At 73.2% G+C, this 193475-nt stretch carries 183 protein-coding genes, 1 pseudogene and 1 riboswitch (1 of these 185 running past the window's edge); of the genes and pseudogenes, 86 read left to right on the forward strand and 98 right to left on the reverse strand.

Features of this window, described 5'->3' with window-relative positions:
* The 6 genes from ACIRGB_RS15335 to ACIRGB_RS15360 all read left to right on the forward strand — a co-directional run.
* On the forward strand, window positions 1-298 hold the 3' portion of the coding sequence (locus tag ACIRGB_RS15335; RefSeq protein ID WP_403863981.1) for a hypothetical protein. The gene continues 17 nt to the left of window position 1, outside the view; 298 of the gene's 315 nt are visible here — the last part of the coding sequence; its start codon lies off the left edge, out of view; its stop codon occupies window positions 296-298.
* On the forward strand, window positions 295-558 hold the full coding sequence (locus ACIRGB_RS15340) for a hypothetical protein (protein WP_403863984.1): 264 nt from the start codon (window positions 295-297) through the stop codon (window positions 556-558). The genes ACIRGB_RS15335 and ACIRGB_RS15340 overlap by 4 nt, the downstream gene beginning before the upstream one ends.
* A 284-nt stretch (window positions 559-842) precedes the next feature.
* Window positions 843-1193, forward strand: a complete 351-nt coding sequence (locus ACIRGB_RS15345) for a hypothetical protein (protein WP_403863987.1) — start codon at window positions 843-845, stop codon at window positions 1191-1193.
* Window positions 1194-1228: 35 nt separating this feature from the next.
* Window positions 1229-1441 (forward strand): hypothetical protein, encoded by a 213-nt coding sequence (locus tag ACIRGB_RS15350; protein WP_403863990.1) that lies wholly within the window; start codon window positions 1229-1231, stop codon window positions 1439-1441.
* A gap of 288 nt (window positions 1442-1729) precedes the next feature.
* Window positions 1730-3316, forward strand: coding sequence for a protein kinase (locus ACIRGB_RS15355; protein WP_403863993.1), 1587 nt, complete (start codon window positions 1730-1732; stop codon window positions 3314-3316).
* A 306-nt stretch (window positions 3317-3622) separates the two neighbouring features.
* Entirely contained in the window at window positions 3623-4189 is a 567-nt protein-coding gene (locus ACIRGB_RS15360) for a Uma2 family endonuclease (protein ID WP_403863996.1), read from the forward strand.
* A 771-nt stretch (window positions 4190-4960) separates the two neighbouring features.
* Here the strand turns inward: ACIRGB_RS15360 and ACIRGB_RS15365 are convergent.
* The 3 genes from ACIRGB_RS15365 to ACIRGB_RS15375 form a co-directional block, all read right to left on the reverse strand.
* The gene (locus tag ACIRGB_RS15365) at window positions 4961-5248 is read right to left on the reverse strand and encodes a hypothetical protein (protein WP_403863999.1); all 288 of its coding nucleotides are present in this window, start codon (window positions 5246-5248) and stop codon (window positions 4961-4963) included.
* Window positions 5249-5277: 29 nt separating this feature from the next.
* Window positions 5278-6909: an oxidoreductase gene (locus tag ACIRGB_RS15370; RefSeq protein ID WP_403864002.1), complete on the reverse strand. Its 1632-nt coding sequence runs from the start codon at window positions 6907-6909 to the stop codon at window positions 5278-5280.
* Between the two features lie 73 nt (window positions 6910-6982).
* Window positions 6983-7546, reverse strand: coding sequence for a hypothetical protein (locus ACIRGB_RS15375; protein ID WP_403864005.1), 564 nt, complete (start codon window positions 7544-7546; stop codon window positions 6983-6985).
* 184 nt (window positions 7547-7730) lie between these two features.
* On the opposite strand from ACIRGB_RS15375, the gene ACIRGB_RS15380 reads away from it, so the two are divergent.
* The 4 genes from ACIRGB_RS15380 to ACIRGB_RS15395 all read left to right on the forward strand — a co-directional run bounded on the left by ACIRGB_RS15380 (window position 7731) and on the right by ACIRGB_RS15395 (window position 11182).
* Window positions 7731-8342 (forward strand): TetR/AcrR family transcriptional regulator, encoded by a 612-nt coding sequence (locus ACIRGB_RS15380; protein WP_403864008.1) that lies wholly within the window; start codon window positions 7731-7733, stop codon window positions 8340-8342.
* Window positions 8343-8447: 105 nt separating this feature from the next.
* A complete protein-coding gene (locus ACIRGB_RS15385) occupies window positions 8448-8855 on the forward strand; it encodes a YciI family protein (RefSeq protein WP_403864010.1) in 408 nt (135 codons plus the stop codon).
* A gap of 7 nt (window positions 8856-8862) precedes the next feature.
* The gene (locus ACIRGB_RS15390; protein ID WP_403864013.1) at window positions 8863-10005 is read left to right on the forward strand and encodes an RNA polymerase sigma factor; all 1143 of its coding nucleotides are present in this window, start codon (window positions 8863-8865) and stop codon (window positions 10003-10005) included.
* Window positions 10006-10282: 277 nt separating this feature from the next.
* Entirely contained in the window at window positions 10283-11182 is a 900-nt protein-coding gene (locus ACIRGB_RS15395) for a virginiamycin B lyase (protein WP_403864016.1), read from the forward strand.
* A gap of 149 nt (window positions 11183-11331) precedes the next feature.
* On the opposite strand, the gene ACIRGB_RS15400 is transcribed toward ACIRGB_RS15395, so the two are convergent.
* Window positions 11332-12549, reverse strand: coding sequence for an MFS transporter (locus ACIRGB_RS15400; RefSeq protein WP_403864019.1), 1218 nt, complete (start codon window positions 12547-12549; stop codon window positions 11332-11334).
* A 78-nt stretch (window positions 12550-12627) separates the two neighbouring features.
* Between ACIRGB_RS15400 and ACIRGB_RS15405 the strand changes: the two genes are divergently transcribed.
* The 3 genes from ACIRGB_RS15405 to ACIRGB_RS15415 all read left to right on the forward strand — a co-directional run bounded on the left by ACIRGB_RS15405 (window position 12628) and on the right by ACIRGB_RS15415 (window position 15101).
* Window positions 12628-13611 carry an ArsR/SmtB family transcription factor gene (locus ACIRGB_RS15405; protein WP_403864022.1) on the forward strand — a complete coding sequence of 328 codons (984 nt, stop codon included), beginning with the start codon at window positions 12628-12630 and terminating at the stop codon, window positions 13609-13611.
* Window positions 13612-13621: 10 nt separating this feature from the next.
* Window positions 13622-14143, forward strand: coding sequence for a glutathione peroxidase (locus ACIRGB_RS15410; protein ID WP_403864025.1), 522 nt, complete (start codon window positions 13622-13624; stop codon window positions 14141-14143).
* A gap of 73 nt (window positions 14144-14216) precedes the next feature.
* On the forward strand, window positions 14217-15101 hold the full coding sequence (locus tag ACIRGB_RS15415; protein ID WP_403864028.1) for a MerR family transcriptional regulator: 885 nt from the start codon (window positions 14217-14219) through the stop codon (window positions 15099-15101).
* A 100-nt stretch (window positions 15102-15201) separates the two neighbouring features.
* On the opposite strand, the gene ACIRGB_RS15420 is transcribed toward ACIRGB_RS15415, so the two are convergent.
* From ACIRGB_RS15420 to ACIRGB_RS15430, 3 genes are all read right to left on the reverse strand, one after another.
* Entirely contained in the window at window positions 15202-15393 is a 192-nt protein-coding gene (locus ACIRGB_RS15420; RefSeq protein ID WP_059301326.1) for a DUF397 domain-containing protein, read from the reverse strand.
* A 189-nt stretch (window positions 15394-15582) separates the two neighbouring features.
* Window positions 15583-16449 carry a helix-turn-helix domain-containing protein gene (locus ACIRGB_RS15425; protein WP_403864031.1) on the reverse strand — a complete coding sequence of 289 codons (867 nt, stop codon included), beginning with the start codon at window positions 16447-16449 and terminating at the stop codon, window positions 15583-15585.
* 343 nt (window positions 16450-16792) lie between these two features.
* Window positions 16793-17551: a GPP34 family phosphoprotein gene (locus ACIRGB_RS15430; RefSeq protein WP_403864034.1), complete on the reverse strand. Its 759-nt coding sequence runs from the start codon at window positions 17549-17551 to the stop codon at window positions 16793-16795.
* A gap of 189 nt (window positions 17552-17740) precedes the next feature.
* Here ACIRGB_RS15430 and ACIRGB_RS15435 point away from each other — a divergent pair, with 189 nt between their 5' ends.
* The 3 genes from ACIRGB_RS15435 to ACIRGB_RS15445 all read left to right on the forward strand — a co-directional run bounded on the left by ACIRGB_RS15435 (window position 17741) and on the right by ACIRGB_RS15445 (window position 24144).
* Window positions 17741-20233 (forward strand): D-alanyl-D-alanine carboxypeptidase, encoded by a 2493-nt coding sequence (locus ACIRGB_RS15435; protein WP_403864037.1) that lies wholly within the window; start codon window positions 17741-17743, stop codon window positions 20231-20233.
* 221 nt (window positions 20234-20454) lie between these two features.
* The gene (locus tag ACIRGB_RS15440) at window positions 20455-22332 is read left to right on the forward strand and encodes an MFS transporter (protein WP_403864040.1); all 1878 of its coding nucleotides are present in this window, start codon (window positions 20455-20457) and stop codon (window positions 22330-22332) included.
* 228 nt (window positions 22333-22560) lie between these two features.
* A complete protein-coding gene (locus tag ACIRGB_RS15445) occupies window positions 22561-24144 on the forward strand; it encodes a sodium:solute symporter family protein (protein ID WP_403864043.1) in 1584 nt (527 codons plus the stop codon).
* Between the two features lie 69 nt (window positions 24145-24213).
* Here ACIRGB_RS15445 and ACIRGB_RS15450 read toward each other — a convergent pair whose 3' ends face one another.
* Both ACIRGB_RS15450 and ACIRGB_RS15455 read right to left on the reverse strand, forming a co-directional pair.
* On the reverse strand, window positions 24214-24624 hold the full coding sequence (locus ACIRGB_RS15450) for a VOC family protein (RefSeq protein WP_403864046.1): 411 nt from the start codon (window positions 24622-24624) through the stop codon (window positions 24214-24216).
* Window positions 24625-24721: 97 nt separating this feature from the next.
* Window positions 24722-25837 (reverse strand): ADP-ribosylglycohydrolase family protein, encoded by a 1116-nt coding sequence (locus ACIRGB_RS15455; RefSeq protein WP_403864049.1) that lies wholly within the window; start codon window positions 25835-25837, stop codon window positions 24722-24724.
* A gap of 206 nt (window positions 25838-26043) precedes the next feature.
* Here ACIRGB_RS15455 and ACIRGB_RS15460 point away from each other — a divergent pair, with 206 nt between their 5' ends.
* On the forward strand, window positions 26044-26553 hold the full coding sequence (locus ACIRGB_RS15460) for a DUF2165 domain-containing protein (protein WP_403864052.1): 510 nt from the start codon (window positions 26044-26046) through the stop codon (window positions 26551-26553).
* A gap of 19 nt (window positions 26554-26572) precedes the next feature.
* Here ACIRGB_RS15460 and ACIRGB_RS15465 read toward each other — a convergent pair whose 3' ends face one another.
* Both ACIRGB_RS15465 and ACIRGB_RS15470 read right to left on the reverse strand, forming a co-directional pair.
* Entirely contained in the window at window positions 26573-27136 is a 564-nt protein-coding gene (locus ACIRGB_RS15465) for a hypothetical protein (protein ID WP_403864055.1), read from the reverse strand.
* 111 nt (window positions 27137-27247) lie between these two features.
* The gene (locus ACIRGB_RS15470; RefSeq protein WP_403864058.1) at window positions 27248-29851 is read right to left on the reverse strand and encodes a bifunctional FO biosynthesis protein CofGH; all 2604 of its coding nucleotides are present in this window, start codon (window positions 29849-29851) and stop codon (window positions 27248-27250) included.
* A 199-nt stretch (window positions 29852-30050) separates the two neighbouring features.
* Between ACIRGB_RS15470 and ACIRGB_RS15475 the strand changes: the two genes are divergently transcribed.
* The 4 genes from ACIRGB_RS15475 to ACIRGB_RS15490 all read left to right on the forward strand — a co-directional run bounded on the left by ACIRGB_RS15475 (window position 30051) and on the right by ACIRGB_RS15490 (window position 35562).
* Window positions 30051-31607, forward strand: coding sequence for a CehA/McbA family metallohydrolase (locus ACIRGB_RS15475; RefSeq protein WP_403864061.1), 1557 nt, complete (start codon window positions 30051-30053; stop codon window positions 31605-31607).
* 76 nt (window positions 31608-31683) lie between these two features.
* Complete coding sequence (locus ACIRGB_RS15480; RefSeq protein ID WP_403864064.1) at window positions 31684-32106, forward strand: nitroreductase family deazaflavin-dependent oxidoreductase; 423 nt, start codon at window positions 31684-31686, stop codon at window positions 32104-32106.
* Window positions 32107-32196: 90 nt separating this feature from the next.
* The gene (locus ACIRGB_RS15485) at window positions 32197-35172 is read left to right on the forward strand and encodes a BTAD domain-containing putative transcriptional regulator (RefSeq protein ID WP_403864067.1); all 2976 of its coding nucleotides are present in this window, start codon (window positions 32197-32199) and stop codon (window positions 35170-35172) included.
* 198 nt (window positions 35173-35370) lie between these two features.
* On the forward strand, window positions 35371-35562 hold the full coding sequence (locus tag ACIRGB_RS15490) for a hypothetical protein (RefSeq protein ID WP_403864070.1): 192 nt from the start codon (window positions 35371-35373) through the stop codon (window positions 35560-35562).
* A 74-nt stretch (window positions 35563-35636) separates the two neighbouring features.
* Here ACIRGB_RS15490 and ACIRGB_RS15495 read toward each other — a convergent pair whose 3' ends face one another.
* The 3 genes from ACIRGB_RS15495 to ACIRGB_RS15505 all read right to left on the reverse strand — a co-directional run bounded on the left by ACIRGB_RS15495 (window position 35637) and on the right by ACIRGB_RS15505 (window position 39677).
* On the reverse strand, window positions 35637-36191 hold the full coding sequence (locus ACIRGB_RS15495) for a hypothetical protein (RefSeq protein WP_403864073.1): 555 nt from the start codon (window positions 36189-36191) through the stop codon (window positions 35637-35639).
* Between the two features lie 89 nt (window positions 36192-36280).
* On the reverse strand, window positions 36281-38665 hold the full coding sequence (locus tag ACIRGB_RS15500) for a PQQ-binding-like beta-propeller repeat protein (protein WP_403864076.1): 2385 nt from the start codon (window positions 38663-38665) through the stop codon (window positions 36281-36283).
* A 217-nt stretch (window positions 38666-38882) separates the two neighbouring features.
* Window positions 38883-39677 carry a VOC family protein gene (locus ACIRGB_RS15505; RefSeq protein ID WP_403864079.1) on the reverse strand — a complete coding sequence of 265 codons (795 nt, stop codon included), beginning with the start codon at window positions 39675-39677 and terminating at the stop codon, window positions 38883-38885.
* Between the two features lie 134 nt (window positions 39678-39811).
* Here ACIRGB_RS15505 and ACIRGB_RS15510 point away from each other — a divergent pair, with 134 nt between their 5' ends.
* The 3 genes from ACIRGB_RS15510 (at window position 39812) to ACIRGB_RS15520 (ending at window position 41872) form a co-directional block, all read left to right on the forward strand.
* Window positions 39812-40447 (forward strand): TetR family transcriptional regulator, encoded by a 636-nt coding sequence (locus ACIRGB_RS15510; protein ID WP_403864872.1) that lies wholly within the window; start codon window positions 39812-39814, stop codon window positions 40445-40447.
* A gap of 298 nt (window positions 40448-40745) precedes the next feature.
* Entirely contained in the window at window positions 40746-41171 is a 426-nt protein-coding gene (locus tag ACIRGB_RS15515; protein ID WP_403864082.1) for a pyridoxamine 5'-phosphate oxidase family protein, read from the forward strand.
* Window positions 41172-41203: 32 nt separating this feature from the next.
* A complete protein-coding gene (locus tag ACIRGB_RS15520) occupies window positions 41204-41872 on the forward strand; it encodes a pyridoxal 5'-phosphate synthase (protein WP_403864085.1) in 669 nt (222 codons plus the stop codon).
* Between the two features lie 7 nt (window positions 41873-41879).
* On the opposite strand, the gene ACIRGB_RS15525 is transcribed toward ACIRGB_RS15520, so the two are convergent.
* Window positions 41880-42497, reverse strand: coding sequence for a GNAT family N-acetyltransferase (locus ACIRGB_RS15525; RefSeq protein ID WP_403864088.1), 618 nt, complete (start codon window positions 42495-42497; stop codon window positions 41880-41882).
* Between the two features lie 99 nt (window positions 42498-42596).
* On the opposite strand from ACIRGB_RS15525, the gene ACIRGB_RS15530 reads away from it, so the two are divergent.
* A complete protein-coding gene (locus tag ACIRGB_RS15530; RefSeq protein WP_403864091.1) occupies window positions 42597-43802 on the forward strand; it encodes a flavin-containing monooxygenase in 1206 nt (401 codons plus the stop codon).
* A gap of 11 nt (window positions 43803-43813) precedes the next feature.
* On the opposite strand, the gene ACIRGB_RS15535 is transcribed toward ACIRGB_RS15530, so the two are convergent.
* Window positions 43814-44689, reverse strand: a complete 876-nt coding sequence (locus tag ACIRGB_RS15535; RefSeq protein WP_403864094.1) for a hypothetical protein — start codon at window positions 44687-44689, stop codon at window positions 43814-43816.
* A 20-nt stretch (window positions 44690-44709) separates the two neighbouring features.
* On the reverse strand, window positions 44710-46017 hold the full coding sequence (locus tag ACIRGB_RS15540) for an MFS transporter (protein WP_403864097.1): 1308 nt from the start codon (window positions 46015-46017) through the stop codon (window positions 44710-44712).
* Between the two features lie 71 nt (window positions 46018-46088).
* Here ACIRGB_RS15540 and ACIRGB_RS15545 point away from each other — a divergent pair, with 71 nt between their 5' ends.
* The gene (locus ACIRGB_RS15545) at window positions 46089-47123 is read left to right on the forward strand and encodes a GlxA family transcriptional regulator (protein WP_403864100.1); all 1035 of its coding nucleotides are present in this window, start codon (window positions 46089-46091) and stop codon (window positions 47121-47123) included.
* 304 nt (window positions 47124-47427) lie between these two features.
* Here the strand turns inward: ACIRGB_RS15545 and ACIRGB_RS15550 are convergent, their stop codons facing one another.
* On the reverse strand, window positions 47428-47901 hold the full coding sequence (locus ACIRGB_RS15550) for an ATP-binding protein (RefSeq protein WP_403864875.1): 474 nt from the start codon (window positions 47899-47901) through the stop codon (window positions 47428-47430).
* Window positions 47902-48154: 253 nt separating this feature from the next.
* On the opposite strand from ACIRGB_RS15550, the gene ACIRGB_RS15555 reads away from it, so the two are divergent.
* Window positions 48155-48367, forward strand: coding sequence for a hypothetical protein (locus ACIRGB_RS15555; RefSeq protein WP_403864103.1), 213 nt, complete (start codon window positions 48155-48157; stop codon window positions 48365-48367).
* A gap of 29 nt (window positions 48368-48396) precedes the next feature.
* On the opposite strand, the gene calD is transcribed toward ACIRGB_RS15555, so the two are convergent.
* On the reverse strand, window positions 48397-48909 hold the full coding sequence (calD, locus tag ACIRGB_RS15560; protein ID WP_403864106.1) for a calcium binding protein CalD: 513 nt from the start codon (window positions 48907-48909) through the stop codon (window positions 48397-48399).
* A gap of 101 nt (window positions 48910-49010) precedes the next feature.
* A complete protein-coding gene (locus tag ACIRGB_RS15565) occupies window positions 49011-49391 on the reverse strand; it encodes an STAS domain-containing protein (protein WP_403864878.1) in 381 nt (126 codons plus the stop codon).
* A 330-nt stretch (window positions 49392-49721) separates the two neighbouring features.
* Here ACIRGB_RS15565 and ACIRGB_RS15570 point away from each other — a divergent pair, with 330 nt between their 5' ends.
* Window positions 49722-50315, forward strand: a complete 594-nt coding sequence (locus ACIRGB_RS15570; protein ID WP_403864109.1) for a sigma-70 family RNA polymerase sigma factor — start codon at window positions 49722-49724, stop codon at window positions 50313-50315.
* Window positions 50312-51589, forward strand: a complete 1278-nt coding sequence (locus ACIRGB_RS15575) for a zf-HC2 domain-containing protein (protein ID WP_403864112.1) — start codon at window positions 50312-50314, stop codon at window positions 51587-51589. Before ACIRGB_RS15570 ends, ACIRGB_RS15575 begins: the two co-directional genes overlap by 4 nt.
* A gap of 93 nt (window positions 51590-51682) precedes the next feature.
* Here the strand turns inward: ACIRGB_RS15575 and purU are convergent, their stop codons facing one another.
* Both purU and ACIRGB_RS15585 read right to left on the reverse strand, forming a co-directional pair.
* Window positions 51683-52576 carry a formyltetrahydrofolate deformylase gene (gene purU, locus ACIRGB_RS15580; RefSeq protein WP_403864115.1) on the reverse strand — a complete coding sequence of 298 codons (894 nt, stop codon included), beginning with the start codon at window positions 52574-52576 and terminating at the stop codon, window positions 51683-51685.
* A 47-nt stretch (window positions 52577-52623) separates the two neighbouring features.
* Entirely contained in the window at window positions 52624-53124 is a 501-nt protein-coding gene (locus tag ACIRGB_RS15585) for a hypothetical protein (RefSeq protein ID WP_403864118.1), read from the reverse strand.
* Between the two features lie 116 nt (window positions 53125-53240).
* Here ACIRGB_RS15585 and ACIRGB_RS15590 point away from each other — a divergent pair, with 116 nt between their 5' ends.
* Window positions 53241-54560, forward strand: a complete 1320-nt coding sequence (locus ACIRGB_RS15590) for an ABC transporter substrate-binding protein (RefSeq protein ID WP_403864121.1) — start codon at window positions 53241-53243, stop codon at window positions 54558-54560.
* 31 nt (window positions 54561-54591) lie between these two features.
* Here the strand turns inward: ACIRGB_RS15590 and ACIRGB_RS15595 are convergent, their stop codons facing one another.
* Both ACIRGB_RS15595 and ACIRGB_RS15600 read right to left on the reverse strand, forming a co-directional pair.
* Window positions 54592-56268: a hypothetical protein gene (locus tag ACIRGB_RS15595; protein ID WP_403864124.1), complete on the reverse strand. Its 1677-nt coding sequence runs from the start codon at window positions 56266-56268 to the stop codon at window positions 54592-54594.
* A gap of 201 nt (window positions 56269-56469) precedes the next feature.
* A complete protein-coding gene (locus ACIRGB_RS15600; RefSeq protein ID WP_403864127.1) occupies window positions 56470-57855 on the reverse strand; it encodes a transcriptional regulator in 1386 nt (461 codons plus the stop codon).
* Between the two features lie 303 nt (window positions 57856-58158).
* Between ACIRGB_RS15600 and ACIRGB_RS15605 the strand changes: the two genes are divergently transcribed.
* The 3 genes from ACIRGB_RS15605 (at window position 58159) to ACIRGB_RS15615 (ending at window position 61393) form a co-directional block, all read left to right on the forward strand.
* Complete coding sequence (locus ACIRGB_RS15605; RefSeq protein ID WP_403864130.1) at window positions 58159-58812, forward strand: bifunctional DNA primase/polymerase; 654 nt, start codon at window positions 58159-58161, stop codon at window positions 58810-58812.
* 152 nt (window positions 58813-58964) lie between these two features.
* Window positions 58965-59741, forward strand: coding sequence for an ABC transporter ATP-binding protein (locus ACIRGB_RS15610; RefSeq protein WP_403864133.1), 777 nt, complete (start codon window positions 58965-58967; stop codon window positions 59739-59741).
* Window positions 59738-61393, forward strand: a complete 1656-nt coding sequence (locus tag ACIRGB_RS15615) for a transporter (RefSeq protein ID WP_403864135.1) — start codon at window positions 59738-59740, stop codon at window positions 61391-61393. Before ACIRGB_RS15610 ends, ACIRGB_RS15615 begins: the two co-directional genes overlap by 4 nt.
* A 42-nt stretch (window positions 61394-61435) precedes the next feature.
* On the opposite strand, the gene ACIRGB_RS15620 is transcribed toward ACIRGB_RS15615, so the two are convergent.
* Together ACIRGB_RS15620 and ACIRGB_RS15625 are read right to left on the reverse strand one after the other, a co-directional pair.
* Window positions 61436-62326, reverse strand: a complete 891-nt coding sequence (locus ACIRGB_RS15620) for an alpha/beta fold hydrolase (protein WP_403864138.1) — start codon at window positions 62324-62326, stop codon at window positions 61436-61438.
* Between the two features lie 499 nt (window positions 62327-62825).
* Window positions 62826-63518, reverse strand: a complete 693-nt coding sequence (locus ACIRGB_RS15625) for a metal-dependent transcriptional regulator (protein WP_402554720.1) — start codon at window positions 63516-63518, stop codon at window positions 62826-62828.
* A gap of 222 nt (window positions 63519-63740) precedes the next feature.
* Between ACIRGB_RS15625 and ACIRGB_RS15630 the strand changes: the two genes are divergently transcribed.
* The gene (locus ACIRGB_RS15630; protein WP_403864141.1) at window positions 63741-64496 is read left to right on the forward strand and encodes an SIS domain-containing protein; all 756 of its coding nucleotides are present in this window, start codon (window positions 63741-63743) and stop codon (window positions 64494-64496) included.
* A gap of 23 nt (window positions 64497-64519) precedes the next feature.
* Here ACIRGB_RS15630 and ACIRGB_RS15635 read toward each other — a convergent pair whose 3' ends face one another.
* The 3 genes from ACIRGB_RS15635 to ACIRGB_RS15645 form a co-directional block, all read right to left on the reverse strand.
* Window positions 64520-65983: a PAS domain-containing protein gene (locus ACIRGB_RS15635; protein WP_403864144.1), complete on the reverse strand. Its 1464-nt coding sequence runs from the start codon at window positions 65981-65983 to the stop codon at window positions 64520-64522.
* Window positions 65984-66088: 105 nt separating this feature from the next.
* Window positions 66089-66964: a GNAT family N-acetyltransferase gene (locus ACIRGB_RS15640; RefSeq protein ID WP_403864147.1), complete on the reverse strand. Its 876-nt coding sequence runs from the start codon at window positions 66962-66964 to the stop codon at window positions 66089-66091.
* Between the two features lie 335 nt (window positions 66965-67299).
* Entirely contained in the window at window positions 67300-68400 is a 1101-nt protein-coding gene (locus ACIRGB_RS15645; protein ID WP_403864150.1) for a citrate synthase 2, read from the reverse strand.
* 239 nt (window positions 68401-68639) lie between these two features.
* Between ACIRGB_RS15645 and pdxH the strand changes: the two genes are divergently transcribed.
* Genes pdxH through ACIRGB_RS15660 form a run of 3 tightly spaced genes read left to right on the forward strand, consistent with a single transcriptional unit; the run spans window position 68640 to window position 70019 of the window.
* A complete protein-coding gene (gene pdxH / locus ACIRGB_RS15650) occupies window positions 68640-69341 on the forward strand; it encodes a pyridoxamine 5'-phosphate oxidase (protein ID WP_403864153.1) in 702 nt (233 codons plus the stop codon).
* Window positions 69342-69381: 40 nt separating this feature from the next.
* The gene (locus ACIRGB_RS15655; RefSeq protein WP_403864156.1) at window positions 69382-69618 is read left to right on the forward strand and encodes a FitA-like ribbon-helix-helix domain-containing protein; all 237 of its coding nucleotides are present in this window, start codon (window positions 69382-69384) and stop codon (window positions 69616-69618) included.
* On the forward strand, window positions 69615-70019 hold the full coding sequence (locus ACIRGB_RS15660; protein WP_403864159.1) for a type II toxin-antitoxin system VapC family toxin: 405 nt from the start codon (window positions 69615-69617) through the stop codon (window positions 70017-70019). The genes ACIRGB_RS15655 and ACIRGB_RS15660 overlap by 4 nt, the downstream gene beginning before the upstream one ends.
* A gap of 9 nt (window positions 70020-70028) precedes the next feature.
* Here ACIRGB_RS15660 and ACIRGB_RS15665 read toward each other — a convergent pair whose 3' ends face one another.
* From ACIRGB_RS15665 to ACIRGB_RS15710, 10 genes are all read right to left on the reverse strand, one after another.
* On the reverse strand, window positions 70029-70655 hold the full coding sequence (locus tag ACIRGB_RS15665; protein WP_403864162.1) for a TetR/AcrR family transcriptional regulator: 627 nt from the start codon (window positions 70653-70655) through the stop codon (window positions 70029-70031).
* Complete coding sequence (locus ACIRGB_RS15670; protein WP_403864165.1) at window positions 70643-71389, reverse strand: enoyl-CoA hydratase family protein; 747 nt, start codon at window positions 71387-71389, stop codon at window positions 70643-70645. The genes ACIRGB_RS15665 and ACIRGB_RS15670 overlap by 13 nt, the downstream gene beginning before the upstream one ends.
* A complete protein-coding gene (locus ACIRGB_RS15675; RefSeq protein WP_403864168.1) occupies window positions 71386-72954 on the reverse strand; it encodes a 4-coumarate--CoA ligase family protein in 1569 nt (522 codons plus the stop codon). Before ACIRGB_RS15675 ends, ACIRGB_RS15670 begins: the two co-directional genes overlap by 4 nt.
* Window positions 72955-72981: 27 nt before the next feature.
* Complete coding sequence (locus ACIRGB_RS15680; protein WP_403864171.1) at window positions 72982-74130, reverse strand: acyl-CoA dehydrogenase family protein; 1149 nt, start codon at window positions 74128-74130, stop codon at window positions 72982-72984.
* A 34-nt stretch (window positions 74131-74164) separates the two neighbouring features.
* A complete protein-coding gene (locus tag ACIRGB_RS15685) occupies window positions 74165-76039 on the reverse strand; it encodes a biotin carboxylase N-terminal domain-containing protein (RefSeq protein ID WP_403864175.1) in 1875 nt (624 codons plus the stop codon).
* A gap of 8 nt (window positions 76040-76047) precedes the next feature.
* The gene (locus ACIRGB_RS15690; protein ID WP_403864178.1) at window positions 76048-77646 is read right to left on the reverse strand and encodes an acyl-CoA carboxylase subunit beta; all 1599 of its coding nucleotides are present in this window, start codon (window positions 77644-77646) and stop codon (window positions 76048-76050) included.
* A 37-nt stretch (window positions 77647-77683) separates the two neighbouring features.
* On the reverse strand, window positions 77684-79366 hold the full coding sequence (locus tag ACIRGB_RS15695) for an acyclic terpene utilization AtuA family protein (RefSeq protein WP_403864181.1): 1683 nt from the start codon (window positions 79364-79366) through the stop codon (window positions 77684-77686).
* Window positions 79363-80193, reverse strand: coding sequence for a TIGR03084 family metal-binding protein (locus tag ACIRGB_RS15700; RefSeq protein ID WP_403864184.1), 831 nt, complete (start codon window positions 80191-80193; stop codon window positions 79363-79365). The genes ACIRGB_RS15695 and ACIRGB_RS15700 overlap by 4 nt, the downstream gene beginning before the upstream one ends.
* Window positions 80194-80355: 162 nt before the next feature.
* Window positions 80356-82125 carry a serine/threonine-protein kinase gene (locus tag ACIRGB_RS15705; RefSeq protein ID WP_403864187.1) on the reverse strand — a complete coding sequence of 590 codons (1770 nt, stop codon included), beginning with the start codon at window positions 82123-82125 and terminating at the stop codon, window positions 80356-80358.
* 85 nt (window positions 82126-82210) lie between these two features.
* Window positions 82211-83200: an EamA family transporter gene (locus tag ACIRGB_RS15710; protein ID WP_403864190.1), complete on the reverse strand. Its 990-nt coding sequence runs from the start codon at window positions 83198-83200 to the stop codon at window positions 82211-82213.
* Window positions 83201-83396: 196 nt separating this feature from the next.
* On the opposite strand from ACIRGB_RS15710, the gene ACIRGB_RS15715 reads away from it, so the two are divergent.
* Both ACIRGB_RS15715 and ACIRGB_RS15720 read left to right on the forward strand, forming a co-directional pair.
* A complete protein-coding gene (locus ACIRGB_RS15715) occupies window positions 83397-83849 on the forward strand; it encodes an NUDIX hydrolase (RefSeq protein WP_403864193.1) in 453 nt (150 codons plus the stop codon).
* 93 nt (window positions 83850-83942) lie between these two features.
* Entirely contained in the window at window positions 83943-84566 is a 624-nt protein-coding gene (locus ACIRGB_RS15720; protein ID WP_403864196.1) for an SUKH-4 family immunity protein, read from the forward strand.
* Window positions 84567-84613: 47 nt separating this feature from the next.
* Here the strand turns inward: ACIRGB_RS15720 and ACIRGB_RS15725 are convergent, their stop codons facing one another.
* The 4 genes from ACIRGB_RS15725 to ACIRGB_RS15740 all read right to left on the reverse strand — a co-directional run bounded on the left by ACIRGB_RS15725 (window position 84614) and on the right by ACIRGB_RS15740 (window position 88556).
* Entirely contained in the window at window positions 84614-85186 is a 573-nt protein-coding gene (locus tag ACIRGB_RS15725) for a DinB family protein (protein WP_403864200.1), read from the reverse strand.
* Between the two features lie 185 nt (window positions 85187-85371).
* Entirely contained in the window at window positions 85372-86937 is a 1566-nt protein-coding gene (locus ACIRGB_RS15730; protein WP_403864203.1) for an FG-GAP-like repeat-containing protein, read from the reverse strand.
* 109 nt (window positions 86938-87046) lie between these two features.
* Window positions 87047-87796, reverse strand: a complete 750-nt coding sequence (locus ACIRGB_RS15735; protein WP_403864206.1) for an SDR family oxidoreductase — start codon at window positions 87794-87796, stop codon at window positions 87047-87049.
* A gap of 13 nt (window positions 87797-87809) precedes the next feature.
* Window positions 87810-88556 (reverse strand): SDR family NAD(P)-dependent oxidoreductase, encoded by a 747-nt coding sequence (locus ACIRGB_RS15740; RefSeq protein ID WP_403864209.1) that lies wholly within the window; start codon window positions 88554-88556, stop codon window positions 87810-87812.
* Window positions 88557-88674: 118 nt separating this feature from the next.
* On the opposite strand from ACIRGB_RS15740, the gene ACIRGB_RS15745 reads away from it, so the two are divergent.
* Window positions 88675-89274: a TetR/AcrR family transcriptional regulator gene (locus ACIRGB_RS15745; RefSeq protein WP_403864212.1), complete on the forward strand. Its 600-nt coding sequence runs from the start codon at window positions 88675-88677 to the stop codon at window positions 89272-89274.
* A 172-nt stretch (window positions 89275-89446) separates the two neighbouring features.
* Here ACIRGB_RS15745 and ACIRGB_RS15750 read toward each other — a convergent pair whose 3' ends face one another.
* Window positions 89447-92299 (reverse strand): FAD-linked oxidase C-terminal domain-containing protein, encoded by a 2853-nt coding sequence (locus tag ACIRGB_RS15750; RefSeq protein ID WP_403864215.1) that lies wholly within the window; start codon window positions 92297-92299, stop codon window positions 89447-89449.
* A gap of 111 nt (window positions 92300-92410) precedes the next feature.
* Here ACIRGB_RS15750 and serC point away from each other — a divergent pair, with 111 nt between their 5' ends.
* On the forward strand, window positions 92411-93529 hold the full coding sequence (gene serC, locus ACIRGB_RS15755) for a phosphoserine transaminase (protein ID WP_403864218.1): 1119 nt from the start codon (window positions 92411-92413) through the stop codon (window positions 93527-93529).
* 71 nt (window positions 93530-93600) lie between these two features.
* On the opposite strand, the gene ACIRGB_RS15760 is transcribed toward serC, so the two are convergent.
* Window positions 93601-94149, reverse strand: a complete 549-nt coding sequence (locus ACIRGB_RS15760; protein WP_403864221.1) for a hypothetical protein — start codon at window positions 94147-94149, stop codon at window positions 93601-93603.
* Between the two features lie 128 nt (window positions 94150-94277).
* Here ACIRGB_RS15760 and ACIRGB_RS15765 point away from each other — a divergent pair, with 128 nt between their 5' ends.
* Window positions 94278-95477: a methyltransferase gene (locus ACIRGB_RS15765; protein ID WP_403864224.1), complete on the forward strand. Its 1200-nt coding sequence runs from the start codon at window positions 94278-94280 to the stop codon at window positions 95475-95477.
* 24 nt (window positions 95478-95501) lie between these two features.
* Here the strand turns inward: ACIRGB_RS15765 and ACIRGB_RS15770 are convergent, their stop codons facing one another.
* The 5 genes from ACIRGB_RS15770 to ACIRGB_RS15790 form a co-directional block, all read right to left on the reverse strand.
* Window positions 95502-96167 carry a response regulator gene (locus ACIRGB_RS15770; protein ID WP_403864227.1) on the reverse strand — a complete coding sequence of 222 codons (666 nt, stop codon included), beginning with the start codon at window positions 96165-96167 and terminating at the stop codon, window positions 95502-95504.
* Window positions 96164-97363, reverse strand: a complete 1200-nt coding sequence (locus tag ACIRGB_RS15775) for a sensor histidine kinase (RefSeq protein ID WP_403864230.1) — start codon at window positions 97361-97363, stop codon at window positions 96164-96166. The genes ACIRGB_RS15770 and ACIRGB_RS15775 overlap by 4 nt, the downstream gene beginning before the upstream one ends.
* 2 nt (window positions 97364-97365) lie before the next feature.
* Window positions 97366-97893 carry a hypothetical protein gene (locus tag ACIRGB_RS15780; protein ID WP_403864233.1) on the reverse strand — a complete coding sequence of 176 codons (528 nt, stop codon included), beginning with the start codon at window positions 97891-97893 and terminating at the stop codon, window positions 97366-97368.
* Between the two features lie 181 nt (window positions 97894-98074).
* Window positions 98075-98917, reverse strand: coding sequence for an ABC transporter permease (locus tag ACIRGB_RS15785; RefSeq protein WP_403864236.1), 843 nt, complete (start codon window positions 98915-98917; stop codon window positions 98075-98077).
* Complete coding sequence (locus ACIRGB_RS15790) at window positions 98914-99912, reverse strand: ATP-binding cassette domain-containing protein (RefSeq protein WP_403864239.1); 999 nt, start codon at window positions 99910-99912, stop codon at window positions 98914-98916. Before ACIRGB_RS15790 ends, ACIRGB_RS15785 begins: the two co-directional genes overlap by 4 nt.
* A gap of 94 nt (window positions 99913-100006) precedes the next feature.
* On the opposite strand from ACIRGB_RS15790, the gene ACIRGB_RS15795 reads away from it, so the two are divergent.
* Window positions 100007-100831, forward strand: a complete 825-nt coding sequence (locus tag ACIRGB_RS15795) for a TetR/AcrR family transcriptional regulator (RefSeq protein WP_403864242.1) — start codon at window positions 100007-100009, stop codon at window positions 100829-100831.
* Here the strand turns inward: ACIRGB_RS15795 and ACIRGB_RS15800 are convergent.
* A complete protein-coding gene (locus ACIRGB_RS15800; protein ID WP_403864245.1) occupies window positions 100805-101782 on the reverse strand; it encodes a WD40 repeat domain-containing protein in 978 nt (325 codons plus the stop codon). The genes ACIRGB_RS15795 and ACIRGB_RS15800 overlap by 27 nt on opposite strands.
* A gap of 125 nt (window positions 101783-101907) precedes the next feature.
* Here ACIRGB_RS15800 and ACIRGB_RS15805 point away from each other — a divergent pair, with 125 nt between their 5' ends.
* Window positions 101908-102588: an SGNH/GDSL hydrolase family protein gene (locus ACIRGB_RS15805; protein WP_403864248.1), complete on the forward strand. Its 681-nt coding sequence runs from the start codon at window positions 101908-101910 to the stop codon at window positions 102586-102588.
* Here the strand turns inward: ACIRGB_RS15805 and ACIRGB_RS15810 are convergent.
* Complete coding sequence (locus ACIRGB_RS15810; RefSeq protein WP_403864251.1) at window positions 102570-103334, reverse strand: aminoglycoside adenylyltransferase family protein; 765 nt, start codon at window positions 103332-103334, stop codon at window positions 102570-102572. The two genes, ACIRGB_RS15805 and ACIRGB_RS15810, sit on opposite strands and share 19 nt — an antisense overlap.
* A 90-nt stretch (window positions 103335-103424) precedes the next feature.
* Here ACIRGB_RS15810 and ACIRGB_RS15815 point away from each other — a divergent pair, with 90 nt between their 5' ends.
* Both ACIRGB_RS15815 and ACIRGB_RS15820 read left to right on the forward strand, forming a co-directional pair.
* Window positions 103425-104012, forward strand: coding sequence for a Uma2 family endonuclease (locus ACIRGB_RS15815; protein ID WP_403864254.1), 588 nt, complete (start codon window positions 103425-103427; stop codon window positions 104010-104012).
* A 52-nt stretch (window positions 104013-104064) separates the two neighbouring features.
* Window positions 104065-105057, forward strand: coding sequence for an aldo/keto reductase (locus tag ACIRGB_RS15820; RefSeq protein ID WP_403864257.1), 993 nt, complete (start codon window positions 104065-104067; stop codon window positions 105055-105057).
* A 141-nt stretch (window positions 105058-105198) separates the two neighbouring features.
* Here ACIRGB_RS15820 and thpR read toward each other — a convergent pair whose 3' ends face one another.
* From thpR to ACIRGB_RS15835, 3 genes are all read right to left on the reverse strand, one after another.
* Entirely contained in the window at window positions 105199-105771 is a 573-nt protein-coding gene (gene thpR, locus ACIRGB_RS15825; RefSeq protein WP_403864260.1) for an RNA 2',3'-cyclic phosphodiesterase, read from the reverse strand.
* 420 nt (window positions 105772-106191) lie between these two features.
* On the reverse strand, window positions 106192-107559 hold the full coding sequence (locus ACIRGB_RS15830; RefSeq protein WP_403864263.1) for an MFS transporter: 1368 nt from the start codon (window positions 107557-107559) through the stop codon (window positions 106192-106194).
* 27 nt (window positions 107560-107586) lie between these two features.
* Complete coding sequence (locus tag ACIRGB_RS15835) at window positions 107587-108024, reverse strand: MarR family winged helix-turn-helix transcriptional regulator (protein ID WP_403864266.1); 438 nt, start codon at window positions 108022-108024, stop codon at window positions 107587-107589.
* 150 nt (window positions 108025-108174) lie between these two features.
* On the opposite strand from ACIRGB_RS15835, the gene ACIRGB_RS15840 reads away from it, so the two are divergent.
* Entirely contained in the window at window positions 108175-108363 is a 189-nt protein-coding gene (locus ACIRGB_RS15840; RefSeq protein ID WP_003974640.1) for a hypothetical protein, read from the forward strand.
* Window positions 108364-108373: 10 nt separating this feature from the next.
* Here the strand turns inward: ACIRGB_RS15840 and ACIRGB_RS15845 are convergent, their stop codons facing one another.
* Entirely contained in the window at window positions 108374-109831 is a 1458-nt protein-coding gene (locus ACIRGB_RS15845; protein ID WP_403864269.1) for an NCS2 family permease, read from the reverse strand.
* Between the two features lie 203 nt (window positions 109832-110034).
* Here ACIRGB_RS15845 and ACIRGB_RS15850 point away from each other — a divergent pair, with 203 nt between their 5' ends.
* Both ACIRGB_RS15850 and ACIRGB_RS15855 read left to right on the forward strand, forming a co-directional pair.
* Window positions 110035-110292 carry a DUF2530 domain-containing protein gene (locus tag ACIRGB_RS15850; protein WP_403864272.1) on the forward strand — a complete coding sequence of 86 codons (258 nt, stop codon included), beginning with the start codon at window positions 110035-110037 and terminating at the stop codon, window positions 110290-110292.
* 99 nt (window positions 110293-110391) lie between these two features.
* The gene (locus ACIRGB_RS15855) at window positions 110392-112800 is read left to right on the forward strand and encodes an HAD-IC family P-type ATPase (protein ID WP_403864275.1); all 2409 of its coding nucleotides are present in this window, start codon (window positions 110392-110394) and stop codon (window positions 112798-112800) included.
* A 4-nt stretch (window positions 112801-112804) separates the two neighbouring features.
* Here ACIRGB_RS15855 and ACIRGB_RS15860 read toward each other — a convergent pair whose 3' ends face one another.
* The 3 genes from ACIRGB_RS15860 to ACIRGB_RS15870 form a co-directional block, all read right to left on the reverse strand.
* Window positions 112805-113563, reverse strand: a complete 759-nt coding sequence (locus tag ACIRGB_RS15860) for a calcium-binding protein (RefSeq protein WP_403864278.1) — start codon at window positions 113561-113563, stop codon at window positions 112805-112807.
* 186 nt (window positions 113564-113749) lie between these two features.
* Window positions 113750-116878 carry a sacsin N-terminal ATP-binding-like domain-containing protein gene (locus ACIRGB_RS15865; RefSeq protein ID WP_403864281.1) on the reverse strand — a complete coding sequence of 1043 codons (3129 nt, stop codon included), beginning with the start codon at window positions 116876-116878 and terminating at the stop codon, window positions 113750-113752.
* A 166-nt stretch (window positions 116879-117044) separates the two neighbouring features.
* Window positions 117045-117971, reverse strand: a complete 927-nt coding sequence (locus tag ACIRGB_RS15870; protein ID WP_403864284.1) for a DUF3027 domain-containing protein — start codon at window positions 117969-117971, stop codon at window positions 117045-117047.
* Between the two features lie 344 nt (window positions 117972-118315).
* On the opposite strand from ACIRGB_RS15870, the gene ACIRGB_RS15875 reads away from it, so the two are divergent.
* From ACIRGB_RS15875 to ACIRGB_RS15890, 4 genes are read left to right on the forward strand one after another with little or no spacing between them, the layout of a single operon-like run.
* Window positions 118316-119707, forward strand: coding sequence for an MFS transporter (locus tag ACIRGB_RS15875; RefSeq protein WP_403864287.1), 1392 nt, complete (start codon window positions 118316-118318; stop codon window positions 119705-119707).
* Window positions 119708-119765: 58 nt separating this feature from the next.
* A complete protein-coding gene (locus ACIRGB_RS15880; protein ID WP_403864289.1) occupies window positions 119766-120275 on the forward strand; it encodes a DUF2771 domain-containing protein in 510 nt (169 codons plus the stop codon).
* 27 nt (window positions 120276-120302) lie between these two features.
* Window positions 120303-121007, forward strand: coding sequence for a futalosine hydrolase (locus ACIRGB_RS15885; RefSeq protein ID WP_403864292.1), 705 nt, complete (start codon window positions 120303-120305; stop codon window positions 121005-121007).
* Complete coding sequence (locus ACIRGB_RS15890; RefSeq protein ID WP_403864881.1) at window positions 120997-121854, forward strand: 1,4-dihydroxy-6-naphthoate synthase; 858 nt, start codon at window positions 120997-120999, stop codon at window positions 121852-121854. The genes ACIRGB_RS15885 and ACIRGB_RS15890 overlap by 11 nt, the downstream gene beginning before the upstream one ends.
* Window positions 121855-121873: 19 nt before the next feature.
* On the opposite strand, the gene ACIRGB_RS15895 is transcribed toward ACIRGB_RS15890, so the two are convergent.
* Window positions 121874-122257 carry a cold-shock protein gene (locus ACIRGB_RS15895; RefSeq protein ID WP_003974650.1) on the reverse strand — a complete coding sequence of 128 codons (384 nt, stop codon included), beginning with the start codon at window positions 122255-122257 and terminating at the stop codon, window positions 121874-121876.
* 174 nt (window positions 122258-122431) lie between these two features.
* On the opposite strand from ACIRGB_RS15895, the gene ACIRGB_RS15900 reads away from it, so the two are divergent.
* The gene (locus ACIRGB_RS15900; RefSeq protein WP_403864296.1) at window positions 122432-122710 is read left to right on the forward strand and encodes a hypothetical protein; all 279 of its coding nucleotides are present in this window, start codon (window positions 122432-122434) and stop codon (window positions 122708-122710) included.
* Here ACIRGB_RS15900 and ACIRGB_RS15905 read toward each other — a convergent pair.
* Together ACIRGB_RS15905 and ACIRGB_RS15910 are read right to left on the reverse strand one after the other, a co-directional pair.
* The gene (locus ACIRGB_RS15905) at window positions 122659-123321 is read right to left on the reverse strand and encodes an HAD family hydrolase (RefSeq protein ID WP_403864299.1); all 663 of its coding nucleotides are present in this window, start codon (window positions 123319-123321) and stop codon (window positions 122659-122661) included. The genes ACIRGB_RS15900 and ACIRGB_RS15905 overlap by 52 nt on opposite strands.
* A gap of 337 nt (window positions 123322-123658) precedes the next feature.
* The gene (locus tag ACIRGB_RS15910) at window positions 123659-124669 is read right to left on the reverse strand and encodes a hypothetical protein (protein WP_403864302.1); all 1011 of its coding nucleotides are present in this window, start codon (window positions 124667-124669) and stop codon (window positions 123659-123661) included.
* A gap of 138 nt (window positions 124670-124807) precedes the next feature.
* Here ACIRGB_RS15910 and ACIRGB_RS15915 point away from each other — a divergent pair, with 138 nt between their 5' ends.
* The 3 genes from ACIRGB_RS15915 (at window position 124808) to ACIRGB_RS15925 (ending at window position 129691) form a co-directional block, all read left to right on the forward strand.
* Window positions 124808-127411 (forward strand): helicase-associated domain-containing protein, encoded by a 2604-nt coding sequence (locus ACIRGB_RS15915; protein WP_403864305.1) that lies wholly within the window; start codon window positions 124808-124810, stop codon window positions 127409-127411.
* A 393-nt stretch (window positions 127412-127804) separates the two neighbouring features.
* Complete coding sequence (locus ACIRGB_RS15920) at window positions 127805-127975, forward strand: hypothetical protein (RefSeq protein ID WP_403864308.1); 171 nt, start codon at window positions 127805-127807, stop codon at window positions 127973-127975.
* Window positions 127976-128053: 78 nt separating this feature from the next.
* Entirely contained in the window at window positions 128054-129691 is a 1638-nt protein-coding gene (locus ACIRGB_RS15925) for a DNA repair helicase XPB (protein ID WP_403864311.1), read from the forward strand.
* A gap of 3 nt (window positions 129692-129694) precedes the next feature.
* Here ACIRGB_RS15925 and ACIRGB_RS15930 read toward each other — a convergent pair whose 3' ends face one another.
* The gene (locus ACIRGB_RS15930) at window positions 129695-129880 is read right to left on the reverse strand and encodes a hypothetical protein (protein ID WP_003974657.1); all 186 of its coding nucleotides are present in this window, start codon (window positions 129878-129880) and stop codon (window positions 129695-129697) included.
* 288 nt (window positions 129881-130168) lie between these two features.
* On the opposite strand from ACIRGB_RS15930, the gene ACIRGB_RS15935 reads away from it, so the two are divergent.
* Window positions 130169-132214, forward strand: a complete 2046-nt coding sequence (locus ACIRGB_RS15935; protein ID WP_403864314.1) for a HelD family protein — start codon at window positions 130169-130171, stop codon at window positions 132212-132214.
* 145 nt (window positions 132215-132359) lie between these two features.
* Here the strand turns inward: ACIRGB_RS15935 and ACIRGB_RS15940 are convergent, their stop codons facing one another.
* The 3 genes from ACIRGB_RS15940 to ACIRGB_RS15950 all read right to left on the reverse strand — a co-directional run bounded on the left by ACIRGB_RS15940 (window position 132360) and on the right by ACIRGB_RS15950 (window position 134479).
* Entirely contained in the window at window positions 132360-133049 is a 690-nt protein-coding gene (locus tag ACIRGB_RS15940) for a copper homeostasis protein CutC (RefSeq protein WP_403864317.1), read from the reverse strand.
* Window positions 133050-133134: 85 nt separating this feature from the next.
* Window positions 133135-133818, reverse strand: coding sequence for a maleylpyruvate isomerase family mycothiol-dependent enzyme (locus ACIRGB_RS15945; RefSeq protein ID WP_403864320.1), 684 nt, complete (start codon window positions 133816-133818; stop codon window positions 133135-133137).
* A gap of 10 nt (window positions 133819-133828) precedes the next feature.
* Window positions 133829-134479 carry a TetR/AcrR family transcriptional regulator gene (locus ACIRGB_RS15950; protein ID WP_403864323.1) on the reverse strand — a complete coding sequence of 217 codons (651 nt, stop codon included), beginning with the start codon at window positions 134477-134479 and terminating at the stop codon, window positions 133829-133831.
* A 101-nt stretch (window positions 134480-134580) separates the two neighbouring features.
* On the opposite strand from ACIRGB_RS15950, the gene ACIRGB_RS15955 reads away from it, so the two are divergent.
* Both ACIRGB_RS15955 and ACIRGB_RS15960 read left to right on the forward strand, forming a co-directional pair.
* Window positions 134581-135246: a hypothetical protein gene (locus ACIRGB_RS15955; protein ID WP_403864326.1), complete on the forward strand. Its 666-nt coding sequence runs from the start codon at window positions 134581-134583 to the stop codon at window positions 135244-135246.
* Window positions 135247-135256: 10 nt separating this feature from the next.
* Window positions 135257-136345: a GNAT family N-acetyltransferase gene (locus ACIRGB_RS15960; protein WP_403864329.1), complete on the forward strand. Its 1089-nt coding sequence runs from the start codon at window positions 135257-135259 to the stop codon at window positions 136343-136345.
* Here the strand turns inward: ACIRGB_RS15960 and ACIRGB_RS15965 are convergent.
* Entirely contained in the window at window positions 136327-136623 is a 297-nt protein-coding gene (locus tag ACIRGB_RS15965; protein ID WP_403864332.1) for a DUF4031 domain-containing protein, read from the reverse strand. The genes ACIRGB_RS15960 and ACIRGB_RS15965 overlap by 19 nt on opposite strands.
* Before the next feature lie 10 nt (window positions 136624-136633).
* Window positions 136634-137014, reverse strand: coding sequence for a hypothetical protein (locus ACIRGB_RS15970; protein WP_403864335.1), 381 nt, complete (start codon window positions 137012-137014; stop codon window positions 136634-136636).
* A 55-nt stretch (window positions 137015-137069) separates the two neighbouring features.
* Between ACIRGB_RS15970 and ACIRGB_RS15975 the strand changes: the two genes are divergently transcribed.
* The 4 genes from ACIRGB_RS15975 to ACIRGB_RS15990 all read left to right on the forward strand — a co-directional run bounded on the left by ACIRGB_RS15975 (window position 137070) and on the right by ACIRGB_RS15990 (window position 140327).
* A complete protein-coding gene (locus ACIRGB_RS15975) occupies window positions 137070-138050 on the forward strand; it encodes a MurR/RpiR family transcriptional regulator (protein ID WP_403864338.1) in 981 nt (326 codons plus the stop codon).
* 109 nt (window positions 138051-138159) lie between these two features.
* Window positions 138160-139095 (forward strand): N-acetylmuramic acid 6-phosphate etherase, encoded by a 936-nt coding sequence (gene murQ / locus ACIRGB_RS15980; protein WP_403864341.1) that lies wholly within the window; start codon window positions 138160-138162, stop codon window positions 139093-139095.
* A gap of 67 nt (window positions 139096-139162) precedes the next feature.
* The gene (locus ACIRGB_RS15985) at window positions 139163-139732 is read left to right on the forward strand and encodes a hypothetical protein (RefSeq protein ID WP_403864343.1); all 570 of its coding nucleotides are present in this window, start codon (window positions 139163-139165) and stop codon (window positions 139730-139732) included.
* 1 nt (window position 139733) lies between these two features.
* Window positions 139734-140327 carry a TetR/AcrR family transcriptional regulator gene (locus tag ACIRGB_RS15990; protein ID WP_403864346.1) on the forward strand — a complete coding sequence of 198 codons (594 nt, stop codon included), beginning with the start codon at window positions 139734-139736 and terminating at the stop codon, window positions 140325-140327.
* 13 nt (window positions 140328-140340) lie between these two features.
* On the opposite strand, the gene ACIRGB_RS15995 is transcribed toward ACIRGB_RS15990, so the two are convergent.
* The gene (locus ACIRGB_RS15995; RefSeq protein ID WP_403864348.1) at window positions 140341-141090 is read right to left on the reverse strand and encodes an SDR family NAD(P)-dependent oxidoreductase; all 750 of its coding nucleotides are present in this window, start codon (window positions 141088-141090) and stop codon (window positions 140341-140343) included.
* A 93-nt stretch (window positions 141091-141183) separates the two neighbouring features.
* Here ACIRGB_RS15995 and ACIRGB_RS16000 point away from each other — a divergent pair, with 93 nt between their 5' ends.
* Complete coding sequence (locus tag ACIRGB_RS16000) at window positions 141184-141792, forward strand: TetR/AcrR family transcriptional regulator (protein WP_403864351.1); 609 nt, start codon at window positions 141184-141186, stop codon at window positions 141790-141792.
* 13 nt (window positions 141793-141805) lie between these two features.
* On the opposite strand, the gene ACIRGB_RS16005 is transcribed toward ACIRGB_RS16000, so the two are convergent.
* A complete protein-coding gene (locus ACIRGB_RS16005) occupies window positions 141806-142195 on the reverse strand; it encodes a hypothetical protein (protein WP_403864354.1) in 390 nt (129 codons plus the stop codon).
* Between the two features lie 118 nt (window positions 142196-142313).
* On the opposite strand from ACIRGB_RS16005, the gene ACIRGB_RS16010 reads away from it, so the two are divergent.
* Together ACIRGB_RS16010 and ACIRGB_RS16015 are read left to right on the forward strand one after the other, a co-directional pair.
* Window positions 142314-143153: a helix-turn-helix domain-containing protein gene (locus ACIRGB_RS16010; protein WP_403864356.1), complete on the forward strand. Its 840-nt coding sequence runs from the start codon at window positions 142314-142316 to the stop codon at window positions 143151-143153.
* Window positions 143137-143337 (forward strand): DUF397 domain-containing protein, encoded by a 201-nt coding sequence (locus tag ACIRGB_RS16015; protein WP_403864359.1) that lies wholly within the window; start codon window positions 143137-143139, stop codon window positions 143335-143337. The genes ACIRGB_RS16010 and ACIRGB_RS16015 overlap by 17 nt, the downstream gene beginning before the upstream one ends.
* A 159-nt stretch (window positions 143338-143496) precedes the next feature.
* Here the strand turns inward: ACIRGB_RS16015 and ACIRGB_RS16020 are convergent.
* The 3 genes and pseudogenes from ACIRGB_RS16020 to ACIRGB_RS16030 all read right to left on the reverse strand — a co-directional run bounded on the left by ACIRGB_RS16020 (window position 143497) and on the right by ACIRGB_RS16030 (window position 145660).
* Window positions 143497-144799: pseudogene (locus tag ACIRGB_RS16020) on the reverse strand (replication-associated recombination protein A).
* Between the two features lie 103 nt (window positions 144800-144902).
* A complete protein-coding gene (locus tag ACIRGB_RS16025; protein ID WP_403864362.1) occupies window positions 144903-145268 on the reverse strand; it encodes an MmcQ/YjbR family DNA-binding protein in 366 nt (121 codons plus the stop codon).
* Window positions 145265-145660, reverse strand: coding sequence for an MmcQ/YjbR family DNA-binding protein (locus ACIRGB_RS16030; protein WP_403864365.1), 396 nt, complete (start codon window positions 145658-145660; stop codon window positions 145265-145267). Before ACIRGB_RS16030 ends, ACIRGB_RS16025 begins: the two co-directional genes overlap by 4 nt.
* Before the next feature lie 237 nt (window positions 145661-145897).
* Between ACIRGB_RS16030 and ACIRGB_RS16035 the strand changes: the two genes are divergently transcribed.
* Window positions 145898-146728: a helix-turn-helix domain-containing protein gene (locus ACIRGB_RS16035; RefSeq protein WP_403864368.1), complete on the forward strand. Its 831-nt coding sequence runs from the start codon at window positions 145898-145900 to the stop codon at window positions 146726-146728.
* A 134-nt stretch (window positions 146729-146862) separates the two neighbouring features.
* Here the strand turns inward: ACIRGB_RS16035 and ACIRGB_RS16040 are convergent, their stop codons facing one another.
* The 4 genes from ACIRGB_RS16040 to ACIRGB_RS16055 all read right to left on the reverse strand — a co-directional run bounded on the left by ACIRGB_RS16040 (window position 146863) and on the right by ACIRGB_RS16055 (window position 151762).
* Window positions 146863-147885 carry an alcohol dehydrogenase catalytic domain-containing protein gene (locus ACIRGB_RS16040; RefSeq protein ID WP_403864371.1) on the reverse strand — a complete coding sequence of 341 codons (1023 nt, stop codon included), beginning with the start codon at window positions 147883-147885 and terminating at the stop codon, window positions 146863-146865.
* Window positions 147886-147958: 73 nt separating this feature from the next.
* Window positions 147959-149395 carry a carboxylesterase family protein gene (locus tag ACIRGB_RS16045; protein ID WP_403864374.1) on the reverse strand — a complete coding sequence of 479 codons (1437 nt, stop codon included), beginning with the start codon at window positions 149393-149395 and terminating at the stop codon, window positions 147959-147961.
* 481 nt (window positions 149396-149876) lie between these two features.
* Entirely contained in the window at window positions 149877-150224 is a 348-nt protein-coding gene (locus ACIRGB_RS16050; RefSeq protein WP_403864377.1) for a hypothetical protein, read from the reverse strand.
* Window positions 150221-151762: a carboxylesterase/lipase family protein gene (locus tag ACIRGB_RS16055; protein WP_403864380.1), complete on the reverse strand. Its 1542-nt coding sequence runs from the start codon at window positions 151760-151762 to the stop codon at window positions 150221-150223. The genes ACIRGB_RS16050 and ACIRGB_RS16055 overlap by 4 nt, the downstream gene beginning before the upstream one ends.
* A gap of 128 nt (window positions 151763-151890) precedes the next feature.
* Here ACIRGB_RS16055 and ACIRGB_RS16060 point away from each other — a divergent pair, with 128 nt between their 5' ends.
* The gene (locus ACIRGB_RS16060; RefSeq protein WP_403864383.1) at window positions 151891-152460 is read left to right on the forward strand and encodes an AAA family ATPase; all 570 of its coding nucleotides are present in this window, start codon (window positions 151891-151893) and stop codon (window positions 152458-152460) included.
* Here ACIRGB_RS16060 and ACIRGB_RS16065 read toward each other — a convergent pair.
* From ACIRGB_RS16065 to ACIRGB_RS16080, 4 genes are read right to left on the reverse strand one after another with little or no spacing between them, the layout of a single operon-like run.
* On the reverse strand, window positions 152355-153224 hold the full coding sequence (locus tag ACIRGB_RS16065) for a hypothetical protein (protein WP_403864385.1): 870 nt from the start codon (window positions 153222-153224) through the stop codon (window positions 152355-152357). The two genes, ACIRGB_RS16060 and ACIRGB_RS16065, sit on opposite strands and share 106 nt — an antisense overlap.
* A gap of 50 nt (window positions 153225-153274) precedes the next feature.
* Window positions 153275-154489 (reverse strand): hypothetical protein, encoded by a 1215-nt coding sequence (locus ACIRGB_RS16070; RefSeq protein WP_403864388.1) that lies wholly within the window; start codon window positions 154487-154489, stop codon window positions 153275-153277.
* Window positions 154486-155190, reverse strand: a complete 705-nt coding sequence (locus ACIRGB_RS16075) for a hypothetical protein (RefSeq protein WP_403864391.1) — start codon at window positions 155188-155190, stop codon at window positions 154486-154488. Before ACIRGB_RS16075 ends, ACIRGB_RS16070 begins: the two co-directional genes overlap by 4 nt.
* Window positions 155187-156344, reverse strand: a complete 1158-nt coding sequence (locus tag ACIRGB_RS16080) for a glycosyltransferase (protein ID WP_403864394.1) — start codon at window positions 156342-156344, stop codon at window positions 155187-155189. The genes ACIRGB_RS16075 and ACIRGB_RS16080 overlap by 4 nt, the downstream gene beginning before the upstream one ends.
* A 134-nt stretch (window positions 156345-156478) precedes the next feature.
* Between ACIRGB_RS16080 and ACIRGB_RS16085 the strand changes: the two genes are divergently transcribed.
* Window positions 156479-158011 carry a peptide deformylase gene (locus ACIRGB_RS16085; protein ID WP_403864397.1) on the forward strand — a complete coding sequence of 511 codons (1533 nt, stop codon included), beginning with the start codon at window positions 156479-156481 and terminating at the stop codon, window positions 158009-158011.
* Between the two features lie 142 nt (window positions 158012-158153).
* On the opposite strand, the gene ACIRGB_RS16090 is transcribed toward ACIRGB_RS16085, so the two are convergent.
* The 5 genes from ACIRGB_RS16090 to thrC form a co-directional block, all read right to left on the reverse strand.
* Window positions 158154-159284 (reverse strand): NADH:flavin oxidoreductase, encoded by a 1131-nt coding sequence (locus ACIRGB_RS16090; RefSeq protein ID WP_403864400.1) that lies wholly within the window; start codon window positions 159282-159284, stop codon window positions 158154-158156.
* A 217-nt stretch (window positions 159285-159501) separates the two neighbouring features.
* Window positions 159502-161127, reverse strand: a complete 1626-nt coding sequence (groL, locus tag ACIRGB_RS16095) for a chaperonin GroEL (protein ID WP_356359560.1) — start codon at window positions 161125-161127, stop codon at window positions 159502-159504.
* Window positions 161128-161458: 331 nt separating this feature from the next.
* On the reverse strand, window positions 161459-161662 hold the full coding sequence (locus ACIRGB_RS16100) for a cold-shock protein (RefSeq protein ID WP_004929928.1): 204 nt from the start codon (window positions 161660-161662) through the stop codon (window positions 161459-161461).
* 419 nt (window positions 161663-162081) lie between these two features.
* On the reverse strand, window positions 162082-162357 hold the full coding sequence (locus tag ACIRGB_RS16105; RefSeq protein ID WP_403864405.1) for a MoaD/ThiS family protein: 276 nt from the start codon (window positions 162355-162357) through the stop codon (window positions 162082-162084).
* The gene (gene thrC / locus ACIRGB_RS16110; RefSeq protein WP_403864407.1) at window positions 162354-163646 is read right to left on the reverse strand and encodes a threonine synthase; all 1293 of its coding nucleotides are present in this window, start codon (window positions 163644-163646) and stop codon (window positions 162354-162356) included. Before thrC ends, ACIRGB_RS16105 begins: the two co-directional genes overlap by 4 nt.
* A gap of 17 nt (window positions 163647-163663) precedes the next feature.
* A riboswitch (SAM riboswitch) is annotated at window positions 163664-163811 on the reverse strand.
* Between the two features lie 153 nt (window positions 163812-163964).
* Between thrC and ACIRGB_RS16115 the strand changes: the two genes are divergently transcribed.
* Both ACIRGB_RS16115 and ACIRGB_RS16120 read left to right on the forward strand, forming a co-directional pair.
* Window positions 163965-164909: a glucosyl-3-phosphoglycerate synthase gene (locus ACIRGB_RS16115; protein ID WP_403864410.1), complete on the forward strand. Its 945-nt coding sequence runs from the start codon at window positions 163965-163967 to the stop codon at window positions 164907-164909.
* Between the two features lie 82 nt (window positions 164910-164991).
* Complete coding sequence (locus ACIRGB_RS16120; RefSeq protein ID WP_403864413.1) at window positions 164992-166380, forward strand: trehalose-6-phosphate synthase; 1389 nt, start codon at window positions 164992-164994, stop codon at window positions 166378-166380.
* A 16-nt stretch (window positions 166381-166396) separates the two neighbouring features.
* Here ACIRGB_RS16120 and ACIRGB_RS16125 read toward each other — a convergent pair whose 3' ends face one another.
* From ACIRGB_RS16125 to ACIRGB_RS16140, 4 genes are all read right to left on the reverse strand, one after another.
* Window positions 166397-166984, reverse strand: a complete 588-nt coding sequence (locus tag ACIRGB_RS16125; protein WP_403864416.1) for a hypothetical protein — start codon at window positions 166982-166984, stop codon at window positions 166397-166399.
* A gap of 138 nt (window positions 166985-167122) precedes the next feature.
* A complete protein-coding gene (gene otsB, locus ACIRGB_RS16130; RefSeq protein ID WP_403864419.1) occupies window positions 167123-167992 on the reverse strand; it encodes a trehalose-phosphatase in 870 nt (289 codons plus the stop codon).
* Window positions 167993-168047: 55 nt separating this feature from the next.
* Window positions 168048-168281, reverse strand: coding sequence for a DUF3263 domain-containing protein (locus ACIRGB_RS16135; RefSeq protein WP_403864422.1), 234 nt, complete (start codon window positions 168279-168281; stop codon window positions 168048-168050).
* A 39-nt stretch (window positions 168282-168320) separates the two neighbouring features.
* A complete protein-coding gene (locus tag ACIRGB_RS16140) occupies window positions 168321-169538 on the reverse strand; it encodes an extracellular solute-binding protein (RefSeq protein ID WP_403864884.1) in 1218 nt (405 codons plus the stop codon).
* A 155-nt stretch (window positions 169539-169693) separates the two neighbouring features.
* Here ACIRGB_RS16140 and ACIRGB_RS16145 point away from each other — a divergent pair, with 155 nt between their 5' ends.
* From ACIRGB_RS16145 to ACIRGB_RS16155, 3 genes are all read left to right on the forward strand, one after another.
* A complete protein-coding gene (locus ACIRGB_RS16145; protein ID WP_403864425.1) occupies window positions 169694-170695 on the forward strand; it encodes an ROK family protein in 1002 nt (333 codons plus the stop codon).
* Window positions 170695-171840 (forward strand): N-acetylglucosamine-6-phosphate deacetylase, encoded by a 1146-nt coding sequence (nagA, locus tag ACIRGB_RS16150; RefSeq protein WP_403864428.1) that lies wholly within the window; start codon window positions 170695-170697, stop codon window positions 171838-171840. Before ACIRGB_RS16145 ends, nagA begins: the two co-directional genes overlap by 1 nt.
* 145 nt (window positions 171841-171985) lie before the next feature.
* Window positions 171986-172918, forward strand: a complete 933-nt coding sequence (locus ACIRGB_RS16155) for a 1-phosphofructokinase family hexose kinase (RefSeq protein WP_403864431.1) — start codon at window positions 171986-171988, stop codon at window positions 172916-172918.
* 34 nt (window positions 172919-172952) lie between these two features.
* Here the strand turns inward: ACIRGB_RS16155 and ACIRGB_RS16160 are convergent, their stop codons facing one another.
* Complete coding sequence (locus ACIRGB_RS16160; protein WP_403864434.1) at window positions 172953-173942, reverse strand: carbohydrate-binding protein; 990 nt, start codon at window positions 173940-173942, stop codon at window positions 172953-172955.
* 121 nt (window positions 173943-174063) lie between these two features.
* Entirely contained in the window at window positions 174064-175728 is a 1665-nt protein-coding gene (gene cdgB, locus ACIRGB_RS16165) for a diguanylate cyclase CdgB (protein ID WP_403864437.1), read from the reverse strand.
* A 322-nt stretch (window positions 175729-176050) separates the two neighbouring features.
* Here cdgB and ACIRGB_RS16170 point away from each other — a divergent pair, with 322 nt between their 5' ends.
* Window positions 176051-176659, forward strand: a complete 609-nt coding sequence (locus ACIRGB_RS16170) for a flavin reductase family protein (protein WP_403864440.1) — start codon at window positions 176051-176053, stop codon at window positions 176657-176659.
* A gap of 79 nt (window positions 176660-176738) precedes the next feature.
* Window positions 176739-177209 (forward strand): GNAT family N-acetyltransferase, encoded by a 471-nt coding sequence (locus ACIRGB_RS16175; protein WP_403864443.1) that lies wholly within the window; start codon window positions 176739-176741, stop codon window positions 177207-177209.
* Window positions 177210-177226: 17 nt separating this feature from the next.
* On the opposite strand, the gene arfB is transcribed toward ACIRGB_RS16175, so the two are convergent.
* Window positions 177227-177664 (reverse strand): alternative ribosome rescue aminoacyl-tRNA hydrolase ArfB, encoded by a 438-nt coding sequence (gene arfB / locus ACIRGB_RS16180; RefSeq protein ID WP_403864445.1) that lies wholly within the window; start codon window positions 177662-177664, stop codon window positions 177227-177229.
* Window positions 177665-177856: 192 nt separating this feature from the next.
* Between arfB and ACIRGB_RS16185 the strand changes: the two genes are divergently transcribed.
* Window positions 177857-178432 (forward strand): TerD family protein, encoded by a 576-nt coding sequence (locus ACIRGB_RS16185; protein WP_133888889.1) that lies wholly within the window; start codon window positions 177857-177859, stop codon window positions 178430-178432.
* Window positions 178433-178500: 68 nt separating this feature from the next.
* Here the strand turns inward: ACIRGB_RS16185 and ACIRGB_RS16190 are convergent, their stop codons facing one another.
* Together ACIRGB_RS16190 and ACIRGB_RS16195 are read right to left on the reverse strand one after the other, a co-directional pair.
* Window positions 178501-179154 carry a response regulator gene (locus ACIRGB_RS16190; RefSeq protein WP_403864449.1) on the reverse strand — a complete coding sequence of 218 codons (654 nt, stop codon included), beginning with the start codon at window positions 179152-179154 and terminating at the stop codon, window positions 178501-178503.
* Window positions 179151-180413, reverse strand: coding sequence for a sensor histidine kinase (locus ACIRGB_RS16195; protein WP_403864452.1), 1263 nt, complete (start codon window positions 180411-180413; stop codon window positions 179151-179153). Before ACIRGB_RS16195 ends, ACIRGB_RS16190 begins: the two co-directional genes overlap by 4 nt.
* Window positions 180414-180664: 251 nt before the next feature.
* Between ACIRGB_RS16195 and ACIRGB_RS16200 the strand changes: the two genes are divergently transcribed.
* Together ACIRGB_RS16200 and ACIRGB_RS16205 are read left to right on the forward strand one after the other, a co-directional pair.
* Window positions 180665-181231: a heme-binding protein gene (locus ACIRGB_RS16200; protein ID WP_403864454.1), complete on the forward strand. Its 567-nt coding sequence runs from the start codon at window positions 180665-180667 to the stop codon at window positions 181229-181231.
* Between the two features lie 83 nt (window positions 181232-181314).
* Window positions 181315-182736, forward strand: a complete 1422-nt coding sequence (locus tag ACIRGB_RS16205; protein ID WP_403864457.1) for a M1 family metallopeptidase — start codon at window positions 181315-181317, stop codon at window positions 182734-182736.
* 21 nt (window positions 182737-182757) lie between these two features.
* Here ACIRGB_RS16205 and ACIRGB_RS16210 read toward each other — a convergent pair whose 3' ends face one another.
* Window positions 182758-183756, reverse strand: coding sequence for a GNAT family N-acetyltransferase (locus ACIRGB_RS16210; RefSeq protein WP_403864460.1), 999 nt, complete (start codon window positions 183754-183756; stop codon window positions 182758-182760).
* A 121-nt stretch (window positions 183757-183877) separates the two neighbouring features.
* Here ACIRGB_RS16210 and ACIRGB_RS16215 point away from each other — a divergent pair, with 121 nt between their 5' ends.
* Together ACIRGB_RS16215 and ACIRGB_RS16220 are read left to right on the forward strand one after the other, a co-directional pair.
* On the forward strand, window positions 183878-184384 hold the full coding sequence (locus tag ACIRGB_RS16215; RefSeq protein ID WP_403864887.1) for a hypothetical protein: 507 nt from the start codon (window positions 183878-183880) through the stop codon (window positions 184382-184384).
* A gap of 22 nt (window positions 184385-184406) precedes the next feature.
* Window positions 184407-185138 (forward strand): hypothetical protein, encoded by a 732-nt coding sequence (locus ACIRGB_RS16220; protein WP_403864462.1) that lies wholly within the window; start codon window positions 184407-184409, stop codon window positions 185136-185138.
* 15 nt (window positions 185139-185153) lie between these two features.
* Here ACIRGB_RS16220 and ACIRGB_RS16225 read toward each other — a convergent pair whose 3' ends face one another.
* A complete protein-coding gene (locus ACIRGB_RS16225) occupies window positions 185154-185858 on the reverse strand; it encodes a pentapeptide repeat-containing protein (RefSeq protein ID WP_403864466.1) in 705 nt (234 codons plus the stop codon).
* A 163-nt stretch (window positions 185859-186021) separates the two neighbouring features.
* Between ACIRGB_RS16225 and ACIRGB_RS16230 the strand changes: the two genes are divergently transcribed.
* The 4 genes from ACIRGB_RS16230 (at window position 186022) to ACIRGB_RS16245 (ending at window position 190726) form a co-directional block, all read left to right on the forward strand.
* The gene (locus tag ACIRGB_RS16230) at window positions 186022-187182 is read left to right on the forward strand and encodes an NAD(P)-binding protein (protein ID WP_403864469.1); all 1161 of its coding nucleotides are present in this window, start codon (window positions 186022-186024) and stop codon (window positions 187180-187182) included.
* Between the two features lie 60 nt (window positions 187183-187242).
* Window positions 187243-188223: a zinc-binding dehydrogenase gene (locus ACIRGB_RS16235; RefSeq protein WP_403864472.1), complete on the forward strand. Its 981-nt coding sequence runs from the start codon at window positions 187243-187245 to the stop codon at window positions 188221-188223.
* Window positions 188224-188291: 68 nt separating this feature from the next.
* Window positions 188292-189794, forward strand: coding sequence for an MFS transporter (locus ACIRGB_RS16240; protein ID WP_403864475.1), 1503 nt, complete (start codon window positions 188292-188294; stop codon window positions 189792-189794).
* A complete protein-coding gene (locus ACIRGB_RS16245; RefSeq protein WP_403864890.1) occupies window positions 189791-190726 on the forward strand; it encodes an aminoglycoside phosphotransferase family protein in 936 nt (311 codons plus the stop codon). Before ACIRGB_RS16240 ends, ACIRGB_RS16245 begins: the two co-directional genes overlap by 4 nt.
* 25 nt (window positions 190727-190751) lie before the next feature.
* Here ACIRGB_RS16245 and ACIRGB_RS16250 read toward each other — a convergent pair.
* The coding region (locus ACIRGB_RS16250; RefSeq protein WP_403864478.1) for a LuxR C-terminal-related transcriptional regulator at window positions 190752-193475 on the reverse strand (2724 nt) is incomplete at its 5' end.

The raw sequence follows: 193475 nt of genomic DNA on the forward strand, positions 1-193475 counted from the left end.
CGCGATTTTGGCCCTGTTCCTGCCCGCCCGGGGTGCCCATCGCGCCGCAGCGCCGCCACCACTGCCCCACACCTCCTGTCCGACCGCTCCGGAACCCCCGCCCGTGATCACGAGTCCGCACCCGGCGGACGTCATCACCGCCGACGGCATGCCCCTGGTCCGGCCGTACGTCGTCGAATGGGAACGCGAGCGGGACGAACTTGACCGGCGCCGTCTTCAGCGCGAGCGGCGCCGGGCGGCGGTCCTGGCGTCGCTGGGGCAGGACTACGTTCCGGTTCCTTGGGAGGTCGCCGCATGAGCACGAGTACTCCGCGTCTGCGCAGCCTCGGCCGCGACCCGGCCACCGGCAAGGAGGCCCTGGCGGTCACGCGCCCCGGCGGCCGTCTTGAGGAGCTGGCCGACGTGCAGGCCCTGAAGGCCGCCGCAGTCCTGGTGACGGTCGTCGGCGCAGTGCTGGAGGTGGGGAAGGCGTCGGACGCCGAACTTGCCGCCTTCATCACGCCGTTGCACGCCGCGCTCGAAGAATGCGTCGGCATCATGGCGGTCGACAGGGAGTGACGGCGTAGCGGCAGTTCGGCCGCGGGGCCGGTGGCGCCTTCTGCTCTCCCCCGCCGTCGCCCGCTCCACCGCGCTGCTCGAAAGCGAGGACGAAGACGACCAGGAGGCGGCGGCGGGCTTCCGCGCCGACCGCAACGACTACGTCAGGAAGTACGGCTTCCTCGCGCAGATCGTCCCCTACGGCAAGCTGGCGGATGATCCGCCGCGAGGAGGGGCTGGACGACGACATCTGATGCGTGTGCCCCGGCTGGATATGCTGGCCGGGGCATCTCTTGGAGGACATCGTGAGCACACAGCCCGACCACGGCACAGAGCTGATCCCACGCCCCGCGCGAACCCCCGAGGCCCTCCGGGCTGCCCTTGCCGCCATCGCGCCGGAGCGGCTGCCCGAAATGGACGCCGATCAGCGCAAGGCCGTCGCCGCCGCCATCGAGCAGAGCAGCATCAAGCCCCTCCAGCTCTTCATGATCGCGTGGGCGGCCAACATCGAAATCGAGCGGTTTCCCGAGGCGGCGCGTGAGTTGCGCCGTGCCGAGTACATGGCCAACGCAGCCGAGACTCTTGAAGAAAGCCGCCGCTACGTACGGATCTCCGGCGACATCATCCGCGCCGCGTACAAGGCGGTGGCCGAGTGACCTGGAGATGGGAGTACGACCCTGGCGAGGAGTACGTGGCCGGCGGAGCTCCGCCGGCCTTCATCGCCGAGGTCGAGAAGAAAGCCGACGAGCTGATCCGCGCCGCTGAAGCTCTCCACCTCGACGGCACGAGGTCCGAAGGCATGGGGCCGAAGAGCGAAACCGTGGATGTCCCCGGAGGCATGTTCGTCTTCCTGATCATCCCCCGGTTTGAGTGCGGCTACGTCCTCCAGGTCACCTGGATCTGACCCCAGCAGGTGTCCCCCGGCTCTTCGGAGCGGGGGCGTTTTGCTGTCTCGGCTGACCGTGCATGACGTGAGGGCCCAGCCGCCCGCGCGACTTGGCCCAACGGCGGTGGTGAAGGAACGGCTCAGACGGCCCGGTCGGCGGGATGCCGACCGGGCGGCGCGCCCTCCTGCCCGTCGTTCACCACCGCGCCCGAGCGCTGTCGCACCGCGACCGCTGGACGGCATCCTGACGCAGCGGTCACACTTGACCCCTGACCGTGACTGTTCATCACGCACACCGGGGGCAAGGTGCCGCAGGAGGCGATCTCCGACCGTTACGAACTCCTGGAGGAGCTGAGCCACGGCGGCATGGGCGACGTGTGGCGCGGCTACGACGCCGTGCTCGACCGGCCCGTCGCCGTGAAGCTCATCCGGCAGGCGTCGGTCACCTCCCCGGAGCTGGCCGAGGAGTTCGCCAAGCGCTTCCGTCGCGAGGCCCGCATCACGGCGCGTATCCAGCACCCCGGTGTGCCGCAGGTGTACGACGCAGTGCTCGACGCGTCGTACGAGCGGCTGTTCCTGGTGATGGAGCTCGTCGACGGCGTGCCGCTGTCCGCCTACCTCGACCCCGGCCGGCCGCTGCCGGTCAGCTGGGCGGCCGCTGTCGCCGCGCAGGTCGCGACCGTGCTGTCGTACGCGCACGACGTGCCGGTGATCCACCGAGACCTCAAGCCGGGCAACATCCTCGTCGCCCGCGACGGCACCGTGAAGGTCCTCGACTTCGGTATCGCGGCGATGCTGCGGACGGACGTCACCAAGCTGACCGCCACCGGCAGCCCCATCGGCACTCACCAGTACATGTCGCCCGAGCAGGTCCGCGGCGGACGCATCACCCCGCAGACGGACCTGTACGCAGTCGGCTGCGTACTGCACGAACTCCTCAGCGGGCGGCTCGTGTTCGAGGCGGAGAGCGAGTACCTGCTGATGTACCAGCACGTCAACGCCGCCCCCACCCCGCTGCGGCAGCTGCGGTCCGACGTCCCGGAGGCGCTGGAGGAGCTGGTCCTGCACCTGCTGCGCAAGGCGCCCGAGGCACGGCCCGCCGACACGCAGGAGGTGTACGCGCGGCTGCTGCCGTTCCTCCCACCGCCGGGCAAGGAGCCCGGCACGGCCGATACGGGGCCGGCCGGTGCGCCCGACCCCACGGGCGTGTTCCGTCGCCCCTTCGCACCCCGCGCCCGTGCCCAGGCCCCGGCGCCCGGTGGTCCGGCGCCGACGGCCGTCCTCCCGGGGGTCCAGCCGGTACCCGTCCCCGCCCGGCTGCGCGAGGACATCAAGGAGGCGTACGCCCACTCCGACGCCCTGCTGGAGGAGGAGCGGTTCACGCAGGCCGCCGAGGTGCTCGGCGAGGTCATCGAACCCGCCGCCCTCGCCCTCGGCTCCGAGAGCAAGCAGGTTCTGGCTCTGCGCCGCCAGCGGGCGGCGATCCGTCTCCTCGGCGGCGACTACCGGGCCGCCCTGCCCGAGTTCGAGGCCCTCGCCGACGCCTACGCCCGCATCGCCGGACCCACGGGCGAGCAGGCCCGCGCCTGCCGCGCCCAGGCGGCCCGGTGCCGCGCCGAACTCGGCCAGGTCACCGACGCGCTGGCCGCGCTCCAGGGTGTGCTGAACGTCGTGCGGGCCGTCGACAGCGACGTGAGCGAGGAAGCCGTCGAGCTACGGCACAACATCGGGATGCTGCTGCTCGCCCAGGGCCGAACCGCCGAGGCGCGACACGTCCTCGAACCGCTCCACCAGGACATGTGCATGGTGTTCGGCCCGGAGGACGAGATGACCGTCGAGATCGCCGAGGCGCTCGCCGTGATCCGCCTCGACCTCGACGGTTCGGCTTCCTGACCCGCTTCCTCCAGAGACAGCATCGCCGAACCCATGCTGCTCTGCGGCCGAGGGTCTCGCGACGGTCATGTCGCCGGGTGGTTCAGCGCTCACCACGGTGGCCGCCAGGTCAGTGGTGCCGCCGGCCGTGTTCCGATCCTCTGGCGACGAGTCCACCGCGCCGGTCTCCCCCTTGTCGTGGGCTTGCTGGTCGGACGTCGGCCGACGGGAGGGAGCGTGAGCGAAATCAGCGTTCCGGAAGGACGGCAGACAGCACGCTGAATCCAGCGGGACCGGGCCCGCGGCACGATGTCCGGGCGGTGCTTCGTGACGGCCGAGACGGTGGCCCCGGCGTGGATGCATGAGCAGATCACGGCGGACGCGTACGAGTCCTCGTCCGAGGAGCAGTGCCCCGGCATCGAGGTCGTGGACGGAATGGTCGTCGTGCGTCCCAGTGCCTCCAAGCGGCACAGCCGGCTGGCCCGCATTCTGGCGAACGCCCTGGATACCGCCATGAGCCCGGAGTGGAACGCCGACACGGACTTCGACGTCCGGCTTCAGGACGTCCCGCTCACCAACCGCCGCCCGGACGTCGTCGCATACCGCGCAGACACCATCGACGTCACCCCGACCCGCCCTGAGCACGTGCTGCTCGTCGCGGAGGTGGTGTCACCGGGCTCGGAGACCACCGACCGGATCGTGAAGGTCGACCAGTACGCCAAGGCAGGCATCGGCTTCTACTGGCGGATCGAGCAGGCCGCGACAGGCGTTCCCCTCGTGTACACCTACGTTCTCCACCCCGCGACGAAGACCTACCGGGACGGAGACGTCTTCACCGGCGTCCTCAAGGTCGCGGCCCCCTTCCCGGTGGAGATCGACCTCGGCCAGCTCTGACCCACGCGCTGATCAGCAGTCGGCGACGCGTGAGCGATGCGAGAGCGGACGGCCCGCTACAGGGCCGGCGTGAACCGGATCAAACAGCTTGCCGCGCGGTTCTGACCAGGGAAAACAGCACCCTACGGCAGCGCCAGGCAGTCCTCGGCAGGGATTCGATCCCACTCCTAAAGCGGGTGTCGCAGGTTCGAATCCTGCCGGGGGCACAGCAGTTGAGCAGGATGAAGGCCCCGGAAGCCGCAGGTCAGCAGCCATCCGGGACCTTTCTCTTGCCCTCGGCGCGCGGTCTGGCCACACCCTCGCTACACCTCTGTTACAGCCTCACTACCGTGCGTCGTCTCCTAAGAATCGCCTAACCGATCAAGGTGTCGTCACAGGTGAGTCCCGGCATCTACCCGGTAGCAACCGGCACATCTTGGCGGCGGCAGGACCCTGAGCCCCGGGGCGCGCATGAGGGACGTCCCTCCTACGTCCGGCAGCACGACATCCGGGCGTTCGCGGCGGGCGAGTTCGGCGGCCTCCGCTCCGTTCGCCGCCTCGCCCACGGCCGTCATGCCGGGCGTGCGGTCGACGAGGATCCGGAAGCAAGCCACACAGCCGCCCGCCGGACGTCGTGACCCGGGAGGCATGGATGTGGTCGGGTTCGTCATGCTGACGACGATGGCTTCACCGTGCGTGCGGGATGTCGGACCAAGGCCTGAACTGCGGGGTCATACCTGGGTCTGACCCTGGCCTGACCGTCGCGCGGGGTGCTGTCGGGCGGTGGTTCAATCAGGTCGCCGTGCGGGCCACGACGTCGAAGCCGAGGTTTCGCAGCAGCTTGACGGCGTGGTCCTTGCCGCCGGAGAACTCGTCGCGGCCCAGCGGGTCGCGGCCGGGCAGATAGCCGTGCGCCGCCCCGACCACGGCCTTCGAGTCGTACTCCCTGCCGTCGATCTTGAGCAGGTAGGTGCGCGACGGGCCGAATCCGTACCGGTGCAGGAACGCGTCCCGGCCGAGTCGGTCGTACTCCGCGACGGACTGCAGGATGGCGGCTCGGGTGATCTCGTTCAGCGCCATGAAATGAAGGTAACCGAACGGGTGCTAGGTCACTGCCGGGTCACCGCGCGGGAGATGCCTGCGGTGACCGTCGTGGCCAGGATCCAGCCGGAGGTGATCAGGGCGTAGGACAGCCACTGGCCGGTGTCGTGTGGGGCGAAGGCGTTGTCCTGGCCGAAGGTGATGATCGGGACGAGGAGGTCGAGGGTGTAGAAGACGGCGTTGAAGGGCGGGGCCTTGCCGGGGTCCAGGGGGGCGGGGGTGTGGAGGGTGAAGTACAGGGCTCCGCAGGCCAGGAGGGCGAGGAGCCACAGGCCGGCGCGGAGGGGGCGGTAGCCGTAGCCCACGGCGGCGTCCTGGACGTGGCCCCACAGGCGGGTGTGCGGGGGGAGGGTGGCGCGGCGGTGGCGCTGCTTGGCCAGGAGGACCGTGCGGGCTTCGTCCTCGTGGCCGAGACGCCGGTAGGTCGCCGCCAGTTGCTCGTACGGCTGGGGGAGGTAGTCACCGGTCGTGCGCCGGATCCAGCGGACGCGTTCCGTGGCGGGGAGCGGGAGTGCGAGGGTCTCGTACGTCGCGTCGGCCAGGCGGAGGTCGGCGGGCCAGGTGTCCTGGGCGTCGTACAGCGTGCCCAGTCGGGCGTTGCGTGCGTCCACCACTCCGTCGATGGGCCGGCGGGTGCGGAGGTCCGTTTCGCGGGCCTGGGTCGCCCGTAGGGAGAGGGCGGTGCCGCCCTTGTGGGTCAGGTCGGCGTCGCGGAAGCTCAACTCCGTGCCGACGCGCGTGCCGTCGAGTTTCACCGCGCCGTCGACGCTCAGCCCGAGGCCCAGGTCGAAGTTGCGTTCCACCGTGACGTCCACCGCCTCCAGGGCGATGTCGCCCGGGTTGCTCAGCCGGGCCCCGCAGAAGCCGATGGCCGCCGCGACGGTGGCCCCGGAGAGGATGACCCGGCCCTCGGCGCTGAAGCCGGGGTGGCAGGTGAAGTCCTCGGCGATACGGACGTGGTAGGCGTCCATGGCGTGCGCGCCGGGGGCCCGGAGTGCGGCGCCCTCCAGGTCGAACTCGCCGTCTATGAAAGCGCCGGTGACTCGGAACGTCCCCTCGACGGCCAGGTTCGTGCACAGCGCGTCGCCGGCCACCTGGGCGTGGCTGGCCGATATGGCCTCGGCCCCGGGGAAGTCGATCGCCGTGTCGCACAGGTTCAGGTCTCCGTTGATCTGCGCGCGGTTGAGGACCAGGGGGCCCGTCAAGTGGCAGTGGGAGACGACCAGGCGGCCGTCGATCTGGGCCGTGTCGGCGACCAGTCCGGGCAAGGTGCAGTTCCTCAGGACCACCTGGCGGGTCCGGGCGCCCTGGAGCAACGGGGCTTCGTCGAAGCGGCAGTCCGTCAGGAGGACCGGTGCCGCGACGTCGGTGAAGCTGAGGTCCAGGCGGCCCGTGATGTGCGCACCGGTCAGGCGCAGTGCGGGGCGGTCGCCGGGGGTGGATTCGGCGTGCGCGCCCAGCAGCAGTGCGGCGACGGCGTCGGACCGGATCACCGGGTCCGACGGGTCCACCCGGGCCGCCGGGTCCGCCGCAGACGCCGGGTCCGGTGGCACGAGGGCGCGGGACAGGTCCAGGCCGCGGCCTTGCGGGAAGGCGTCCCACAACCGGCGTTCGTGGGCGTTGAGTTCGTCGATGCGCACGAGCGACGATCTTCCCGGTCCGGCCGCGTGCCGGACAACCCCGTTTCCTTCCGTTCCGTCTCCGTCCGCCCGCTCAGGCCGGGCGACGTGACCCGCGGCTCAAGCGGAGGGCGGAGACCAGGAAGAAGACGCCGCCGAGGAAGGCGTAGCCCGCGAGCCTGCCCAGCGACGGGTCGTCGGCGCCGGCCTGCGTGACGAACGAGATGCCGGCCAGCGTCGAGATGGCGCCGCTGACGATCATCGGCCACTGCCCGCCCAGGTGGCGGCGGACGGCGCCCGCGACGAGCTGGACGATGCCCGCGGTGACGGCCCACGCGCCCCAGACGCGCAGGACGGCCGGGATGCCCGAGGTCGCGGCGAGGGCGAGGGCGAGGACCGTCAGGGAGCTGATCGCGATGTTCGCGTACAGGGGCGTGACCGGGCCGCCGTTCGCCTTCGCCGACCGGACGTCGACGACCGCGGCCGCCACGTCGAACAGCGGGTAGACCAGCAGCAGTGTCGTGCTCAGCGGGCCCAGTTCGTCGGCGGTGGCGAAGAGCAGGGCGGCCCATACGGCGGCGAACGCGAAGCGGAGGAAGTACAGCTTCCGGAGGGTGGCGGGAACGCTGGCGGGTGGTGCGGCGACAACGGTGTCCACGGGACGGCCTTTCGGTGCGGCGTGCGAGAGGGACCTGATGAGACGCACGCGTGACGAGACACGTCGTACAGCTGTACGGCGTGCGATGAGGTAGAACGTTCGGTCTCTTCGTGCAGTCAAGGGCCTTCCCGTCCTCCCTGTCAAGACCGAACGTTCTCCCTCTCCCCCTTGGTACGGTGGTCGCATGAGTCCGAGCACAGAAGCCCGCCCCACCTCCGCAGCGCGAGCCCGCCTGCTCGGCACGGCCACGAAGATCTTCTACGCCGAGGGGATCCACTCCGTCGGCATCGACCGGATCACCGCCGAGGCGCAGGTCACCCGGGCCACGCTGTACCGGCACTTCTCGGGCAAGGAAGACCTCGTCCTCGCCTACCTCGACCAGGCCGACCAGGGGATCCGGGGGCAGGTGGCCGCGGCCATGGGCAGTACTCCCTCGGCCGCCGGGCAGGTCCGGGCCGTCGCCCGGTCCATCGTCGAGGGGATCCGGTCTCCCGGTTTCCGCGGCTGTGCCTTCCTCAACGCCGTGGCCGAGTACCCGGACCCCGCCCATCCGGTGCACCGGGCGGTACTGGCTCACCGGCAGTGGTTCCTGGACACCGTCACGGAGCTGCTGGCGCGGGTCGGCGAGAGCGACGGCGACAGCGACAGCGACAGCGACGTGACCGCCGATGCCGCCGGGCGGCACCTCGTCATGCTCCGGGACGGTGCGATGGCCGCCGGGTGCCTCTTCGATCCGGAGCTGGTGTCCGAGACCTTCCTGCACGGCGTGGAGGGGGTGCTGAGGGAGGTCTCCTAAAAAAATTCCGGCCAGCCGTCCCGCCGTGTCGAGAACGCGCGTCCCGCTCCGTCCCAGGGGTGAACGAGGCCACAATGGGCCGCATCAGCACCTAGGAGACGCATCATGGCCAAGTACCTGCTGCTCAAGCACTACCGAGGCGCCCCGGAGTCGGTCAACTGCGCGCCGATGGCCCAGTGGACGCCGGAGGAGATCTCCGCCCACGTGCAGTACATGCGGGACTTCGCGGACCGGCTGGAGAAGACGGGCGAGTTCGTCGAGGGGCAGGCGCTCGCCCCCGAGGGGGCGTGGGTCCGGTACGACGGCGAGGGCAGGCCGCCGGTCACCGACGGGCCGTTCGCCGAGACCAAGGACCTCATCGCCGGCTGGATGGTGATCGACGTCGACAGCTACGAGCGCGCCGTCGAGCTGGCCGGGGAGCTGTCCGCCGCCCCGGGCGCGGGCGGGAAGCCGATCCACGAGTGGCTGGAGCTGCGTCCGTTCATGGGCGCGCACTCGACCGTCACGGAGTGATCCACCGATGGACGAGGCCCTGATCAGGAGCCTCACGCCCAGCGTGCTGACCGTCCTCGTCCGCCGCGGAGCCGATTTCGCGGCGGCCGAGGACGCGGTCCAGGACGCGCTGGTCGAGGCGGTCCGCGCCTGGCCGGACGACCCGCCGCGGGACCCCAAGGGGTGGCTGGTCACCGTGGCCTGGCGGCGGTTCCTCGACGCCACCCGCGCCGACACCGCCCGCCGACGGCGCGAGGACCGCGTCGAGGAGGAGCCGGCCCCCGGTCCGGCGCCCGGCGTGGACGACACGCTCCAGCTCTACTTCCTGTGCGCGCATCCCTCGCTGACGCCGTCCTCGGCCGTCGCGCTCACCCTGCGTGCCGTCGGCGGGCTGACCACCCGGCAGATCGCCCGCGCCTACCTGGTGCCCGAGGCGACCATGGCGCAGCGGATCAGCCGGGCCAAGCGCACCGTCTCCGGGGTCCGGTTCGACCGGCCCGGCGATGTCGCCACCGTGCTGCGCGTGCTCTACCTCGTCTTCAACGAGGGGTACTCCGGTGACGTCGACCTCGCCGCCGAGGCCATCCGGCTCACCCGGCAGCTCGCGGCGGCGGTCGACCACCCGGAGGTGGCGGGGCTGCTGGCGCTGATGCTGCTCCACCATGCGCGGCGGGCCGCCCGGACCGCGCCCGACGGCAGTTTGGTGCCGCTCGCCGAGCAGGACCGCGGCCGGTGGGACACCGCGTCCATCGCCGAGGGCGTACGGATTCTCCAGGCGGCGCTCGCCCGGGACCGGCTGGGCGAGTTCCAGGCCCAGGCCGCCATCGCCGCCCTGCACGCCGACGCGCCCACCGCCGGGGAGACCGACTGGGTGCAGATCGTGGAGTGGTACGACGAGCTCGCGCGCCTCACCGACAACCCCGTCGTCCGGCTCAACCGCGCGGTCGCCGTCGGGGAGGCCGACGGACCGCGCGCCGGGCTGGCGGCGCTCGCCGCACTCGACGACACGCTGCCCCGGTACACCGCGGTGGCCGCGTACCTGCACGAGCGCGACGGCGACCTGGAAACGGCGGCACGGCTGTACGCCGAGGCGGCCCACAAGGCGCCCGACCTCGCGGAACGCGACCACCTCACGCGCCAGGCCGCCCGCCTCAACTCCCGGCACCGGTGACCGACTCCAGACGGTCCGGGTACTGCCGGTGGCCGCGGGTCCGCACGCCGGGGCCGGGCCCGCACTGGCCCCCGTACGACAGCCCTAAGCGCGGCGTCCGTACTCTGCGAGGGCCGGGGTCAGCAGGTCGAAGGCCCGGCCGGCGAAGGCCGCGTCCGGGGCCTGGGCCGCCACGGCCGACGATCGCCGAGATCGCCGACGCTGCCCGCGTCGCCAGGAAGACGCTGACGAACTATTCCCGCGCAAGGGGGACCTGGCATACATAAACTCACTCTCGATGAACGCATTCACCGAGAGCTACGACGCCGACTCCGTACGCGAGTTCACCGTGAGCGACGCGGACGCCGGTCCCTACGCGCTCACCGAGGGTCCGGACGGCGCCCTGTGGTTCACGCTCGTCCACCGGGGTGCCGTCGCCCGCAGGGACCCGGACGACGGGCGGGTCACCGTCCATCCGGTCGGTGACGGGCCGACCGTGATCGCGTCGGGACCCGACGGCGCCCTGTGGTTCACCGAGTACCGGACGCACCGCATCGGCCGGATCACCCCGGACGGCGCCTACTCCTCCTTCGCGCCCCTCACGCCCGAGGGCGGACCGTTCGGGATCACGGCCGGGCCGGACGGAGCCATGTGGTTCACGCTCTCCTCGGCCGACCGCATCGGCCGCGTCACGGTGGACGGCGACGTCACCGAGTACGCGGCGCCCGGTTCCTTCCCCTCCGCCCTCACCACCGGACCGGACGGCGCCCTGTGGTGCACCCTCAACCAGGGCAACGCCGTCGGGCGGCTGACCACCGACGGCCACGGCACCGCGTACCCGCTGCCGACGCAGGGCGCCGCGCCGGTGGGTATCGCCGCGGGGCCCGACGGCGCCCTGTGGTTCACCGAGATCGGGGCCGGGCGGATCGGCCGGATCACCGTGGCCGGGGACATCACCGAGTACCCGCTCCCCGACCCCGGGGCCAAGCCGCACGCGGTGACGGCGGGGCCCGACGGGGCGCTGTGGTTCACCGAGTGGGGTAGCGGCCGGGTCGGCCGGATCACCGTCGACGGCCGCATCGGCTCGTACCCGCTCTCCCGTGCCGACAGCGAACCGCACGGCATCGCCGCGCACGACGGCGCCCTGTGGTGCGCCCTGGAAACCGGCTCCCTGGCCCGAATCGAGGTCCCGTCCTGACCGGCGATCATGTCGGGCACCCCGGCCGAGATGGAGGCCGTCGCGGCGAAGGAGCGCCCCTGAAGGCCAGGCACTGAGGACCCGGGCCCATTGACCCGATCGGGGCCGGGCCGCGATCGCCGGACCGGCACGCCGCACGGTCCGGCACCTCAAGCCGACCGTGCCGCCGCCCGCGTCGGCAGCAGCCCGCCGTCGGGTGCGTCCCGGCGGCTCGCCAGCGTCAGCGTGAGCGTCACCGCGAGCGAGGCGAGCGCCATCACCGACATGGCCGTCGCCGGTGAGGTGAACTGGGCCACCGTGCCGGCCAGGGTCGCGGCGACGCCCTGCATGGTGAGCATCCCGGAGGAGTGCAGTCCGAGGGCGTGCCCGGAGAGTTCGTCGGGGGTCACGGCGATCAGGCGCTCCTGCTGCACCAGAGTCGCGCCGAAGCCCACGGAGGCCACGGCGACCAGGACGGCCGTCAGCGGCAGCGGCGGGCGCAGGAAGAGGACGAGGTACGGCGTGGCCAGCAGCGCCAGGAGGGGAACGCCGAGGCGCGGGCGCAGCCGGGCCGGGAGCAGCCGGCCGACCGTCAGGTCCCCGGCCAGCATGCCCAGCGCGGCACAGGCGAACAGCGTGCCCGCGTCCCGGGGGTCGTAGGAGACGTACAGGGACTCGCAGCCGACGACGAGGCCGTTGGGAATCCACAGGGCCAGGTAGAGGTGGCGGCGCGGGCGGGCGGACCACAGCAGGGAGTTGGTGTGCCAGGTGGCCCGTACCGAGGGGCGGCCGGCGGTACGCGGCGGGCGGCGGCTCAGCCGGAGGGCGAGGCCGGCGGCCGTGGCGTACAGACCGGCCGCGAGCAGCAGGCACAGGCGTGGTGACAGCACAGCCACCAGGACGCCGCCGACCGCGTACCCGACGATCTGCAGGAGACCGTGCATCATGTTGAAGAGTGAACGCCCCGCCAGATACCCGTCCTTGGACAGGATCTCGGTCAGCAGCCCCCAGCGGACCCCGCCGCCGACGGAGGCGATCAGGCCCTTCACGAGGACGATGGCGAGCATCGCCCACACCGGCAGGCCGGGCAGCGCGAGCGCCGCGGTGGTGACGGTGAAGGCCAGCGAGAGCCCCGCCAGCGTCGCGCGCGGCGGCAGCCGGTCGGCGGCGGAGAGGAAGAAGGTGGCGCCCAGCACCTGGGCGAGCGCCGGGCCGAACATGCTGACCGCGGAGAGCAGCGGCGAGTTCGTCGCCCGGAAGACCAGGGTGCCGAGCGCGAGGCCGCTCACCGTCTGGGCGGCGACGTTGGCGGCGGAGGAGAGGAATAGAGGGCTGAACTCCGGGGTGCGGAAGAGGTCCGCGTAGCTTCTGCGGCTCGTTTCTGGCATGCGGGGAGTGTGGAGTGGACGTCGGACCGGCCGTTAATGTTTCGCTCGGACGCGAAAGGTGGCGGGAGAGGGGACCGCATGGGCTGGTGGGAGGTCAACGCCGACACGCTCGCCCGCAGCCGTTTCGTGGTGTCGCCGCTCGACGAGACCCTCGCCTGCCTGAAGCTGCTGCGCGCCGGCGTGGCCGGACATCCCGGCGAACGGGCGTGGCTCGACACCCACCGGCCCGCCCATCTGCGCCGGATGGCGGCCGACCCGGTGACCGCGCTGCTCGTCGACGCGGGTCTCGGCCGGGGATGGAACGCCGACTTCCTCACCCCCGCCCCGGTCGAGGGCCTCAGCTTCGAGGAGGGCGTGGCGCGGATCCGGGCGGCCCGCCCCGACGAGGCACGCGCCGGCCTGACCGTCTCCGTCGGGGGCACGCTGCCGGCCGCCCTGGACCGCGACGACCTGCCGGAGCGGGCCGCCGCGCTCCTCGAGCAGGTCTGGGACGAGGCGGTACGGCCGGACTGGGACCGGCGCCGCCGGGTCCTGGAGGCGGACGTCGTCGCGCGGACCGCGCAGGTGAGCCGGGGCGGCTGGGCGACGGTGCTGGACGCCCTGCGGCCCGGCACCCGCTGGCTGGGCGACAACCGGCTCCAGATCAACCTGAACCCGTACCCGCCGCGCGAGCTGTCCGGGGCGGAGCTGCTCCTCGTCCCGATCACCCCGCAGCGGCACGGCTGGGTGGCGTGGGAGGAGCCCGAGCGGTACGCGGTGGTCTACCCGTGCGCGGGCGCCCTCGCCGACGACGGTGCCCGGCGCGTGCCCGCCGCCCTCGGCGCGTTGCTCGGCCCGGCCCGGGCGGGCGTGCTGGCGCTGCTCGGCACCCCGATGAGCACCAGCCAGCTGGTCGGTGTGACCGGGCAGGGCCTCGGTTCGGTCGGACGGCATCTGCGGGTGCTGCGCGACGCGGGTCTGGTGGAGCGGCGGCGCGCGGGCCGCTCGGTGCTGTACTCGCGGACACCGGCCGGGGAGGTGCTCGTCGAGGCGGGGTCCGGAAGCGACCGGGGGCCGGACTAGCATCCGGTGCATGACGACCTCACCGAACACGCGGAACGACGACAGCCTTCCCCTCGATGTCGGGATCGGCGCCCTCCAGGGCGGGGACGCGGACCTCTCCCAGTACGCCGGCCGGGTCGTGCTGGTGGTCAACGTGGCCTCCAAGTGCGGGCTGACCCCGCAGTACTCCGGCCTGGAGCGGCTGCACGAGCGGTACGCCGAGCAGGGGTTCACCGTGCTGGGCGTGCCCTGCAACCAGTTCATGGGCCAGGAGCCTGGCAGCGCCGACGAGATCGCCGAGTTCTGCTCGGCGACGTACGGGGTCACCTTCCCGATGACCGAGAAGGTCGAGGTCAACGGGGCGGGCCGGCACCCGCTGTACGACCGGCTGACCGGCTTCGCGGACGCCGAGGGCCACAGCGGCGACATCCGCTGGAACTTCGAGAAGTTCCTCATCGGACGGGACGGCAAGGTCGCCGCCCGCTTCTCGCCGCAGACCGAGCCGGAGGCGGCCGAGGTCGTGGCGGCCGTCGAGGAGCGCCTCGCCGGTTGACCTTGCCCCTGGGGGAAGGCCGAGCGTCTGCGTCGCCGGGCGGAACGGCCGCCCGGCGACGGAGGATGACGGCGTGGACGACTACGTGGGCGGCGGCGTGGGCGAGGTGGGCGACGACGAGTTGCTGACCATCGGCGCGTTCGCCACCCGCGCCCGGCTGTCGGCCAAGGCCCTGCGGCTGTACGACCGGCTGGGCCTGCTGGCGCCCGCCCACGTGGACGAGGCCACCGGCTACCGCTACTACCGCGCCGGGCAGGCCGAACGCGCCCGGCTCGTGGCCCTGCTGCGCCGGCTGGACATGCCGCTCGCGCGGATCGCCGAGGTGGTCGGCGCGGACGGCGACCGGGCGGCCGGTCTGCTCGACGGCTACTGGGCGGACGTGCAGGCCCGGGTGGCCGGGCAGCGCACGCTCGTCGCGTACCTCCGTGGACGGCTGTCGGGAAGGGACTCCGAGGTGTACGGAGCGTTCGTGGTCGAGACGGTGGACGTGCCCGCGCAGGTGGTGATCAGCGAGATGCGGCACACGCTGGCGAGTGAGCTGCCCGCGTGGATCGGCGCCTCGCTGGGCCGCCTGGAGGAGGCGGCCCGGGGCTGCGGGGGTGTGACGGCGGCGCCGTACGTCGTCTACCACTCGGACGTGTCGATGGAGAGCGACGGCCCGGCCGAGTCCTGCGTGCCGGTCGCCGACGAGGCGGCTGCGCGGGCCTGGAGCGAGGAGCGGGGGCGGGCCTGGCAGACGCGGGTGCGGGTGGAGCCGGCCGGGCGGCTGGCCTACACCCGGATCACCAAGGCGCAGGTGGCGTACCCGCAGATCCTGGCCGCCTTCGGGGCGGTGGAGGAGTGGATCGCCGCGCGGGGACTGACGGTGGCGGGGCCGTGCCGTGAGGTGTACTTCGCCGACTGGGAGGCCGCGGGTCCCGAGGACCCGGTGTGCGACGTGGCGTTCCCGGTGAGCTGAGCCGGCCGGCGGGCGCCCTCTCGGCAAGGTCGGCGAACTGGTCGAGAGGGCTCCGTCGGCGGTACCGGCGGGTGGTGCCGGCGGGTGGTGCGTGGCGGTGCTACTCCTTGACCGACGTCACGAAGGCGGTCCACGCGTCGGCGGGGAACGCGAGGACCGGGCCGCCGGTCACCTTGGAGTCGCGGACGGCGAGCGCCGCCACGACCGGTGACCGGACCTCGACGCACGCGCCGTTCCCTCCGGAGTAGGAGGACTTGGTCCACGATTCCTGGGCGCCCTGAAGAATTGCCATGTCTGCTCCGATGGCGAGTCGCGGGTGTGGTTTACGCCAATGACGTTTGATCTTTGGCGTGATCGACGCTACTCGCTGGCCCTCCGGTACGGAGCAGGCATTCACTCGACCGGATGGCATATTCCAGGCGAGTCTTCCAGTACATCGTGGCAGGGGTGTACCATCCGCGTTCGCCCGGTCTCTCGGGCTTCAACGGCTCAGGCGCGCGTATTCCTTCGCCACGTCCTCGATGCGCTGCCGCGACTGCTCCACGTTCAGGGCCTGGGCCCGCAGGTGCTCGTACATCACTGTGTACTTCTGCACGTCCGGCGCCTTCTCCAGGTACAGGTCGCTGGTCACGCCCTCGATGTACACCACGCTGGAGTCGGCCGTGTCGGCGAACTCCAGGATGGAGTACTGGCCGTTGATGCCGGGGTGCGCCCCGACGTCGAAGGGCAGCACCTGCACGGTGATGTGCGGGCGCTGCGACATCTCGGCGACGTGCTCCAGCTGCTCCCGCATCACCTGCCTGCTGCCCACCACCCGGTGCAGGCACGCCTCGTCGAGGACCACCCACAGCCGCAGCGGGTTGTGGTCGGCGGAGATGCGCTCCTGCCGCCGTATGCGGACCTGCACGCGTTTCTCCACGTCGGCGACGGACGTCTCGGGCAACGCGCCCTGGATGAGGGCCTCGGCGTAGGGCCGGGTCTGCAACAGGCCGGTGATGATCTGGGGTTCGTAGGTCCGCAGCGACTCCGCGTCGGTCTCCAGGCCGATGTAGACGCTGTACGGGATGTCCCCGAAGGCGTGCCACCAGCCCTGCTGGCGCGAGTCCTTCGCCATCTGCATCAGCGAGTCGACGATCCGCTGGTCCTCGACCTCGTACACCCCGCACAGGTCGCGGACGTCCCGCTGGCTGATGCTGCGCCGGCCGTTCTCCAGGCGGCTGATCTTCGACTGCGAGACCAGCAGCCGCTCGGCGACCTCCTCGGCCGTCATGCCCTTGAGCTCACGGAGCCGGCGCAGCTCCTGGCCCAGCCGACGCCGCCTTACGGTGGGATTGACACTCGACGCCACGGGACGTGCACCTCCGGCTGCGTGACTCATACTTGCCACTTTGTGTATCTGCTGCTGAGCAGACTGCCACCAAGGTGCTTTCTACCGCTGGGAAACGGTCGATATGCGCCGCGTACACGCCAGTTCGGAACGCCACCCTCGCATGCGGCCGCGCGGGGCGGCGGAACCTTTCCGCGGTCCGGGTGGGCCGGACTCGCGGTCGGTTCCGCCGCCCCGCGCGGACCTGCGGCTCCCGTGACCGGGCTTGGGGACTGGCGGTGCGGCGGTGCTGTTGCGGTGGTGCTGCTGGTGTGGTGCGGTCGTGCCGTGGTGCGGTGAGCTGCGGTGCGGTGTGGTCTTCGGGCTAGTGGGCCACCGCTCGCGCCATGGATCCGTGGCGCGGTTGCGCCGGAACACCGCGTGCGGGTTCCGGGGCGTGCTTGCCCGCCGGTCCCGGGGCCTGGCGGCCGGCCGGGGCCGGACTGCGGCGTGGCTGTGCCGCAGCGCCGTTCTGGACGTCCATCACCGCGTGCGCCACCAGACCGCCCATGGGGTCGTGCCTGATGAGGTCCCGCAGTCGGGACCGCGACGAGCGTCCTTCGTTGCCCGGATAGAGGTGCTTGCCGAGTCCGACCGCGTGGGCCAGCGCGGCGAGCGCCGCGGTCCGCGGGTCCGGCGGGACGCCGGTGCGGATCGCCGAGTCCAGCCGGGCCTTGATCTCCCTGCTGATCGCCGTGTCCGTCGCCTGGTAGCGAGTCGTCGGCAGCACCCCGCACATCTGGCCCTCCACGGCATGCACCATGCCGCATCGCTCCAGATGCGAGAGGTAGGTCTGACGCAGCCCCAGGCGGGGCCCGCCAATCCAGTTGACCGCCCGTACGGGAGCGCCACGCCTTCGCAGCAACTCCAACGCGCAGTCCAGTGTTGGATCTCCTGTCGGCCGTGGGGCCACCACGGCGATACGATCCCCGTCTGGGGCTATCCGTCCGGCCAGCGCCAGCTCCACCAGCTGTGCTCCGGCCAGACCGAGGTCGAGCGACTGCGGCTGTGCGGTGGTACCCGTGGTCGGGTCCAACGCCAGCAGCAGAAGCTCCTCCGGAAGTGTTCTGCGGCTCCTGCCCATCCATGCCTCCCCGCGTGGATGACAGACAGGGTGACCCCTCTCACATTGGTCTGTCGAGGGTGCGTGACCGCTTCGTAGTGGAACCAGTAGGTATGTCGTTCTCGTCTACCGCGTGGGTTCCAGCCGTACACAGGACACTGGTAAATGGTTTCGGTACGGGTTCGGTAGCGCGCACAGGACGTGCGGCGCATGGAGGAGGCATCGGTGGCGGGCGAGTTCCCCGACAGGTCGAAGCAGCGCGAGTCGTCGGAAGAACCGACGTCGGGGAGCGCGGGTCCGGTTCCCGAAGCCAGGACCGAGGCGAGCGAGCGGAGTGATCCGCGGCTGCCGGTGGCACGGGAGGACGCGAAGCGCTCCGCGGGGTCCGGTGGCGTGGAGACCGCGACCCGGGTGCTGTCGGTCCGCGAGGCGGAGGCGGGGGCCTCCGGCGGTGACGACGGCGCAGGGTCGGCCGAGGCGGCCGATACGTCGTCGGACCCGTCCGGCGCTCCGGAGACGGCCGAGGAGGCCGAGGGCGACGGTGTGAGGCCCGCTCCCGGCAACGACGGCCGGCTGCGGGACGCCGTCGCGGCCTGGGTGGCCACCGCGGACGAGCGCGCCGCCGCCAACGCACGGCTCGAGGACGGGCGGGCCCCGGAGGAGCCGTCCCAGGACGACGACGAGCCCGGCGCCGAGCAGACCGCCGAGGGTGCCAAGGACGCCCCACAGGCCGACGAGCAGCCCGAGGCCGCCGACGGCACCGCCGACTCCGACGGCGACACGGCCACCGCCTCCGGCGCGGCTCCCGACACAGACGCGGCCCCGGGCACGGCCTCCGGCACGGGCACGGCTTCCGGTTCCGGCTCGGCTCCGGGCTCCGACGCGGACGCGGGCGCCGGCACGGACGCAGGCACGGGCAAGGGCGCCGGCACGGACGCAGGCACGGGCAAGGGCGCCGGCACGGAGGAAGCGTCCGACTCGGACCCCGTGTCCGACTCGGGCACAGACACCGACTCGGGCACAGGCCCGGACCCGAAGCCGCTCGCGGAGGCGGACCCCGAGGCCGGGGCCGGGGCCGGGCGGGACGACAGCGACGGCGACACCGACGGGGACGGTGACGGTGCGGTGCCGGTTGATCAGCCGACCGCCGTGTTCAAGGCGCCGCGGCCCGCCGTGGACCAGCCGACGACCATGCTGAAGCTGGGTGGTGCCGCCGCCGGGGCCAAGAAGGCCGGGCCGGGCGACGACGCCGAGCGGACCAGCAAGTTCGTGGCGCTGCGGAACCCGGACGAGCCGGCGACCCGCAAGCCCCCGCCGGGTCAGGCGCCCTCCGCCGACGCCCCCAAGGCGTCCCGTACCGGGGCCACCTCGGCCGTGCCGCACGTCGGGCCGGACCGGACCACCCAGCAGCCGTTGCCGCCCAAGCCGCCGCTGGACCTGCTGGCGGAGCTGACGAACACCCCGCCGCCGCCGGAGACGCCGCTGCGCACGACGGTGCGCCGGGTCAAGATCTGGACGCCGCTGGTCATCCTGCTGCTGATCGTCTTCGGCGTCGTGCAGTCGATGCGCCCGCTGCCCGCGCCCACCCTCGACCTCACGGCGCAGGACAGCTTCACGTTCGACGGCGGCAAGCCGGAGATCCCCTGGCCGTCCAGCGGGCAGGCCGCGCTCGACGTGCAGGGCATCGGCAGCTTCGGCTCGTCCGGCGACCAGAAGCCGGTGCCGATCGCGAGCGTGGCCAAGGTCATGACCGCGTACGTCATCCTGCGCGACCACCCGCTCAAGAGCGGCGCCGAGGGCCCGAAGATCAAGATCGACGGGGCGGCGGAGCAGCAGTCGGAGGCGGGTGACGAGTCGACCGTCCACGTCTACGAGGGCGACGCGATCTCCCAGCGCGAGGCCCTCAAGGCCATTCTGATCGCGTCCGCGAACAACGTGGCGCGGCTGCTCGCCCGCTGGGACGCGGGGTCCGAGAAGGCGTTCGTGGAGAAGATGAACGCCGCCGCGAAGGACCTCGGCATGACCAACTCCACGTACACCGACCCGTCGGGCCTGAACAACACGACGGTGAGCACGGCCGTGGACCAGGTGAAGCTGGCCAAGGAGGCGATGAAGGAGCCCGCGTTCCGCGAGGTCGCCGCGATGATGTCGTACGACGACTACAAGGGGGTCAACCACTCCAACTGGAACCACCTGGTCGGCCACAACGACGTCGTCGGCATCAAGACCGGCACCACCACCTCCGCCCTCGGCAACCTCGTCTTCGCGGCGAAGAAGGAGGTCGGCGGCGAGACCCGGACCATCGTCGGTGCCGTGGTGCGCCAGCCGGCGGGCGGCGCGGACAACACCATCCTCGGTGCCGCGCTGGACTCCAGCGACAAGCTGATCCGGGCCGCGCAGGACACCCTGAAGTCGTCGACGATCCTGAAGAAGGGCACCGTCGTGGGGTACGTCGACGACGGTCTCGGCGGCCGTACGCCGGTCGTCGCCGCGCAGGACGTCAAGGCCGTGGGCTGGGCCGGACTGACCGTGAAGCTGACGTTCAAGGCGGACGAGGTGCCGCACACGGCGAAGGCCGGCACCAAGGTCGGCACCCTCACGGTCGGCGACGGCGGCACCAGCGGCGCGGTCAAGGTGCCGGTGGCCCTGCGGGACGACCTCGTCGAGCCCGGTCTGTCGGACAAGCTGACCCGCGTGGGCTGACCGGCGGCCCGTCCGGGCCGCGGCGACGCCCGTGCCCCCGCGGTCTCCCGGCCGCGGGGGCCTTCGCGTCCCCGGCGGTGGAGCGGGCTCCCGCGGGGCCGCGAAAAGGCGGGAGGCAACGGTGCGGGGGCGCGTGCTAGCGTCGCCGAACGGGGCAGTCGCCGGTCGCGGGAACGGGACACGGCCCAAAGGAGAAGACGGGACACGGGGAGTGCCTTCAGGTGGCCACTGCGGAGCCGACACGCGCCGACGACGCCGATCCGGGTTCGGGAGCCGGCCCGCGACCACGCGTACCCGCGCCCCGCAGGGACGACGGTGAGCCCCGTCCCGCCGGGCCGCGGCGGCCTGCCGAGCCGAAGGCGCCCTCGGCGGTGAACGCCGCCTTCCTCGCCCTGCGCGAGCGCATGCTGCGTCATCCGGTGCTGTCCGTGACCGCGCTGGCCGGGGTGCTCCACATAGCGTGGTTCTTCACGTTCGCGAACAGTGGCGGCGACCTGGCGGCGCAGGACGCGTGGGCCGAGTTCGTCGGCCGGCACCCGGACTCGGCGTACAACCTCGCCTGGTACGGCGGCATGCACCCGGTGTCGTACAGCGTGATCTCGCCGTACCTGATGTCGGTGCTCGGCGTGCGCACCACGATGATGATCGCGGGGACGGTGTCGGCCGGGCTGCTGACGATGATCCTGATCCGCAGCCGGGTGGTCCGCAATCCGCTGTGGGCGTCGCTGGCGGGCCTGTTCGCGCTGCTGGGCAACGCGGCGTCGGGGCGGGTGACGTTCGCGCTCGGCATGATGTTCGGTCTGGGCGCGGTCGCCGCCGTGTTCTGCTGGCCGTACCGCTGGCGGCACGAGCGCTGGGCCAAGGGGCTGTGCGCGGCGCCGCTGGCCGCGCTGTCCACCATGGCCTCGCCGGTCTCGGGCCTGTTCGTGGGCCTGGTGGCGGTCGCCCTGTTCCTTCAGAAGCGCCGCCCGGGGGCCTGGGCGCTGGGCGTGGCACCGAGCGTGGTCGTCGCGCTGTCGGCGGTGCTGTTCCCCTTCTCCGGCACGCAGCCGATGGGGTTCGGCTCGGCGGTGCTGCCGATCCTGTACGCGGGCCTGATCTACTGGCTGGTGCCGAGCAGCTGGAAGACGGTGCGGATCACGTCGGCGGTCTACGGCCTGTCCGTGCTGCTGGTCTGGCTGATCAGCTCGCAGATCGGCTCCAACATCACGCGCCTGCCGATGCTCTTCGCCGGGGTGGCGCTGGTGGCGGCGCTGCCGTTCACGGTGCGCAAGTCGCGCAAGTGGTACGCGCTGGTGGTCTCGATCGTCGGCTTCGTGGGCTGGATCGGCTTCAAGTCGGCCGACGACATCGTGCACACCACGCCCGCCGCCTCCTGGGCGCGCGAGCTGGCGCCGCTCGTCAACGAGTTGCAGGAGGTCGGCGCGGAGCAGGGCCGGGTGGAGGCCGTCCCGGCGCGCTCCCACCGGGAGGCCTCGGCGCTCGCGCCGTACGTGAACCTGGCCCGCGGCTGGACCCGCCAGGCGGACATGGAGCGCAACCCGCTCTTCTACGACGACACGCTCAACTCGGCGAACTACCACGAGTGGCTGAAGCGCTGGGCGGTGCACTACGTGGTGCTGCCCAAGGACGAACCGGACGGCGACGGCGGCAAGCGCGAGCGGGAGCTGCTCCAGCGCGGCCTGCCGTATCTGAAGCAGATCTGGGGCGACGCCAACTGGCAGCTGTTCCAGGTGACCGACCCGACGCCGCTGGCGGAGCCCGACGCGGTCGTGCAGCGGGCCGAGCAGGACGAGTGGGTGATCGACGTACGGCGGCCCGGCCGCATCCTGATCCGGATGCCGTACTCGCCGTGGCTGAGCCTCGTCGACGCCGAGGGCAACAAGCTCCAGCCGCCCCAGGAGACGGAGGCGTCCAAGGACGCCCCGGAGGGCACCCCGAAGACGTACGAGAACGTCAACGGGTGTCTGACGGAGACCGAGGAGACCGCCGACGGCGACGTGTGGACGACGCTCCTCGCCCCCGAGGCGGGCACGTACCGGCTGGCCTCGCCGTACGGGCTGAAGCGGGGCACTCCGTGCCCGGACGAGCTGAAGTAGCGGACCGGGCGGCCGTCGCGGGCCGCCTCCGCTGTTGTTCACGTAGATGAACGCAGGTCAGTAAGCCGAACCTTTTTACTTCCTCTTGACCTTCCGCTTCCTTGTCGTGCCCGCGTCGTCGCACCCACGATGAGCGGGCACTTCGCGGCCTGCCACGCCCCTACCCCGCTCGTGCGAAGTGCCAACCAGCTGAGCGGAGTTCACAAGGCGGACCCCGGAAGGGGGCACATGAACGGTCTCGACTGGTCCGTGCTCATCGGCTACTTCGCCGTCATGGTGGCGATCGGTGTCTGGTCGCACAAACGCGTGGACGACGTGAGCGACTTCTTCACGGCCGGCGGCAAGATGCCCTGGTGGCTGTCCGGCATCTCGCACCACATGTCCGGCTACAGCGCGGTGATGTTCACCGGCTACGCCGGCATCGCCTACACCTACGGCGTCACGTCCTTCGTGACGTGGTCGTTCCCCATCGCGCTCGGCATCGCCATCGGCTCCAAGCTGTTCGCGCCGCGCATCAACCGGCTGCGCTCACGGCTGCACGTGGCCTCGCCGCTCGAGTACCTCAAGAACCGGTACAACCTGCCCACCCAGCAGGCGCTGGCCTGGTCCGGGATGCTGCTGAAGATCGTGGACGTGGCCGCGAAGTGGGCGGCCATCGCCACGCTGCTGTCGGTCTTCACCGGCATCACGCTCAACCAGGGCATCCTGATCACCGGCGTCATCACGGGCATCTACTGCACGATCGGCGGCCTGTGGGCGGACGCGCTGACGGAGCTGGGCCAGTTCATCATCCAGCTGCTGGCCGGCATCGCGATGTTCGTGGCCGTCGTCATGAAGCTCGGCGACCACGGCGGCTTCTTCGGCGTCTGGGACGAGCCCGCCCTGGACGGCCACGCCAAACCGCTGGTCGGCCCGTACGGCACGGTGTTCCTGCTGGCCTTCCTGTTCATCAAGCTGTTCGAGTACAACGGCGGCATGCTCAACCAGGCCCAGCGCTACATGGCCACGCGCAACGCCCGGGAGGCCGAGCGGTCGGCGCGGCTGTCGGCGGTGCTGTGGCTGGTCTGGCCGCTGGTGCTGTTCTTCCCGATGTGGATGTCGCCGCTGCTGGTGGAGTCGCAGAAGGCGGACGGTTCCGACTCCTACGCCCTGATGACCGAGCAGCTGCTGCCGCACGGGCTGCTCGGACTGGTCATCGTCGGCTTCTTCTCGCACACCATGGCCATGTGCTCCTCGGACGCGAACGCCATCGCCGCCGTGTTCACCCGTGACGTGGCGCCGGTGCTGTCCAAGCGGGCGCGGGGCTGGGGGCAGCGGTCCGGGCTGCTGGCGGCCCGGCTGACGACGGTGATCTTCCTCGGTCTGTCGATGGCGGTGGCCACGCAGGTCGACTCGCCGACGTTCAAGGACATCATCACCGTCGTGATCAAGTGGGTGGCCGGGCTGATGGGCCCGATCGCGATCCCGATGATGCTCGGCCTGCTGCGGCCCTTCCGCCGCTCGGGCCCGACGGCGGCGCTCACCAGCTGGGGTCTGGGCCTGGTCGCGTTCTGGCTGGTCAACTACCCGATCAACTGGAGCGTGGACGGCGGGGTGCCGCTGGAGTACCAGGTCTCCGTCCCGCTGGCGGTCTCGCTGGTCCTGTACGTCCTGGTCGGCTACCTGAAGCCGGAGGACACCCCGGAGCGGCTGGCGATCATCGAGCGCGTCAACACGGACGGGGACGGCGACGCCTCCGGCGCGGCGGCCGCGGTCCCGGCGCCCGCGGGCGGGGTGGACGACGCGGTGGGACGCAGCCGGGTGGGCGACTGAGCCCCCACCCGGACGGCGTACGGCCGGTGTCCGGCCGGTGGCCACGGTTCGTGGTCACCGGCCGCCCGGTCAGCGCAGTTCCTGGATGCGGATCTGGTTGCCCGCCGGGTCCCGGAAGGCGCAGTCCCGGACGCCGTACGGCTGCTCGGTCGGCTCCTGGACGATCTCGGCGTGTCCGGCGCGCACCTTCTCGAAGGTGCCGTCGAGGTCCTCGGTGGCCAGGAGGAGCCACCCGTAGGTGCCCTTGGCCATCATCTCGGCGATGGTGCGGCGCTCGGTGTCGGTGATGCCGGGGTCCACGGCGGGCGGCGACAGGAGCAGCGAGACGTCCGGCTGGCCGACCGGCCCGACCGTGATCCAGCGCATCGTGCCGTTGCCGACGTCCTTGCGGACCTCGAAGCCGAGGACGTCCCGGTAGAAGGCGACAGACGCCTCCGGGTCGTCGTGCGGGAGAACGGTGGTGTGAATGCTGATGTCCATGGCTGCCACGCTAGCCGCGGCCCACGGGGCGGCGCTTCTCGAAACCTGACCGTCGCCGCCGGGGGTCTGCGTAGGGCATACGCCCTCCGCGTAGGGCCTACGCCCGTGGGTACCGCGTCAGCCACCCGGGGGACGAGCCCGCCGGGCCGTGCAGGGCGGGGCCCTGGGTCATCTCCATGGCGAAGTCGTCGGCCAGTTCCAGGACGGTGGGGCGGCCCTCCAACTCGGCCAGCCAGGCCGGGGGCAGGGCCGTCTCGCCGTGCAGGGCGCCGAGCAGGCCGCCGGTCAGGGCGCCGGCCGCCGCCGAGGGGCCGTCGTGGTTGACGGCGAGCCGCAGCCCGTGCCGTACGTCCTCGCCGACGAGGGCGCAGTACACGGCGGCGGCGACCAGGCCCTCCGCCGTACCCGCGCCGATCAGGGCGGTCACCCGGGCCGGGCCCGGCAGCCCCTGCCGCACCGCGCCGAGCGCGTGTTGCAGGGCGTCGGTCACGGGCTCGTGCCCCGGCCGGGCGACGAGCAGCGCCAGGGCCCGCTGCACCGCGGCGTCCAGGCTCTCGCCGCGCGCCAGCCCGTGCACGATCACCGCGTACGCGGCCGCCGCCAGGTAGCCGGTGGGGTGGCCGTGGGTCTGCGCCGCGCACTCCACGGCGAGCTGGGCGACCAGCTGCGGCTCCCAGCCGACCAGGAGCCCGAACGGCGCCGAGCGGGCGGCGGCCTCGGGGCCGCGCTCGCCGGGGTTCTTGGGCGACTCGGGGGTGCCCATCGTCTCGTCGCCGAGGCCGAGCAGCAGCGCGCGCGGCGGGTCCCGGCGGACGTACAGCCACTCCTCGTGGGCCAGCCAGCCGTCGTCCTTGCGCCGCAGGTCGGGCCCCCAGTCGCGCTGGGTGGCGGCCCAGCGCCGGTAGGCCCGGTGCAGATCGGTCGGCGGGTGCCAGGCGCCGGTGTCCCGCCGTACCTGGGCGCGGATCAGCCCGTCCACGGAGAACAGGGAAAGCTGGGTGAGGTGGGTGACGGCACCGCGCCGGCCGTGGGCGGGGGCGAGGTCGGACAGGCCCTCGGCGCCGTGCTCCTCCCGGATCGCGTCGAGGCCGAGGCCGGCGACGGGCGCGCCGAGGGCGTCCCCGACGGCCACACCGAGCAGCGTGCCGCGCACCCGGCTGCGGAAGTCCTGCTGCTCGGCACGCCCCCAGACGGCGCCGGCTGTCCCGCCCACCCGGGCCTCCCCTCGGCACTGTCCGCACGTACGACGTCCAGCACTGTATGCGAACGGAAGTGGTCGGTCAGGGCCGGAACCGTGTGGAAACGTTCACGAGCCGACACACACCGCGCGGCACGGGCGGGAAGCCCGGAACGCCTCGAAGAGATCACGTTCCCGGACCTGCCTGCTCGCCCGGCTCCGGGCTTGGGGATAGTGCTGCCATGACCAAGAACCCCCGCAGCACCCTGTTACTCGCCTCCACCGTGCTCACCGCGGTCCTCGCCCTCTACATCGCCCTGGTGGCTCTCGGGAACATCACGGACTTCGACAACAACCAGCAGTACGTGCGCCATGTCCTCGCGATGGACACGACGTTCAAGGACGACGACCTGATGTGGCGGGCGATCACGAGCAAGGGTCTCCAGGACACCGCCTACGTGGCGATCATCGTGTGGGAGACCGCGGCCGCGCTCGTGCTGCTCTGGGCGACCTGGCTCTGGATACGCCGGCAGCCCGCTCCCGCGCGGCGCTTCACCACGTACGGCACGCTCATGCTGATGCTGCTGTTCGGGGCCGGGTTCCTCGCGATCGGCGGGGAGTGGTTCGCGATGTGGCAGTCGGAGGACTGGAACGGGCTGGACGCGGCGACCCGGGTGCTCCTGTTCAGCGGCGTCGTGCTGATCGTGGCGCACCTGCCGTCCGGCGAGGCGGAGACCACGCGACCGCGGTGACGTACGGGACCGCGGTGACCTACGACACCACGGTGACCGTCGTGCCGGCCGTGCCGAACTCCCAGAGCGCGTCGCCGTCCGCCTTGGGCAGCCGTATGCCGCCCGTCTTGGCACCGTCGGCGGGCGGCGGCGGGGAGGAGCCGTCCACGGCGTTGGAGAAGGCGACCCAGACGCCGTCCTCCTGGGTGAAGTACAGGATCTGTTCGATCCGCACCCCGTCGGAGCCGGTCGTCGGGTCCTGGCGGCGGGTGCCGACGCGGTACTTGCCGGGGTCGGGGTCGACCGTGCCCGGCCAGACCTTGAAGGACCGCCGGGTGGCGTCGCTGGCGTCGACCAGCCACACCCGGTCCTGGCCGACCGAGTAGACGACGCGCCGCCCGGTACCGGAGCCCTCCGGTACCGGGGCGGGCGCGGTCTCCTTCGGCGTGGGGTGCGCGTCCGCCGACGCCGACGGCTTCGGCTTCGTCGCCACGGCGGTGGGGTGGGGCCCCTGGTCCGCCTGCACGGCCAGGACGGTCACCGCCGCGATCGCGCCCACGGTCAGACCGGAGACCCACGCCCATGAGGGAAGTCGGGCAGGCACGGGCACGCATCTCCTCAGCTACGAGAACCCCGACACACCGGGGGCCCGATCATCGTACTGCGCGCCCGCCGCACCCCCGAAGCGCGCGCCCGCGCCCGCGCCCAGCGCTCCTCAGTCCAGCACCGGCAGCAGCTCCGGCAGGTGCCCGTCCGAGTCCCGCGCCGCCCGCTGCCGCTCCTCGGGCACCGGGCCGTAGAGCGTGGTGCGCGACTTCGCCGGGCGGCCCGCCGCGTCCGCGACCGCGATCAGGTCCTTGACGGACTTGTACGACCCGTAGGACGAGCCGGCCATGCGGGAGATCGTCTCCTCCATGAGGGTGCCGCCCAGGTCGTTGGCGCCGGAGCGGAGCATCTCGGCCGCGCCCTCCGTGCCCAGTTTCACCCAGCTCGTCTGGATGTTGGGGATGTGCGGGTGCAACAGGAGGCGGGCCATCGCCGTCACCGCACGGTTGTCCCGGAGGGTGGGGCCGGGCCGCGCGATGCCCGCCAGGTACACCGGCGCGTTGGTGTGGATGAAGGGGAGCGTCACGAACTCCGTGAAACCGCCCGTACGCTGCTGGATCCCGGCGAGCGTGCGCAGGTGGCCCAGCCAGTGGCGGGGCTGGTCGACGTGGCCGTACATCATCGTGGAGCTGGACCGGATGCCCAGCTCGTGGGCCGTCTCGATCACCTCGATCCAGGTGGCCGTCGGCAGCTTGCCCTTGGTGAGGATCCAGCGGACCTCGTCGTCGAGGATCTCGGCCGCCGTGCCCGGGATCGAGTCCAGGCCGGCGTCCTTGGCGGCGCCCAGCCACTCGCGGATCGACAGGCCCGTGCGGGTCGCGCCGTTGACGACCTCCATCGGCGAGAAGGCGTGCACGTGCATGCCGGGCACGCGCTCCTTGACCGCCCGCGCGATGTCGAAGTACGCCGTGCCGGGCAGGTCGGGGTGGATGCCGCCCTGCATGCAGACCTCCACCGCGCCCACCTCCCACGCCTGCTGGGCGCGGTCGGCGACCTGGTCCAGGGAGAGCGTGTAGGCGTCTGCGTCCGTGCGGCGCTGGGCGAAGGCGCAGAAACGGCAGCCGGTGTAGCAGACGTTGGTGAAGTTGATGTTGCGGGTGACGATGTACGTCACGTCGTCGCCGACGACGCTCTTGCGGACGTCGTCCGCGATGCCGCACAGGGCGTCCAGCGCCGGGCCGTCGGCGTGCAGCAGGGCGAGCGCCTCGTCGTCCGTCAGCCGCGTGGGGTCGTCGGCCGCCGTGGCCAGCGCTGCGCGTACGTCGGTGTCGATGCGCTCGGGGGCCATGCCGGGGGCGGCGGCCTCGCGCAGGGCGCCCCAGTCGCCGTACACCTCGTCGAAGTCGTCGCGTCGGTCCGAGGTACGGCCCTCGGTGTCGATGGTGACGTGCAGGTCGGTGCGGCCGGTGGCGGTGAACGCCTCGTCCGGCTCCTGCCACGCGTGCCCCTCGACCACCGCGTCCTCGCGGGCCAGGCCGGTCTCCGGGTCGGCCAGCGCCGCCACGTGCGGGCGCAGCCGCGGGTCCAGCCAGGGCTCGCCGCGCCGGACGAACTCCGGGTACACGCAGAGGCGTTCCCGCAGCTCGAACCCGGCCGCCCGGGACGTCGCGGCGAGTTCGTCGATCTGCGGCCAGGGCCGCTCGGGGTTGACGTGGTCGATGGTGAGCGGGGAGACGCCGCCCCAGTCGTCGATCCCGGCGCCGATCAGCCGCTCGTACTCCGCGTCCACCAGGTTCGGCGGGGCCTGGAGGCAGGCGGAGGGGCCCATGATGTGCCGGGCGACGGCGACCGTGGCGACCAGCTCGTCCAGTTCCGCGTCCGGCATGCCGCGCATCGCCGTGTCGGGCTTGGCGCGGAAGTTCTGGATGATCAGCTCCTGGACGCCGTGGTAGGCGCGGGAGACCTTGCGCAGCGCGAACAGGGACTCGGCCCGCTCCTCGTAGGTCTCCCCGATGCCGATGAGGATGCCGGAGGTGAAGGGGACCGAGGAGCGCCCGGCGTCCTCCAGGACGCGCAGCCGTACGGCGGGCTCCTTGTCGGGCGAGCCGTGGTGCGGGCCGCCGGGCTCGGACCACAGGCGGGTCGCGGTGGTCTCCAGCATCATGCCCATGGAGGGCGCGACGGGCTTGAGCCGCTGGAAGTCCGTCCAGGTCATGACGCCCGGGTTGAGGTGCGGGAGCAGTCCCGTCTCCTCCAGGATGCGGATCGAGATCGCGCGGACGTAGGCGATCGTGTCGTCGTACCCGTGCGCGTCCAGCCACTCCCTGGCCTCCGGCCAGCGGTCCTCGGGCTTGTCGCCGAGGGTGATGAGGGCTTCCTTGCAGCCGAGGGCCGCGCCCTTGCGCGCGATGTCGAGCACCTCGTCCGGCGACATGAACATCCCGTGGCCCGCCCGCCGCAGCTTGCCGGGGACGGTGACGAAGGTGCAGTAGTGGCACTTGTCCCGGCACAGCCGGGTCAGCGGGACGAAGACGCTCTTCGAGTACGTGATGACGCCGGGCCGCCCGGCCGCCTCCAGGCCCGCGTCCCGGACCCGGGCGGCGGACGCGGTGAGGGCGTCGAGGTGCTCGCCGCGCGCCTGGAGCAGCACGGCGGCCTCGGCCGCGTCGAGGGCGACGCCGTCCCGGGCGCGTTTGAGGGCGCGACGCATGGAGTTCTCGGTGGGGCCGGTGGGGTCGGCGGGTCCGGTTCCGGAGGTCGCGGAAGTCGTCATCCTTCGAGCATACGAGCGGCGTGATCAAGCCGGGTGCCCCGTCCCGGCCGCCCACCGCACGGTTCCCGGCCCTCAATGCGCCGAACCCCTTTCCTTGCCCGGGAGTTCACGGCTCAATACGAGGGTTGCACGCACCACCCCTGCACCACCGATGCCATGTCACCGATGTCATGTCACCGACGACACTGGGAGCAGCAGCATGTGCGAGGACGACCACGGACACGACCACGGGCACGACCAGGGACAGGACCGCGCCGGGGACCGCGCCGGGATCGGCAGACGCGCGGTGTTCGTGACGGGAGCCGCCGCCGCGCTCACCCTGGGAAGCGTGAGCTTCGCCGCGGCGGCCCCCCGGGAACAGCGGACCAGGACCGTGCGCGGCACCCTCCCGCCCGGCTCCCCCGACTTCGTGTACGTCCCGGTCGAGGTCCCCCGGGGAGTGCGCGAGATCCACGTCGCCTACACCTACGACCGCCCCGCCGTCCCGGCCGGCACCCAGGGCAACGCGCTCGACATCGGCCTCTTCGACGAGCGCGGCACCGAGCTGGGCGGCCGGGGCTTCCGCGGCTGGTCGGGCGGGGCGCGCACGGAGTTCTTCGTCCGCGCCGACGACGCCACCCCCGGCTACGTCCCGGGGCCGGTGCGGGCGGGCACCTGGCACATCGCGCTCGGCCCGTACACGGTCGCCCCGCAGGGCCTGGCGTACGAGCTCACGATCACGCTGACCTACGGCGAACAGGGCGAGACCCCGCGGCCGGTGTACCCGCCCGAGCGGGCCAAGGGGCGGGGCCGGGCCTGGTACCGGGGCGACTGCCACCTGCACTCCGTGTACTCCGACGGCCGCTACACCCTCGCCGAGATCGCGGAGCTGGCGCGGGCGGCGGGCCTGGACTTCATCAACTCCTCCGAGCACAACACGCACTCGGCGCACCCGCACTGGGCCGGCCTGGCCGGGGACGACCTGCTGATCCTGCTCGGCGAGGAGGTGACGACCCGCAACGGCCACGTCGTCGCCCTCGGCACCGACCCCGGCACCTTCGTCGACTGGCGCTACCGGGCCCGCGACAACCGCTTCGGCCGTTTCGCCCGGCAGATCCGCCGCGCCGGGGGCCTGGTCGTGCCGGCCCACCCGCACGCCACCTGCATCGGCTGCAACTGGAAGTTCGGCTTCGGGGAGGCGGACGCGGTCGAGGTGTGGAACGGCGCCTACACGCCCGACGACGAGGTGGCGCTGGCCGACTGGGACGGCATGCTGGTCGCCTCGGCGCGCGACGGGAGGCGGGACTGGATCCCGGCGATGGGCAGCAGCGACTCCCACCGCTCCCCCGACGTGATCGGCCGCCCGCAGACCGTCGTCCTCGCCGACGACCTGACCCGCGAGGCGATCCAGGAGGGCATCCGGGCCGGCCGGTCGTACGTGGCCGAGTCGTCGAAGGTGTCGCTGTCCTTCAGCGCGTCCGGCGGCCGGGGCGAGCACGCCGGGATCGGCGAGCGGCTGCGGGTGGACGCCGACACCCCGGTCACCGTCCGCCTGGAGGTGACGGGCGCCCCGCGCTGCACGGTGCGCCTCGTCACGGACCAGGGCGTGCTGTTCACCGGCGCTCCGCTGCCGGAGTCCGGGGCGGGCACGGTGGAGTGGCGCACGACCGCCTCGTACGCGGCCTACGTACGGGCGGAGGTGCGGCACGAGGCGGCGTCGGGCCCGCTGCCGGGCGCGCTGGCGGCGTTCACCAACCCGGTGTTCCTGGGGAGTTAGTCTCCAGGAACACCGGACCACCGGGCTCCCGGACCGACCGCGTAGCCCCCCGAGCGAGACGGAGCGCGGACCCACGATGCCGAAACCGCCGAACCCCGAGCGGAAGTACCGGACCGTCACGGCCTTCCAGCGCCGGCTGAACGCCGTCGTGCGCCGGCTGCCCGGCCAGACCCTCCTGGAGACCACCGGCCGCGTCTCCGGTCTCCCCCGCCGCACCCCGGTGGGCGGCCGCCGGGAGGGCGACTCGTTCTGGCTGGTCTCGGAGTTCGGCGAGCGCTCGCAGTACATCCGCAACATCCGGGCCGACCCGCGGGTACGGGTGCGCATCCGGGGCCGCTGGTACCCGGGCACGGCCCACCTCCTGCCCGACGACGACCCGCTGGCCCGCCTGCGCCGCCTGCCCCGCCTCAACAGCATGGCGGTACGGGCGATGGGCGTCGGGACCGGGCATCTGACGGTACGGGTGGAGCTGGAGGGGCAGAGGCAGGCAAGCTCATGAAGAACCTGTGATCGGCGTCTCCCACGGCTGACGTGGTCGGCATGAACAAGGCAAACTGACGTGGTTGCTCAGGATGTCTAGGGGGACGGCATGGACGGTGGACCGCGGGTTCCGGAGCAGCGGCGTCCCGGATTCCCGGCGGAAGGGGAGGAACCGGGCGCGCTGCGCTTCGGCGTGCTCGGGCCGGTGCGCGCCTGGCGGGGCGAGGAGGCGCTGGCCACCGGCTCCCCCCAGCAGCGCGCGCTGCTGGCCGCCCTGCTGCTGCGCGAGGGCCGTACGGCCACCGCGGCCGAGCTGATCGACGCCCTGTGGGGCGAGGAACCGCCGTCGCAGGCGCTGGCGGCGGTGCGCACCTACGCGTCCCGGCTGCGGAAGGTCCTCGACCCGGGCGTCCTGGTCAGCGAGTCGGGCGGGTACGCCGTACGGGGCCTGGCCGAGGGGGCGTTGGACCTGGCCACGGCCCAGGACCTGGCCGCCGGGGCCGAGAAGGCCAGAGCGGCCGGGGACCTGTGCCACGCCCGTGACCTGCTGCGCCGCGCGCTGGCCCTGTGGGACGGCGAGGTACTGGCCGGGGTGCCGGGCCCCTACGCCCAGACCCAGCGCGTCCGGCTCGACGAATGGCGGCTCCAACTCCTGGAGGCCCGCCTCGACATGGACCTCGAACAGGGCTGCCACGCCGAGGCGGTCTCGGAACTGACGGCGCTCACGGCGGCCCACCCCCTGCGCGAACGCCTGCGCGAGCTGCTGATGCTGGCCCTGTACCGCAGCGGCCGCCAGGCGGAGGCCCTCGCCGTCTACGCGGACACCCGCCGCCTGCTCTCCGACGAGCTGGGCGTCGACCCGCGCCCCGGCCTCCAGGAACTCCAGCAGCGCATCCTCCGGGCCGACCCGGGCCTGGCCGAGCCCTCGGCCCCGGCCGCGGAGACGGCGACGTCCCCCGTCCGCCCGGCGCAACTCCCGGCGACCGTGTCCGACTTCACCGGCCGCTCGGCCTTCGTCCGGGAGCTGAGCGACGTACTGTCCGCGGCGTCCGGTGAGCCGACGACGGGCCGCGTGATGGCGGTCTCGGCGCTGGCCGGCATCGGCGGCGTCGGCAAGACGACCCTCGCGGTGCACGTCGCCCACCAGGCGCGGGCCGCCTTCCCGGACGGGCAGCTGTACGTCGACCTCCAGGGCGCGGGCGCACGGTCCGCGGAGCCGGAGGCGGTGCTCGGCTCCTTCCTGCGGGCCCTGGGCACGGCCGACTCGGCCATCCCCGACTCCCTGGAGGAGCGCGCCGCCCTCTACCGCTCCGTCCTGGACGGCCGCCGCGTCCTCGTCCTGCTGGACAACGCCCGGGACGCCGCCCAGGTACGGCCCCTGCTGCCCGGCACGGACGGCTGCGCCGCGCTGGTGACGGCACGGGTGCGGATGGTGGACCTCGCCGGGGCGCACCTGGTCGACCTGGACGTGATGTCGCCCGAGGAGGCGCTGGCCCTCTTCACGAAGATCGTGGGCGAGGAGCGGGTCGCCTCGGAGCGGGAGGCGGCGCTGGACGTGGTCGGCGCGTGCGGTTTCCTGCCGCTGGCGATCCGCATCGCCGCGTCCCGGCTGGCCGCCCGCCGCACCTGGACCGTCTCGGTGCTGGCCGCGAAGCTGGCGGACGAACGCCGCCGGCTGGACGAGTTGCAGGCGGGCGACCAGGCGGTCGAGGCCACCTTCGAGCTGGGCTACGGCCAGCTGGAGCCGGCCCAGGCCCGCGCCTTCCGCCTGCTGGGCCTGGCGGACGGCCCGGACATCTCCCTCGCCGCGGCGGCGGCGGTCCTGGACCTTCCGGTGGAGGACACGGAGGACCTGCTGGAGTCCCTGGTGGACACGTCCCTGCTCGAGTCGGCGGCCCCGGGCCGCTACCGCTTCCACGACCTGGTCCGCCTCTACGCGCGTGCGTGCGCGGAACGGGACGAGAACCCGCGGAGCGAGCGGGAGGCGGCGCTGTCGCGGCTGCTGGACTTCTACCTGGCGACGGCGGCGGGGGTCTACGCGATCGAGCGGCCGGGCGACCGGCTGGTGGAGGACCTGGAGCCGACCCGCTATCCGGGGCTGCGTTTCGAGGACGGTTCCAAGGCGCTGGACTGGCTGTACAGCGAGGCGGCGGCCCTGTTGTCCAGCGTCCGGCAGGCGCGGAGCTCGGACCGGCTGCGGCCCGCCGTCGACCTCCTCTGGGCGGCCAAGGACCTGATCGAGTCGGGTGCCAACTCCCACCAGTACGAGGCCACCGCGCGCGCCATGTGCGAGGCGACCCGGACCGCCGGGGACGCCCGCGCCGAAGGAAGGGCCCGCACGACCCTCACCAACGTCCTGCTGGTCTACGGGCGGATCCAGCAGGCCGAGGAGGAGGCGCGGCTCGCGATGGAGCTCGCGGCCTCGGCAGCCGACGCCACGGCGGTCAGCTGGGTCGCCAACGACCGCGGCCTCATCTGTCTGCACCAGGGCCGCCATGCCGACGGGAAGGCCTTCTTCGAGCAGGCCATCCAGGGGCACCGAGCGGCCGACAACCGGCTCGGCGAAGCCGTCACCCTCGCCAACCTCTCCCGGTCCTACCTGGAACTGGGCGACGTGTCCCGGGCCGTGGACATCGCCCGGCAGAGCCTGGCGGCGCATTCGCAGCTGGGCCGGCCCATGCGGCGCGCCAGCGCCCACTTCGCGCTCGGCCTGGCGCTGGCCAAGGCCGGCCGGCACGCCGAGGCGCTCGGTCAGTTCGTCGACGCCCAGGGCATCTTCGGCGACCACCGGCAGCGGCTCTGGGTGGGCAACACGCACTTCCGGATCGCCGAGGTGCACCTGGCCGCCGCTCAGTTCTCGTCCGCGGCGCAACACGCGGAACAGGCGCTCGCGTTGGGCTGTGTCGGCGGCGACCGGATGCGGGGCAACGTCGTCACCCTGCTCGGCCGGGCGCTGGCCGCTCTCGGCCAGGCGGACCGGGCCAGGGCGTGCTGGCAGGAGGCGCTCCACCTCTACGAGCAGAGCGGGGCCGCGGAAGCGAACGAGGTCCGCGCGCTCGTCTCGCCCGCGCCGGTGGCCCCGTAGGGCCTCAACACGGACGTTCAGCAATCGTTTATGTCCGACCGGCAGTCTGACATCCGTCAGACCGTCGCGTCGGGGGGCAGACGGTCAGGCGGGAGCCCCACGCGTTAGTGTGCGGCTCCGAACGCCCGCCCGGCGGCCCTCGGGGGAGCTTCCGGGCGGGCGTCTCCGCATCTGTCACGACCTGGAGGAACCACGCTCATGAGCGACACGAAGAAGGACGCGGACGCCACCACGCAGGACAACAGCATGCCCGCGCCGCCGAAGGACGGGGCCGCGACGACGCAGGACAACAGCATGCCGAGTGAGCCCGCCACCGGCGACGCGATCACCACGATGGACAACAGCATGCCGGCCCCGCCCGCCCTGGACCTGGACGGCGACGGCAAGTAGACCTTCCTGCACACGGGGATCGGCCGCGGCGGCGCGGAGGGGAGCCGCCGCGGTCCACGTGTGCGCGGAGCGGTTCAGGACACCGGTGCCGGCGCCGTCGTGTCCAGTTCGCAGTGGTCCGGGATGCCGGAGCCGTCGAAGGGGACGCGGACCGGGGTCACCCCCTGCGCGGGGACGGTGACCTCCTCGGTGCCTTCGGTGAGCGTCGTGCCGGCCGCGTCCTTGAAGAGGACCGTGACGGCGAACGTGTACGCGGCGCCGTTCGGGTTGGTGACCTCGACGGTGGACCACGGCTCGCCCTCTCCGGCGCAGCTGACCAGGTTCAGGACGGCCGCCTGGGCCTCACCGCTGCCGCCGGTGCCGCTACTGCCGGTGTCGTCGCCGTAGGTGTCGTCGTCGTAGTCGTGGTAGCCGCTGCCGCCGGTGCCGTACGTGTCGTCGTCGTCCTTGTAGGCGTCGCCGCCCGACGTGGACGACGAGCTGTCGTGGTCCTGGCCGGAGCTGCTGCACCCGCCGCCCCCGTCGCCGCCGTGACCGTGGCCGTGGCGGCCGGTCGAGAAGCCGGTCAGGCTGAGGACCACCAGTGCCGAGATCGCCGTGAACCTGAGTGCTCGCCCCCGTGTCGTCATGAAGATCACGCTAGTGCGGGGATGTCACGGACACGTCACCGACCGGGCACGGCCCCTCACGGCGTACGGGGCCCGTGTCGTACCGGGCCTCACGTCGTGCGGGCCGTCCCCGTGCCCTTCTCCGCGTCCAGGGCGTACACGCAGCGGTCCTTGCTGCACGCGTACACGATGCCGTCGCGGACGACCGGGGAGCCGGTGATCTCGCCGCCGGTGGCGAGCTTCCAGCGCAGCCGGCCGTCGTCGGCCTTCAGCGTGTAGAGCAGGTGGTCCGTGGAGCCGAAGTGGATGCGGCCCTCGGCGACCGCGGGCGCGCCCACGAGGTCGCCGCCCGCCTGGAAGCGCCACTTGGGGGTGCCGGTGACCGCGTCCAGCGTGTAGAGGCCCTTGCCGCTGCCCACGTGGACGTGACCGGCGGCGACCAGGACCGGGTCGGTCGAGGAGCGGGCCTCGGTCGCGATGCGCCAGCGGTCGCGGCCGTCGGTGGCGTCGAGGGCGTAGACGGTGCCGAGGTAGTCGGCCAGGTAGACACCGCCGCCGGTCACGGCCGGGCCCGGCACGAAGGTGGGCGGCGCCAGGAAGACCGCCGGGGCCTCGAAGTGCCAGCGGACGTGGCCGGAGGCGACCTCCAGGGCCAGGACCCGGGTGCCGGCCGCGACGTACACATAGCCGTCGGCGGCGTGGCCGAGACGGACCGGGACGCCGCCGCAGGAGGCCGCGTCGCCGATCGGGTACGACCATCTCTCGTCGCCGGTACGGGCGTCCAGGGCGCGCAGGCGGGCGTCCTGCCAGACGTAGGCCGTGCCGTCGTGCAGCGCGGCGCCCGCCTCGGAGGACTCGAAGTCGGTCTGGGCGCCGGTGACTTCCCACAGCTTCTGGCCGCCCGACGCCTCCCAGGCCTGGACGCCGCCGCCGCGGGTGGCGGTGAGGACGGTGCCGCGGTCGGCCTGGAGGGAGTAGACCCAGGCGTCCGTCTGGACACGCCAGAGGTCGGTGCCCTCGCGGGCGTCCAGGGCGAAGAGGGTGGGCCCGTCGGAGGCGTGGATGCGGCCGTCCGCGACCGCCATCGACCAGGCGACGTCCCGGGTCTTGAAGCGGCGCCGCCCGGTGCCCACGTCCAGGGCGTGCACCTCGAAGGAGGTGACGTAGACCAGGTCCTCGGCGACCCGCGGCGTGCCCCAGACGTCGTTGGACATCCGGAACCGCCAGGGGCGCCACCCGGCCGGCGAGGCCTCCGGGGGCGCGGGGGACGACGGGGCCGGTACGACGGGGTCGGCGCCGTTGACGCCGGGGCGCGGGCGGGACCAGGACGCGGCGAGGGCGGACTCCGGCGGGGGCGCGGCGACGACGGCGGCGCGCAGGTCGGCGACGCGCGGGCCGGGGCCGATGGGCACCGGCGCGCCGGGCAGCCGGACCGGCCCGCCGTCGGGCGCCGGTACCGCCGGACCGTGCGCGGGCGGCGGCGGTACGACGGGGTCGTGCGCGGGCGGAGGCGGCAGCGGGGGCGCCGGGACCGGGGCGCGGGCGCCGGACGGGCCCGGGCCGCGGCCGCCGCCCGTGGTGGCGGGCTTGACCGCGGGGCGGCCGTTGCGGCGCCCCTCGATCAGGCTCACGGCCCGTTCGGGCAGCCACGCCGACGCCGTACCGCTGTCGTCGGAGCCGGAGCCGAAGAGGTGCGGGGCGAGCTGGGACTGGAGGTCGGCCGGGTTGGGGCGGCCGGTGGCCTCCATCTGCATACAGGACTCGATGAGCGGGCGCAGTTCGTCGGGCAGGCCCTCCAGGTCGGGGCCCTCGCGCAGCAGCATGAAGACCGTCTCGACCGGGTTGGCGCCGTGGAAGGGCGGGTGTCCGGTGGCGGCGAAGACCAACATCGAGCCCAGCGAGAACACGTCGCTGGCCCCGGTGACGCTGCGGGAGTCCTTGGCCTGCTCCGGGGACATGTAGGCGGGGGTGCCGACGGCGACGTTCGTCATGGTCAGACGGGTGTTCGACACGCCGGACGCGATACCGAAGTCGATCACGCGGGGGCCGTCCTCGACGACGAGGACGTTGGAGGGCTTCAGGTCGCGGTGGACCAGGCCCGCGCCGTGGATCGACTGGAGCGCCTCCGCGACGCCCGCGGCCAGCCAGCGCACCGCCTGGGCCGGCAGCGGCCCGCACTCGTTCACTATCTCCTCGAGGGAGGGCGCGGGCACATAGGCCGTGGCCAGCCACGGCACCGCGGCGCGCGGGTCGGCGTCGACCACGGCCGCCGTGTAGAAGCCGGAGACCGCGCGGGCCGCCTCCACCTCGCGGGTGAAGCGGACCCGGAACAGCTGGTCCTCCGCCAGTTCCGTGCGCACCGTCTTAATCGCCACGCGCCGCCCGGACGCCGAGCGCGCGAGATAGACCAGCCCCATGCCGCCGGCGCCGAGCCGGCCCAGCACCTCGAACGGCCCGATCCGCCGCGGATCGTGCTGCGTCAGCTGATCCACCACTTGCCTGCCACCTCCCCGTACGGGCCGCGCCACCCACATATGTACGCGACCGAAGTGCAGCGTCTCACCACCGCACCTCCGTGGCGCCACGCACCCCGATTCTTCCTGTCCGAGGCGCTGGTGGCGAACCTGGCGACAATCGGGGTGTCTAGCCTGATTCCGGGCAAAGAGCCCGCACGAGACCGTTCCCGGACCCGTGCGGGCCCGCGGCCGCCGTTCAGCGTCGCAGCAGCGCGAACGACGCCCCCTGGCCGTCCGAGACCACCGCCACCCGCCCGTACGACGTACCGAAGGGCGGCACCCGCACCCGGCCGCCGAGCCGGGTCACCGCGGCGAGGGCGGCGTCCACGTCCTCGACCAGGAAGTGGACCAGGAAGTGCGGCGGCATCTCGGCGGGGAAGACGTCCGAGACCCGGGCGCGGCCGAACTCCGGGGAGGCGTCCGGGCCGAAGAGCGCGTCGTGGAACAGGTCGCCGTAGAAGGCGTTGGCGGCCTCCGTGTCCCGGGTGTACAGCTCGGCCCAGGCGAAGGTGCCCGGCTCGCGGCGGCGCCCGAAGCCGGTACGGCGGCCCGGCTGCCAGAGCCCGAAGACCGCGCCGTCGGGGTCGGCGGCGAGGGCGGCGGTGCCCAGGTCGCCGACCGGGTGCGGCGGGGTGACCACCTGACCGCCGCCCGCCCGGATGCGCGCGGCGAGCGCGGTGGCGTCCGGGGTGTGGAAGTACACGGACCACACGGTGGGCATCCGGCCGTCCGTCTTGCGGACCAGCGCGGCGACCGGCTCACCGTCCAGGCACGCCCGCAGGGACTCCCCCGGCGCCCGGTGGGGGCTCCTGCCGGGCTCTCCCTCCGCTTCCTCCTGGAAGGTCCAGCCGAACAGCTCGCCGTAGAAACGCCTGCCCGCCTCGACGTCGGAGAGCTGTGCGTCCACCCAGCAGGGCATTCCCTCCCGGCGGGCGGACGGACCGTCCGACGACTTCGGCGACCTCTTCTCGAATGCCCCGTTTTCGGCCATGCCGTCAAAGTAACCGCGTCGCCCGCACCGCGCAGACCGGGCACACCGGCCTCTCTCCGCGCTCACACCCCATTTGCAGTCGGCCGAATCGCGCTCGGATCACCCGTCGGTAAGCTGACGGCATGACAGGACAAGTGCGTACCGTCGACGGCCGCGTGGCCGGTCGACGTGGGCAGGCGACCCGGCAGAAACTGCTCGACTGCCTCAGCGAAATGCTCAGCTCCTCCCCCTATCGCGATGTCAAAGTCATCGATGTCGCCCGCAGGGCGGGCACCTCGCCCGCGACCTTCTACCAGTACTTCCCGGACGTCGAGGGCGCCGTCCTGGAGATCGCCGAGCGCCTGGCCGCCGAGAGTTCCTCGCTGGCCGAGCTGACGGTGGGCCGCTCGTGGGTCGGCAAGGCCGGCTGGCAGACGGCACAGGAACTCGTCGACGGATTCCTGGAGTTCTGGCGCAAGAACGACGCCATTCTCCGGGTGATCGATCTCGGCGCGGCGGAGGGCGACAAGCGATTCGCCAAAATCCGCATGAAGATCCTTAACTCGGTGAATTCCTCCCTCACGGATTCCGTCGCCGATCTCCAGGCAAAGGGCAAGGTCGACAAGGACGTGAACCCCGCGGCGATCGCCGGGTCACTGGTCGTCATGCTCGCGGCCGCCGCCTCGCACCAGAAGGGCTTCTCCTCCTGGGGCGTGAAACAGGCGGAACTCAAGCCGCATCTCGCTCTGTTGACGTATCTCGGCATCACCGGAAAGAAGCCCGCCAAGTAGTTCGCCGCGCGGCAGCCTGTCATCTCCGTTCCGCCGCGTCGCCGCCCGCCGCACCTCCGGCAGACCTCCAGACCTCCGGGTCCCGGGTCTCCAGCAGTCCTTCAGACCTTCGCCGCCCCGTCGGCCGCCCGCTCGAACTCGGCGACCGTGCCCGGCCCTCCGGCCGCCCCGGCACGACGTCCAGCGCCTCGCAGTTCAGCCCCGCCAGGTCCCGGCCGGGGAACAGCGGCCCGCCCGGCCGACGTTGTGTTCGGCGTCCAGACCCGCACCGCATCCGCACCCGCCGGAGGAGACCGCCGTGGCCCTGACCCGCGAAGAGCGTGAGACGTTCCTGGCCGAACCGCACATCGCCGCCCTCGCCGTCGACGCCGGGGCGGGCCGCGCCCCGCTGACCGTGCCGATCTGGTACCAGTACGAGCCCGGCGGCGAGGTGTGGATCATGACGGGCCTCGACAGCCGCAAGAACGAGCTGATCAGCAGGGCGGGCCGGTTCTCGCTGATGGTCGACCGGCTGGAGCCCACCATCCGCTACGTGTCGGTGGAGGGTCCGGTCGTCGAGACGGTCACCGCGACGGAGGAGCAGCTGCGGGAGATCTCCGCGCGCTATCTCCCGGCGGAGAAGGTCGACGGCTACGTCGCCTTCGCCTCGGCGAACCACGGCGAGCAGGTCGTCGTCCGGATGCGCCCCGAACGCTGGGTCTCCTCCGACCTCGGCTCCGTATGACGCGGCGCCCCTGACCGCACGACAATCGGGGTATGGGAACCGATCTTCACGAGCTGCTGAGGTCACTGCGGGTGTGGGACCCCGCGGTCACCGCACTGCCGCTCCTCGACCCGGCCGGCGCGCCCGGCGACCCGCTGGAGCTGTTCACCCGCTGGTTCGCCGAGGCGGTCGCGGCCGGTGAACGCGAGCCGCACACGGTGACGCTGGCCACCGCGGACGCCGAGGGCCTGCCGGACGCCCGCGTCGTGATGCTGCACGGCGCGGACGCGGACGGCTGGGCCTTCGCGACCCACGCCGACAGCCGCAAGGGCCGCCACCTCGCCGCCCGCCCGTACGCCGCCCTCGTCTTCTACTGGCCGGTGCTGGGCCGCCAGGTGCGGCTGCGCGGACCGGTCGCCGCCGCCCCGGCCGAGGAGGCGCGGGCCGACCTGCACGCGCGGTCGACCGGCGCCCTCGCCGCCGCGCTCACCGGCCGGCAGAGCGCGGAGCTGGACTCGACGGACGAACTGGCCCGCGCCTCCCGGGCGGCCTGGGAGCGGGCCGAGCGGGAACCGGACTCCCCGGTGGCGTCCTGGACGCTGTACCGGCTGCGCCCCGACGAGGTGGAGTTCTTCCAGGGCGAGGCCCGTCGGCGCCACGTACGGCTGGCCTACCGCCGCGGCGGGAACGGCGGCTGGGACCGGCGGCTGCTGTGGCCGTGAACCGCGCTCACCGCGCGCCGGGCGGCGTCGGCTCCTCGTCCGTCGCCAGGCGCGCGTGCAGGTGCACGTCCCGGAAGGCGTCGTGCCGGCCGGCCTCGAACATCGCCTCGCGCAGGGTCCCCTCGGCGCGGTAGCCGCCGCGCTCGGCGACCCGGCAGGAGGCGTCGTGCCCCACGGCGTGGCCCAGTTCCAGGCGGTGCAGGCCGAGTTCGGCGTAGGCCCAGCGGGAGGCGAGGAGCAGGGCCCGGGTGGCGACGCCCCGGCCGCGGGCCTCGGGGAGCACCCAGTAGCCGACCCGGGCCGTCTTCAGCTGCCCGCTGATCTCGCCGAGGCCGATGTGCCCGAGTGTCGTACCGCTCTCGTCGTCGGTGATCCGGAACGACGCCGACCTGCCCTCCGCCGCGTCCCGCGCCCGTCCCCGCAGCGACTCGCGGGCCCCGGCGAGGTCGGTCCACAGCTTGAGCGGCGTGTTCCAGCGCTGGAACTCGGGGTCCAGGCAGCCGCGCAGCCACGTCTGCGCGTCGGTGTCCGAGGCGGCGTCCCAGGCGCGCAGGCGCAGCCCGTGCCCGCGGGGTTCGGGGTGGGCGAGGGACGGGTCGAGGGTGTACATGCGTGTGTGGGCCATCCGGCCATTCAAGCCGACCCGTCGCGGTCGTGACCGATCCGCAACCGATTCCGGTCTTGACCGAGACCCATCAACCGAGCGCGCGATTACGCTCGCCGCATGGCCGACTCCACAGCGTCCGCTGCACCGCAGCGGCCCGCCCACCCCGCGGGCCTGCCCGTGTACGTCATCGGCGCCGGTCCCGGCGGTCTCGCCGTCGCCCACGCGCTGCGCGCCCGCGGTCTGCGGGCCGTGGTCCTGGAACGGGCCGACCGCGTCGGCTCCTCCTGGCGACGGCACTACGACCGGCTGCGGCTGCACACCACCCGCCGCCTGTCGGCGCTGCCCGGCCTGCCGATGCCGCGCCGCTTCGGACGGTGGGTGGCCCGGGACGACGTGGTGCGGTACCTGGAGAAGTACGCCGAGTACCACCAGCTGGAGATCGTCACCGGGGTGGAGGTCTTCCGCGTCGAGCGCACGCCGGACGGGACCGGCTGGCTGCTGCACGCCTCCGGGGGCCGGGAGCTGACCGGCGCCGCGGTGGTGGTCGCCACCGGCTACAACCACACCCCGCGCGTGCCCGACTGGCCCGGCCGCGACAGCTACACCGGCGCGTTCCGGCACGCCGCCGAGTACCGCTCCCCGGCCCCGTACGCCGGCCGGGACGTCCTGGTGGTCGGCGTGGGCAACACCGGCGCCGAGATCGCCGTGGACCTGGTGGAGGGCGGGGCCGCCCGGGTCCGGCTCGCCGTGCGCACGGCGCCGCACATCGTCCGCCGCTCGACCGCCGGGTGGGCCGCCCAGTACACCGGCATCCTGTGCCGGCGGCTGCCGGTCGCGCTGGTGGACCGGCTGGCGAGGCCGCTGGCCCGGATCAGCGTGCCCGACCTGTCGGCCCAGGGGCTGCCGCGCCCGGACACCGGGCTCTACAGCCGGGTGGCCGCGGGTGCCATCCCGGTGCAGGACGTGGGCCTGATCGACGCGGTGCGCTCCGGCCGGGTGGAGGTCGCCGCCGCGGTGGAGGGCTTCGAGGACGGCAAGGTCCTGCTGGCCGACGGCACCCGTATCGCCCCCGACGCGGTGATCGCGGCCACGGGGTACCGGCGGGGGCTGGAGGGCCTGGTCGGGCACCTCGGCGTCCTCGACGGCACCGGGCGCCCGGTCGCGCACGGGGGACGCGCCCCGGCCGCCGCGCCCGGCCTGTACTTCACCGGGTTCACCAACCCGATCAGCGGGATGCTGCGCGAGCTGGCGATCGACGCGGAGCGGATCGCCCGGGCGGTCGCGAAGAGGGGGGCAGACCGGGTGTCGCGGCTGCCGGGCTAGCGGCTGCCGGGCTAATCCCGGGTGAGGATCAGCAGCTCACCGGCGTCCGGGTCGCCGAACAGCGCGAACAGCTCGGGCGCCTGCCCGGTGCCGCTGATCGTCCAGTGCGTCTCCTCGCCGCACGCGCCGTCGAGCCGTACCAGGACGCCCGCACGGTCGCCCTGCCGGCTGCGGGTCCAGGTGCCGGTGCCGTCGCACCTGGTGTAGTCCTGGTCCGCTTCGAAGTCGGGCTGGGCCGGGACCCGGGTCAGCTCGGCCCGACCGCCCGGGACCAGCCGCAGGACGGCCCCGTGGTCCGCGCGCCACTCCCCGGCGAGCTGCCGGTCGGAGAGCGCGGGGGGCTCGTAGTCGTCGGCCAGGGAGGCCGCGCTCAGTCCGCCGACGACGAAGAGGACGAAGCACACACCGGCCGAGCGCAGCCAGACGCTCCACCCGCCCCACGCCCGCCGGCGCAGTGGGGCGAGGAACAGCACGGGCAGGATCCCGGCGCCCGCGAACCAGGGGACCGTGTCCCTCAGCGACCAGTCCCACACCAGGTGCCCCAACCCGGCCCCACCCGCGCCGACCAGGACGGAAGCCGCCGCGTGCCAGGCCCACTCGGGCCCGCTCAGGCGGCGCGAGAGGAGACGGGAGAGGGTCGCGGCGGGCATGACCTGCGCACTGGCGTGCACGACTCCGAGAAGCGGCAGGATCAGCGGGACGCAGAGGACGCCGAAAGCGCCGCCGCCGCGGCCGTAGTCGTCCTGCCCCGCCCCGACGAAGAACCACCACGCCAGCCACCCCAGCGGCAGCTGCGTCGCGCACAGTGCCGCCGCCACGTTCCATTCGTCGTTCGACCACGTCAGGCGTCTGCGCTCGGCCGCCCCCGGCCCTGCCCCCCACCCCATACCCGGAGCTTACGACTTGCTCATGACAGGGCCGTCACCGGAGCCGGGCGTCGCCGGATCACCAGCGCCATCAGGGCCGCCGCCGCGCACAGCGCCCCGGAGGCGACCCACACGACGTCGTAGGAGCCGAAGTGGTCGCGGGCCACGCCGCCGAGGAAGGCGACGAGGGCGGCGCCCACCTGGTGCGAGGCCAGCACCCAGCCGAAGACGATCGCGCTGTCGTCGCCGTAGTGCTCGCGGCACAGGGCGAGGGTGGGCGGGACGGTGGCGACCCAGTCGAGGCCGTAGAAGACGATGAAGAAGACCATCGGCGGGTGGACGCTCGGCGCGAGCAGCATGGGGAGGAAGAGGAGGGACACGCCGCGCAGGGCGTAGTAGACGGCGAGCAGGCGGCGCGGTTCGAAGCGGTCGGTGAACCAGCCGGAGGCGATCGTGCCGGCCACGTCGAACACGCCGATGACGGCGAGCAGCGAGGCCGCGGCGGTGATCGGCATGCCGTGGTCGTGGGCGGCGGGCACGAAGTGGGTCTGGATCAGGCCGTTGGTGGAGGCGCCGCAGATCGCGAAGCTGCCGGCCAGCAGCCAGAACGGGCCGGTGCGGACGGCGGAGAACAGGACCGCGAGGGTGCGGCGGGCGGCGCCGGGGACGGGCGCGGGCTTGGGTACGAACTCCTGGGCGCCGTACGGCTTCTGGCCGACGTCGGCCGGGTGGTCGCGCAGGAGGAGCCAGACGAAGGGGACGACGGCCAGGGCGGCGAGGGCGACGGTGACGGCCGCCGGGCGCCAGTCGTACGTCTCGACGATCCAGGACAGCAGGGGCAGGAAGATCAGCTGCCCGGAGGCGGAGGCGGCGGTGAGGACGCCGGTGACCAGGCCGCGCCGCTCGGTGAACCAGCGGTTGGTGACGGTGGCGGCGAAGGCCAGGGCCATGGAGCCGGAGCCGAGGCCGACCAGCAGGCCCCAGCACAGGATGAGCTGCCAGGCGGAGTCCATCCACACGGTCAGGCCGGAGCCGACCGCGATCACCAGCAGGGCGACGGCGACGACCCGCCGGATGCCGAAGCGGTCCATCAGCGCGGCGGCGAAGGGCGCGGTCAGCCCGTAGAGGGCGAGGTTCACGGAGACGGCGGCACCGATGGTGCCGCGCGACCAGCCGAACTCCTGGTGGAGCGGGTCGATGAGGATGCCGGGCAGGGAGCGGAAGGCGGCGGCGCCGATGATCGTCACGAAGGTGACGGCGGCGACCCACCAGGCGCGGTGCACCCGCCCGCGGCGGGCCGGCTCCCGCGCGTCCTCGGTTACTGCGGTGGCGTCGGTTGTCTGGGTCACGTCACAGAGTCTCCGAGCGGGACCGCCTGCGATCCAGTGGCCCGAAGGTCAGGGTCCGCTAGGATCGGGCCATGACCTCCGGCATCCTCGACACCCCCGGCGCCCCCTCCGCCGCCGACCGCCCGCACCGCGTCGTCGTGCTCGCCCTCGACGGTCTGCTCCCCTTCGAGCTGGGCATCGCGCAGCGCATCTTCGGCCTGGCCCGCGACGAGCACAGGCGCCGGCTGTACGAGGTCGTCACCTGCTCGGTCCGGCCGCCGGGCCCGGTCGCCACGGACGCCGACTTCGAGATCCTGGTCGGGAACGGCCCCGAGGCCCTGGCCACCGCCGACACGGTCGTGGTCCCCGCCTCCTACGAGCTGGGCCCCGTCTACGAGGAGGGCGTGCTGACCGAGGAGCTGAGCGCGGCGCTGGCCCTGGTGCGGCCCGGCACCCGGCTCGTCGCGATCTGCACGGGCGGGTTCGTCCTGGCCGCCGCCGGATATCTGGACGGCCGCCCGGCGACCACGCACTGGGCCTCCGCCGAGCACTTCCAGCGGCTGTTCCCGAAGGTGCGGGTGGACGCCGACGTGCTGTTCGTCGACGACGGCGACGTGCTCACCTCGGCCGGGGTCGCGGCCGGGATCGATCTGTGCGTGCACATCGTGCGCCGGGACCACGGCACCGCCGTCGCCAACGAGGTGGCCCGGCGCACCGTCGTACCGCCGCACCGGGACGGCGGGCAGGCGCAGTACATCGAGCGGCCGGTGCCCGATCCGCAGCAGTCGTCCACGACGGGGGCCCGCGCCTGGGCGCTCGGCCGTCTGCACGAGCCGATCCAGCTGCGGGACATGGCCGCGCAGGAGTCGATGTCGGTACGAACCTTCACCCGCCGGTTCCGCGAGGAGGTCGGCGTCAGTCCGGGCCAGTGGCTCACCCGGCAGCGCGTCGAACGGGCCCGGCACCTGCTGGAGTCCACCGCGCTCTCCATCGACGAGATCGCCCGGGACGCCGGGTTCGGCACGGCCCAGTCGATGCGGCAGCACTTGCAGGCGGCGCTCGGGGTCACGCCGACCGGGTACCGGCGCACATTCCGCGCGGAGTTGTCCACAGCCTGTGGACAGTGATCGGGGTCCGCCCCGAACTCGTCGGCCGGTGGCGCGGCGCTGTCCGCCCCGAGCACGGCATCGCGCGCCGCCGGCCGACTCCGGCGCTCCCGCCCGGCTCCCGTCGCCCCCCGAGGGAACCGCCGCCGACACGACCCACGCTCGTCGAGGGCTCCGTCACCGAGCCCTCGTCGTCCCCTCGCGGCGAATCGTTGCCTCCAAGCGTGAGGAAACGGTCACGATCCGTCAACCGGCGAGGGGGTTTCCTCACCTGCGTCCGGTTTCGCCGGGGACGCGCACGGAAGCACACCCCGGCGCACGGCCGTTACACCACTTCGTACGCGAACCCCTCGTACGCCACCGCGCCGCCGCTCCCGCGGGCCGGTGGGGTCTCCTCGCCCGCGGCGCACCGGTCCAGTTCGCACCAGATGCGCTTGCCGGTGCCCTCCCGGCTCCAGCCCCAGCGGTCGGCGAGGCCGTCCACGAGGGCGAGGCCCCGGCCGCCCGTCGCCTCGCCGCCCACGCAACGGGGCACGGGGGCCAGGTCGCTGGCGTCGTCCACTTCGAGGCGGACGGTGGCCTCCCCGGTCTCCTCGGTCACCGCGCCCGGCAGCACCAGCCGCAGCACCGCCGAACGCCCGGTGTGCACCACGGCGTTGGTGACGAGTTCGGAGACGAGCAGGACCAGCGTCTCGGCGAGTGGTTCATCGGCCCGTATCCCCGAACCGGCGAGCCGGGAACGCGCCCACCGCCGGGCACGCCCCACTTCCGAGGGGTCTGGACGGACCTCCAGCTGCACTTGAAGCACCTGCACCGCTCACACCATCCGAACCGGCGGACACAAAGGCTCGCGCCTCATGAGGGCCACGATCGTAGCCATTTCCAGCATGGCCAGAACAACGGCCGGGGCAGGGATCACGGACCGTGAATCCCCTGCGGGACAGCATGGTTGACGTTCCGTCACGTCAACAAGCGCTTCGGGCATATTCCAGCGCGAAGGAGTACGCGTGCGGCATACTGTGCGACGCGCTTTCCGGGGAGTCGAACACGCGGTGCCCGACAGTCGTCGCGCCTTGCGGGGCACGGCGCACACCGCCGGTTCCGGAGCCGCCCCGGGGGGCAACTCCGGCACGGTCGGCGCCCGGGCGTACTCGCGTCCCCCGCAGGGCACCGGAGTGTGGCACCGACTCCGGGCGGTGACCGACCACGTGGCGGACACCACCCGGTGGCAACGCTCCGTGACGGCGTTCCGCCACGATCCGTGACACCCGGGCGCGGGCTCCTGCGGTCCGCGCTATTCGGGCACGGTGAAGTAGCGGGCGAAGGCCGGGACGATCTCCGCCTCCCCGATCTTGCCGTCGCCGTCCGTGTCGAGCGCGGCGGCCGCCGGTCCGGCGAGGTCCTCCGGCACGCCGAACGCGGTCAGCGCCCGCGCGGTGTCCGCGACGGTGGCCGCGCCGTCACCGTCGGTGTCGGCGACGTCGAGCGCGGCGTGCAGGAAGGGGCGGGCGATCTCGGCGAACCGCTCCGGCTTGTCCCGCAGCCGCTTGACCGCTCCGGTGACGAATTCCTCACGGGTGATGCGCTGGTCGCCGTCCCGGTCGGCGATGCCGGCCAGGCCCTGCCAGAGCGCCTCGGCTCCGCCGTACAGGGCCTGCCCCTTCTCGGAGCGGGCGGCGACGCCGAACTCCGCGAGCAGGGCCTTGGCCGCCCCGCTGAAGTCGGAACGGTCGATGTGACCGTTGCCGTCCTGGTCGAAGGTGGTGAACCGCGCGGCGATCCTGCGCTCGTACTCGCTGTTGACCATGGTTCTCTCCGGCCGCCTCACGTCGGTGTTCGGGGGTATGTCTCGCCGGGAGCGTACGTCGCCGGACGCCGCCGCGGACGGGAGTTGCCGCGAGTCGCGGCCTAGGCCGACAGGGGCCGCGGCTCGTCCCCGGTCGCCGAGGCGAGGTCGGGGTGGCAGTCGAAGAGCCGGCGCACGCCCAGCGCGCCGAGGACGCGGTTGACGTGGGAGCCGTCGACGGCGCCCTGGGCGGGCAGTATCAGGCGCAGCCTGCCCTGGCAGGAGCGGATGAGCCGCCGCGACGCGATGAGGACGCCGACCCCGCTGGAGTCGCAGAACAGGACCTCGGAGAGGTCCAGGACGAGGCTGTGCCGTCCCTCCGCGACCTCGTCGTGCACGCGCTGCCGCAGCACCGGTGACGTCACCATGTCCAGTTCGCCCGACACCTGGAGCACGGCCCACTGGCCCCGCTCGCCGCCGGTCACGTTGAACGTCACCACCATGCCCTTCATCCGTCGGAACGTCTGGAACCTTCGGGTTTCACCCGAAACGGAAGCCGTACTTACGCTTCTTGGCGGCGCGCCTGCCCACCGGCCGTTCCCGCAAACGCCGGGGCGGAAACGGAGACCGGGCGTAAGTGGCTTGTTTCAGACTGTTTCGATCCTGTTCGATCGAATCCGGTCGCACGATAGAGGGTAGTGGAGGCGCATATCACCACCGGCCGGCCTGGGGGCGCGCATTGGAACAAAGGGGCGTGCGCTGTCGGACGTGCCGACTACATTCGGGGAGAGCGTGGCCGCAGGCTGGGACCGAGGAGGGGGTGGAGGGACCGCATGGCGAAGAGGGACGCACCACTGCGCTGGGACCGCAAGATGCAGCAGCGGCTCGCGCGCGGCGAGGCCGCCGCCCTGGGCGAGCTGTACGACCGGTTCGCCTCGCTGGTGCACGGCCTGGCGCACCGCGTGCTCGACGACGAGCGGGCCGCCGACCGCCTCACCCGCGACGTCTTCGCGCACGTCTGGGAGCATCCCGACGCCTACGACCCCCGGCAGGGTCCGCTGCGCACCTGGATCGCCACGCTCACCCACCGCTTCGCCGTCCAGCGGCTGCGCGCCACCGAGACGGCGGCCCTGGTCCGGGGCGGGCCGGGCACCGCGGAGGAGCTGGAGACCAAGGTGCGGCGCGCCTCGGTCGCCGCCCGCGCCGACTACATCGTCCAGTCCATGCCGGCTCCGCTGCGCGCCGCGCTGGAGCTGGCCTACTTCCAGCGCCGCGACTACCGCCAGACCGCCGCCGACCTGGGCGTCACGGAGGACGAGGCCCGCCGCCGCCTCCGCCTGGGCCTCCAGCTCCTGTCCACCGCCCGCGACGCCGGCACCGCCCCGCACCCGCCCGGGGCCCCGCCCGAGTACGGGGGTGCGGCATGAGGGCGTACGACGAGGACGACGGCTACGAGGAACACGACGCGCACCACGGGAACGGGGAAGCCGACGACGCGGTCACCGGTACCGGCCCGGGCACCGGGGCGCGTATTCCGCTGCCGCGTGCCTCCGTCGAGGACGGCGGGCGGGTGCTGCCCGCCCCGGCGCCCCTCGCGCTGGAGCACCAGGTGCTGACCTCGCTGCTCGGCGCGTGGGCGCTGGCCGCCTGCTCGGCGCAGGAGGCGGCGGCCGTCGAGGCGCACCTCGGGGAGTGCGAGGCCTGCACCGAGGAGGCGCTGCGCCTGCGCGAGGCCGTCACGCTGCTCCAGCGGCCGGAGAGCCTCGATCTGGACCCCGCCCTGCGCACCCGGGTCCTGGACGGGTGCCTGGAGCGGCGCCCGCCTCGCATCCCGGTGCCCGAGTGGGCCACGCCCTACGACGCCGAGACCGCGCGCCTCGACGCGCTGCTCCAGGACTTCGGGGACGCCGAGTGGCACGCCCCGGTCCGGCTGCGCTGGTTCGAGGGCGACGGCACCGCGAGCCGCCGTACCACCGTCGCCGGGGTCATCGCCCACCTGCTGACGGTCGACGGGACGGTCGCCGTCACCTTGGGCCTCGACGACCCGCTGGGGGACATCACCGCGCCCTCCCGGGCGCCGGCCGCCCGCACGGAGGCGTACTGGCGGGCCTCGCACTACCCGCCCACCCGTGCGGTGCGGGCCCCCTGGCGTGAGCAGAGTCACGGCATCGTCCGGACGGTGGCGTTCACCGGCGACGCGGGCGGGATGCCGGTCTCGTACGGCGACTTCGAGCTGCCGCTGCGGGACGCGATGCTGGACCGGGCGTTCGAGTGCTGGGTGCACGCGGAGGACATCGCCGAGGCGGTGGACTATCCGTACGCGCCGCCGTCCGCGCGGCATCTCAACGGCATGATCGACCTCGCGGCCCGGATGCTGCCGGGTGTCCTCGCGGCCCGCCGCCTGGCCGGTCTGGCCACGCCCGGCGACCGTCCGCGCCTGGTCGCCGCGGGCGAGCCGGGGCGCAGCCTGCGGCTGGAGATCGAGGGCTCGGGCGGCGGCGAGTGGCTCATCCCGCTGGACTCCCCCGGCGCGGTGGGCTCCGCCGACCACGAGGTGGCCCATGTCGCCCTGGACGGCGTGGAGTTCTGCCGGCTGGCGGCGGGCCATGTGCCTCCGGCGGAGGCGGCGGCGGGCCAGGTCGGCGACCGGGAGGCGATCCGGGACGTCCTGTTCGCCGCGGCCAGCTTGAGCCGGATGTAGGGGGCGGTTGCGGATTCATCGGCGGCTGCGGGTCTGTGGGGGGTGCTCGCGCAGCCGCCGACGAAACCGAACCCCCCGCCCCGCTGGGCGCCGCTAGGCGAACACCACCGTCCGGCGGCCGTTCAGGAGAATCCTCCGCTCCGCATGCCACTTCACGGCCCGCGCCAGCGCCTGGCACTCCACGTCCCGCCCGATCGCCACCAGCTGGTCCGGCGTGACGTCGTGGCCGACCCGCTCGACCTCCTGCTCGATGATCGGCCCCTCGTCGAGGTCCGCCGTCACGTAGTGGGCGGTCGCGCCGATCAGCTTCACACCCCGCGCGTGCGCCTGGTGGTACGGCTTCGCGCCCTTGAAGCTCGGCAGGAAGGAGTGGTGGATGTTGATGATCCGTCCGCTGAGCCGCTTGCACAGGTCGTCCGAGAGGACCTGCATGTAGCGGGCCAGCACGACGAGTTCGACGTTCTCCTCGCGCACGATCTCCAGGACCCGGGCCTCGGCCTCCGGCTTGGTGTCCTTCGTCACGGGGATGTGGTGGAAGGGGATGTCGTAGGACCCCACCAGTTCCGCGAAGTCGGTGTGGTTGGACACCACGGCGGCGATCTCCACGGGCAGCGCGCCGATCCGGGCCCGGAAGAGCAGGTCGTTCAGGCAGTGCCCGAACCTGCTCACCATGAGCACGATGCGCATCTTCGCGTCGGCCCGGTTGATCTGCCAGTCCATGTGGAAGGCGTCGCCGATCGCGGTGAAGCTGGCGCGCAGCTTGTCCACGGTCACCGGCTCACCGGCCGAGAAGTGGACCCGCATGAAGAACAGACCCGTGTCGTGGTCCCCGAACTGCTGGCTGTCCTCGATGTTGCAGCCGGTCATGAACAGATAGCTCGAGACGGCGTGCACGATGCCCTGCTTGTCGGGGCAGGACAGGGTGAGGACGTACTGGTCGGCCGGGGCGTCGGCCGCGGGGACGGCGGCGGAGGACTGCGCGTTCATGCAGCACAGGGTCCCATATCCGGCCCCGGGGACCGCGCGCCGTCCCGTCAGGCGGACCGGGTCAGGAGGTGCAGCACCTCGAGCGTGCGCGGCTCCGTCTCCGGGTCCTCGCCGTCACTCGTGGCCAGCCGTACGTGCGCGTCGCGCGCCGCCCGGACCGCCTCCGGCCAGTCCGCGTGCTCCAGGTACGCGGCCACCGGCGCGTCCGGCCCGACCTGGTGCATGATCCGCAGGACCCGCAGCACGGCGGTGTCGACCAGCGCCGCCTCCTGCGAGTCGCGGAAGACCGTGCCCACGTACTTCTCGGCCGACCAGTGGTCCAGCCAGGTGTCCTCCACCAGGCGGTACACGGCGTCGGTGACGTCCCCGTAGCCGTCGACGCCGGCCAGCCAGACGTCCCGCTGGAAGGCGGGGGCGGAGAGCATGTGCAGCGCGGAGCGCACCTGGCTGCGCCAGCGCCACCACGGCATGTCGTTGAGTGGCATGCCGCCCATGGTGGAGGAGCGACGGCCACGACGGGAAGAGTTCTCCGAACCTTGCACGGTCATCGATCCTACGTTCCTCTCCCCCGCCCCCCTCCGGCGCCCGCAATTCACCTCCGCGTCACCACACGTTGACCGCGGGTCACTCCCGGGTTGGCCGGGTGACGGAATCGTGCGGGTACATGACCGGCAGGCGACCCCTTCGCAGCACTCCCCCCGGCGGCCTCCGCGGCCGCTCCCGGGCCACCCGCACCGGCGCCCTGGCCACGGGCGCGCTGGTGGCGTGCGCGTCACTCGCCGTCGGCTGCGGGGTCGTCCCCGGTGCCACGGGGGGCTCCGGGGGCGACGACCCGATCACCGTCATGACCTGGGCGCCGCAGGACACCGGCGCGACCAACAAGCCCGGCATGCCCGCCCTCGCCCGGGCCTACGCCCGCTGGGTCAACGCCCAGGGCGGCCTCGGGGGCCGCAAGCTCAACGTCCTGACCTGCAACGACCACAACGACAGCGTGGCCGCCGCGAAGTGCGCCCGCCGTGCCGTCAACGAGAACGCGGTCGCCGTCGTGGGCTCCTACAGCCAGTACGCCGACTCCTTCTTCCCCGTCCTGGAGGGCGCCCGCATCCCGTACATCGGCGGCTACGGCCTCACCAACACGGAGTTCACCAGTCCGCTGTCGTACCCGGTCAACGGGGGCCAGCCCGCGTTGCTCGCCGGGCTCGGCAGCGCGCTCGCCGGCTCGTGCGGGCCGGTCACGCTCGTCCGCCCCGACACCATCGCGGGCGACCAGCTGCCCGCGCTGCTGGACTCCGGGCTGGTCTCGGGCGGGCACGAGCGGGCCCACGACCAGCGGGCGGCGGAGGACGCCACCGCGTACGACGACCAGTCCGCGCGGGCACTGGCGCGGGAGGGCACCGGCGGGGGCAGGCCGGGGTGCGTGGTGCCGGTCCTCGGGGACCGCACCGGCACCTTCATGGACTCCTTCCGGCGCGCCCGCGAGGACCACCCGGACGTGCGGACCGCGACCGTGCTCGGCAGCGTCGACCAGACGACGGTCAACGCCAGCGGCGGGGAGTCCGGGCCCTACGAGGGGGCGTACGTCACCGGCTGGTACCCGGCGGTGGGCGACCCGGCCTGGGACGCGCTGAAGAAGCTGATCAAGGAGCAGGCGTTCGGCGACAACGACGTCGACGCGGCGGACGCCGGAGTGCAGACCACCTGGATCGCGTACACCGTGTTCAAGGAGGTCGTCGCGTCGCTCGGCGACGGCGAGGTGAGCGCCGACACCGTACGGCGGGCCCTCGACGACGGCCTGGAGGTCCGTACCGGCGGGCTCACTCCCGACCTGAGGTGGACGTTCGCCGACAAGCTGGCCTCGGTCGGCTTCCCGCGCCTGGTCAACGCCGACGTCACCCTCCAGGTCGTCCGGGACGGCCACCTGGTCTCGGCCCGCCGGGGCGCCGTGGACACCACCCGCACCCTCCAGAACGCGGACGTGGCCTAGCGCCCGCCCCGCGGGCCGGCCCCGGGCGGGCTCACAGCTGGGTCGGCCGGCGTTCGGTCAGGCCGTACTTCTTGGCGATGGTGTTCCAGAGCGCCGCGGCCTTGGCCTTCTCCTTGCTGGCTGTGCCGCTCGCCCGGTTGGCCTCCGAGGGCTGGGTGGCGGCCTTGCCCTTCTTGCAGCCCTTCTTGCCGGCCGTCCGGTCGGCCCAGGCCGCGTAGTGGTTGTCGGCCGACGCGGAGGCCTGCCACGCCTTGGTGAGCGCGGTGGTCAGCTCGGTGTGCCGGGGCAGCTGGTCCACCGGCAGCTGGGAGAGGCTGTCGACCAGCCCGCTGCGCTGCTTGGCGGCCTCGCGCAGGTCCTTGGCCGCCTGGGACAGGTTGTCGCAGGTCTTCACGTCGCCCACGGCGTTGATCACCGTGGTGCGGCCGGTGCCGCTGTCGGCGAGCAGCTTGTCCAGTCCGACGGCCTGCTGCCGGGCCGGGTCGGCGGACGGCGAGGCCGGGGCGGACGCGGACTCGGAGGCGGGGGCCGTGGCGGACACCGTCTGGTTGCCGCCCTTGTCCTCGTCCTCTCCCCCGCCGGCCATCATCGCGCCGGCGCCGACCCCGACGACGGCGATGCCCACGCCGACGGCCGCGAGGAGCGGCAGCCGGGAACCGCGGCGGCCGCCCCGGCCGCCGCCGTCGTCGTTGCCGCGCCGCCGGCCGCCGCCACCGCCGCCCGGGCCCTGCGGGGCGTACCCGGACTGACCGCCGGGGTACTGCGGCTGCGGCGCGTCGAACCGGGGCATCTGCTGGGTGGCCGAGGCCGGGCTGTCGGCGCCGGGCGCACCACGGAAGAGGTTGTCGAACTCGGCGGGCGGCTGACGCCCCTCGTCGGTGCCGGGCCCGGCACCGAACGGGCCGCCGGCGGGGCCGCCGGGCACGGGCGCGATGTACTGCGTGGCCTCGGCGTCCGGGTGGGGCGCGGGCGCGGCGGGCGCGGGGTACTGCGGTGCCTGGCCGAGGTACTGGGTCGACTCGGCGGCGTGCGGCCGCACGGGTCTCTCCGGAGGCAGCGCACCCGGCCCCGCGGGCGACACCGGCGGTATGTACTGGGTGGCGCCCTCGTCGGCGGGCGGCACGACCGGCGGCAGGTACTGCGTCGCGCCCTCGTCGGCGGGCGGCAGCGGCGCGGCACCCCCGCCGTGCTGCTGATGCTGGGGCTGCTGGGGCTGGGGCTGGTGATGCTGGGACTGGTGCTGCTGCTGGTGCTGCCCGTACGTCGGCTGCGCGCCGTAGGACTGCTCGCCCGCCGGTGTCCCGTACGACGGCGGCTGCGCGCCCTCCGGCGGCAGCGGGCCGGGTCCGGCCTGCGGCGGCAGGGCACCGGGCGCCTGGGCCGGGGCGTCCTGCCCGTGCGACCACGCCTGGGGCATGGACGGCGGCGCGGACTGCTGCGGGGTCTCCGGGACGCCCCACGGCTGGGCCCCGGGCGGCGTGGGCCAGCTCTGGGTGGCGGGCGCACCCTGCTGCTGGTCGGGGCCCCAGGGGCGGTCCCAGGCCTGGCCGCCGGGCGGCGCCGAGGCGGGCACCGGGCCACCGGCCTGCGGGCCGACGGGAGTGCCGGCCCGACCGGGCAGCAAGGGCTCGCCACCGTCCGAGGGCAGCACGATGCCTTCGCGCGCTTGCCGCCGCGAGGGCTCCTCGCCCTGTCCACTCTGCGTCACCGGGACTCCTACGAATGGGGGACCTTCGGAATCGTCGGCTCACGCTACCGGGTCCCCGGAGCCCCCTGCCACGCCGCCCGGGGCGTCAACTCCTTCCCTGTGACCGCGGTAACAGAACCGGGCCGCCGCGCGCTGTTGATGCCCCGTTCCGCTCACCACGGCGGCGTTTCACGCGTGTTCACTCATCCGCGCCCCGTCCGTTCACGCGGCGGCCTGGAGGTCGAGCCGGGCACCGAACTCCCTGACCACCGCTTCCTCCCGGTACGGCTCGAGCCGGGCCTGGAAGTCGTCCAGGTACTCGGCGCCCCGGTTCGAGCGCAGCGTCTCCAGCAGTTCCACCGCCTTCGTCGCCGTGTGGCAGGCCTGTTCGATCTCGCGCTGCTGCACCTGCGCCGTGGCCAACAGCACATGGCCGATGGCCCGCCTGCGCGCCCGTGACGCGGGATGCCCGTCCAGGGACTGCCGCGCGTAGCGGGCGGCCGCGTCCGCCTGGCCCAGGTCCCGGTGACAGTGCGCCAACTCGTCGGCGAGATACGCCTCGTCGAAGTGCGCGATCCACACCGGGTCGTCCCCGGCGGCCGGATCGGCCGACTCCATCGCGCCGACCGCCCGTCCGGCCGCCTCGTGGGCCGCCCGTACGTCGCCGAGGAGCGCGTGGCCGCGGGCCTCGGCCGCGTGGAACATCGACTCCGCGCGCGGCGTCACCCGCCCGCGTGCGCCCTCCTGGGCCGCCCGCGCCAACTGGGCGATCTCGCGCGGGTTTCCGAGCTGTGCGGCGAGGTGGCTCATGGAGGCGGCGAGGACGTACCCGCCGTAGCCGCGGTCCCCGGCCGCCTGGGCGAGCCGCAGCGACTGGATGTAGTACCGCTGGGCGAGGCCCGGTTGACCGGTGTCGACGGCCATGTATCCGGCCAGTTCGGTCAGGCGCGCGACCGTGGCGAACAAGTCCCGCCCGACCGCCTCCCGGTAGGAGCCGGCCAGCAGTCCCGAGACGACGCTGTTCAGGTAGTGCACCAGGACCGGGCGCACGTGCCCGCTGCCGTACTGGTGGTCCAGGTCCACCAGTGCCTGGGTCATCGCGCGCACGGCCGCCACGTCGGACTGGCCCACCCGCGGCCCCGCCGAACGGGACACCTGCGGGTCGGGGGCGGAAATCAGCCAGTCCCGGCTGGGTTCGACGAGCGCCGAGGCGGCGACGGAGGAACCGGACAGGAAGTCCCGGCGCCCCACGTCGCTGCGCCACAGCTCGCAGACCTGCTCGATGGCGCCCAGTACCGTCGGCGAGAACTGGAGGCCGACGCCGGACGCGAGGTTCTTGCCGTTGGCCATGCCGATCTCGTCGATCGTGACCGTGCGGCCGAGCTTGCGTCCGAGCGCCTCGGCGATGATCGCCGGTGCCCGGCCGCGCGGTTGCTGTCCGCGCAGCCAGCGGGCCACGGAGGTCTTGTCGTACCGCAGGTCGAGACCGTGCTCGACCCCGCACACGTTGACCCGGCGGGCGAGGCCCGCGTTCGAGCAGCCCGCTTCCTGAATGAGCGCCTGCAGTCGTTCGTTCGGCTGCCGCGCGACGAGAGGCCTTGCGGCCATGGCGTAACCCCCATGCGGTCTCATGCGGTCTCGATGCTGTCCCGGCGGATCGTCGGACGAAAGAGATCCGGCCGTGAAGATCAATGCCCCGTCGATGTGCCGACAATGCGAGACTTGCGAAGCTTGCGAGGATTGCCGGGGTAACGGCCGGTGCCGGCCCCAGTGCTGGCTACCCACCTCCCGCGGTGAATCCTCCTGCGCGCCCCCGCCTGTGCACCCATGCGCCCCAAGCGGGGTGCCAATGCACCTCCCCCGCGCGCGCGGCGCCCGTAACCCCCGGTGGGCACGGGAGTTGAGACCCACGTGGAAGAGACCATCCCCGGCACCGAAGCCGCCCAGATCCCGCAGCAGCGCGGCACGTCGCTGCTGGAGACCGCCGTTCGCTACGCCGAGGAGCGTCACTGGGACGTGTTTCCCGGCACCTGGCTGGTGCCCGCCGACGGGATGCAGCGCTGCTCCTGCGGCGACCCGGCGTGCGCCGCCCCGGGCGCGCACCCGGCGCACGAGGACTGGACGGCGCAGGCCACGGGCAGCGCGACCGTCGCCCGGCGGATGTGGCAGAAGCAGCCGGGGGCGTCGATCCTGCTGCCCACGGGGCGGACGTTCGATGCGATCGACGTGCCGGAGACCGCCGGGTTCCTGGCGCTGGCGCGGATGCAGCGGATGGAGCTGACGCTGGGGCCGGTGACGCTGGCGCCGGACCGGCGGATGCGGTTCTTCGTGCTGCCGGGGGCGGGGGCGAAGGTGCCGGATCTCGTGCGGCGGTTGGGGTGGTCGCCCCGGGTGCTCGATCTGGCGGTGCTCGGGGAGGGGGCGTACGTGGCGGCTCCGCCGACGCGGTTCGGGCAGTGGGGTGCGGTGCAGTGGGCCTGCCGGCCGACTGCGGTGAATCGGTGGCTGCCGGATGTGGAGGAGTTGATCTCGCCGTTGACGTATGCGTGCGGCAGGGATCGATAGGGGCGCCCATTCATCTGCCGGGTTGCTGCGACTTGGCGGCTGACGGCCGTGAGTGGCTTGTCGCGCCCACGCGGCGGAGCCGCATATCGACACAGTCCCGCGCCCCTTACCGGCGTTGCTCCCCCGTAGGGTGCAACGGGACGGAGGGAGTTGTGGTGAGTAACAGCGCCGTGCGGGTTCAGGGGCTCTGGAAGCGGTTCGGGCAGCAAGTGGCCGTGGGTGGGATCGATCTGGAGTTGCCGGCCGGAAAGTTCATCGGGCTCGTCGGGCCCAACGGGGCCGGGAAGACCACCACGCTCTCCATGGTGACCGGGCTGCTGCGGCCGGACCAGGGGTCGGTCGAGGTCGTGGGACACGACGTGTGGCGCGATCCGGTCGAAGTGAAGGCCAGGATCGGGGTGCTGCCCGAGGGGTTGCGGCTCTTCGAGCGGCTGTCGGGGCGGGAACTGCTCGGCTACACGGGCCGGTTGCGCGGGCTGCCCGGCGAGGAGGTCGACAAGCGCGCCACCCAGCTCCTCGACGTGCTCGACCTCGCGGGGGCCCAGCACAAACTGGTCGTCGACTACTCGACCGGCATGCGGAAGAAGATCGGCCTCGCCGCCGCACTGCTGCACAATCCGGAAGTGCTGTTCCTGGACGAGCCGTTCGAGGGCGTCGACCCGGTCTCCGCGCAGACCATCCGGGGTGTCCTGGAGCGCTACACCGCCTCCGGCGCCACCGTCGTCTTCTCCTCCCACGTCATGGAGCTGGTGGAGTCGCTGTGCGACTGGGTGGCCGTGATGGCCGCGGGACGCATCCGGGCCACCGGAACGCTCGCCGAGGTGCGCGGCCAGGCGGCCTCGTTGCAGCAGGCGTTCCTCGAACTCGTCGGCGCGGGGGGCCGGGACGCCGGGTCCGATCTGGACTGGCTGGGCGGCGGGTCCCGATGAGCGCGCCGACCTCACCGGCCGCACCGGCCCCGTCCGGCTCGTCGGGCCGCCCGCCGGTCCCCTCCGGCGCGTCCGTCACGCCCGTCTTCGTACGGCTGAAGCTGTCGCTGCTGCGCAACGGGCTGCGGCAGTCCGGCGGGCGCCGGGCCGCCTACATCGCCTCCGCCGCCCTCGTGTTGCTCTTCGCCGCGCTCCAGCTGATCGGCCTGATCGCGCTGCGCGGGCACGCGCACGTGGACTCGCTGGTCGTGCTGCTCGCGGCGGTGCTCGCGCTGGGCTGGGCGGTGATGCCGCTGTTCTTCCCCGGCGGCGACGAGACGCTCGACCCCACCCGGCTGGTGATGCTGCCGCTGCGGCCCGGCCCCCTGGTGCGGGCCCTGCTCACCGCCTCGCTGGTGGGCATCGGGCCACTGTTCACGCTGTGCATGTTCGCCGGTTCCGTGGCCGCGGTCGCGCACGGCGGCGCGGCGTACGCCGTCGGGGTCGTCGGCGCGGTCCTCGCGCTGCTGGTGTGCGTGACCCTGGCGCGGGCCGTCGCCGCCGCCAACGTACGGCTGCTGACCAGCCGCAAGGGGCGCGACCTCGCGGTGCTGAGCGGCCTGGTCGTCGCGGTGGGCGCGCAGCTCGTCAACTTCGGGGCGCAGCGGCTGGGTTCGTCGGGGCTGGGCGAGCTGGACCCGGTGGCCGACGTGGTGCGCTGGGTGCCGCCGGCGTCGGCGGTGGGCGCGATGGACGCGGCGGGCGACGGGTCGTACGGCATCGCGCTGGCCCAGCTGGCGCTGACGGCCGCGGCGCTGGGGCTGCTGCTGTGGGTGTGGGCCCGCCACCTGACGCGGCTGATGACGGCGCCCGACGGCTCCACGCTCCAGAGCGACACCGGGGCGGTGCGCGAGCGCGGCTCGGCCGGACTCGCCCGGTGGCTGCCGGCGGGCCGTACGGGCACCACCATGGAGCGCACCCTGCGCTATGTGTGGCGCGACCCGAAGACCAAGGCGGCGTGGGTGACCTCGCTGGCCATCGGTCTGATCGTGCCGGTGTTCAACGCCTGGCAGGGCACCGGTTCGGTCTACTTCGCCTGCTTCGCCGCCGGGATGCTCGGCATCCAGATGTACAACCAGTTCGGGCAGGACACGTCCGCGTTCTGGATGGTCGCGATGACGATCTCCTCGGCCCGGGACGCCTACGTCGAGCTGCGGGCCCGCGCGCTGGCGCTGCTGCTGATCACACTGCCGTACGCCACCCTCGTCACGGTGCTGACCACCGCGATGCTCGACGACTGGCGGGCCCTGCCCGAGGCGCTCGGCCTGTCCTTCGCGCTGCTCGGCGCGATGCTGGCGACCGGCGCGTGGACCTCGGCGCGTTTCCCGTACTCCATCCCGCAGGAGGGGTACAAGAACGTCGCCCCCGGCCAGGTCGGGCTGGCCTGGGTCTCGATCTTCGGCGGCATGATCGGCGCGGCCCTGCTGTGCGCGCCGGTGATCGGGCTGACGATCTGGCTGAACGTGAGCGGGGGCGCCGGGGACGTGGGCTGGGTGCTGCTGCCGGTCGGCGCGGTGTACGGCGCGGCGCTGACGCTGCTCGGGCTGCGGCTGGCCGCGCCGCGCACGGCGGACCGGCTGCCGGAGATCCTCACGGCGGTCAGCAGGGGGTGACGGGCCCCTCCCGGGGCGGGGCGCCGGGCCGTTCCCGGGCGCTCAGGCGTCCCCGAGGGTGCTCAGGAACGGCTCGATGGCCGCCCGCCACGCCTCCGGCTGGTCGTAGTGGACGAGGTGGCCGGCGTCGGCGACCTCCGCGTACTGGCCGTTCGGCAGGACGCGGACCATCTCCTGGGCCTCGGCGCGGCCCAGCTCGCCGTCCAGGCCGCGCACGACCAGGGTGGGGCAGCGCACCTGGGCCAGTTCCTCCCAGTGCGCGTCGTAGACCCAGGTCTCGCGGGAGCGCAGCATCTGCTCGGGTTCGAAGACGGGGCGCCAGCCGTCCGGGGACTCGGCCATCACCTCGGCGTAGAACTCGCCGCGGGCCGGGTTGGGCCGCTCGACCCACGGATCGTCCTCGCCGAACCACTTGCGGACGTCGGCGAGCGTGGCGAAGGGGACCGGCCAGGCGCGGAACCATTCGGTCCAGGTGTGCTGGGAGGCGGCGCCGAGTGCGGAGGCCCGCATGTCGCAGATGATCAGGCCGCGGACCAGGTCGGGGCGCTTGGCGGCGAGCTGCCAGGCGGTCAGCGCGCCCATGGCGTGGCCGATGAGGACGGCGGGGCCGAGACCGAGCTGCTCCAGGGCGGCCTCGACGTCCTCGACGTACGCCTCCCGGGTGTAGGCGGCCCGCGGGGGCTTGTCGCTGCGGCCGTGGCCGCGCTGGTCGAGGGCGACGGCCCGGTGGCGGGCGGAGAGCCAGCGGGCGGTGGCGGCCCAGTGCGAGGCGCGGCCCATCAGGCCGTGCAATAACAGCACGCCGGGCAGGTCCCCCGCGCCGGACGCGGAGGAGGAGGGGCCGGGCGCCCGGTCGGTCTTGAGAGGGTCGCCGAACTCCCAGGCCGCGAGGCGTACGCCGCCCGCGCCGGTCACGTCGATGCGCCGCGCCATAGGTCCTGGCACCCCCAAGCTCCGCTCGGACCCGCCCGCTCTCGCGGGCCGGCCGTCCTGTGAACCGTGTCCTGCCTGCCGTGCAGAGTAGCCAACTTATCGAATACGCATTCGAAAGAGCCGTTTCGACGAGCAACACCCCTCATTCGAGTGACACCGCTCAGGGATTGATCGCCGCCGCCCAGGGGAGATCTTCAACGGGAGGCGGACCGCTCGGGGAAAACGGTCCGAGGGGATTGACCTTGAGAGCTCGGGGCTCCAGGTCAGCACAGGGGAGGACAGGCCCCGGCGCCGCACGGCGCCGGGGCCCTCTGCGTCTCTTCGGCACGCCCCTCCCCCTCTCCGGCCGGGCGACATCGCTGTCAGCCACGGGCCAAGAGCCCCTCACGTCCGCTGCTTCACGCCACAGCCTTGCACGCGAAGCGTCCGGCCGCTGCGATTCGGCGCACTGGAATCCCGAATCGACGGACCCCGGTCAACCGGCCCCGGGGGCCCGCGGTCAGCGCTTGGCGACGAACACGTGGGAGGCGGTGTCCGACTCCAGCTCGGCGGCCTCGCCGCCGCTGCCCACCAGCACGCCGCCCGCCGACTCGGTCACGCTCACCACCGAGCCGGGCTGCACCCCGGCCCGGCGCAGCGTGTACATCAGCTGCGCGTCCGTCTGGATCGGCTCACCGATCCGGCGCACGACGACCGTCTTGCCCTCGACCCCCGGGTCGAGATCGGCGAGGGACACCATGCCCTCGTCCAGGAACGGGTCGGCCCCGTCCGTCTCGCCCAGCTCCTCCAGGCCCGGGATCGGATTCCCGTACGGCGACTCGGTCGGGTGCCGCAGCAGCTCCAGCACCCGGCGCTCGACCGCCTCGCTCATCACGTGCTCCCAGCGGCACGCCTCCGCGTGCACCTGCTCCCACTCCAGGCCGATCACGTCGACCAGCAGACACTCCGCGAGCCGGTGCTTGCGCATCACGCGTGTCGCCAGCCGCCTGCCCTCGTCGGTCAGCTCCAGATGCCGGTCGGCCGCCACGGACACCAGCCCGTCACGCTCCATCCGCGCCACCGTCTGGCTGACCGTGGGACCGCTCTGGTCGAGCCGCTCGGCGATCCGGGCGCGCATCGGGACCACACCTTCCTCCTCCAGCTCCAGGATGGTGCGGAGGTACATCTCCGTGGTGTCGATCAGTCCGGACATACGTGCCCCTCGATGAGATTGCCGGAGGCTGAGGCCCACCGGCGCGTGCGCTGGCCCTGTCACCAATTCTGACGCATACCACCGACAACCGTGCCGCGCCGCGAAAAGCCGGGCCCGGCCGCGCCCGCCCGGCCCCTCCACGCCGCCCTGACGCCGTATTGACACCGCGCTGGTCCAGACCGCACCGTGATCCGCGACGCAGCCACTGAGAAGGGGTCCCGCATGAGCGACCACAAGCCGGCCGGACGGTTCCTCGACGCGGCGATCGACCTCCTGCGGCGCGTCCGCGACGAGGAGGCGGACAGCGTCGAGGCGGCCGGCACGCTGCTCGCCGACACCGTGCTCAGCGGCGGCCGGCTCTTCGCCTTCGGCGCCGGCCACTCCTCCCTCGCCGCGCAGGACGTGGTGTACCGCGCCGGCGGACTCGCCCTGATGAACCTGCTCGCCGTGCCCGGCGTCGTCGGCGTCGACGTGATGCCGGCCACCCTCGGCTCCGCCCTGGAGCGCGTCGACGGCCTCGCGAGCGCCGTGCTGGACTCCTCCCCGCTGCGCGAGGGCGACGCCCTGGTGATCGTCTCCCTCTCCGGGCGCAACGCCCTGCCCGTGGAGATGGCCATGAACGCCCGCGCCCTCGGCGTCCGGGTCATCGGCGTGACCTCGGTGGCGTACGCGTCCGAGACCACGTCGCGGCACGTCTCCGGCACGTTCCTCAAGGACCACTGCGACGTCGTCCTGGACTCCAAGATCGCCGTCGGCGACGCGGAACTCACCCTCGACACCGTCCCGGCGCCCTTCGCCCCCGCCTCCACGGTCGTCACCAGCGCCCTCATGCAGGCCATGACGGCCACGGCGGCCGCGACCCTCGCCGACCGCGGCGTCGAGCCCCCGCTGCTGCGCTCCGGGAACGTGGACGGCGGCCACGAGTGGAACGGCCGGGTACTGGAGGAGTACCGGGACCGGATCTTCTACCGCCGCTGAGCGGAACCGGGGGCCCGCCCCGGCTACGGCCGCTCCAGCGCGCCGCCCAGGTCCAGCGCGGTGGCGATCCGGACCGCCACGTCCTCGGCGTACATCGCGTCCGGCCGCTCGAAGGCGCTGCGTCCGGCGCCGCGCAGGAACGTGACGACGCCCAGCGTCCGGCCGCGGCTGCGCAGCACCGCGCACAGGCCGTGCACCGTGTCCTCCGGCCACTGGCGGGCCGTGGCCCACCGGCGCACCTGCTCCGCCGGGACCGCCCGCGCACCGGCGCTGGCCCGCACCGAGCCCGCCCGCTCCACGCACTGCACGGCGGGGTGCCCCTCGCCGTAGCGCACCGGCATCCCGGCCGTCCCGGACGGCACGCTGGGCCCCGGCGCGCCGGACGGGGTGGCCGCGACCCGCACCAGCCGCACCGGCTCCGCCGCGTCGGTGTCCGACGTGGCCCCGCCCACCACCCGGTCGATCAGGGCGTGGTCGGCGAACCCGGCCAGCGCGAAGTCCAGGTGGACGATCGCGGCCTCCGCCGGGTCCTCGCACTCGGCCGCGGCACGCGCCGCCCGGTGCAGCTGGTTGGCCCGGAAGCGCAGCAGCGACGCCTCCTGCTCGCCCTGCTTCGCCTCCGTGACGTCCTGGAAGAGCCAGCCGACCCCCAGCGGCACCGGCTCCTCCGCCAGCGGCGAGGCCAGCCGCACGAAGCCACTGCGCCAGCACCGGCGCCGCTCGCCCTCCGGCGTGCGCAGGGTCACCCACACCTCGGCGGGCCCGGGCGGCGCGCCCTCGGCCAGGACGTGCGTCAGCGCGTTCTCCAGCTCCTCGACGCCCTGGGCGAGCAGATCGCCGAGCGGCCGCCCCAGCACCGACGTGCGACCAGCCCCGAGCGCCCGGGCCGCGTGCGCGTTGACCACGGCGGGCCGCAGGTCCACGTCGACCAGGACGACACCCCAGCCGGCGTCCTCCAGCAGGGCCTCGCTCAGCGCGATGGACCGCTCCAGGTCGATCTGCGCGTGCACCTCGCTGAACGCGCAGTACACGCCCGCCGGACGCCCGTCGGGACCGCGGACCGCCGCGGACTGGGTGCGCACCAGCACCCGGCCGCCGTCCTTGGTCAGCAGCGCGAACTCGTGCACCTGGCGCCCCGGCGCCCGCATGGCGGACAGCAGCCGGTCCTCCACCTCCCCGGCGTCCGCGCTGCGCACCGCCCAGCCGGCGAAGCCCCGACGTCCCACGGCCTCGGCCGCGCTCCAGCCCAGGATCCGCTCCGCCTCGCGGTTCCAATGGGTCACGACCCCGTCCGCGTCGAAGGCGCACAGGGCCGCGTCCATGCCGTCGAGGAGCGCGGCCAACAGGTCCGCGCCGTCCCGCTCGGGCTGCTCCGGCTCGTCCGGACCCAATGCGTCGGTGGCGCCACTACGCCGCGAAGCACTCACCTGGACCCCCTGCAGGCTGCGTCCGCCGTACCGTACGTCGGTTCGCTCACTGGCCTTCATTCAACTCGAACGTGATGCAGCACACACCGGGTTCCCGCAAGTTCGCGGAAATCGTTGTACTGCGGAAACTCGGCATAAGCCCCCGTCATGACGGGGCACCGCGGATCATGCCGGGCGGGCGGCGGCGAGCCTCAGGTCGACCCACTCCTCGCGCTCGCCGTCGAGCACGTACCGCTCCTTCTCCACGAACCCACGCGCCCCGGCGAACCGCAACCCGTCGGCGTTGGCCGCCAGCACCACGGTCTCCACCGCCCCGGCGTCCAGCTCGCGCGCGTGGGCCAGCCCCGCCGCGTAGAGCGCCGTACCGATCCCGCGCCCCCGGTACGCCGGCAGCACCCGCGCGATCACGGTCGCCACCCGCTCCTCGCCCCCGGGCGGCCGCACCGTGGAGCAGCCGACGAGCACGTCCCCGAGGTAGGCGTTGGCCAGCCGGTTGCGCCCGGCGCGCTCCCGCGCCTCGTCGAGGGTCAGCGCGGCCGGCGGCACGATCACGTTGTGCACGTGCCGCCACTCCTCAACCATGGCGTCCCCGGCCACCGGCTCGATCCGCAGCGCCGAGCCCGCACCGGGCGCGACCGTCCCGCGCCGCGCGTCCACCTCGATCTCGATGCGCATCCGCTCGTCCGCGAGCCCGCACACCATCATCGTCGCGGCCGGCCGCACCTGCCCGAACGCCTCCCGCAGCACCGGCCAGCAGGGCTCGAAGTCCTCCCGCGCGGGCAGCAGGTAGCGCACCCGCACCACGTCCGCGAACGTGCACCCCGCCTCGGCCAGCGCCGCCCCGATGTTGCGCAGGCACTGCTCGGCCTGCTCCACCACGTCCGCGGAGATCGTCATCGACGCGTAGTCGAAGCCGGTGGTCCCCGACACGTGCACCCGGTCGCCGTCGACGACGGCCCGGGCGTACCCGATCCGCTCCTCGAAGGCCGACCCGCTGACCACCGCCCGCCTGACCGGCGGCTCCCCCAGTCGTTTCGTCATGGGCGAAACCGTAGGTGACCAGCGAAGACGCGTCTATGGGAGATCGACGACGAATCGATCCGGAAATTCGATTGATCGGCGGCCGACCGGTTTCTTAGGGTGGGCGCTACACGAGAAGGGAGGTGGTTCGGCAGATGTATGAGATCCGGACGCGTGAGGTGGCTGCGGGCTAGCGGCCCGGCACCACACGGAGTGCGGCGCCGGACCAGCGCGTGACAGATGCGTGCAGCCGGCCCAATTCCCAGCAGTCACCCGACCCGCGAGTCGCCGGTACGTCCGGCCGGCTCCTCCACGGAGGAACCAGACTCGCGGGTCGCCTGCGTTCAGGGGGGCGGTCAGTCCGCGATGTCGGCGTAACCCTCGATCTCGCGCGGGTTGCGGGTGCCCGGGCCCACGTAGCGGGCGGAGGGGCGGACCAGGCGGCCGGTGCGCTTCTGCTCCAGGATGTGGGCGGACCAGCCGGCGGTGCGGGCGCAGGTGAACATCGAGGTGAACATGGGGGCCGGGACCTCGGCGAAGTCCAGCATGATGGCGGCCCAGAACTCGACGTTGGTGGCCAGCACCCGGTCGGGGCGGCGGGCGTGCAGCTCGGCCAGGGCGGCCTTCTCCAGGGCCTCGGCGACCTCGTAGCGCGGGGCGCCCAGTTCGCGGGCGGTGCGGCGCAGGACGCGGGCGCGCGGGTCCTCGGCGCGGTAGACGCGGTGCCCGAAGCCCATGAGGCGTTCGCCCGCGTCGAGGGTCTTCTTGACGTAGCCCTCGGCGTCGCCGGTGCGCTCGATCTCCTCGATCATGTGCAGGACGCGCGAGGGGGCGCCGCCGTGCAGCGGTCCCGACATGGCGCCCACGGCTCCGGAGAGGGCGGCGGCCACGTCCGCGCCGGTGGAGGCGATGACGCGGGCGGTGAACGTGGAGGCGTTCATGCCGTGCTCGGCGGCGGAGGTCCAGTAGGCGTCGACGGCGGCGACGTGCTTGGGGTCGGGCTCGCCGCGCCAGCGGATCATGAAGCGTTCGACCACCGACTGGGCCTTGTCGATCTCGCGCTGCGGCACCATGGGCAGGCTCTGGCCGCGCGCGGACTGGGCGACGTAGGACAGGGCCATGACGGCGGCGCGGGCGAGGTCGTCGCGGGCCTGGGCGGCGTCGATGTCCAGCAGGGGTTTGAGGCCCCACGCCGGGGCGAGCATCGCGAGGGCGGACTGGACGTCGACCCTGATGTCGCCGGAGTGCACGGGGATGGGGAAGGGCTCGGCGGGCGGCAGGCCGGGGTTGAAGGCCCCGTCGACGAGCAGGCCCCAGACGTTGCCGAAGGAGACGTGCCCGACCAGGTCCTCGATGTCGACGCCGCGGTAGCGAAGGGCGCCGCCCTCCTTGTCGGGTTCGGCGATCTCCGTCTCGAAGGCGACGACTCCCTCTAGTCCGGGTACGAAGTCGGACATCAGGCGGCTCCTCGTGATCAGTGGTGTACGGCGACCTGGGCGGAGACGGTGCGGCGGCTCCATGGATCCACGGTCGTGTCCCGACTCGCGGTCCCGGCGGTCACCCCTGTGATGCCCCGTACGGCCGTCGGTCATCCGGCCGGAGCGGGACCAAGCACCTTATCTCCGGGTGCCAGGTTTGGGGAGTGGGTGCGGCACTCGGTGCCACCCCGGCCGGGTGGGGGAGCCGATACGGCAGGATGGGCGGCGTGACCGATCGCGAAGCCGATTCCGGCGTCCCCGCCGCCTCAGTCCCCTTCGATCTCGCCTCGATGCGCAAGCAGTACCGGGCCGAGGGGCTGTCCGAGACCGAGCTGGCGGCGACGCCCGTCGAGCAGTTCGCGCGCTGGTTCAAGCAGGCGGCGACGGACGGCGGGCTGTTCGAGCCGAACGCCATGGTCGTCTCCACGGCGGACGGGCGGGGGCGGCCCAGCTCCCGCACGGTGCTGCTGAAGCACTTCGACGAGCAGGGCTTCGTCTTCTACACCAACTACGACTCCCGCAAGGGGCGCGAGCTGGACGCGAACCCGTACGTCTCGCTGCTGTTCCCCTGGCATCCGATGGCCCGGCAGGTGGTGGTCACGGGCGTCGCGCGCCGCACCGGGCGGGACGAGACCGCCGGGTACTTCCGGACCCGGCCGCACGGCTCCCAGCTGGGTGCCTGGGCGAGCGTCCAGTCCTCGGTGGTGGCGGACCGCCGTGCCCTGGACGCGGCGTACGCCGAGCTGGCGGCGCGTTATCCGGAGGGCGAGCGGGTGCCGGTGCCGCCGCACTGGGGCGGGTTCCGGGTGGTGCCGGAGGCGGTGGAGTTCTGGCAGGGCCGCGAGAACCGGCTGCACGACCGGCTGCGGTACGTGGCGGAGGGCGGCGGGGGGTGGCGGGTGGAGCGGCTGAGTCCGTGACCCGGTGGCAGAGTGCTGGCGGTGGGACTAAACTGCTTGCATGGCTACGATCCACGTGAGGGACGTCCCGGAGGACACCCTGCGGACCTTGAAGACGAGGGCCGCGCGCACCGGACAGTCACTGCAGTCCTACGTCCTGCAGCTGCTCGCCGGTGAGGCGGCGACCCTGACCCCGGCCGAGGCGGCGCTCGAGGCGCGGGCGATCGCCGCACGCGGGCGGGTCACGGCGGACGACGTCACCGATGCCCTCCGCGACCTGCGCGAGGCCCGCGCGTGAGCGTGCTCGTCCTGGACACCTCCGCGCTCGTGGAGTTCCTCGTCGGCGGCGACGCACTCGCCGAACGCGTGCGGGCCCGCGTCACGGACCACCGGCTGGCCGCGCCGCACGCCGTCGACCTGGAGTGCGCCTCGGTGCTGCGCGGCCTCGTGCGGGGCGGGAAGCTCCCCGAGGACGAGGCCGAACGCGCCCTCCACCTCCTGGGGCGCATGCAGCTCAAGCGGTACGACCATGCTCCGCTGCTCCCCCGCATCTGGGAGCTGCGGCACAACATGTGGCCGTACGACGCCTCGTACGTGGCGCTCGCCGAAACGCTGGACGCCGAGCTGGTCACCGTGGACGCCAAGTTCGCCGGAGCTCCGCACATCCGCTGCCGGCTGAGCAACCTCCGCACCGCCTGACCGGCCGCCTCAGGCCAGCGCCGCGTCCAGCAGGCGCGCCCACTGCTCCACCACCCGTTCCCGGCGTGGGCCGTCGTCGGTGAGGAGGGTGGCGAGGCCCAGGCCGCGGGCCATGTCCAGGAGGCCCTGGACGGTTTCGCGGGCGCCGGGGCGGCTCTCGTCGGCGCCGAGGAGGTCGACGGCGATGCGGTGGCTCTCGCGGCCGACGCGGGCCTCCAGCTCGGTGACCCGGCCGCGCAGCTGCTCCTCGTTGGAGGCGGCCACCCACAGGTGCAGGGCGGCGCGGAAGAGCGGGCCGGTGTAGAGGTCGACGAGGGCGGCGACCACCGCGCGCCGGTCGTCGGCGGCGGCGCCCTCGGGGAACAGGGCGCGCAGGGCGACGGAGCGTTCCTCGGCGACGTACTCCACGGCCGCCGTGAAGAGGTCCTCGCGGGTCGGGAAGTGGTGCTGGGCGGCGCCGCGGGAGACTCCGGCGTGTTCGGCGACGACGGAGACCGTGGACCCGGCCCAGCCGCGTTCGGCGAGGCAGGCCACGGCGGCTTCCAGGAGCCGCTGCCGGGTGGCCCGGCTGCGGTCCTGCTTGGGAACGCGCTCCGCGCGGTCGGCCGTGTTCACGGCGCCGCTCACACCACCCATTCCGGATCCCGTCGTTCGAGGAAGGCCGTCATCCCCTCGCGGGCCTGCGGGGAGGCGAACAGCCGGGCCGAGAGCGCGGTCAGGTCGGCCGCGTCCCGGTCGAAGGCCTCCAGCACCCTAGCCGTGAGCAGCCGTTTCGTCTCGGCCAGGCCCTGCGGTGAGGCACGGCGCACACCGTCGAGGACGGGTTCGAGTACGGCGTCCACGTCGTCGCCCGCCGCGGTGACCAGGCCGACGCGGGCGGCCTCGGCGGCGTCGAAGCACTCGCCGGTGAGGTAGTAGCGGGCCAGCGCGCGGGGGTCGGTGCGCGGCAGCAGGGTCAGGGAGATGACGGCGGGCGCCACGCCGATGCGGACCTCGGTGAAGGCGAAGGTCGACTCCGTGGACGCGGCCGCGATGTCGCAGGCGGCGACCAGGCCGAGGCCGCCCGCGCGGACGTGTCCGGCGACGCGGGCGATCACCGGTTTCGGCACCTCGGCGAGCTGCCGGAAGAGGCCGACGAGGGCGTCCGGGGCGGGCGGGTCGCGCAGGTCGGCGCCGGCGCTGAAGGTGGTGCCGGTGTGGGTGAGGACGACGGCGCGGACGCCGGGGTCCTCGGCCGCGTCGGTGAGGGCGGCGGCCAGCTCGGCGACGAGGGCGGCGGACAGGGCGTTGCGGCGGTGCGGGGAGTCGAGGGTGAGGGTCTCGACGCCCCGCGCGCGCGTGCGGGCGATGAGGGGGGCGGTTTGGGTCACTGCTGCTCCCTCAGCTGTCGGCGGAGGATCTTGCCGGACGCGGCACGGGGGACGGCGTCGACGAAGGTGACCCGGCGGACGCGTTTGTAGGGGGCGACGCGTTCGGCGACGTACATCATGATCTCGCCCTCCGCGAGGCCGGGTGCGGCCGGCTGGCGTACGACGAAGGCGTGCGGTACTTCGTTGCCGTCGTCGTTGTAGGCGCCGATGACGGCCGCGTCGGCGACGCCGGGGTGGGTGAGCAGGAGGGCCTCGAGTTCGGCGGGGGCCACCTGGAAGCCCTTGTACTTGATGAGTTCCTTGACGCGGTCGACGACGTACAGCCAGCCGTCGCTGTCGGCGTGGCCGACGTCGCCGGTGTGCAGCCAGCCGTCGCTGTCGATGAGGGCGGCGGTGGCGTCGGGGCGGTGCAGGTAGCCCTTCATGATCTGGGGGCCGCGGATGAGGATCTCGCCGGACTCGCCCGCCGGGAGGTCCTGGCCGGGGTCGGTGAGGGAGACGATGCGCATCTCGGTGCCGGCGATGAGCTTGCCGACGGTGCCGGGCGGCGCCTCGCTCATGGCGTCGAGGGGGACGACGTGGGTGCCCGGGGACAGTTCCGTCATGCCGTACGCCTGGCCGACGGGCGGCAGGCCGAGCCGTCGGGAGCAGGCGGCGGCGAGGCGCGCGTCCAGGGGTGCGGCGGCGCTGACGATGTACTTCAGCGAGGAGAGGTCGTAGTCGGCGACCAGGGGGTGCTTGGCGAGCGCCAGGACGATCGGCGGGGCGACGTACAGGCTGGTGATGCGGTGGTTCTGGATGGCGGCGAGGAACTGCTCCAGGTCGAAGCGGGGCAGGACGACGACGGTGGCGCCGAGCCTGAGCGGGGCGTTCATCAGGGCGGTCAGGCCGTAGATGTGGAAGAACGGCAGCACGGCGAGGACGCGGTCGCCGGGTGCGGAGGGCATGGAGGGTTCGAGCTGGGCGAGGTTGGTGGCGATCTGCCGGTGGGTGAGCATGACGCCCTTGGGGGTGCCGGTGGTGCCCGAGGAGTACGGCAGGGCGGCGACGTCCTCGGCCGGGTCGATCGCGACGGACGGTTCGGGCGCGGTCGAGGCCAGCAGGTCGACGAGTGAGCGGTGGCCCGGCGCACTGTCGCAGACCAGGATCTCCCGGACGCCGCCCGCGAGTTCGGCGGCCCGGCGGGCGGTGGCCAGGAGCGGTGAGACGGTGACGATCCAGCGGGCCGCGCAGTCCTTCAGCTGCTTGGCGAACTCCTCCGCCGTGGCGAGCGGGTGCACCGTGGTGACGGAGGCGCCCGCGCGGGTGGCGGCGTAGAAGGCCAACGGGAAGGCGACGGTGTTGGGGCTGTGCAGGGCGAGGACGTCGCCCTTGCGCACGCCGGACTCGGCGAGGGCGGCGGCGACGCGCCGGTGGAACCGGTCCACCTGCTCGTAGGTGAGGGTGGTGCCGTCGGTGCCGTCGATCAGCGCCGGGGCGTTCCCGAAGGCGGCGGCCCCGCCGAGCACCGCGTCGTGGATGGGCAGGTCGACGGGCGGGACGTCTGCGTACTCGCTGCGGAACACGGTTCCTCCAGTACGGACCGGTGTGGGCTAGTACGACTTGGGCAGGCCCAGGGTCTGGTGGGAGACGTAGTTGAGGATCATCTCCCGGCTCACGGGCGCGATCCGGGCGACGCGCGACGCCGTGATCAGCCGGGCGAGCCCGAACTCGCGGGTGAGGCCGTTGCCGCCGAGGGTGTGCACGGCCTGGTCGACGGCCTTCACGCAGGCCTCCCCGGCCGCGTACTTGGCCATGTTGGCGGCCTCGCCCGCGCCGACGTCGTCGCCCGCGTCGTAGAGGTGGGCCGCCTTCTGCATCATCAGGCGAGCGAGTTCGAGGTCGATGTGCGCCTGCGCGAGGGGGTGCGCGATGGCCTGGTGGGCGCCGATGGGCGTCTTCCAGACGGTGCGTTCGCGGGCGTACTCGACGGCCTTCGCGAGCGCGTGGCGGCCCATGCCGATCGCGAAGGCGGCCGTCATCACGCGCTCGGGGTTGAGGCCCGCGAAGAGCTGGAGCAGGCCCGCGTCCTCGTCGCCGACCAGGGCGTCGGCGGGGAGGCGTACGTCGTCGAGGGTCAGCTCGAACTGCCGCTCCACGGCGTTGAGTTCCATGTCGATGGGGCGGCGCTCGAAGCCCTCGGCGTCGCGCGGGACGATGAAGAGGCAGGGCTTGAGCCTGCCGGTGCGGGCGTCCTCGGTGCGGCCGACGATCAGGGTGGCGTCGGCGAGGTCGACGCCGGAGACGAAGACCTTGCGTCCGGTGAGGACCCACTCCCCGGTGGCCGCGTCGCGGCGGGCGGTGGTGGTGATGCGGTGGCTGTTGGAGCCGGCGTCGGGTTCGGTGATGCCGAAGGCCATCAGGCGGGTGCCGTCGGCGAGGGGCGGGAGCCACGCGCGTTTCTGTTCCTCGGTGCCGAAGCGGGCGATGACGGTGCCGCAGATCGCCGGGGAGACGATCATCATGAGGAGGGGGTTGCCGGCGGCGCCCAGCTCTTCGAGGACGAGGGAGAGTTCGGTGATGCCGGCGCCGCCTCCGCCGTATGCCTCCGGCAGGTTGACGCCTATGTAGCCGAGCTTGGCCGCGTCCTGCCATAGGCGTTTGTTGTCTTCGGGGGTGGTGGTGTGGGGGTGGGTGCGGGCGAAGGTGGATACCGCTGCGCGGAGGGACTTGTGCTCTTCGGATGCGAGGAGAGGGGTCATCTCTGTGCTCCTTCGGGTGCGGGTTTCGTCGTGGTTACTCGCGCAGTTCCCCGCGCCCCTGACCGGCGTCTTCCTCTACTACGGCCAAGAGGGCGCCGACCTCCACCTGCCTGCCCGGCTCGGCGTTCAGCGCGGTGAGTGTTCCCGTGGTGGGAGCCGTGATCCTGTGTTCCATCTTCATGGCCTCCAGCCACAGCAGGGGCTGGCCCGCCTGGACGGGGGCGCCCTCGCTCAGGCCCTCCGCGACGCGGACGACCGTGCCCGGCATGGGGGCCAGGAGGGAGCCGGGGGCGTGCTGGGTGGTGGGGTCGGGGAAGCGGGGCAGGGCGGTGAGGCGGGTGGTGTTGACGTGGAGGTGGTCGCCGTAGCGGGCGATGGTGAAGGGGCGTTGGACTCCGTCCGTTTCGAGGACGACCCGTTCGGCGTCGGCGTGGACGACGCGGACGCCGTCGGCGGTGAGTCCGGTGCGGGTGTGGTGGTAGCGGACCTCGTGCTCCTCGCCCGCCATGGCGTAGCGCTTGACCTGCGGTTGCGAGGGCAGGTTGCGCCAGCCGCCGAAGCGTCCCGCGCGGGTGCTCGCGTCGGCGAGGGCGGCGGCCAGCGGGGCGAGGGGGTCGGGGGCCGGCTCGGTGAGGGCGGCCAGGTGGCGGTCGTAGAAGCCGGTGTCCATGCGGCCGGAGGTGAACTCCTCGTGGCGCAGGGAGCGGACGAGCAGGTCGCGGTTGGTGACCGGGCCGTGGATCGCCGCCCGCTCCAGGGCACCGGCGAGGCGGCGGACGGCCTCCGCGCGCGTGGGTGCGTGGGCGACCGCCTTGGCGAGCATCGGGTCGTAGTGGACGCCGATGTCGTCGCCGTCGGTGTAGCCGGTGTCCAAGCGGATGCCGTCCGGGACGGCGAGGCGGTGCAGGCGGCCGGTCTGCGGGGCCCAGCCGCTCGCCGGGTCCTCGGCGTACAGGCGGGCCTCGACGGCGTGGCCACACGCGCGCGGGGGGTCGTTCTCGAGCGCGTGGCCTTCGGCGATCCGGAGTTGGAGGGCCACCAGGTCGATGCCGAAGACCTCCTCCGTGACGGGGTGTTCGACCTGGAGGCGGGTGTTCATCTCCAGGAAGTGCGCCCTGCCGTCGGCGACGAGGAACTCGACGGTGCCCGCGCCGACGTAGTCGACGGCGCGGGCGGCGCGTACGGCGAGGTCGTGGAGTTCGGCGGTGAGTGCGGCGGTCAGGCCGGGTGCCGGGGCTTCCTCGATGACCTTCTGGTGGCGGCGCTGGAGGGAGCAGTCGCGGGTGCCGAGCGCCCAGACGGTGCCGTGGGTGTCGGCGAGGATCTGCACCTCGACGTGGCGGCCGTGCTCCAGGTAGGGCTCGACGAAGACCTCGCCGTCGCCGAAGGCGCTGGTGGCCTCCGCGCGGGCGGCGGTCAGTTCGGCGTCGAGGTCGGCGAGGTCGCGGACGACGCGCATGCCGCGTCCGCCGCCGCCCGCCGCCGCCTTCACCAGCACCGGCAGGTCGGCCTCGGTGACATCGGTGAGGGGCGCGATGCCCATCAGTTCCTTGGCGCGGGTCTTGGACGCCATCGCCTCGATGGCCTCGGGCGGCGGTCCGATCCACACCAGGCCCGCCTCCCGTACGGCGCGGGCGAAGTCGGCGTTCTCGGAGAGGAAGCCGTAGCCGGGGTGGACGGCGTCGGCCCCGGCGGCGACGGCGGCCTTCACGATCAGGTCGCCGCACAGGTAGGTGTCGGCCGGGGACGCGCCCGGCAGGCGTACGGCCGCGTCGGCCACGCGCGCGTGGAGGGCGTTCTCGTCGGCGTCCGAGTGCACGGCGACGGTGCGGATGCCCGCCTCCCGGCAGGTGCGGAAGATCCGGCAGGCGATCTCGCCCCGGTTGGCGACCAGTACGGAAGCAATCATGTGGTTCCTCACATCCGGAAGACGCCGAAGCCGCCGCGCGCGCCCTCGTAGGGGGCGGTGTGGAGGGCGGACAGGCACAGGCCGAGGACGGTGCGGGTGTCGCGCGGGTCGATGACGCCGTCGTCGTAGAGCCGCCCGGACAGGAACATGGGCAGCGACTCGGACTCGATCTGCTGCTCCACCATGGCGCGCAGGGCGGCGTCGCCCTCGTCGTCGTACGGCTGTCCCTTCGCGGCGGCGGACTGGCGGGCGACGATGGACAGGACGCCGGCGAGTTGCTGCGGGCCCATGACGGCGGACTTGGCGCTGGGCCAGGCGAAGAGGAAGCGGGGGTCGTAGGCGCGGCCGCACATGCCGTAGTGGCCGGCGCCGTAGGAGGCGCCCAGGAGGACGGACAGGTGGGGGACGCGGGAGTTGGAGACCGCGTTGATCATCATGGCGCCGTGCTTGATGATGCCGCCCTGTTCGTACTCCTTGCCGACCATGTAGCCGGTGGTGTTGTGGAGGAACAGGAGCGGGATGTCGCGCTGGTTGGCGAGCTGGATGAACTGGGCGGCCTTCTGCGACTCCGCGCTGAACAGGACCCCTTGGGCGTTGGCGAGGATGCCGATCGGGTAGCCGTGCAGGCTCGCCCAGCCGGTGGTCAGGCTGGTGCCGTACAGCGGTTTGAACTCGTCGAAGTCGGAGGCGTCGACGATCCGGGCGATCACCTCGCGCGGGTCGAAGGGGGTCTTGAGGTCGCCGGGGACGATGCCGAGGAGTTCCTCGGGGTCGTACTTGGGCGGCTCGGCCAGCGGCGGGTCGGCGTACGCCTTGCGGTGGTTGAGGCGAGCGACGACCCGGCGGGCCTGGCGCAGGGCGTCCGGTTCGTCGACGGCGAAGTGGTCGGCGAGGCCGGAGGTGCGGGCGTGCATCTCGGCGCCGCCCAGCGACTCGTCGTCGCTCTCCTCGCCGGTGGCCATCTTGACCAGCGGCGGCCCGCCGAGGAACACCTTGGCGCGCTCCTTGACCATGATCACGTGGTCGGACATGCCGGGGATGTACGCGCCCCCGGCCGTGGAGTTGCCGAAGACGACGGCGATGGTGGGGATACCGGCCGCCGACAGCCGGGTGAGGTCCCGGAAGATCGCGCCGCCGGGGATGAAGATCTCCTTCTGGGAGGGCAGGTCGGCGCCGCCGGACTCGACGAGGCTGATGCAGGGCAGCCGGTTGGCGAGGGCGATGTCGTTGGCGCGCAGGGCCTTCTTCAGCGACCAGGGGTTGCTGGCGCCGCCGCGCACGGTCGGGTCGTTGGCGGTGATCAGGCACTCGACGCCCTCGACGACACCGATGCCGGTGACGAGCGAGGCGCCGACCGTGTACTCGCTCCCCCAGGCCGCCAGCGGGGACAGCTCCAGGAAGGGCGTGTCGGGGTCCAGGAGCAGTTCGATGCGCTCGCGGGCGAGGAGCTTGCCGCGCTTCCGGTGCCGGGCGACGTACTTCTCGCCGCCGCCCGCGAGGGCCTTGGCGTGTTCGGCGTCCAGGTCGGCGAGTTTGGCGAGCATGGCCTCGCGGTGGGCGCGGTGGTCGGGGGCAGTGGGGTCCAGGGCGGAGGCGAGGACGGTCACGGCAGGACCTCCGGGGCGGGGGTGTACGGCGGGACGGTCACAGCAGGCTCTCCGGGATGTCCAGGTGCCGGGCGCGCAGCCATTCGCCGAGCGCCTTGGCCTGCGGGTCGAAGCGGGCCTGCGCGGCGACTCCCTCGCCGAGGATGCCCTCGACGACGAAGTTGAGGGCGCGCAGGTGGGGCAGTTGGTGCCGGGTGACGGGCAGGTCGCGGGCCTCGGGGATCAGCTCGCGGAACCGGTCGGCGGTCAGCGTGTGGGCGAGCCAGCGCCAGGCGTCGTCGGTCCGCGCCCACACGCCGACGTTGGCGTTGCCGCCCTTGTCGCCGCTGCGGGCACCGGCGACGAGGCCGAGGGGGGCGCGGCGGACGGGGCCCGGTGGGAGTGGCCGCGGCAGGGGTGGTTCCGGCACAGGTGCGGGTACGACGGTGTCCTGGGTCGTGGTCGGAGCCGGTGCCACACTGACGCGCCGCCCGTCATGGAGGACGGCCACATGGTCGACCGCCCCATGGGGGACGTACACATCCTCGAAGACCCCGTAGGGCGCGCCCTTCCCGGGTGGCGCCAGCACATGGAACCCGGGGTAGCCGGCCAGGGCCAGTTCGATCGCGGCGCCGCTCAACGCCCGTCCGACGAGCTGCTGGTCGGCGTCCCGGACGACCAGCCGCAGCAGGGCGCTGGCCGTCTCCTCGGTGGGGGCGTCGGGCCGGTCGGTGCGGGCCAGCTCCCAGCGGACGTCGGTGATCTTGCCGAGGGCGGGTTCCAGCTGCGCCCGGACCAGCTCGGCCTTGGCCTCGATGTCGAGGCCGGTGAGGACGAAGACGACCTCGTTGCGGAAGCCGCCGAGGCGGTTGAGGCCGACCTTGAGGGTGGGCGGCGGTGCCTCGCCGCGCACGCCCTCGACGCGGACGCGGTCGGGACCCTCCTGGCCGAGCCGTACGGTGTCCAGCCGGGCGGTGACGTCGGGTCCGGCGTACCGGGCGCCGCCCGTCTCGTACAGCAACTGGGCGGTGACCGTGCCGACGTCGACGAAGCCGCCGGTGCCGTCGTGCTTGGTGATGACCGAGGTGCCGTCGGCGTGCAGTTCGGCGAGCGGGAAGCCGGGCCGCCGTACGTCGCCGTCCTGGAAGAAGGCGTAGTTGCCGCCGGTCGCCTGCGCCCCGCACTCCAGCAGGTGCCCGGCGACGACCGCGCCCGCGAGCCGGTCGTACTCCGTCGGCCCCCAGCCGAAGTGCGCGACGGCGGGCCCGGTGACCAGCGCGGCGTCGGTGACGCGGCCCGTGACGACCACGTCCGCGCCGGCCCGCAGGCACTCCGCGATGCCGAAGCCGCCGAGGTAGGCGTGCGCGGCCAGCGCCCCCGGGTGGGCGGCGGTGAGGTCGTCGCCCTCGACGTGCGCGACCCGCACCGGGACACCGAGCCGCTCGGCCAGCGCCCGTACGGCGTCGGCGAGTCCGGCCGGGTTGAGGCCGCCCGCGTTGGCGACGATCCGCACGCCCCGCTCGTGGGCGAGCCCGAGGCACTCCTCCAGCTGCCGCAGGAAGGTGCGGGCGTATCCGGCGCCGGGGTCCTTCAGCCGGTCCCGGCCCAGGATGAGCATGGTCAGCTCGGCGAGGTAGTCGCCGGTGAGGACGTCCAGCTCGCCGCCGGTGAGCATCTCGCGCATGGCGGAGAAGCGGTCGCCGTAGAACCCGGAGGCGTTGCCGACGCGGAGCACGCTCACCGGGCCTCCCCCTGCGACGGGCGCCCGGCTCCCGGCGGGCGTCCGGCTCCGGGCGGGCGTCCGGCTCCCGGCGGTCCGGCGAAGGCCTGGGCGATGTCCAGCCAGCGGTCGGCGTCCTGGCCCTCGGCAGTGAGGGCGAGGTCGGCGCGGTGGGCGCGCTGGGTGGCCAGGAGGCAGAAGTCGAGCGCGGGTCCGGTGACGCGCTGCGGGGCGTCGTCGGGGCCGTACGTCCACAGGTCGCCGCCCGGGCCGGTGAGTTCGACGCGGAAGGGCTCGGCGGGCGGGGTGAGCCCGTGCGCGGCGTAGGCGAAGTCCCGGGCGCGGACGCCGATGCGGGCGACGTGGCGCAGGCGGTCGGTGGGCGGGCGGGACACGCCGAGGGTTGCCGCGATGTCGAGGCCGTGGGCCCAGGTCTCCATCAGGCGGGCGGTGGCCATGGACGCGGTGGCCATGGGCGGGCCGTACCAGGGGAAGCGGGCACCGGGGGCGGCGGCGCGCAGTGCCTCGTCGAGGGCGGTACGGTCCTGCCGCCAGGCCGCCAGCAGCGCGGCGGGGTCCTGCTGCGCCCCGGCCTCGGCGCCGTCGTCGACGTACCGGTCGGGCGCGGCGAGGGCCTGCTCGACCAGTCCCGCGAACCCGTCCTCGTCGGTGACGGCTACCAGGGCGGCCCGGTCGGTCCAGTTCAGGTGCGCGATCTGGTGGGCGATCGTCCAGCCGGGCGCCGGGGTGGCCAGCCGCCAGCCCTCCGGTCTCAACCCGGCGACCAGGGCGTCGAGTTCCTCGCTCTCCTCGCGCAGGTCGTCGATCACGAGCGTCGGGTCGGACACGGTCGCTCCCCTCGGGCACGGCGATGTGCGGCGCGGTGTGGGGAGGAGCATGGCAGGACGGCGATTAACAATCAAGCATGCTTGCATGATTTTAGGCGACGGGCACCGGAGTGCCCTGGTCGGTACGGCTTCAGACCATCTCGATGATCACGATGATCTCGATCATTCGGCGGCCGGCCACACCGTCATGTCGAACGTGAGGAAGCCGATCTCCGGCATGGCGGTCGACTTGACCTGGATCACCAGCAGCGCGATGTCCCCGTTGCGGTGCTTGACGCAGATCTCGCTTCCCGCCGCCTTGTCGGCCAGCAGGAGTTCGTGGGAGGCCTCCGGGTCGGAGGTCAGCCGACGGCACGTCTCGTAGGTGGCGCCGGGGCCGAGGACGTTCCCGACCATCACGCTGGTGTCACTCTTCAGCTCGCAGCCCGCGCTCTCGCAGCCGAAGAGGATGTCTCCCTTGCGGTCCTTGCTCTCCTTGCCGTTGTGGAGGATCAGCGAGTTGTCGCCCCTCAGCATCGGGGCATAGTAGGCGTGCGCCGCCGGTGCAGTGGGGCCGTCGGACCCCCCGCCCGGCCGTCCGGCCGACGAGTCACCCCCCGCACTGGTCCCTGACGCGGGCTCCTCCCCGGCCGCCGCGGCCGACCCCTCCGCCACCGGACGAGGCGTACCGGACCCGGACCCAGACGGCGCGTCGGACGCCGAGCCGGACGCGACCGCGTCCCGGGCCCGGTCGATGCCGCGTCCCGCCGCGTCCAGAAGCGCCGTCCCCGCCGCGATCAACAGGCCGCACGCGACGACGGCGGAGGCCGATATCAGGACGGCGCGTCTCCGTCGCCGCTTCCGCTCCTCCGGCCCGGTGGGCCGCTGTGGCACGGTCGGCCCCCACGGCCCGGCGGCGCCGGGCCAGGGCGCCGGGACGGCTCCCCGGGGTACGGCCGCCGGCTGCGGGGCGGTCCACGGCGCCGTGTGCGCCGCGGTCGGGCCCGGGACCGCGGCCGGAGCCGGGGCGGTCGCCGGTCCGGTGGCCGCGGCCGGCGGCGGAACCGGCACCGGCGGCCCGGCGATCTCCCGCCACACGGCCGGACCGGCCTCCTCCGCGCCGTCCCGGCCGAGCTCCCGGCGGCAGAACTCGACGATCTCCGCCGGGGTGGCCCGTTCCTCCGGGTCGGCGGCCAGGCACCGGCCGAGCAGGCCGCGCAGGCGTTCGGGCAGCCCGGACAGGTCGGGCTCCGAGTGGACGATCCGGTACAGCACGGTGGCGGCCGGGCCGTCGCCGTACAGCGGCCTGCCCAGTGCCGCGAAAGCGGCCGTCTGCCCGAGCGAGAAGACGTCGGTGGCCGCCGTGATGGCGCCCGCGGAAGCCTGCTCGGGGGCCATGTACTGGGGCGTGCCGATGGTCGCGCCCGTGGCGGTGTGCGCGGTGCCGTCGGCGGCGAGCGAGATGCCGAAGTCGATGACCCGCGGCCCGTCGGCGGCCAGCAGGACGTTCGCCGGCTTGAGGTCCCGGTGCACGATCCCCGCGCCGTGGATGGCTTGCAGCGCCTCGGCGACCCCCGCCATCAGCCACAGCACCGCGGGCACCGGCAGCGGCCCGCTCCGGGCGACGGCGCCCGACAAGGAGGGCCCGGGCACGTACAGCGTGGCCAGCCAGGGCGGGGCGGCGTCCGGGTCGGCGTCGATCAGTTCGGCGGTGTACGCGCCCTTCACCCTGCGGGCCGCCTTGATCTCCCGGCCGAAACGCCGCCGGAAGGCCGGATCGTCGGCCAGTTCCGACCGTACGACCTTGATGGCCACGGGCCGGCCGCCCCGGGTGTGCGACAGGTAGACCCGTCCCATGCCGCCTGCCCCGAGCCGGGCCGCGAGACGGTAACCGGCCACCGTGCGCGGATCGTCGTCCTGCAAGGGCTGGAAGACCTCGGCCGTGTGATTCATCGGTTCCCTCCCCGTGATCCCGATGAGCTGACCAGGTACGCAGCCTATGCGCTGGCGGGGCGGCCGAGTCCCTCGGGGCGCCGGGCTAGGGGCCGTCGGGCAGTGTCTCGGCCCGGCGCTCCTTGGCCCGGCGTCCCTCGGACCGGCGCCCCACCTGGGTTCGTACCGCGCCCATGCTCGCCGCGACGACCAGCGCGATGGCGGCGGACTGGGTGGCGGTCAGGGCCTGGTCGAGGATGAGGAAACCGGCCGCCGCGGCGATGGCGGGCTCCAGGCTCATCAGGACGGCGAAGGTCGGCGCGGGCAGGCGGCGCAGGGCGAGCAGTTCGAGGGTGTAGGGCAGGACGGAGGAGAGCAGGGCGACCCCGGCGCCCAGGGCGAGCGTCAGCGGGTCGATCAGCTTCGCCCCCGACTCGACGATCCCCAGCGGCAGGAACAGCAGCGCCCCGACCGCCATCGCCAGGGCCAGTCCGTCGGCCTGCGGGAAGCGGCGTCCGGTGCGGGCGCTGAAGACGATGTACGCCGCCCACATGGCGCCCGCCGCCAGCGCGAAGGCGGCACCGGCCGGGTCGAGGCCGTCGAAGCCGCCGCCGCCCAGCAGGAAGACGCCGGCCAGGGCGAGCGCGGCCCAGACCAGGTTGACCGCGCGGCGGGAGGCGACCACGGACAGGGCGAGCGGGCCGAGCACCTCCAGGGTGACGGCGGGGCCGAGCGGGATGCGGTCGACGGCCTGGTAGAAGAGGCCGTTCATCCCCGCCATGGCGATGCCGAAGACGACGACCGTGCCCCAGTCGGCCCGGGAGTGGCCGCGCAGCCGGGGCCGGCACACCAGGAGCATGACGACGGCGGCCACGGCCAGCCGCAGGGTCACCACGCCGAGCGCCCCGGCCCGCGGCATCAGGCTCACCGCCAGCGCGGCACCGAACTGCACGGAGATGCCACCGGCGAGGACCAGGCCGACCGGGCCGAGGGAACCGGACCGCCCGCCCGGCGCACCGTCCGGCACGGACGCGTGGCCGACGGCGGGCGCGGCGGCCGGGGGCGGGGTGCCGGGGGTGGCGCTGGGGGTACTCACGGGGGCTCCGGAACGGTGTACGGATGGGCGTCGTTCAACACGCTGCACTGCACAGTTCAGCATAATGGACGCTGTCAGGCATGTAGCACGTCTACGCAACTGTCAGGGCCGGGGCGTACCGCTGTCAACGCCCGTCCGCCGGCCGAGCCGGGACCGCCCGCTCCCGGCCGTACGCCGAACGGGTACCGTCCACCGGGTGAGACGACTCCTGCCCCGCCTCTGGCGCCTGCTGCGCCCCGTCCAGAGCCGCCTGATGTGGCTGCTGAACGCCAAGTTCGTGGTCGGCGTGACCGGCGTCGTCCGGGACGACGAGGGGCGGGTCCTGATGCTGAAGCACCGGATGTGGGCGCCGGGCCGCCAGTGGGGCCTGCCGAGCGGCTTCGCGCACCGGGGCGAGGACTTCCGGCAGACCGTCGTCCGCGAGGTGAGGGAGGAGACCGGCCTCGACGTGGAGGTGGGCCGGCTGGTCATGCTGAACAGCGGCCTGCGCACCCGCCTGGAGGTGGCCTACGAGGCCCGGCTGGTCGGCGGCGAACTGCGCCTGGACCCGTTCGAGATCCTGGAGGCCCGCTGGTGCCGCCCGGACGAACTCCCCGAGGACGTCCAGCCGGTGTGCCGCCCGCTGGTGCGGGGCGAAACGGCGCCCTGAGCAGCGGTTGCGGAAACGAAGTCACAACGACCGTGAAGTGATCCGGCCGGCGCGCACGGCGCCCGTGTCCCGGCCGAGTGGGGAGTCCCGGCAGTGCTTTTCGACGTCACCCGCGGCGAACTCGTCGACGTCTTCGGCGAGTCCCGGCTCGCGACCCTGCCCGCCGCCGCCTTCCCGCCCGTCGCCGCGGACACCGAGGGCGCCCGCCTCCTGCGGACCGTCGGCGTCCCCACCGGGACGCTCCGGCTGCGTGAGCCCGACGAGGACACCGGACGGCTGCCCGCGGTCGGGTCCGTCGTCGACCCCGGGGACTTCGACGACGCCCCGCCGGACGCGGGCGACTGGCCCGCCTTCGGCTGGCTCCTCAACGCCCACCTCGCCCTCGACCCGGGCTCCGGCAAGGTGTACGCCTTCGACGCCGACGAGGAGACCGTGCGGGAACTGCACACGGACGTCTCCTCCCTCGTCCGGGTCGCCGCCCGGTTCCAGCGCCTGCTGGCGGAGTTCACCTTCGACGGCGACGACGACGAGGAAGCCGGATTCGAGCGGCTCGACCGCGAGGTCGAGCGCATCCGCCGGGAGACGAGCCGCGTCGACCCGCTCCCCTTCCGGGACGAGGAGGACGAGGAGACGGTCTGGTCGGTGGTCGGCGAGGAGATCGCCATGGGCCAGCGCTTCGAGGACGGCAGCCCGGGGGCCCGCTCGCTCTACGGGTGAGCACCCCGCCGCGCCCGCCGGTTCCCGCTCGGCCGGACCGCCGCCGGTCACCCCATGCTCTTGGCGCCGTCCAGGGACTCCCGGATGATGTCGGCGTGGCCGGCGTGCTGGGCGGTCTCGGCGATGATGTGCATCAGCACCCGGCGTGCCGACCACGCGGCGTCCGCCTCGAACCACGGCGCCTTCGGCAGCGGCTGCGTGGCCCCCAGGTCGGGCAGCGTGGCGATCAGTTCATCGGTCCGCCGGGCCACCTCGGCGTAGTCATCCAGCACACCGGCCAGCGTCTCGCCGGGCAGCATCTTGAACTCGTCCGCCCGCCGGGTCCAGTCGGCCTCGGTCATGGCCGTGAAGTCCGGCATCGCCGACGGGCCGTTCAGGATGAAGTCGCCCCAGCTCCGCTCGCCCGAGGTCATGTGCTTGATCAGGCCGCCCAGGCACAGCTCACTGGCGGTGGTCCGCAGCCCGGCCTGCTCGTCGGTGAGGTCACGGGTGGTGAAGCGCAGGAAGTGCCGGTGCTTGGTCAGCGTCTCCAGCAGGTCGGCGCGCTCGCCGGTGAGAGCCGGGGCCTCGGTCAGGTCGCGGGGGGTGGGCTCGCTGGTGGTGGACTCACTGGTGGTCATGGTCTCCGCCTTCCGGTGTTCCTGCTCCGTCGGTACGAGGACCACGCTAGGGACCGTCTAGGTCAGACCACGTCCTAGATGGCGGGGCTTCCGGAAAAGGCCCGGAAGCGGAAGAGACCGGACGAGACCCGAAGAGACCCGAAGAGACGGGAAGAGACGGGAAGAGACCGCAAGGGGCAGGTCGCCTAGTGGGCGAGTTCCCCTCCGCCCATCAGCAGGCCCAGCCCCTCGGTGTCGTCGAAGACGTCCCCGGACAGCCGGGTGACGCCCGCGGTGGACGGTCCTTCGACGGTGCCGGGCAGCAGGCGGACGACGCCGTCGACGGTGTCGCTGCCCGGCGCGGTCACCACGAGGTCGGCGTGGGCGTCGCCGTCGAGGTCGGTGAGGCCCACGGCGCTGCCGAAGTCGGCGTCCCCGCCCGGGGCGGCGCCCAGGTCGTCCCCGTCGAACAGCCGGGCCCCCGCCCCGCTGAGCCCGTTTGGCCCGCCCGCCAGGTACAGCACCTGCTCCGGCCCGGGCTGCCCGTACACGTCCCACCGGGGAGCCCCGGCGACCACGTCGGCGTATCCGTCGCCGTTGACGTCGCCCGTGTCCAGGCCGGTGAAGACGGCGTCCTCGTCCTGGGGTTCCTCGCCGGGTACGCCCGGGGTGTCCCGGTCGACGGTCGTCGTCCTCTCCCCCGGCCCGGCCTTCGACCCGTACGCCACCGTCACCGCGCTGCGGCTCGCGTCGCCGCCCCGGGGACTGAGGACCAGGTCGTCGGTGCCGTCCCCGTCCACGTCGCCGATCGCCCCCTCGCCCGCGTCGGGGAGCCGGATGCCCTCGGGCTGGGTGAAGCCGTCCCGGCCGCCGCGCAGGTAACTCACCGGCTGGGTCCTCGCCCGCCAGGGCACCTCGGGTCCGGTGTCGGCGTCGTGGAAGCTCACCAGGTCGTCGACGCCGTCGCCGTCGAGGTCCCCGGCGAGGAGGTCGTCGTAGTTGGCGGCCGCGATGTCCGGGGCGGGCCGGTGCGGAGCGGGGACGCGGCCCGTCCCGGCGGGGGCGCCGTCCCGCCCGAAGGGCCCCTTGAGCAGCCCCTTGCCGGAGCCGAGCCCGAAGACCAGGTCGGAGTGCCCGTCCCCGTCGAAGTCACCGGCGACGAGCTGCTCGTCCAGGATCGGGTCGGTGCCCCAGGCGACGTGGCTGCCATCCGTCCCCGGCACCCGGGCCGCCCGGGAGAGCCCGTCCTCGGACCCCCACAGGAGGATCACGCTCGGCTTCCAGTCGAAGACGGAGGCGGCGAGGTCGGTGTACCCGTCCCCGTCGAAGTCGCGGGCCACGACGTCGGACCCGAAGAACGCCTCGTCCCGGTTGCCGCCCGGTATCCCGGGGTCGTCCTGCGTCAGGTACTGGCAACGGGCGATCCGCGTCCCCGCCCCCGCTCCGTACAGGACCTCGACGCTCCCCCCGCCGGCCCCGTCCGCCACGCTGCCCATCGAGCCGAGGGCCAGATCGGGGTGCCCGTCCCCGTCGAAGTCGGCGGCGCCCTCGGGCGCGGACCGGTCGGAGGCGGGTGCGGAGGCCGCGGCGCTGCGAGCTCCGGCGGTCCCGCACCCGTACGGCGCGGCGATGCCGGCCGGTCCGTCGTCGGCGATCAGCATCCCCGCGGCGGCCGCCAACGCGACGACGGCCGCGCCGCCCCCGATCGCCCACGGCCGCCCGCCGTTCCGCCGCCGCGCCGCCGCCTCCACCCGGTCACCCGAACCGTCCATACGAACGATCACGCGTCGGCCGCCGCACGCGGTTCCGGCGCCTCGGCCGGGCCGACGCGCGGACGGACACGTCCGGGACCCCGCCGCCGCGACCTCCCGACGCACGCCGCTAGTACGCCAGTTCCCCGATGCCTCCGTCGACGCGCAGTACCGTACCCGCGGTGTAGGCGGACTCGTCGGAGGCGAGGTACACGGCGGCCTTGGCCAGTTCCGTGGCGGTTCCCAGTCGATGGAGGGGCACGGTCTGCCGGAGTTCCTCATAGAGGGCGGCCTGGCGTTCGGGGCCGAGAGGGGCGAACGCGTTGGTGACGGTCGGCCCCGGGCTCAGCCCGTTGACGCGGATGCCCCGGTCCCTCAGCTCGTAGGTCAGACCGCGTGCGTAGGAGAGCAGTCCGGCCTTGGCGGCGCCGTAGACGGTCGCGTTCTCGTGGCCTATGTAGGCGGAGACCGAACCGACGAGGATGATCGAGGACTGCGGAGAGAAGAGCGGCAGCAGGTCTCTGATCAGGAAAAACGGCGCCTTGAGGTTGGTCGCGACGAGCCTGTCGAACGCCTCCTCGGTCCATGCGTCGAGCGGCAGGTGGGTGACGTCGGCGGCGTTGCTCATCAGGATGTCGAGCTTGGGCCACTGCTCCCGCAGCCGTGCCGCGAGGTCCGCTTGGGCGGGTACGTCGCCGGCGTCGCTGGCGATGGTCACCAGCGGGCCCTCCAGTTGCCGGGCCGCCTCCTCCAGCCTTTCCCGGGAGCGGCCGGTGATGGCGACGGTCGCGCCTTCGGCGAGGAACTGGCGGGCCGTTTCCAGGCCGATGCCGCTGGTCCCTCCAGTGATCAGAGCGTGTTTGCCCGCGAGACGGTTCATGGTTCCGGTCTCCTCAGATCGCGGTCCGGCCGCCGTCGGCGGCCACGGTCGCGCCGGTGACGTACCCGGCGCGGTCACTGGCGAGGAAGGCGACCACCTGAGCGACCTCGGCGGGGTCCGAGGTGCGCTTGAGGGCGGTGGTCAGGCCCATGCCGCCCAGGTCCGGGCCCATCGCGGCGACCACCTTGGACGTGCGCATCGGTCCCGGGACCACGGCGTTGACCCGTACCTTCGCCTCGGCGAACTCCGCCGCCCAGGTGCGGGTCAGTGATTCGAGCGCCGACTTGGTGGCACCGTAGACGGCCATGCCCGGCATGCCGAGGCCGGCCGCGGTGGAGCTGATGTTGACGATGCTGCCGCCCGCGGCCATCCGCGGCGCGAACAGCGCGGTGAGCAGGAACGGCGCGCGCACGTTGACGGCGAAGGCGGCGTCGTAGTCCGCGAGGTCCTGCCCGGGGGTCGGGGCGAACGTCATCACACTCGCGTTGTTGATCAGGATGTCGACGGTGCCCACGTCGTCGGCCAGCCGCCGCACGGCCGCCGGATCGGACAGATCGGCGGCGACGAACCGCACCGCCGCGGCGGGGGTGCCGCCGCCGGCCGCGCGGAGGTCGGCCACCACCTGCGCACCGCGCTCGGCGTCGCGGCCGGTGAGGATCAGGTCGGCCCCGCCCGCGGCCAGCACCCCGGCCGTCGCGTGTCCCAGCCCGCCGATCGCGCCGGACCCGGTGACGAGTGCCGTCTTGCCTGCGAATTCCATTGCTGCGCCCTTCATGCCGCTCGGTGACCGAGCGACTTCTATGCATGCGTTCAAGAAGTCCTGCAACGGAAGCTACGACTTCTTGAACGTCCAGTCAAGAAGTCGTAGTCTTGGTCGCGTGGCACGAACCGGACGCCCCCGCGAGTTCGACAAGGAACAGACGCTGGCGCGCGCACTCGAACTGTTCTGGACCCGGGGATACGGGGCGACCTCGGTCCAGGACCTGGTCGACGCCCTGGCCGTCGAGCGCGGCAGCCTCTACGGAGCCTTCGGGGACAAGCGCCGCTTCTACCTGGAGGCCGTCAGGCTCTACTGGGAGGTGTACGAGCGGCACCTGACCGCCGCGCTCGACACCGCCCCGCTGCTGCCGGCCCTGCGCGAGATCCTGACCCACCCGACGCGTCTGGACGAACTGATCTCCGACGCGGGTGTGCCGCAGGGCTGCCTGGTCGGCAACACCACCGCCGAACTCGTCCCCCAGGACCCCGAGGCCACGCAGGTCGTGACCCGGTCCTACCGTCGGTTCACCGAGATCGTCACCGACGCCCTGCGCCGCGCCCAGGCCACCGGCGAGGTCACGGCCGCCTCGACCCCCGAAGCCCAGGCGCAGCTCCTGCTCTACATCGTCCAGGGCCTGTCGCTCGTGTCGAGGGCGGGTCTCGACCAGAGCGCGGCGCTGGCCGCCATTGACGCGGCGGTGGACGGGCTGCGGGCGTGATCACCGCGTGCGTGTCGCGGACGACCGGCCGGGGGCCGATCCCGCGGTGGCATCCCGGCCCCCGGGGTCACTCTCCGGGCGTACGCCCAAGTACCGCCCGGTGCTGACGCGTCGAGCAGTGCCGTCCGTCCCCCCTCCCGGAGGCCGCTTTCCACCAGCCGTAGAGGCCCCCTCACTCCAGCCCTTCCGCCAGCACTTCCGCGAGATGCCGCCCCCGCACCCCCGCCAGCTGCTCCAGCTGGGTCCGGCAGGAGTATCCGTCCGCCAGGACCACCGCGCCGTCCGGCGCCTCGCGCACCGCCGGGAGCAGCCGGTCCTGCGCGCACGCGGCCGACACCTCGTAGTGACCGGCCTCGAAGCCGAAGTTGCCCGCGAGACCGCAGCAGCCGCCGCTCAGCTCGCCGGTCAGGCCCGCCGACTCGCGCAGCCGCCGGTCGGCCGCGTCGCCCAGGACCGCGTGCTGGTGGCAGTGGGTCTGGCCGGTGACCGGACGGTTCACGGCGGGCGGGGTCCAGTCGGGGGCGTGGCGTTCCAGGGCCTCCGCGAAGGTCAGGACGCGCGAGGCCAGCCGGGCCGCGCGCGGGTCGTCGTGCAGCAGCTCGGGCAGGTCCGTGCGCAGGGCGGCGGCGCAGCTCGGCTCCAGGACGACGACCGGCGCGGACGTCTCCAGCACCGGGGCCATCAGGTCGAGCGTGCGGCGCATCACCGCGCGGGCCCGGTCCAGTTGGCCCGTCGACACGTACGTCAGGCCGCAGCAGACCCGTCCCCGGCGGGCCGTCAGCAGGGCGAGGGCCGACCGCGACGTGCCGTCCCCGACCACCGCACGGCCCCGCAGCGTCGGCGGCGGCACCACCCGCAGCCCCGCCGCCTCCAGCACCCGTACGGCCGCGCGGCCCACGGACGGCGAGAGGTGCTCGGTGAAGGTGTCGGGCCACAGGACCACCAGGTCGCCGGTCCGCCCGGCAGCCGGACGCCGCCCCCGCCACCACCGGCTGAACGTCTCCCCCGCCAGCCGCGGCACCTCCCGCTCCCCCGCGATCCCTCCGAGCCGCTTCGCCACCGCGGCCAACGGCCGCACCGACGCGAGCGCGTTGACGACCGGCGCCAGCCGCGCCCGTGCCGCCCAGCGCAGCCACACCGGCAGCCACCCCATCGTGTAGTGGGCGGCGGGGCGGCGGCGCCCCGTGTAGTGGTGGTGCAGGAACTCCGCCTTGTACGTGGCCATGTCGACCCCGACCGGGCAGTCGGAGCGGCAGCCCTTGCAGGACAGGCACAGGTCCAGGGCGTCCCGCACCTCCGGCGAGCGCCAGCCGTCCGTCACCACGTCCCCGGCGAGCATCTCGTGCAGGAGCCGGGCGCGTCCGCGCGTGGAGTGCGCCTCCTCCCCCGTCGCGCGGAACGACGGGCACATCACCGCCGGGCCGGACACCGACGTCGTACGGCACTTGGCGACCCCCACGCAGCGGCGCACCGCCGCCGAGAAGTCCCCGCCGTCGGACGGATACCCGAACGCCACGTCCACCGGCTCGCGCGGCAGGACGGCGAAGCGGAGGTTCGCGTCGAGCGGCGCCGGGCGGACCAGCATGCCGGGGTTGAGGAGGTCGTCCGGGTCCCAGACGGCCTTCGCGCGCGCGAAGAGCGCCACCGTCTCCTCCCCGTACATCCTCGGCAGCAGCTCCGCCCGCGCCTGCCCGTCCCCGTGCTCCCCGGACAGCGAACCCCCGTGCGCCACGACCACGTCCGCCAGCTCCTCCGAGAAGCGGCGGAAGCGCGCCACCCCGTCAGCCGTCAGCAGGTCGAAGTCGATGCGTACGTGGATGCAGCCGTCGCCGAAGTGCCCGTACGGCGTGCCGCGCAGGCCGTGGGCGGTCAGCAGCGCCCTGAAGTCCCGCAGGTAACCGCCCAGCCGGGCCGGTGGCACCGCGCAGTCCTCCCAGCCCGGCCACGCCTCCGAGCCGTCCGGCATCCGCGTCGCCGTACCGCTCGCGTCCTCCCGGACCCGCCACAGCGTCCGCTGCCCGGCCGGGTCGGTGACCACCAGCGCGTCCACCACGTCGGCCGCCCGGACCACCGCGTCCGCACGCGCGCGTGCCTGCGCCGGGGTGTCGCCGCCCGTCTCCACGAACAGCCAGGCACCGCCCCGCGGCAGCCCCTGCGGGGACGGCACCAGGTCCACCGCCATGCCCTCCACGGTCAGCGGGCCGAGCGGCAGCAGCCCGGCCGCCGCCTCCGCCGCGGCGGCCTCGTCGGCGTAGCCCAGCACCGCCAGCGCACGCGCGCGGGGCGACTCGACCAGCCGTACGACCGCCTCGGTCAGCACGCCGAGCGTGCCCTCCGAGCCGCAGAAGGACCGGGCCACGTCCGCGCCCCGCTCCGGGAGCAGGGCGTCCAGCGCGTAGCCGGAGATACGGCGGGGGAGGTCGGGAAAGCCGGTGCGCAGACGCGCCAGGTCGCCGTCCACCAGCGCGCGCAGGCCCTCCGGCGCCCCGGCCCACTCCCGCCCGAGCCGCAGCCGCTCACCGCGCGCGGTGAGCACGGACAGCTCGCGCACACTGTCCGCCGTCGTGCCCCAGGCCACCGAGTGGGAGCCGCAGGAGTTGTTGCCGATCATGCCGCCGAGCGTGCAGCGGCTGTGGGTGGAGGGGTCGGGCCCGAAGCGCAGCCCGTGCGGCGCGGCGGCGTCCTGGAGGCGGTCGAGAACCAGCCCCGGCTGGACGACGGCCGTACGCCCCTCCGGATCGAGTCCGACCAGCCGGTTCATGTGCCGGGTGAAGTCCAGCACCACCCCCGTGCCCGTCGCCTGCCCGGCGATCGACGTCCCGCCGCCCCGCGCCACGACCGGCACCCCGCGCTCCCGACACACCTCCAGCACGGCCGCCACGTCGTCGGCGTCCCTCGGCGCGACCACGCCGAGCGGGACCCTCCGGTAGTTCGAGGCGTCCATGGTGGTCAGCGCCCGGGAGGTGGCGTCGAACCCGACCTCGCCGCGGACGGCCCTGCGCAGTGCTGCCTCCAGATCGGTCATGCCCTCCAGCATGGGCTCTCGTGGCTCCGTACAGGTCCGCACGGCGGAGATCTCGTCTCATCGGACGGACATGTCTTCGCCCGGTTTGGCCGAGGCGATACCCTCCGGCTCGTGGCTGAGATCCAGATTCCTGCTGACATCAAGCCCGCGGACGGTCGATTCGGCGCGGGCCCCTCCAAGGTGCGGGTGGAGGCGCTGGACGCCCTGGCCGCCACCGGTACGTCCCTGCTCGGCACCTCCCACCGCCAGGCGCCCGTCAAGAACCTGGTCGGCAAGGTCCGCGAGGGCATCCGCGAGCTGTTCCGGCTCCCCGACGGCTACGAGGTGATCCTCGGCAACGGCGGCTCCACCGCGTTCTGGGACGTGGCGACCCACGGCCTGATCGAGAACAAGTCGCAGCACCTGAGCTTCGGCGAGTTCTCCTCCAAGTTCGCCAAGGCCGCGAAGCTCGCCCCGTGGCTGGCCGAGCCGACCGTGGTCTCCTCCGACCCGGGCACCCACCCCGAGGCGCGCGCCGAGGCCGGCGTGGACGTGTACGGCCTCACGCACAACGAGACCTCGACCGGTGTCGCCATGCCGATCAAGCGGGTGGCCGGTGCCGACGAGGGCGCCCTCGTGCTGGTCGACGCGACGTCCGGCGCGGGCGGTCTGCCGGTGGACATCGCCGAGACCGACGTCTACTACTTCGCGCCGCAGAAGTCCTTCGCCTCCGACGGCGGCCTGTGGATCGGCGTGTTCTCCCCGGCCGCGCTCGAGCGCGCCGAGCGGGTCCACGCGTCCGGCCGCCACGTCCCGGAGTTCTTCTCGCTGCCGACCGCGATCGACAACTCCCGCAAGAACCAGACGTACAACACCCCGGCGCTCGCGACGCTCTTCCTGCTGGGCGAGCAGCTGGACTGGATGAACGGCCAGGGCGGCCTGGACTTCACCACCGCCCGCACCAAGGACTCCTCGTCCCGCCTGTACACGTGGGCCGACGAGTCCAAGTACGCCACCCCGTTCGTCTCCGACCCGGCCAAGCGCTCGCAGGTCATCGGCACCATCGACTTCGCCGACGACATCGACGCCGCCGCCGTCGCCAAGGTGCTGCGCGCCAACGGCATCGTCGACACCGAGCCGTACCGCAAGCTCGGCCGCAACCAGCTGCGCGTCGCGATGTTCCCGGCGATCGACCCGGCAGACGTCGAGGCGCTCACCAAGTGCGTCGACCACGTCATCGAAAAGCTGTAACCCACACCGGTACGACGACGAAGGGCGCCCGGCGGACTGTCCGCCGGGCGCCCTTCGCACCTTCGCAGGCCCTACTCCCCGACGAACAGCTCCTCGGCGCGCACCGCGCTCAGAGAGCGGTCGAGCCAGGTGCCCAGCACGTCGAGATCGGTGCACTCCGCAACCCGCTCCCGGACGGAGTCGGGGATCTCGACGCCCCGCACCTCGAGAATGTGCAGAATGTCCTCGGCTTTGCCCTCGGCCTGGCCCTTGGCGCGGCCTTCGCGCCAGGACTCCTCGACGATCGTGTTGCTGCCGGGAAAGTTCGGGGTGTAAGTGGCCATCAGATGCCTCCAGTAGTCACGACCCGGGCCCTCACCCAGACCGATTTCGACGATCTCCGCCCAGTCCACACGGTCCACGTCCCCGCCCTCGTCCGTCTCACCGTTGCCCTCGGACCCGGACTTGTCGGCGTCGTCCGCCACTCCTGACGCCAGCGCGTCCAGTATCGCAGTCAGCCCCGGATCCTTGGCGTGGGCGAGCGCGGAGAAGACGGCGACCCCAAGGTCCCGGGCGGCCTCGTCCGCCTCGGTGATCACAGGAAGGATGCCGGGCCCCAGAACCAGCGGGAAGACGACCATGCTCGTGTGCCAGAACTGGGGCCGCGCTGGAGCAGCCTCAGCCGTCACCGCTACGACGGGCCCGGGCGCTTGGTGCTCAGTCGGTCGTGCTTGAAGCTGACACCGTGTGAGGACCTAGCGTGGGCGCCGTGGACGACGACGGGGTGTGGTGGACGGTCGGGGAACTGGCGCTGGCGTCCGGGGTGTCGGTGCGGGTGTTGCGGCACTGGGACGCGTTGGGGGTCGTGTCTCCCGAACGTACGCCGAGCGGGCATCGCCGTTACGGCCCCGCGCACGTCACCCGTCTCTACCGGGCGATGGCCCTGCGCCGGACCGGTCTGGGGCTTCGCCGGATCGCCGCGTTGCTGGACCACGAGGACCCGGACCCGGCAGCGACCCTGCGCGCCCACCTCGACGACGTCGAGGAGGACCTCCGGCGGCGAGGCCGGCTCCGCGACCGGCTGGTGGCCGCGCTGGAGAGTTCGAAACCGGACCAGTTGATGAAGGTGATCGAGACCATGACCATGTTCGAGCAGTATGTGCACGGCTACCGTTCCGAGGAGAGTGCGCGCCTCGCGGACCAGGCGGACGCCCTGGTCGAGCTGCTGCACGGCGACACCCGTTTCCGGCCCGGCGAACGGGTCCTGGAGATGGGGTGCGGCGTGGGTGCTCAGACCATCACCCTGGCGTCACGGAGCCCGCACGCGGACTTCGTCGCGTCCGACATCGCCCCCGACTCGCTGGAGTCGGCCTCGCGTCGCGTCGCCGCCGCGGGGCTGACGAATGTCGAGTTCGCCGCGAAGAACGTGTTCGATCTTCCCGAACGCGAGGGCGGGTTCGCCGAGGCGTCCTTCGACCACGTCTTCGTATGCTTCCTGCTCGAACACCTGCCCTCTCCGGTCGACGCGCTGCAACGGCTGCGTCGCCTCGTCCGGCCCGGCGGCACGATCACCGTCATCGAGGGCGACCACGGCTCGACCTACTTCCATCCGGACGACGAGGCCGCGCGCGCGGCCATCGCGTGCCAGGTGACGTTGCAGCGGCACGCGGGCGGCGACGCCCTCATCGGGCGGCGGCTCTTTCCCCTGCTGCACGAGGCGGACTGGGCGGACATCGCCGTCACCCCGCGCACCGTCTATGTCGACGGCAGTCGGCCGGACCTGGCCGACAGCTTCACCAGGCGTACCTTCACCGCGATGATCTCCGGTGTCCGAGAGCCCGCCGTCGCGGCGGGGCTGATCGACCCGCACACCTTCGACGCGGGCATCGCCGCGCTACGACGGACGGCCGAACCCGACGGAGTGTTCTGCTACACGTTCTTCAAGGCGGTCGCCCACCGCCGGACTTGACCGTGGCCCACGCGAGCGCGCTCCTCAGGCCAGCCCCGCCGCCAGGGCGCGGCGGATTGCGTCGGCGCGGTCGCGGATGTGGGTCTTGGCGAACAGGTTGTTGATGTGGGTCTTGACCGTGGCCTCGCTGATGAAGAGCTTCTCGGCGATGCCCCGGTTGGACAGGCCCTGGCCGATCAGGGCGAGGACCTCGCGCTCGCGGGGGGTGAGGTCGTCCGGCAGGGGCTGCGGGGCGGCGGGGGCCTTCGCCCGGGCCGTGGCGAGCAGCCGGTCCTGGACCTCTCGGTCGAGTACGGACTGGCCCGCGCCGGCGGCCCGGATCGCCCGGGTGATGTCCTGGCGTCCCGCGTTCTTGGTGAGGTACCCGCGGGCGCCCGCGCCCAGCGCGCCCAGGATCGAGTCGTCGTCGGCGAAGGTGGTCAGGACGACCACCGCCACCTCCGGATGGTCCTCGGTCAGGCGACGGGTCGTCTCGATGCCGTCCATCACGGGCATCCGCAGATCCATCAGCACCACGTCGACGGGGCCGGCGGCCACCGCCGCCAGTACCTCCGTGCCGTCCGCGGCCGCCGCGACGACGTCGATGTCGTCGGCCAGCCCGAGCACCGCGGCGAGCGGCTCGCGCACGGCGGCCTGGTCGTCCGCGACGACCACCTTCAACCGCACGGGGCTCCCCACCTGTTCACTCATCCCGGAATCACCGCTTCCACCTGCCAGCCGCCCTGGTCCCGCCCCTCGGTGACCGGCCCCGCGCCGACGCTCCCGCCCAGCAGGGCGACGCGCTCGCGCATGCCGATCAGCCCCATTCCGCTGCCGACGCCCGGGGTCACCGCACGGGCGGCGGGCCGGTTGCGGACCCTCAGTGTGATCGACGCGGCGCTGAACGTCAGCTCCACGGCCACCCGTCCGCCGGGAGCGTGCCGGGCGGCGTTGGTCAGGGCCTCCTGGGCGATCCTCAGCAGGCCCTGGGTCACCTGGGCCGTCGGCTCGCGGACGGTACCGGTGACGGTGAGGGCGTCGTGGTGGCCCGCCGATTCGATCATCGCGGTGAGGCTCTCCAGCAGCGGCAGCGCGTCCTCCCGCAGCGCGTGCACGGTCCACTGCGCCTGCTTCAGGCTCTCCTTGACCAGGCTGTGGGCCTTGTCGTTGGCCTCCCGGACCTTCGCCAGGTCTCCGGTGTCGAGCAGCGCGTCGGCCAGTTCCAGCTGCATGTTGATCCCGGCGAGGGAGTGCGCGAGGACGTCGTGCACGTCCCGGGCGATCCGGCCGCGCTCGGTGAGGACGGCGGTGCGGGCCTCCGCGCGGGCGGCGCGCTCCGCCGACTCGGCGGCCGAGAGCGCCGACCGTACGGCCTGGCGCTGGGTGCGGTTGAGGATGCCGACCACGACCGGGACGCCGGTGGTGAGTCCGAGCACCCAGGGCAGCTCCGGGTCTCCCGGCCCGAGGTGGAAGTACAGGACCCCGGTGCAGAGCAGGGAGCACGTCGCCGCGAGGGTGAGGGCCCGCCCGGTGTCGAGCCGGTAGCCGATGTGCCCGGCGAGGAAGTAGGCGAACAGGTAGCTCGTGCCGCTGCCGCTGACGCCGAGCAGGGCGGCGGCCAGAGCGATGCCGAGCGTCAGCCAGGTGAGCGCCACCCGCGGCGGGACCCGGTTCTCGGGCAGGGCCCGGGCCAGCAGGGCCGCGGAGTTGAGCACGAAGAGGACGGCGACCGCCAGTCCCTGGCCGCTGATCCCCATGGGCCGGATCGTCAGGGCTCCTACGACGATGACCGCGAGGGTCAGGGCCCACTGTGTACGCGGGTCCTGACCGGGGACCGGCCGCGGGTCCGCCCCCGGGTCCGGGGGCGGGGTGCTCTGGGTGGCGGACACCGGCCGAACATAGCGCACGGTCAGGCCGCACGGCCGAGGACGGGCACGGTGGGGGACACCGTCCGGGCCCGGCTGCGGCTGCGCAGGTAGAGGGTGCCCACTCGCGTGACCACCTCGGTGACCGCCATCAGCACGAACGCCGCCACCCAGGCCTGGTCGCCCGTGATGTGGTGGGCGATGCTGAACCGGGCGACGTCGTCGGCGCCGCCATGCTCGACCCAGACCTGGAAGCCCATGCGGGCGCCCATGCCCAGCACCCACAGGAGCGCCGAGACGGCGCCGGCCTTGATCATGAGGTGCCCGTCGAGGGCCCGGATCCGGGTGTAGACGCCCCCCGCGACGCCGAGCACCGCGCCCACGGCCGCCAGGGCCGCGATCAGCACCAGGTCGTTGCCGCCGGTCGGGACGGAGTCCAGGTAGGAGTACGCCACGAAGGCCACGATCCCCAGCGGGATCAGGAACGTCCTGCCGTCGAGTCGCCCTTCCCGCAGCTGCCGGAAGACGACGAGGACGAGGGCGATGTCGGTGATCCACTCAGTCGTTGTCATGCCCTCAAGGCTGCTCCGACCAGGCGCTCCGCACCTGGTCCCACGGGTGGAACCGGGGGTGGAGTTTCCCCGGACCCCCGGACCCCCGGCCCCCCCGGCCTCCACCCCGGCCCGGCCGTGGGTCTCCGCCCCCGCCCCGCCGCCCCGGACGCCCCAGACGCCCCGGACGCCCCGGACGCCCCTACCGGCCGAGCCGCTGGAACCGGCGTACCGCCAGCGGCAGGAAGACCGCCGTCAGGACCACCGGCCACACACCCGCCATCAGCAGCGCGTGCTGCTCGACCCACGAGTCGCCGCCGCCGACCGGTGTGCCGAACAGGTCGCGGGCGGCCGCCGCCGTGGAGGAGATCGGGTTCCAGGCGGCCACCCAGCCCAGCCAGTCGGGCATGAGCTGCGGGGCGACGAAGATGCTGGAGATCATCGTCAGCGGGAAGGCCACGGCGAACAGGCCGCCCGCCGCCTCCGGGTTGGGGACCAGCAGGCCCAGCCACACCCCGATCCAGATCAGCGCGAACCGCAGCCACAGCAGCAGCCCGAACGCGGCCAGGAAGCCCCAGCCGCCGTCCGGACGCCAGCCCATGGCCATCGCCGTCAGCATCATGATGGCCAACTCCGCGCAGGCGACGAGCAGATCGGTCACCCCGCGCCCCGCCACCACCGCGGACGACGCCATCGGCATGGAGCGGAACCGGTCGATGACCCCCTTGGTGGAGTCGTACACGACGACGGTCGCGGTGTTGATGAAGCCGAACGCCATGGTCATCACGAACATGCCCGGCATCAGGAAGTCCTTGTAGTCCCCGCCGCCGGGCACCGTCAGCGCGCTGCCGAAGACGTAGCCGTAGAGGAGGACGGACAGGATCGGGAAGCCCAGCTGCCAGGCGATGTTGACGGGCTGGCGCTGGTAGTGGGTCAGGCCGCGGCGGACGATGTTGCCGCAGTCGGCGAGCAGCCAGGAGAGGCGGCCGCGCTCGGGCGGGGCCGTCGTCGCACCGGCGGCGCCGCCGAGGTCGAGGGTGCTCATGCCGCCACCGCCTCCTTCTGCGTGCTCGCCGCGTCCTGCGCGTGCTCCGCGCCCGTGCGGTGGCCGGTCAGGCGCAGGAACACGTCGTCGAGACTCGGCCTGCGCAGTCCGATGTCCTCCACGGCGACGCCCTCGTCCTGGAGGGTGCGCGCCACCTCGGTCAGGGCCGACACCCGGTCGGTGACCGGGGCGTGCACGCGCAGCGCCTCCTCCTCCACCGCCGGTTCGCCCCGGCACACCCGGGCGACCGTCCGTACCGCCCGCGGGATCTCGGTCCGGTCGGCGACCACGACCTCGATCCGGTCGCCGCCGACCAGGTCCTTCAGCCCGTCCGGGGTGTCGTCGGCGATGGCCCGGCCCCGGTCGATGACGGTGATGCGGGAGGCGAGCTTGTCGGCCTCCTCCAGGTACTGCGTGGTCAGCAGGACCGTCGTGCCGCTCGCCACCAGCGCCCGGACCGACTCCCAGACCTCGCCGCGGCTGCGCGGGTCCAGGCCCGTCGTCGGCTCGTCCAGGAACAGGACGGACGGGGCGAGGATCATCGACGCGGCGAGGTCCAGGCGGCGCCGCATGCCGCCGCTGTACTTGCCCACGCCCCGGTCGGCGGCGTCGGTCAGGTCGAACCGCTCCAGCAGCTCCGCCGCGCGCGCCCGGGCCCCCCGGCCGCCCAGGTGGAACAGGCGCCCGAACATCTCCAGGTTCTGCCGGCCGGTGAGCACCTCGTCCACGGCCGCGTACTGGCCGGTGAGGCCGATCCGCGCCCGCACCTCGCGGGCCTGCCGGGCGAGGTCCAGGCCCGCCACCTCGGCCCGTCCGCCGTCGAGCCGGATCAGTGTGGACAGGATGCGCACGGCAGTGGTCTTGCCCGCGCCGTTCGGCCCGAGCAGGCCGTGCACGGTGCCCTCGCGGACGGTCAGGTCGAAGCCGTCCAGGGCGCGTTTGTCGCCGTATCTCTTCTCCAGGCCCTCGGCCCGTACCGCGTACGTGTCGCTCATGGGTCCCAGCCCCCTTTCGCTTCCCAACTGAGTACACCGTACCCGATTAAGCGTACGCCGTACCCAGTTTTTGCCGCGGACTTAAACTGCCCCCATGGCGAGCGGTACGGAGACCAGCGGCAGCGGCGACATCGGCCGCACCCTCGAACTGTTGTGGGACACCGGCCGGCGCCCCAGCCGGGGCCCGAGGCCGGGGCTGACGCTGGAGCGGATCGTGGCGGCCGCCGTCGAGGTCGCGGACCGGGACGGTCTCGGCGCGGTCTCGATGCGCCGGATCGCCACCGAGCTGGGCACCGGCACGATGTCCCTGTACCGCTACGTCCCCGGCAAGGGCGAGCTGCTCGACCTGATGCTGGACCGCGTGCAGCGCCCGTCCGAGAACCCCGCCGACCTCGGCGACGGCGGCTGGCGCCCGGCGCTGCACGCCCTCGGCCACGCCACGCTCGCCCTCTACCGCCGCCACCCCTGGCTGCTGGAGGTCAACCAGTCCCGCCCGATCCTCGGCCCGTCCGCGCTGGACAGCATGGAGAAGGTGCTCGCCCGGATCAGACCGATGGGCCTGACCGACCCCGAGCTGATCTCGGTGATCGTCATGATCGACGGGTACGTCGTCGGGGCCGCCCGCACGCAGGTGTACGAGCGGGAGGCCGAGCGCAGTTCCGGGCTGACGGACGCGGAGTTCTGGCAGGCCCAGGAGCCGGTGCTGGTGAAGGCCATGAGCAGCGGGCGCTACCCCGTGCTGTCCTCCCTCTCCGAGGACGCCTTCGGCACCGGCTTCGACCACTTCGAGTTCGGGCTCCAGCGCATCCTGGACGGGCTGGAGGTACTGGTGACCGCCCGCCGGGCCGCCGACGCCCCGGCCACGGGGGACGCCCCGGCCGCGGCGGACGGCTCAGCGGCGCCGGAAGGCCCGGCGTAGGCCGAGCAGGGCGGCGAGCGCGACGAGCAGTCCGACCGCGCCGACCTTGAGCGTGATCCCGCCCGGGCCGTCGGACCCGCCGGCGGCGTCGGCACCGCCCCCGCCCGCACCCCCGCTCTTCCCGGGCACGTCCTCGGCCTTCACGGGGCTGTTCGCGCCCTCCATGCCGAGCAGCAGCTTCTTGCCGTCGGTGGTGTAGGTGGCGGACTCGCCCTGCCCCAGGGGCACGCTGATCCGCCCCTCGCGCCGGATCTTCCCGCCATTCCAGTCGTACCAGATGCCCCCTAGGTAGCCGCGCACGGCGAGCTGCTCGCCGTCCGGGGAGAACGCGGCGTCCGTCGCCCAGAGGTCGACGGGGACGGTGGGCTTGAAGACGTTGGTGCCGGAGGACGACAGCTTCGCCGGGCCCTCGTACAGGTGCCCGCCGTCCTCGTGCTTGTCGATGAGGTAGACCCGCCCGGTCTTCGGGTGGACCAGCATCGACTCGGCGTCGCGGGAGCCGTCCGCGTACTTCACCACGTACTGCGTCGCCTTGACCGTCTGGTCCTTCAGGTCCTTCGGCTCGGGCAGCTCGTAGATCCACACGTACGGCCAGCTCACGCCGTCGTTGTCGCCGATGTCGCCGACGAAGATCCTGTTGCCGGGTCCGATGGCGATCGCCTCGACGTCCCGGGGCGTGCCGACGCCGGACAGCGCGACGCGGGCGACGGTCTCGCCGGTGGCGCCGTCCACGGCGTAGAGGTAGGGCCCGGTGTCCTGGTCGTTGTGCGTCCAGTAGACGCCGGGGTGCAGACGGGACGCGGCGAGGCCGCTGGACTCGGTGATACGCGGGTCCTTGATGGTGAACCCATCGCTCCCGGCGGGCCCGTCGCCCCCGTCCGCCGCTGAGGCGGGCACGGCGAACGCGCCCACGAGAAGGGCCGAGGCGAGGAGGGCGAAGGGTCGGCGCATGCGCCAAGCCTGCCATCCCGCGCGGGCGTTCACGTCGCCGGTCACCCCGCCGGTCACCCCCGCCGGTCACCCTGCGTGGTCGGGCTCACATCGCGCCGGTCGGGCCGATCGTCCATCATGAGCGGATGCTCAGGTTCATGTTCGTCGGTGACTCCATGACGATCGGAAGCGCCGGCGAACACACGTGGCGCTACCGGCTGTGGCAGCATCTGCGCGACTCCTGCGGCCGCCCCTTCACCTTCGTCGGCCCGCGCGAGACCCTCCACGACCAGGTGACGGACGCGCCCACCTCGTACGCCTACGCCGAACCCGACTTCCCCCGCGCCCACCTGGCCGGCTGGGGCGAGGGCTGGCACCACATGGCCCCGCTGATCGAGGAGACGGTACGGGCCTGCCGCGCGGACGTGCTCCTGGTCTCCCTGGGCCTGATCGACCTCGGCTTCTACACCAACGCCGAGCAGACCGACGCCAACGTCCGCGCCTTCCTGGCCGCCGCCCGGTCGGCGAACCCGCGCGTCCGCGTCGCCGTGCTGCCGGTGCTCCACAACATCCGGGGGGAGACCGACCCGTCCTTCGCCGAGCAGGTCGCCCGCTTCAACGAACTCCTCGCGAAGACCACCACCGACCTCGACGACCCGCGCTCCCCGCTGCTGTTCGTCCCGCCGCCGACGGCGTACGACTTCCACACGGACACCTACGACGGCACGCATCCCAACGAGAGCGGCGAGCACCGCATCGCGGAGGCGTTCGCGACGGCGATGGACGAGGAGTGGGGGCTGGGCGGGCCCTACTCCCCCGCCCCGTAGGCCGCCCGGATCTCCCGGACCAGCCGGTCGGCACAGGACCGCACCGCCCGGCCGCTCCAGTCCTCCGTCTCCCGCCCGAGGTAGACGGCGCGCGCGTGGGCGAGCGGCGGCCGGTCCCCGGCGGGCAGCCGCCCGAGGGCCCAGTCCGCCGCCGCGTCCTTGGACCGGATGTCGCCGGTGACGAGCGTGCTCCAGACCCGGGCCAGGGTGAGCAGGACGTTGCGCGTGTCCGACGCCAGCTCCTCCAGCAGCCCCGGCACCCCGGCGGCGATCGCCCGCCGCAGGTCGCCGTGCGGCACGGGGTCGAGCAGGGTCGCGGGCGGCGGGCCGTACAGCGGGGCGTCGGCGCGCAGCACCATGGTCAGGAGCGGGGCCAGGTCGGGGTCCTCCGCCGGCTCCGGGACGGCGCCGCGTTCGCAGGCACCGCGCAGCCACTCGCCGTACAGGTACTCCCGGCGGGGCGGGTACCGCCAGGGCCGGACCTCGTCCCGTACGACGGCGATCAGCTCGACGGGGCGTCCTTCGCCTCCTGACACGCCGAGCAACTCCCGGGTGAGCCCCGCGCGTTGCCCGTGCGTCGTCGGACGCGCCAGCACGACGAGGAGGTCGAGGTCGCTGTACGGGCGCAGCCCGCCGAGGGTGGCGGAGCCGTGCGCGTAGACGCCGAGCACGTCGCCGTCCTCGTCGAGGTGACGCCGGACGAGGGTCACGAGGTGGTCGGTGCGGTCCCGGTCCCGCTCTGGCATATGCGCGTCCTCCCGTGTCCAGGTCGCCGTGCGTATCGTTGTACCGCGCGGCTGCACTCGTCGTTGGGTCAGCCGGGGAGGAGCGCCACGATGACCGTCGTAGACGACAGGATCGCCATGGCCGACATCAACACTGAGCGCCTGGACGAGTGGTTCGAGCGGCTCGAGCGGATGCCTGTCCCCGAAGGATTCAGGGCCGAGGTCGTCGGGGGCACCGTTCACATGACACCGCAGCGCGGCACCCATTGGGACATCATCTTCGAAATCGCATGGGACATCCGGTCCCATTTCGGAAGGCGTGCCAAGGTGCTCTCGGATGTCCGCATCGACTTTCCGGGCCACCAGAACGGTTTCTGCCCGGACGTGGTCAAGATGCGCGACGGCGCGAAGGAGGACGACACGGGCCACTGGCGCCACCAGGACGTCGAGTTCGTCGCCGAGGTCATCTCCCAGGGCACCGCCGCCAACGACTACGGCCCCAAGAAGCTCGCCTACGCCGCCGCCGAGGTTCCCCTCTACCTGATCGCCGACCCGTACCAGGGCCGCTGCCACATCTTCACGCACCCGAAGGACGGCGACTACACCACCGAGACGAGGGTCGTCTTCGGGGAGGACCTGGACCTCACCGACACCGTCCTCGGCCTCACCCTCAGGACCGACGTCTTCCCCCGCGACTGACCGCCCGCCACCGCTTGCCTGGAGCGCACTCCAAGTCGTTGGCTTGGGGACCATGAAGTACACGCAGCTCGGACGCACGGGACTCAAGGTCAGCCGGCTCGTCCTCGGCACCATGAACTTCGGTCCGCAGACCGACGAGGCCGACAGCCACGCCATCATGGACGCGGCGCTGGACGCCGGCATCAACTTCTTCGACACCGCCAACGTGTACGGCTGGGGCGAGAACAAGGGCCGTACCGAGGAGATCATCGGCAACTGGTTCGCCCAGGGCGGCGACCGGCGCGACAGGACCGTCATCGCCACCAAGGTGTACGGCAACATGGGCGCCGACGGCGAGGCGTGGCCCAACCACGACAAGCTGTCCGCCGTGAACATCCGGCGGGCGGTGGACGCCAGCCTCAAGCGCCTCCGGACCGACCACATCGACCTGTACCAGTTCCACCACATCGACCGCGCCACCGGGTTCGACGAGATCTGGCAGGCCATCGACACCCTGGTCCAGCAGGGCAAGATCCTGTACGCCGGGTCGTCGAACTTCCCCGGGTACAAGATCGCGCAGGCCAACGAGACCGCCGCCCGGCGCGGCGGCACCATCGGACTGGTCAGCGAGCAGTGCCTGTACAACCTGGCCGAGCGCCGCGCCGAGATGGAGGTGATCCCGGCCGCGCGGGACTACGGTCTCGGCGTCATCCCGTGGTCGCCGCTGCACGGCGGGCTGCTCGGCGGGGTCATCAAGAAGGAGGTCCAGGGCGGGCGCCGGGCCTCGGGGCGCGCGGCCGACGCCCTGGCCGACCCGGCGAAGCGGGCGCAGATCCAGGCGTACGAGGACCTGCTCGACAAGCACGGGGTGGAGCCCGGCGAGGCCGCGCTGGCGTGGCTGCTGACCCGGCCCGGCGTGACCGGCCCGATCGTGGGGCCGCGCACCGCCGAGCAGCTCGCGTCGGCGCTCAGGGCCGTGCAGCTGGAGCTGTCGGACGAGCTGCTGACCGGGCTCGACGAGGTCTTCCCGGGCCCGGGGCCCGCTCCGGAGGCCTTCGCCTGGTAGCGGGGTGAGGTGGTGAGCGGGGCGGCGGCCGCCCCCCGGGCAGGTCAGCCGAGGGCCGCCGCCATCGCCACCACCACGAGCATCAGCACGAGCACACCGGCCATGATCCGGTTACGGGTCTTCGGGTCCACGCCCCCGAGCCTAACCGGACGCGCCGAGCGGACTGCGGGCGACCGCCTCGTAGCGGGGCTGCTCGCCCGGCACGCCCGACTCCGGCAGGTTGCTGCGGACCAGCGCCAGGTCGGTCACGGTCCAGGTGGGCCCGGTGAACCCGGCCAGCGCCTCGACGTAGGGGCGGACGTCGTACGCCTGCCTGCTGCGGGCCAGGGTCAGGTGGGGCTTGTAGCGCCGGTGCTCGCCCATCGGGACGCCCGCCCTGCGCCCCGCCGCCTCCGCGCGGTCGGCCAGCAGCCGCAGCGTCGCGAGCCCGCCCTCCGCGCCCGCCCACAGCGCCCGCCCGCGCCCGAACTGGCCGCCGCCGCGCAACGCCAGCTCGAAGGGCGGCGTACGGCGGGCCGCCCGCTCCAGGCGGGCCGACAGATCGGGTACGAGATCGTCGTCGACCTCGCCGTAGAAGGCGAGCGTGAGGTGCCACCCGGGACGCCCGGTCCAGCGCAGCCCGTCCGCCCCGGGCAGCCCCCGCAGCACGGCCACCTCGTCGGCGAGCGAGGCGGTGACGCCCTCGGGCGGCAGCACGGCGGCGAAGAGTCTCATAAGGCCACAGTCTGCCCGGCATGACGCCCGCGCCGCGGCGGACGTTGTACCGCTCGGTTGTATCCGACCCGGGAGGCACCGCAGACATGACCGACAGCAATGACGCACTCACTCTCGACATGATGTTCGAGTGGCTCGAAAAGCTACCTGTCCCTGAGGGTTACAAGTCCGAGATCGTCGGCGGCCACATCTTTCTGTGGCCGCAGCGGGACACCCACTGGGACATCACCATGTGCATCATCGAACAGTTGCGCGCCACGTACCCGCGCGAAGTCGTCTCCGCGGAGACCGCCGGCAACGACTACGGTCCCAAGAAGGACGCCTACGCCACCGCCGGCCATCGACCTGACCGGCACCGTCGTCGGCCTCACCCTCAAGACCGACGGCTTCCCCCGCGACTGACCGGGCACCGACCCCGGCCTACGCCACCCGGGCCAGCGTCTCCCGGCGGTCCCGGGGTACGAAGCGGACCTGTGGGTGGCCGCGGTGCCAGCCGACCGACAGGCGCAGGTTGCCGACGCGGGCCAGGACCAGGCCGATGACGAGCGCGGCGGTGGCGGCCACCGCGCCGCCCGCGGCGAAGCCGGCCCGGGCGCCGTAGGTGTCCGTGACCCAGCCGACGATCGGGGCGCCGACCGGGGAGCCGCCGAGGAAGACCATCATGTACAGGGCCATCACGCGGCCCCGCATGGCCGGGTCGGTGGACATCTGGATGCTGGTGTTGGCGGTGACGTTGACCGTCATGCTGAAGACGCCGATGGGGACCATGAGCAGCGCGAAGAGCCACAGCTCGGGCGCGGCCGACGCCACGATCTCCAGGGCGCCGAAGCCGAGCGCCGCCGCGATCAGGACCCGCAGCCGGGCGGTGCCGCGGCGGGCGGCGAGCAGCGCGCCGGCCAGCGAGCCGACGGCCATGAGGGTGTTGAAGAGGCTGTACGCCCCGGCGCCCGCGTCGAAGACGTCGTCGGCGAAGGCGGACAGGAAGACCGGGAAGTTGAAGCCGAAGGTGCCGATGAAGCCGACCAGCACGATGGTCCAGATCAGCTCGGGGCGCCCGGCGACGTAGTGCAGGCCCTCGCGCAGCTGGCCCTTGCCGCGCGGGGCGCGCTGGACGGTGTGCAGCTCGCGGGCGCGCATCAGCAGCAGGCAGCTGAGCGGCGCGACGAAGGACAGCCCGTTGGCGAGGAACGCCCAGCCGGTGCCCACCCCGGTGATCATCAGACCGGCGACGGCGGGGCCGACGAGCCGGGCGGACTGGAAGTTGGCCGAGTTCAGACTGACCGCGTTCTGCAACTGGTCCCGCCCGACCAGCTCGGAGACGAAGGACTGGCGGGCCGGGTTGTCCATGACGGTGGCCAGGCCCATCGCGAAGGCGGCGACGTAGACGTGCCAGACCTGGACGTGGCCGCTCAGGGTGAGGACGGCGAGGGCGAGCGCGGTCAGGGCCATCGCGGACTGGGTGACCAGCAGCGTGGGCCGCTTGCGCAGCCGGTCGACGAGGACGCCGCCGTAGAGGCCGAAGAGCAGCATCGGCAGGAACTGGAGGGCGGTGGTGATGCCGACGGCGGCCGAGGAGCCGGTGAGGCTGAGCACCAGCCAGTCCTGGGCGATGCGCTGCATCCAGGTGCCGATGTTGGAGACGACCTGCCCCAGGAAGAAGAGGCGGTAGTTCCTGACCTTCAGGGAGGCGAACATCGACGTCTTGCGGGGGGCGTCGAGGGTGGTGGTGGCCGGGTTGCCGTGTCCGTCAGGTGCGGGGGCGGAAGCTGCTCCGGGTCCCGTACTCAAAAGGGTTCGCCTCCTCGCGAGAACTGCTTACTTGTGTGCGAGCTTCTCCAGCACGGGGGCGGCGGCGCGCAGTGTCGCCCACTCGTCCTCGTCGAGCCCCTCCACCAGGGTGGCCAGGAACGCGTTCCGCTTGCGGCGGCTCTCCTCGAGCATCACCACGGCCTGCTCGGTCTGCGTCACGACCTTCTGGCGCCGGTCCTCGGGGTGCGGCTCCAGCCGGACCAGCCCCTTGGCCTCGAGGAGGGCCACGATGCGGGTCATCGAGGGCGGCTGGACGTGTTCCTTGCGGGCCAGCTCGCCCGGGGTCGCGCTGCCGCAGTTGGACAGGGTGCCCAGCACCGACATCTCGGTGGGGCTGAGTGACTCGTCGACCCGTTGGTGCTTGAGCCGACGGGACAACCGCATCACGGCGGAGCGCAGGGAATTCACGGCGGCGGCGTCGTCGCCATGCTTGAGGTCCGGCATGTTCCTTAGCGTAACTCATTAGTCTCGCGAAATACCACCGCTCAACCGCCCGTCTCCCCGTGACACCCGCCACTGAAACCCGCAGTTCACCCGTACGAGTGAGTCGTTTCCGGAAATCGGAGCATCACCCGGGGGAGCCGGGCGACCCTCGTGCTCATGGGGACCAGCGTGCTCAGCCTGCGGATAGACGGGGAGCTGCTCGACCGGCTCCGGGACCATGCCGCCAAAAGAGGAATGAGCGTCCAGGACTATGTCGTCCGGACGCTCATTCGCGATGACTTCGACGAGCGGTTCCAGTCCGCCGTGGAGGAGACGGAACGCTTCTACGGGGTGCCGTGACCCCGCGGGATCACGTCAGGCCCAGGGCCGGCATCAGGTAGTAGAAGGCGAAGACCGCCGACACCACGTGCATCGCCACCGGCACCTCGCGGCCCCGTCCGGCCGCCAGGCGCAGCACCGAGAAGGTGATGAAGCCCATGCCGATGCCGTTGGTGATCGAGTAGGTGAACGGCATCATCAGCATCGTCACGAACGCCGGGATGGCGATCGTGAAGTCCGACCAGTCGATCTCCCGGATCGAACCGGCCAGGATCAGGAAGCCGACCGCGATCAGCGCCGGGGTCGCCGCCTGCGACGGGACCATGGTGGCGACCGGCGTGAGGAACAGCGCCAGGGCGAACAGCCCGCCGGTGACGATGTTGGCGAAGCCGGTACGGGCGCCCTCGCCGACGCCCGCCGTGGACTCCACGAAGCAGGTGGTGGCGGAGGCGGAGCTGGCACCGCCCGCGGCGACCGCGATGCCGTCGACGAACAGGACCTTGTTGATGCCCGGCATCTGGCCCTCGCCGTCGGTCAGCTTCGCCTCGTCGCCGACGCCCATGATCGTGCCCATCGCGTCGAAGAAGCACGACAGCAGCACCGTGAAGACGAACAGCACGCCGGTCAGGACGCCGACCTTGTCGAACCCGCCGATCAGGCTGACCTCGCCGACCAGCCCGAAGTCGGGCGTGGCGACGGGGTTGCCGGGCCACTCGGGAGTGGTCAGGCCCCAGGACGGGATGTCGGTGACCGCGTTGATGATCATCGCGACGCCGGTCATCACCACGATGGAGATCAGGATGGCGCCCGGGGTCCTGCGGACGATCAGCGCCAGGGTCAGCAGCACACCGAGGACGAAGACCAGAACGGGCCAGCCGTGCAGGTGGCCGCCGACGCCCAGCTGGAGCGGGACGGTGGTCTGCGCGGCGTCGGGCATCCGGGTGATGAAGCCCGAGTCGACGAGGCCGACGATCATGACGAACAGGCCGATGCCGATGGAGATGGCCTTGCGCAGGCCGTAGGGCACCGCGTTCATCACGCGCTCCCGCAGACCGGTGGCGACCAGCAGCATGACGATGAAACCGGCCAGCACCACCATGCCCATGGCGTCCGGCCAGGACATCCGCGGGGCGAGCTGGAGGGCGACGACCGAGTTCACGCCGAGGCCGGCGGCCAGCGCGATCGGGACGTTGCCGATGACGCCCATCAGGAGGGTGGTGAAGGCGGCCGTCAGGGCGGTGGCGGTGACCAGCTGGCCGTTGTCGAGCTGGTTGCCGTACATGTCCTTCGCGCTGCCCAGGATGATCGGGTTCAGCACGATGATGTAGGCCATCGCGAAGAAGGTGGCGAAGCCGCCGCGGATCTCACGGGGCAGCGTGCTGCCGCGCTCGGAGATCTTGAAGTAACGGTCGAGGCCGTTCTGCGGGGGCTGCCGGTCTTCCGGCGGCTCGGGGGACGGGGGGACCTTGGCGGAGGCCGAGGTGGGCATGCGGGGACCTCATCACCAACAGGTTCCCCCACGGCCTTGTCGGTGTTCCTATTGGTGTTTTCTACGAACGAAAGCGGTCAGAGACAAACGGGTTCAGTATGAACGTATGAGCCACAGATCGCTATCTCCGCGCGTAGACCCCCGGAATCACCGTGTGGCGCCGCACCGTCAACCCGTTCGCCCGCTCCTCGTAAGCTGTACGCATGACGAAGTGGACACCCACGCACGAGGCGCCGGAGCCCCTGGAGGGCCCCGTGGTTCCGACCGTCGTCGGCGGCACCCTCCTCTGGTTCGTCCTCTTCCTGGTGCAGCTGCCCTTCTACGGCTGGTTCGAGGACCACGGGCACACCTGGTGGGTGTGGACCTGCCTGGCCGGCGCGGGCCTCGGCCTGATCGGCATCTGGTACGTCCGGGGGCGCGAGGCCGCGATCAAGCGGGACGCCGCCCGGGCCGGGAAGTAGTACCTGGGCAGCACGTCGGGCCGGTACGTCTCGTACCCAGGTCGGATCTTCTCCGCGCTCGGTGGGTGAAGCCGTAAAACCGCACGTACCGTCGATCGCATGACGCATCTCGACGCGGACAGACGCGATCCCGCGCACCCCGCGCACACCGTTGGCGCCCCTTCGCCCGCGACCGGACTCACGGCGGCCGGGGTCGCCGAACGGGTCGCCCGCGGCCAGGTCAACGACGTGCCGGTGCGCAGCAGCCGATCCCTGGCCGACATCGTCCGCGCCAACGTCTTCACCCGGTTCAACGCGATCATCGGCGTGCTGTGGGTGATCATGCTGTTCGTGGCGCCGATCCAGGACAGCCTGTTCGGCTTCGTGATCCTCGCCAACACCGGTATCGGCATCGTCCAGGAGTGGCGGGCGAAGCAGACCCTCGACTCGCTGGCCCTGATCGGCGAGGTCCGGCCGACGGTGCGCCGGGACGGGCAGCCCGCCGAGATCAGTACCTCCGAGATCGTGCTGGACGACGTCATCGAGATCGGCCCCGGCGACAAGGCCGTCGTCGACGGGGTGTGCGTCGAGGCGGACGGGCTGGAGATCGACGAGTCGCTGCTGACCGGTGAGGCCGACCCGGTGGTCAAGCAGCCCGGCGACCAGGTCATGTCGGGCAGCTTCGTGGTCGCGGGCGGCGGCGCCTTCCGGGCCACCAAGGTGGGGCGCGAGGCGTACGCCGCGCAGCTCGCCGAGGAGGCGTCCCGCTTCACGCTGGTCCAGTCCGAGCTGCGCTCCGGCATCTCCACGATCCTCAAGTACGTCACGTGGATGATGGTCCCGACCGCGATCGGCCTGATCCTCAGCCAGCTGCTCGCCAAGGACAACGAGCTGGACGACTCGATCGCGCGCACCGTCGGCGGCATCGTGCCCATGGTCCCCGAGGGCCTGGTGCTGCTCACCTCCGTCGCCTTCGCGATCGGCGTCGTCCGGCTCGGCCGCAAGCAGTGCCTGGTGCAGGAGCTGCCCGCCATCGAGGGGCTGGCCCGGGTGGACACCGTCTGCCTGGACAAGACCGGCACCCTCACCGAGGGCGGCATGGACGTCACCGGCCTGCGCCTGCTCGACGGCGCCGACGAGACGTACGTGCGCACCGTGCTCGGCTCCCTCGGCGCCTCCGATCCGCGTCCCAACGCCTCCCTCCAGGCGATCATCGACAGCTACCCCGTCGACGGGTCCGCCGGGGCGTGGCGGTGCACGGGGTCGCTGCCCTTCTCCTCCGCCCGCAAGTACAGCGGCGCCACCTTCGACGAGGGCGACGGCGTCTCCCGCACCTGGCTGCTGGGCGCGCCGGACGTGCTGCTGGCCGAGGACGACCCGGCGCTCGCCGAGACCGGGCGGCTCAACGAACAGGGGCTGCGGGTGCTGCTGCTGGCCCGCGCGGAGGGTGCGCTGGACGCCCCCGAGGTGGCCCGGGAGGTGACGCCCACCGCCCTGGTCGTGCTGGAGCAGCGGCTGCGCCCGGACGCCGCCGACACCCTGCGCTACTTCGCCGAGCAGGACGTGCGCGCCAAGGTCATCTCCGGCGACAACGCGGTGTCGGTCGGCGCGGTCGCCGCCAAGCTGGGGCTGTCCGGCGCCACCGTCGACGCGCGCCGGCTGCCCGCCGAACGGGAGGCGATGGCCGAGGCGCTCGACGGGGGCACGGTGTTCGGGCGGGTCACCCCGCAGCAGAAGCGGGACATGGTGGGCGCCCTCCAGTCACGCGGCCACACGGTGGCGATGACCGGCGACGGCGTCAACGACGTCCTCGCGCTCAAGGACGCCGACATCGGCGTGGCGATGGGCTCCGGCTCGGAGGCGACCCGGGCGGTCGCGCAGATCGTGCTGCTGAACAACAGCTTCGCCACCCTGCCCTCGGTGGTGGCCGAGGGCCGCCGGGTGATCGGCAACATCACGCGCGTGGCGACCCTGTTCCTGGTCAAGACCGTGTACTCGGTGCTCCTCGCGATCCTGGTGGTCTGCTCGCGGGTGGAGTACCCGTTCCTGCCCCGCCACCTCACCCTGCTGTCGACCCTCACCATCGGCGTCCCCGCGTTCTTCCTGGCCCTCGCCCCGAACAAGGAGCGGGCCAGGCCGCACTTCGTCCGGCGCGTGATGCGGTACGCGATCCCGGGCGGCGTGGTGGCCGGGGCGGCGACCTTCGTGACGTACCTGGTCGCGCGGCACCACTACGCGGGGCCGGGCGCGCTGGACGCGGAGACGAGCGCGGCGACGCTGACGCTGTTCCTGATCTCGATGTGGGTGCTGGCCATCATCGCCCGGCCGTACACCTGGTGGCGGGTGCTGCTGGTGGCGGCGATGGGGCTGGGCTTCGTGATCGTGCTGGTGGTGCCGTGGCTCCAGGACTTCTTCGCGCTGAAGCTGGTGGGCGTGACGATGCCGTGGGCCGCCGTCGGCATCGCGGTGGCCGCGGCGGCCGTCCTGGAGCTCCTGTGGAGGTGGGTCGACCGCCGCTTCCCCGCGTAGCGGGCTACTTCACGTCGACGAAGTCGGAGACCGAGGTGATCGCCCCGGACGCCGAGTTGCCGGCGAAGACGTAGCGGTAGTAGCCGTCCGCGCCGGCCTTGACGGTGGTGCTGAGCTTGCCCGCCGAGTTGGACTTGACGGTCTTCAGCACGGTGTACGCCTTGGTGCCCTTCTTCAGGTACTGGAGCTGCACCGACTGGCCGGAGTACGCCCCGTACTTGAGGGTCTCCCAGTTGGCCCGGGACAGCTTGCCGGTGACCGTGAGGGTCTTGCCCTTCTTCACCGGCTCCGGCGAGGCGTTGGTCGACACGGCGCTGCCGCGCTGGAACTTGAAGGACCCGGCCTTGTCCTTCCAGAGGTAGTCGCCGTCCTTGGCGTCGATCCAGACGCCGACGTACCAGGTGCCGGCCATCGCGTTGTCGAGGTAGTCGGTCCGCGGGTCGATCTTCACCGAGGCCGTGCAGGTGGAGGTGGTCGCGCTGACCTTCTTGCAGGTCGGCTTGCCCGTCGACTCGTACCCGTAGCCCGGGCCCTTCAGGTCGAAGGACTCGGCGCCCAGGATGCCGGAGTTATCGGTGGCGGTCACGCTGACCGAGATGGTCTTGGCGCTGCCGGTGCCGATGGCCACCTTGTTGTCGCCGTCCACGACGACCTTGGTGACCCGGGTGTCGCCGCTTCCGCCGTCGGCCTGCGCGGCCGGAACGGCGAGGGCGGTCAGGGCCAGGGCGCCGGTGGCCGCTGCCACCAGGACTCGTGTGCGCATGTGTTCCCCACGTGAGGACAAGGGGCCCCGGCAGTCGTCACCGCGCCGGGACCCGGAGGGTCGTGAGTCTGCTGACTCGCCTCATAGATCCACGGCGCGGCGCGAAGGTTGTACGGGAGGTGAAGGAAATGTACGCGCGCCTTCACATCCGGTCGGTCCGGGCGGATTCAGTCGAACCAGCGCGGTTCAGTCGAACCAGCGGTCCCGGGCCAGTTCCTCCGTGCGGGACTCGTCCTCCAGCAGCGCCGCCACCTCGAAGCGGCGCGGCCACTGACCCGCCGCCCAGGCCAGGCCGGCCGCCACGCCCTCCAGCGTCGCCGCGTGCAGGACACCGTCGTCCGTCAGCCGCCAGTCGATCTCCACCCCGTCGACGACCAGTTCCTCGTGCTCCACGTACGACGCCGGGGTCCGCGCCCCGATCAGCACCCGCACCGGCTCCGGTACGGCGTGCTCGGCGCCCTCGGAATCGACGCGCCCGGTGACGGACTCGCTCAGCCGGCGCACCTGGAACAGCTCCGCCAGTTCGGCGGCCCGGGCCGGGCGGACCGGCAGCAGCGGCACGCCGGACGTGAAGGGCAGCAGGTCGGGCGAGTCGACCACGACCGCGTCGGCGGCGTCCACCACGCGCACCTCGCCGTCGACCACGGCCCGCACCTCGTCCGGCAGGGTGACCCGGTCCGGGTCCAGCTCGGCCAGCGCCCCGTACAGGGCGTGCAGTTGGGCGGCCGTGACCGGGCGGTCGGGGTCGGCGAGGCGGTCCAGGAGTTCGGCCGCGCCGCCGGGCTCGTCGAGGAGCGCGGCGACCGAGGTGCGCACGCCCAGCGCCCGCAGCACCTGCTCGTCCTCGAAGCCGGACGCGTCGGCCTCCTCGTACAGGCCCCGCAGCAACGGGTCGCCGCCCGCCGCGCGCAGACCGGCCGGGCGGCGTCCGCCGAGCACCGGGTGCCCGCGCAGCCACCACGCGGTGTACGGCCGTACGACCTCGTGGGTGCCGTCGGGCAGCAGGATCCGCACGGGCTCGACGAGCGCGTCGCGCAGCGGCGGCCGGGACAGCAGGGCGAGGGCCTCGGGCCAGTGGTCGTCGTCCACGAGATCGAGGTCGCGCACGGCGACGATCTCGGTGGCCACCGGCGGGACGGGGGTGTCCGGGAAGCGGTCCAGGACGTCCTCGCTCCACACGTCCACGGCGTCGAGCAGCCCCGCGTCGTCCGGCTCGGCGAAGTCCCCCTCGCGCGGCTCCAGTTCGTCGGGGTCCAGGACGACGTCGGTGGCGCGGACCAGGGCGAAGGTGACCAGGACGCCGCAGGCGGCCAGCGGCTCGGGCCCCCACCTCTCGGCGAGTTCGGCGTCCACGGCGGCGAGTTCGTCCTCGCGCATGACCCGGGCGAACGGGCCACCGGGGAAGACGAGTTCGCCCGCCGGGGACAGTTCGCCGTCCTCGTCGGTCAGGGCGAGGGCGCCCAGCCAGGGCTCCTCGCCGGGGTCGAGTCCGGCCTCGCGGACCAGGCCGAGGACGGTGTCGGCCAGTTCCTCGGCGTCGAGGGCGTCCTCCTCCCAGTTGGCGGCGCCCTCGTCGTCCAGGGAGGCGGCGACGGCGGCCCGGACCTGCGGGGTGGTCAGCACGGCGCGCGGGGTGGCGGGCAGGGCGCCGAGCTTCTCCAGGAGCGGGTGCGCGGCGTCCGGGTGGGCGACCTTCAGGCCGAGGCGGGTGAGGACCTCCGGGTCGAGCGAGGCGGCCTCCGGGGCGGGCAGCAGCACCTGCCGGGGCCCGATGGTCGTACGGCCGTCGGCGAGCGGCACCGGCAGCCCGGACAGCCGGTCGGGGTCGACCCCGGCGAGGCTGTCGTAGAGGCTGCGCCACCAGGCGGGCGCCTTCTCCAGGCCCGCCAGCCGGTCGATCGCGTCGGTCAGCGGCACCCGGGCCACGCCCAGCGTGCGCAGTTCGGCACGGCGTTCGAGACCGGCGGGCAGCAGGGTCGGCAGCACCTCGGCAAGGACCCGCACGGTGTCGGCGCCCGCGCCCTCCACCACCTCGGCGTCACGCGGCCGCAGGGACTCCGGCAGGTCGTCCTCCGCGTCCGGGCCCCCGGAGGGCAGGGCGGGCGGCAGGAAGGACGTACGCGGCAGCCGGTCGAGGATCGCCTGCCGCAGCACACCGTCCAGTTCGCCCCGGCCCAGCGCGCCGGGCACCAGGTCGATGAGGCCGGTGGTGACCGGCCGCCAGTCGACGAGCAGTCCGGCGTAGGCGTCGGCGGCCCGTTCCGTCAGGAAGTCGGTGAGCGGTCCCGGCGCGGTGTGCCGCCGGGTGGCGTCCAGCGGGAAGGACGCGATGAGCAGGGCGGGCACGCCGAGCGGCTCGTCGCTGGGCGTCGGTGCGTGCACGACGGGGCTGGTACGGGGGCGGACGGGGGCGCCCTCGGCGTCGACGGGCACCGCCCAGGTCACCGACCAGTGGGGACGCAGCCGCTCCTCCACCGGCCGGTCGGCGAGCAGGTCGGGGGTGAGGGGGCCGTGCGCGGCGGCGGTGCGCCAGCGGGTGACGCCCTCCCGGGAGTCCTCCACGACGGTCAGGGCGTCCTCGGTGCGGCGCGTGAGGGTGCGTACCTCGTCCCCGGCCTCGATCACCACCTCCGCCAGGCCCGGCAGGGCGAGCAGCAGCGCGTCGTCCACCCCGTGCAGAAGCCGTTCGGCGAGGTCGGCGGCGGCCGTGTCGCGCAGCGGCAGGATCACGGCCGTGTCGTAGGGGGCGGGGGCGCTGCCCTCGGCGGGGAACGGCAGCCGCAGCAGCGGCACGTGCCCGTCGCGCCGCCGAATCTCGTCGCCCAGGCCGGGGCTGTGCCGGGCGGTGTCGGCGGCCAGGTCGCGGGCCTCGGCCAGCGACCAGCGCACCCCGCCGTGCCGGCCGACGACGGCGGGCTCGTCGGTGACGGCCAGGACGGCGGCGAAGCCGACCCCGAACCGGCCGACCGAGCCCTCCACCGCGTCCCGCTTGGCGGAGGCGCGCAGGGTGGACAGCGACTCGACGCCGGTCGCGTCGAGCGGGGCGCCGGTGTTGGCGGCGACGAGGACGCCGTCGCGCAGGGTCAGCCGCAGCCGGCCGGGCACGCCGGACCGCGCGGCGGCGTCGGCGGCGTTCTGCGCGAGTTCGACGACCAGCCGGTCGCGGTAGCCGCCGAGGACCAGGTCCTCCTCCGCGTTGGCGTCCTCACGGAAGCGGGCCGGGCTCGTCGCCCAGGCGTCCAGCACCCCGCGCCGCAGCCGCGCCGTCCCGAACGGATCGGCACCCTCGGCGGCAGGCCGTACGAACATGCTCACGGTGACTCTCCTCATCGACGGACCACGAAGGTACCGCCCCCGCCGCCCGGCGCACTCGCGACGCCGGTCGGCATCAACCAGCCCGTCCGGCGTTTGAGGACGAGGCCGTCAAGGCCGAAGGGGGTCTGGGGGCGCAGCCCCCAGGGACCTCAGCCACCCACGGACCTCAGGAGTGCCCCAGCTCCGCCGCCGCCTGATCCTCACTCACCGGGACCGAGCCGGAATCCGCGGCCGGCCGCAGCGGAAACGGGTCCACCCGCGTCTCGTCGATCACCGGCGGAGCCACCCGCGGCGGCTTCGGCATCACCGCCGCCTCGGAGTGCCCCCCGCACCCGTAGGCCAGCGACACGACGTGCCCGTCGGCCGGGGAGAACTCGTTGGCGCAGACGCCGAAGGCCTGACCGAGCGAGCCACCGATCCGGGCGAGGAAACCGCAGCTGACGCAGGAGGCGGGGGCCGCCTGGGCCATCGCGGTCTTCGGGCCGTAGCCCTCCTCCCAGCGGTCGGCGGCGACGTGCAGGCCGTACCGGGACAGCACCCGGGTGCGGCGCAGGCCCAGCTCCTCGGCGACCGCCGAGATCGTGCCGCGGGCCGGGACGGCCGACAGTTCGGCGGGCGGCCCGGAGGTCACCTCGGCGTCCTCGGCCTCGACCAGGTCGGCCATCTCGTGGGAGACGGCGGAGTTCGGCGGCGGCTCGTCCTCGCCGGTCCAGCCGGGCTCGAGGCGCAGGTCGTCCGCGTCGGTGGGCAGCAGGTCGCCGGGGCCCATGTCGCCGGGCCGCAGCCGCTCGCTCCACGGCACCCACTCGGGGGCGAGCAGCGCGTCGGGGCCGGGCAGCAGCACCGCCTCGTCCACCGTGACGATCTTGGCGCGGGAGGCGCGGGCCACCGTCACGGCCCAGCGCCAGCCCCGGTACCCCAGCTCCTTGCAGGCGAAGTAGTGCGTGACGACCCGGTCGCCCTCCGACACCAGGCCCTCGTGCTCGCCGACGACGCCGGGTGCGGCGGCCTCCTCGGCTGCGGCGCGGGCGAGGTCGACGGCCTCGGCGCACAGACGGTCAGGGGTGCGGCTTCGCGTTGTCGCTGCGCTCACAGGTATCGCTTCTCTCCATACGCCGTCTCACGAGTGCGCCGCTGCCTGCGAGGGGCGGACGGAGCGGACCTGTGGACCGCGTCGACGTCCGCGCCCGATCGCGCTCGGGCGCACCTACGTCATCCATTCTGCGGGATGGCCGTAAGGCGCGCGGCCGAGAACGTTCGCCACGACGCGCTACGCACGCTACCTGCTCATGTGCCCTGGGCCTACACCGACGGGAGTTTCGGCGGGGTACGACCCGGTGTTCCGGGGTGGTGCGGGCGCCGGAGTCACCCGACCCGATCACCGCCATACGCGCCGTAACGACGCTACAACGGCCGCTCTCGGGGCACTATGACGGGGTGGCGACCGCACGGACGGAGTTCAAGAGCGGGAGCCGGCGGCGCGGCCCCGGCTCCCGGTTCCGTGCGGTCGGCCGGGTCCTGCGCCTGCCGGTGACCGGTGCCGCGCGCGGCATCCGGCGGGCGACGCACGCGCACGGCGCGGGCGAGTCGGGCCTCGGCAAGCTGATCGAGCTGCACGGGGTGAACGGCGCCGGGGACGTGATGATCACCGTCGCGCTGGCCTCGACCGTCTTCTTCTCCGTCCCCACCGACGAGGCGCGCGGGCGGGTCGCGCTGTACCTCGCCATCACCATGGCGCCGTTCACGCTCCTGGCGCCGGTGATCGGCCCGCTCCTGGACCGGCTGCCGCACGGCCGCCGCGCGGCGATGGCGAGCGCGATGGGCGCCCGCGCGGTGCTCGCGCTGGTGCTGTCCGGCGCCGTCGTGACCGGCGGCATCGAGCTGTACCCGGCCGCGCTGGGCGTGCTGGTCGCCTCGAAGGCGTACGGGGTGGTCAGGAGCGCGGTGGTGCCGCGGCTGCTGCCGCCCCGGGTGTCCCTGGTGAAGGCGAACTCGCGGGTCACGCTGTGCGGGCTGCTGGCCACCGGTGTGGCCGCGCCGATCGGTGCGGGGCTCCAGCAGGTGGGGCCGCGATGGCCGCTGTACGGCGCCTTCATGATCTTCGTGGCGGGCACCGTGCTGTCGTTCACGCTGCCGCGGAAGGTGGACTCCGCGCGCGGCGAGGACCGGGCGCTGCTGGCCGCGGACGAGGGGCACCTGCCGGGGCCGCTGCGCAAGCGGGGCAAGCGCCCCGGCCTGCGCACGGTGGGTCCGGCGGTGACCCACGCGCTGGCCGCCAACGCCGCCATCCGCTGTCTGACCGGTTTCCTGATCTTCTTCCTGGCGTTCCTGCTGCGGGTGCACCCGATGACCGGTCAGAGCGCGGCGGTGTCGCTGGGGATCGTGGGTGTCGCGGCCGGGGCGGGCAACGCGCTGGGCACGGCGGTCGGGGCGTGGCTGCGGTCCCGGGCGCCGGAGGTGATCATCGTGACGGTGATCGTGTTCGTGCTGGGCGCGGCGGTGGTCGCCGCGGTGTTCTTCAGCGCCTTCCTGGTGGCGTGCCTGGCGGCGGTCGCCGGGTTCGCGCAGGCGCTGGCCAAGCTGTCCCTGGACGCGCTGATCCAGCGGGACGTGCCGGAACTGGTGCGCACGTCGGCGTTCGCGCGCTCGGAGACGCTGCTCCAGGTCTCCTGGGTGGTCGGCGGCGCGGTGGGCATCGTGCTGCCGCTCAACGGCACGCTGGGCCTTTCGGTGGCCGCGGCGATCATCGCCGCCGGGTGGCTGACGACCGTACGGGGGCTGCTCGACTCGGCCCGCCACGGAGGGCGGACTGGGCCGAGGGTGGCGTGACCACGCCACGCCGTACCCAGGTGGGGGACGGGGCGGGGGCGCCGTATAGCCTTCCGCCATGACCACGTTGCCCCGCGGCACCGCCGCTCTCGGACACCGCGTTGTGCGACGCCGCCGCGCCGTCGCCGCCGCAGGCGCCGTGTCCGCCGGACTTCTCCTGCTGTCCGCCTGTGACGAGCCGACCCCGATCGCGACGATCACGGTCGGCAGTGACTCGGTCAGCTCCGAGGCCACCTGCGGCGGAGAGGGCAAGACCCTTTCGGCCAAAGAGATCGACACGTGCCTGAAGGACAAGGACGCGAAGTCCATCACCGTCGACCAGGACGAGACCGTGCGGTTCGGCGTCGACCCGGACGTCGCCGACAAGCACTGGACGATCCTGATGAACGGTCAGCAGCTGGTCGAGGACAGCGACAAGACCTACCGCACCGTGCCGGGCAGCGTGTTCTTCAACGCGCAGTACGGCGCCCAGGGCAACTCGACGAACGTCGCCGTCGCGGCCCGGGACGGCAAGGACGACAGCCAGAACATCACCGGTGTGTGGGTCTTCAAGCTGAAGAAGGACTGACCGCCCACGTCCTCCGTGCACCTCCTCGTGGCCACCGCGGTCCCCGTCGAACGGGACGCGGTGGCTCGGGCGTTCCCGGCGCCGGGCGCCGAGGTGGCCCGTCCCGGGATCGTCCTGCACCGGCTGCCGGGCGGCTGGGACCTGCTGGCCGCCGGGGTCGGCCCGGCCCTGGCCGCCGCCTCCACGGCCGCCGCGCTGACCGCCGCGGCCCTCGACGGCACGCCCTACGACCTGGTCGTCTCGGCCGGCATCGGCGGCGGCTTCGCCCCGCAGGCGCCCGTCGGCTCGCTCGTCGTCGCCGACGCGATCACCGCGGCCGACCTGGGCGCCGAGACCGCCGACGGCTTCCTGCCGGTCACCGACCTCGGTTTCGGCACCGTCACCCACCTCCCGCCGGCCCCTCTGGTCCGCGCCGTCGCTGAGGCGACCGGGGCCCGGCCCGGCACCGTCCTGACCGGCTCCACCGTCACCGGCACCGCGGAGCGCGCCGCGCTGCTGCGCGCCCGCCATCCGGGCGCCCTGGCCGAGGCGATGGAGGGCTTCGGCGTCGCCGAGGCTGCCGCCGCGCACGGCGTGCCGGTGCTGGAACTGCGCGCGGTCTCCAACCCGGTCGGCCCGCGCGACCGCGCCGCCTGGCGCATCGGCGAGGCGCTCGCGGCACTGACGGACGCCTTCGGGAAGCTCGCCCCCGCCCTCACGAGTTGGAACCCACATGACCGACATGACTGCTGAGACCGCCGAGCCCCTGCGGATCGCGTACTCCCCCTGCCCGAACGACACCTTCGTCTTCGACGCCCTGGCCCACGGCCGCGTCCCGGGCGCCCCCGCCCTCGACGTGACCTTCGCGGACATCGACGTCACCAACGGCATGGCTGAGCGCGGCGAGTTCGACGTGCTGAAGGTGTCGTACGCCGTGCTGCCGTACGTCCTGGACGACTGGGCCCTGCTGCCGTGCGGCGGGGCGCTGGGCCGGGGCTGCGGTCCGCTGGTGCTGACCCGGGAGGCTGGCGCGGATCTGCGCGGGCGCACGGTGGCGGTGCCCAGCGAGACCTCGACGGCGTACCTGCTGTTCCGGCTGTGGGCGGCGGACACGGTGCCCGGCGGGGTCGGCGAGATCGTGGTCATGCCGTTCCACGAGATCATGCCGGCCGTGCGGGACGGGAAGGTCGACGCGGGTCTGGTGATCCACGAGGCGCGCTTCACGTACCAGAACTACGGGCTGCACAAGCTCGCCGACATGGGCGAGCACTGGGAGCACACCACCGGGCTGCCGATCCCGCTCGGCGCGATCATCGCGAAGCGCTCGCTGGGCGCCGAGGCGCTGAACGGCCTCGCCGACGCCGTCCGCCGCTCGGTCCGCGCGGCCTGGGACGACCCGGAGGCGTCCCGGCCGTACGTCATGGAGCACGCGCAGGAGATGGACCCGGCCGTCGCGGACCAGCACATCGGGCTGTACGTCAACGAGTTCACCGCCGACCTCGGCGAGGACGGCTACGCGGCGATCCGGGGCCTGCTGACCCGCGCGGCGGCCGAGGGACTCGTACCGGCCCTCGGCCCGGACGCGCTGGCGTTCCCGTAGGACGGCCGGGGCGAGGGGGTCAGACGTCGAGCTGGTCCGCGACCGCGCGGAGCAGCCCGGCGATCTTCTTGCCCGCCGTCTTCTCGGGGTAGCGGCCGCGCTCCAGCATCGGCGTGATGTTCTCCAGGAGCGTCGTCAGGTCCTGCACGATGGAGGCCAGCTCGTCCGGCTTCTTGCGCTGCGCGGCCGCGACCGAGGGGGCCGGGTCGAGGAGGGCGAGCGACAGGGCCTGGTCGCCGCGCTGTCCGGCGACGACACCGAACTCGACGCGCTGTCCCGGCTTCAGGCTCTCGACTCCGGCGGGGAGGACCGAGGAATGGACGAAGACGTCACCGCCGTCGTCGCGGGAGAGAAAGCCGAAGCCCTTCTCGCTGTTGAACCACTTGACCTTGCCGGTAGGCACGTCTGTCCTCGTCCTCGTACTCGTCGGAAAACTGCTCGGAAACATGCTCGGAAACGGCTCTTGATAGCACTTGGGCGGGTCGTCCTGACCCGCCGGTACCCAGGCTAATGGTCTTCGACCCGGTGACAAGACGTCCCCGGGTCGTTCTCCAGGCCTGGGAACTACCCTGGTCGGGTGCGTGAACAAACCCAAACGAATTCCGCCGCGCCGGGTGACCGGCTGATCCGCGCCGGTGCGATCGTCTTCTTCGTCGGCGCCGTGGCCACTCTGGTCACGGTGGCCCCGCTGCTGCTGGACACGACGCCGTTTCCCACCTACATGTTCGGGCTGAGCATGCTGATGGGAGTGGGCTTCCTGGTCGCCGGTGCCGGGGTGCTCCGGTCGATCGCCGCCGGGCGGCGTCAGGCGCGCGCCGCGTCGAGCCCCGCGACGTCGCCCTCGCCGTCCCGGTAGGCCGCGAGCCACGCCGGGAACCGGGTGAGGTCGGCGAGGACCACGTCGGCGCCGGCCGCGCGCAGTTCCCCGGCGTCGCACGGCCCGCTGGCCACGGCCACCGAGCGGGCACCGGCGGCGCGGGCTCCGCGGACGTCGCCGACGTGGTCGCCGACGTAGACCTCCGCGTCGTGCTCGCGCAGCGCGACGGCCTTCTGCTCGGCCCACAGGCCGCCGATCACGGCGTCCGGCTCGATGCCGAGGTGCGCCAGGTGCAGCTTGGCGTTCGGCTCGTACTTGGCGGTGACCACGACGGCCCGTCCACCGGCCTCGCGGACCGCCGCGACGGCCTCGCGGGCGCCGGGCAGCGCGAGCGTCGGCTCGATCGCGTACGCCGGGTAGATCTCCCGGTACAGGTCGGCGACGGCCTCGATCTCCCCGGCCGGGAACCAGTGCGCCAGCTCCTCGGCCAGCGGCGGCCCGAGCCGGGTGACGGCCAGGTCGGCGTCGACGTACGTCCCGGTACGCGCGCTCAGCTCGAGGTAGCAGGCTCGAATGCCGGGCCGCGAGTCGATCAGCGTCATGTCGAGGTCAAATCCGACGGTGGGCGCGGGACGGGTCGTAGAAGCCATGGCCCCCATTGTGCCGGGCCCCCGGCGGGGCCCGGTCCGGCCGCCGGGTCGGTCGATCGCCACGTCGGCCGGCCGCCGGGTCGGTCAGTCGCCGGATCGGACCGCCGCCGGGTCGGTCAGCCGCTGGGACGGTCGGCCGCCGGTTCGCTCCGCCGCCGGTTCAGCCCGCCGCCAGTTCAGTCGGCCGCCGGACCGGTCAGCCGCTGGGCCGGCGGGAGCGCGCCTGTGGCCCTCGGCGACCGGGTCGCCCCACTGGTCCTCCCAGGCCCCGGACGGCCGCCTCGCCCCGACCGTGCTCCGCGACCGCGAGGCCGCGCCGGTGGCGGCGGGCTCGTGGTCAGGCGTTGGGGCGGCGGGTTCGCCAGAGGAGGTAGAGGGCGGTGGTCACGGCGGCGGTGCGCAGGACCCAGGGCCAGGTTTCGGCGATCGCGTCGTTCATGTGGCCCTCGGCGATCGGGGCGCCCCAGCGGCCCTCGGTGCGGCCCCACAGCCAGACGACGCCCGCGGCGGCGACCGTGCCGGGCAGTCCCAGGACGGCCCACTTCGACTGGGCCGGGGTCAGCCGGCGGGAGAGGTAGGCGATCAGCCAGCCCAGGCCGAGGGGGACCAGGTTGCCGAGCACGGCACCGACGAGCAGGAGGGCCGCGGCGAGCAGCAGGAGCGGGCTGTTCCAGCCGCCCTCGGGCCACAGGCGGGGCAGCCGGCGGACCTTGGTCTCCCCCACCGTCCCGGCCGCCGGGTCGTCGGCCTCCACCAGGGCCGCGGCACCGGGGGCCTTCTCGATGGGCGTGCTCTTCGCGTCCGCCTCGTCCTCCGGGCCGGGCGGACGCCTGAGCAGCTCCGGGATCTCCACGCCGCCGACGAACCCGGGCACGCTGTCGCCCAGGCCCCCACCGGCGAAGGGGCCGTCGTCGACGCGCCACCAGTCCGGGCGGCCGTCGCCGACGTCGCCCAGTTCCCGCGCGCTCGCCAGATGGGGCGGGGAGGCGGCCGGACGCGCGGCCGGGGGTTCGGGTGCGGGGCGCCGCCGGCCCTTGCGCCGCTCGGTGTCGCGCGACCCGGTCTCCCGCTGCTCGGGCACGGCGGTGGGCGGCGGCGCCGCCTGCTGCCGTACGCCGCTCGCGCCGCCCGCCGCGGTGACGATGTCGTCGGGGTCGCCGAGCCGGTCCAGGATGCGGCGGACCGCGGCGGGACTGTCCACGGTGGTCTTCGCCCGGTGCCGGTCGATCTCGTTGCGCAGCTCCGACACCAGCCGCATCCGGGCGGCCGACGGCAGCTGCCGCTGCTGGGCCACGTCGCCGACGCGGCTCAGATACTCGAAGACGACCTGGTCGCTCTCGATCCCCACGTTCCCCTCCGGGGCGGTGCGTCGCGGTATCCGTCGTACCCCGTCGCACGACGGTACCGAATCTTCCCCGTCCGGCCGACGGCACCGCACCGTCGCACGCGCACCCCGCCGTCCGGCCCACCCGCTAACGTGGACCGGATGAGCACCGAGGAGAAGTCCGCGGCCCCCCGGTCCCTCGCGGAAGCGCTCCGCGTCAGGGACGACGTCTCGCTGGCCGCCCTCCTGCGCAGCCGTCCCGACCTCATCACCCCCGTGCCGACCGACCTCACCCAGCTCGCCACCCGCGCCGGCACCCGCGCCTCCGTGGTGCGGGCGCTGGAGCGGCTGGACCGGTTCACGTTGCAGACGGCCGAGGCGCTGGCCGTGGCGCCCGACCCGGCGTCGTACGGCGAGCTGCTCGCCCTGATGGGCGGCGACGAGGAGGACCCGGCCGTCGCCGCCGCGCTGCCCCGGGCCGCCGCCCTGCTGCGCGAACAGGCGCTGGTGTGGGGCCCCGACGACCGGCTGCGGCTGGTGCGCACCGCCCGCGAGCTGCTCGCGCCCTCCCCGCAGCATCCGTCCCCGACGGGGCTCGGCCCCACCGTGCGGGAGGCGACGGCGGGGATGTCCCCGGGCCGGATCCAGGAGATCCTGGGCGCCGTCGGCCTGCCCTCGACCCACGACTCCGTCTCCGCCGTGTCCGCGCTCGGCACCCTGTTCGCCGACCGCGGGCGCATGGCGGCGCTCCTCGCCGAACTGCCCGCGGAGTCCCGGGAGGTGCTGGACCGGCTGGTGTGGGGGCCGCCGTACGGCCAGGTCACCCACGACCCCGCCGCGCACCTGCGCGCGCTGCTCGACCGCGGTCTGCTGCTGCCGACCGCGCCCGGCACGGTCGTCCTGCCCCGCGAGGTCGCCCTGCACCTGCGCGCGGGCCGGGCGCACCGCGTGCCCGAGCCGGTGCCGCCGCCGGTGGAGGCGGCCGCCACGCACCGTCCACAGGTTGTGGACGCCACCGCGGCCGGACAGGCCCTGGCGGCGCTGGCGACCGTCGACGAGCTGCTGAAGGAGTGGGACGAGGGGGGACCCACGGTGCTGCGGGCCGGCGGCCTGAGCGTGCGCGACCTGAAGCGGACCGCCGTCGCCCTGGACGTGCCCGAGCCGGTCGCCGCGTTCTGGGTCGAACTGGCCTACGGCGCCGGTCTGATCGCCTCCGACGGCGAGGCAGAGGAGCGGTACGCGGCGACCCCGGCGTACGACGAGTGGCGCGAGCTGCCGCCCGCCGAGCGCTGGGCGCGGCTCGCGGGGACGTGGCTGGCGGCCACCCGGACGCCGGGCGTGGTCGGCGGGCGGGACGCGAAGGACCGCACGCTCTCGGCGCTGGGCCCCAACCTGGACCGTTCGGCGGCGCCGGAGGTGCGGCACCGGGTGCTGGCCCTGTTGGCGGGGCTGCCCGAGGGCGCCTCGCCCGTCGAGGAGTCGCTGCTGGCCCGGCTGCGCTGGGAGCGCCCGCTGCGCGGCCCGCAGCGGGAGCACCGGGAGCACCGGGAGCCGGGGAAGGCCCGGGACGACGACCTGCGGAGCCGGATCGCCCGGTGGACGCTGTCCGAGGCCGAGCTGCTGGGCGTCACCGGGCGCGGCGCGCTGGCGGCACCGGGGCGGGCCCTGATCGGCGCGCCCGAGGCACCCCGTCCGGCGGCGCGGGAGACGGGGGAACCCGAGGGCCCGGGCGACAAGCTCCCCGTGCACCACCACCGCACGCCCCCGGTGACCGCGCTCCTGACCCCCGCCGAACGGGCCGCGGCCACCGCGACCGCCGCCCGGCTGCTCGCCCCGCTCTTCCCCGAGCCGCTGGACCACGTGCTGCTCCAGGCCGACCTGACGGCGGTGGCGCCGGGGCCGCTGGAGCGGGAGCTGGCCGACGTGCTGGGGGTGCTCGCGGACGTGGAGTCCAAGGGCGGGGCGACCGTCTACCGGTTCACCCCGGGTTCGGTACGCCGTGCGCTGGACGCCGGGCGGAGCGCCGCCGACCTGCACGCCTTCCTCGCCCGGCACTCCCGTACGCCGGTGCCGCAGCCCCTGACGTACCTGATCGACGACGTGGCCCGGCGACACGGGCGGCTGCGGGTGGGCGCGGCCTCGGCGTACGTGCGCTGCGACGACGACGCGACGCTGGACGAGATCCTGGCCGACAAGCGGGCCGCCGGTCTCGGCCTGCGCCGGCTGGCGCCCACCGTGCTGGCCGCGCAGGCCGACCCGGCGGCGCTGCTCGACGGGCTGCGCGCGCTCGGGTTCGCGCCGGCCGCCGAGTCCGCCGCGGGTGACGTGCTGATCGCCCGCGCGGACTCCCACCGCACCCCGCCGCGGGCCGCTCCGGAGCCGGTCCCGGACGGTCCGCCGGCGCCCGACGACACGCTCCTGGCGGCCGCGGTCCGCGCCGTGCGCGCCGGTGATCTCGCCTCCACGACGCCGCGCAAACCGGGCCCCGGGAGCGAGGAGGGCGGTGAGGGCGGCGCGCCGGGCGGCACCCTGCCCCGCACGGGCGCCGCCGAGACGCTGGCCACGATGCAGGCGGCGGTCCTGACCGGCGAGGCGCTGTGGATCGGCTACGTGAACGCCGAGGGCGCCGCCAGCCAGCGCGTGATCGCGCCGATCCGGGTCGAGGGCGGCTTCGTCACGGCGTACGACCACACGGCGGACGAGGTGCGCACCTACCCGCTGCACCGGATCACCGGCGTGGCCGAGCTGGCCGACGACGCGGGCTGACCGGCGTACGGCACCCGTGTACGACGCGCGGCGCACTTTCGGGTGTACGCCGTGGTTCATGCACGCCACGCCGGGTGATTCGCACCTGCGAGGGAGCTTTTTTCATATTCCGCATCGGGTCGCGGGCGGTCGGGCAGCCACCGGGTGCCCCGCAAACCAACCGAAAGGAAGAACCCGATGCGTACTGTCGTTCGCCGTGTCGCCACCGTCCTGACCTCCGCCGCGGCCCTGCTCGCGGCGTTCGCCGCCGAGGCCGCCGCGGTCGGCATCGACCTCGGCGGAGGCGTCACGCTCTGACCGTCCCGCTACCGCGTTCCCCGCGGCGGGCCGGACCCCGGCCCTTCCGGGTCCGGCCCGCCCCCTCCCCTTCCCGAGATCCTCGAAAGGCCCCCCATGCGTGGCAAGTCCCCCGCCCCCGGTCCGGACCGTTCCGCCGCCCGGTCCGCCGTCGCCGTCTCCGTCGCCGCCCTGATCACCGCCGCGGCGCTGTTCGGGGCCCTCGCTCCCAGGGCCGCCGCAGTGGAGGGCCCGCTCATCAACAACATCAGCGTCGCTCTCGGATAGGCCCGGGCCCGCGATCAGGCACACTGGACGTTTGGCCGAGCCGTCGTCCGGCCGTACGCACGCGAAAGGGTGCCGCCCGTGAATGGTCCGCTGATCGTCCAGTCCGACAAGACCCTGCTCCTCGAAGTCGACCACGAGCAGGCCGCCGACTGCCGTCGGGCCATCGCGCCGTTCGCGGAGCTGGAGCGGGCGCCGGAGCACATCCACACCTACCGGGTGACCCCGCTGGGCCTGTGGAACGCGCGGGCGGCGGGCCACGACGCCGAGCAGGTCGTGGACGCGCTCGTCGAGTACAGCCGCTACCCGGTGCCGCACGCGCTGCTGGTCGACATCGCCGAGACGATGGACCGCTACGGCCGCCTCACCCTCTCCAAGCACCCGGCGCACGGTCTGGTCCTGACGACCACCGACCGGCCGGTGCTGGAAGAGGTGCTGAAGTCGAAGCGGATCGCGCCGCTGGTCGGCACCCGCATCGACGCCGACACCGTGGCCGTGCACCCCTCCGAGCGCGGGCAGATCAAGCAGACGCTGCTGAAGCTGGGCTGGCCGGCCGAGGACCTCGCCGGGTACGTCGACGGCGAGGCGCACGCGATCGAGCTGGCCGAGGACGGCTGGGCGCTGCGCCCGTACCAGAAGCAGGCGGTGGAGAACTTCTGGCACGGCGGCAGCGGTGTCGTCGTGCTGCCCTGCGGCGCGGGCAAGACGCTGGTCGGGGCGGGTGCGATGGCGCAGGCCAAGTCGACGACGCTGATCCTGGTGACCAACACCGTCTCCGCCCGGCAGTGGAAGCACGAGCTGGTCAAGCGCACCTCGCTGACCGAGGAGGAGATCGGCGAGTACAGCGGGACGCGCAAGGAGATCCGGCCGGTCACCATCGCCACGTACCAGGTGCTGACGACCCGGCGGAAGGGCGTCTACCCGCACCTGGAGCTGTTCGACTCCCGGGACTGGGGGCTGATCGTCTACGACGAGGTGCACCTGCTGCCGGCGCCGGTCTTCAAGTTCACCGCCGACCTCCAGGCCCGGCGGCGGCTCGGGCTGACCGCGACCCTGGTGCGGGAGGACGGCCGCGAGTCGGACGTGTTCTCCCTGATCGGGCCGAAGCGGTTCGACGCCCCGTGGAAGGAGATCGAGGCGCAGGGCTACATCGCGCCCGCCGACTGCGTGGAGGTCCGGGTCAACCTGACCGACTCCGAGCGGCTCGCGTACGCCACCGCCGAGGCGGAGGAGAAGTACCGCTTCTGCGCGACGACCGACACCAAGCGGAAGGTGACGGAGGCGATCGTGCGGCGGTTCGCCGGGCAGCAGATCCTCGTCATCGGCCAGTACATCGACCAGCTCGACGAGCTGGGCGAGCACCTGGGCGCGCCGGTCATCAAGGGCGAGACGTCCAACGCCCAGCGGGAGAAGCTCTTCGAGTCCTTCCGGCAGGGCGAGATCAGCGTGCTGGTCGTCTCGAAGGTGGCGAACTTCTCGATCGACCTGCCGGAGGCGACGGTCGCCATCCAGGTGTCGGGCACCTTCGGCTCGCGGCAGGAGGAGGCCCAGCGCCTGGGCCGGGTGCTGCGGCCGAAGGCCGACGGCCACCAGGCGCACTTCTACTCGGTCGTCGCCCGCGACACCCTCGACCAGGACTTCGCCGCCCACCGCCAGCGCTTCCTGGCGGAACAGGGCTACGCCTACCGGATCATGGACGCGGACGAGGTCCTGGGCTGACGCTCAGTGGCGGCGGACGCCGGCCTCCTCGCCGTACTCACCGAGGACGACCACGTCGAAGGCGGCGCCCGCGAACACCCTGACGGCGCGCAGGGTGTCGCCGAGCCGGTGCCGGTGGCTGCCGGCCACGGGCGTGGCACCGGACGCGCGGCCCGGAGCCGGGGCGGGGGAGATGGTTGCTGCGCTCATGTCTCCATGGTGCGACCGTCCACCCCCCACCGGCATCGGTCTGCGGACCCACCCTCCGTCCCCCTCCGCTACGACCGTGGAGGGAGCGCATCCCTCAGCGCGGAGGACGTGATCCCCTAGGGGTCGAGCGCCAGGCGGCGAAAAACGGTTGGCCCGCGCCTCCCGCGCTCCCCTAGAATCTCCGCTCTTGCCCGCCTCCCCACGGAGTGCCGCCGTCCGGACGGAAACCGGTCGGCCCCCGCGCGCGTCCCGCGCCCACCGCACCGCAGGTCATCCGGAGGCACCCCCTTGTCCACGCCCGTGCACGACGACCCGCTTTCCAAAGAGCGCTCCCACCTCGCCGCGTCCCGTTCCGCGCTGCGCGCCATGCGCGAGGACGTCGAGTCCCTGGACATCACCGACGTCACCGCGAACTGGGTCAACGCCGCCGTCCTGGAGAGCCAGATCGAGCAGCGCATCAAGGCGCTCGCCGACCTCAGCGAGACCCCGCTGTTCTTCGGCCGGCTCGACTACCTGCACGCCCCGGGCGCCGAGCAGGCCGAGGGCGGGGAGGGCGAGCGCTTCTACGTCGGGCGGCGGCACGTGCACGACGCGGACGGCGACCCGATGGTGATCGACTGGCGGGCGCCGGTCTCCCAGCCGTTCTACCGGGCGTCGAAGAAGGACCCGCAGGACGTCTCGCTGCGCCGCCGCTTCGGCTACACCGGCGGCGACCTGACCGCGTACGAGGACGAGCACCTGCTCGACCCGGCCGAGGCGGCGACCACCAGCAGGCTGCTCCAGCAGGAGATCGAGCGGCCCCGCGTCGGACCGATGCGGGACATCGTGGCGACGATCCAGCCCGAGCAGGACGAGATCGTGCGCGCCGGGCTGGCCGGCTCGGTCTGCGTGCAGGGCGGCCCCGGCACCGGAAAGACCGCCGTCGGCCTGCACCGGGTGGCCTACCTCCTGTACGCGCACCGTGAGCGCCTGGCCCGCACGGGCACGCTGGTCATCGGCCCGAACCGGTCCTTCCTGCACTACATCGAGCAGGTCCTCCCGGCGCTCGGCGAGCTGACGGTCCGCCAGGCCACCGTCGACGACCTGGTCGCCCACGTCGAGGTGCGGGGCACGGACGAGGCGGCGACGGCGGTGATCAAGGGCGACGCGCGGATGGCGGAGGTGCTGCGCCGGGCCCTCTACTCCCACGTCACCCCGCCCACCGAGGGCGTCGTCGTGGTGCGCGGCTCGCGCCGCTGGCGGGTGCCGGTGTACGAGCTGGAGGAGATCGTCCAGGAGCTGCTCGCCCGCGACATCCGCTACGGCGCCGCCCGCGAGGCGCTGCCGCAGCGGATCGCGCACGCCGTGCTGGTGCAGATGGAGCGGGCGGGCGAGGCGCCGGACGACCGGGTGCAGAACGCGGTGGCGCGCGACGCGGCCGTGAAGGCGCTGGTGAAGTCGGTCTGGCCGCAGGTCGACCCGGCCAAGCTGGTGCTGCGCCTGCTCGCCGACGGGGACTTCCTCGCCGCGCACGCCGAGGGGCTCCTCACCGAGGACGAGCAGAAGGCGGTGCTGTGGGTGAAGCCGGCCCGCTCGGTGAAGTCCGCCAGGTGGTCACCGGCCGACGCGGTGCTGATCGACGAGGCGGCCGACCTGATCGAGCGCACCCACTCCCTCGGGCACGTGGTCCTCGACGAGGCGCAGGACCTGTCCCCGATGCAGTACCGCGCGGTGGGCCGGCGCTGCACCACCGGTTCGGCGACCGTCCTGGGCGACCTGGCGCAGGGCACCACGCCGTGGGCGACCCGGAGCTGGGCCCAGGCACTGGGGCACCTGGGCAAGGGCGACGCGGTGGTCGAGGAGCTGACGGCCGGTTTCCGCGTGCCGACGGACGTCATCGCGTACGCCTCCCGGCTGCTGCCGCACATCGCGCCGGGCCTGACGCCGGTGGCGTCGATCCGCGAGAACCCGGGCTTCTTCGACATCCGTACGGCCCCGGACGGGTCGGCCGACGTGGTGGCGGCCTGCCGTGAGCTGCTGGAACGGGAGGGCTCGGTCGGCCTCATCGCCGCCGACGCGCGGGTGCCGGAGCTGGCGGCGGCCCTGGCGGCGGCCGGGATCGGCCACGTGGGCCCCGGCGAGGAGACCACCCACGCCACCCGTCTCACCCTGGTCCCGGCCTCGCTGGCCAAGGGCCTGGAGTACGACTACGTGGTCCTGGACGAGCCGCAGGCCGTGGTGGACGGCGAACCGGACGAACGGACGGGGCTGCGCCGGCTGTACGTCTGTCTGACCCGAGCGGTCTCGGGCCTCATCGTGACCCACGCGACGGGACTGCCGCCGCAGCTCACCTAGCTGCGGGCAGTCGTGCGCTGAGGTACGAGGGTGGCGCTGACCGGCGCTGGCCGGGTGCCGCTGCGCCCACCCGTGCCGCCTGGGGGCACCTCCCAGGCCGTTCAGGCACTGGGGGAGGCACGACTGCCCGCAGCTACGGGGGGCTCTACTCCCCCAACACTTGCCGCCACTGGGCAACCGCCTCCGCCGACACCGGCCCCGCCCACCCGGAGGGCCGCGCCGCGCCGCCGATGTGGAAGCCGTCGATCCCCGCGTCCATGAGCCCCGGCACGTGGTCCAGGCGCAGGCCGCCGCCGACCAGCAGCTGCTGCTCGTACCCCGGCTCCCCCCGCCGCCGCGCCTCCGCGAGCAGCACGGTCAGGCCGTCGTCCACGCCCCCGGCCGCCCCGGCCGTCAGATACGTGTCCAGGCCCGGGAAGTCCGCGAGCTGCTTGCGCAGCGCGTCCCGGTTCGCGGCGCGGTCGATCGCGCGGTGGAAGGTCCACCGGCAGCCGTCCAGCACCTCCGCGATCCGCTCCACCGCGCCGAGGTCCAGGTCGCCCCCCGCGTCGAGGAACCCCAGCACGAACTGCGTGGCCCCGGCCTCCCGCAGCTCACCGGCGACGCGTGTCAGCCGCTCGACGTCACCGGCGGCGAACCCGTCCGCGAGCCGCAGCATCACCCGTACGTCGATGTCGACGGCGGCGCGGATCGCGGCGACGGTCGCGGCCGACGGGGTGAGTCCGTCGGCCGCCATGTCGGTGACCAGTTCGAGGCGATCCGCGCCTCCGGCCTGGGCGGCGACCGCGTCCTCGACGTCGAGGGCGATCACCTCCAGGACTGCACGCTTGCTCATGGGACCCCATTCGTCGGCCTGCTACAGGTCTAGTCCAATCCAAGACTACGCGCCCGCCGGCAGGCCCGGGTCCCCGCGGCGCCGCTCAGCCGCCGAAGATGTTCAGTTCCTTCGCCTCGACCCCGGCCAGCTCGTATCCCGCCGCTCCGTCCAGCGGACGGCCCGCGTAGAGCCGTACGAGGGTGGGGCCGTCGCCGATGAACCGGCCCGGCGGCCGCTCGCCGCTCGCCTCGCCCAGCTTCAGGGGCTCGTCGAGATCGTCCAGGTCGGCGTGGAGCGGCACATGGCCGCGCGCCCGGGTGACCGCGCCGAGCAGCGCGAGCGCCTCGGGGAGCCCGCGCCCCGCGTACGCCCCCGGCTCGCCGAAGGTCGCCCGTACGTCACCGGCGTGCACCCACTCGCCCAGCGCCACCGCGTCCAGCCTGCCGTCCGACCGGGCGATCACCGGTCCGGCCTCGGTCATGCCGCGCTCCAGTTCGTCGATGACCCGGGCGTTGCTCCAGTCGGCGCGTTCGGCGATGTCGCGGTCGTTGCACTCGGGTGAGAAGACGCCCTCTTCGAAGCGTTTCTCCACCACCCGGATCAAGGCGCTGGAGCAGTGCGCCAGCACGTCGCGCACGGTCCAGCCCGGACACGCGGCCACCGGCAGCGCGAAGTCGGCGTCCGGGCGGGAGCGCAGCAGCGGCACCAGGTCGTCGCGTTCGAGGGTCAGCAGCCGGCCGGGCAGCTCGGGGTCGCGTACGTCGTGCAGGTCTGCGGGAGTCGTCATGGACTCCACGTTAGGGGCCCAGCAGGTCCTTCAGTTCGGCCTCGAAGAGAAGAGCGGGGTCGAAGCCCATGCCGGTGAACTGCCCGGCGAGTTCCAGGGACAGGACGCCGTGCAGCCGGGACCAGAAGGACAGGGCCCGGTGCAGGGCCGGGGCGGGCGCCGGATGGTCGCCCGCCCACCGCCGGTGGGTTTCGAGGTGGGTGTCGAACGCCCCGGCGGTGCCGTCCGAGGACGGCGCCGCGGCACAGGCGTCGACGATGACCGCCATGGTCTCGGCGGCGATCTCGGTGATGTCGTCGGGGGCGTGGTAGCCGGGGACGGGGGTGCCGAAGATGAGGAAGTAGCGCTGCGGGTCGTCCAGGGCCCAGGCGCGCAGGGCATGTGCGAGGCCGGCCAGGTCGGCGCCGGCCTCGGCCGCGGCACGCAGGGTGTCGGCCTGGCTGCGGTAGGCGTCCCGGATGAGTTCGGTGATCAGCTCGTCGCGGCCGTCGAAGTACCGGTAGAGCGCGGGCCCGCTCATGCCCATCCGCTTGGCGATCGCGTTGAGGGAGAGCGCGGAGGCGCCCGCCGTGGCGATCTGCTCCCAGGCGTGTTCCTTGATCTCCGCGCGCACCTGGGTGCGGTACCGCTCGCGCGGGGTGCTGGTGCGCGCCTCCGGCATGGTGCCTCCGCCGCCTCTCGAGTTCCGCCCGGCCCGCCCGGCCGGGAACGCAGACACGTGGGTTAGAAGCTATCACGAACATTATCTGGAAGAATGCGCCCATGGCCGACCTCGACGCCCTGCGCTCCCGCTTCGCCCACGCCCTGGCGGGAGCCACCGCCGCCCCCGGTGCCGCCCCCGACCCCGCGCCGTACGCCGACGATCTGCTCGCCCGCTGGCAGGAGCCCCAGCGGCGCTACCACACCCTGGCGCACCTCACCGCGGTCCTGGACCGCGTCGACGTCCTGGCGGAGCACGCCGACGACGTGGACGTCGTACGCCTCGCCGCGTGGTTCCACGACGCCGTCTACCGGCCCGACCGGTCCGAGAACGAGGAGCGCTCGGCCCGGCTCGCCGAGCGCGCGCTCCCCGAGGCCGGGGTGCCCGCGGCGAAGACCGCCGAGGTGGCCCGGCTGGTGCGGCTCACCGTCACCCACGCGCCGGCCGACGACGACCGCGACGGGCAGGTGCTGTGCGACGCGGACCTGGCGGTGCTCGCCTCGCCGCCGTCGGCGTACGCGGCGTACACGGCGGCCGTCCGCGAGGAGTACCACTTCGTGCCGAACGCGGCCTTCCGCGAAGGCCGGGCGGCGGTCCTGCGCCGGCTCCTCGACCTGCCCACCCTGTTCCACACTCCGCACGGGCGGCGGGAGTGGGAGGCGACCGCCCGCCACAACCTCACCGGCGAGCTGGAAATGCTGTCGCTCCCGGACACCCCGGACGTCTAGCCTGCCCGGCATGCGAAGCATGGGTGGGGACCAGGTGGAAGAGGCCATGGCGGACGCCGTCGCGCTGCTGCGGACGGCGACGGACCGGGACTGGGAGACGACGCGGGCCGGACGGCCGGAGTGGAGCTGCCGGTACACGGCCGAGCACGTCGCGGGCGTCCTCCTCGCCTACGCGGGCCAGCTGGCCGGACGCGCCACCGAGGGGTGGGTCCCCTTCGAGATCACCCTCGACGAGGGCACCGGCAACGAGGACGTGCTCGACGTCCTGGAGACCACCGCCGCGCTGCTCGCCGCCACCCTCCGCACCACCCCGCGCGGGGTCCGGGCCTTCCACCCGTACCCCTTCCGCAGCGCGGACCGCGAGGGCTTCGCGGCGATGGCGGTCACCGAGGTGTTCCTGCACACGCACGACCTCGCCGAAGGTCTCGGGCTGCGCTACGAACCGCCCGCCGAGCGGTGTGCGGAACTGCTGGCCCGGCTCTTCCCGCACGTCCGGCCCGACACCGACCCCTGGCGCACCCTGCTGTGGGCCACCGGACGCGGCGACCTGCCCGGCCGGGCCCCGGTCACCGAGTGGCGCTGGCGCAACAACCTGGTGATCCCGTCCGAGCGGCTCACCCTCCAGGGCCTCACGCCCGCCGCCGCCACCGACCTCGCCGCGGGCGGCGACGGCGGCTTCGCGTGGATCGACGGCGGGCCCTTCCAGGGCACCCGGGACGCCGCCGGAATGCTGGTGAAGGCCTACGAGACCGGGGTTCACCGCCCGGTGTGGGGGGTCTTCGCCCTGGTCCGGCGCGAGGACGGGCGCGCGGTCGGCGGCATCGGCTTCCACGGGGTGCCGGACGAGCAGGGCCGGGTGGAGATCGGCTACGACCTCGCCGAGGCGGCCCGGGGCAACGGCTACGCGACCGAGGGGCTGCGCGCGCTGTCCGCGTGGGCGCTGGGGCGGGAGACGGTGACGGCCGTGCGCGCGACGACCGAGCCGGAGAACACCGCTTCGCAGGCCGTCATCGCCCGCGCCGGGTTCGTCCGGATCGCCGGTGAGACCTCCGAGGACGGTGCGGGCGGCGAGCAGTTCGCCTACGAGCTGCGCGGCTGAGCCCCCGGGGCGCCGCGCGAGGCCCCCTTGCGGCGGCGCAGTCCCGCCCCGTGCAGCAGCCGCACCACCTCGCGGCTGCTGACCTCCAGCGCCCCGGCGGACACCGCGTCGGCGTACCGGTGGGCGGGCAGGTCGTAGTGGTCGCGTTCGAAGGCGCGGCGCGGCACGCCCAGGGCCTCGGCGAAGGCGTGCAGTTCGGCGTAGGAGACGTCGCTGACCAGGTGGGACCAGAGACGGCCGTGGCCCGGCCAGGTCGGCGGGTCGATGTACAGGGTCACCGGGGGGTCCTCATGAGGGGGCGCCGCCGGTGGCCGCGCCCAGCGAGCCGACGGCCGCGACCTTCACGCCCGCCTTGCCGCACACCCAGTGCGGGTCGGGACCCAGCTCCGGCTCGACGTCCAGGGCGTGCGGGTCGCCGGAGCCGCACACCGGGCACAGCGGCCAGCGGCCGTACCGCTCCAGCAGGGCGTCCTGCACGTCCTGGGCGACCAGTCCGGCCACGAACTCCGCGCCCTCGGGCCACTGCTCGACCCACCAGCGCCGCTGCACGACGGCCTCCTCGACCAGCGAGACGACGTCCGGTTCGGCGACCTCGCCCGCCACCAGGTCGGCGAGCACGAGGGCGCGCGCGGCGTGCAGCGCCTGCTCCAGGGGGCTGATGGGGTTCATGCACCCATTGTGCGCACTCTTGACCCGCGGACCGAAACGAAAATATCTTTCATGAGTGACCGATGAAGTGAAGGAAACTTTCGTGAACGCTTCCGGGGCCCGCCGTGCCACCGGGGGCGGGAGCGCGCCGCCCGCACCGCCCGCACCGCCCGCGCCCGCCGCCCTCGCGGCCAAGGTCCGCACCCTGGCGCCGTCGATGACCCGGTCCATGCAGCGGGTGGCCGAGGCCGTCGCGGGCGACCCGGCCGGCTGCGCGGCCCTCACGGTCACCGGCCTGGCCGAGCTGACCGGCACCAGCGAGGCGACCGTCGTACGCACCGCCCGGCTGCTCGGCTACCCCGGCTACCGCGACCTGCGCCTCGCGCTCGCCGGGCTGGCCGCCCAGCAGCAGTCCGGCCGCGCCCCCGCCATCACCACGGACATCGCGGTCGACGACCCGATCGCCGACGTGGTCGCCAAGCTGGCCTACGACGAGCAGCAGACCCTCGCGGACACCGCCGCCGGATTGGACACCGTCCAGCTCGGCGCGGCCGTCGCCGCCCTGGCCGCCGCCCGGCGCACCGACGTGTACGGCATCGGCGCCTCCAACCTGGTCGCCCAGGATCTCACCCAGAAGATGCTGCGGATAGGGCTCATAGCCCACGCCCCGGGCGACCCGCACCTGGCCGTCACCAACGCGGTGCAGCTGCGCGCGGGGGACGTGGCCCTGGCGATCACGCACTCCGGTTCCACGGGGGACGTCATCGAACCGCTCCGGGTCGCCTTCGAACGGGGCGCGACGACCATCGCCATCACCGGCCGCCCCGACAGCTCCGTCACCCAGTACGCCGACCACGTGCTGACCACGTCCACCGCCCGGGAGAGCGAGCTGCGGCCGGCGGCAATGTCGTCGCGGACCAGCCAGCTGCTGGTGGTGGACTGCCTGTTCGTGGGGGTGGCGCAGCGGATCTACGAGTCGGCTGCGCCGGCTTTGGCGGCGTCGTATGAGGCGTTGGCGCATCGGCACGGGGCGCTCCGCGCGGATCGCGGCAGGTAATCACCGTGCACGGCTGCGGGTTCGTCGTGGCTGGTCGCGCAGTTCCCCGCGCCCCTGGGAACCTCGCACTACCCGGCATCTACAAGTCACTGGAAAGAGCCATACCCTCATGACCTCCACCCCCCATCACCCCGATCTGCGTTCCCAGTTGGAGACGTTGACGACCGAGGCGTTTCGGCCGGAGTTGGCCGAGATCGATCAGTTGCCGACGCTCGACATCGCGCGGCTGATGAACGGCGAGGACGCCACCGTGCCCGCCGCCGTCGCCGCGCGGCTGCCCGAGATCGCCGCCGCCATCGACGCCGTGGCCGCCCGGATGGCGCGCGGCGGGCGGCTGGTCTACGCGGGCGCCGGTACGGCCGGCCGGCTGGGCGTGCTGGACGCCTCGGAGTGCCCGCCGACCTTCAACACCACCCCCGGGCAGGTCGTCGGCCTGATCGCGGGCGGCCCGGACGCCATGGTCACCTCCGTCGAGGGCGCCGAGGACTCCCCCGAGCTGGCCCGCGCCGACCTGGACGCCCTGGCGCTGACCGCCGACGACACGGTGGTCGGCGTCTCCGCCTCGGGCCGCACCCCGTACGCCGTCGGCGCCGTCGCGTACGCCCGCTCGCTCGGCGCCCTGACCGTCGGCCTCGCCTGCAACCGGGACAGCGCCCTGGCCGCCGCCGCCGAGCACGGCATCGAGGTGGTCACCGGGCCCGAGCTGCTCACCGGCTCGACGCGGCTGAAGGCGGGCACGGCGCAGAAGCTGGTCCTGAACATGCTGTCGACGATCACGATGATCCGGCTCGGCAAGACGTACGGGAACCTGATGGTGGACGTCCGCGCCTCCAACGAGAAGCTGCGGGCCCGCTCGCGCCGCATCGTCGCGCTCGCCACCGGTGCCGCCGACCACGACATCGAGCGCGCCCTGACGGCCACCGACGGCGAGGTCAAGCCCGCGATCCTGGTCCTGCTGGCCGACGTGGACGGACCGACGGCCGCCCGGCTGCTGGCGGAGTCCGGCGGTCACCTGCGGGCGGCGCTGGCGGCGGCGCTCGGCTGACCGGCCCACCGCCTCCGGTCCGGCCGGGGGCCCGGGGCCGTCCGCGCCGTGTGCGATTCTGAAGGACATGAACCACGCCCAGCTGACCGCCCTGGGCCGCGCCCTGCGCCTCCTCGGTGAGCACGGCGAGGCCCTGACCGGCGACACCCCGGAGGCCAAGCTGCACGAGGTCCGCGCGGACCTGAAGCGTGCGCTGGACCAGCTGGAGGAGAGCGTCACGGCGGCGGCCCCGAGCACCCGCTGCCCGGAGCACCCGAACGGGCCGGTCGACCAGGCCGCCCCCGACCTGTGCCTGCTGTGCGAGACCCGCCGCCGCACGGCCCGCCGCGCCGAGTACAGCGGCGGACCGCTCCCCGCCCGGCCCGCCGAGCCGGTCCAGTCCCGCTACGGCGTACGGGGCGACCGGCCGCAGCCCCAGCAGCGCTGGCTGCCCGAGCAGTGGACCGGCCAGGCGTGGCAGCTGTGCGGCACCCCGCGCCGCGACCGCCGCGAGGCCGAGCTGTACATCGCGGCCCAACTGCGCGGCCCGCACGCGGCGATGGCGTACCGGCTCGTCCACGAGTTCACGGACTACGAGGTGCTGCGGGTGTGGGGCACTCCGGTGCGGGTGGACATCGAGCCGATGGGCGGCCTCTGACATGGTGCGACGCAACGACCAGCGGCGCGCGGCCCTCGTCGACGCCGCGATCGAGGTGCTCGCCGCGCAGGGCGCCCGGGGGCTGACCTTCCGGGCGGTGGACACGGAGGCCGCCGTCCCGGCCGGCACCGCGTCCAACTACTTCGCCAACCGCGACGACCTGCTCACCCAGGCGGGCGCCCGCGTCTACGAGCGGCTGCGCCCCGACGAGGCGACGATCGCCCGCCAGCGCACCGCCGGCCGCGACCGCGACACCTACGTGCAGCTGATGCGGGAACTGGTCGACCGCGTCTCCTCGTTCCGCACCGGCTACCTCGCGCTGCTGGAGCTGCGCCTGGAGGCCACCCGGCGCCCCGGTCTGCGCGCGGTGCTGACCGAGCGCATCCGCGAGGACATCGACGCCAACGTCGCCTACCACGAGGCGTCCGGCCTCCCCGGCGACGCCATGGCCGTCAAGCTGCTCATCCTCGCCCTGAACTGGCTGATCGTCGAACAGCTCACGCTGCCGGACGTGTTCACCGAAGAGGAGCGGGACCAGCTGGTGACGGCGGCGGTCGAGCGCATCGTGGTCGCGGACGGACCGGACCGGGGCTGATCCTCCCGCCGGGTCAGATCTGGTTCTCGCCGCCGTCGACGTACCAGTTGGCGCCCAGGACGAAGCTGCTCTGGTCCGAGGCGAGGAAGGCCACCACCGCGGCGACCTCCTCGGGGCGGCCCATCCGGCCGATCGCGGTGTCCCCGGCGAGCTTCGTGTGCACGGTGGGCGCGTTCGACTCGCCGAAGAGGTTGATGATCCCGGGGGTGTCGACCGGTCCCGGGGAGATGGCGTTGACCCGGACGCCACGCCCCTTGAGTTCGTTGGCCCAGCCCCGCGCGAAGGTCCGGACGGCGGCCTTGGACGCGGCGTACAGGCTGAACGCCTCCGTGCCGTTGTCGGCGGCGGTGGAGGCGTTAAGGATCACCGAGGCACCGTCGTTGAGCAGCGGCAGCGCCTTCTGCACGGTGAAGAGGGTGCCCCGCACGTTGACGCCGAAGGTCTCGTCGATCTGCTCCTCGGTGATCTCCTCCAGCGGCGCCAGCGAGGCGGTCGCCGCGTTGGCGAAGACCACGTCGAGCCCCCGGCCGCGGGCGCGGACCGCGTCGTAGAGCCGGTCCAGGTCGGCCGGGTCCGAGACGTCACCGGCCACGGCCGTGACCCGGTCCGCGCCGATGGTCTCCACGGCCGCGTCCAGCGCGGCCTTGCGCCGCCCGGTGATGAACACGTGCGCGCCCTCGTCCGCCAGCCGCACCGCGCTGGCCAGACCGATCCCCGTGCCGCCGCCGGTGACGACGGCGGTCCTGCCTTCGAGCTGTCCCATGGTGAAAGACCTCCAGAGATTCGGTACCGATCGGTACTGAAATAGACCGTAGCACATCCGTACCGATCGATACGGAAGGAGTAGACTGCCCGCATGGAGACGCGACAGAAGGGACCGCTCGGCCGGCCCAGGGGCTTCGACGCCGACGCGGCCCTGGAAAAGGCCATGCGGGTCTTCTGGGAGCAGGGCTACGAGGGCGCCAGCCTCACCGACCTGACCAGCGCCATGGGCATCACCCGCACCAGCATGTACGCGGCCTTCGGCAACAAGGAGGACCTGTTCCGCAAGGCGCTCGAACGCTACGAGGAAGGCCCCGCCTCCTACGTCGCCCGCGCCCTGCGCAAGCCCACCGCCCGCGAGGTGGCCACCGCGTTCCTGAACGGCGCCGTGGAGGTCAGCACCCGCCCCGACTGCCCGGCCGGATGCCTGGGCGTCCAGGGGTCGCTCGCCGCCGGGGAGACCGGGCGCTCCGCCCGGGACCTGCTCGCCGACTGGCGCGAGGGGGGCGTCGCCCAGCTCCGCGACCGGTTCGCGCGAGCCGTCGACGAGGGAGACCTGCCGCCCGGCACCGACCCGCTGCACGTCGCGCGCTACCTGATGACGTTCGCCAACGGCATCGCCGTGCAGGCCACCGGCGGCGTCACCCGGGAAGACCTCCACCGGGTGGCCGAGACCGCCCTGCGCATCTGGCCGCCCGCGTGATCCGTCAGGGGCCTCAGGGGTGCGCACTCTCGCGGTTCGTCCTGCGCAGCCGCGCCTTCAGCACCTCCTCCGGCCGCGCCTCCGTCACCGACGCCTGCGGGCAGTCCCACTCCCGGCCCCCCGCGACCGGCCGCAACTGCACACGGCCGCCCACGTGTCCCCTCACCTCCCCCACTCGCCCGTCCCGCGCGTCCACGGCATGCGTGCCGACGGCCGGCCGCTCGCCCCGCACCACCGACGCCAGCCGCTCCGCGACCCGTACGTTGCACCGCCCCAGGTCGACCAGGGCGAACGGCTCGTCGCTCGCGCCGGTCACCGGATCGACGCACAGGGACGGCAGGACGACACCGGCGCCCACGAGGGCCTGACGCAGGGACTCGACGACTTCTTCGGTCGACCGCACCCTTCCTCACCTCCACGCTGAGTTCGTGATTCGCGACACAGCGTGTCCGTTGCGCCCCTAACCTGGCCATACAGGGCGCTCCAACAACCCCTGCTGTGCGACCGGGAGTTCCGTCACCATGCCAGGACCGAAAGACCTCGACCCGTCCTCCTCCCCCCGCGCCCTCCTCGGCGCCGAGCTGCGCCACGCCCGCGAGAAGTCCGGCCTGAGCCAGGAGGAACTGGGCGCGCGGCTGTTCGTCAGCGGCTCGTTCATCGGCCAGCTGGAGTCCGGCACGCGCCGGATGCAGCCGGAATACGCCCGCCTGCTGGACGACGTCCTGGGCACGGAGGACTTCTTCCGGCGCAACTGCGCGGCGTCGGCCAAGTCCAAGTATCCGGAGCACTTCGCGCAGGCGGCGGAGGCGGAAGGGACGGCCAGGGAGATCAGGGAGTACGCCCCTTTGCTGATCCCCGGCCTGTTGCAAACACCGGCGTACACACGAGCGGTGTGCCGCGCCTATCAGCCCACCGCGCCGGATGACGTGATCGAGGCGCTCGTGACGGCCCGCATGGAGAGGACCCAGCTGCTGGACGATCCAACAGACCCCGTGTTGTGGGTGGTGCTGGACGAGGCTGCGTTACGCAGGGCGACAGGGGGATACAAGGTGATGGCCGAGGCACTTGCCCACATCGTCGCGCTGGTCCGCAGGAACCGAATCATCGTGCAGGTGCTTCCCTTCGAAGCCGGGGCACACGCCGCGATGGAGGGCGCCATCAAGCTGATGGACTTCGACGCCGCTCCACCGCTTGCCTACTTCGAGGGCGTGGGGACCGGACGGCTTGAAGACGACCCGGCGATCGTGCGCCACCAGCGGCAGACCTACGACCACCTCTCGGCTTGTGCCCTGCCCCCGCAGAACTCCCTGGTCCTTATCGAGGCGATGGCGCAGGATTACGCCCATGAGGAGCGACACTGAGGCGACTTGGTACAAGTCCAGCTACAGCGGCGGCAGCGGTGGCAACTGCCTCGAGGTCGCCACCGGCAACACCGCCATCCCGGTCCGGGACTCGAAGAACCCCGAAGGGCCCACCCTCCGCTTCCAGGCCGTGGCCTGGCAGGTCTTCGTCGACGGCATCAAGGCGGCCCCGGCTTCCAAGTGACCGAGGCACACGGGCCCCTTCCGTCAACGGCTGGCAGCGGTGGTGGCCTTCGACAGCGAAGTTGGTTGTGCGCAGCGCGCTGACCTGCGTCGACTGGATCGGATGTCAACACGGCGAGCGATAGCGCGGAACATCGTGTGCGCTGCCCAAGCGTCCGCGTCAGCCGCTGCGTCGGCCAGCGCGGAGGGCGGCCCAGTGGCGCAGCCGTTCGCTGATCTGGGCTTCGTAGCCGTTGTGTGTGGGCTGGTAGTAGGTCTCGCAGTCCATGTCGTCGGGGAAGTAGTCGGCGCCGGAGAAGCCGTCGGTGGTGTCGGGGTCGTACTGGTAATCCTTGCCGTAGCCGAGGTCCTTCATCAGCCGGGTCGGGGCGTTGAGGATGTGGGCGGGCGGCATGAGTGAGCCGGTGCGGCGGGCGGATCGGTGGGCCGCGTTGAAGCCGCGGTAGACGGCGATGGACTTGGGGGCGGTGGCGAGGTAGACGGCGGCCTGGGCGATCGCCAACTCGCCCTCGGGGCTCGTACACGTCCCAAGCGGCGAGGGCCTGCTGGATGGCGTGCGGGTCGGCGATGCCGATGTCTTCGTTCGCGAAGCGGACCAGGCGGCGGGCCACGAACAGGGGGTCCTCGCCGCCGTCGAGCATGCGGGCGAGCCAGTACAGGGCCGCGTCCGGGTCGGAGCCACGCATCGACTTGTGGAGCGCGGAGATCAGGTTGTAGTGGCTCTCCTGCGCCTTGTCGTACAGCGGGGCGCGCTGATGGGTGTGGTGGGCGAGGGCGGCGGTGTCCAGGGGGGTGCCGGGGTTCGGGAGGGCCTGGAGTTGTTCGGCCATGTTGAGGAGGTAGCGGCCGTCGCCGTCGGCCATGGCGATCAGGGCGCGGCGGGCGTCGTCGTCCAGGGGCAGCCGGTGGCCGGTGAGGTCCTCGGCGCGGTCGAGGAGTGTGGACAGGGCGGCTTCGTCGAGGCGTCGGAGGACGAAGACCTGGGTGCGGGAGAGGAGGGCGCCGTTGAGTTCGAAGCTCGGGTTCTCCGTGGTGGCGCCGATCAGGGTGATCGTGCCGTCCTCGACGTAGGGCAGGAAGCTGTCCTGCTGGGCGCGGTTGAAGCGGTGGATTTCGTCGACGAACAGCAGGGTGCCCTGGCCGATGGTGCGCCGGCTGCGGGCGGCGGCGAAGACCTTGCGCAGGTCGGCCACGCCGGAGAAGGTGGCCGACACCGGTTCGAAGGCCAGGTTGCTGCCGTCCGCGAGCAGGCGGGCGATGGTCGTCTTCCCGACGCCGGGCGGGCCCCACAGGATGGCGGAGCCGAGGCGTTGCGACGCGACCATGCGACCCAGCGGGGCGTCCGGGGCCAGGAGATGGTCCTGCCCGACGACCTCGTCCAGCCGGGTGGGGCGCAGGCGGTCGGCGAGTGGCCGGGCGGGTTCCTCGTCGAAGAGCGGCAGGGTCGCTTCAGTCGGTTCCATTGGTCTCTCGGATCGCAGGCAAAGGTGTGCGGGCGTGGCGAGCGTTGCACGGGGCACTGACAGAGGTGGGCTCAGCGGCTCGTGGGCGCGCTGGCGGTGCTCGTCAGCTACGGGGGCGGTCGCGCCTGGGCAGCCGCTCGACGGCCAGGTCGTAGGAATCCTCGACCGCGTCGGTGACCAGCCGCCCGGTGATGCCGGGGCCCGGCCCGAGCGAGATCCAGTGGTGTTTGTCGAGGTAGCGGCCCGGTGTGATCGAGGCGTAACCGTGCACGCGCGCGCGGGCGTGTTCGGGTTCGCACTTGACCGTGATGATCTGTTCGTCCGGGTCGTCGGTGACGATCAGGAACACCTTGCTCGCGACCTTGTACACCTCGAGTGCGGGCGTGAAGGGGCGGCCGTGGGTGACGCCGGGCAGGGCGAGCGCCGCCCGGCGGGCGGTGTCCTGGAGCCGGTCGCCGGCCGCGCTCACCGGGCCGCCCGCGTACTGGTGCCGTAGGTGTGCGGGTCGACGGGCTGCTCGGCCTTGGGCAGGTGAGCGACGACGAGCCGGTAGGAGTCGGTGACGAGTTCCTCGACCAGCTTCTTGCTGACGTCGTCCCCGCCTTCCAGGGTGATCCAGTGCTTCTTGTTCATGTGGTAGCCGGGGGTGATGTGGCTGTACTGCTCCCGCAGGGCGTGGGCCTCGCCGGGGTCCGCCTTGAGGATCACGACGGGCCGCCCCGGGACTTCCGTCAACAGCATGAACACCTTGCCGCGCACCTTGTAGACCTCCCAGTCGGGACCGAAGGGGTGCTCCAGGTGAGCTCCGGGGAGTTCCTCCGCGCAGTCGGCGGCGGTCTTGTGCAGGGCCGATCCGTTCATGGGGCGTCTTCTTCCTCTGGTGGTCACGGACTGTGGCATCGAAGAATGTGGAGGGCGCGCCGCGCGGGCGCGGGGCCACGTCCCATCCTTCCGCCGCAGCCGCCCCGAAGGGCGGTAGGCTGCGGACACGTGATGGTCGACATGCGACACCCCGATCCGAGTGGACGCGCGGCCGGTCAGGCAGCGGTTCCCCTGTTCGGTTTCCAGCCCCCGGTCGGTACCCCGTACGGCCTCGAGGTGAGCACCGTCGAGGACTTCTTCGCCCACCACGACGACTGGCCGTGGAACCCACCCCGTCCGGGCCGCGCCGCCTTCCACTACCTCATCGCCGTCACCGAGGGCGAGCTGCGGCACGACGTCGACCACGTCACGCGGACCGTCACCCCCGGCCAGTGGCTGTGGGTGCGTCCCGGACACGCACAGTGCTGGCATCCGCCCGGCGCGGCCCGCGGCCCGTTCATCCTGTTCGAACCGGACGTACTGCGGCCCGACCTCGCCCGTCTCCTGGCCCCGCTCACCGCGCACGGGGCACCTGCCGTGCTCAGCCCGCACCCCGACGACACCGCCTGGCTCCAGCACACGGCACTCCAACTCCTGGACGAACACCGCGCACTGGGGCGCCGCCCCCTCGACATCCACCACGCCCTGCGGCGCAGCCTGCTCGAATCACTGCTGCTGCGCCTGGCCAACTCCCCGGGCATCGCCCCCACCGGGACAGCCGCGGCCGGCGCGGGCCGCGCCGACAGATACCGACACTTCCTGGACGCCTTGGAGCTGCACTTTCGCGAGCTGCACCAAGCCGCGGACTACGCCGAGTTGCTCGGCTGCTCGGTCCGCACCCTCAGCCGCGCCGCCCAGGATGCCGCCGGCAAGGGAGTACGTGAACTCATCGACGAGCGGCGCCTCCTGGAGGCCCGGCGCCTGCTGGGAAGCGCCGGCTGGGACGCCCGGGCCGTGGCCGTCCACCTCGGCTTCACCGACCCCGCGAACTTCGGCCGCTTCTTCCGCGACCGCACCGGCCTCACCCCGGCCGCCTTCGCGGCTCGCGCAGCCAGGACCGACGCGTGACGGAAACCCGGTGAGGCTGGACGGTACCGCGGCCGGGAGGCGGCTGCCTGCCGAGCCGTGGGGAAGGCACCGCGGTGGTGGCCGCTGTCGAGCGGCTTTTCCCTCTCTTGCCGCTCAAGTCGAGGGATCCGGGCTCAGTCGTCCAGGACGACGACGTGCTTGCCCGGCGTGGCGCCGGACTCGAGGTCGGCCTGGGCATCACGGACCTGTTCCAGGCCGTGGTAGACCTTCGCGACCGGGACCTTGAGGCGCCCACCGGCGATGGCGTGGAGCTGGTGGGCGAAGACGTCGGCTGGCAGGTCGGAGGCTTCGCCCGCATAGCTGGTCAGCCGCACCCCGCTGGGGATCATGAACGGGGTGAAGTCGGGGATCGTCCACTGCCCCGCCAGGGCTCCGGTGAAGCAGACGGTGCCGTGGCGGCGGACGGTGCGGAGGGTGTCGGCGAGGGCCGAGCAGCCCACCAGTTCCAGTGCGGCGTCCACGCCGTCCGGCAGCAGCGCGCGCACCTGGTCGGTGAGGGTGCCGTCGTCGACAAGGGGATGGTCAACGCCCGCCGCCCGCAGTTCCCCGGCCCGGCCGGGGCTGCGGGTGGTGGACAGGACGGTGGCTCCGAGGTCCTTCGCGATGGTGGCCGCGCTCAGCCCGACCGTGGAGGTGCCGCCGCGGATCAGCAGTGTCTGCCCGGCCTTGAGGTCCAGGCCGGTGGTCAGCGATCCGTAGGCGGTCTGGAACATCTCCGGCAGCGCACCGACGACCTCCCACGGCAGACTGGTCTCGAACGGGATGACCTGCGCCGCAGGGACGGTCACGTACTGGGCGTACGAGCCGTCGTACGAGCGGCCCATGTTGCCCATCATGGTCGCCACCTGCTGTCCCGGCCGCAGTCCGCTGTCCTCGTCGGTCTCGTCGACCACGCCGACACCCTCGATGCCGGGAACGCGCGGGTAGGTGACCTCCGCGTCCGACTCGCCCTTGCGGGTGGTGATCTCGGACTCGTTGACGCCGAACGCCTTCATCTGGATCCGCACCCAGCCGGGCTTGCGCATGGGCACCGGCACGTCCTTGATCTCCAGTGCTTCGAGGCCGCCGGGCCGGGTGACGACGACGGCCCGCATCGTCGCCGGTGCGGCGTCGCCAGCTGCTGTCCCTTGGCTCATACCCAGCTCCTTTACCGTGTTCGTCCCCCGGTGCCTCTGTGCTGTTCCGCATGCCGGTATGGCCCGATGGCCGTCAGGGGCGGTCGATGCCCTCCCACAGGTCGATGGCCGCCTGGTAGTGGGCGCTCGCCTCGAAGGGAGGGTTGCCGACGCTTTCCGAGGTCGGACGGTCCGTGACGGCGGGCCACAGACGGGACTGCTCGCCGGTGACGAAGTCGAGCAGGATGTCGCGGATACGCGTGTCACGCTCGGCCTGCTCGGCACTGCGGCCCGGCTGTTCCTGGCCGACCAGGGCGTACATCTCGGTGCCGTGCACGGCGGGCGCGCCCTCGGCGGGTCCGATCACCAGGAGATGGGCGTTGCCACCTGCGGCGGCGTGGGCCAGGGCACCGCGGGCGGCGGGAAGCGCGAAGAGGTAGTCCGCCATGAGCGCGGCGCGAACCTCGGCCGGGGTACGGCCGCCCTGGTCGTAGGCGTGGACGATCTTCCTGGCGCGGGAGCGGGAAATGCGCCACCCCGCGACCTCGTAGGTGACGCGGTCGAGCGTGTGCGGGTCGAACCGGTCGAGGTCGTTCGCCACCCACCAGCCCATGTCGTCGCTGGCCATGCTCAGCAGCACGTCGACACCGCGGTGCGCGCCCGAGGCCAGGACGTCCATGGGGTGGGCGTGCACCACAGCGCCGGGCTGTCCGATGTCCAGGACGACGCCGGTGGCCTGGTTGTCCACCCCGCCGCGGACGCCGAGATCCGTCGGGACGACCTTCTTCAGGGCGGCCACCAGAGAGGCCGCGTCGAGGTCGATCAGCTTGTCGGGGTTGTCTGCGACACCGAGTTCCGTGACAAACCGGTGCGCGAGCTCCTCGGCCCACCAGGCCGGGATCGAGCGGGCGGGCCCGCCGGAGAACCCGGCCAGGCGCCGGTACAGGCCGTTGGCGGAGGAGGCACTGAGCAGCCCGAAGGTGGTGTAGGCGCCGCCGCTGTGGCCGTAGACGGTGACCTGGTCGGGATCGCCGCCGAAGTGGGCGATGTTCCGCTGGACCCAGGTGAGCGCGGCGATGGCGTCCTGCAGGAAGAGGTTGCTGGCCTCGGCGAGACGCCCGCCGTACTGCGAGAGTGAGAGCGCGCCCAGGGCACCGAGCCGGTAGTTGATCGACACGCCCACCACGCGCCCCGTCGCAGCGAGGCCGGCGGCGTTCGAGGTGATCTGCGTGTTGGCGCCGTACTCGAATCCGCCGCCGTGGATGTACACGGCCACCGGCAGCGCCTCCCTGGCCGGCTGCTCGGGAGCCCACACGTTCAGGTTCAGGCAGTCCTCGCCCATCCCGCTGTCCGCTTCGAGCCAGTCACCGCTGTCGGGCTGGACGGAGACGACGCCCTTGCGGTCATAGGGGAGGTCCGGATCGAACTCCGCGACCACGGGACGGCGGTACCGCTCGGCGGTGGCATACGGGATCCCCCACCAGGACCGTACCCCTGGTGCAGTCGGAGCCTTGGTTGTGGCGGCGGCCATGACATGTCCTTCCGGCGCTTTTCGGGTGATGCGGGAGAGTGCGTCGGCGGCTGATTGCACGCCGTGGCGTCCTCCCATCCTTCCCCGGGATCCGGCAAATCGCCCGGTGGGGAGCGGTCACGCGATGGTCGCCAGGTGACACTTTGGCGCTCCTCTTCTGCGTCATCCACGGCCTACGCGGGCTGACGCCTTTGTCATCCGTTTTCGACACGGGTCCGCCCACCGGGCGGCAGACGCCGAGCCCACCCGGCATACCGGCGAGACGCAAACGCGCCCCTCACGCTGGGCGACCGCACAACGCGCCCAGGGACCGACGTACCCGGGACACCCACCCTCCCCCGGCCGCCCGCACGCTTCTCACCCGGGCTGGAGCGAGCCGGGTCAAGGGGCGGCCGCAGGCCGATCGCCGAAGGCGACGCGCAGCGGCGGCGGAGCGCCCTGGAAGTCGGGGACGCCCTGAGGCACCACCAAGACCGGTGCCTCAGGCGCGGCGGCGTTTCAGGCCGAGGTGGGTGGTGACCACGGCCAGCCCGGCCACGCCGTACGCCAGCCACAGGCCCCCGGTCCGGTAGCCGTCCGCCGCCCCCTCCTCCTGCGCCTTCCTCTGCTGCGCGTACGTCCGCGTGCCCGCCGAGCGGCCGTCGGCGAAGTCGTACAGGTCGCACGTCTCGCCCGGCTTCATGGGCCCGGAGCGCTCCGCGTCCCCGTACTCCTCGATGATGCCGTCGCAGCGCGGGGTGCCGTCGGCGGTCGCCGCCTCGGTGAGGACGTACGCGCCGACGACGACCGGCACGGCGAACAGGCCCAGCAGGAGACTCCGGAAGCTCACGCCTCCGGTCCCACCAGCGGCAGCGCCGTGAACTCGTGCCCCTCCCACAGGCGGCGGGACGTCTCCTCCGGGTACGGCGCGACGGTCGGCTCCGCGTCGAACACCCGCACGAGGTGCCGCTGCGCGTCGTACGCGGGCCAGCCCGGATCGCCGGTGCGGGCGAAGGCCGTCCAGGCGGCGCGGAAGCGTGCCGACAGGGCCAGCGCCTCCTCGGACGGCGCCGCGCCGCCGAACTGGAGCTGCGCCAGGTCCGCCTGGAAGGTGCCGAAGAGCAGCGGGACGTCCAGGGCGTGACAGGCGCCCAGGGCGCCGCCGAAGGCCGGGGCGGGCCAGGTGAGTTCGTAGACGTGGGCCCGGCCGCCGCCCGCGAGCTGGGCCTCGGCCAGGTGGAGGGACGGCATCGCGAACAGCCAGTCGGTCTGGACGTGTTCGTAGAGGTCGTTCGCGGTCGCGTCCGGGAACGCCGCACGGTAGGCCGACTCGCCGCCCGGGGCGTACAGGCGCAGGGCGGTGCTCGCGCGGTCCTCGCCGATCTGGCCGAGCTTGCCCGCCATCATCGTGAACAGGCGGTTCTCGTCCCGGTTGTGACCGGTCATCAGCTCAATGTCGCGGGCCGCGCCGGACGCCAGCGCCTGCCACGGCGTGACCGGCAGGAACTCGCCGTCCACGACGGGCGCGTACGGGGTGACCGTGGGCGCCGCCCGGCCCCAGCGGGCGACGTTGCCCGGCATCTTGGGGGCGAGCGCCTGGCCCGCCTTGACGAGCTGGTCCGGGGCGACGCCCGAGAGGTCGGCGACGGTCGGGCTCAGACCCAGCTCGGCGGCGAGGGCGGTGCCGATGTCGGCGGCGAGTTCGGTGGAGAAGAACGTGCCCGGCACGCTCTGGGCGACGGCCCGCCGGAAGAGTCCGGCCGCGCGGGGCATCGCCAGCAGGGCGGCCACGGAACCGGCGCCGGCCGACTCGCCGAAGATCGTGACCTGGTCGGGGTCGCCGCCGAACGCGGCGATGTTCTCCTGCACCCAGACCAGCGCGGCCACCTGGTCGAGCAGGCCCCGGTTGGCGGGGGCGTCCTCGATGTGGGCAAAACCCTCCATGCCGACGCGGTAGTTGAGGGTGACGACGACGAGGTCGCCGTCGGCGGCTATACGGCGGGCGTCGTAGGCGGGGTTGCCGGAGTGGCCGAGCTTGTAGGCGCCGCCGTAGATCCAGACCATGACCGGGCGGTGGGCGGCCGGGTCGGGGGCGGGCGTCCAGACGTTGACCGTCAGCCAGTCGTCGCCCCCGGGGACGTCCGGAGGGCCGGCGGTGCCCGCGGCGCCGAAGTCCTGCGGGGGCGGCGGGCCGAAGGCGTACGCCTCGCGTATGCCGTCCCAGGGGCGGGGCCGGCGCGGGGCGGCGAACCGGGCGTCCCCCACCGGCGGCTGGGCGAAGGGAATGCCGCGGAAGACGGCCAGCCCGTCCTCCGTCCGGCCGCGCACCGCGCCACCGGCGGTGCGCACCACGGGTTCCGCTGATTGAACGGGTCCAGGGATCGTCATCCCACGGACCCTACGCCACGTGATTCCCGGTCCGTCCGTGCCTGGCGACCGAGGATCTCAGGGCCCCGAGGCCTTGGGAGGTGGCAGCCTGGAAGCGGAGAGACCGACGCCATACGAGGAGTGCACGAGTGAACACCGAGTCCAGGCAGAGCACCGCCTCGGACGCCGCCCCGACCGTATACCTGCTGACCGGGCTGACAGGGTCGGGCAAGACCACGTACGCGAAGCAGCGGCTGGAGCCCGCCGGCGCTGTCCGGCTCTCGGTCGACGAGCGGGTCTACGAACGGCACGGCCGCTACGGCGTCGACTATCCCGAGCGCGACTACTTCGCTCTTGAGGCGCCGGTCGTCGCCGAGATCCGAGAGGAGCTGGTCAAGCTCGTCGCGGCCGGCCGGGACGTCATCCTCGACCATGGCCTGTGGCTGCGTCCGGCCCGCGAGGAGTGGAAGAAGCTCGTGGAGTCGTCAGGCGGCCAGTGGCGGCTGCTGTACTTCCCCGTCGACCGGACCGAGCTGCTGCGCCGCCTGCAAGAACGCAACCAGCGCCAGGACGCCAACGCCCTCACGGTCAGCGAAAGCGCACTGGACGACTTCTACGCCCGGTTCGACCCGCCTGCTGGAGAGGGCGAAGAAGTCATCGACCAGGACTCGTTCCAGGCGCGGCCGTATACGGGAGGCCGCCAGGCGGAGACAAGCTGAGTCGCCTCGGCCGCCCACCAGGCGGGCACCGCCCTCAGCGACACCGGCCGGAAGCCGAACCTCGGATCGTCCACGTTGATCCGTCCATCATGCTGGACGAGGTGGCCCATGCACTGGCGGGCCTCGGAGAGCCACGCAGGGGAAACGGTCTGCCATGTGCCATCCGCGGAGTGCAGGGCCCGCCGCTCGACGTCTTCGGCGACGCCGCTGCGCCACTTGAAGTGGTGCACGACGACCGGCGGGCGGTTCCCCGGCCGGTGCCCTTCCGCCCGGTGGTTCCCGGAATCCACTGGCACACGGGAGTGCGCGAGGACCACCTTGCGGGGGTCGCCGCGCATCAGGTGGTGGGTGAGGAACCCGCCGAGCGGATACGTGGCATCCAGACCGGCCACGCCGAAAGTCCAGCCCGTCAGTGTGCCGTCGTCGGCGACCCGGTCGAGCATCAGCCCTCCGACCGTCCCCGTTCCTTGCTCGGCCTGGGCGATCACCTCATCCATCGGGACGGGATAGACCTGGAACTCGTCGGAGTCCGCCAGCAGGTGCCAGCCGTCGCCCGCCTTGACCCGCAGCAGATCCCGCAACCGGGTGTTGGTGTGCTCGTGCCATGGCCCGGTGCTGATGGCGGCCGGCGTGATCCCCAGCTCGCGGCACGCCGTCTGGAGGGCGAGACGCCGGTCGGCCGGGGCGTAGTCGGTGAAGTGGAAGCCGAGGACGAACCGCTCGATGCCGAGCGAGCGGTAGTGGTCGACCCACGCAGTCAGCAAGGCGGGTTCCACAGGGCCGATCACGGCGACCAGTACGGGAGGAACAGACATCAGAGGGCACCCTTCGAGGCGGTGTCGTAGAGGAAGGCGGTCTGTTCCGCCGCTGTGGGGACTCCCAGGTCGGCGCCCGCATCGCCCGGCGGGCGGGCCAGGGGGCTCCACGCGAGATCACGGAGCAGTGCCGCGAGGGCGCCGCCGTCACCAGCGGGGAAGGTCCTGACCCACGGGCGGCCGGCGAGACGGCCGGTGAGGGCCGGATCGTGTTCGGACACGAGCAACGGCACCCCGAGCCGCACGGCGTCCACCACGAGCCCGGACTCCTTGGCCACCCCGGCTCGGCGTGCGACCACCGCGGCGTCGGACGCCGCATACACCTCGCGGACCTGGGCCTGCGTGGCCGGGCCCGGCACCACGTGCAGCCGCACAACAGGCAGAGCACGCCAGCGGTCCAAGACCTCGGTGTGCAGCGGCGTGCCCGCCACCAGGACGTGCAGCGGGCCGTCGAGCCGGTTGAGTGCGGCGCCGACCGTGTCGATGTCCTTGTACGGCCACCAGCCACCCACCAGGCACACAGCGGGCTCCTCAGCCGGAATGCCGAACGCCTCCCGGGCCCGGCGGCGCTCCTCGCCCGTGAGCCGGTCCTCCGGGTCGGCGACGGCGAACGGCCGCACCTGCACCCGGAGCCCGGCAAAGCGGCCGGCGAGATCGGTACGGACCGCTTCCGTGGGCGCGAGCACCTGCACCCGCCGCTCACCGGCGCGCACGAGGCGTCCCAGCAGCCGTAGCGCGGCGTCCTCCGTGGTGACGACCTCGTGGACAAAGCGGGTGTGGGTGCCGCCGAGGAGACCGGCGAGCCCGTGCAGGGCCTCGCTGGCGCTGAGCACGACCACAGGACCCGGGCCGAAGCGGCGCGCGGTACGCACGCATGCCGCTTCGGCCATGCAGCGGGACAGCAGCGTCACCTGGTGGGGGAGACGGCACAGGGCGTCGGGCCAGCGGCGGAAGCGCAGCACCCGCCGCCCGAGCTCGGCCACGGAATCCAGGGCGAGAGCCGCCGCGGTCAACGGCGCCGCCGACGCCCCCGCGGGGACACGCACCCGGGCGCCGGCCGCCCGTAGCTGCCGCCATGACTCACCAGCGACGCCGTACGGGCTGATCACGACCGTCCTTGGGTGCGCCTTCGCCAGCGCGATCAGGGCGCCCTGGTGGTGCCCTCCGGGCCGGTGCGCGCCCGGCTCGACGAGCACCAGAGTGTTGCCGGTCACCCGGCAACCGCCTGCTCGGCGTGGGCGGCGGTGAAGCGGGCGAACAGCCACGAGGGGTCGTTCAGCTTGTCGAACAGCTGGGGTGTCCGAGCGGCCGCGCCGGCGAAGGCCACGCCCTCCTTCGCGCCCGCGGTGGCGTACGGGGCGAACTCGCCGTCGCAGCCTCCGGTCCAGGCGGCGATCCGCTGGGCTGCCTCCCCGTCGTCCATGCCGTACTCGCTGCCGCGCGCCAGCATGGCGCACTCCCGGAACCCGGCCTTCCAGGCGTGATAGGGCGACTGGTTGATCCGAGTGGTGCCGGCGACGCGGGTGTGGAACTCGGTACGGCCGGGGAGAGCGGCGAGGACGTCGACCGCTTCGCCGAGCTGTCGCAGCGCCGAGCGGCGGATGAGCTTCAGCCCGCCGTATCCGTAGACCAGCCCTTTGAGGGGGTTCCGGGCGCGCCACACGCGCATGTCGACGTCGTCGGCGAGCGGGGCCACGTCGTCCAGGCCGAACTCGGTGGCGATGACGAAGTCCCCGTCGGCGAGGAGGAACTGCTCGGTGTCCACGATCTCGGCGGCCATCCGGTACGCGCGCCGCATCCCGTGCACTCCGTGCAGCCGCTTCACCTTCACGCCGAGGACCCGCTGCAGACGTGTGTGGAGCAGACCGGCCCGCGGTTCGTCGTACGACAGCATCAAGATGTCGAAGTCGCTCATCGCAGGGCCTCCAGGTAGCGGGCGGCGACCCGGCCGGGCCGCAGATCGGCGGTCGTGGAGTGGGCGCGCTTGGCCTGGACCCGGTAGAACTCGGAATCCGTCGCGAGCCGCGCCACGAGGGCCAGGGCCTCGTCGGATGTCTCGAACAGCAGGTCCTCGTCGATGTGCTCAGCCAGCCAGCCGGTACGAGGGGCGATGACCGGCAGCCCCATGCTCTGGCAGTCGATCACCGACATCGACCACGGGCAGCCCGCCCGGAACGGCGCGATCCCGAAGTGGGCACCGGCCAGGATCTCCCGGTAGCGGACGCGGTCACCGTCGTCGGAGGCGATCGTGACTCCCGGCGTGCCCGCGAGATCGAGCCGGTACCGCTCCGGGCTCGGGTCGAGCCGGATCCGTTCCGGACTGCGCTGCCCGAACAGGTCCATCACCGTCAGCCGCACCGGCGCCTCGTCGACCAGCCGCCGCGCGAGCGCGGTGAACTCGCTCGTGCCGTAGTGGGCGTACAGGCGGTGGTTGTAGAGGCCGGTCAGCGTGCCGTCGGGCACCGCCGCGTCTTCGGGGCCGCGGACGAGCCGCTCGTCGCGCGGCGCGGGCACGATGTGCAGCCTGTCCGCCAGGTCGACGTTCATCCGTGCGGCGGCTGACGACGTCCAGGACGCGGCTGTCGCCGAGTGGACCAGGACTCGGTCGCACGCCGCGAGACCTGCCGCGAACGCCAGCAGCACGCTCCGGCCCAGGCTGCCGTCGTCCAGGGACGGGTCAAGGAGCAGTTGCTCCCCGCCTGCGAAGGAGAACGGCAGATAGTGGCAGTAACCGGCGACCAGCGCGTCCACGCGGGCTTCCAGCAGCGCGGCACGGACGGCGGGCGCGGCTTCGACCTGGTTGGCGATGACGACGTCCGGCCGGGTCTCACGGATCACTTTGACCAGGCCGTCCAGGCCGGGGTCGAAGCGGGCCCGGTACTTCGTGGACGGCGACACGGTCGGCACGTACCGGATACGCGGGTCACCGACCGGCGCGGGGGACGCGAGGGTCACCTCGGCACCGGCGTCCGCCAAGGCGGGCGTCAACAGCTCGGCGAACGTGAACCCCGAGTCGGCTGACAGCCGGTGCGGGTTGGACACGTTGAGCAGATACAGCACGCGCTGCATGGGATTCCTCCTACCGACCGGGGGTCGTTCCGGGCCGGTGAGGGAAGGAAAGCGGCGTCAGGGGCAGCGACAGAATGGTGAACTGGGGTCACTCACAGTTCACTCACGCACTCAACCAGCCGCTATACGGGGGGATGATGGAGCCGCAGGGCCACCTGACGTCGGAGCAGGCCCACGAGCACTTCGTCGCGGAACTCGCACGCTGGCGGGAGGTGCGGGGCCTGTCGAAGCGGGCCCTCGCCCTACGCATGGGCTTCCACCCGTCCTACGTCAGTCACATGGAGTCCGGGCGGACGAAGCCCACGGAGGACTTCGCGCGGCGTGCCGACGAGACGCTGAACGCGGGCAAAGCGATCTGGCAGCTGTGGCGCGCCTACGAGACCGCCAAGATCCGAGCCAGTAAGACAGCCTTGGTGCCCGCCGCGCGGACCGAGCAGCCGTACGCCACCGGATCCTCCGTCCTCGTCGAGCACGACGCCGCACGCCTCGACTACGACGGGGACCGTTACCGGCTCACCATGCGGCGCCTGCTGCGCAACACAGGCACCGAGCCCATCACCCGCTACCTCATCCGCATCAGCGTCGACCGCTACCCCGGGGAACCCGAGCGGAGCAACGCCCACTACCGGTCCCACCCGCTGACCTGGAGCGAACTCGACCTCACCGCGGTGTGCCGGGGCGAGAGCATGAGGTGGCAGGCCAAGCACGACCGAGACGCCTTCAAAGAGGTCTGGCTGCTGTTCGAGAACGATCAGAGCCGGTTCCCGCTGTACCCCGGCGAGTCGGTGTGGATCGAGTACACCTACACGGTCGGCCAGGAGAAGTGGGGCCGCTGGTTCCAGCGCGCCGTCCGGCTGCCCACCGAGCACCTCGAAGTGCAGCTGGCCTTCCCGACCCGGCTCGACCCTGCGGTCTGGGGGACGGTGACCTCCATGACCGCCGAGGCATCCCCGCTCCACACTGCACCGACGCGCACTGAGGAGAACGGCGTCACCGTCTTCACCTGGTCGACGAGCCGCCCCATCCTGCACGCCCGCTATCGTCTTGAATGGCGCTTCCGGGCCGCCCCAACAGGACATGAGCACCGAGGAGTTCACGTGAGCGAGGCGCTGCCCAGCCAGCAGATGCGCGACCTCGGCGTCGTCCAAGAGGGCGCACCTATCCTCACCGAGCCCGCCAGGTCCTTCGACCTGCCCACAGAACGGGACGCCGTGGAACAGGCTGTCGAAGCCCTCTTCGCGGCTATGGAACGCATCTCCGGCGTGCACACCTTCGCCAAGGGGGCGGGTATCGCCGCACCGCAGATCGGCATGGGCCGCACCGTTGCCGTCGTCCAGCCGCCCGAAGCCGGCGCCGGGGCCATCGTCCTGGTCAACCCCCGCATCGTGGACACCTCGGAGGAGGCCGACGAGCAGTTCGAGGGGTGCCTGAGCTTCTTCGACGTACGCGGCATGGTGCCCCGGCCCCTGAGGATCACGGTAGAGACCACGGCTCTCGACGGCACCACGGTCACGACGACGTACGAACGGGGCGTGGCCCGCCTCATCGCTCACGAGATCGACCACCTCGACGGACACCTGTACACCTACCGAATGAGGCCCGGCGTGGAGCCCATCCCGGTGGCCGAGTACCGGCAGACGGGCCGCAGTTGGTCGTACGAGTCCTGACCCCTCGCCTCGTAGAACCACTGCCCCTTCGCACCGCACCCGGCCGAGAGCTTCTGCCAGGCCCCAGGAGCCCGCATGCCCGGCGTGCCGGGCAAGTGCGGGTCGGTGCAGGGGCTGCAGGGGCGGTTCGCGTGCCAGCCGGTCAGCTCAGGGTCTTGATCGCTGCCGCGTCGTACGGGGCGAGCGCGTCGAAGCGGCCGGTGAGGACCTTCTCGGCCCACTGCGGGTCCTGGAGCAGCGCGCGGCCGACGGCGACGAGGTCGAACTCGTCGCGCTCCATGCGGTCGAGGAGGTTGTCGAGGCTGCCGACCGGGGCGCCCTGGCCCTGGAAGGACTTGGTGAAGTCGCCGTCGAGGCCGACCGAGCCGACGGTGATGGCGGTCTTGCCGGTGAGCTTCTTGGTCCAGCCGGCCAGGTTGAGGTCCGAGCCCTCGAACTCGGGCAGCCAGTAGCGGCGGGTGGAGGCGTGGAAGGCGTCGACACCGGCCGAGGCGAGCGGGGCGAGGATGGCCTCCAGCTCCTGGGGCGTCTCGGCGAGGCGGGCGCCGTAGACGTCCTGCTTCCACTGGGAGTAGCGGAAGATCACGGGGAAGTCCGCGGAGACGGTCTCCCGTACGGCGGCCACGATCTCGGCGGCGAACCGGGTCCGGGCCACCGGGTCGCCGCCGTAGGCGTCGGTGCGGCGGTTGGTGCCGGACCACAGGAACTGGTCGACGAGGTAGCCGTGGGCGCCGTGGATCTCCACGCCGTCGAAGCCGATGCGCTCTGCGGCCGCGGCGGACTCGGCGAAGGCGCCGATGACGTCGTCCAGGTCGCGCTGGGTCATCGCGGTGCCGGTGGGCTCGTCCTCGCCGATGCGCAGGCCAGACGGGCCGACCGCGGGAGCCTCCGGGAAGGGCGGCTCCCCGGCCTTGCGGACCATGCCGATGTGCCACAGCTGCGGCACGATCGTGCCGCCCGCCGCGTGCACCGCCTCGGCGACCTTCGCCCACCCGGCGAGCTGCTCCTCGCCGTGGAAGCGCGGGACGCGGTCGCTCTGCCCGGCCGAGGCGTGGCCGACGTAGGTGCCCTCGGTGACGATCAGTCCGACTCCAGCGGCGGCGCGGCGGGAGTAGTACGAGACCACGTCCTCGCCGGGGACGCCGCCCGGGGAGAACATCCGGGTCATCGGCGCCATCGCGATGCGGTTGGGCACGGTGAGGCCGTTGATCGTGGCCGGGCGGGCGAGCAGTCGGGCGGCGCGGGTGGCGGCCTCGGCGGAGGTGACGGTCACGTGGGGGCTCCTGAGGTGGGTACCGGTCGGTATGTGCGTGCGCATTCATGCACTCCCCAACGGGAACCGGCCCACCCCGCCGGGCCATTCCGCCCGACGCCCCGATGTGACCCTGACAACAGCGGAAGCGGGCGGAAACGCCCGAGGGCGGCACCCCCCGCTCGGGGAGTGCCGCCCTCGGTCCGTACGGGACGGCCGATCAACCGGAACCGGTCGATCAGAAGTCCATGTCACCGCCCGGCATGCCGCCCGGGGCGCCCGCCGCGGCGGCCTTCTCCGGCTTGTCGGCGATGACGGCCTCGGTGGTGAGGAACAGCGCGGCGATGGAGGCGGCGTTCTGCAGGGCAGAGCGGGTCACCTTCGCCGGGTCGATGATGCCCTCGGCGATCATGTCGACGTACTCACCGGTCGCGGCGTTCAGGCCGTGGCCGACGGTCAGGTTGCGGACCTTCTCCACGACGACGCCGCCCTCGAGACCACCGTTGACGGCGATCTGCTTCAGCGGGGCCTCCAGGGCGAGCTTCACGGCGTTGGCGCCGGTCGCCTCGTCACCCGACAGCTCCAGCTTCTCGAAGACCTGGGAGGCCTGGAGCAGGGCCACGCCACCACCGGCGACGATGCCCTCCTCGACGGCCGCCTTCGCGTTGCGAACGGCGTCCTCGATGCGGTGCTTGCGCTCCTTGAGCTCGACCTCGGTGGCGGCACCGGCCTTGATGACGGCCACGCCGCCGGCCAGCTTCGCCAGGCGCTCCTGGAGCTTCTCGCGGTCGTAGTCCGAGTCGCTGTTCTCGATCTCGGCGCGGATCTGGTTGACGCGGCCCTGGACCTGGTCGGCCGAGCCGGCGCCGTCCACGATCGTGGTCTCGTCCTTGGTGATGACGACCTTGCGCGCGCTGCCCAGCAGGTCCAGCGTGGCGTTCTCGAGCTTGAGGCCGACCTCCTCGGAGATGACCTCGCCGCCCGTGAGGATGGCGATGTCGCCGAGCATGGCCTTGCGGCGGTCGCCGAAGCCCGGGGCCTTGACGGCGACGGACTTGAAGGTGCCGCGGATCTTGTTGACGACCAGGGTCGACAGGGCCTCGCCCTCGACGTCCTCGGCGATGATCAGCAGCGGCTTGCCCGACTGCATGACCTTCTCCAGGAGCGGCAGCAGGTCCTTGACGTTGCCGATCTTGGAGTTGGCGATCAGGATGTACGGGTCGTCGAGCGACGCCTCCATACGCTCCATGTCGGTGGCGAAGTACGCCGAGATGTAGCCCTTGTCGAAGCGCATACCCTCGGTGAGCTCCAGCTCCAGACCGAAGGTCTGGGACTCCTCGACGGTGATGACGCCTTCCTTGCCGACCTTGTCCATGGCCTCGGCGATCAGCTCGCCGATCTGGGTGTCGGCGGCGGAGATGGAGGCCGTGGAGGCGATCTGCTCCTTGGTCTCGACATCCTTGGCCTGCTCGAGCAGGGCGGCGGAGACGGCCTCGACGGCCTTCTCGATGCCGCGCTTGAGGGCCATCGGGTTGGCGCCGGCCGCGACGTTGCGCAGGCCTTCCTTGACCAGGGCCTGGGCGAGAACGGTCGCGGTGGTCGTACCGTCACCGGCGACGTCGTCCGTCTTCTTGGCGACTTCCTTGACCAGCTCGGCGCCGATCTTCTCGTACGGGTCCTCGAGTTCGATCTCCTTGGCGATGGAGACACCATCGTTGGTGATCGTGGGGGCGCCCCACTTCTTCTCGAGGACGACGTTGCGGCCCTTGGGGCCGAGCGTCACCTTGACGGCGTCCGCGAGCTGGTTCATGCCGCGCTCGAGGCCGCGCCGTGCCTCCTCGTCGAACGCGATGATCTTGGCCATGTGAAGTGGTCCCTCCAGGACTGGGGGTGATTCCTTCGGACCGCGCCCGCGCCCGCGACGGACGGCTCGCCTGCCGTGCGGTTCCTTCCCCACCCGGCCTGCGGGCCTCACCGACCCGGTCCTTCGTTGTCACTCTCACCATCAGAGTGCTAACGCCAATGATTAGCACTCGCCCCTGCCGAGTGCAAGCGCCTGCCGGGGATCGGCGCCCGCGCTCAGCCACCCGCGAACACGGACCCGGACGGGTGTCCGGACAGCCCGAAGGGCCCGCACCCCTGACGAGGTGCGGGCCCTTCGGAGAAGAACCGTTCGCTTGCGGTGGCCGAACGTCTCAGGCGCTGAGGCGAACCATGTCGGCCTGCGGGCCCTTCTGACCCTGCGAGATCTCGAACTCGACCCGCTGGCCTTCTTCGAGGGTGCGGTAGCCGTCCATCTGAATCGCGCTGTAGTGGACGAAAACATCCGCACCACCGTCGACCGCGATGAAGCCGTACCCCTTCTCCGCGTTGAACCACTTGACGGTGCCCTGAGCCATGCCTAACTCCCCTATTACTGGCCCTTGCACAGATCCGCACTTCGCGGACCCGGGTCAGACCTCGCCCCCTCACGACTGGGGGCGTGCGCCGGAACGCGTCGACCGCGGCTGAATGTATCTGTCCAACTGCCGTCTGCAACAGGTCAGTCGGACGAGAAATCTGGACGCGCCCGGTCCGGAATGTGGCGAGAATTCGCCTGAATTCGGGTCAAGTCGGGGCACGCAAAGGGAACAAAAGCCGCAGAATACGCTCGCACTTTGGCTGCTTCTTGTCGGGCGGGCGGCAGGAATTAACGGTTCCCGTTGTGCCGATCGGGAGCGCGTTCCCCAACTCTACCGCGCTCAACCACATGGAATTGCCCCCTCCGTTTCTCTTACGGAGAGGGCAATACGCACTACAAGGTGTATCCGCGTCCGTTTCAGCCGCCGGCGACCGCCGGGATGATCGAGACGCCCGCGCCGTCCGGCGTCGCGGTCTGAAGGCCCTGCTCGAAGCGGACGTCGTCGTCGTTGACGTAGACGTTGACGAAGCGGCGCAGCTTGCCCTGGTCGTCCAGGACGCGGGCGGCGATGCCGGTGTGGTGCTTCTCCAGGTCGGAGATGACCTCGCCGAGGGTGGCGCCGTCGGCGCTCACCTCGGCCTTGCCGCCGGTGTAGGTGCGCAGGATGGTCGGGATACGAACGGTCACGCTCATGCGAGGCCAGCCTCTCGGAAGGAGTCCAGGTTGGGGCGGATCGTGGCGGTGACGCCGGTGCCGGCCACCGCGTCGAGGGTCTTCAGGCCGTCGCCGGTGTTCAGGACGACCGTGGTGAGCGACGGGTCCAGCACGCCGTCCTCGATCAGCTTCTTCGTGACGCCGACGGTCACGCCGCCCGCCGTCTCCGCGAAGATGCCCTCGGTGCGGGCGAGCAGCTTGATCGCGTCCACGACCTGCTCGTCGGTCACGTCCTCCACGGCGCCGCCGGTGCGGCGGGCGATGTCCAGGACGTAGGGGCCGTCGGCCGGGTTGCCGATGGCCAGCGACTTGGCGATGGTGTTCGGCTTCTGCGGGCGGACCACGTCGTGCCCGGCCTTGTACGCGGTGGAGACCGGCGAGCAGCCCTCGGCCTGCGCGCCGAAGATCTTGTACGGCTTGTCCTCGACCAGGCCGAGCTCGATCAGCTCCTTCAGCCCCTTGTCGATCTTCGTCAGCTGGGAGCCGGAGGCGATCGGCACCACGATCTGGTCGGGCAGCTGCCAGCCGAGCTGCTCGCAGATCTCGTACGCGAGGGTCTTGGAGCCCTCGGCGTAGTACGGCCGCAGGTTGACGTTGACGAAGCCCCAGCCCTCGCCGGCCGGGTCGCCGATCAGCTCGGAGCAGAAGCGGTTCACGTCGTCGTAGTTGCCCTCGATGCCGACCAGCTCGCCGCCGTAGACGGCGGCCATGACGACCTTGCCCTGCTCCAGGTCGTGCGGGATGAACACGCAGGAGCGGAAACCGGCCCGGGCGGCGGCGGCGCCGACGGCACCGGCGAGATTGCCGGTGGAGGAGCAGGAGAGCGTGGTGAAGCCGAAGGCGCGGGCGGCCTCGATGGCCTGGGCGACGACGCGGTCCTTGAAGGAGTGCGTGGGGTTGCCGGAGTCGTCCTTCACGTACAGCCCGCCGGTGACGCCCAGCTCGCGGGCGAGGTTGTCGGCCTTGACGAGCTTGGTCCAGCCGGGGTTGATGTTCGGCTTGGTGGCGACGTCGGCCGGGACGGGCAGCAGCGGGGCGTAGCGCCAGATGTTCGCGGGGCCCGCCTCGATCCGCTTGCGCAGCTCTTCGGCGTCGTAGGCGGAGAAGTCGTAGGCGATCTCGAGGGGGCCGAAACACTCCTCGCAGGCGAAGACCGGTCCGAGCGGGACCCGGTGGCCGCACTCCCGGCAGCTCAGCGCTGCGGCGGGGCCGAGGTCGACCGCGGGGGTCGCGGAGTTCGTGGTGGATTCGGCAGTCTGCACAGCCATGGAGGCGAGGCCCTTTCTCCTCATCTTCCTCACGACGCATCTCGCCGTGAGACGGATTTGGCACCTTCCCTAGCCGGGAGCCTCGCCACGTCCGTGTGACAAGAGCCGGCTGGAGGGTTGCCGGGGCTTCATCGGGCCGTATCCCTCTGCCCCTCTGGATGAGCGGTATGAAGTTGTTCTTCGCGTTGTTCTTCGCCGGTGCGCGCGGCGACCCCGGCATGCGGTGGTCCCACGCGTTGTTCAAGACTGTAACCGAAGGCCAGGACGGTTGAGATAGTCGTCCGCACCGCGAGATGGATCACAAAGGAGCCCCGGGACGTGCTGGAAGAAGTCGAGCGCTGGCTGGACGCACGCTCCTGGTCGGCCGGTGACCGGCCCGTCCAGCACCTTCTGTCCGCCAAGCACGCCACCGGGCAGTCGGTCAGCGTGGTGCTGCCCGCCCTGGACGAGGAGGCGACGGTCGGCGACATCGTCACGGTGATCCGGCGGGAGCTGGTGGAGCGGGTCCCGCTCGTCGACGAGATCGTGGTCGTGGACTCCGGGTCGAGCGACCGCACGGCGGAGGTGGCCGCGGCGGCCGGCGCGCGCGTCGTGCACCGCGACGCGATCCTCCCCCGCATCCCCGCCGTGCCGGGCAAGGGCGAGGTGCTGTGGCGTTCGCTGCTGGTCACCGGCGGGGACATCGTCTGCTTCGTCGACGCCGACCTGCGCGAGTTCTCCGCCGACTTCGTCTCCGGGATCGTGGGCCCGCTGCTCACCGACCCGGACGTGCACCTCGTCAAGGCCATGTACGACCGGCCGCTGGGCGGGGCCGCCGGGCAGGGCGGCCGGGTCACGGAGCTGATGGCCCGCCCGCTGCTGAACATGCACTGGCCGCAGCTGGCCGGTTTCGTCCAGCCGCTGGGCGGCGAGTACGCGGCCCGCCGCTCCCTGCTGGAACGGCTCCCCTTCCCGGTCGGCTACGGCGTCGAGCTGGGCATGCTGGTCGACGCCCTGCACCTGGTGGGCCTGGACGCGCTCGCGCAGGTCGACGTGGGGGTCCGCGTCCACCGCCACCAGGACGGGCGGGCCCTGGGCCGGATGGCCGCCGCGATCTACCGCACCGCCCAGCTCCGGCTGGCCCGCGGCCACCTGGTCCGGCCGGCCCTCACCCAGTTCGAGCGGGGCGTCGACGGCTTCGAGCCGCGCACCTACGCCGTGGACACCGAGGAACGGCCCCCGATGACGGAGATCGCGGAGTACGCGGCCCGGCGGGTGGCCTGACGGCGGGCCGCGTGACCGGATCGGCGTCCGGGTGACACAGGGGAACGTTTGAGGTGCGAGGGGCCGGGCTAGGTTGAGGCGTATGGCTTCAAGGTTCGGTGCTGCTCAGGTGCTGGTCGCCTCCAATCGGGGGCCCGTCTCGTACGAGGTGCGGGAGGACGGGTCGCTGCTCGCCAAACGGGGCGGTGGCGGGCTCGTCTCGGGGCTGTCGGCCATCGGGCCCGACGCCGGTGCGCTGTGGGTGTGCTCGGCGCTGGGCGACGGCGACCGCGAGGCGGTGCGGCGCGGGGTCGGCGAGGACGGCGTACGGATGCTGGACGTGCCGGCCGACGTGCACGCGGACGCGTACAACGGGATCGCCAACTCGGTGCTGTGGTTCGTGCACCACATGCTGTACCAGACGCCCCTGGAGCCGGTCTTCGACGCGGAGTTCAGGCGGCAGTGGGCCTCCTACGAGGCGTACAACCGGGCCTTCGCCGAGGCGCTGGCCGAGGAGGCGGCCGAGGGCGCGGTCGCGATCGTGCAGGACTACCACCTGACGCTGGTGCCGGGGATGCTGCGCGAGCTGCGGCCCGACCTCAGGATCGGCCACTTCTCGCACACGCCGTGGGCCCCGGTCGACTACTTCCGGCTGCTGCCGGACGACATCGCCGAGCAGGTGCTGCGCGGGATGCTGGGCGCCGACCGGCTCGGGTTCCTCACCCGGCGCTGGGCCGACGCGTTCACCGCGTGCTGCGACGCCGTGGTGGGCGGGCTCGGCGGCACGGAGATCGGCGTGCACGGGCTGGGCGCCGACGGGGACTTCCTGCGCGCGCGGTCGCACGAGGCGGACGTCGAGGAGCGGATGGCGGATCTGCGCGCGGAGATCGGGGAGGGCCGCCGCACGATCGTGCGGGTGGACCGGACCGAGCTGTCCAAGAACATCGTGCGGGGGCTGCTGGCCTACCGGGAGCTGCTGACGGGCCGGCCCGAGTGGCGCGAGCGGGTCGTGCACGTCGCGTTCGCCTACCCCTCGCGGCAGGACCTCGCCGTGTACCGGGACTACACGGCCGAGGTGCGGCGGGTCGCGGAGGCGATCAACGAGGAGTTCGGCACGCCGGGGTGGACGCCGGTCGTGCTGAACCTGAAGGACGACTTCGCGCGGTCCCTCGCGGCGTACCGGCTGGCGGACGTGGCGCTCGTCAACCCCGTCCGGGACGGGATGAACCTGGTCGCGAAGGAGGTGCCGGTCGTCTCCGACAGCGGCTGCGCGCTGGTGCTGTCGCGGGAGGCGGGGGCGTACGAGGAGCTGGGCGAGGACGCGGTGGTGGTGAACCCGTACGACGTGGTCGGGACGGCGGACGCCCTGCACGAGGCGCTCTCCCTGCCCGCCGGGGAGCGGGCCGAGCGGTCGAAGCGGCTCGCCGCCGCCGGCACCGCGCTGCCCCCGGCGCGGTGGTTCCTGGAGCAGCTGGACGCGCTGCGGGGCTGAGGGGCCGGGGCGGGGGCTACTTGTCCTGGACCGGCGGGCAGGTGCCGGTCTCCTCGCCGATGGAGTTGATCTCGGCGTTCGGCCTCGGGTCACCGGCGTAGTTCACCTGGTCCGTGCACTTCACCCCGTCCTTCTTCGGGGTGCCGGACTGCGTGCCGCCCGACTGGACCGGCGGGCAGGTGCCGGTGTCCGCGCCGATCGAGTTGATCTCGGCGTTCGACCTGGGGTCACCGGCGTAGTCCTGCTGGTCCGTGCACTTCTCCCCGTCCTCCTTGGGGGCGCCGGACTGCGCGCCGCCCGACTGGACCGGCGGGCAGGTGCCGGTCTCCTCGCCGATGGAGTTGATCTCGGCGTTCGACCTCGGGTCACCCGCGTAGTTCACCTGGTCCGTGCACTTCTCCCCCGTCCCCTGGCCGGGCTTCGCACCCTTCGGGGTGTCCGAGGACGTGCCGGTGGCGGTGGCGGTGGCGGACTGTGCGGCGCTCTTCGCGGTGGAGGTGGCGGGGGCCGCGTCGTCGCTGCTGCCGCCGTTGCCGCAGGCGGTCAGCGTCAGGCCGAGGGCCACGGCGGCGAGGGCGAGGAGCGGAGTCTTCCGAGCGGACATGGCGTGTTCCTCCACGGTTCTGGGCTCACTGAGCAGGCGTTACGCCTCCCAAGACCGTGCGGGCGGAAGATCGGGTTCCCCTGCCCGGGGCGTCAGGACACGCCTGTGACATACGGGGGAAGCGTCCGTGACGTTGTCTCAGGCCAGCCGGCGCGCGAGGGCCGCCAGCAGGGCCACCACTCCGGCCGGGCCGGCCACCTCGACGTCCGCGCGCTCGCGCAGTTCCGTCACCTCGTCGCTGCCGCTGCACACCAGGAGGCCCGGGGTGCCCTCGGCGCGGAGGGTGTCGACGGCCGCGTAGGCCGGGAGGTCGCCGAGGTCGTCGCCGGCGAAGAGGACGGCGGCGGCGTCGAGGGAGTGGACGTACGACCGCAGGGCCGCGCCCTTGTCCATGCCGGGCGGGCGCAGCTCCAGCACCATGCGGCCGGGTTCGACGATCAGGCCGTGCCGGGCGGCCAGGTCGGTGAGGGGGGCGCGCAGGGCGTCGAAGGCGGCCTGCGGGTCGGGGGCGCGGCGGGTGTGGACGGCGACCGCGTGCCCCTTGTCCTCGATCCAGGTGCCCTCCGCCGCCCCGGACCGCTCCAGCAGCCCCGGCAGCTCGGCGCGGACGGCGGCGACGCCGGGGTGCGGTTCGGGCGTGGTGAGGGTGCCGGTGGCGGCGTCCCAGCGCTCGGCGCCGTAGTGGCCGAGGACGACGAGGCGGTCGAGGCCGGGGACGTCCGCGAAGCCGCCGTGGTGCACGGCGACCTCGGCGGGGCGGCCGGTGATCACGGCGATCGAGGCGACCTTCGGGGCCAGCGCCGCGAGCGCCGGTACGGCCCCGGGGTGGGCGCGGGCCCGGTCGGGGTCGGGCACGATCGGGGCGAGCGTGCCGTCGAAGTCGAGCGCGACCACCGCGCGGCCGGGGTGCGCGAGGAGCGCGTCGAGCCCCTCGCGTCCGGCCGCCGTCACGGGCGTCGGCAGGGACTGCGGGGAGTCGTCTCGGATGGAGTCCAGGTGGCTGCCCATACCGCGAACCTATCCCGCCGGGGCGGGGCGCACTCCCCCACCTGTGCGGGCGGGCTCAGCGTTCCGTGCGGCGGGACTCGCGGATCCGGCGCAGGCGGTTGACCGTCACCGGGTCGGTGGCCAGGGCGCGGGGGTCGTCGAGGAGGGCGTTGAGGAGCTGGTAGTAGCGGACGGGGGCCAGGCCCAGCTCCTCGCGGATGGCGCGCTCCTTGGCGCCGGGGCCGGAGAAGCCGCGGCGTTCCAGTGCGAGGATGCTCCGCTCCCGCTCGGCCAGCTCTTCCGGGTCCATGTACGGCACCGTAGCGCCCGCCACCGACAACGCGGCCCGCTACTCCGCGCTGCCCGCCCGCATGGCCGTCGCCTGGATCTCGCCGAGAACGGCCTCGGGGCTGCGGCCGGGCGCCACCGCCTCGCCGATGTGCTTCTTGACGTCCGCGCTGACCGAGGCCCAGGAGGTCTTGCCGACCGGGTACAGCTCGGAGAGCAGCAGCTCGTCCAGGAACGGCTTGAGGTTCTCGTCCTCGGCCGCGGTGCTCATGGTCCGGGAGGCCGAGGTGGTCACCGGCAGCAGGTTGTACTCACGGGAGAAGTCGAGGACGTTCTCCTCGCTGTAGACGAAGTCGAGGAAGTCGCCGACCTCCTTCTGGTGGCCGTTCTTCTTGAAGGCCGTCATCCAGTCGGAGACGCCGAGGGTGCTGCTGCTCTCGCCGTCGATGCCCGGAGTGGTCACCATGCCGTACTTCACGCCCTTGGCGGACGCCATCTTCATCAGCGAGGGGTGGCCGTTGAGCATGCCCACGTCGCCGCTCGCGAACGCGGCGAAGGCGTCGGCGCGGTCGAGCTTGCCGGGGGCGACCGGGCCGGTGAGGCCCTTGCCGACCAGTTCGTCCCGCAGCCAGGTGAAGGTGGTGACGTTCTGCGGGGAGTCGACGGAGTAGGTGCCGACGTCGTCGGTGTAGCCGCCGCCGCCGCTGAGCATCCACTGCATCGTCTCGGCCTGCGCCTCCTCGGGGCCCAGCGGCAGGGCGTACGGGTACTTCACGCCCTTCTCCTTGAGCGCCTCGGCGGCCTCGGCGAGGTCGTCCCAGGACTTGGGCGGCTGGACGCCGGCCTTGTCGAAGAGGGTCTTGTTGTAGAAGAGCACGCGGGTGGAGGCCGCGAAGGGCAGGCCGTACTGCACGCCGTTGACCTGGCCCGCGCCGGCCAGCTGGGAGACGAAGTCGGCCTGGACCGGGATGGAGAGCACGTCGTCGGCGCGGTAGAGCAGATCCTGGTCCGCGTAGTCGGAGTAGGCGCCGATCTGCGCCATGTCGGGCGCCTCGCCCGCCTCGACCAGCTCGCGGACCTTGCGGTCGACGTCGTTCCACGAGTAGACGGTGACGTCCACGTGTATGTCGGGGTGCTTGGCCTCGTAGGACTCGACCAGCTCGTCCCAGTACTTCTGGGAGCTGTTGTCCTTGCTGTCGCCGTAGTCGGCGGCGACGAGCTTCAGGGTCACCTCGTCCGAGTCGCCGGTGAGACCGCAGCCGCCGAGGACCGCCGTCATGCCCAGTGCGGACACCACCGCGATCGTTCCTGTCCTACGCCGCTGCACCTGTTCCCCAACCCTGACTGCTCGTTCGCCCGTTCGCTTACCGGATTAAGGTCTACACCACCGCAGTGGACTAGACCTCTCCCGGGTGTACGGGCCACACTGTCCCCGTGAGACATGTCATCGCCCTCGATGTGGGCGGCACCGGGATGAAGGCCGCCCTGGCGGGGCCTGGGGGCGAACTGCTGCACCAGGCGCGCCGGGCCACCGGCCGCGAGCGGGGGCCCGAGGCGGTCGTCGCGGGCATCCTGGACTTCGCCGCCGAGCTGCGGGCCTACGGCGCCGACCGGTTCGGCGAGCCGGCCCGCGCCGCCGGTGTCGCCGTCCCCGGCATCGTCGACGCCGAGCGGGGCGTCGCCGTGTACGCGGCCAACCTCGGCTGGCGCGACGTACCGCTGCGGACGCTGCTCGGCGAGCGGCTCGGCGGCATCCCGGTCGCCCTCGGCCACGACGTGCGCACCGGCGGACTCGCCGAGGGCCGGATCGGTGCCGGGCAGGGCGCCGACCGGTTCCTGTTCGTGCCGCTGGGCACCGGCATCGCGGGTGCCATCGGCATCGACGGCCGGGTGGAGGCGGGCGCCCACGGCTTCGCGGGCGAGATCGGCCATGTCGTCGTGCGCCCCGGCGGCCTCCCCTGCCCGTGCGGCCAGCGCGGCTGCCTGGAGCGGTTCGCGTCCGCGTCGGCGGTCAGCCAGGCGTGGGCGGCGGCCTCCGGCGACCCGGCGGCGGACGCCGCCGACTGCGCCGAGGCCGTCGAGTCCGGGGACGCCCGCGCGCTCGCCGTGTGGCGGGACGCCGTGGACGCGCTCGCCGACGGGCTGGTCACCGCGCTCACCCTGCTGGACCCGCGCGTCCTGATCATCGGTGGCGGTCTCGCCGAGGCGGGGGAAACCTTGTTCACACCGCTGCGGGACGCCGTCCGGCGGCGCGTCACCTTCCAGAAACTGCCCGAGATCGTCCCCGCCGCACTCGGGGACACCGCCGGTTGCCTGGGTGCCGGGCTGCTGGCCTGGGACCTGCTCGACACCGCTGCCGCGACTGCCACCGCCGCCACGGCTCCCACAGCTTCCCCGGCCGCCACGGCCGCGACTCCCCCGGAGGTAACCACCTGATGGCCCCAAGCAAGGTTCTCGCCGGTGCCCGGGTGGTACTGCCCACCGGGACCGTGGACGACGGCCGCGTGATCGTCGACGGCACGCGGATCGCGGACACGGCTCCCCCGCAGGCCGAGGTCGTCGACGTGTCGGGCCACTGGGTGGTCCCCGGCTTCGTCGACCTCCACAACCACGGCGGCGGCGGGGCCTCCTTCGCCGGCGGCACCGCCGAGGAGGTCCTGGTCGGCGTCGAGACACACCGCAGGCACGGCACCACCACGGTGGTCGCCTCCGCCGTCACCGGTGACCTGGACTTCCTCGCCCGGCACGCCGGGATGCTCGCCGAGCTGGCCCAGCAGGGCGACATCGCCGGCATCCACTTCGAGGGGCCGTTCATCTCCCCGTGCCGCAAGGGCGCGCACGACGAGCAGCTGCTGCGCGACCCGGACCCGGCCGAGGTGCGCAAGCTGGTCGACGCGGCGCACGGGCACGCGAAGATGATGACGCTGGCGACCGAGCTGCCGGGCGGCCTGGACTCCGTACGGCTGCTCGTCGAGCACGGCGTGATCGCGGCCGTCGGGCACACCGACGCCACCTACGAGCAGACCGTGCGGGCCATCGACGCGGGCGCCACCGTCGCCACGCACCTGTTCAACGCGATGCCCCCGGTCGGTCACCGCGCCCCGGGGCCGATCACCGCGCTGCTCGAGGACGAGCGGATCACCGTCGAGCTGATCAACGACGGCACGCATCTGCACCCGGCCGCGCTCCAGCTGGCCTTCCACCACGCGGGTGCCGCCCGGGTCGCCTTCATCACCGACGCGATGGACGCGGCGGGCTTCGGCGACGGCCGCTATCTGCTCGGCCCGTTGGAGGTCGAGGTCGCGGACGGCGTCGCCCGGCTGGTGGAGGGCGGCTCGATCGCGGGGTCCACGCTCACCCTGGACCGCGCCTTCAAGCGGGCGGTGACGGTGGACCGGCTGCCCGTCGGGGACGTGGTCGCCGCGCTCTGCGCCAACCCGGCGCGGCTGCTCGGCCTGGACGACCGGATCGGCTCCCTGGAGCCCGGCAAGGACGCCGACCTGGTGGTCCTGGACGACGCCTTCGACCTGGTGGGCGTGATGCGCAAGGGCGCCTGGGTGGTCGATCCCCACCTCGGCTGATCCGTCCCCGGGTCCGGCCCCGGGTCCGCCCCGGGTCCGGCCGCCCCGGGGACTGGGCCGACCGCCCGCCTTTTGGCATGATCGTGTCGTGGAGCACGGCTCCGCGGGCACAGCCAGCCGCACACGATCGGGGGAGGTCGGCCCGGTGATCCTCACCGTCACTCTCAACACCGCGCTCGACATCACCTACCGCGTCCAGGGCCTCAGGCCGCACGCCTCCCACCGGGTGACCGAGGTGACCGAGCGGCCCGGCGGCAAGGGGCTGAACGTGGCCCGGGTGCTGGCGGCCCTCGGGCACGAGGTGACGGTCACCGGCTTCGCGGGCGGCACCACCGGGGGCGTCGTGCGCGCGGGGCTGACCGGCGTGCACGGGGTGACCGACGCGCTCGTGCCGGTCGCGGGGGCGACACGGCGCACCATCGCCGTCGTCGACGAGCGCAGCGGCGACACCACCCAGCTCAACGAGCCCGGCCCGGCCGTCGCGCCCGCCGAGTGGAGCGCCTTCCAGGTGGCGTACGAGGATCTGCTGACCGGCGCCGCCGCGGTGGCCCTGTGCGGCAGCCTGCCGCCGGGCGTCCCGGTGGGCGCCTATGCCGGACTGGTGCGTGCCGCGCGCACCGCGGGGGTGCCGGTGCTGCTCGACACCAGCGGGGAGCCGCTGCGGCGGGGGCTCGCCGCCCGCCCCGATCTGATCAAGCCGAACGCCGACGAGCTGGCCGAGCTGACCGGCTCGCACGAGCCGCAGCGTGCCGCGCAGGCCGCCCGGCGCCGCGGTGCCCGCTCGGTGGTCGCCTCGCTGGGCGCCGAGGGGCTGCTCGCGGTGACCCCGGAGGGCCGCTGGCGCGCCGCCCCGCCGGCCCACGTCCGGGGCAATCCGACCGGGGCGGGCGACTCGGCGGTGGCGGGCCTGCTCTCCGGCCTGGTGGAGCAGCTGCCCTGGCCAGAGCGGCTGGCCCGCGCGGTCGCCCTGTCGGCGGCGACGGTGCTGGCGCCGGTGGCGGGCGAGTTCGACCGGGCGGCGTACGAGGAGCTGCTCGGGCGCGGCGTCGCGGTGACCGCGGAGGCGGGCGCGGCCTGACCCCTGCGGGGCCGCCGGGTCCGCCCGCCGGGCCCTAGTCCTTGACCTGGCCCTTCTTCAGGGAGAACTGGTCCAGCAGGACGTTGCACTTGTCGCCGTCGGCGCAGGCCAGCGTGATCGTGTTGGTGCCCTTGTTGAGGGTCGGCCACGCGTAGGTCTTGGTCCAGCCCTTGGCGAAGTCGCCGTCCTTGGCGTGGGCGAAGTTGCCCAGGTTCAGCTTGCTGCCGAACTCCTTGCCGTTGACCGTGAGGGTCATCGACTGGTCCTCGCCGGCCGCGCTGTACGTGGTGAAGAGGGTGTAGAGGCCGTCGTCGGGGATGCCGTTCACGGTCCAGGTGACCGAGGCGCCCGGCTGGTTCAGGTTGGCCACGTAGACGCCGCCGGCCGACTGGGCGCCCTTCACCTCCGAGGCGAGGGAGGCCGCGCCGCCCAGCCGCATCGCCTTCGCCTCGACGGAGGGCAGCTCGGCGTCCTCGTCGTCGCCGCCCTCGCTCGCCGACGGGCTCGGCTCGCTGCTCTGGGACTGGGTGGGGGCCGGGTCGCCGCCCGCCGCGTCGCCGCTCTTGTCGTCGTCGGAGCCGCTGCTCGTCATGGCCACGGCGATGCCGACGACCACGGCGGCGACCACCGCCACCGCGCCGATCAGCAGACCCTTGGTGTTCGGACCGCGGCGTCCGCCGCCCCCGCCGTGCCCCGACGGCTGCTGCGGGCCCCCGGGGCCGCCGCCGCCGGGGAAGGTCTCCGGCGCGGCGTAGTGCGCGTTCGGCTGCCCGTAGGCCCCCTGCGGCTGGCCGTAGGCGCCCTGCTGGGGCGGGGCGGCCTGGCCGTAGGCGGCGGTCTGGGCGCCCTGGCCCTGCGGTGCGCCGTACTGCCGTGTGCCGACGGGACGCACCCGGTTGACCGAGTTCGGGTAGCCGTAGCCACCGGACGGCGGCTGGGCCCCGTTGGCCTGCCCGTCGGCGTAGAGGTAGCCGAAGGGGTCGTCGTCCTCGGGCGTGCTCGCGCCGTTGCTGCCGGGCGTCATCCCTAGGTCTCCTAACCAGATGCGGTGCGTGATGCGGTACGGGTGTATGAGAGAGCGAGCCTACCCGCTCCGGCTGACCCGAACGGGTGACCCAGACCGCATCAACGCGCTGACCTGCTGATCATCCGGCGCGGCGGTGCTGTTTGGGACGAGATCGTTTCTCGACGTACATCCGTTCGTCAGCCGACTTCAGGACTTCGTCCGCCGTCATGCCGCACTGGGCCCAGCCGATGCCGAAGCTGGCGCCCACCCGGACGGCCCGGCCCTCGGCCCGGATCGGCTGGATGATCTCGCCCCGCAGTCGTACGGCGAGGTCCTGGGCGTCGGCCCGGCCGAGCCCGTTGGCGAGGATCACGAACTCGTCGCCGCCGAGCCGGGCCACCGTGTCGCCGTCGCGGACGCCGCCGCTGAGCCGCCGGGCGACCTCGATCAGCACGGCGTCGCCCGCGTTGTGCCCGAACCGGTCGTTGATCGACTTGAAGCCGTCCAGGTCGCAGAAGAGGACCGCGAGTCCCTTGGTGCCGTCGTCGCGCCCGTCCTCGGGGGCCACGGCGTGCACATGGTGGTCGAAGGCCCCGTACGGCTCCACGGGGGCGCCGAAGTCGAAGGTGTGGCCGCCGGAGTCGAACACGGCGGAGTGCCCGTAGGCGGCGTCCATGGCGTCGGCCACGGCCGCATGCGAGGTCTGCGGGCGCTGGCACAGCCGGGCGGCGAGCCGGGAGCGCAGCTCGGCGCTGTTCGGCAGGCCGGTGAGGGAGTCGTGGGAGGCGCGGTGGGCGAGCTGGAGCTCGCGGCGCTTGCGCTCCTCTATGTCCTCGACGTGGGTGAGCAGGAAGCGCGGCCCGTCGGCGGCGTCGGCGACGACGCTGTTGCGCAGCGAGACCCAGACGTAGGTGCCGTCGCGGCGGCCCAGGCGCAGCTCGGCCCGGCCGCCCTCGGCGGAGGTGCGCAGCAGGGTGCCGATGTCCTCGGGGTGCACCAGGTCGGAGAAGGCGTAGCGGCGCATCGCGGAGGCGCGGCGGCCCAGCAGGCGGCACAGCGCGTCGTTGGTGCGCAGGATGCGGCCGTGCTGGTCGCCGCCCATCTCGGCGATGGCCATGCCGGAGGGGGCGTACTCGAAGGCCTGCCGGAAGCTCTCCTCGCTGGCCCTGAGCGCCTGCTGGTCGCGCTCCAGGCGGACCAGGGCGCGCTGCATGTTGGAGCGGAGCCGGGCGTTGCTGATCGCGATGGCGGCCTGGAACGCGTACATCTGCAACGCCTCGCGGCCCCAGGCGCCGGGGCGGCGGCCGTTGCGCGGCCGGTCCACGGACAGGACGCCGATCAGCTCGCCGCTGTTGCCGCCGCCCTGGGGGCCCGGCGCGTACATCGGGGCGAAGAGCCGGTCCGAGGGGTGCCACTCGTCCTCGAAGCGGGGCGCGGGCCCGTCGGTGTACCACTGCGGGACGTCGTCGTCGTCGAGGACCCAGCCCTCGGTGTGGGGTATGAAGATCAGGTCGCCCCACTGCTCGCCCATGTTCAGGCGCCGGTCCCAGGACGCGCGGGAGCCCGAGCGGCCGGTGATGAGCGCCTCGGCGGCCGGATTGCCCGCGAAGGCGGCGACGACCAGGTCGCCGTCGGGACCGACCAGGTTGACGCACGCCAGCTCGTAGTTGAGGGCCTGGACGACGCCGTCGGCGACGGCTTGCAGGGTGTCGGCCAGGCTGCGGGCCTTGTTCATGTCGGCCATGGCCTGGTGCAGCTGCCGCAGGGACGCCAGGCGGACATAGGGCTCCGAGTCGGTCTCCATGCTCGCCCTCCCCCCGAGACCTCGCAGTGAATCAAGGGTTCTCTTCGGCGCCTTTACTGATGGTGCCCTTGCAGGTTCCCCGCCACTGAATCACAGCGCGCTCCTCACTCGGTACACAGGGTCAACAATTACCGCCCCTTGTGACTCAAGTCACAGCGAAACATGAACAATTGAGTGGGGTTTCTGCGTTTTCCGCGTTTTACCGGTGCTTTTACCGAAGGCAGAGTGTGCAGGTATGCGCACGTCTCCTTCCGTGGTCCTAGGACCCGGTTAGGACCGGGGCCCGATGCCCCGCCCGTGCCCCGGAGATTAGCGTGACGGGGTGCCGAACACTCCGTCTCTCACATATCCCGGGTCCTCCGCGGCCCCCGCGGCCCCGTTGCCCCCGCCCGCCTCCGGGCATGCTGAGGGGGTGAGCAACGAGGAGTTCCGTGCCGCCATGTCCCGGCTGGCCTCGGGCGTGGTCCTGGTGACCGCGCAGGAGCCGTCGCTGGACCCCGACGACCCGCTGGCACCGCGCGGCGAGGACGTCGGCATGACGGCCACCGCCTTCATGTCGGTCTCCCTGGACCCGCCCCTGGTCCTGGTCAGCCTGCGCGAGGGCTCCCGCATGGACGACCTGCTGGCCGAGCAGCCCCTGTGGGCGGTCTCCGTGCTCACCGAGAGCCAGCGGCACATCGCGGGCCGCTTCGCGATGAAGGGCCGGATCAGCGACCGCCTCCTGTTCGCGGACATCCCGTACACGCGGGGCGAGGCGACCGGGGCGCCCCTGGCGGGCGGCGCCCTGGCGACCCTGGAGTGCCGCACCGAGCAGCGGGTGCCGGCCGGCGACCACACCCTGGTGATCGGCCGAGTGCTGACCGCCACACTGCCCAGCGCGGACGGGGGGCCGCTGACGTACTTCCGGGGCCGGTACCGGCAGCTGGGCTGAGCAGTAACGGGCTGAGCGGCAAGCGGGCCGAGCGGTAAACGGCTCGTCCGGTGGGCGGGTGCCGACCTAGGGTGCGCGCATGACGACCGGCACCGCGCTCCGCCTGGAGAAGATCACCCCCGCGAACCTCGAGGCCGCCCTCGCCGTACGGGTGCGCCCCGAGCAGGAATTCGCCGTGGACCCGGTGGTGAAGTCCCTCGCCGAGGCCTACGTCCACCCCGAGACGGCCTGGCCCCGCCTGATCCGCGACGGCGACCGCCCCGTCGGCTTCCTCATGGGCTTCTTCGGCATCGACTGGTACGACGACGGCAGCGCGCTGCGCTCGGGGCTGTGGCGCCTGAACATCGCCGCCGGGGAGCAGGGCCGGGGGTACGGCCGCTTCGCGGTGGAGTCGGTGGCTGCCGAGATCCGGCGCCGCGGCGGCAGGGAGTGCTTCGTCACCTGGCACCCCGGCGAGGACGGTCCCGAGAACTTCTACCTGGGCCTCGGCTTCCGTCCGAACGGGGAGAAGGCCGAGGAGGAGACGGTCGGCGTGCTGGAGCTGGACTGAGACGCGTCCCCCGCCGGTCAGTCCCAGTCCCGCGCGGAGCGCCCCCGCTTGGTCTGCGAGCGCTGCTTCTTCTCCCGCAGCCGGCGTTCGTTGATGCCGCGCGGTATGCGGGTCGGCCTGCGGGGCCTGGGCGGCGGCGCGGTGGCCTCGGCGAGGAGGGCGGCCAGGCGCACGGCGGCGGCCTCCCGGTTGCGCCACTGGGAGCGGTGCTCGGAGGCGCGGACGGTGACGACCCCGTCGGACAGGCGCCCGGCCAGCCGCTCCAACGCCCGCCGCTTCCACACCTCGGGCAGGGCGTCGGTCCGCGCCAGGTCGAAGCGCAGCTCCACCGCCGTGTCCGTGGTGTTGACGTGCTGCCCGCCGGGCCCCGAGGAGCGCGAGAAACGCCAGACCAGCTCGGCCTCGGGCAGGGAGACGGAGCCGCGGATGACATGGGGACCGGACATGCCGTCCATGGTCCCGCCCGCGGACGGCCCGCGTCACCCGAATATCCCGGACCCGTTCAGGTCCCGGTGCCGCTCTCGGTCTCGGTCTCGGTCTCGGTAAAGAAAGTAAAGAGAGGCGGAACCTTGTGGACCCCTCTCGTCGTTCATGGTGGTAGCTGTAGCTTTCTTGCCGTACGTAAACGAGGGAAGGGACTCCCAACAATGGCTGTAAGCCTGTCCAAGGGTGGCAACGTCTCGCTCACCAAGGAGGCTCCGGGCCTGACCGAAGTCACCGTGGGCCTCGGCTGGGACGTCCGCACCACCACCGGCACCGACTTCGACCTCGACGCCTCCGCGATCGCGGTCAACACGCAGGGCAAGGTCTACTCCGACGCCCATTTCGTCTTCTTCAACAACAAGCAGACGCCGGACAACACGATCGTCCACACCGGTGACAACCGCACCGGCGAGGGCGCCGGCGACGACGAGGCGATCAACGTCAACCTGGCCGGTCTGCCGGCCGACATCGAGAAGATCGTCTTCCCGGTCTCGATCTACGACGCGGAGAACCGCTCGCAGAACTTCGGCCAGGTGCGCAACGCCTACATCCGCATCGTCAACCAGGCCGGCGGCGCCGAGATCGCCCGCTACGACCTGTCCGAGGACGCGGCCACCGAGACCGCCATGGTCTTCGGCGAGCTGTACCGCAACGGCGCCGAGTGGAAGTTCCGCGCCGTCGGCCAGGGCTACGCCTCGGGCCTGGTGGGCATCGCCCAGGACTTCGGCGTGAACGTCTGACGTTCACCGCCCGTTCGTTCCCGTACGAAGGCCCCCCGGACGTCCGGCCGGGGGGCCTTCGGCGTCCCTCACGGCAGCAGGCGCTGCTCCTTGGCCACCGCGACCGCGCCCGCGCGGGTGTCGACGCCGAGCTTGTCGTAGATCCGGCGCAGATGCGTCTTCACCGTGGCCTCGCTGATGAACAGGGCGCGGGCGATCTCCCGGTTGCCGAGGCCGGTGGCGAGCTGGGCCAGGATGTCGCGCTCGCGGTCGGTGAGGGCGGGGCGCGGCTTGCGCAGGTTGGCCATGACCCGGCCCGCGACCGGCCCGGACAGGGCGGTACGGCCCTGGGCGGCGGCGTGGAGGGCGGCGAACAGTTCCTCGGGGCGTTCGGCCTTCAGCAGGTAGCCGGTCGCGCCCGCCTCGATGGCGCGGGTGATGTCGGCGTCGGTGTCGTACGTGGTCAGGACGAGGACGTGCGGCGTGCGGCCGGTGCCCGTGGTGAGGCGGCGGGTGGTCTCCACGCCGTCGATGCCCGCGCCGAGCTGAAGGTCCATCAGGACGACGTCCGGCGCCAGCCGTGCGGCGAGCGCGAGCGCCTCCTCACCGGTGCCCGCCTCGCCGACCACCTCGATGCCGGGGGCGCTGTCGAGCAGGGCGAGCAGTCCGGCGCGTACGACGACGTGGTCGTCGCAGACCAGGACGCGCACGGGGGCGGGCCCGCCGTCTGCCGGGTCGGTCATCGGGGTGCCTCCTGCGGGTCGGCCGGGTCCGGCGGGTCCGCCGGGTCGGTTCGGGGCGGGTCCAGGGGGACGGCTGCGGACAGGGCGGTGCCCTCGCCGGGCGCGGACTCGACGGTCAGGGTGCCGCCCAGCTGGCGCAACCGGGCGTGCATGGCGGGCAGTCCGTGCCCGCGCATCCCGGCGGGGGCGTCGGTGGGCGCCGCCGGGTCGAAGCCGTGCCCGTCGTCGGTGACGTCCAGGACGACCTCGTCGTCGAGCAGGGTGAGGCTGAGCGCGGCGCTGGTCGCGCCCGCGTGCTCCCGGACGTTGGCCAGCGCGCCCTGGGCGATGCGCAGCAGCGCCGACTGGACGCGGTCGGGCAGCGGCGGGACGCGGGCGCCGTCGTCGACGTGGACGCGGACGGTGAGCCGGTCGCCGGACTCCCGCGCGGCCAGCGCCCGCAGCGCCGCCTCCAGTCCGCCGCCGCGGGCGAGGTCGGCCGGGGCCAGGTCGTGGACGAAGCGGCGGGCCTCGGCCAGGTTGTGCTCGGCGACGGAGGCAGCGCCCCGGACGTGGGTGCGGGCCTTGCCCGGGTCGGACTCCCAGACCCGCTCGGCGGCCTGGAGCAGCATCCGCTGGCTGGACAGGCCCTGGGCGAGGCTGTCGTGGATCTCCATGGAGAGCCGCTGGCGTTCGGCGAGGGTGCCCTCGCGGCGTTCGGAGGCGGCCAGTTCGCGGCGGGTGCGGATCAGGTCGTCGATCAGGGCGCGCTGCCGGGCGGCCTGCCGTTCGGTGTGCAGGAACACGGCCGCGGCGATGGCGGCGACGGCGGGCGGGGCGAGCAGCAGGTTGGGGTCGAAGCCCCCCGCGAGCCGCAGTTGCGCGGCGACGACGAACACCGTCAGGACGGTGACCAGGACCAGCGCCGCCCGGGCGGGCAGGGTGCGCAGGCCGGTGTAGAAGAGGGGCACCGCGCACCAGGCGAAGCTGGGCGCCAGCACGACCAGCACCATCCACACCACGACGACCAGGCCCAGCCAGGCCAGGCGCCGCCGGGCGGGCGGGACGGCGGGAGCGGACGGCGCGGGCCCGCTGAGGGCGGGCCCGAGCAGGTGCAGCAAGGCGAGGGCGAGGGACAGGGCGATGATCCACGGGGTGCGGGGCTCCCCGGGGTGGCGCAGCAGGAAGCGGGCCAGGGCACCGCCGAGCAGCAGGAAGAACGCCCCGTGCATGACGGCCCCGAGCCACCGGGTGTCCGGGTGGTCGTACGGCTTCGGCATCCGTCACCCGCCTCCTTTGGCCCGTCTCTCCTGCCGCGCTGCTCCCCAACGTGCCGCAGAGGACCGCTGAGCTGCGCGAACACTCCCATGGTGCCCTCTTCGGACGCCCCGTGGGTCAACCGATCGGACGACCCCGCCGTCGCCCGTTCCGTCGCCCACGAGCAGCCGGAACGGCGACCGCGCGCCCCCGGTACGGGCCGGAGAGTGGAGAGCACGAACCCGCCCGACCTCACCCCGAGGAGCAGACCACCATGAAGAAGACCCTCTCCCGTCGTGCCCGCCTCGCCACCGGCGGTGCCGTGCTCGCCGCCGTCGCCGCCGGCACCTTCGGCACGGTGGCCGCGAACGCCTCCGCGCCCGAGGCCGCCCAGGACGCCGCGGTGTCCGCCGCCCCCGCCGCGGCCGGCAAGCGCGACACCACCACCTCCACGCACCTGACGACCGACGCCGCCACCGAGGCCGCGCAGGCCGCGCTGAAGGCCGCCGAGAAGGAGGGCCAGCGGGTCACGGTCGCGGTCGTCGACCGCAACGGCAACACGATCGTCACCCTGCGCGGTGACGGCGCCGGTCCGCAGTCCTACGAGTCGGCGGAGCGGAAGGCGTACACGGCCGTCTCCTGGAACGCCCCGACCAGTGAGCTGGAGGGCCGCCTGAAGAACGCCCCGAACCTGAAGGACATCCCGGGCACCCTGTTCCTGGCCGGCGGTGTCCCGGTCACCGCGGGCAAGGCGCCGATCGCCGGCATCGGTGTCGCGGGTGCTCCGTCCGGCACCCTGGACGAGAAGTTCGCCCAGGCCGGCGCGGCGGCGCTGAACTGAGCGGGGGTCAGCGACCCGGCGGGCGGGCCCCAACAGGCGGCCCCAGCGGGCGTTTCACGTGAAACGCCCCATAGGATCACGTGGTGCGCACCCCCACCCCCCGTCTCCTCGTAGCCGCCGCCACCGTCCTCGCCCTCGCGGCGTGCAGTGGCGGTGGCGCGGTCGACGGCACCCCCGGCGGCTCGGGCGTGCGCGACCCGTACTTCCCCAAGGCGGGCAACGGCGGCTACGACATCGGCCACTACGACCTGGTCCTGGACTACGACCCCGATACCGACGCCGAGGCCGGGCGTCTCAGCGGCAGCGCGACGATCACCGCCCGCGCGACCCGGGACCTGTCCGCCTTCGACCTCGACCTCAAGGGCCTGGACGTCGAGTCGGTCACCGTCGAGGGCCGGGACGCCCGCTTCAACCGGGCCGGACAGGAGCTGACCGTCCGCCCGGCCGAGGAGCTGACCAAGGGGGAGACGTTCCGCGTGAGGGTCCGGTACTCGGGCGAGCCGGAGACGATCACCGATCCCGACGACTCCGAGGAGGGCTGGCTGCCCACCGCCGACGGCGCGGTCGGGCTGGGTGAGCCGACGGGCTCGATGGCCTGGTTCCCCGGCAGCCACCACCCCTCCGACAAGGCGACGTACGACCTGGCGATGACCGTGCCGGAGGGCCTCGGCGTGGTCTCCAACGGCGAGTTGCGCGACGAGCGGACCCGGGACGGCCGTACGACGTTCACCTGGCACACCGCCGAGCCGATGGCGAGCCATGTCGTCACCGTCGCCGTCGGCGAGTGGGAGACCGCCCGCTCCACCACGGACGACGGCCTGCCGGTGTACACGGCCGTCGACCCGACCCAGGCCGACGCGAGCCGGAAGGTCCTGAAGCGGCTCCCCGAGATCATCGACTGGGCGCAGGAGAACTTCGGCCCCTACCCCTTCTCCTCCACCGGCGCGATCGTCGACCGCGACGAGGACGCCGAGTACGCCCTGGAGACCCAGAACCGGCCCTACTTCCCGGGCGCTCCCGACACCGTCCTGCTCGTCCACGAACTCGCCCACCAGTGGTACGGGAACTCCGTCAGCCCGAAGACCTGGCGGGACATGTGGCTGAACGAGGGCTTCGCCACCTACGCGGAGTGGCTGTGGGAGGAGGACCACGGCGGCGACACCGCCCAGGAGACCTTCGACGCGCTCTACGACGGCACGTACTACGACGACGCGGACGCGAACGACTCGATCTGGGCGTTCCCGCCCGCGGACCCGCCCGACGCGGCGCACCTCTCGGAGAGCCCGGTCTACCAGCGGGGCGCGATGGTCCTGCACAAGATCCGCGAGACGGTCGGCGACGACGCCTTCTGGGACCTGCTGCACGGCTGGGCCGCCGCCCACCGCCACGGCAACGCGGACACCGGGGACTTCACGGCGTACGTGGAGAAGTCGGCGCCGGACGATGACTTCTCGCAGATCTGGGCGGACTGGCTGCGCGGGGACGGCCGGCCGGACACGCCGTGAACCGCCGCCCCCGCGGCCGTCTCACCCCCGGGAGCCCTCGGAGCCGTCGAAGCCGTCCAAGCCGTCCAAGCCGTCGAGCAGCAGGGCCAGGTCCGGCGGCCAGAGCGGCTCGGGCGCCTCGGCGAGTTCGGCGCGGCTCCACCAGCGCCAGGTGAGGATGCCGTCCGCGGCGTGGGCGGCGGCGAGGTCGGGTCCGGTGGGCTCGCGGCGGGGGCCCCGGGCGACGTAGATGTGCTCGTACTGGCGGACGGGGCCGACGCTCAGGTGGGTGAAGTCGTGTTCCCAGGTGCAGAGCAGGGGGCCCGGTTCCAGGTCGGTCCAGCCGGTCTCCTCGCGCACCTCGCGCAGGGCGCCCTCGCGGGGGTTCTCGTCCGCCTCCAGGCCGCCCCCGGGCATCGCCCAGTACACGCCGACCTCGACGTTGTCGTAGCGCAGGAGGAAGACCGCGCCCTCGGGGTCGAGCACCGCGACGCGGGCGGCGCGGCGCGGGGTGCGCGGGGTGCCGCTCTCCAGTTCCCTGCGCAGCACCGTGCACGGGCGGCCGGCGCCGAGGTCGCGGCGGTGGTCCAGGACGGTGTAGCCGAGGGCGGTCCAGAAGGCGAGCGCGGCGGTGTTGCCGTCGAGGACGGCGAGCCGTACGGCGGTGCGGCCCGCGGCGCGGAACCGGTCCTCGACGAGCGACACGAGCCGCCTGCCGTGTCCCTGCCGCGCCAGGCCCGCGTCCACCATCAGCAGCCCGATCCACGGGTCCGGGTCGGACCGGTCGGGGTGCCGGGCGAGCGTCACCGCGATCCCGGCCAGCCGGCCCGCGTCCCGGGCGAGCAGCACCTCGGCGCCGGGCCGCGCCAGTTCACCGGCGAGCGCGGCCGCCACCTGCTCCGGGCGGATGTCGTCCGGGTCGGGGAAGTCGCCGCTGAGCGCGTGGAAGGCGCGCTGGGAGGCGTAGAGGGCGGTGAGTTCGGTGAGGACGGGGCCAGGGATGTCGTGGTCGGGGGTGAGGGGCAGCGGGGTCAGGATCACGGGGGCAACCTATCCGGCCGCCGGTCCCGGCCGCCCGGATCGGTCCAGGTCGGAGAGGGCCGAGGACGAAGCGGTGGCGGGCGTCGCACCGGTCCAGGCGGTCCGTGACACCATCATCTGCGTGCTCGACATCGGCTACGCCCTCTCCACCCGCTTCCCGGACCCGCCGCAGACGGACTACCGGCGCGCGGACGTCCACGCCCTGCGCCACGACCTGTTCTGCGGGGACGTGTACCTCGCCGACACCACGGCGGACCGGGAGTTGTCCACAGCCTGGGGATGGGTGCCGGTGCTCGACTTCGCCTGGGCGCTGTGCGACATCGTGGAGCACCTCGACCGGGACCCGGCGGGCTCCCGGGCCGCGCGGCCCCAGCGGGCGGAGCTGGACTTCACCGAGTCCACCGACCGCCTGCTCTTCGAGCGCCGCTTCGGCTGGGTCGACATCGAGGCGGAGTGGCTGCCCGAGACCGAACGCCCGCTGTCCTTCTCCCACACCGAACTGCGCCGCGAGGCCCGTGACTTCCTGCACGACCTGCTCGCCGACCTCACCGACCTGCACGAGGACCTGGCGGACAACCCGGCCGTGTGGACCCTCCAGTCCCGTTTCCCGCGGATGCCCTCCGCCTAGACAGCAAGGAGCGTCACTTCCGATGACGACCGCACGGCCCGAGCCGTTCAGGCCCGCCCTCGTCAAAGCGGTGTTCCGGGACGTGACCCCGCTGCACGTCTCCCGGTCGGCCGCGTGGGCCGCCGCGTCGGTGACGCGGACGGTGCTGACGGAGATCGTCGACGGCGCGCGGAGGGCGGCGGCGGAGCAGTCCCGGAAGAAGCTGATACCCGGGGACCTGATCTCGGCGACCGACCGCGACGTCGAGCTGCAGGTGGGGGGCCCGTGGTACGAGCACAGCCCGACGTTCCGCTGCCGGATGGGTGACCTGTACGACGCCGACGGTGTCCTCGTCCCCCTTCGTCAGCGCAGGGGGCCGCGCACACCGAGTGCCGTGGCCGGTGCCCACCGGTTCGAGGCCGGGGTCAGGAGGCTGCTGCGGAGCCTGGGGACGACGGCCGCCCCCAGGGTGGTCCGCGACCTGGACGGCATCGCGAGCGTGTTCCTGACGGACCTCGCCCGGGGCGCGGCCGTGGTCGTCCGCGACGGCGGGCTCAAACGCTTCGGCACGGTCGTCCTGGGGACGCCGGACGAAGCGGCCGCGCTCCCGTTCCCCAAGGATCTCCTCGGGGCCCTGTCCACCCGCACGGGGGACCGGCGGACCATCGACGGGGACGACGTCCTGGCCGCCACCACGATGGTGTTGTTCGGCGGCCTCAGGCGGCGGGCCCTCACCGCGGCACGCGCCCTCACCGCGGCACGCGCCCACGCGTGATCCGCCGGACCCGCCCTACCCCTCCGCCAGCACCCGCACCCCCAGCTCCGCCGCGAGCACCGGGGCGAGGTCGAGGAGCTGGGCGGGGCTGATCACCGCGCCCGAGAGCCGGTCCACGCCGCGGGCCAGCTCCAGCGGGGCGGCGCCGCGCAGGTCGACGTCGACGAGGGTGGCCGCGCTGAGGTCGGCGTCCTTGAGGGCGCAGTCCACGAACTCGACCCGTTCCAGGCGGGCGCCCCCGAAGTCCGGCTCGACCAGAACGCAGCTCTCGAAGACGACGTCCTTGAGGCGGGCCCGGCGCAGGTTGAGAAAGTCGATCTTGCCGCCCCGGACCAGGACCCGTTCCAGCACGGCCCCGTGCAGCTGGGTGCCGCCGAGGCGGGCGTCGAGCAGCTCGACGTCGCGCAGGGTCGCCTCCGCGAGATTCGTGCCGACGCCCCGGACGCCGGTGAGGCGGGTGTCGAGCAGCCGGGCCCGGGGCAGCGACGCCTCGTCCAGCGCGCAGCCCGTCAGCGCGCAGTCCATGAAGCGGGCGCCCGCGCCGTCCTGGCCGGTGAGGTCCGTCTCCCGGAACTCCAGCGCGTCGTAGTCCCCGTCCGGCTCCAGTCCGCCGCCGTCCCCGTACGGCTCCAGCGGCGGCAGCCGCAGCTGGGGGCGCCTCGCCCCGCGCACCGTGGTCGTACCGCGCCCGCCCGCCGTGCCCGCCGCTCTCCTCGCCATGGCCCCATGCTGCACCCCGCCACTGACAACCCGTCCCACCTGCGGGACCGCCTTTCCTCCGGGCCGCATGTCACATCCGGCACCCCCTCGGACGTCGTACGGGCAGACAGGCGCCGCGCACGGCGACCCGACCGCGACCCCGATCCGAGGGAGAACCCGAGTCATGCATCGCATCACCGTCATCGGCGGCGGCTTCGCCGGACTGACCGCGGCCATCACCGCCGCCGAGGCGGGTGCCAAGGTCACCGTCCACGAGGCCCACCACACGCTCGGCGGACGGGCCCGGACCGCCGACGGCCCCTACCGGACCAACGACGGCCCGCACGCCCTCTACAACGGCGGCCCGCACTGGGCCTGGCTGCGCCGACGCGACCTGATCGGCCCGCTCGCGCCGCTCCCGCCGCTGGAGGCGGCCCGGCTGCGGCTGCGGCACAAGGGGGCGCTGCGCCGCACCCCGCCGTTCGCCATGCTGAAGCTGCTGCGCCCGGGGGTCGAACCGGCCCCCGTCGACACCGACTTCCTGACCTGGGCGACCGGGATCGCGGGCGAGGAGGGCGCGCGGGCCGCCGCCCACTACAGCGCGGTGGCGCTGTTCCACCACGATCCGGGGTCGCTGTCCGCCGCCTTCGTGCAGGAGCGGCTGCGCCGGGCCGCCAAGCTGCCGCCCGAGGCGCACTACCCGCGCGGCGGCTGGGGCGGGGTCGTGGACCGGATGGCCGCGCTGGCCTGGAACCTCGGGGTCCGGATGGAGACGCTCTCCCGGGTGGACGCCCTGCCCACCGACACCCCGGTCATCGTCGCCACCTCCCTCGACGCGGCCCGCCGCCTGCTGGACGACCCCTCGCTGACCTGGCCCAGCGGCCGCACCGCCCTGGTCGACCTGGCCGTACGGACCCGGCGCGGCGACGCCTTCGCCGTCTCCGACCTGGACGCGCCGGGGTGGATCGAGCGGTTCACGGCGCAGGACCGCACGCTCGCACCGGCGGGCGAGCAGCTGATCCAGGGACAGCTCCCGCTCGCGCCGCACGAGTCGAAGGCCGACGGCACCGCACGGGCCGAGCAGTTGCTCGACCTGGGGTTCCCCGGCTGGCGCGAGCGGCTGACCTGGCGGCGCGACGCGGTCGCCAACGGCCGTACCGGCGCCGTCGACCTGCCCGGCACCACCTGGCGCGACCGGCCCGCCGTCGATCGCGGCGACGGCGTGTACCTCGCCGGTGACCAGGTCGCCTCCCCCGGGCTGCTCTCCGAGGTCTCCTTCAACAGCGCCCTGACGGCGGTCTCCCTCGCCCTCGGCCGGCGCGAGCTTGACCTCAAGCACGCTTGAGGTCGTTGGGTGGGGTCCACAGCAGCCCGTAGCCGCGCACTCTTCCCCTGGGGGACCGTCATGCACGCCATCCGACTGCACGCCTTCGGCCCGGCCGGGAACCTCGTCCTGGACGAGGTGGAGGACCCGGTGCCGGGCCCCGGCCAGGTCCGCGTCGCCGTCCGCGCGGCGGGCGTCCACCTCCTGGACACCGCCCTGCGGGAGGGCCTCCAGGGCCCGGCGCCCGCGCTTCCCGAGCTGCCCACGATCCCCGGGCGCGAGGTGGCCGGCGTCGTCGACGCCCTCGGGGCGGGCACGCCGGACGGCTGGCTGGGCAGGCGCGTGGTCGCCCACCTCGGCTTCGCGCCCGGCGGCTACGCCGAACTCGCCGTCGCCGACCTCGCCCGCGTCCACGAGATCCCCGCCGCCCTGGACTTCGCCGAGGCCGTCGCCATGGTCGGCACCGGGCGTACGGCGATGGGTATCGTGCAGTTCGCCGAGCTGGGTCCCGGCGCGGTGGCCGTGGTCCCGGCCGCCGCGGGCGGCATCGGCACCCTGCTGGTGCAGTACGCGAAGAACACCGGCGCCACGGTGGTCGGGCTCGCCGGCGGCCCGGAGAAGACCGCGCTGGTCGCCGCGAACGGCGCCGATCTCGCCGTCGACTACCGGGAACCCGGGTGGCCGGCGAAGGTCCGCGCCCACCTCGGTGGCCGGGCGGCGACCGTCGTCTTCGACGGCGTCGGCGGGGAGGTGGCCCGCGAGGCCGTCGCCCTGCTCGGGCCCGGCGGGCGGCACCTGGTCTTCGGCTGGTCGGGCGAGGGCCTGCGCGACGGCACCCCGTACCTCGTCGACGGCGTCTCCCAGCAGGTGCTCGGCCCCGTGATGATGCGGCAGGCCGGCGGCGCCGACCCCGTACGCACCCTCGAACTGCGCGCCCTCGCCGAGGCCGCGCAGGGGCGGCTCGTCCCGGCCGTGCGGCGCTTCCCGCTGGCCGACGCCGCCGCCGCGCACCGCGCCCTGGAGAACCGGGCGACGACCGGAAAGGTGGTCCTGGAGCCATGACCGACGACGAGCGGCGCGGGCCGCGCGACGGGGATGCGATACGTCCCGATCCGTGGTCTTCTGGCCAGATGAGTGGCTCCCCGACAGGTGGACCCGCCGCGCCGGCGGAGGCCGACCCCCGCCGCTGGTGGGGGCTGGTGGTGATCGCCCTGGCCCAGCTGATGGTCGTCCTCGACGCGACGATCGTGAACATCGCGCTGCCCTCGGCGCAGCGCGACCTGGGCATCTCCGACGCCAACCGGCAGTGGGTGATCACCGCGTACACCCTCGCGTTCGGCGGTCTGCTGCTGCTCGGCGGGCGGGTCGCGGACCTGGTGGGACGCAAACGCACCTTCGTCATCGGGCTGATCGGCTTCGCCGTCGCCTCCGCGATCGGCGGCGCCGCCACGACCTCGGCGATGCTCTTCGGCGCCCGCGCCCTCCAGGGCGTCTTCGCCGCCGTCCTCGCGCCGTCCGCGCTGTCCCTGCTGACGACGACCTTCACCGACCCGAGGGAACGCGGGAAGGCCTTCGGCATCTACGGCGCGCTGGCCGGCAGCGGTTCGGCGATCGGCTTCATCGTCGGCGGCGTGCTCACCGAGTACCTGAACTGGCGCTGGTGCCTGTACGTCAACATCCCCATCGCCGTCGTCGCGGTGATCGGCGCCTTCGTCCTGCTGCACGACCGGCCCGGACATGCCGACGCCCGGCTCGACGTGCCCGGTGTGGTCCTCGGCTGCGGCGGTCTCGTCGCCCTCGTCTACGGCTTCAGCGAGGCCCAGCCGCGCGGCTGGACCGACCCGCTGGTGCTGGCGCTGTTCGGCCTGGCCGTGGTGCTGCTGGCCACTTTCGTGTGGTGGCAGACCCGGGCGGCGACGCCGCTGCTGCCGCTGCACGTCATCCGGGAGCGCAACCGCGCCGGGTGCTTCCTGACGATGATGCTGGCGGTCATCGGCATGTTCGGGTTGTTCCTGTTCATGACCTACTACCTCCAGGTCATCCTCGGCTACTCCCCGGTGCGGACCGGCCTGGCGTTCCTGCCGCTGACCGCCGCGATCGTCGTGGGCTCCACCCAGATCTCGGCCCGGCTGCTGCCGCACGTGGGCCCGCGCATGCTGATGGTCCCCGGCATGCTCCTCGCCTCCGGCGGCATGGTGATCCTCACCCGGATCACCGTGCACTCGGCGTACGCCTCCGAGATCCTCCCGGCGCTGCTCCTGATGGGCCTCGGCATGGGCCTGACCTTCATGCCGGTGTTCTCCACGGCCACCGCGGGGGTCGCCCCGAAGGACTCCGGCGTGACCTCCGCGACGGTCAACACCTCGCAGCAGGTGGGCGGCTCGATCGGCACGGCTCTGCTCAACACCATCGCGACCAGCACGAGCGCGTCGTGGATCACGGCGCACCTCACCGATCCCTCCCAGCGGGAGCTGATCGTGCGGGAGGGGATCGTGCACGGGTACACGGTGGCGATCTGGGTGGCCGCCGGCGTCATGCTCCTCGCGGGGCTGGTCGCCGGGGTGATGGTGACGGCGAAGGCGCCGAAGCACGGGCTGCCGGCCGAGCGGGCGGTGCGGGAGCCGGTGGGCTGAGGGGATATCCGCGTGACCGCGGGCCCCGCTCGCCGGTAGCGTCCGGCGGTGTGATCGACGTACCCGAACGACTCGTGGCCGCGCAGGCGAAGTACAACGGGGAGGCCGGGCGGGCCTTCGTCGACGGGCTGCCCGCGCTGGCGGCCGGGTTCCTGGAGCGGTGGGAGCTGCGGCTGGACGGGCCCTCGATGCACGGATGGGCGGCACTGGTGCTGCCGGTCGTGCGCCGGGACGGTACCGAGGCCGTGCTGAAGCTCCAGATCCTCGACGCGGAGACCGAGGGCGAGCCCCTCGCGCTGCGGGTGTGGGACGGGGACGGCGCGGTGCGGCTGCTCGACCACGACGCGGCCACCGGCACCATGCTCCTGGAGCGCCTGGACTCCGGCCGGATGCTCAGCCACGTCGAGGACTCCCGCGAGGCCGTCCTGGTCATCGCCCGGCTGCTGGCCCACCTCACCGCGACGCCCGCCCCGCCCGGTGTGCGCCGCCTCGGGGACGTCGCGCGGGGCATGCTGGAGCGGACGCCCGACACGCTGGAGCGCATCCCGGACCCGGCGGACCGGCGGCTGGTCGCCGACTGCGCCGCGGCCGTGCGCGAGGTCGCCGACGAGCCGGGCGACCGGCTGCTGCACTGGGACCTGCACTACGAGAACGTCCTCGCCGCGGACCGCGCCCCCTGGCTGGCCATCGACCCCAAGCCGCTGGCCGGCGACCCCGGGTTCGACCTGCTGCCCGCCCTGGACAACCGCTACGACCCGGACGAGACCCGGTGGCGGTTCGACGCCCTGACCGACGTCCTCGGCCTCGACCGGGAGCGGGCCCGCGCCTGGTCGCTGGGCCGCGTGCTCCAGAACAGCCTGTGGAACGTCGAGGACGGCGACCCGCTGGAGACGGAGCAGCTGGAGATCGGACGGCTGCTGCGCGCCCTGTGAGGACCGCGGAAGTCACCGGCGGTCCTCAGCAGCGGGTGTCGGGGTGCGGCTCCCGTTCGCGTACGCCGCGCTCCAGGGCGCCCGGCAGTTCCGTCCTGCGCCGTATCCGCAGCTTGCGGTAGGTGCTGGTCAGGTGGGTCTCCACGGTGCGCCGGGCGAGATGCAGCAGGTCGGCGATCTCGGTGTTGGTGCGGCCGTCGGCGGCCAGTTCGGCGATCCGGCGCTCGCTGCCGGTCAGCGCCCCGGCGCCGGTGCGGGACGCCACCGAGCCGCGGGCGCCGCCCTCGCGCAGGGCCTGCCCGGCCAGGGTGAGCCAGCGCAGGGCGCCCTTGCGTTCGGCCAGTTCCGCCGCCTCGCGCAACCGGGCCCTGGCGCGTCCGCGTTCGCCCGCGTCGAGGAGCTGGCGGCCCTGGGCGAGCAGCGCGGGGATCAGCTCCATGTCGGTGTCGGCGGGCGCGTCCCGCAGGGTCCGTACGGCCTCCTCGGCCAGTTCGAGGCCGCGCCGCCCGCCGGTCGCGGTGCCCAGCACGCGCAGGGCGCGGCCCACGGTGCGCGGGGTGTTCCACACCCGGGCCAGCCGCAGTTCCTCCGTCGCCAGGGCCAGCGCCTCGGGGCCGCCGCCCAGCGCCAGCCGGCACTCCGCGACGGCGGTCCGCCACGGGGTGACGACGGGGCTGATCACCTCGCGGGCCGCCTGGCGGCGTCCGCACTCCAGGAAGTCGTGCAGGGCGCCCGCCGGGTCGCCGGTGGCGGCACGCAGCACGCCCCGCGCGTACAGGTAGCGGTTCAGCTCCCAGTTCTCCGGCACCTCGCGCAGGTCGAAGCGGTCGGCGTGGCGCAGTGCCTCGTCGGTGCGGCCGGTGTGGACCAGGGCCATCAGGGCGTGGGCGTCCCGGTTGGTGGGGCCGGGGCCGGGGCCGGGCCCGGGGTCGGCGGCGAGGGCGAGCAGCCGGGCGTGGTCGCCGCGGGCGGCAACGATGTCGGCGCGGGTGTTGAGCAGCGCGTGGTGCATCGGGTGCAGCAGGGCGGGGTGCTGTCCGGCCAGGCCGCGTTCCACGAGCCGCTCGGCCTCGTCGAGTTCGTCGGCCCACTGGGCGACCGCGGCGGCCGTGCCGAGCAGGAAGGGCTCGGCGAGCGGGTCGGTGGGCTGCGCGAGCAGGTCCCGCACCCGGGCCATCGCCTCGTCGGCGGAGATCAGCGCGGCCGTCGCCGCGTACCGCACCAGCAGGGCCTGTCCGGCGGTGCCGACCAGTTCCGGGGAGTGCCGGCCGGTCTCGCACAGCCACCGGTACACCTCCTGCCGGGTCGCCAGGTCCTCGTCGGACAGCAGCGCGGTGGCGGTCTGCACGGTGCGGGCCAGGCCCGGGTGGCCGGACAGCCGGCCCTCGGTGCGGCGCAGCACCTCCATCGCGGTACGGATCTCACCGCGCCCGGCCAGGGCGGTGCCGAGGGCGACGGCGGTACGTACCCGGTTGCGGGGGTCGGCCGGCAGGTGCTGGGCCTCGGCGAGCCGCGCGATGGCGGCCGGGGTGTCGGCCGACGCGTACTCCAGGGAGCCCAGTTCGGTCAGCAGCCGTTGCCGGAGGTCGTCGGTCAGCGGCTCGTCCAGGGCCCGGCTCAGGTAGCGGACGGCGTCGGCGGGCCGCGCGTCGTGCACAGCGACGGTCACGGCGTCGCGCAGCACGCGCAGCGCCCAGGACCGGCCGACGGCCGGGGTGCGCAGCAGGTGCCGGGCGACCGCCTCGACCCGGTCGCCGCGGCGCAGCATCGCCTCCGCCGCCGCCCGGTGCACGGCCTCGCGGCGCGGCCGGGGCCAGCCGCTCAGTACGGCGTCGCGCAGCAGCGGGTGCGCGTAGCGGGGGCGGCCGCCCGCGTCGGGGCGCAGCAGCCCGAGCCGGGTCATGGCGGCGAGCCAGCCCTCGATCCGCGCGGGATCGGCCCCGGCCGCCTCGGCGAGCACGTCGACCGGGTCACCGGCCGACCCCCGCTCCGGGGGCGGTGAGGGGGTACGCCACAGCGTCGTGCGCTGCGGCGCGTGCGCGGGCGGCTCGGTCCAGCCGTAGGCGGCGCCGGGCGGGCCGTACGGGTCCTGGGCCGGGTACGCGGGGTACGGCGCCCCGGCGTCGGGTCCGGCGGACTCGTCGGGGTGCGGATAGGGGCCGTGCTCCGGAAGCCCCGCGCCGAGCCCGGGATGCGGGTCCGCGCCGCCGTTCCCCGGGTCCGCGCTCCACACGTCCCGGCAGCCCGGCGCGATGTCCCGGGGCCGCCGCGTCCGCGCCGCCGGCGACTCGTGGGGGTGCCGCCGCGCGGCGTCGAACGGCGGGGCCGAGCGGTACCCGCCGTCCGACGGCGGGGCCTGCGGGTACACGGCATCCGACCCGCCCTCCGACGGCGACACCTGCGGGTACCCGGCGCCGAACGCCGACGCCTGCCGGTACCCACCCTCCGACGACGGTGCCTGCGGGGACGCGGCACCTGACGACGACACCTGCCGGTACCCACCCTCCAACGGCGACGCCTGCGGGGACGCGGCACCTGACGACGACACCTGGCGGTACGCGCCGTCCAACGGCGACGCCTGTTGGTACACGCCGTCCGACGGCGGCGCCTGCCCGAACACCGCATCCGACGACGCCGCCCGCGAGGACGCGGCGCCTGACGACGACACCTGGCGGTACGCGCCGTCCAACGGCGACGCCTGTTGGTACACGCCGTCCGACGGCGGCGCCTGCCCGAACACCGCATCCGA

This window comes from Streptomyces sp. NPDC102490, assembly GCF_044765285.1.
Lineage (GTDB): Bacteria > Actinomycetota > Actinomycetes > Streptomycetales > Streptomycetaceae > Streptomyces.

Coding starts and splice junctions, on each gene's coding strand:
- ACIRGB_RS15340 (WP_403863984.1), top strand. CDS start 295: ATGAGCACGAGTACTCCGCGTCTGCGCAGCCTCGGCCGCGACCCGGCC.
- ACIRGB_RS15365 (WP_403863999.1), bottom strand. CDS start 5,248: ATGGCGCTGAACGAGATCACCCGAGCCGCCATCCTGCAGTCCGTCGCG.
- ACIRGB_RS15380 (WP_403864008.1), top strand. CDS start 7,731: ATGAGTCCGAGCACAGAAGCCCGCCCCACCTCCGCAGCGCGAGCCCGC.
- ACIRGB_RS15385 (WP_403864010.1), top strand. CDS start 8,448: ATGGCCAAGTACCTGCTGCTCAAGCACTACCGAGGCGCCCCGGAGTCG.
- ACIRGB_RS15390 (WP_403864013.1), top strand. CDS start 8,863: ATGGACGAGGCCCTGATCAGGAGCCTCACGCCCAGCGTGCTGACCGTC.
- ACIRGB_RS15395 (WP_403864016.1), top strand. CDS start 10,283: ATGAACGCATTCACCGAGAGCTACGACGCCGACTCCGTACGCGAGTTC.
- ACIRGB_RS15400 (WP_403864019.1), bottom strand. CDS start 12,549: ATGCCAGAAACGAGCCGCAGAAGCTACGCGGACCTCTTCCGCACCCCG.
- ACIRGB_RS15405 (WP_403864022.1), top strand. CDS start 12,628: ATGGGCTGGTGGGAGGTCAACGCCGACACGCTCGCCCGCAGCCGTTTC.
- ACIRGB_RS15410 (WP_403864025.1), top strand. CDS start 13,622: ATGACGACCTCACCGAACACGCGGAACGACGACAGCCTTCCCCTCGAT.
- ACIRGB_RS15420 (WP_059301326.1), bottom strand. CDS start 15,393: ATGGCAATTCTTCAGGGCGCCCAGGAATCGTGGACCAAGTCCTCCTAC.
- ACIRGB_RS15430 (WP_403864034.1), bottom strand. CDS start 17,551: ATGGGCAGGAGCCGCAGAACACTTCCGGAGGAGCTTCTGCTGCTGGCG.
- ACIRGB_RS15435 (WP_403864037.1), top strand. CDS start 17,741: ATGGAGGAGGCATCGGTGGCGGGCGAGTTCCCCGACAGGTCGAAGCAG.
- ACIRGB_RS15445 (WP_403864043.1), top strand. CDS start 22,561: ATGAACGGTCTCGACTGGTCCGTGCTCATCGGCTACTTCGCCGTCATG.
- ACIRGB_RS15450 (WP_403864046.1), bottom strand. CDS start 24,624: ATGGACATCAGCATTCACACCACCGTTCTCCCGCACGACGACCCGGAG.
- ACIRGB_RS15460 (WP_403864052.1), top strand. CDS start 26,044: ATGACCAAGAACCCCCGCAGCACCCTGTTACTCGCCTCCACCGTGCTC.
- ACIRGB_RS15470 (WP_403864058.1), bottom strand. CDS start 29,851: ATGACGACTTCCGCGACCTCCGGAACCGGACCCGCCGACCCCACCGGC.
- ACIRGB_RS15475 (WP_403864061.1), top strand. CDS start 30,051: ATGTGCGAGGACGACCACGGACACGACCACGGGCACGACCAGGGACAG.
- ACIRGB_RS15480 (WP_403864064.1), top strand. CDS start 31,684: ATGCCGAAACCGCCGAACCCCGAGCGGAAGTACCGGACCGTCACGGCC.
- ACIRGB_RS15485 (WP_403864067.1), top strand. CDS start 32,197: ATGGACGGTGGACCGCGGGTTCCGGAGCAGCGGCGTCCCGGATTCCCG.
- ACIRGB_RS15490 (WP_403864070.1), top strand. CDS start 35,371: ATGAGCGACACGAAGAAGGACGCGGACGCCACCACGCAGGACAACAGC.
- ACIRGB_RS15495 (WP_403864073.1), bottom strand. CDS start 36,191: ATGACGACACGGGGGCGAGCACTCAGGTTCACGGCGATCTCGGCACTG.
- ACIRGB_RS15505 (WP_403864079.1), bottom strand. CDS start 39,677: ATGGCCGAAAACGGGGCATTCGAGAAGAGGTCGCCGAAGTCGTCGGAC.
- ACIRGB_RS15520 (WP_403864085.1), top strand. CDS start 41,204: ATGGGAACCGATCTTCACGAGCTGCTGAGGTCACTGCGGGTGTGGGAC.
- ACIRGB_RS15525 (WP_403864088.1), bottom strand. CDS start 42,497: ATGGCCCACACACGCATGTACACCCTCGACCCGTCCCTCGCCCACCCC.
- ACIRGB_RS15530 (WP_403864091.1), top strand. CDS start 42,597: ATGGCCGACTCCACAGCGTCCGCTGCACCGCAGCGGCCCGCCCACCCC.
- ACIRGB_RS15535 (WP_403864094.1), bottom strand. CDS start 44,689: ATGGGGTGGGGGGCAGGGCCGGGGGCGGCCGAGCGCAGACGCCTGACG.
- ACIRGB_RS15545 (WP_403864100.1), top strand. CDS start 46,089: ATGACCTCCGGCATCCTCGACACCCCCGGCGCCCCCTCCGCCGCCGAC.
- calD (WP_403864106.1), bottom strand. CDS start 48,909: ATGGTCAACAGCGAGTACGAGCGCAGGATCGCCGCGCGGTTCACCACC.
- ACIRGB_RS15565 (WP_403864878.1), bottom strand. CDS start 49,391: ATGGTGGTGACGTTCAACGTGACCGGCGGCGAGCGGGGCCAGTGGGCC.
- ACIRGB_RS15570 (WP_403864109.1), top strand. CDS start 49,722: ATGGCGAAGAGGGACGCACCACTGCGCTGGGACCGCAAGATGCAGCAG.
- ACIRGB_RS15575 (WP_403864112.1), top strand. CDS start 50,312: ATGAGGGCGTACGACGAGGACGACGGCTACGAGGAACACGACGCGCAC.
- purU (WP_403864115.1), bottom strand. CDS start 52,576: ATGAACGCGCAGTCCTCCGCCGCCGTCCCCGCGGCCGACGCCCCGGCC.
- ACIRGB_RS15585 (WP_403864118.1), bottom strand. CDS start 53,124: ATGACCGTGCAAGGTTCGGAGAACTCTTCCCGTCGTGGCCGTCGCTCC.
- ACIRGB_RS15590 (WP_403864121.1), top strand. CDS start 53,241: ATGACCGGCAGGCGACCCCTTCGCAGCACTCCCCCCGGCGGCCTCCGC.
- ACIRGB_RS15600 (WP_403864127.1), bottom strand. CDS start 57,855: ATGGCCGCAAGGCCTCTCGTCGCGCGGCAGCCGAACGAACGACTGCAG.
- ACIRGB_RS15615 (WP_403864135.1), top strand. CDS start 59,738: ATGAGCGCGCCGACCTCACCGGCCGCACCGGCCCCGTCCGGCTCGTCG.
- ACIRGB_RS15620 (WP_403864138.1), bottom strand. CDS start 62,326: ATGGCGCGGCGCATCGACGTGACCGGCGCGGGCGGCGTACGCCTCGCG.
- ACIRGB_RS15625 (WP_402554720.1), bottom strand. CDS start 63,518: ATGTCCGGACTGATCGACACCACGGAGATGTACCTCCGCACCATCCTG.
- ACIRGB_RS15630 (WP_403864141.1), top strand. CDS start 63,741: ATGAGCGACCACAAGCCGGCCGGACGGTTCCTCGACGCGGCGATCGAC.
- ACIRGB_RS15635 (WP_403864144.1), bottom strand. CDS start 65,983: ATGAAGGCCAGTGAGCGAACCGACGTACGGTACGGCGGACGCAGCCTG.
- ACIRGB_RS15640 (WP_403864147.1), bottom strand. CDS start 66,964: ATGACGAAACGACTGGGGGAGCCGCCGGTCAGGCGGGCGGTGGTCAGC.
- ACIRGB_RS15645 (WP_403864150.1), bottom strand. CDS start 68,400: ATGTCCGACTTCGTACCCGGACTAGAGGGAGTCGTCGCCTTCGAGACG.
- pdxH (WP_403864153.1), top strand. CDS start 68,640: ATGGGCGGCGTGACCGATCGCGAAGCCGATTCCGGCGTCCCCGCCGCC.
- ACIRGB_RS15655 (WP_403864156.1), top strand. CDS start 69,382: ATGGCTACGATCCACGTGAGGGACGTCCCGGAGGACACCCTGCGGACC.
- ACIRGB_RS15665 (WP_403864162.1), bottom strand. CDS start 70,655: ATGGGTGGTGTGAGCGGCGCCGTGAACACGGCCGACCGCGCGGAGCGC.
- ACIRGB_RS15680 (WP_403864171.1), bottom strand. CDS start 74,130: ATGACCCCTCTCCTCGCATCCGAAGAGCACAAGTCCCTCCGCGCAGCG.
- ACIRGB_RS15685 (WP_403864175.1), bottom strand. CDS start 76,039: ATGATTGCTTCCGTACTGGTCGCCAACCGGGGCGAGATCGCCTGCCGG.
- ACIRGB_RS15705 (WP_403864187.1), bottom strand. CDS start 82,125: ATGAATCACACGGCCGAGGTCTTCCAGCCCTTGCAGGACGACGATCCG.
- ACIRGB_RS15725 (WP_403864200.1), bottom strand. CDS start 85,186: ATGACCACCAGTGAGTCCACCACCAGCGAGCCCACCCCCCGCGACCTG.
- ACIRGB_RS15730 (WP_403864203.1), bottom strand. CDS start 86,937: ATGGACGGTTCGGGTGACCGGGTGGAGGCGGCGGCGCGGCGGCGGAAC.
- ACIRGB_RS15735 (WP_403864206.1), bottom strand. CDS start 87,796: ATGAACCGTCTCGCGGGCAAACACGCTCTGATCACTGGAGGGACCAGC.
- ACIRGB_RS15740 (WP_403864209.1), bottom strand. CDS start 88,556: ATGGAATTCGCAGGCAAGACGGCACTCGTCACCGGGTCCGGCGCGATC.
- ACIRGB_RS15750 (WP_403864215.1), bottom strand. CDS start 92,299: ATGACCGATCTGGAGGCAGCACTGCGCAGGGCCGTCCGCGGCGAGGTC.
- ACIRGB_RS15760 (WP_403864221.1), bottom strand. CDS start 94,149: ATGGTCGTCTTCCCGCTGGTTCTGGGGCCCGGCATCCTTCCTGTGATC.
- ACIRGB_RS15770 (WP_403864227.1), bottom strand. CDS start 96,167: ATGAGTGAACAGGTGGGGAGCCCCGTGCGGTTGAAGGTGGTCGTCGCG.
- ACIRGB_RS15780 (WP_403864233.1), bottom strand. CDS start 97,893: ATGACAACGACTGAGTGGATCACCGACATCGCCCTCGTCCTCGTCGTC.
- ACIRGB_RS15785 (WP_403864236.1), bottom strand. CDS start 98,917: ATGAGCACCCTCGACCTCGGCGGCGCCGCCGGTGCGACGACGGCCCCG.
- ACIRGB_RS15790 (WP_403864239.1), bottom strand. CDS start 99,912: ATGAGCGACACGTACGCGGTACGGGCCGAGGGCCTGGAGAAGAGATAC.
- ACIRGB_RS15795 (WP_403864242.1), top strand. CDS start 100,007: ATGGCGAGCGGTACGGAGACCAGCGGCAGCGGCGACATCGGCCGCACC.
- ACIRGB_RS15800 (WP_403864245.1), bottom strand. CDS start 101,782: ATGCGCCGACCCTTCGCCCTCCTCGCCTCGGCCCTTCTCGTGGGCGCG.
- ACIRGB_RS15805 (WP_403864248.1), top strand. CDS start 101,908: ATGCTCAGGTTCATGTTCGTCGGTGACTCCATGACGATCGGAAGCGCC.
- ACIRGB_RS15810 (WP_403864251.1), bottom strand. CDS start 103,334: ATGCCAGAGCGGGACCGGGACCGCACCGACCACCTCGTGACCCTCGTC.
- ACIRGB_RS15815 (WP_403864254.1), top strand. CDS start 103,425: ATGACCGTCGTAGACGACAGGATCGCCATGGCCGACATCAACACTGAG.
- ACIRGB_RS15820 (WP_403864257.1), top strand. CDS start 104,065: ATGAAGTACACGCAGCTCGGACGCACGGGACTCAAGGTCAGCCGGCTC.
- thpR (WP_403864260.1), bottom strand. CDS start 105,771: ATGAGACTCTTCGCCGCCGTGCTGCCGCCCGAGGGCGTCACCGCCTCG.
- ACIRGB_RS15835 (WP_403864266.1), bottom strand. CDS start 108,024: ATGCCGGACCTCAAGCATGGCGACGACGCCGCCGCCGTGAATTCCCTG.
- ACIRGB_RS15845 (WP_403864269.1), bottom strand. CDS start 109,831: ATGCCCACCTCGGCCTCCGCCAAGGTCCCCCCGTCCCCCGAGCCGCCG.
- ACIRGB_RS15850 (WP_403864272.1), top strand. CDS start 110,035: ATGACGAAGTGGACACCCACGCACGAGGCGCCGGAGCCCCTGGAGGGC.
- ACIRGB_RS15855 (WP_403864275.1), top strand. CDS start 110,392: ATGACGCATCTCGACGCGGACAGACGCGATCCCGCGCACCCCGCGCAC.
- ACIRGB_RS15860 (WP_403864278.1), bottom strand. CDS start 113,563: ATGCGCACACGAGTCCTGGTGGCAGCGGCCACCGGCGCCCTGGCCCTG.
- ACIRGB_RS15880 (WP_403864289.1), top strand. CDS start 119,766: ATGACCACGTTGCCCCGCGGCACCGCCGCTCTCGGACACCGCGTTGTG.
- ACIRGB_RS15890 (WP_403864881.1), top strand. CDS start 120,997: ATGACTGCTGAGACCGCCGAGCCCCTGCGGATCGCGTACTCCCCCTGC.
- ACIRGB_RS15905 (WP_403864299.1), bottom strand. CDS start 123,321: ATGGCTTCTACGACCCGTCCCGCGCCCACCGTCGGATTTGACCTCGAC.
- ACIRGB_RS15915 (WP_403864305.1), top strand. CDS start 124,808: ATGAGCACCGAGGAGAAGTCCGCGGCCCCCCGGTCCCTCGCGGAAGCG.
- ACIRGB_RS15920 (WP_403864308.1), top strand. CDS start 127,805: ATGCGTGGCAAGTCCCCCGCCCCCGGTCCGGACCGTTCCGCCGCCCGG.
- ACIRGB_RS15930 (WP_003974657.1), bottom strand. CDS start 129,880: ATGAGCGCAGCAACCATCTCCCCCGCCCCGGCTCCGGGCCGCGCGTCC.
- ACIRGB_RS15940 (WP_403864317.1), bottom strand. CDS start 133,049: ATGAGCAAGCGTGCAGTCCTGGAGGTGATCGCCCTCGACGTCGAGGAC.
- ACIRGB_RS15945 (WP_403864320.1), bottom strand. CDS start 133,818: ATGACGACTCCCGCAGACCTGCACGACGTACGCGACCCCGAGCTGCCC.
- ACIRGB_RS15950 (WP_403864323.1), bottom strand. CDS start 134,479: ATGCCGGAGGCGCGCACCAGCACCCCGCGCGAGCGGTACCGCACCCAG.
- ACIRGB_RS15955 (WP_403864326.1), top strand. CDS start 134,581: ATGGCCGACCTCGACGCCCTGCGCTCCCGCTTCGCCCACGCCCTGGCG.
- ACIRGB_RS15960 (WP_403864329.1), top strand. CDS start 135,257: ATGCGAAGCATGGGTGGGGACCAGGTGGAAGAGGCCATGGCGGACGCC.
- ACIRGB_RS15970 (WP_403864335.1), bottom strand. CDS start 137,014: ATGAACCCCATCAGCCCCCTGGAGCAGGCGCTGCACGCCGCGCGCGCC.
- murQ (WP_403864341.1), top strand. CDS start 138,160: ATGACCTCCACCCCCCATCACCCCGATCTGCGTTCCCAGTTGGAGACG.
- ACIRGB_RS15985 (WP_403864343.1), top strand. CDS start 139,163: ATGAACCACGCCCAGCTGACCGCCCTGGGCCGCGCCCTGCGCCTCCTC.
- ACIRGB_RS15990 (WP_403864346.1), top strand. CDS start 139,734: ATGGTGCGACGCAACGACCAGCGGCGCGCGGCCCTCGTCGACGCCGCG.
- ACIRGB_RS15995 (WP_403864348.1), bottom strand. CDS start 141,090: ATGGGACAGCTCGAAGGCAGGACCGCCGTCGTCACCGGCGGCGGCACG.
- ACIRGB_RS16000 (WP_403864351.1), top strand. CDS start 141,184: ATGGAGACGCGACAGAAGGGACCGCTCGGCCGGCCCAGGGGCTTCGAC.
- ACIRGB_RS16010 (WP_403864356.1), top strand. CDS start 142,314: ATGCCAGGACCGAAAGACCTCGACCCGTCCTCCTCCCCCCGCGCCCTC.
- ACIRGB_RS16015 (WP_403864359.1), top strand. CDS start 143,137: ATGAGGAGCGACACTGAGGCGACTTGGTACAAGTCCAGCTACAGCGGC.
- ACIRGB_RS16030 (WP_403864365.1), bottom strand. CDS start 145,660: ATGAACGGATCGGCCCTGCACAAGACCGCCGCCGACTGCGCGGAGGAA.
- ACIRGB_RS16040 (WP_403864371.1), bottom strand. CDS start 147,885: ATGAGCCAAGGGACAGCAGCTGGCGACGCCGCACCGGCGACGATGCGG.
- ACIRGB_RS16045 (WP_403864374.1), bottom strand. CDS start 149,395: ATGGCCGCCGCCACAACCAAGGCTCCGACTGCACCAGGGGTACGGTCC.
- ACIRGB_RS16055 (WP_403864380.1), bottom strand. CDS start 151,762: ATGACGATCCCTGGACCCGTTCAATCAGCGGAACCCGTGGTGCGCACC.
- ACIRGB_RS16075 (WP_403864391.1), bottom strand. CDS start 155,190: ATGAGCGACTTCGACATCTTGATGCTGTCGTACGACGAACCGCGGGCC.
- ACIRGB_RS16080 (WP_403864394.1), bottom strand. CDS start 156,344: ATGCAGCGCGTGCTGTATCTGCTCAACGTGTCCAACCCGCACCGGCTG.
- ACIRGB_RS16085 (WP_403864397.1), top strand. CDS start 156,479: ATGATGGAGCCGCAGGGCCACCTGACGTCGGAGCAGGCCCACGAGCAC.
- groL (WP_356359560.1), bottom strand. CDS start 161,127: ATGGCCAAGATCATCGCGTTCGACGAGGAGGCACGGCGCGGCCTCGAG.
- ACIRGB_RS16100 (WP_004929928.1), bottom strand. CDS start 161,662: ATGGCTCAGGGCACCGTCAAGTGGTTCAACGCGGAGAAGGGGTACGGC.
- ACIRGB_RS16105 (WP_403864405.1), bottom strand. CDS start 162,357: ATGAGCGTGACCGTTCGTATCCCGACCATCCTGCGCACCTACACCGGC.
- thrC (WP_403864407.1), bottom strand. CDS start 163,646: ATGGCTGTGCAGACTGCCGAATCCACCACGAACTCCGCGACCCCCGCG.
- ACIRGB_RS16120 (WP_403864413.1), top strand. CDS start 164,992: ATGGCTTCAAGGTTCGGTGCTGCTCAGGTGCTGGTCGCCTCCAATCGG.
- ACIRGB_RS16125 (WP_403864416.1), bottom strand. CDS start 166,984: ATGTCCGCTCGGAAGACTCCGCTCCTCGCCCTCGCCGCCGTGGCCCTC.
- otsB (WP_403864419.1), bottom strand. CDS start 167,992: ATGGGCAGCCACCTGGACTCCATCCGAGACGACTCCCCGCAGTCCCTG.
- ACIRGB_RS16135 (WP_403864422.1), bottom strand. CDS start 168,281: ATGGACCCGGAAGAGCTGGCCGAGCGGGAGCGGAGCATCCTCGCACTG.
- ACIRGB_RS16140 (WP_403864884.1), bottom strand. CDS start 169,538: ATGACGGCGGTCCTCGGCGGCTGCGGTCTCACCGGCGACTCGGACGAG.
- nagA (WP_403864428.1), top strand. CDS start 170,695: ATGGCCCCAAGCAAGGTTCTCGCCGGTGCCCGGGTGGTACTGCCCACC.
- ACIRGB_RS16160 (WP_403864434.1), bottom strand. CDS start 173,942: ATGACGCCCGGCAGCAACGGCGCGAGCACGCCCGAGGACGACGACCCC.
- cdgB (WP_403864437.1), bottom strand. CDS start 175,728: ATGGAGACCGACTCGGAGCCCTATGTCCGCCTGGCGTCCCTGCGGCAG.
- ACIRGB_RS16175 (WP_403864443.1), top strand. CDS start 176,739: ATGACGACCGGCACCGCGCTCCGCCTGGAGAAGATCACCCCCGCGAAC.
- arfB (WP_403864445.1), bottom strand. CDS start 177,664: ATGGACGGCATGTCCGGTCCCCATGTCATCCGCGGCTCCGTCTCCCTG.
- ACIRGB_RS16185 (WP_133888889.1), top strand. CDS start 177,857: ATGGCTGTAAGCCTGTCCAAGGGTGGCAACGTCTCGCTCACCAAGGAG.
- ACIRGB_RS16190 (WP_403864449.1), bottom strand. CDS start 179,154: ATGACCGACCCGGCAGACGGCGGGCCCGCCCCCGTGCGCGTCCTGGTC.
- ACIRGB_RS16195 (WP_403864452.1), bottom strand. CDS start 180,413: ATGCCGAAGCCGTACGACCACCCGGACACCCGGTGGCTCGGGGCCGTC.
- ACIRGB_RS16200 (WP_403864454.1), top strand. CDS start 180,665: ATGAAGAAGACCCTCTCCCGTCGTGCCCGCCTCGCCACCGGCGGTGCC.
- ACIRGB_RS16220 (WP_403864462.1), top strand. CDS start 184,407: ATGACGACCGCACGGCCCGAGCCGTTCAGGCCCGCCCTCGTCAAAGCG.
- ACIRGB_RS16225 (WP_403864466.1), bottom strand. CDS start 185,858: ATGGCGAGGAGAGCGGCGGGCACGGCGGGCGGGCGCGGTACGACCACG.
- ACIRGB_RS16230 (WP_403864469.1), top strand. CDS start 186,022: ATGCATCGCATCACCGTCATCGGCGGCGGCTTCGCCGGACTGACCGCG.
- ACIRGB_RS16235 (WP_403864472.1), top strand. CDS start 187,243: ATGCACGCCATCCGACTGCACGCCTTCGGCCCGGCCGGGAACCTCGTC.
- ACIRGB_RS16240 (WP_403864475.1), top strand. CDS start 188,292: ATGAGTGGCTCCCCGACAGGTGGACCCGCCGCGCCGGCGGAGGCCGAC.